209 protein-coding genes, 2 tRNA genes and 5 pseudogenes (1 of these 216 cut by a window edge) are annotated in these 228,187 nt (G+C 67.7%); 96 read left to right on the plus strand and 120 right to left on the minus strand.

Annotated features, from left to right (window positions below):
- Positions 1–234 precede the first annotated feature (234 nt).
- The 4 genes from ACRXBZ_RS23775 to ACRXBZ_RS23790 form a co-directional block, all read right to left on the minus strand.
- Positions 235–1,215 (minus strand): ribose-phosphate diphosphokinase, encoded by a 981-nt coding sequence (locus ACRXBZ_RS23775; RefSeq protein ID WP_190818747.1) that lies wholly within the window; start codon positions 1,213–1,215, stop codon positions 235–237.
- A gap of 29 nt (positions 1,216–1,244) precedes the next feature.
- Positions 1,245–2,762, minus strand: a complete 1,518-nt coding sequence (gene glmU / locus ACRXBZ_RS23780; protein ID WP_433880977.1) for a bifunctional UDP-N-acetylglucosamine diphosphorylase/glucosamine-1-phosphate N-acetyltransferase GlmU — start codon at positions 2,760–2,762, stop codon at positions 1,245–1,247.
- 353 nt (positions 2,763–3,115) lie between these two features.
- Positions 3,116–4,873, minus strand: coding sequence for a tetratricopeptide repeat-containing diguanylate cyclase (locus ACRXBZ_RS23785; RefSeq protein WP_433880978.1), 1,758 nt, complete (start codon positions 4,871–4,873; stop codon positions 3,116–3,118).
- Between the two features lie 80 nt (positions 4,874–4,953).
- Positions 4,954–5,024, minus strand: a tRNA-Gln gene (locus tag ACRXBZ_RS23790).
- A 417-nt stretch (positions 5,025–5,441) separates the two neighbouring features.
- Here ACRXBZ_RS23790 and ACRXBZ_RS23795 point away from each other — a divergent pair.
- Together ACRXBZ_RS23795 and ACRXBZ_RS23800 are read left to right on the plus strand one after the other, a co-directional pair.
- Complete coding sequence (locus tag ACRXBZ_RS23795; protein WP_168586515.1) at positions 5,442–6,410, plus strand: acyl-CoA desaturase; 969 nt, start codon at positions 5,442–5,444, stop codon at positions 6,408–6,410.
- A 173-nt stretch (positions 6,411–6,583) separates the two neighbouring features.
- Positions 6,584–7,177, plus strand: coding sequence for a TetR family transcriptional regulator (locus ACRXBZ_RS23800; protein ID WP_433880979.1), 594 nt, complete (start codon positions 6,584–6,586; stop codon positions 7,175–7,177).
- Positions 7,178–7,387: 210 nt separating this feature from the next.
- Here ACRXBZ_RS23800 and ACRXBZ_RS23805 read toward each other — a convergent pair whose 3' ends face one another.
- A complete protein-coding gene (locus ACRXBZ_RS23805; RefSeq protein ID WP_433883948.1) occupies positions 7,388–8,584 on the minus strand; it encodes a PQQ-dependent sugar dehydrogenase in 1,197 nt (398 codons plus the stop codon).
- Positions 8,585–8,740: 156 nt separating this feature from the next.
- Here ACRXBZ_RS23805 and mfd point away from each other — a divergent pair, with 156 nt between their 5' ends.
- From mfd to ACRXBZ_RS23835, 6 genes are all read left to right on the plus strand, one after another.
- On the plus strand, positions 8,741–12,334 hold the full coding sequence (gene mfd / locus ACRXBZ_RS23810; RefSeq protein ID WP_433880980.1) for a transcription-repair coupling factor: 3,594 nt from the start codon (positions 8,741–8,743) through the stop codon (positions 12,332–12,334).
- A 187-nt stretch (positions 12,335–12,521) separates the two neighbouring features.
- On the plus strand, positions 12,522–14,213 hold the full coding sequence (locus ACRXBZ_RS23815; RefSeq protein WP_433880981.1) for a BCCT family transporter: 1,692 nt from the start codon (positions 12,522–12,524) through the stop codon (positions 14,211–14,213).
- Positions 14,214–14,396: 183 nt separating this feature from the next.
- The gene (locus tag ACRXBZ_RS23820; protein WP_433880982.1) at positions 14,397–14,942 is read left to right on the plus strand and encodes an AMIN-like domain-containing (lipo)protein; all 546 of its coding nucleotides are present in this window, start codon (positions 14,397–14,399) and stop codon (positions 14,940–14,942) included.
- Positions 14,943–15,034: 92 nt separating this feature from the next.
- On the plus strand, positions 15,035–15,976 hold the full coding sequence (locus ACRXBZ_RS23825) for a SurA N-terminal domain-containing protein (RefSeq protein ID WP_433880983.1): 942 nt from the start codon (positions 15,035–15,037) through the stop codon (positions 15,974–15,976).
- A 137-nt stretch (positions 15,977–16,113) separates the two neighbouring features.
- A complete protein-coding gene (locus ACRXBZ_RS23830) occupies positions 16,114–17,130 on the plus strand; it encodes a nucleoside triphosphate pyrophosphohydrolase (RefSeq protein WP_433883949.1) in 1,017 nt (338 codons plus the stop codon).
- A gap of 117 nt (positions 17,131–17,247) precedes the next feature.
- A complete protein-coding gene (locus tag ACRXBZ_RS23835; protein WP_433880984.1) occupies positions 17,248–18,033 on the plus strand; it encodes a lytic transglycosylase domain-containing protein in 786 nt (261 codons plus the stop codon).
- Between the two features lie 624 nt (positions 18,034–18,657).
- Here the strand turns inward: ACRXBZ_RS23835 and ACRXBZ_RS23840 are convergent.
- The gene (locus ACRXBZ_RS23840; RefSeq protein WP_168586523.1) at positions 18,658–19,035 is read right to left on the minus strand and encodes a tetratricopeptide repeat protein; all 378 of its coding nucleotides are present in this window, start codon (positions 19,033–19,035) and stop codon (positions 18,658–18,660) included.
- Positions 19,036–19,310: 275 nt separating this feature from the next.
- Between ACRXBZ_RS23840 and eno the strand changes: the two genes are divergently transcribed.
- From eno to ACRXBZ_RS23855, 3 genes are read left to right on the plus strand one after another with little or no spacing between them, the layout of a single operon-like run.
- The gene (eno, locus tag ACRXBZ_RS23845; protein ID WP_433880985.1) at positions 19,311–20,597 is read left to right on the plus strand and encodes a phosphopyruvate hydratase; all 1,287 of its coding nucleotides are present in this window, start codon (positions 19,311–19,313) and stop codon (positions 20,595–20,597) included.
- 3 nt (positions 20,598–20,600) lie between these two features.
- Complete coding sequence (locus ACRXBZ_RS23850; protein WP_433880986.1) at positions 20,601–21,137, plus strand: FtsB family cell division protein; 537 nt, start codon at positions 20,601–20,603, stop codon at positions 21,135–21,137.
- A gap of 2 nt (positions 21,138–21,139) precedes the next feature.
- Positions 21,140–21,640, plus strand: a complete 501-nt coding sequence (locus ACRXBZ_RS23855) for a DUF501 domain-containing protein (protein ID WP_433883950.1) — start codon at positions 21,140–21,142, stop codon at positions 21,638–21,640.
- Positions 21,641–21,663: 23 nt separating this feature from the next.
- On the opposite strand, the gene ACRXBZ_RS23860 is transcribed toward ACRXBZ_RS23855, so the two are convergent.
- Positions 21,664–21,885 (minus strand): hypothetical protein, encoded by a 222-nt coding sequence (locus ACRXBZ_RS23860; RefSeq protein ID WP_433884156.1) that lies wholly within the window; start codon positions 21,883–21,885, stop codon positions 21,664–21,666.
- A gap of 226 nt (positions 21,886–22,111) precedes the next feature.
- On the opposite strand from ACRXBZ_RS23860, the gene ACRXBZ_RS23865 reads away from it, so the two are divergent.
- From ACRXBZ_RS23865 to ACRXBZ_RS23895, 7 genes are all read left to right on the plus strand, one after another.
- Positions 22,112–23,878, plus strand: a complete 1,767-nt coding sequence (locus ACRXBZ_RS23865; protein ID WP_433880987.1) for a lytic transglycosylase domain-containing protein — start codon at positions 22,112–22,114, stop codon at positions 23,876–23,878.
- Between the two features lie 204 nt (positions 23,879–24,082).
- Positions 24,083–25,036, plus strand: coding sequence for a Ppx/GppA phosphatase family protein (locus tag ACRXBZ_RS23870; RefSeq protein ID WP_433880988.1), 954 nt, complete (start codon positions 24,083–24,085; stop codon positions 25,034–25,036).
- 206 nt (positions 25,037–25,242) lie between these two features.
- Complete coding sequence (locus tag ACRXBZ_RS23875; protein WP_433880989.1) at positions 25,243–26,874, plus strand: peptide ABC transporter substrate-binding protein; 1,632 nt, start codon at positions 25,243–25,245, stop codon at positions 26,872–26,874.
- Positions 26,875–26,947: 73 nt separating this feature from the next.
- The gene (locus ACRXBZ_RS23880) at positions 26,948–27,874 is read left to right on the plus strand and encodes an ABC transporter permease (protein WP_433880990.1); all 927 of its coding nucleotides are present in this window, start codon (positions 26,948–26,950) and stop codon (positions 27,872–27,874) included.
- A complete protein-coding gene (locus ACRXBZ_RS23885; RefSeq protein ID WP_433880991.1) occupies positions 27,867–28,826 on the plus strand; it encodes an ABC transporter permease in 960 nt (319 codons plus the stop codon). Before ACRXBZ_RS23880 ends, ACRXBZ_RS23885 begins: the two co-directional genes overlap by 8 nt.
- A gap of 11 nt (positions 28,827–28,837) precedes the next feature.
- The gene (locus ACRXBZ_RS23890; RefSeq protein ID WP_433880992.1) at positions 28,838–29,848 is read left to right on the plus strand and encodes an ABC transporter ATP-binding protein; all 1,011 of its coding nucleotides are present in this window, start codon (positions 28,838–28,840) and stop codon (positions 29,846–29,848) included.
- Positions 29,841–30,842: an ABC transporter ATP-binding protein gene (locus ACRXBZ_RS23895; RefSeq protein WP_433880993.1), complete on the plus strand. Its 1,002-nt coding sequence runs from the start codon at positions 29,841–29,843 to the stop codon at positions 30,840–30,842. Before ACRXBZ_RS23890 ends, ACRXBZ_RS23895 begins: the two co-directional genes overlap by 8 nt.
- 85 nt (positions 30,843–30,927) lie before the next feature.
- Here the strand turns inward: ACRXBZ_RS23895 and ACRXBZ_RS23900 are convergent, their stop codons facing one another.
- Both ACRXBZ_RS23900 and ACRXBZ_RS23905 read right to left on the minus strand, forming a co-directional pair.
- The gene (locus tag ACRXBZ_RS23900; RefSeq protein WP_433880994.1) at positions 30,928–31,227 is read right to left on the minus strand and encodes a DUF397 domain-containing protein; all 300 of its coding nucleotides are present in this window, start codon (positions 31,225–31,227) and stop codon (positions 30,928–30,930) included.
- A gap of 16 nt (positions 31,228–31,243) precedes the next feature.
- Complete coding sequence (locus ACRXBZ_RS23905) at positions 31,244–32,467, minus strand: helix-turn-helix domain-containing protein (RefSeq protein ID WP_433880995.1); 1,224 nt, start codon at positions 32,465–32,467, stop codon at positions 31,244–31,246.
- A gap of 92 nt (positions 32,468–32,559) precedes the next feature.
- Between ACRXBZ_RS23905 and ACRXBZ_RS23910 the strand changes: the two genes are divergently transcribed.
- Positions 32,560–32,778: a hypothetical protein gene (locus tag ACRXBZ_RS23910; protein ID WP_433880996.1), complete on the plus strand. Its 219-nt coding sequence runs from the start codon at positions 32,560–32,562 to the stop codon at positions 32,776–32,778.
- Between the two features lie 169 nt (positions 32,779–32,947).
- Here ACRXBZ_RS23910 and ACRXBZ_RS23915 read toward each other — a convergent pair whose 3' ends face one another.
- Positions 32,948–33,520: a TetR/AcrR family transcriptional regulator gene (locus ACRXBZ_RS23915; RefSeq protein ID WP_433880997.1), complete on the minus strand. Its 573-nt coding sequence runs from the start codon at positions 33,518–33,520 to the stop codon at positions 32,948–32,950.
- 139 nt (positions 33,521–33,659) lie between these two features.
- On the opposite strand from ACRXBZ_RS23915, the gene ACRXBZ_RS23920 reads away from it, so the two are divergent.
- The gene (locus ACRXBZ_RS23920) at positions 33,660–34,532 is read left to right on the plus strand and encodes an NmrA/HSCARG family protein (protein ID WP_433880998.1); all 873 of its coding nucleotides are present in this window, start codon (positions 33,660–33,662) and stop codon (positions 34,530–34,532) included.
- 205 nt (positions 34,533–34,737) lie between these two features.
- On the opposite strand, the gene ACRXBZ_RS23925 is transcribed toward ACRXBZ_RS23920, so the two are convergent.
- The 6 genes from ACRXBZ_RS23925 to ACRXBZ_RS23950 are packed head-to-tail and all read right to left on the minus strand — an operon-like array spanning position 34,738 to position 37,923.
- Entirely contained in the window at positions 34,738–35,373 is a 636-nt protein-coding gene (locus ACRXBZ_RS23925; RefSeq protein ID WP_433880999.1) for an immunity protein CdiI family protein, read from the minus strand.
- On the minus strand, positions 35,366–35,737 hold the full coding sequence (locus ACRXBZ_RS23930) for an immunity protein CdiI family protein (protein WP_433881000.1): 372 nt from the start codon (positions 35,735–35,737) through the stop codon (positions 35,366–35,368). Before ACRXBZ_RS23930 ends, ACRXBZ_RS23925 begins: the two co-directional genes overlap by 8 nt.
- A 2-nt stretch (positions 35,738–35,739) precedes the next feature.
- Positions 35,740–36,438, minus strand: coding sequence for a hypothetical protein (locus tag ACRXBZ_RS23935; RefSeq protein WP_433881001.1), 699 nt, complete (start codon positions 36,436–36,438; stop codon positions 35,740–35,742).
- Positions 36,439–36,447: 9 nt separating this feature from the next.
- Positions 36,448–37,149 (minus strand): WXG100 family type VII secretion target, encoded by a 702-nt coding sequence (locus ACRXBZ_RS23940; RefSeq protein ID WP_433881002.1) that lies wholly within the window; start codon positions 37,147–37,149, stop codon positions 36,448–36,450.
- Positions 37,146–37,463 (minus strand): type VII secretion target, encoded by a 318-nt coding sequence (locus ACRXBZ_RS23945; RefSeq protein ID WP_433881003.1) that lies wholly within the window; start codon positions 37,461–37,463, stop codon positions 37,146–37,148. Before ACRXBZ_RS23945 ends, ACRXBZ_RS23940 begins: the two co-directional genes overlap by 4 nt.
- Before the next feature lies 1 nt (position 37,464).
- Complete coding sequence (locus ACRXBZ_RS23950; protein ID WP_433881004.1) at positions 37,465–37,923, minus strand: YbaB/EbfC family nucleoid-associated protein; 459 nt, start codon at positions 37,921–37,923, stop codon at positions 37,465–37,467.
- Positions 37,924–38,052: 129 nt separating this feature from the next.
- On the opposite strand from ACRXBZ_RS23950, the gene tnpA reads away from it, so the two are divergent.
- Together tnpA and ACRXBZ_RS23960 are read left to right on the plus strand one after the other, a co-directional pair.
- The gene (gene tnpA / locus ACRXBZ_RS23955) at positions 38,053–38,454 is read left to right on the plus strand and encodes an IS200/IS605 family transposase (RefSeq protein WP_433881005.1); all 402 of its coding nucleotides are present in this window, start codon (positions 38,053–38,055) and stop codon (positions 38,452–38,454) included.
- Positions 38,451–39,578, plus strand: a complete 1,128-nt coding sequence (locus ACRXBZ_RS23960; protein ID WP_433881006.1) for an RNA-guided endonuclease InsQ/TnpB family protein — start codon at positions 38,451–38,453, stop codon at positions 39,576–39,578. The genes tnpA and ACRXBZ_RS23960 overlap by 4 nt, the downstream gene beginning before the upstream one ends.
- A gap of 446 nt (positions 39,579–40,024) precedes the next feature.
- Here ACRXBZ_RS23960 and ACRXBZ_RS23965 read toward each other — a convergent pair whose 3' ends face one another.
- From ACRXBZ_RS23965 to ACRXBZ_RS23975, 3 genes are read right to left on the minus strand one after another with little or no spacing between them, the layout of a single operon-like run.
- Entirely contained in the window at positions 40,025–40,264 is a 240-nt protein-coding gene (locus tag ACRXBZ_RS23965) for a helix-turn-helix transcriptional regulator (protein WP_168586544.1), read from the minus strand.
- 17 nt (positions 40,265–40,281) lie between these two features.
- On the minus strand, positions 40,282–41,118 hold the full coding sequence (locus tag ACRXBZ_RS23970) for an ABC transporter permease (protein WP_168586545.1): 837 nt from the start codon (positions 41,116–41,118) through the stop codon (positions 40,282–40,284).
- Positions 41,115–42,002 (minus strand): ABC transporter ATP-binding protein, encoded by an 888-nt coding sequence (locus ACRXBZ_RS23975; protein ID WP_433883951.1) that lies wholly within the window; start codon positions 42,000–42,002, stop codon positions 41,115–41,117. Before ACRXBZ_RS23975 ends, ACRXBZ_RS23970 begins: the two co-directional genes overlap by 4 nt.
- 677 nt (positions 42,003–42,679) lie before the next feature.
- Between ACRXBZ_RS23975 and ACRXBZ_RS23980 the strand changes: the two genes are divergently transcribed.
- On the plus strand, positions 42,680–43,180 hold the full coding sequence (locus ACRXBZ_RS23980) for a hypothetical protein (RefSeq protein ID WP_433881007.1): 501 nt from the start codon (positions 42,680–42,682) through the stop codon (positions 43,178–43,180).
- A 304-nt stretch (positions 43,181–43,484) separates the two neighbouring features.
- Here ACRXBZ_RS23980 and ACRXBZ_RS23985 read toward each other — a convergent pair whose 3' ends face one another.
- Complete coding sequence (locus ACRXBZ_RS23985) at positions 43,485–44,954, minus strand: S10 family peptidase (RefSeq protein ID WP_433881008.1); 1,470 nt, start codon at positions 44,952–44,954, stop codon at positions 43,485–43,487.
- Positions 44,955–45,078: 124 nt separating this feature from the next.
- Between ACRXBZ_RS23985 and ACRXBZ_RS23990 the strand changes: the two genes are divergently transcribed.
- The 4 genes from ACRXBZ_RS23990 to ACRXBZ_RS24005 all read left to right on the plus strand — a co-directional run bounded on the left by ACRXBZ_RS23990 (position 45,079) and on the right by ACRXBZ_RS24005 (position 46,625).
- The gene (locus ACRXBZ_RS23990; RefSeq protein ID WP_433883952.1) at positions 45,079–45,774 is read left to right on the plus strand and encodes a uracil-DNA glycosylase; all 696 of its coding nucleotides are present in this window, start codon (positions 45,079–45,081) and stop codon (positions 45,772–45,774) included.
- A gap of 117 nt (positions 45,775–45,891) precedes the next feature.
- Positions 45,892–46,131 (plus strand): type II toxin-antitoxin system RelE/ParE family toxin, encoded by a 240-nt coding sequence (locus ACRXBZ_RS23995; RefSeq protein ID WP_433881009.1) that lies wholly within the window; start codon positions 45,892–45,894, stop codon positions 46,129–46,131.
- Positions 46,124–46,423, plus strand: coding sequence for a HigA family addiction module antitoxin (locus ACRXBZ_RS24000; protein ID WP_433881010.1), 300 nt, complete (start codon positions 46,124–46,126; stop codon positions 46,421–46,423). The genes ACRXBZ_RS23995 and ACRXBZ_RS24000 overlap by 8 nt, the downstream gene beginning before the upstream one ends.
- Positions 46,424–46,451: 28 nt before the next feature.
- Positions 46,452–46,625: a hypothetical protein gene (locus ACRXBZ_RS24005; protein ID WP_433881011.1), complete on the plus strand. Its 174-nt coding sequence runs from the start codon at positions 46,452–46,454 to the stop codon at positions 46,623–46,625.
- Here the strand turns inward: ACRXBZ_RS24005 and ACRXBZ_RS24010 are convergent.
- Both ACRXBZ_RS24010 and ACRXBZ_RS24015 read right to left on the minus strand, forming a co-directional pair.
- Positions 46,622–47,044, minus strand: a complete 423-nt coding sequence (locus ACRXBZ_RS24010) for a type II toxin-antitoxin system VapC family toxin (protein ID WP_433881012.1) — start codon at positions 47,042–47,044, stop codon at positions 46,622–46,624. The genes ACRXBZ_RS24005 and ACRXBZ_RS24010 overlap by 4 nt on opposite strands.
- A complete protein-coding gene (locus tag ACRXBZ_RS24015; RefSeq protein ID WP_433881013.1) occupies positions 47,041–47,286 on the minus strand; it encodes a FitA-like ribbon-helix-helix domain-containing protein in 246 nt (81 codons plus the stop codon). The genes ACRXBZ_RS24010 and ACRXBZ_RS24015 overlap by 4 nt, the downstream gene beginning before the upstream one ends.
- Before the next feature lie 567 nt (positions 47,287–47,853).
- On the opposite strand from ACRXBZ_RS24015, the gene ACRXBZ_RS24020 reads away from it, so the two are divergent.
- From ACRXBZ_RS24020 to ACRXBZ_RS24030, 3 genes are all read left to right on the plus strand, one after another.
- Positions 47,854–49,176, plus strand: coding sequence for an NAD(P)/FAD-dependent oxidoreductase (locus tag ACRXBZ_RS24020; protein ID WP_168586563.1), 1,323 nt, complete (start codon positions 47,854–47,856; stop codon positions 49,174–49,176).
- A 314-nt stretch (positions 49,177–49,490) separates the two neighbouring features.
- Complete coding sequence (locus tag ACRXBZ_RS24025) at positions 49,491–50,627, plus strand: ATP-grasp domain-containing protein (protein ID WP_433881014.1); 1,137 nt, start codon at positions 49,491–49,493, stop codon at positions 50,625–50,627.
- A 95-nt stretch (positions 50,628–50,722) separates the two neighbouring features.
- Positions 50,723–50,796 (plus strand) — tRNA-Leu (locus ACRXBZ_RS24030).
- A gap of 348 nt (positions 50,797–51,144) precedes the next feature.
- On the opposite strand, the gene ACRXBZ_RS24035 is transcribed toward ACRXBZ_RS24030, so the two are convergent.
- The 11 genes and pseudogenes from ACRXBZ_RS24035 to ACRXBZ_RS24085 form a co-directional block, all read right to left on the minus strand.
- Entirely contained in the window at positions 51,145–51,393 is a 249-nt protein-coding gene (locus ACRXBZ_RS24035; RefSeq protein WP_433881015.1) for a recombinase zinc beta ribbon domain-containing protein, read from the minus strand.
- Between the two features lie 48 nt (positions 51,394–51,441).
- Positions 51,442–51,789, minus strand: coding sequence for a recombinase family protein (locus ACRXBZ_RS24040; RefSeq protein ID WP_433881016.1), 348 nt, complete (start codon positions 51,787–51,789; stop codon positions 51,442–51,444).
- Positions 51,790–51,868: 79 nt separating this feature from the next.
- Entirely contained in the window at positions 51,869–52,588 is a 720-nt protein-coding gene (locus tag ACRXBZ_RS24045) for a recombinase family protein (RefSeq protein ID WP_433881017.1), read from the minus strand.
- Positions 52,589–53,219: 631 nt separating this feature from the next.
- On the minus strand, positions 53,220–53,564 hold the full coding sequence (locus ACRXBZ_RS24050; protein WP_433881018.1) for a hypothetical protein: 345 nt from the start codon (positions 53,562–53,564) through the stop codon (positions 53,220–53,222).
- 423 nt (positions 53,565–53,987) lie between these two features.
- Entirely contained in the window at positions 53,988–55,040 is a 1,053-nt protein-coding gene (locus ACRXBZ_RS24055) for a replication-relaxation family protein (RefSeq protein ID WP_433881019.1), read from the minus strand.
- A gap of 165 nt (positions 55,041–55,205) precedes the next feature.
- Positions 55,206–55,802, minus strand: coding sequence for a hypothetical protein (locus tag ACRXBZ_RS24060; protein ID WP_433881020.1), 597 nt, complete (start codon positions 55,800–55,802; stop codon positions 55,206–55,208).
- 336 nt (positions 55,803–56,138) lie between these two features.
- On the minus strand, positions 56,139–56,330 hold the full coding sequence (locus tag ACRXBZ_RS24065) for a hypothetical protein (protein WP_433881021.1): 192 nt from the start codon (positions 56,328–56,330) through the stop codon (positions 56,139–56,141).
- A 297-nt stretch (positions 56,331–56,627) separates the two neighbouring features.
- Positions 56,628–56,978 carry a hypothetical protein gene (locus tag ACRXBZ_RS24070; RefSeq protein ID WP_433881022.1) on the minus strand — a complete coding sequence of 117 codons (351 nt, stop codon included), beginning with the start codon at positions 56,976–56,978 and terminating at the stop codon, positions 56,628–56,630.
- A 429-nt stretch (positions 56,979–57,407) separates the two neighbouring features.
- A complete protein-coding gene (locus ACRXBZ_RS24075) occupies positions 57,408–57,875 on the minus strand; it encodes a Ku protein (protein ID WP_433881023.1) in 468 nt (155 codons plus the stop codon).
- Between the two features lie 128 nt (positions 57,876–58,003).
- Positions 58,004–58,456 carry a hypothetical protein gene (locus ACRXBZ_RS24080; RefSeq protein WP_433883953.1) on the minus strand — a complete coding sequence of 151 codons (453 nt, stop codon included), beginning with the start codon at positions 58,454–58,456 and terminating at the stop codon, positions 58,004–58,006.
- Positions 58,457–58,932: 476 nt separating this feature from the next.
- A pseudogene (locus ACRXBZ_RS24085) lies at positions 58,933–60,612 on the minus strand (TOTE conflict system archaeo-eukaryotic primase domain-containing protein); the annotation flags it as partial.
- A 48-nt stretch (positions 60,613–60,660) separates the two neighbouring features.
- On the opposite strand from ACRXBZ_RS24085, the gene ACRXBZ_RS24090 reads away from it, so the two are divergent.
- Entirely contained in the window at positions 60,661–61,869 is a 1,209-nt protein-coding gene (locus ACRXBZ_RS24090; RefSeq protein WP_433881024.1) for a hypothetical protein, read from the plus strand.
- A gap of 7 nt (positions 61,870–61,876) precedes the next feature.
- On the opposite strand, the gene ACRXBZ_RS24095 is transcribed toward ACRXBZ_RS24090, so the two are convergent.
- The 12 genes from ACRXBZ_RS24095 to ACRXBZ_RS24150 form a co-directional block, all read right to left on the minus strand.
- On the minus strand, positions 61,877–63,334 hold the full coding sequence (locus ACRXBZ_RS24095) for a plasmid pRiA4b ORF-3 family protein (RefSeq protein ID WP_433881025.1): 1,458 nt from the start codon (positions 63,332–63,334) through the stop codon (positions 61,877–61,879).
- 652 nt (positions 63,335–63,986) lie between these two features.
- Positions 63,987–64,835, minus strand: a complete 849-nt coding sequence (locus tag ACRXBZ_RS24100; protein WP_433881026.1) for an ABC transporter ATP-binding protein — start codon at positions 64,833–64,835, stop codon at positions 63,987–63,989.
- Positions 64,832–65,233 carry a GntR family transcriptional regulator gene (locus ACRXBZ_RS24105; RefSeq protein WP_433881027.1) on the minus strand — a complete coding sequence of 134 codons (402 nt, stop codon included), beginning with the start codon at positions 65,231–65,233 and terminating at the stop codon, positions 64,832–64,834. Before ACRXBZ_RS24105 ends, ACRXBZ_RS24100 begins: the two co-directional genes overlap by 4 nt.
- A gap of 55 nt (positions 65,234–65,288) precedes the next feature.
- Complete coding sequence (locus tag ACRXBZ_RS24110; protein ID WP_490885442.1) at positions 65,289–66,191, minus strand: ABC-2 membrane transporter-related protein; 903 nt, start codon at positions 66,189–66,191, stop codon at positions 65,289–65,291.
- 42 nt (positions 66,192–66,233) lie between these two features.
- Complete coding sequence (locus tag ACRXBZ_RS24115; RefSeq protein ID WP_433881029.1) at positions 66,234–67,109, minus strand: ABC transporter ATP-binding protein; 876 nt, start codon at positions 67,107–67,109, stop codon at positions 66,234–66,236.
- 271 nt (positions 67,110–67,380) lie between these two features.
- Entirely contained in the window at positions 67,381–68,895 is a 1,515-nt protein-coding gene (locus ACRXBZ_RS24120; RefSeq protein ID WP_433881030.1) for a protein kinase family protein, read from the minus strand.
- Between the two features lie 21 nt (positions 68,896–68,916).
- Positions 68,917–69,276 (minus strand): 2'-5' RNA ligase family protein, encoded by a 360-nt coding sequence (locus ACRXBZ_RS24125; RefSeq protein WP_433881031.1) that lies wholly within the window; start codon positions 69,274–69,276, stop codon positions 68,917–68,919.
- A 3-nt stretch (positions 69,277–69,279) separates the two neighbouring features.
- Positions 69,280–70,869 (minus strand): AbeC-like domain-containing protein, encoded by a 1,590-nt coding sequence (locus ACRXBZ_RS24130; RefSeq protein WP_433881032.1) that lies wholly within the window; start codon positions 70,867–70,869, stop codon positions 69,280–69,282.
- On the minus strand, positions 70,866–71,072 hold the full coding sequence (locus ACRXBZ_RS24135; RefSeq protein WP_433881033.1) for a hypothetical protein: 207 nt from the start codon (positions 71,070–71,072) through the stop codon (positions 70,866–70,868). Before ACRXBZ_RS24135 ends, ACRXBZ_RS24130 begins: the two co-directional genes overlap by 4 nt.
- Positions 71,073–71,077: 5 nt before the next feature.
- Complete coding sequence (locus ACRXBZ_RS24140; RefSeq protein ID WP_210435587.1) at positions 71,078–71,755, minus strand: vWA domain-containing protein; 678 nt, start codon at positions 71,753–71,755, stop codon at positions 71,078–71,080.
- Between the two features lie 230 nt (positions 71,756–71,985).
- On the minus strand, positions 71,986–73,092 hold the full coding sequence (locus ACRXBZ_RS24145) for a hypothetical protein (protein WP_433881034.1): 1,107 nt from the start codon (positions 73,090–73,092) through the stop codon (positions 71,986–71,988).
- Positions 73,080–74,180, minus strand: a complete 1,101-nt coding sequence (locus ACRXBZ_RS24150) for a protein phosphatase 2C domain-containing protein (RefSeq protein WP_433881035.1) — start codon at positions 74,178–74,180, stop codon at positions 73,080–73,082. Before ACRXBZ_RS24150 ends, ACRXBZ_RS24145 begins: the two co-directional genes overlap by 13 nt.
- A gap of 564 nt (positions 74,181–74,744) precedes the next feature.
- On the opposite strand from ACRXBZ_RS24150, the gene ACRXBZ_RS24155 reads away from it, so the two are divergent.
- From ACRXBZ_RS24155 to ACRXBZ_RS24195, 9 genes are all read left to right on the plus strand, one after another.
- A complete protein-coding gene (locus ACRXBZ_RS24155) occupies positions 74,745–74,867 on the plus strand; it encodes a hypothetical protein (RefSeq protein WP_433881036.1) in 123 nt (40 codons plus the stop codon).
- A gap of 306 nt (positions 74,868–75,173) precedes the next feature.
- Entirely contained in the window at positions 75,174–80,108 is a 4,935-nt protein-coding gene (locus ACRXBZ_RS24160; protein WP_433881037.1) for a WXG100-like domain-containing protein, read from the plus strand.
- The gene (locus ACRXBZ_RS24165; RefSeq protein WP_433881038.1) at positions 80,036–80,593 is read left to right on the plus strand and encodes a hypothetical protein; all 558 of its coding nucleotides are present in this window, start codon (positions 80,036–80,038) and stop codon (positions 80,591–80,593) included. Before ACRXBZ_RS24160 ends, ACRXBZ_RS24165 begins: the two co-directional genes overlap by 73 nt.
- Before the next feature lie 301 nt (positions 80,594–80,894).
- Entirely contained in the window at positions 80,895–81,095 is a 201-nt protein-coding gene (locus tag ACRXBZ_RS24170) for a hypothetical protein (RefSeq protein WP_433881039.1), read from the plus strand.
- Between the two features lie 36 nt (positions 81,096–81,131).
- A complete protein-coding gene (locus tag ACRXBZ_RS24175; protein ID WP_433881040.1) occupies positions 81,132–81,440 on the plus strand; it encodes a YbaB/EbfC family nucleoid-associated protein in 309 nt (102 codons plus the stop codon).
- A 6-nt stretch (positions 81,441–81,446) separates the two neighbouring features.
- Entirely contained in the window at positions 81,447–81,680 is a 234-nt protein-coding gene (locus ACRXBZ_RS24180; protein WP_433881041.1) for a hypothetical protein, read from the plus strand.
- A 673-nt stretch (positions 81,681–82,353) separates the two neighbouring features.
- Positions 82,354–90,723, plus strand: a complete 8,370-nt coding sequence (locus ACRXBZ_RS24185) for a WXG100-like domain-containing protein (protein WP_433881042.1) — start codon at positions 82,354–82,356, stop codon at positions 90,721–90,723.
- Positions 90,724–90,890: 167 nt separating this feature from the next.
- Positions 90,891–91,280 (plus strand): hypothetical protein, encoded by a 390-nt coding sequence (locus ACRXBZ_RS24190; protein ID WP_433881043.1) that lies wholly within the window; start codon positions 90,891–90,893, stop codon positions 91,278–91,280.
- A gap of 560 nt (positions 91,281–91,840) precedes the next feature.
- Positions 91,841–92,464, plus strand: a complete 624-nt coding sequence (locus tag ACRXBZ_RS24195; RefSeq protein ID WP_433881044.1) for a PhzA/PhzB family protein — start codon at positions 91,841–91,843, stop codon at positions 92,462–92,464.
- A gap of 16 nt (positions 92,465–92,480) precedes the next feature.
- On the opposite strand, the gene ACRXBZ_RS24200 is transcribed toward ACRXBZ_RS24195, so the two are convergent.
- The 3 genes from ACRXBZ_RS24200 to ACRXBZ_RS24210 are packed head-to-tail and all read right to left on the minus strand — an operon-like array spanning position 92,481 to position 96,952.
- On the minus strand, positions 92,481–93,323 hold the full coding sequence (locus tag ACRXBZ_RS24200; RefSeq protein WP_433881045.1) for a PhzF family phenazine biosynthesis protein: 843 nt from the start codon (positions 93,321–93,323) through the stop codon (positions 92,481–92,483).
- A gap of 44 nt (positions 93,324–93,367) precedes the next feature.
- Entirely contained in the window at positions 93,368–94,930 is a 1,563-nt protein-coding gene (locus ACRXBZ_RS24205; RefSeq protein ID WP_433881046.1) for an FAD-dependent oxidoreductase, read from the minus strand.
- Between the two features lie 45 nt (positions 94,931–94,975).
- The gene (locus ACRXBZ_RS24210; protein WP_433881047.1) at positions 94,976–96,952 is read right to left on the minus strand and encodes an anthranilate synthase family protein; all 1,977 of its coding nucleotides are present in this window, start codon (positions 96,950–96,952) and stop codon (positions 94,976–94,978) included.
- Positions 96,953–97,373: 421 nt separating this feature from the next.
- Between ACRXBZ_RS24210 and ACRXBZ_RS24215 the strand changes: the two genes are divergently transcribed.
- The gene (locus ACRXBZ_RS24215; protein WP_433881048.1) at positions 97,374–98,030 is read left to right on the plus strand and encodes an isochorismatase family protein; all 657 of its coding nucleotides are present in this window, start codon (positions 97,374–97,376) and stop codon (positions 98,028–98,030) included.
- Here ACRXBZ_RS24215 and ACRXBZ_RS24220 read toward each other — a convergent pair.
- On the minus strand, positions 98,004–99,512 hold the full coding sequence (locus tag ACRXBZ_RS24220; RefSeq protein ID WP_433881049.1) for a helix-turn-helix transcriptional regulator: 1,509 nt from the start codon (positions 99,510–99,512) through the stop codon (positions 98,004–98,006). The genes ACRXBZ_RS24215 and ACRXBZ_RS24220 overlap by 27 nt on opposite strands.
- Before the next feature lie 1,357 nt (positions 99,513–100,869).
- Between ACRXBZ_RS24220 and ACRXBZ_RS24225 the strand changes: the two genes are divergently transcribed.
- Genes ACRXBZ_RS24225 through ACRXBZ_RS24235 form a run of 3 tightly spaced genes read left to right on the plus strand, consistent with a single transcriptional unit; the run spans position 100,870 to position 104,600 of the window.
- The gene (locus tag ACRXBZ_RS24225; RefSeq protein ID WP_433881050.1) at positions 100,870–103,185 is read left to right on the plus strand and encodes a polyprenyl synthetase family protein; all 2,316 of its coding nucleotides are present in this window, start codon (positions 100,870–100,872) and stop codon (positions 103,183–103,185) included.
- Between the two features lie 15 nt (positions 103,186–103,200).
- Positions 103,201–103,806, plus strand: coding sequence for an ABC transporter ATP-binding protein (locus ACRXBZ_RS24230; RefSeq protein ID WP_433881051.1), 606 nt, complete (start codon positions 103,201–103,203; stop codon positions 103,804–103,806).
- A gap of 32 nt (positions 103,807–103,838) precedes the next feature.
- Positions 103,839–104,600, plus strand: a complete 762-nt coding sequence (locus ACRXBZ_RS24235; protein WP_433881052.1) for an ABC transporter permease — start codon at positions 103,839–103,841, stop codon at positions 104,598–104,600.
- Positions 104,601–105,507: 907 nt separating this feature from the next.
- Here ACRXBZ_RS24235 and ACRXBZ_RS24240 read toward each other — a convergent pair.
- Together ACRXBZ_RS24240 and ACRXBZ_RS24245 are read right to left on the minus strand one after the other, a co-directional pair.
- The gene (locus ACRXBZ_RS24240) at positions 105,508–105,702 is read right to left on the minus strand and encodes a DUF397 domain-containing protein (protein WP_433881053.1); all 195 of its coding nucleotides are present in this window, start codon (positions 105,700–105,702) and stop codon (positions 105,508–105,510) included.
- 5 nt (positions 105,703–105,707) lie between these two features.
- Positions 105,708–106,547, minus strand: coding sequence for a helix-turn-helix domain-containing protein (locus tag ACRXBZ_RS24245; RefSeq protein ID WP_433881054.1), 840 nt, complete (start codon positions 106,545–106,547; stop codon positions 105,708–105,710).
- A 135-nt stretch (positions 106,548–106,682) separates the two neighbouring features.
- Here ACRXBZ_RS24245 and ACRXBZ_RS24250 point away from each other — a divergent pair, with 135 nt between their 5' ends.
- Positions 106,683–106,901: an HC3 family zinc finger protein gene (locus tag ACRXBZ_RS24250; RefSeq protein ID WP_433881055.1), complete on the plus strand. Its 219-nt coding sequence runs from the start codon at positions 106,683–106,685 to the stop codon at positions 106,899–106,901.
- Between the two features lie 104 nt (positions 106,902–107,005).
- Positions 107,006–107,293 (plus strand): hypothetical protein, encoded by a 288-nt coding sequence (locus tag ACRXBZ_RS24255; RefSeq protein WP_433881056.1) that lies wholly within the window; start codon positions 107,006–107,008, stop codon positions 107,291–107,293.
- A gap of 151 nt (positions 107,294–107,444) precedes the next feature.
- Here ACRXBZ_RS24255 and ACRXBZ_RS24260 read toward each other — a convergent pair whose 3' ends face one another.
- The 6 genes from ACRXBZ_RS24260 to ACRXBZ_RS24285 all read right to left on the minus strand — a co-directional run bounded on the left by ACRXBZ_RS24260 (position 107,445) and on the right by ACRXBZ_RS24285 (position 112,673).
- Positions 107,445–107,948: a DUF3039 domain-containing protein gene (locus ACRXBZ_RS24260; protein WP_433881057.1), complete on the minus strand. Its 504-nt coding sequence runs from the start codon at positions 107,946–107,948 to the stop codon at positions 107,445–107,447.
- Positions 107,949–107,968: 20 nt separating this feature from the next.
- Positions 107,969–108,139, minus strand: coding sequence for a hypothetical protein (locus tag ACRXBZ_RS24265; RefSeq protein WP_433881058.1), 171 nt, complete (start codon positions 108,137–108,139; stop codon positions 107,969–107,971).
- Between the two features lie 92 nt (positions 108,140–108,231).
- Positions 108,232–109,452: a helix-turn-helix domain-containing protein gene (locus ACRXBZ_RS24270; RefSeq protein ID WP_433881059.1), complete on the minus strand. Its 1,221-nt coding sequence runs from the start codon at positions 109,450–109,452 to the stop codon at positions 108,232–108,234.
- A 105-nt stretch (positions 109,453–109,557) separates the two neighbouring features.
- Positions 109,558–109,716: a hypothetical protein gene (locus ACRXBZ_RS24275; RefSeq protein WP_433881060.1), complete on the minus strand. Its 159-nt coding sequence runs from the start codon at positions 109,714–109,716 to the stop codon at positions 109,558–109,560.
- A gap of 64 nt (positions 109,717–109,780) precedes the next feature.
- Positions 109,781–110,851: a plasmid pRiA4b ORF-3 family protein gene (locus ACRXBZ_RS24280; protein WP_433881061.1), complete on the minus strand. Its 1,071-nt coding sequence runs from the start codon at positions 110,849–110,851 to the stop codon at positions 109,781–109,783.
- 427 nt (positions 110,852–111,278) lie between these two features.
- The gene (locus ACRXBZ_RS24285; RefSeq protein ID WP_433881062.1) at positions 111,279–112,673 is read right to left on the minus strand and encodes a phenylacetate--CoA ligase family protein; all 1,395 of its coding nucleotides are present in this window, start codon (positions 112,671–112,673) and stop codon (positions 111,279–111,281) included.
- Positions 112,674–113,177: 504 nt separating this feature from the next.
- Here ACRXBZ_RS24285 and proA point away from each other — a divergent pair.
- The 4 genes from proA to yidC all read left to right on the plus strand — a co-directional run bounded on the left by proA (position 113,178) and on the right by yidC (position 121,892).
- The gene (gene proA, locus ACRXBZ_RS24290) at positions 113,178–119,060 is read left to right on the plus strand and encodes an anti-phage protein ProA (RefSeq protein ID WP_433881063.1); all 5,883 of its coding nucleotides are present in this window, start codon (positions 113,178–113,180) and stop codon (positions 119,058–119,060) included.
- 478 nt (positions 119,061–119,538) lie between these two features.
- Positions 119,539–120,426 carry a hypothetical protein gene (locus ACRXBZ_RS24295; protein ID WP_433881064.1) on the plus strand — a complete coding sequence of 296 codons (888 nt, stop codon included), beginning with the start codon at positions 119,539–119,541 and terminating at the stop codon, positions 120,424–120,426.
- A gap of 51 nt (positions 120,427–120,477) precedes the next feature.
- A complete protein-coding gene (locus ACRXBZ_RS24300; RefSeq protein ID WP_433881065.1) occupies positions 120,478–120,675 on the plus strand; it encodes a hypothetical protein in 198 nt (65 codons plus the stop codon).
- A 182-nt stretch (positions 120,676–120,857) separates the two neighbouring features.
- Positions 120,858–121,892: a membrane protein insertase YidC gene (yidC, locus tag ACRXBZ_RS24305; RefSeq protein ID WP_433881066.1), complete on the plus strand. Its 1,035-nt coding sequence runs from the start codon at positions 120,858–120,860 to the stop codon at positions 121,890–121,892.
- A 142-nt stretch (positions 121,893–122,034) separates the two neighbouring features.
- Here yidC and ACRXBZ_RS42175 read toward each other — a convergent pair.
- A pseudogene (locus tag ACRXBZ_RS42175) lies at positions 122,035–122,172 on the minus strand (class F sortase); the annotation flags it as partial.
- A gap of 275 nt (positions 122,173–122,447) precedes the next feature.
- Between ACRXBZ_RS42175 and ACRXBZ_RS24315 the strand changes: the two are divergent.
- Positions 122,448–123,236 (plus strand): Bax inhibitor-1/YccA family protein, encoded by a 789-nt coding sequence (locus tag ACRXBZ_RS24315; protein ID WP_433881068.1) that lies wholly within the window; start codon positions 122,448–122,450, stop codon positions 123,234–123,236.
- Between the two features lie 257 nt (positions 123,237–123,493).
- Here the strand turns inward: ACRXBZ_RS24315 and ACRXBZ_RS24320 are convergent, their stop codons facing one another.
- The gene (locus ACRXBZ_RS24320; protein ID WP_433881069.1) at positions 123,494–124,714 is read right to left on the minus strand and encodes an acetyl-CoA C-acetyltransferase; all 1,221 of its coding nucleotides are present in this window, start codon (positions 124,712–124,714) and stop codon (positions 123,494–123,496) included.
- A 171-nt stretch (positions 124,715–124,885) separates the two neighbouring features.
- The gene (locus tag ACRXBZ_RS24325) at positions 124,886–125,812 is read right to left on the minus strand and encodes an SGNH/GDSL hydrolase family protein (protein ID WP_433881070.1); all 927 of its coding nucleotides are present in this window, start codon (positions 125,810–125,812) and stop codon (positions 124,886–124,888) included.
- A gap of 244 nt (positions 125,813–126,056) precedes the next feature.
- Here ACRXBZ_RS24325 and ACRXBZ_RS24330 point away from each other — a divergent pair, with 244 nt between their 5' ends.
- Positions 126,057–127,424: a cystathionine beta-synthase gene (locus tag ACRXBZ_RS24330; protein WP_010694332.1), complete on the plus strand. Its 1,368-nt coding sequence runs from the start codon at positions 126,057–126,059 to the stop codon at positions 127,422–127,424.
- A gap of 101 nt (positions 127,425–127,525) precedes the next feature.
- Entirely contained in the window at positions 127,526–128,584 is a 1,059-nt protein-coding gene (locus ACRXBZ_RS24335; protein ID WP_433881071.1) for a hypothetical protein, read from the plus strand.
- 71 nt (positions 128,585–128,655) lie between these two features.
- Here ACRXBZ_RS24335 and ACRXBZ_RS24340 read toward each other — a convergent pair whose 3' ends face one another.
- Positions 128,656–129,927 carry an ISAs1 family transposase gene (locus ACRXBZ_RS24340; RefSeq protein WP_433878027.1) on the minus strand — a complete coding sequence of 424 codons (1,272 nt, stop codon included), beginning with the start codon at positions 129,925–129,927 and terminating at the stop codon, positions 128,656–128,658.
- A gap of 750 nt (positions 129,928–130,677) precedes the next feature.
- On the opposite strand from ACRXBZ_RS24340, the gene ACRXBZ_RS24345 reads away from it, so the two are divergent.
- Entirely contained in the window at positions 130,678–131,817 is a 1,140-nt protein-coding gene (locus tag ACRXBZ_RS24345; RefSeq protein WP_433881072.1) for a cystathionine gamma-synthase, read from the plus strand.
- A 108-nt stretch (positions 131,818–131,925) separates the two neighbouring features.
- On the opposite strand, the gene ACRXBZ_RS24350 is transcribed toward ACRXBZ_RS24345, so the two are convergent.
- The gene (locus tag ACRXBZ_RS24350; RefSeq protein ID WP_433881073.1) at positions 131,926–132,177 is read right to left on the minus strand and encodes a hypothetical protein; all 252 of its coding nucleotides are present in this window, start codon (positions 132,175–132,177) and stop codon (positions 131,926–131,928) included.
- 268 nt (positions 132,178–132,445) lie between these two features.
- Between ACRXBZ_RS24350 and ilvA the strand changes: the two genes are divergently transcribed.
- Entirely contained in the window at positions 132,446–133,657 is a 1,212-nt protein-coding gene (gene ilvA, locus ACRXBZ_RS24355; protein WP_433881074.1) for a threonine ammonia-lyase, read from the plus strand.
- 20 nt (positions 133,658–133,677) lie between these two features.
- Here ilvA and hppD read toward each other — a convergent pair whose 3' ends face one another.
- On the minus strand, positions 133,678–134,886 hold the full coding sequence (hppD, locus tag ACRXBZ_RS24360; protein WP_433881075.1) for a 4-hydroxyphenylpyruvate dioxygenase: 1,209 nt from the start codon (positions 134,884–134,886) through the stop codon (positions 133,678–133,680).
- A 152-nt stretch (positions 134,887–135,038) separates the two neighbouring features.
- On the opposite strand from hppD, the gene ACRXBZ_RS24365 reads away from it, so the two are divergent.
- On the plus strand, positions 135,039–135,539 hold the full coding sequence (locus ACRXBZ_RS24365; RefSeq protein ID WP_433881076.1) for an Lrp/AsnC family transcriptional regulator: 501 nt from the start codon (positions 135,039–135,041) through the stop codon (positions 135,537–135,539).
- 65 nt (positions 135,540–135,604) lie between these two features.
- Here ACRXBZ_RS24365 and greA read toward each other — a convergent pair whose 3' ends face one another.
- Positions 135,605–136,093: a transcription elongation factor GreA gene (greA, locus tag ACRXBZ_RS24370; protein ID WP_190818614.1), complete on the minus strand. Its 489-nt coding sequence runs from the start codon at positions 136,091–136,093 to the stop codon at positions 135,605–135,607.
- 191 nt (positions 136,094–136,284) lie between these two features.
- Positions 136,285–136,722 (minus strand): DUF4307 domain-containing protein, encoded by a 438-nt coding sequence (locus ACRXBZ_RS24375; RefSeq protein WP_433881077.1) that lies wholly within the window; start codon positions 136,720–136,722, stop codon positions 136,285–136,287.
- 197 nt (positions 136,723–136,919) lie between these two features.
- Between ACRXBZ_RS24375 and mca the strand changes: the two genes are divergently transcribed.
- From mca to ACRXBZ_RS24390, 3 genes are read left to right on the plus strand one after another with little or no spacing between them, the layout of a single operon-like run.
- Positions 136,920–137,801, plus strand: a complete 882-nt coding sequence (mca, locus tag ACRXBZ_RS24380) for a mycothiol conjugate amidase Mca (protein WP_168586627.1) — start codon at positions 136,920–136,922, stop codon at positions 137,799–137,801.
- On the plus strand, positions 137,798–138,109 hold the full coding sequence (locus ACRXBZ_RS24385; RefSeq protein WP_168586628.1) for a hypothetical protein: 312 nt from the start codon (positions 137,798–137,800) through the stop codon (positions 138,107–138,109). The genes mca and ACRXBZ_RS24385 overlap by 4 nt, the downstream gene beginning before the upstream one ends.
- Before the next feature lie 38 nt (positions 138,110–138,147).
- Positions 138,148–138,288, plus strand: a complete 141-nt coding sequence (locus tag ACRXBZ_RS24390) for a hypothetical protein (protein WP_433881078.1) — start codon at positions 138,148–138,150, stop codon at positions 138,286–138,288.
- Positions 138,289–138,411: 123 nt separating this feature from the next.
- On the opposite strand, the gene xylB is transcribed toward ACRXBZ_RS24390, so the two are convergent.
- On the minus strand, positions 138,412–139,803 hold the full coding sequence (gene xylB, locus ACRXBZ_RS24395; RefSeq protein ID WP_433881079.1) for a xylulokinase: 1,392 nt from the start codon (positions 139,801–139,803) through the stop codon (positions 138,412–138,414).
- Positions 139,804–140,156: 353 nt separating this feature from the next.
- Between xylB and ACRXBZ_RS24400 the strand changes: the two genes are divergently transcribed.
- Both ACRXBZ_RS24400 and abmR read left to right on the plus strand, forming a co-directional pair.
- Complete coding sequence (locus ACRXBZ_RS24400; protein WP_433881080.1) at positions 140,157–142,181, plus strand: thioredoxin domain-containing protein; 2,025 nt, start codon at positions 140,157–140,159, stop codon at positions 142,179–142,181.
- Positions 142,182–142,319: 138 nt separating this feature from the next.
- Entirely contained in the window at positions 142,320–142,934 is a 615-nt protein-coding gene (gene abmR, locus ACRXBZ_RS24405) for an ATP-binding transcription factor AbmR (RefSeq protein ID WP_433881081.1), read from the plus strand.
- An 86-nt stretch (positions 142,935–143,020) separates the two neighbouring features.
- On the opposite strand, the gene trhA is transcribed toward abmR, so the two are convergent.
- On the minus strand, positions 143,021–143,698 hold the full coding sequence (trhA, locus tag ACRXBZ_RS24410) for a PAQR family membrane homeostasis protein TrhA (protein WP_433881082.1): 678 nt from the start codon (positions 143,696–143,698) through the stop codon (positions 143,021–143,023).
- Positions 143,699–143,920: 222 nt separating this feature from the next.
- Between trhA and ACRXBZ_RS24415 the strand changes: the two genes are divergently transcribed.
- Positions 143,921–144,697 carry an isoprenyl transferase gene (locus tag ACRXBZ_RS24415; protein WP_433881083.1) on the plus strand — a complete coding sequence of 259 codons (777 nt, stop codon included), beginning with the start codon at positions 143,921–143,923 and terminating at the stop codon, positions 144,695–144,697.
- A 60-nt stretch (positions 144,698–144,757) separates the two neighbouring features.
- Here the strand turns inward: ACRXBZ_RS24415 and ACRXBZ_RS24420 are convergent, their stop codons facing one another.
- Positions 144,758–145,003, minus strand: a complete 246-nt coding sequence (locus tag ACRXBZ_RS24420; RefSeq protein ID WP_433881084.1) for a hypothetical protein — start codon at positions 145,001–145,003, stop codon at positions 144,758–144,760.
- Between the two features lie 307 nt (positions 145,004–145,310).
- Positions 145,311–145,556, minus strand: a complete 246-nt coding sequence (locus tag ACRXBZ_RS24425; protein WP_433881085.1) for a hypothetical protein — start codon at positions 145,554–145,556, stop codon at positions 145,311–145,313.
- A gap of 280 nt (positions 145,557–145,836) precedes the next feature.
- Here ACRXBZ_RS24425 and ACRXBZ_RS24430 point away from each other — a divergent pair, with 280 nt between their 5' ends.
- The gene (locus ACRXBZ_RS24430) at positions 145,837–147,033 is read left to right on the plus strand and encodes a DUF885 domain-containing protein (RefSeq protein WP_433881086.1); all 1,197 of its coding nucleotides are present in this window, start codon (positions 145,837–145,839) and stop codon (positions 147,031–147,033) included.
- A 471-nt stretch (positions 147,034–147,504) separates the two neighbouring features.
- Positions 147,505–148,881 (plus strand): RNA 5'-3' helicase PhoH2, encoded by a 1,377-nt coding sequence (phoH2, locus tag ACRXBZ_RS24435; RefSeq protein ID WP_433881087.1) that lies wholly within the window; start codon positions 147,505–147,507, stop codon positions 148,879–148,881.
- A 78-nt stretch (positions 148,882–148,959) separates the two neighbouring features.
- Here phoH2 and ACRXBZ_RS24440 read toward each other — a convergent pair whose 3' ends face one another.
- Positions 148,960–150,399 (minus strand): GuaB1 family IMP dehydrogenase-related protein, encoded by a 1,440-nt coding sequence (locus ACRXBZ_RS24440; protein ID WP_433881088.1) that lies wholly within the window; start codon positions 150,397–150,399, stop codon positions 148,960–148,962.
- 509 nt (positions 150,400–150,908) lie between these two features.
- On the opposite strand from ACRXBZ_RS24440, the gene ACRXBZ_RS24445 reads away from it, so the two are divergent.
- On the plus strand, positions 150,909–151,061 hold the full coding sequence (locus tag ACRXBZ_RS24445) for a hypothetical protein (RefSeq protein WP_433881089.1): 153 nt from the start codon (positions 150,909–150,911) through the stop codon (positions 151,059–151,061).
- Positions 151,062–151,211: 150 nt separating this feature from the next.
- On the opposite strand, the gene ACRXBZ_RS24450 is transcribed toward ACRXBZ_RS24445, so the two are convergent.
- On the minus strand, positions 151,212–151,631 hold the full coding sequence (locus ACRXBZ_RS24450) for a DUF4288 domain-containing protein (RefSeq protein WP_433881090.1): 420 nt from the start codon (positions 151,629–151,631) through the stop codon (positions 151,212–151,214).
- Between the two features lie 12 nt (positions 151,632–151,643).
- Entirely contained in the window at positions 151,644–153,158 is a 1,515-nt protein-coding gene (locus ACRXBZ_RS24455; protein ID WP_433883954.1) for an ATP-dependent DNA ligase, read from the minus strand.
- Positions 153,159–153,706: 548 nt separating this feature from the next.
- Here ACRXBZ_RS24455 and ACRXBZ_RS24460 point away from each other — a divergent pair.
- Positions 153,707–153,826, plus strand: a pseudogene (locus ACRXBZ_RS24460) (DUF397 domain-containing protein); the annotation flags it as partial.
- 147 nt (positions 153,827–153,973) lie between these two features.
- Here ACRXBZ_RS24460 and ACRXBZ_RS24465 read toward each other — a convergent pair.
- Complete coding sequence (locus ACRXBZ_RS24465; protein ID WP_433881091.1) at positions 153,974–155,362, minus strand: class II fumarate hydratase; 1,389 nt, start codon at positions 155,360–155,362, stop codon at positions 153,974–153,976.
- A 166-nt stretch (positions 155,363–155,528) separates the two neighbouring features.
- Positions 155,529–156,290 carry a S1 family peptidase gene (locus ACRXBZ_RS24470; RefSeq protein ID WP_433883955.1) on the minus strand — a complete coding sequence of 254 codons (762 nt, stop codon included), beginning with the start codon at positions 156,288–156,290 and terminating at the stop codon, positions 155,529–155,531.
- A gap of 195 nt (positions 156,291–156,485) precedes the next feature.
- Here ACRXBZ_RS24470 and ACRXBZ_RS24475 point away from each other — a divergent pair, with 195 nt between their 5' ends.
- The gene (locus ACRXBZ_RS24475; protein WP_433881092.1) at positions 156,486–157,466 is read left to right on the plus strand and encodes an NAD(P)/FAD-dependent oxidoreductase; all 981 of its coding nucleotides are present in this window, start codon (positions 156,486–156,488) and stop codon (positions 157,464–157,466) included.
- Positions 157,467–157,892: 426 nt separating this feature from the next.
- Here the strand turns inward: ACRXBZ_RS24475 and glpX are convergent, their stop codons facing one another.
- Complete coding sequence (glpX, locus tag ACRXBZ_RS24480) at positions 157,893–158,927, minus strand: class II fructose-bisphosphatase (RefSeq protein ID WP_433881093.1); 1,035 nt, start codon at positions 158,925–158,927, stop codon at positions 157,893–157,895.
- 481 nt (positions 158,928–159,408) lie between these two features.
- Here glpX and ACRXBZ_RS24485 point away from each other — a divergent pair, with 481 nt between their 5' ends.
- Positions 159,409–160,002 (plus strand): DUF4245 domain-containing protein, encoded by a 594-nt coding sequence (locus ACRXBZ_RS24485; RefSeq protein ID WP_433881094.1) that lies wholly within the window; start codon positions 159,409–159,411, stop codon positions 160,000–160,002.
- A gap of 103 nt (positions 160,003–160,105) precedes the next feature.
- Here ACRXBZ_RS24485 and ACRXBZ_RS24490 read toward each other — a convergent pair whose 3' ends face one another.
- The 4 genes from ACRXBZ_RS24490 to ACRXBZ_RS24505 form a co-directional block, all read right to left on the minus strand.
- Complete coding sequence (locus ACRXBZ_RS24490) at positions 160,106–160,321, minus strand: exodeoxyribonuclease VII small subunit (RefSeq protein ID WP_029535186.1); 216 nt, start codon at positions 160,319–160,321, stop codon at positions 160,106–160,108.
- A gap of 35 nt (positions 160,322–160,356) precedes the next feature.
- A complete protein-coding gene (locus ACRXBZ_RS24495) occupies positions 160,357–160,827 on the minus strand; it encodes a hypothetical protein (RefSeq protein ID WP_433881095.1) in 471 nt (156 codons plus the stop codon).
- Positions 160,790–162,016: an exodeoxyribonuclease VII large subunit gene (xseA, locus tag ACRXBZ_RS24500; protein ID WP_433883956.1), complete on the minus strand. Its 1,227-nt coding sequence runs from the start codon at positions 162,014–162,016 to the stop codon at positions 160,790–160,792. The genes ACRXBZ_RS24495 and xseA overlap by 38 nt, the downstream gene beginning before the upstream one ends.
- A gap of 113 nt (positions 162,017–162,129) precedes the next feature.
- Entirely contained in the window at positions 162,130–162,576 is a 447-nt protein-coding gene (locus ACRXBZ_RS24505; RefSeq protein WP_433881096.1) for a lipid droplet-associated protein, read from the minus strand.
- 401 nt (positions 162,577–162,977) lie between these two features.
- Between ACRXBZ_RS24505 and ACRXBZ_RS24510 the strand changes: the two genes are divergently transcribed.
- The gene (locus ACRXBZ_RS24510; protein ID WP_433881097.1) at positions 162,978–163,997 is read left to right on the plus strand and encodes a 4-hydroxy-3-methylbut-2-enyl diphosphate reductase; all 1,020 of its coding nucleotides are present in this window, start codon (positions 162,978–162,980) and stop codon (positions 163,995–163,997) included.
- Between the two features lie 84 nt (positions 163,998–164,081).
- Here ACRXBZ_RS24510 and ACRXBZ_RS24515 read toward each other — a convergent pair whose 3' ends face one another.
- The gene (locus tag ACRXBZ_RS24515; protein ID WP_433881098.1) at positions 164,082–164,867 is read right to left on the minus strand and encodes a DUF6542 domain-containing protein; all 786 of its coding nucleotides are present in this window, start codon (positions 164,865–164,867) and stop codon (positions 164,082–164,084) included.
- Between the two features lie 329 nt (positions 164,868–165,196).
- On the opposite strand from ACRXBZ_RS24515, the gene ACRXBZ_RS24520 reads away from it, so the two are divergent.
- The 4 genes from ACRXBZ_RS24520 (at position 165,197) to ACRXBZ_RS24535 (ending at position 171,624) form a co-directional block, all read left to right on the plus strand.
- Positions 165,197–166,789, plus strand: coding sequence for a sugar ABC transporter ATP-binding protein (locus ACRXBZ_RS24520; RefSeq protein ID WP_433881099.1), 1,593 nt, complete (start codon positions 165,197–165,199; stop codon positions 166,787–166,789).
- On the plus strand, positions 166,786–167,829 hold the full coding sequence (locus ACRXBZ_RS24525; protein ID WP_433881100.1) for an ABC transporter permease: 1,044 nt from the start codon (positions 166,786–166,788) through the stop codon (positions 167,827–167,829). Before ACRXBZ_RS24520 ends, ACRXBZ_RS24525 begins: the two co-directional genes overlap by 4 nt.
- Before the next feature lie 24 nt (positions 167,830–167,853).
- On the plus strand, positions 167,854–168,858 hold the full coding sequence (locus ACRXBZ_RS24530; RefSeq protein ID WP_433881101.1) for a substrate-binding domain-containing protein: 1,005 nt from the start codon (positions 167,854–167,856) through the stop codon (positions 168,856–168,858).
- 414 nt (positions 168,859–169,272) lie between these two features.
- Positions 169,273–171,624, plus strand: a complete 2,352-nt coding sequence (locus ACRXBZ_RS24535; protein WP_433881102.1) for a glycoside hydrolase family 172 protein — start codon at positions 169,273–169,275, stop codon at positions 171,622–171,624.
- A 108-nt stretch (positions 171,625–171,732) separates the two neighbouring features.
- Here ACRXBZ_RS24535 and ACRXBZ_RS24540 read toward each other — a convergent pair whose 3' ends face one another.
- A complete protein-coding gene (locus tag ACRXBZ_RS24540) occupies positions 171,733–172,728 on the minus strand; it encodes a LacI family DNA-binding transcriptional regulator (RefSeq protein ID WP_433881103.1) in 996 nt (331 codons plus the stop codon).
- A gap of 246 nt (positions 172,729–172,974) precedes the next feature.
- Between ACRXBZ_RS24540 and ACRXBZ_RS24545 the strand changes: the two genes are divergently transcribed.
- From ACRXBZ_RS24545 to ACRXBZ_RS24555, 3 genes are all read left to right on the plus strand, one after another.
- Positions 172,975–174,390, plus strand: a complete 1,416-nt coding sequence (locus tag ACRXBZ_RS24545) for an L-fucose/L-arabinose isomerase family protein (RefSeq protein ID WP_433881104.1) — start codon at positions 172,975–172,977, stop codon at positions 174,388–174,390.
- 226 nt (positions 174,391–174,616) lie between these two features.
- Positions 174,617–176,113 (plus strand): FGGY-family carbohydrate kinase, encoded by a 1,497-nt coding sequence (locus ACRXBZ_RS24550; RefSeq protein ID WP_433883957.1) that lies wholly within the window; start codon positions 174,617–174,619, stop codon positions 176,111–176,113.
- A gap of 79 nt (positions 176,114–176,192) precedes the next feature.
- Positions 176,193–177,131, plus strand: a complete 939-nt coding sequence (locus ACRXBZ_RS24555; protein ID WP_433881105.1) for an alpha/beta hydrolase fold domain-containing protein — start codon at positions 176,193–176,195, stop codon at positions 177,129–177,131.
- An 18-nt stretch (positions 177,132–177,149) separates the two neighbouring features.
- Here the strand turns inward: ACRXBZ_RS24555 and ACRXBZ_RS24560 are convergent, their stop codons facing one another.
- Complete coding sequence (locus tag ACRXBZ_RS24560) at positions 177,150–178,031, minus strand: DNA recombination protein RmuC (RefSeq protein ID WP_433883958.1); 882 nt, start codon at positions 178,029–178,031, stop codon at positions 177,150–177,152.
- Positions 178,032–178,448: 417 nt separating this feature from the next.
- Between ACRXBZ_RS24560 and ACRXBZ_RS24565 the strand changes: the two genes are divergently transcribed.
- Positions 178,449–179,633, plus strand: coding sequence for an exonuclease SbcCD subunit D (locus tag ACRXBZ_RS24565; RefSeq protein ID WP_433881106.1), 1,185 nt, complete (start codon positions 178,449–178,451; stop codon positions 179,631–179,633).
- Complete coding sequence (locus ACRXBZ_RS24570) at positions 179,630–182,581, plus strand: AAA family ATPase (protein ID WP_433881107.1); 2,952 nt, start codon at positions 179,630–179,632, stop codon at positions 182,579–182,581. Before ACRXBZ_RS24565 ends, ACRXBZ_RS24570 begins: the two co-directional genes overlap by 4 nt.
- Positions 182,582–182,748: 167 nt before the next feature.
- Here the strand turns inward: ACRXBZ_RS24570 and ACRXBZ_RS24575 are convergent, their stop codons facing one another.
- Both ACRXBZ_RS24575 and ACRXBZ_RS24580 read right to left on the minus strand, forming a co-directional pair.
- Positions 182,749–184,230 (minus strand): AlkA N-terminal domain-containing protein, encoded by a 1,482-nt coding sequence (locus tag ACRXBZ_RS24575; protein ID WP_433881108.1) that lies wholly within the window; start codon positions 184,228–184,230, stop codon positions 182,749–182,751.
- A 33-nt stretch (positions 184,231–184,263) separates the two neighbouring features.
- Positions 184,264–184,888 (minus strand): annotated as a pseudogene (locus ACRXBZ_RS24580) (response regulator).
- A gap of 687 nt (positions 184,889–185,575) precedes the next feature.
- On the opposite strand from ACRXBZ_RS24580, the gene ACRXBZ_RS24585 reads away from it, so the two are divergent.
- Positions 185,576–186,139 (plus strand): dihydrofolate reductase family protein, encoded by a 564-nt coding sequence (locus ACRXBZ_RS24585; RefSeq protein WP_433881109.1) that lies wholly within the window; start codon positions 185,576–185,578, stop codon positions 186,137–186,139.
- A gap of 291 nt (positions 186,140–186,430) precedes the next feature.
- Here the strand turns inward: ACRXBZ_RS24585 and ACRXBZ_RS24590 are convergent, their stop codons facing one another.
- The 4 genes from ACRXBZ_RS24590 to ACRXBZ_RS24605 form a co-directional block, all read right to left on the minus strand.
- Positions 186,431–186,691, minus strand: a complete 261-nt coding sequence (locus tag ACRXBZ_RS24590) for an ATP-binding protein (protein WP_433881110.1) — start codon at positions 186,689–186,691, stop codon at positions 186,431–186,433.
- A gap of 72 nt (positions 186,692–186,763) precedes the next feature.
- Positions 186,764–186,940, minus strand: a complete 177-nt coding sequence (locus ACRXBZ_RS24595) for a hypothetical protein (protein WP_433881111.1) — start codon at positions 186,938–186,940, stop codon at positions 186,764–186,766.
- 20 nt (positions 186,941–186,960) lie between these two features.
- On the minus strand, positions 186,961–187,410 hold the full coding sequence (locus ACRXBZ_RS24600; RefSeq protein WP_433881112.1) for a hypothetical protein: 450 nt from the start codon (positions 187,408–187,410) through the stop codon (positions 186,961–186,963).
- A gap of 200 nt (positions 187,411–187,610) precedes the next feature.
- Entirely contained in the window at positions 187,611–188,033 is a 423-nt protein-coding gene (locus ACRXBZ_RS24605) for a hypothetical protein (protein WP_433881113.1), read from the minus strand.
- Between the two features lie 29 nt (positions 188,034–188,062).
- Between ACRXBZ_RS24605 and ACRXBZ_RS24610 the strand changes: the two genes are divergently transcribed.
- Together ACRXBZ_RS24610 and ychF are read left to right on the plus strand one after the other, a co-directional pair.
- Complete coding sequence (locus ACRXBZ_RS24610) at positions 188,063–188,314, plus strand: hypothetical protein (protein ID WP_433881114.1); 252 nt, start codon at positions 188,063–188,065, stop codon at positions 188,312–188,314.
- Positions 188,315–188,438: 124 nt separating this feature from the next.
- Positions 188,439–189,518: a redox-regulated ATPase YchF gene (ychF, locus tag ACRXBZ_RS24615; RefSeq protein WP_168586667.1), complete on the plus strand. Its 1,080-nt coding sequence runs from the start codon at positions 188,439–188,441 to the stop codon at positions 189,516–189,518.
- Between the two features lie 176 nt (positions 189,519–189,694).
- On the opposite strand, the gene ACRXBZ_RS24620 is transcribed toward ychF, so the two are convergent.
- The 16 genes from ACRXBZ_RS24620 to ACRXBZ_RS24695 all read right to left on the minus strand — a co-directional run bounded on the left by ACRXBZ_RS24620 (position 189,695) and on the right by ACRXBZ_RS24695 (position 202,613).
- Positions 189,695–190,861 (minus strand): tyrosine-type recombinase/integrase, encoded by a 1,167-nt coding sequence (locus tag ACRXBZ_RS24620; protein ID WP_433881115.1) that lies wholly within the window; start codon positions 190,859–190,861, stop codon positions 189,695–189,697.
- 3 nt (positions 190,862–190,864) lie between these two features.
- Complete coding sequence (locus ACRXBZ_RS24625; RefSeq protein ID WP_433881116.1) at positions 190,865–191,038, minus strand: helix-turn-helix transcriptional regulator; 174 nt, start codon at positions 191,036–191,038, stop codon at positions 190,865–190,867.
- Positions 191,039–191,040: 2 nt separating this feature from the next.
- On the minus strand, positions 191,041–192,516 hold the full coding sequence (locus tag ACRXBZ_RS24630; protein ID WP_433881117.1) for a replication initiator: 1,476 nt from the start codon (positions 192,514–192,516) through the stop codon (positions 191,041–191,043).
- A gap of 116 nt (positions 192,517–192,632) precedes the next feature.
- Positions 192,633–193,562, minus strand: a complete 930-nt coding sequence (locus ACRXBZ_RS24635; RefSeq protein ID WP_433881118.1) for a hypothetical protein — start codon at positions 193,560–193,562, stop codon at positions 192,633–192,635.
- A gap of 40 nt (positions 193,563–193,602) precedes the next feature.
- Positions 193,603–193,872, minus strand: coding sequence for a hypothetical protein (locus ACRXBZ_RS24640; protein ID WP_433881119.1), 270 nt, complete (start codon positions 193,870–193,872; stop codon positions 193,603–193,605).
- Positions 193,873–193,922: 50 nt separating this feature from the next.
- Positions 193,923–194,111 (minus strand): hypothetical protein, encoded by a 189-nt coding sequence (locus ACRXBZ_RS24645; protein ID WP_433881120.1) that lies wholly within the window; start codon positions 194,109–194,111, stop codon positions 193,923–193,925.
- 11 nt (positions 194,112–194,122) lie between these two features.
- The gene (locus ACRXBZ_RS24650; protein WP_433883959.1) at positions 194,123–194,677 is read right to left on the minus strand and encodes a GGDEF domain-containing protein; all 555 of its coding nucleotides are present in this window, start codon (positions 194,675–194,677) and stop codon (positions 194,123–194,125) included.
- A 43-nt stretch (positions 194,678–194,720) separates the two neighbouring features.
- Positions 194,721–195,662, minus strand: a complete 942-nt coding sequence (locus ACRXBZ_RS24655; RefSeq protein WP_433881121.1) for an IS3 family transposase — start codon at positions 195,660–195,662, stop codon at positions 194,721–194,723.
- Complete coding sequence (locus ACRXBZ_RS24660) at positions 195,662–195,985, minus strand: transposase (protein ID WP_433878664.1); 324 nt, start codon at positions 195,983–195,985, stop codon at positions 195,662–195,664. Before ACRXBZ_RS24660 ends, ACRXBZ_RS24655 begins: the two co-directional genes overlap by 1 nt.
- Positions 195,986–196,179: 194 nt before the next feature.
- Positions 196,180–197,673, minus strand: a complete 1,494-nt coding sequence (locus tag ACRXBZ_RS24665) for an FtsK/SpoIIIE domain-containing protein (protein ID WP_433881122.1) — start codon at positions 197,671–197,673, stop codon at positions 196,180–196,182.
- Between the two features lie 89 nt (positions 197,674–197,762).
- Positions 197,763–197,942, minus strand: a complete 180-nt coding sequence (locus ACRXBZ_RS24670; RefSeq protein WP_168587098.1) for a hypothetical protein — start codon at positions 197,940–197,942, stop codon at positions 197,763–197,765.
- Positions 197,942–198,196: a hypothetical protein gene (locus tag ACRXBZ_RS24675; protein ID WP_433881123.1), complete on the minus strand. Its 255-nt coding sequence runs from the start codon at positions 198,194–198,196 to the stop codon at positions 197,942–197,944. Before ACRXBZ_RS24675 ends, ACRXBZ_RS24670 begins: the two co-directional genes overlap by 1 nt.
- 47 nt (positions 198,197–198,243) lie before the next feature.
- Positions 198,244–198,435, minus strand: a complete 192-nt coding sequence (locus ACRXBZ_RS24680) for a hypothetical protein (RefSeq protein ID WP_433881124.1) — start codon at positions 198,433–198,435, stop codon at positions 198,244–198,246.
- A gap of 92 nt (positions 198,436–198,527) precedes the next feature.
- Positions 198,528–199,901, minus strand: coding sequence for an IS701 family transposase (locus ACRXBZ_RS24685; protein ID WP_433878126.1), 1,374 nt, complete (start codon positions 199,899–199,901; stop codon positions 198,528–198,530).
- Between the two features lie 615 nt (positions 199,902–200,516).
- Positions 200,517–201,788, minus strand: a complete 1,272-nt coding sequence (locus ACRXBZ_RS24690) for an ISAs1 family transposase (RefSeq protein ID WP_433878027.1) — start codon at positions 201,786–201,788, stop codon at positions 200,517–200,519.
- A gap of 468 nt (positions 201,789–202,256) precedes the next feature.
- Positions 202,257–202,613 (minus strand): hypothetical protein, encoded by a 357-nt coding sequence (locus ACRXBZ_RS24695; RefSeq protein WP_433881125.1) that lies wholly within the window; start codon positions 202,611–202,613, stop codon positions 202,257–202,259.
- A gap of 132 nt (positions 202,614–202,745) precedes the next feature.
- Here ACRXBZ_RS24695 and ACRXBZ_RS24700 point away from each other — a divergent pair, with 132 nt between their 5' ends.
- Together ACRXBZ_RS24700 and ACRXBZ_RS24705 are read left to right on the plus strand one after the other, a co-directional pair.
- The gene (locus ACRXBZ_RS24700; RefSeq protein WP_433881126.1) at positions 202,746–203,558 is read left to right on the plus strand and encodes a GntR family transcriptional regulator; all 813 of its coding nucleotides are present in this window, start codon (positions 202,746–202,748) and stop codon (positions 203,556–203,558) included.
- Positions 203,559–203,561: 3 nt separating this feature from the next.
- Positions 203,562–204,323 (plus strand): glycosyltransferase family 2 protein, encoded by a 762-nt coding sequence (locus ACRXBZ_RS24705; protein ID WP_433881127.1) that lies wholly within the window; start codon positions 203,562–203,564, stop codon positions 204,321–204,323.
- 70 nt (positions 204,324–204,393) lie between these two features.
- Here the strand turns inward: ACRXBZ_RS24705 and ACRXBZ_RS24710 are convergent, their stop codons facing one another.
- From ACRXBZ_RS24710 to ACRXBZ_RS24720, 3 genes are all read right to left on the minus strand, one after another.
- Positions 204,394–204,801, minus strand: coding sequence for a hypothetical protein (locus ACRXBZ_RS24710; protein WP_433881128.1), 408 nt, complete (start codon positions 204,799–204,801; stop codon positions 204,394–204,396).
- Positions 204,802–204,987: 186 nt separating this feature from the next.
- Positions 204,988–205,209 carry a hypothetical protein gene (locus tag ACRXBZ_RS24715; RefSeq protein ID WP_433881129.1) on the minus strand — a complete coding sequence of 74 codons (222 nt, stop codon included), beginning with the start codon at positions 205,207–205,209 and terminating at the stop codon, positions 204,988–204,990.
- A gap of 2 nt (positions 205,210–205,211) precedes the next feature.
- On the minus strand, positions 205,212–205,403 hold the full coding sequence (locus ACRXBZ_RS24720) for a hypothetical protein (RefSeq protein ID WP_433881130.1): 192 nt from the start codon (positions 205,401–205,403) through the stop codon (positions 205,212–205,214).
- Between the two features lie 98 nt (positions 205,404–205,501).
- Here ACRXBZ_RS24720 and ACRXBZ_RS24725 point away from each other — a divergent pair, with 98 nt between their 5' ends.
- Positions 205,502–205,708, plus strand: a complete 207-nt coding sequence (locus ACRXBZ_RS24725) for a MerR family DNA-binding transcriptional regulator (protein WP_433881131.1) — start codon at positions 205,502–205,504, stop codon at positions 205,706–205,708.
- A gap of 725 nt (positions 205,709–206,433) precedes the next feature.
- Here the strand turns inward: ACRXBZ_RS24725 and ACRXBZ_RS24730 are convergent.
- Positions 206,434–207,327, minus strand: coding sequence for a Uma2 family endonuclease (locus ACRXBZ_RS24730; protein ID WP_433881132.1), 894 nt, complete (start codon positions 207,325–207,327; stop codon positions 206,434–206,436).
- Between ACRXBZ_RS24730 and ACRXBZ_RS24735 the strand changes: the two genes are divergently transcribed.
- Positions 207,320–207,556, plus strand: coding sequence for a hypothetical protein (locus ACRXBZ_RS24735; protein ID WP_433881133.1), 237 nt, complete (start codon positions 207,320–207,322; stop codon positions 207,554–207,556). The two genes, ACRXBZ_RS24730 and ACRXBZ_RS24735, sit on opposite strands and share 8 nt — an antisense overlap.
- A complete protein-coding gene (locus ACRXBZ_RS24740) occupies positions 207,553–208,518 on the plus strand; it encodes an FAD-dependent oxidoreductase (RefSeq protein ID WP_433881134.1) in 966 nt (321 codons plus the stop codon). The genes ACRXBZ_RS24735 and ACRXBZ_RS24740 overlap by 4 nt, the downstream gene beginning before the upstream one ends.
- Positions 208,519–208,644: 126 nt before the next feature.
- On the opposite strand, the gene ACRXBZ_RS24745 is transcribed toward ACRXBZ_RS24740, so the two are convergent.
- From ACRXBZ_RS24745 to ACRXBZ_RS24765, 5 genes and pseudogenes are all read right to left on the minus strand, one after another.
- On the minus strand, positions 208,645–208,941 hold the full coding sequence (locus ACRXBZ_RS24745) for a 4a-hydroxytetrahydrobiopterin dehydratase (RefSeq protein ID WP_168590114.1): 297 nt from the start codon (positions 208,939–208,941) through the stop codon (positions 208,645–208,647).
- Positions 208,942–208,993: 52 nt separating this feature from the next.
- Positions 208,994–209,406: pseudogene (locus ACRXBZ_RS24750) on the minus strand (GNAT family N-acetyltransferase).
- Between the two features lie 123 nt (positions 209,407–209,529).
- A complete protein-coding gene (locus ACRXBZ_RS24755) occupies positions 209,530–210,537 on the minus strand; it encodes a serine hydrolase domain-containing protein (RefSeq protein ID WP_433883960.1) in 1,008 nt (335 codons plus the stop codon).
- A 97-nt stretch (positions 210,538–210,634) separates the two neighbouring features.
- Positions 210,635–211,138, minus strand: a complete 504-nt coding sequence (locus tag ACRXBZ_RS24760) for an ATP-binding cassette domain-containing protein (RefSeq protein ID WP_433881135.1) — start codon at positions 211,136–211,138, stop codon at positions 210,635–210,637.
- Complete coding sequence (locus ACRXBZ_RS24765) at positions 211,126–211,350, minus strand: ABC transporter substrate-binding protein (protein WP_433881136.1); 225 nt, start codon at positions 211,348–211,350, stop codon at positions 211,126–211,128. Before ACRXBZ_RS24765 ends, ACRXBZ_RS24760 begins: the two co-directional genes overlap by 13 nt.
- Before the next feature lie 975 nt (positions 211,351–212,325).
- On the opposite strand from ACRXBZ_RS24765, the gene ACRXBZ_RS24770 reads away from it, so the two are divergent.
- The 3 genes from ACRXBZ_RS24770 to ACRXBZ_RS24780 all read left to right on the plus strand — a co-directional run bounded on the left by ACRXBZ_RS24770 (position 212,326) and on the right by ACRXBZ_RS24780 (position 215,384).
- The gene (locus ACRXBZ_RS24770; protein ID WP_168586670.1) at positions 212,326–213,012 is read left to right on the plus strand and encodes a response regulator transcription factor; all 687 of its coding nucleotides are present in this window, start codon (positions 212,326–212,328) and stop codon (positions 213,010–213,012) included.
- On the plus strand, positions 213,009–214,385 hold the full coding sequence (locus tag ACRXBZ_RS24775) for a sensor histidine kinase (RefSeq protein ID WP_433881137.1): 1,377 nt from the start codon (positions 213,009–213,011) through the stop codon (positions 214,383–214,385). Before ACRXBZ_RS24770 ends, ACRXBZ_RS24775 begins: the two co-directional genes overlap by 4 nt.
- Positions 214,386–214,535: 150 nt before the next feature.
- Positions 214,536–215,384 carry an NUDIX domain-containing protein gene (locus ACRXBZ_RS24780; protein ID WP_433881138.1) on the plus strand — a complete coding sequence of 283 codons (849 nt, stop codon included), beginning with the start codon at positions 214,536–214,538 and terminating at the stop codon, positions 215,382–215,384.
- On the opposite strand, the gene ACRXBZ_RS24785 is transcribed toward ACRXBZ_RS24780, so the two are convergent.
- Both ACRXBZ_RS24785 and trpS read right to left on the minus strand, forming a co-directional pair.
- Positions 215,381–215,995 (minus strand): Uma2 family endonuclease, encoded by a 615-nt coding sequence (locus ACRXBZ_RS24785; RefSeq protein ID WP_433881139.1) that lies wholly within the window; start codon positions 215,993–215,995, stop codon positions 215,381–215,383. The two genes, ACRXBZ_RS24780 and ACRXBZ_RS24785, sit on opposite strands and share 4 nt — an antisense overlap.
- A gap of 188 nt (positions 215,996–216,183) precedes the next feature.
- Positions 216,184–217,149 (minus strand): tryptophan--tRNA ligase, encoded by a 966-nt coding sequence (trpS, locus tag ACRXBZ_RS24790; protein WP_433881140.1) that lies wholly within the window; start codon positions 217,147–217,149, stop codon positions 216,184–216,186.
- 209 nt (positions 217,150–217,358) lie between these two features.
- On the opposite strand from trpS, the gene ACRXBZ_RS24795 reads away from it, so the two are divergent.
- On the plus strand, positions 217,359–217,670 hold the full coding sequence (locus tag ACRXBZ_RS24795; RefSeq protein ID WP_029535177.1) for a YciI family protein: 312 nt from the start codon (positions 217,359–217,361) through the stop codon (positions 217,668–217,670).
- Between the two features lie 42 nt (positions 217,671–217,712).
- On the opposite strand, the gene ACRXBZ_RS24800 is transcribed toward ACRXBZ_RS24795, so the two are convergent.
- Positions 217,713–217,919 carry a hypothetical protein gene (locus ACRXBZ_RS24800; protein ID WP_433881141.1) on the minus strand — a complete coding sequence of 69 codons (207 nt, stop codon included), beginning with the start codon at positions 217,917–217,919 and terminating at the stop codon, positions 217,713–217,715.
- An 89-nt stretch (positions 217,920–218,008) separates the two neighbouring features.
- Positions 218,009–218,206 (minus strand): hypothetical protein, encoded by a 198-nt coding sequence (locus ACRXBZ_RS24805; RefSeq protein ID WP_433881142.1) that lies wholly within the window; start codon positions 218,204–218,206, stop codon positions 218,009–218,011.
- Here ACRXBZ_RS24805 and typA point away from each other — a divergent pair.
- The 6 genes from typA to dapC all read left to right on the plus strand — a co-directional run bounded on the left by typA (position 218,196) and on the right by dapC (position 225,800).
- Complete coding sequence (gene typA, locus ACRXBZ_RS24810; RefSeq protein WP_433881143.1) at positions 218,196–220,115, plus strand: translational GTPase TypA; 1,920 nt, start codon at positions 218,196–218,198, stop codon at positions 220,113–220,115. The two genes, ACRXBZ_RS24805 and typA, sit on opposite strands and share 11 nt — an antisense overlap.
- Before the next feature lie 297 nt (positions 220,116–220,412).
- On the plus strand, positions 220,413–222,161 hold the full coding sequence (locus ACRXBZ_RS24815) for an ABC transporter family substrate-binding protein (protein WP_433881144.1): 1,749 nt from the start codon (positions 220,413–220,415) through the stop codon (positions 222,159–222,161).
- 327 nt (positions 222,162–222,488) lie between these two features.
- Positions 222,489–223,400 carry an N-acetyl-1-D-myo-inositol-2-amino-2-deoxy-alpha-D-glucopyranoside deacetylase gene (gene mshB, locus ACRXBZ_RS24820; RefSeq protein ID WP_433881145.1) on the plus strand — a complete coding sequence of 304 codons (912 nt, stop codon included), beginning with the start codon at positions 222,489–222,491 and terminating at the stop codon, positions 223,398–223,400.
- Positions 223,397–223,759 carry a hypothetical protein gene (locus ACRXBZ_RS24825; RefSeq protein WP_433881146.1) on the plus strand — a complete coding sequence of 121 codons (363 nt, stop codon included), beginning with the start codon at positions 223,397–223,399 and terminating at the stop codon, positions 223,757–223,759. The genes mshB and ACRXBZ_RS24825 overlap by 4 nt, the downstream gene beginning before the upstream one ends.
- A gap of 599 nt (positions 223,760–224,358) precedes the next feature.
- A complete protein-coding gene (fdxA, locus tag ACRXBZ_RS24830; RefSeq protein ID WP_433883961.1) occupies positions 224,359–224,679 on the plus strand; it encodes a ferredoxin in 321 nt (106 codons plus the stop codon).
- Positions 224,676–225,800, plus strand: coding sequence for a succinyldiaminopimelate transaminase (gene dapC / locus ACRXBZ_RS24835; RefSeq protein ID WP_433881147.1), 1,125 nt, complete (start codon positions 224,676–224,678; stop codon positions 225,798–225,800). The genes fdxA and dapC overlap by 4 nt, the downstream gene beginning before the upstream one ends.
- 67 nt (positions 225,801–225,867) lie before the next feature.
- On the opposite strand, the gene ACRXBZ_RS24840 is transcribed toward dapC, so the two are convergent.
- The 3 genes from ACRXBZ_RS24840 to ACRXBZ_RS24850 form a co-directional block, all read right to left on the minus strand.
- Positions 225,868–226,809 carry a CHAD domain-containing protein gene (locus ACRXBZ_RS24840; protein WP_433881148.1) on the minus strand — a complete coding sequence of 314 codons (942 nt, stop codon included), beginning with the start codon at positions 226,807–226,809 and terminating at the stop codon, positions 225,868–225,870.
- 144 nt (positions 226,810–226,953) lie between these two features.
- On the minus strand, positions 226,954–227,940 hold the full coding sequence (gene dapD, locus ACRXBZ_RS24845; RefSeq protein WP_433881149.1) for a 2,3,4,5-tetrahydropyridine-2,6-dicarboxylate N-succinyltransferase: 987 nt from the start codon (positions 227,938–227,940) through the stop codon (positions 226,954–226,956).
- A 71-nt stretch (positions 227,941–228,011) separates the two neighbouring features.
- Positions 228,012–228,187: the 3' end of an LppA family lipoprotein gene (locus ACRXBZ_RS24850; protein ID WP_433881150.1), read on the minus strand. 262 nt of this gene lie beyond the right edge of the window; only the last 176 of its 438 coding nucleotides appear in the window; its start codon lies beyond the right edge, outside the window; its stop codon occupies positions 228,012–228,014.

The raw sequence follows: 228,187 nt of genomic DNA on the forward strand, positions 1-228,187 counted from the left end.
AGGTCCAATTTCAATGGAAATTGCGGATCGTCGGCGTGTCGGACCCCGACACGCCGAACGGTCGTGGGAAACCCACGCAATTTCCATTGAAATCGAAGGTCCAATTTCAATGGAAATTGCGGGGCCTGGAGGCAGCGAGCGGCCCCGGTCCGAAGTGGACCGGGGCCGCTCGTGGTTAGTGGCCGCTCGTGGTTAGTGGCCGTTCGTGGTTAGTGGCCGTTCGACCTCGCTCGGTCAGGCGCGGCCGTCGAAGAGGCTGGTGACGGAGCCGTCCTCGAAGACCTGGTGGATGGCCTCCGCGACCAGCGGGGCGATCGACAGGACCGTGAGGTTCGGGAACCGGCGCTCCTCCGGGATCGGCAGCGTGTTGGTCAGCACGACCTCCTTCGCGCCGCAGGACGACAGCCGCTCCACCGCCGGGCCGGACAGCACGGCATGGGTGGCGGCGATGATGACGTCCTTCGCGCCGGCCGCCAGCAGCTGCTCGGTGGCCTTGGTGATGGTGCCACCGGTGTCGATCATGTCGTCGACCAGCACGCACAGCCGGCCCTCGACGTCACCGACGACGCGGTTGGCGACCACCTGGTTGGGCTTGCTGGGATCGCGGGTCTTGTGGATGAACGCCAGCGGCGTGCCGCCGAGGTCATCGGCCCACTTCTCCGCCACCCGGACCCGGCCGGAGTCGGGGGAAACCACGGTGATCTGGTCGCCCGCGTAGGTGTCGCGGATGTAGCTGGCCAGCAGCTTCTGGGCCATCAGGTGGTCCACCGGGCCGTCGAAGAAGCCCTGGATCTGGTCGGTGTGCAGGTCCACCGCCATGATCCGGTCCGCGCCGGCGGTCTTGAACAGGTCGGCCATCAGCCGCGCCGAGATCGGCTCGCGACCCTTGTGCTTCTTGTCCTGGCGCGCGTAGCCGTAGAACGGCATGACCACGGTGATGCGCTTGGCGCTGGCCCGCTTGAGCGCGTCCACCATGATCAGCTGTTCCATGATGGCGTCGTTGAGCGGGTTGCAGTGCGACTGGATGACGAAGGCGTCGCAGCCGCGCACCGACTCGTCGTAGCGCACGAAGATCTCGCCGTTGGCGAACTTGTAGGCACTCTGGGGCGTGACCGTTACGTCAAGCTGCTTGGCCACCTCCTCGGCCAGTTCCGGGTGACTGCTACCGGAGAAGAGCTTGAGGCTCTTCTTCGGGGTCGCAGACATGGCACTCACGGTCATCGTCCCTCCCCGTAAGACGTCCATCATCGGGCGTCGTTCGTCGGATTGGTGGTTGGTTCTGCTTTCGACAAAGCCTGTTGCGAGGCCTGGTCTGCGGCGGTGCCGGGGCGGCGTCTGGCGACCCAGCCTTCGACGTTGCGTTGCTTCCCGCGGGCGACCGCCATCGCCCCTGGCGGGACATCTTGGGTGATCACGGAGCCGGCGGCGGTGTAGGCGCCGTCGCCGATCTCGACCGGGGCGACGAACATGTTGTCCGCGCCGGTCCGGGCGTGTGATCCGATCACGGTGTGGTGCTTGGCCACCCCGTCGTAGTTGACGAAGACCGTGGCGGCGCCGATGTTGCTTTGCTCGCCGATCGTCGCGTCGCCCACGTAGCTCAGGTGCGGCACCTTGGTGCCGTCGCCGATCGCGGCGTTCTTGGTCTCGACGAAGGTGCCGATCTTGCCGTTCGTGCCGAGCCGGGTGCCGGGGCGCAGGAAGGCGAACGGCCCGACCTTGGCGTCCGGTCCGATCTCGGCGCCATCGCCCTGGGTGCGCACCACGGAGGCGCCGGGGTGGATCACGCAGCCGGTGAGCGTGGTGTCGGGGCCGACGGTCGCGCCCTCGCCGACGGTGGTGCCGCCGCGCAGCTGCACTCCCGGCTCCAGCAGGACGTCGCGCTCCAGCACCACGTCGCAGTCCAGCCACACCGAGTTCGGGTCGATGATCGTGACGCCCGCGCGCATCCAGCGCAGCAGCAGCCTGCGGTTGAGCTCGGCGCCGAGGCGGGCCAGCTGCACCCGGTCGTTGATGCCTTCCACCAGCCACGGATCGGCGCAGACCAGGGCGCCGACCGGGCGGCCGTCGTCGCGCGCGATCGACAGGACGTCGGTCAAGTAGAGCTCGCCCTGGGCGTTGTCGGTGGACAGCCGCTTGAGCGCGTCGGTGAGCACTTCCGCGTCGAAGGCGTAGACCCCGGAGTTGATCTCGGTGATCTCCGCCTGCTCGGGAGTGGCGTCCTTCTGCTCGACGATGCCGGTCACCCGGCCGTCGGCGCCGCGCAGCATCCGGCCGTAGCCGGTCGGCTCGTCGACCACCGCGGTCAGCACGGTGACGGCGTTGCCGGAGTCGCGGTGCTCGGCGAGCAGGGCCCGCAGGGTGTCGCTGTCGAGCAGCGGCACGTCGCCGTAGCTGACCAGCACCGTGCCGGTGAGGCCGTCGGCCAGGTCGGAGAGTCCGCACGAGACCGCGTGCCCGGTGCCGAGCTGCTCTTCCTGCACCGCGGTGCCGATCGGGCGGTCGAGGGCGCCGGCCAGGCCTTTCAGGTGCTCGGCGACGGCGTCGCGGCCGTGCCCCAGCACGACCACCAGCGCATCGGGGTCGACACCGGCCGCAGCGCGCACGGCGTGTTCGACCAGGGGCCTGCCCGCGAGCCGGTGCAGCACCTTCGGCGTCGCCGATCGCATCCTGGTGCCCTCGCCAGCGGCGAGCACGATCGTGCTGACGATTTCCGGAGACGCATCGCTGCGGGAGGAGGGCTGGGCGGTGTCGCCCTGGAGCATCAGCGCTCTCCCTTGATCTCTAGAAGCGGCTCGGCGGCGTCGATCAGCCGTCGGGCCGACAATGCCTGTTGCGTCCAAGCGGGTGAAGGGTAACCGGCCCGCCGCCCCCTCGGCTCCGGTGCCCCTGCGCGCCTGTCCGGCGGGTGTGATGGTACCGCTGACCGGCGGTATTCCGTGTGCGGAGTCAGCCCTCTAGCTGCGGCTTTGTGATCTTCCCTGCACTTGCGGAGCCCCCGCGGCGCTGCCCGTTGTGGCCGATCACACGCCTGATGAACCAGGGAATCTGACATGGGCGAGGGGCCCTCCGGTCGACTACGCCGGTTGAAGGGGCCCTCACTCACCATTCGAACGAGTCAGACGGCGTCTGGGGGGATCCACACCGAGTGATCTTCGGCCGGTGTGTCCGGTGGGTCGTTGGTCACGCCGGAGAACGCCCAGACGCGGTTGCCGCCGTCGCGCTTCGCCTGGTACATCGCGGCATCCGCGCGCGCCAGCACCTGCGCGGCCGATTCCTGCGGGCGCATCGCGACGACGCCGATCGACAGGGTCACGCCGCGCGAGCGCTCGCCGGGCAGCCGGTCGACCGCCTCGGCGGTGCGCTGCAGCGCAGCCTCCGCGGCGCCGAGGGCCGCGCCAGGCAGCAGCACGACGAACTCGTCACCGCCGTAGCGGGCCACGAAGTCATCGGTGCGCAGGGTGTCGCGCAGGGTCATCGCGACGGTGCGCAGCACGTCGTCGCCCTCCGCGTGCGAACAGCGGTCGTTGACGCCCTTGAACCCGTCGAGGTCGACCAGCGCCACCGCCAGCGGCTGCGCATCGGGCGCGTTGAGCAGCGTCTCCAGCCGGTCGTCCAGTGCGCGGCGGTTCGACAGGCCGGTGAGCGGGTCCTGCAGGGCCTGCCGGGTGATCGCGTCGTGCCTGTGGATCAGCCGGGAGTTCTCCAACCTGGTGACCAAAGTGGACAGTCGGGCCTGGCGCATCGTCCACAGCTCGGTTTCCAGCTCCAGCGCGTAGTCCCGCAGCGCGTCGTGGGTGCCTCCGGTGCCGACTTCGATCAGCTGCGCGTACTCGCGGGCCAGCGAGATGCGCAGTGTCGGCTCCGACGTGTCGCTGGCCGTGTCCTCACGGGTGTCTGACAGCACACGCACCGCTTCTTCGCCGAGGTCCGCGCGGGTCAGGCACCGGGACAGCGCGATCGCGACGATGATCTTCTCCCGCGGGTGGATCGCCCGGTCCAGGGCGCGCAGCACCTCGAGCCGCTTGATGTGCTCCACGTGCGGCTGCGCCAGCGCGTGGGCGGCGCCGAGCACCGGCACCTGCTCGGCGGCGGGGCGGTCGGACACCCGGGGGAACAGCGACTCGCGCCACGGGCCCTCCACCGCGACCGCGATCGCCGACGCGGTGGTGAATCGAGCGGTCGCCTCCGCATGCTGGCCGATGCGCTCCAGCCGCAGCCCCCAGCCCAGCAGCATCCGGCACCGGTTGATCATGTGCACCGCGATCTCGTGCGGGCCGCCGCTCTCCCGGATCCGCTGGTGGGCGCGGGTCATCACCTCGTCGGCCGTCTCGTAGACGCCGAGCTGGGTGAGGACCAGGCCGATGTCGATCAGCGAGGTGGCCAGCAGTCGCTCCCACGACCGGCGGCCCAGCGTGCGGTCCGGGACCAGTTCGTCGTCGAGCATCGCCAGGCCGTGCGCGACCTCGGTGAGTGCGTTGTCCTCGCTGCCGCCGAGCAGCGCGCGCCGGCTGCGCAGCGCGTGCGCATCGGCCAGCAGGACATCCAGTCCGTGTCGCCGGGTGTGCGTTAGGAGCTCGTCGAGCAGTGGGTCGGCGCTGTCGACGAGGCCGGGCGTCACCAGCCGCATCGAGGCACAGTGCCGCAGGAGTTGGCCGACGATGCGCGGTTCGCCGCGTCGCTGGGCCTCGGCGAGCAGGTTGTCGGCTTCGCGGATGGTGCCGCGCTGACTGGCAGTGTCGCTGTGCTGGCCGACTGCGTTGAGTTCGCGTGCGCGTCCCACCAGCCACGCGTCGGACACCTCGCTCAGCGTGGCCACCGGGTCATCGCGCACGGCGGTCGTGTCGTCGCGCAGCGGCGCACACCCCCTGTTCACCATTCCACCCCGGCAGCCCGCGCGGCGCGCTGCGCGGTGTTGCCGGCCGCGCGCCGCATCGGACCTGGGGGGACCGCTCGCTCCGCCGCCAGGATTCGAACCTGGACCATCGGAACCAAAATCCGAGGTGCTGCCTTTACACCACGGCGGATCGGGTGCTGTTGTCCCGCGGTGCCGGCATGTGACTCCTGGCACCGCTGCCCGAGCTTACCGGCCCGGGCTGACAGGCGGTTGTACCCCGCCGACATCGTGGCATGCCCCGGCTGCCGGGTCGGCGTCGGGCTGGTCGGCTCGCGGGTTTCGTCGAGGGCAGGCACGTGTATGTGACGCACCGAGCTGTCGCCGGGTTGCGTTCAAGATCACCGCTGTTCGGGTGAACAAGGCGATTCGGACACGCCCGGGCGGGTGCGACACGCCGCAATTTTGGCGCCGGGGGGTGACGATTCGGCATCAAAGAACTTACGCTTGCGTAGGTTACGGTCCCGTAGGGTGGAGGTGTTGCGGGGCCGTGATGCCCGGCGCTGACCGCAGTTTTCCCACCTCCCCAACGCCATTCGAGGTATTGAGTATGACCGCAGCAACCGAGCGCGTTGCCCCTACAGAGGCCCGCGCGGAGTCCGGGCCGAAGCCGCTGACCGCGGGCACCCGACCCTGGGTGGCGCAGCTGGCGGTGTACGTGTTCGTCCTGGTGCCGTTCCTTGCTCTTGTGCTGGCGGTGCCGGCGGCCTGGGGCTGGGGCCTCGGCTGGGTCGACATCGGCTTGGCGCTGGTCTTCTACGTCGCGTCGGGACTCGGTGTGACGGTCGGTTTCCACCGGTACTTCACGCACGGGTCGTTCAAGGCCAAGCACGGCGTCAAGATCGCGTTGGCGATCTTCGGCATGATTGCCGTGCAGGGCCCGGCGATCACCTGGGTTGCTGACCACCGCCGGCACCACGCCTTCTCCGACCGCGAGGGCGACCCACACTCGCCGTGGCGCTTCGGCAGCTCGCCCGCCGCGCTGGCGAAGGGCTTCTGGCATGCGCACATGGGTTGGCTGTTCGAGCGCGACCTGACCAACGAGGACCGCTTCGCGCCGGACCTGCTCAAGGACGAAGCGCTAGTGAAGGTCAACCGGCTGTTCCCGCTGTGGACGGCCCTCAGCCTCGTGCTTCCCGGTGTGCTGGGCGGGCTGTTCACCTGGTCGCTGTGGGGCGCGTTCACCGCGTTCTTCTGGGCCGGGCTGGTCCGGGTGTCCTTCCTGCACCACGTGACCTGGTCGGTGAACTCGATCTGCCACATGATCGGCGAGCGGCCGTTCAAGAGCCGGGACAAGGCGGCGAACTTCTGGCCGCTGGCGATCCTGTCCTTCGGCGAGTCGTGGCACAACCTGCACCACGCCGACCCGACCTGCGCCCGGCACGGCGTGCTGCGCGGCCAGATCGACATCTCGGCGCGGGTGATCTGGATCTTCGAGAAGCTCGGCTGGGCCTGGAACGTCCGCTGGTCCAACGAGAAGCGGCTGGCCCGCATCTCGGTCACCGAGTACAAGGGCTGACCGCCCGGCTTCAGCAGTGCCCGCGCGGCGGTGGTCGCGCGGGCACTTTTCATCGGGCCAGCACATCGGTGCCGGCCCCGCACCTTAGGGTTGTGTGAGTGGTATCACGGCGACGCGGGCGGACTGCGCCCGAACCGGAGGCGCGACCGAAGGGACGCACCGCACGGGTCAGGATGACGGGCAAGGAACGCCGGCAGCAGCTGCTGGACGTGGCCCGGGCCTTGTTCGCGGAGAAGGGCTTCGACGGCACGTCGATCGAGGAGATCGCGCACCGCGCCGGGGTGTCCAAGCCGGTCGTCTACGAGCACTTCGGCGGGAAGGAAGGCGTCTATGCGGTGGTGGTCGACCGCGAGATGCGCAACCTGCTGGACCTGGTCGTCTCCGCCCTGTCCGCGGGACATCCCCGGGAGCTGCTGGAGCAAGCGGCGCGGGCGCTGCTTGACTACATCGACAACAACACCGACGGTTTCCGGGTGCTGGTGCGGGATTCGCCGGTGGCCAGCAACAGCGGCACGTTTCCCAGCCTGCTCAACGACATCGCGAGCCAGGTCGAGCACATCCTCGGCCTGCAGTTCAGCGCGCGGGGCTACGACTCGAAGCTCGCCCCGCTGTACAGCCAGGCGCTGGTGGGCATGGTGGCGCTGACCGGCCAGTGGTGGCTGGAGGCGCGCAAGCCGAAGAAGGAAGAGGTCGCCGCGCACCTGGTGAACCTCGCCTGGAACGGCCTGTCCCACCTGGAGCACAAACCCCGCCTCTCGACGAAGTAACGCACCACCGACCCCACGCAGACGCCCCGGTGCGCCTGTTCTCCCGCAAGTTCCATTGAAATCGAAGGTCCGATTTCCATTGAAATTGCGGAAGTTGTCCACAGGCGTCGGCGTGTCGGGGGCTGACGCGCCGGAGGGCCGCAAGTTCCATTGAAATCGAAGGTCCGATTTCAATGGAACTTGCGGTTCAGGACGCCGGGAACTTGCGGTTCAGGATGCCGTGATGCGGAGGACCTTGTCGTCGGTGCCGTTGGACGTGGTGATGTAGAGGGCACCGTCGGGGCCTTGGCGGGCGGCTCTGAGCCGGCCGTGGGTGTCGTCGAGTTCGGGCGGGATCTCGACCTGGTGGACCGAGCCGTCCGGCTGGACCCCGAACAGCAGCAGCTTGCTGCCCTTCAGCGCCGTGACCGCCAGCATCCCGTCGAAGCGCTTCCACTGCGGACCGGTCAGGAACGTCGCGGCACAAACGGCTTCCGTTCGGTCTCCCGACGACCAGACCGCTTCGACGGCGTCCGGGAACCGGCGCAGATCGGTCATCGGCACCGACTCGTCGTAAGAGGATTCGGTGCCGCCGCGCGACGGGTCCCAGCCGTAGTTCCCGCCCGGCCGCAGCAGGTTGATCTCGTCGTCGACGTCCGGCCCGTGCTCCGCGACGAACACCTGACCACCGGGCCGCGGCGCGACGCCCTGCGGGTTGCGGTGCCCGTAGGTGTAGAGCAACCGCTCGCTCGGGTTCGGCGAGGCGATGAACGGGTTGTCCGGCAGGGGAGCGCCGGTGTCGATGTTCACCCGCAGCACCTTGCCGCCGAGCGAGCCGCGGTCCTGCGCGATCGCGGGCCGCGCCGTGTCCCCGGTGCTCACCAGCAGCGCTCCGTCTTCGGCCAGCGCCAGCCGGCAGCCGGAGTGCCGTCCGCTGCGGTTCACCGGGAGCCCGATGAGCAGATTCCCGACCCGATCCGCGCGCGAGCCGTCCTCGGACAGCCGCCAGGTGATCAGCCGGACGTCCACGGGCGTGCCGTTCTCCTGGTTCGTCTGGCAGGTGATGAACCGCCGGTTGGCGGCGAACGACGGGTGCACTAGCAGGCCCATCAGCCCGCCCTCACCTTCCGCGAGCACGTCGCCGAAGTCCGCCTGCACCGGCCGCACCAGCGCGCCCGGTCGATGATCGGCGAGCAGCGCGAGCCTGCCGGGGCGCTGGCTGACCAGCGTGGTGCCGTCCGGCAGGAACCCGATGTCCCAGGGGTGTTCCAGCCCGGCCGCGACGATCTCGACGCGCAGCGCCGACGGTGCCGGGGCCGCCGTGCTCGCCGGTGCGGGCCGATCGGTGCTGTCCGCGCTGGTGCACCCGATCAAGCCGCTGATCAGCGGCAGCAGCAGGGCGAACGCGGCGGACCGGCGCGGCAGCATGCGCACAGTGTGACATCCGCCATGTGGTGCGTTCGGGCCATCGCGTTCGTGTCGCACCCGGGTCGTAGTCTGGAACCCGATGCCCCTCCCGGTGTTGGCGTTGGTCCCGGGCAGGGGTGTGCCCGCATTCGCCATGTCTTGCTGCGAGGTAGCTCCATGAGCCAGGCCGGTCCCCTGCGCGGACTGCTCGAAATCGTGCTGCGCGATCCAGCCATCCGGCGGGTCGTGGCGGCGGCCGGGCGGCCGCGCCTGGTGCTGGAAGGCCCCCCGGCGGCCCGGTCGCTGACCGCGGGGTCGCTGGCCGCCGAGGGCGGCGCCGGGCGGCCGGTGCTGCTGGTAACCGCCACCGGCCGGGAAGCGGAAGAAGCCGCGGCGGCGCTGTCGGACCTGCTGGGTCCGGCCCGAATCGAGGTGTTCCCGTCCTGGGAAACCCTGCCGCACGAACGGCTTTCGCCCCGCGCCGACACCGTCGGCCGGCGGCTGTCGGTGCTGCGCCGCCTCGCGCACCCCGGGGAGCACGCGCACGGCGCCATCCAGGTGCTGGTGACGACGGTGCGCAGCCTGATCCAGCCGATCGCGCCGGAGTTGGGCGAGCTGGCCCCGGTGCGGCTCGCGGTCGGCACCGAGCACGACTTCCAGGAACTGGTCGAGCGGCTCGCGGAGTTGGCCTACGACCGCGTCGACATGGTCGAGAAGCGCGGCGAGTTCGCGGTGCGCGGCGGCATCGTCGACGTGTTCCCGCCGACCGAGGAACACCCGCTGCGGGTCGAGTTCTGGGGCGACGAGGTCACCGAGATCCGCCCGTTCGCCGTCGCCGACCAGCGCTCGCTACCGGACGCGCCGAGCACCGAGCTGTTCGCCCCGGCCTGCCGGGAGCTGCTGATCACCGAGCAGGTCGCCGAGCGCGCCGCGAAGCTCGCCGAGCAGCACCAGACCGACACCCACCTCGCCGAGATGCTGGAGAAGATCGCCTCGGGCGCGCCGGTCGAAGGCATGGAGGCGCTGATCCCAGCGCTGTGCGAAGGAGAGATGCGGCTGCTGACCGATCTGGTCCCGGCGGGCACGCACGTGCTGCTCGCCGACCCGGAGAAGATCCACGCGCGGGCCGCCGACCTGGTGCGCACCGGCCAGGAGTTCCTGGAGGCCTCCTGGATGGTCGCCGCCGACGGCGGCAAAGCACCCATCGATCTGGGCGCGTCGGCCTACCGCAGGCTGGCCGAGGTCGCCGAGCACACCGTCTCGATCGGCCTGCCGTGGTGGCCGCTGACCCAGCTGACCAGCGAGGAAGGCGAGGACGACGAGGTCATCCGGCTCGTTCTCAAGCCGGTTGACGCCTACCACGGCGAAATCGAGCGCGCCTTCGCCGACCTGCGCGCGCACACCGCCGCAGGCGGCGCGGCGGTGCTGGTGGTGGCCGGTGCGGGCACCGCGCAGCGCGCCGTGCAGCAGCTGCGCGAAGCGGAGCTGCCCGCGCGGTTGGCGGAGGACGGGCTGGCGGCGGAGCCGGAATCCGGCGTGGTGACGGTGGTCCGCGGCGGTCTGGAGGACGGCTTCGCCGCGCCCGAGGTCGCACTGGTGGTGCTCACCGAGGCCGACCTGACCGGCGGCCGGGGCGGAACGTCCACGAAGGACATGCGCCGGATGCCGTCGCGGCGGCGCAACGCGGTCGACCCGCTGGCGCTCAAGACCGGCGACTTCGTGGTGCACGAGCAGCACGGCATCGGCAAGTACGTCGAGATGGTGCAGCGCACTGTCGGCGGCGCGACCCGCGAGTACCTGGTGCTGGAGTACGCGGCGAGCAAGCGCGGCCAGCCCGGCGACCGGCTGTTCGTGCCGACCGACCAGCTCGACGAGGTCACCCGCTATGTCGGCGGCGAGGTGCCGACGCTGAACAAGCTCGGCGGCTCGGACTGGAAGAACACCAAGGCCAAGGCCCGCAAGGCGGTCAAGGAAATCGCCGCCGAGCTGGTGCAGCTGTACGCGGCCCGGCAGTCCTCGCCGGGGCACGCCTTCGGCGCGGACACCCCGTGGCAGCGGGAGCTGGAGGACGCCTTCCCCTACACCGAGACCGGCGACCAGATGGCCGCCATCGACGAGGTGAAGGCCGACATGCAGCGCCCGGTGCCGATGGACCGGGTGATCTGCGGCGACGTCGGCTACGGCAAGACCGAGATCGCGGTGCGCGCGGCGTTCAAGGCGGTGCAGGACGGCAAGCAGGTCGCCGTGCTGGTGCCGACCACGCTGCTCGCCCAGCAGCACCTGAACACCTTCACCGACCGGATGCGGTCGTTCCCGGTGACCGTGAAGGGGCTGTCCCGGTTCACCGACCAGATGGAGTCCGAGGAAACAATCCAGGGCCTGGCCGACGGCTCGGTCGACATCGTGATCGGCACGCACCGGCTGCTGCAGACCGGGATCCGGTACAAGGACCTGGGCCTGGTGATCGTCGACGAGGAGCAGCGCTTCGGCGTCGAGCACAAGGAACACATCAAGGCCCTGCGCACGCACGTGGACGTGCTGACGATGTCCGCGACGCCGATCCCGCGGACGCTGGAGATGAGCATGGCCGGCATCCGGGAGATGTCGACGATCCTCACCCCGCCGGAGGAGCGACACCCGATCCTGACCTACGTCGGCGCGTACGACCAGAAGCAGGTCGCCGCCGCGATCCGGCGCGAGCTGCTGCGCGACGGCCAGGTGTTCTTCGTGCACAACCGGGTGCACGACATCGAGAAGGTCGCGCGCCAGCTGCGGGAACTGGTGCCGGAGGCGCGGATCGTCACCGCGCACGGGCAGATGAACGAGGACCGGCTGGAGAAGATCATCCAGGGGTTCTGGGAGCGCGAGCACGACGTGCTGGTGTGCACCACGATCGTCGAGACCGGGTTGGACATCTCCAACGCCAACACGCTGATCGTGGATCGCTCCGACCTGCTCGGCCTCGCCCAGCTGCACCAGCTGCGCGGCCGCGTCGGGCGGGCCCGCGAGCGCGGCTACGCCTACTTCCTCTACCCGCCGGAGAAGCCGCTGACCGACATGGCACACGACCGGCTGGCGACGATCGCGCAGAACTCCGAGCTCGGCGCGGGCATGGCGGTCGCGATGAAGGACCTGGAGATCCGCGGCGCGGGCAACATCCTCGGCGCCGAGCAGTCCGGGCACATCGCGGGCGTCGGCTTCGACTTGTATGTGCGGTTGGTCGGCGAGGCGGTCGATGCGTTCCGTCGGCACGCGGGCGCGGAGCCGGGGGAGACCGAGGAGGAGCTCACCGAGGTCCGGGTCGACCTGCCAATCGACGCGCACATCCCGCACGACTACGTGCCGGGGGAGCGGCTGCGGCTGGAGGCATACCGCAAGCTCGCGGCGGCCGTCGACGTCGAGGCGCTGGACGCGGTGCGCGCCGAGCTCGTCGACCGCTACGGGCCGTTGCCGGAGCCGGTGGAGCGGCTGCTGAAGGTGGCGCGGTTCCGGCAGGTCTGCCGGGAGCACGGGGTAAGGGAGGCGACGTTGCAGGGCGCGTCGCTGCGGGTGGCGCCGCTGGAGCTACCGGACTCGAAGCAGGTCCGGCTCAAGCGCCTGTATCCGAAGGCGTTGTACAAGCCCGCGGTCCGCACGGTGTCGGTGCCGCGCCCGACGGAAGGCGCGGCAGGAGGCCGGATGGGCGCGCCGCCGCTGCGCGACGAGGCGCTGCTGGACTGGTGCGCCAAGTTCCTGGAGGACCTCACCACCGCTCCCGCCCCGGTCGGCTGAACCCGCCTCGCCACCCGCCTCGCCGCTGTCGCCTGGGGCCGTGAGCGCTTTTGGGTGTCATAGCACCTGAAAGTGCTCACGGGGCCTGACCAGCCGGGACGTCGTGCTTCTGAGTTGCCGAGATACCGACCCGGCGTGACCGTTAACCCGGCTTCGCAGTGCGTGACTAGCTAGGAGGCGGGGGACCATGTCCAGTAAGGCCTCGGGACCGGAGAAGACGGGCATACCGCAGTCACCCGCCGCGTTCGCCGCCGAGCACTCGGCCCGGACCGACTTCGTGATCTTCGGGGTCACCGCCGCGATCACGATCTTCTTCGTCTGCTGGGGCGTGTTTTCCACCGATTCGCTGGCGCGGGTCTCGTCCGCCGCGCTGTCCTGGCTGGTGACCAACATCGGCTGGGGCTTCGTGCTCGCCGCGACCGGGTTCGTGGTGTTCGCGCTGTGGCTGGCGATCAGCCGCTACGGCGCGATCCCGCTCGGGCAGGACGGCGAGCAGCCGGAATTCCGCACCGTGTCGTGGATCGCGATGATGTTCAGCGCCGGCATGGGCATCGGCCTGATGTTCTTCGGCGTCGCAGAACCGCTGGCCCACTTCGCCGAACCGCCGCCCGGCACCGTGGAACCGCTGAGCGAGGCGGCGGTGGAGACCGCGATGGCGACGTCGCTGTTCCACTGGACGCTGCACCCGTGGTCGATCTACGCCGTCATCGGGTTGTCCATCGCCTACTGCAGCTTCCGGCGCGGTCGCAAGCAGCTGATCAGCGCGGTGTTCACGCCGCTGATCGGCAAGCGCGGCGCGGAGGGCCCGATCGGCAAGCTGATCGACATCCTCGCGCTGTTCGCGACGCTGTTCGGCTCGGCGGCCTCGCTGGGGCTGGGGACGCTGCAGATCCAGAGCGGCATGCAGTCGGCCGGCTGGATCAACGGCGTCGGAAACACGGTGCTGGTGCTGATCATCTTGGTGCTGACGATCTGCTTCATCTTCTCGGCGGTGTCAGGCGTGGCCAAGGGCATCCAGTGGCTGTCCAACATCAACATGGTGCTGGCCGCGCTGCTGGCGATCTTCGTGTTCGTGGTCGGCCCGACGGTGTTCGTCCTCAACCTGCTGCCCACCTCGATCGGCGCCTACCTGAGGGACTTCGGCGAGATGGCCTCCCGGTCCGGTGCCACCGGCGGTGCGGCGATGAACGACTGGTTGTCCAGCTGGACGATCTTCTACTGGGCGTGGTGGATCTCGTGGACGCCGTTCGTCGGCATGTTCATCGCGCGGATCAGCCGCGGCCGCACGATCCGGCAGTTCGTCGCCGGGGTGATCCTGGTGCCCAGCGCGGTGAGCCTGCTGTGGTTCGCGATCTTCGGCGGCAGCTCGATCCGGGTGCAGCAGAGCGGCGTCGACGTGTTCCGCAGCGGCGGCGAGGAGGCGCAGACCTTCCGGGTGCTGGAGACGCTGCCGCTGTCGGTGATCACCACGGTGCTGGTGATGGTCCTGGTCGCGATCTTCTTCGTCTCCGGCGCGGACGCGGCGTCGGTGGTGATGGGCACGCTGTCGCAGCGTGGTTCGATCGAGCCGAAGCGGTGGATGGTGGTGTTCTGGGGCGCGGCGACGGGTGCGGTGGCCGCGATCATGCTCATCATCGGCGGGGAGAACGCGCTCAGCGGCATCCAGAACCTGACCTTCCTGGCGTCGGCGCCGTTCGCGGTGGTGATGGTGCTGCTCTGCGTGGCGCTGATGAAGGACCTGCGCGAGGACCCGCTGATGCAGCGCGGCGAGAAGGGCGCGCAGGTGCTGGAACGGGCGGTAATCGCCGGTACCGAACGCCACGGCGGGGAATTCCAACTGGAAGTCGGCCCGACCAAAGGGGATTTGAAGCCGGACTGATCTATCCATTGTGGATTCATGACTGCCGCTCTAGATCCTCCACAGTGGATTAATCGTTGGTGATCTCCGGGTTGGCCGATCGGGTGTGAGCTGTTTCGGAAGATCAGTTTGATGCTGTTTGGAACCTCGTGCGGCGCAGTGCGTCTTTAGGGGTAAAGGCTCCCCTGGCGAGAGGTTTTACCGATGTCCATGCGCACCAAGCTGATTTTGGCGACCAGCTCGATCGCGCTGTCCGCGCTGGCGCTGACCGGATGCGCCACGGGCGCCCCGACGCCGGCTCCCGCCCCCTCGGCCGGTGGCGCCGTGCAGTCCGGGGCCGCGTCGAACCTGACCTCCTCCGCCGCCGAGCCGGAAATCCGTGCCGGCGTGCACGGCAGCGAGGAGCGGGTCGTGTTCGACTTCAGCAAGCTGCCGAACGCGAGCGGGCTGAAGGTGATGAAGCACGAGCTGAACGAGACGGCGCCGGTCTGGGGCGGCTCCGGCGAGCCGGTCGAAGGCATGACCGGCAAGGCGTTCCTGCACGTCTACGTGGAGATTGCCGACCAGGACCGCAGCACCGCCGGACCCGAGCAGTTCGGCCAGGAGCTGGCGCAGAGCGCGGTCGTCAACGACAACTCGCACGGCACCGGCGAGCTGACCATCGGGCTGTCCGAGGGCGTCGACTACGAGGTGCTGGTCGAAGGCGAGAAGGTGATTGTCAACATGGCTCAGGGTTCGTTGGGCCGTTGAGCCGAACCGGTGTCGCGGCCGTCGACTTCGGACGACTCCGATGCTTCACCGGAACGTGTCTTCGTGAGAGGGTGCCCGCTGTGAGGTTCCGCATGCCGCGCCACGGGCGCCTTCTCGCATCGATCGCCGCAGCCGGGCTGCTGCTCGCCGGTTGCGGTTCCGGCCCCAGCCAGGTCGGCGCAGCCGCGATCGTCGGCGACAACCGCATCCCGGTCTCCGATGTCCAGTCCTGGTTCGGTGAGGTGCTCGCGAAGGAACCGGGCCTCAGGGAGAAGTGGCAGCAGCAGGGGCAACTCGACGACCTCGGTAGGAAACTGGCCTCGCAGCTGGTCCTGCAGGAGCTGGTCGCGCAGGCGGCCCGCGACGAGGGGCTGACCGTCACCGACCAGCAGGTCGCCGACCTGATCAACCAGGTAGGCGGGCCGCAGACGGCGACCGAGGGTGGGATCAACACCCCGGAGGGCCTCCGCGACGTGGTCAGAACCTACCTGCTGGAAACGGAACTCGGGCGCAAGTACGTCGACCGGCTGGCGATCACCTTCGACTACAGCCGGGCGAGCACGCGCGGCGAGGCGGAGGAGAAGGCCAAGCGCATGGCGCAGGGCCCGGCGGAGGCCGCCGCGCTCGTCCAGGAGGACGCCAAGGCCGGCGTTCTGGCGGTGCTCGACCAGAAGCTGCGCCCCAGCGACGATCCGAAGCTTGCGCCGTTGTTCGGCGCGCAGCCCGGCACGGTGCTGGCGTTCGAGCCGGAAACGAACTCCGGCCAGTGGTTGATCGCGCGGATCAAGGAGCGCCGCACCGATGCGCCCCCGACGGCATCCTCGGGTGGGATGGGCGACCAGATGCTGCAAAGCCTCGGCATCGGCCTGCTTGGCATCACGGCGGACCGCGTCGGGGTGCGGCTCAGCCCCCGCTACGGCGTCTGGGACCGCGTGAACCTGGTGGCGGTACCGAGCGAGGGCGAAACCGCCGGCTTCCGCTTGTCGGGCCCTGCCCCTGCCCCTGCCCCTGCCCCAGCGGCGGCGGCCGGCTGACCGGAGCTGACAGTTTCAATGAAACTGCGGACACCTGTGGTTCCGCTGCGGTTTCCATTATTGAAACTGCTGTCGACGTGACCAACGACTCCGCGCCCGGGGCCACGGCGGGTGTTGCGGGTTGGGACAATCGCAGCATGAGCGAGGTCCGGGTGCAGGAAGGTTCCGCGGTCGTCGTGGTCGACGACCGGCTTGGCGACGTTCTACCGGCAGCGGCGCTACCGCTGCTGCGCAGCGCTGCCGCCGTCTACGCCGAACCCGGCCTCGCGCCCGCTACGCGCGCGGCGCTCGATGCCCCCGCGCCGCCTGCGGCCGCAGATCTGCTGGCGCAGGCGGCTCGGGAGCCTGTCGTGCTGATCGTCGGCGCACTCGGCTGCGCCGACGCCGACGCGCTCCGCGCCGCGGGTGCGCGGCTGATCGCCGCCCCGGCGCCGGCCGGGATCGAACTGCTGGACGCGGTGACGGTGATGGACCGGCTTCGTTCGCCCGGCGGCTGCCCGTGGGACGCCGAGCAGGACCACGACACGCTGCGCAAGTACCTCGTCGAGGAGACCTACGAGCTGCTCGACGCGATCGAGCACCGCGACCGGGAGGCGCTGCGCGAGGAGCTGGGGGACGTGCTGCTGCAGGTCCTGTTCCACGCGCGGGTCGCGACGGAGGATCCGGCCGATCCGTTCGACATCGACGCGGTCGCCGCGGGCCTTGTCAGCAAGCTCGTGTCGCGGCACCCGCACGTCTTCGCCGACGGACCGGCGCTGCTGGACGCCGAGTCGCAGCACGCCCGTTGGGAGGAGCTGAAGCAGCAGGAGAAGCAGCGCGAGTCCATTGTGGATGGTGTCGCGCTGGGGCAGCCGGCGGTGGCCCTGGCCGCCAAGCTGGTGCAGCGCGCGAACCGCGCCGGGATTCCTGCGGACGCGATGCCGCGCGGCGAAACCCCTGGTGAGGTGCTGTTCGACAGCGCCGCGCAGGCGAAGCTGGCCGGTCACGACCCGGAGGACCAGCTGCGCGCGGTCGCGCTGGCATTCGCCGAGCGCATCCGTTCGGCCGAGCGGCGGGCCCGCGAGTCCGGCCGGGAGCCGACGGAGCTCTCGGCGGCCGACTGGCGGGAGCTGGTGTCCGATTTGCCGGACCCGGCGGGTGCGCATTCGGAGTAGTGGCGCACACTGGCCGCGGGCATCGGCTGACGAAACACGTCTCGCGGCGATATTTCTCCACGGGGGCACGCTCTGCTGAAATCGGCGCCCCTGTGCATCTGGGGTGTAGTAGGGAGGATGCTCTTGCCGCGTCGGTTATGGCTGCTGTTGGCTCCGGTGCTCACGTTGCTGGCGTCTTGCGCACCGCCGGTCTCGTCGTCGCGAGGAAGCACCGAGTTCACGCCGCCGTCAGCGGTCGCGCCGCCCGATCCCGGCGTCGCCCCGCCGATGGTGGAGCTGCTCGCGCCGGGCGGTCCGCCGATACCGCCGAGCGCCCGGCCGCAGCGGCAGCTCGCCGGCTGGGCCGAGTCGATGGCCGACGAGCTCAACATCCCGCGCGCCGCGCTCCAGGCCTACGGCTACGCGCAGCAGGCCATCGAGGCGAAGTCGCCGACCTGCGGGCTCAGCTGGTCGCTGCTCGCGGGGATCGGTGCCGTGGAATCCAGCCACGGCCGGTTCGGCGGGGCGCGGCTGGACGAGACCGGGCGGCCGAGCAAGCCGATCATCGGGCTACCGCTGGACGGCAGCTCCGGCGTCAAGCGCATTCCGGACACCGACGACGGCGAGTTCGACGGCGACACGGTGTGGGACCGCGCGGTGGGGCCGCTGCAGTTCATCCCGAGCACCTGGCGCGCCTGGGCGATCGACGCCGACGGCGACGGGGTCCGGGATCCGCAGGACATCGACGATGCCGCCCTGGCTGCGGGCAACTACCTGTGCAGCGTGGGCGGTGACCTTAACGATCCGGAGCGGTTCTGGGCGGCGCTGCTGACCTACAACAAGAGCCGCAGCTACGGCCAGGAAGTCCTGGACTACGCCGACTACTACGGCAAGGCCAGCCGCGCCCTCGGGGTCGAAGGCTGACGCCGTCCGCAATTTCAATGGAAATCAGAGGTCCGATTTCCATTGAAATTGCGGGAATTGTCCACAGCCTCCGGCGTGTCGTGGTCCGACACGCCGGAGAACCGCAACTTCCATTGAAATTGCGGCCGGTACCCGGTGTCGGGGACCTTGCCTGCGGGGACCTTGCCTGCGGGGACCTTGCCTGCGGGGACCTTGCCTGCGGGGACCTTGCCTGCGGGGACCTTGCCTGCGGGGACCTTGCCTGCGGGGACCTTGCCTGCGGGGACCTTGCCTGCGGGGACCTTGCCTGCGGGGACCTTGCCTGCGGGGACCTTCGCACTGGTGGAGTGATCGGGGGCGGTTGCTCTCGACTCGACTGATCGGCCGCTGGGGGCCGGATCTACTAGCGAGTAGCCTGAGTGGCGTGATCAAGACCACGTCGCCGCTGTCGGCCGCCTTCGGGCGGCTCGTGGTTGCCGTTGCGCTGCTGGCCGCGATGGTCGTCGGGGTCGGGCTGGTCAGTGTGTTCGGCAAGCCCCCGACCGCGCCGGTGGCCGAACCGCCGCGGGCGAACGCTGATTTCGCATCGAAATCGCGCGCCGGAGGGCGACGGCGCGCGGTTCCAGCCCCCAGGGCAGCGCCGGGTCAGATGTCGCGGGTGGCGATGTGGGCGTTGATCTCGCCCAGCGCTTCTTGGTACGCGGGCACCGGGTGCATCGTCGCGGCCAGCCTGATCTGGGCGCGCGCCTCGTTCAAGCGGCCCAGGCGCTGCAGGGTGCGGCCCAGTACCAGGCGCGCGTAGTGGTCCGACGGGTCGAACTCCAGCACGCGCAGGAACGCCCGCTCGGCGCGGCGCAGCTGGGCCGAGAAGAAGTAAGCCCGCCCAAGCAGCAGTTGCACGCTCGGCTTGTCGGCGGCGATGTCGAGGACCGGTTCTAAGACGCGGATGGCTTCCAGGGGGCGGCGCTGCGCGAGCAGTTCCTCTGCCCGGCGGAACGCTTCGACGGTGCCTTCGGTCGTCATGGCGTGGACAACGTTACGTGCCGATCGGCTGTTCCGAGACGTCCGTCCGGATGGTCTTCCAGCTGGTGTCCGTGATTCGAACACCGGCCGGACGGGGGCTTGCCGATCGGGGTCGAAAACCCCGGGCCCGTCGGCAGCGCACGAGCCTGCGGCGGCGGCCTCACCGGCCCCGTTAGGCTCGTAGTCGGTCGTCGGGCGTTCGGCCGGTTCGCCGCGCGCGGGAACGCCGGGACGGCCCGCTTCGTCCATAGTTCAAAGGCTGGTTAGGAGCACACGTGGCGATCATCGAGCAGGTCGGAGCTCGCGAGATCCTCGACTCGCGCGGGAACCCCACCGTCGAGGTCGAAGTGGCATTGGAGGACGGCACGCTCAGCCGCGCTGCGGTCCCCTCAGGTGCCTCGACCGGCGAGCACGAGGCCGTCGAGCTGCGCGACGGTGACGCCGCCCGCTACGGCGGCAAGGGTGTCGAGAACGCGGTCGCGGCGGTATTGGACGAGATCGGCCCGGAGCTGACCGGGTTGGACGCCACCGAGCAGCGCGTCGTCGACCAGAAGCTGGTCGACCTGGACGGCACGCCGGACAAGTCCCGGCTGGGCGCCAACGCCATCCTCGGCGTCTCGCTGGCGGTCGCCAAGGCCGCCGCGGAGACCTCCGGGCTGGAGCTGTTCCGCTACGTCGGCGGACCGAACGCGCACGTGCTGCCGGTGCCGATGATGAACATCCTCAACGGCGGCGCGCACGCCGACACCGGCGTCGACATCCAGGAGTTCATGATCGCGCCAATCGGCGCGGACACCTTCTCCGAGGCGCTGCGCTGGGGCACCGAGACCTACCACGCGCTGAAGTCGGTGCTCAAGGCCAAGGGCCTGGCCACCGGCCTGGGCGACGAGGGCGGGTTCGCCCCGGACCTGCCGAACAACCGCGAGGCCCTGGACCTGATCGCCTCGGCGGTGGAGAAGGCCGGTTACAAGCTGGGCCGCGACATCGTGCTGGCGCTGGACGTCGCCGCGACCGAGTTCTTCTCCGAGGGCGCCTACAACTTCGAGGGCTCCAAGCGCACCGCCGAGCAGATGGCGGCGTACTACCAGGAACTCCTCGGCGCCTATCCGCTGGTGTCCATCGAGGACCCGCTGGCCGAGGACGACTGGGACGGCTGGACCAGCCTGACCGAGCAGGTCGGCGACCAGGTGCAGCTGGTCGGCGACGACCTGTTCGTCACCAACCCGGAGCGGCTTGAGGACGGCATCAGCCGGGGCGCGGCCAACGCGCTGCTGGTCAAGGTCAACCAGATCGGCACGCTGTCGGAGACCCTGGACGCGGTCAGCCTGGCCACCTCGTGCGGCTACAAGAGCATGATGAGCCACCGCTCCGGCGAGACCGAGGACACCACGATCGCCGACCTGGCGGTGGCCACCGGCTGCGGCCAGATCAAGACCGGTGCCCCGGCCCGCAGCGAGCGCGTCGCCAAGTACAACCAGCTGCTGCGCATCGAGGAGGCCCTCGGTGACGCCGCCCGCTACGCGGGCGAGCTGGCCTTCCCGCGGTTCACGCCGGAGAGCTGAGCCATGCCGGTCGGGCGCGCATCGGATCCACAGCGGCGCAACCGCCGGGGCGAGTCCCCGGCGGAGCGCCGTGGTGAGCGCGTCCGCCGGGACGGGACCAGGACCTCGGGCCGGCGACCGGGTCGGCAGGCGTCGACCCGGTCCCGCCTGCGGTCCAGCACGGGGGGAGCGTTCAAGCTCTCCTCGACCAGGCGGGCCGCGGGCCTGGCAATGCTGGTCTGCGTGATGGCGCTGAGCGTGTCGGTGCCGTTGCGCACCTACCTGAGCCAACGCGCCGAGCTGGCCCAGCAGGAACAGCAGCAAGCGGAGCTGACCCAGCAGGTCAGGGAGCTGGAACAGCGCAAGGCGGAGCTCTCCGATCCGGCGCAGGTGGAAGCGGAAGCGCGGGCCCGGCTGGGCTACGTGCGCCCGGGCGAGACGCCCTACATCGTGGAGGTGCCGACCGAACCGGCCGCGCCGCCGCCCCCGGTCGCCCCCGCCGAAGACGGCGCGCCGTGGTACGAAGACCTCTGGAATTCGGTGATGGGAAAGGGATCTTGACGGTGAACTTGGGCGTGCCGACGGTCAGCGATGCGGATCGGGAATGCATCGGCCGGCAGCTCGGTCGGCCGCCGCGCGGTCTGCACGCGATCGCGGCGCGGGATGCGGCCGGAGAACCCACGGTGGTCCAGACCTGGCCGCGGCTGGAGGACGGCACGCCCTTCCCGACGCTGTACTACTTGACCGCCCCGCAGCTGGTGGCGCACGCCTCCACCTTCGAGGCGGAGGGCCTGATGCGGGAGATGGCCGAGCGGCTGACCACCGACCCGGACCTTGCGGAGCGCTACCGCCACGCGCACGAGTCGTACCTCGCGGAACGCGACGCGCTCGAATCGCTGGGCACCCAGGTCAGCGCCGGCGGCATGCCGGACCGGGTCAAGTGCCTCCACGTGCACATCGCCCATGCCCTGGCCAAGGGGCCGGGAGTCAACCCGTTCGGGGACGAGGCGATCGACCTGATCGCCGAACGCTGGCCCGAGCACCGTTACCTGCTCAACCGCTGACCCGCCCGGGAGGGGCCGCAATTTCAATGTAAGTCGGACCTCTGATTTCCATTGAAATTGCGGAAGTTGTCCACAGCCATCGGCGTGTCGGAGTGCGACACGCCGATGATCTGCATTTTCCATTGAAATTGGACCTTCGATTTCAATGGAAATTGCATCGGCGGGTCCAGTGCGCGCAACAGGTCCAGCGCGGTGACGTTGCCCGAGCCTTCTCGGATCGAGCTCAGCGGCGCTTCCCGGTACACCGGTCATTCCGGATTCGTCGACGTATCCGTTGCCACCCAGGCATTCCGAATAGCTGGGATTCCGGTGATTGCGCCGCCTGTTCGGAGTAACCGGACCGGCGAGCCCATTCGATCACAAGTCGGACGGGTGACGTGCCCGCTCGCCATCCGGCGTTCCTCGAACCGGTGGTGTATCCAAGGAGCCATCTCGGTTTTTCCGGTGATGTTCGTCTGGGGATGGAAGCTAGTGACGGCTCGCAACAAGCGCCGCGGCAAGCACGAGTGGAAATCGGCTCCGCGGCTCGGCGCGGTGGCTCGGCGGAAGGCGCGCAAGTGGGTCGCCGTGACCGCGATGGCTCCGGTGCTGCTGCTGCCGACGACGCTGACGGCGTCGAGTTCGTTCCTGACCGATCCTCGGCAGCTGGTCGGCGAGGAGCCCGATCCGCGCGAACTTGGCGTGAGCGGGAACCTCCCGCAGGTACCGCTGCTCAGCCCCGAGGTGCTGGCGCGGGCGGCCGACCCGCAGCAACTCGCCACCGGCGCGGGGCCGCAGGTGGAACTGCCGACCGGGTCGCTGGGCATCCCGGGAGAGGTGCTGGACGCCTACGTCCGGGCCGCGAACCAGACGGATCGCGGTGGGCAGGACTGCGGTTTGCACTGGTCGGTGCTGGCCTCGATCGGCCGGATCGAGTCCGGCCACGCTCGCTCCGGCAACGTCGACGTGCTCGGCACGACGGTGCGGGCGATCCTCGGCCCTCGGCTGTCCGGCGACCCGGGCATCGCGGCGATCCCGGACACCGACGCGGGCCGCTACGACGGTGACCCGGTGTGGGACAGGGCGGTCGGGCCCATGCAGTTCATCCCGTCGACCTGGCAGAAGTACGCCGTCGACGGCAACGACGACGGGGTCGCGAGCCCGCACAACATCTACGACGCCAGCCTCGCGGCTGCGCGGTATCTGTGCAGCGGCGGCGACTTGCGCAGTCCGCAGAACCTCGCGGCGGCGGTGTTCCGCTACAACCACTCCGACAGCTACGTGCGGACGGTGCTGATCTGGGCGGCCGCATATGCGAACGGCGTCACGCCGATGCCTTCCGAGCTGGCTCCGGAGGTCGGCGACGTGCTCGAAGGCGAGCGCCTGCCGGACGGCCCGCAGGTGCTGGCAATGGTTCCGCCCGCGCCTCCAGCGCCGACCGGAGCGCCTGCGCCGCAGCCCACCCCGGCCACGCCCGCACCGACCGGCCCGCCGCCCGATGCGACGCCCCGCCCGGCGGAGCCGCCGACGATCGGGGTCCCGCCGCTGGAGATCCCGGAACCGTCCTCGCCGGAACTCACCCCACCGAACCCGACACCGCCGACCGTGCCCCAACCGGGTCTGCCGCCGGGTTCGGTTCAGCCTGCGCCGCCGTCGAGTTCGGGCCAACCGGGCCTGCCACCAAGCTTGGGCCAGCCTGCGCCACCGCAGAGCTCAAGCCAACCAGGTCCACCGCCGATTTCGGATCAGCCTGCGCCACCGCAGAACTCGGCCCAGTCCGGCCTGCCGCCGGGTTCTGCCCAGCCCGGCCTGCCGCCGGGTTCGGCGCAGCCTGCACCGCCGCCCAGCTCAGGCCAACCGGATCTATCGCCGGGCTCGACGCAGCCCGGTCCGCCAGCCGGTTCGGCACCGCCAGGGCCGCCGCCGGGTTCAGGCCAGCCGAGCTCGCCGGTTGCTGCGCCTGCGCCGCCCGATGTGGCTCCGCCTGGGGCTTCGGTTCCGCCGCCGTCCACGCCCGCGCCGCCGGTGGAGGCGAGGCCGCCGTCCTCGACGCCGGACGAGGCGCCGACGTCCTGCGCCCCGGGAGTGCTCAGCAGCGGGGAGTTCGCCACCTCAGAGCAGTCGCCGGGCACGGTCCTGGAACCGGGGGCGAGCGATCCGCACGCCGCGGCGCCGGGCCAGACCGTCTACGTCGAATCGGGAACGCCAGGCCTGCTCGCGCCCTGCGTCGTTCCGGAGGGATTTTCGCCGATCCGGTGAGTCACGCCGACCGTGAGCCATTCGGGTGGTCATAGCAACCCGAAAGGCTCACGGTCGGCGTTCTGCTGAAGCCGATCATCTGCTACCGCCGCCGGCTGGCGCTGCGCGTCTCGGGTTTCCGGGTCTGCTGGGCGGCTCGTGCCTGGCCGGTAGCGTGAACGGTGGGGCGCGGTGGGCGCTACCCGACGAACGAGGAGGACGCAGATGTCACGGGTCGCGGCGATCGACTGCGGGACGAATTCGATCCGCCTGCTGGTGGCCGACGTGACCGCGCACGACGACGGTCGGCGCGATCTGCGCGACGTCTACCGCGGCATGCGGATCGTCCGGCTCGGGCAGGGCGTGGACGCCACCGGCCGGCTCGCCGACGAGGCCCTGGAGCGCACCCAGGCGGCGCTGGCGGAGTACGCCGCGATCGCCGTTCGCAAGGGGGTCGAGCGCGTCCGCATGGTGGCGACCTCGGCCACCCGGGACGCGTCCAACCGCGAGGATTTCTTCGCCATGGTGCGGGAAACGTTGGGGGTCGATGCCGAGGTGATCACCGGCGACGAGGAGGCGCGGCTGTCGTTCACCGGCGCCGTCGGCGACCTCGACCCGGAGGACGGGCCGTTCGTCGTCACCGACATCGGCGGCGGCTCCACCGAGCTAGTCGTGGGCACCTGGGACGGTGTGCGCGCCGACATCACCGCCGCGTACTCCGCCGACGTCGGTTGCGTGCGGCTGACCGAGCGCTGCCTGCACAGCGACCCGCCCACCGACGAGGAGGTCCGGGAGGCCGAGAAGGTGGCCCGGCAGATCCTCGACGACGCGTTCGCGGCGGTGGACTGTTCGGGCGCGCGCACCTGGGTCGGGGTGGCCGGCACGGTGACCACCTTGTCCGCAATCGCACAGCGACTGCCCGAATACGATCCAGCGGCAATTCATCTTTCCCATATTTCCCAGATTCGAGTCGAACAGATCAGCGACGATCTTTTTCGTATGACGCATAACGAACGCGCCGCGATCGGCCCCATGCACCCAGGTCGAGTGGACGTGATCGGCGGCGGTGCGCTGGTCGTGAAGGTGTTGGCAGACGAATTGGCGGAGCGCGCTGGCATTTCCGTCATGACTGTCAGTGAGCACGACATCCTGGACGGGATAGCACTGTCTATCAGCTAGTTCTCAGGATGTGGACGCTATATTCCGCCTTTTGGGTGACAAATTGACTGGAATGATTCAGAAGGTGACGGCTTTGTGACAGGGCATTGCTGTGAAAAGGTTCTCACTTATGTTTACGCTCATCTGACGCGGCGGTGAATGATCCGCCGCGCGTGGTGACCCCGGAAATGAACACTTGGGGCACGCGTGGAAGCGGGAGGACCTACATGCGAAAGGGACGCTTGGCCGCAATGGTCGCCGCCCCGCTGGCGGTGGCGATGATCGCCACCGGCTGCGGTGGAGGCGGCAGCGGCTCCGGAGACGACGGCATCGTCACCCTCGACTGGGGCGAGCCGGAGAACCCTCTGGTCCCGGCGAACACCACCGAGGAAAACGGCGGCTTCGTCATCAACGCCCTGTTCACCGGCCTGGTCGACTACCGGGCCAGTGATCTGAAGGTGGAGAACGCGGTCGCGGACTCGATCGAGTCCACCGACCACCAGAACTACACGATCAAGCTGAAGCCGGGCTGGACGTTCCACGACGGGACCCCGGTCAAGGCCAAGAACTTCGTGGATGCCTGGAACTACAACGCATACGGTCCGAACGGTCTTCAGGGCGCCAGCTTCTTCGAGCAGATCGACGGCTACGACCAGCTGCAGTCCGAGGACCCGGACGGCAAGGACGGGCCGCAGCAGGCCCCGCCGCCGGCGGCCAAGGAGCTGGCCGGCCTCAAGGTCGTCGACGACAACACCTTCACCGTCAGGCTGAAGGCGCCGTTCACGATCTTCCCTGTCGTGCTGGGCTACTCCGCCTACATGCCGCTGCCGGACTCGTTCTTCAAGGACCCGAAGGCCTTCGAGGAACACCCGATCGGCAACGGGCCGTTCAAGTTCGAGTCCCGCGTTCCGAACCAGGAGCTGAACGTCACCGCGTACGAGAACTACGCGGGCGCCAACAAGCCGGCCATCAAGGGCGCCAAGTTCAAGGTCTACGAGCAGCTCGACAGCGCCTACCAGGACCTGACCGCGGGCAACCTGGACTTCCTGCGGGCGATCCCGGTCTCCGCGCTGATCGGTGACAAGTGGAAGCAGGACCTCGGCGAGCACGCCCACCAGAAGCCGGGTCTGCTGAGCCAGACGCTGGGCTTCCCGCTCTACGACCCGAAGTTCAAGAACCCCTTGCTGCGCAAGGCGATCTCGATGTCCATCGACCGCAAGACGATCACCCAGCAGGTGTTCGCCGGTGGTCGTGACCCGGCGGACGGCTTCGCCACCGCGGCGGTCGACGGCTATCGCCCGAACCAGTGCGGTGAGGCTTGCGAGTTCAACCCGGAGAAGGCCAAGCAGTACCTGCAGCAGGCGGGTGGCTTCCAGGGCGTGCTGACCGTCGAGACCAACGGCGACGGCGGCCACAACGAGTGGGTGCAGGCGGTGGCCGCGAGCATCAAGCAGAACCTCGGCATCGAGACGCAGTTCGTCCCGACCCCGACGTTCGGCGAGTTCCGGCAGAAGGCCAACGGATACAAGTTCAGCGGCCTGTTCCGGACCGGTTGGAAGGCCGACTACCCGAACATCGAGACCTTCCTGACCCAGCTGTACCGCACGAACGCGTCGTCGAACGACTACAAGTACAGCAACCCGGCGTTCGACGCGGCCCTCGACAAGGCGAACGCGGCTCCCACCATCGAGGCGGCCACCGCTGCCTACGCCGATGCGGAGAAGCTGCTCGCCGACGACCTGCCGCTGATCCCGCTGTGGACGCAGCCGGTGCAGTACGGCTTCTCGGAGCGGATCGCTGAAGGTGAGGTCAAGGCTTACCGTGAACTTGACCTGACCACGGTGCGCCTGAAGCAGTAAGAACCGAGCCGGCGCCCGGCCCGCCGTGATCCGGCGGGCCGGGCCCTGCATTGGCTGTGATTAGGAGGCCCGAATGGGTCGCTACTTGTTGCGGCGGCTGCTGCAACTGATCCCGGTCTTCATCGGGACGACTCTGATCATCTACTTGCTCGTCTGGGCGATCCCGGGTGACCCGTTCGCGGGAAAGTGCGGCGACCGCGGCTGTCCGCCCGCCTACATCGCCGAGATGCACGAGAAGTACAACCTTGACGATCCGTTGATCGTTCAATACTTCAAGTACCTCGGGAAGCTCCTAACGGGTGATTTCGGGGAGACCTACGCGGGCATCCAGATCAGCACGCTGATCCAGAACGCCTACCCGACCACCATCAAGCTCGCCGTCGTCGCGCTGGTCATCGAGGGCATTATCGGCCTGGCGGCCGGCATCCTGACCGGCCTGCGCGGCCGCGGATTCCTGGACAACCTGGTCCTGGTGTCCACCCTGTTCCTGATCTCGCTGCCGGTGTTCGTCACCGGTTTCGTGCTGCAGATCACCCTGGGCAGCGAACTCGGCATCATCAAGCCAACGGTCAGCGCGAACCCGTCGATCGGGGAACTGATCGTGCCCGGCTTCGTGCTCGGCTCGCTGTCCATGGCCTACGTGGCGCGGCTGACCAGGACCGCCATGATGGAGAACCGCCACGCGGACTTCGTCCGGACCGCGGTCGCCAAGGGGCTGGAACCCAAGCGTGTGGTCGGCGTGCACCTGCTGCGGAACTCGTTGATTCCGGTGATCACCTTCCTGGGCACCGACCTCGGCACGCTGATGGGTGGCGCGATCGTGACCGAGGGCGTGTTCAACATCCACGGCATCGGCGGCCTGGTCTTCAAGTCGATCCTGACCAAGGAAGGCGCCACGGTGACCGGGATCGTCACCCTGCTGGTGCTGGTTTACCTGCTGATGAACCTGCTCGTGGACATCCTCTACGCGGTTCTCGACCCGAGGATCCGATATGACTGACAAAAGTGTTTCCAGCCTGGTCACCGGCCCGGCCGTGGGACCGGAGGAGCCGGCCCCCCCGGCCACCGGGGGCAAGTCCCAGAAGCCCCGCGGCCTCTGGGGCGACGCGTGGCTGGACCTGCGGCGCCGTCCGCTGTTCATCGCGGCGTCGCTGATCATCCTGGCGCTGCTGTTCATCACGGCGTTCCCGGGCGTGTTCACTTCGGTAGACCCGTCGTGGACGAATCTCTCCAAGTCCAGGCAGCCGCCTTCCGCCGAGGCCTGGTTCGGCTACGACAACCTCGGACGGGACATCTTCGCCCGCGCGATCTACGGCACCCGCGCATCAATCGCGGTGGGCGTGCTGGCGACGCTGCTGACCGTGCTGTTCGGCGGTGCCGTCGGCATCATCGCCGGCTTCTTCGGCGGTTGGGTGGACAACCTGCTGTCCCGGTTCTCCGAGATCTTCCTGGGCCTGCCGTTCGTGCTGGGTGCGATCGTCATCCTTACCACCTTCAACGCCGAGCTGGCCATTCCCAGCGCGACGCGGATCGTCGCCCAGGTCGTGCTGACGATCGCGGTGCTGTCCTGGCCGATCTCGATGCGCATCATGCGCTCGGCGGCGATCTCGGCGAAGCAGCAGGACTACGTGAAGGCGGCGCGGGCGCTCGGCGCCAGCGCGCCGCGGATCATCCTGCGGCACATGCTGCCGAACTGCCTCGCGCCGGTGCTGGTGTACTCCACGATCGCGCTGGGCGGCTTCATCGGTGCCGAGGCGACGCTGTCGTTCCTGGGCATCGGGTTGCGCGACCCGGTCGTGTCGTGGGGCGTGATGATCGCCGAGTCACGCTTCTACATCCAGGCGGCGCCGCACCTGCTGTTCTTCCCGGCCGGGTTCCTGGTGATCACGGTGCTGGCGTTCGTGATGCTCGGTGACGCCGTGCGCGACGCGCTCGACCCGAAGCAGAGGTAGGAGAAACCGATTTGTCTACTGTGGACAATAAGGCTCCGGCGGAGCGGCTGCTGGAGGTCGACGACCTGCACGTGGAGTTCCGCACCCGGGACGGCGTGGCCAAGGTCCTCAACGGGGTGAGCTACCACGTCGACGCCGGCGAAACCCTCGCCGTGCTCGGCGAATCCGGTTCCGGCAAGAGCGTCACCGCGCAGACCATCATGGGCATCCTCGACATCCCGCCCGGTGCGATCACCGGCGGGGTGATCCGGTACCGGGGCGAGGACCTGCTCACGGCGTCGGACAGCCGTCGCCGGGAGTTGCGCGGCGACTCGATGGCGATGATCTTCCAGGACGCGCTGTCCGCGCTGAACCCGGTCTACACCGTTGGGTTCCAGATCGCCGAGCAGCTGCGAATGCGCCGCGGCATGTCCCGCAAGGCCGCCATGGCCAGGACCGTCGAGCTGCTGGACCAGGTGAAGATCCCGAACGCCAAGCAGCGCGTGAAGGAGTACCCGCACCAGTTCTCCGGCGGCATGCGGCAGCGCGCGATGATCGCGATGTCACTGGCGCTGGACCCGGAACTGCTCATCGCCGACGAGCCCACCACCGCACTGGATGTCACGGTGCAGGCCCAGATCATGGACCTGCTCGACGAGCTGCGCCGGGAACTCGGCATGGGGCTCATCCTGATCACCCACGACCTGGGCGTGGTCGCCGAGGTCGCGGACCGGATCGTGGTGATGTACGCGGGGCGGATCGTGGAGTCTGCGGACGCCTACTCGCTTTACAAGCAGCCGGGCCACCCGTATACCGAGGGCCTGATGCGGTCGATACCGCGCCTGGACCTCAAGGGGCAAGAGCTGGAGACCATCAAGGGCCTGCCGCCGAACCTGCTCGCGGTGCCGCCGGGTTGCCCGTTCCACCCGCGCTGCCCCCGCGCCCAGGAACGCTGCCGCCAGGAGGTGCCGACCTACCACCAGTTGGGTCTGGGGCGGGCCAGCGCCTGCCACTTCGCGGAGGAGTTGATGACCCGTGGCTGAGCCGATCCTCCAGGTGCGGGACCTGGTCAAGCACTTCCCGGTCACCCAGGGCGTGCTGTTCAAGCGCACCATCGGCCACGTGCGGGCCGTTGATGGCGTGTCGTTCGACCTCAACCGGGGCGAAACGCTCGGCGTGGTGGGCGAGTCCGGCTGCGGCAAGTCGACCCTGGCGCAGGTGCTGATGCGGCTGGAGAAGCCGACCAGCGGCACCGCCTTGTTCGAGGGCCGCGACATGTTCAAGATGCGCGGCGCCGAGCTGCGCAAGCTGCGCCGCGACCTGCAGATCGTGCTGCAGGACCCGTACACCTCGCTGAACCCGCGGCGCACCGCGGGCGACATCATCGGGGAGCCCTTCGAGATCCATCCCGAGGTGGCGCCGAAGGGTGAGCGGCGGCGGAAGGTGCAGGAACTGCTGGAGGTGGTGGGGCTCAACCCGGAGCACATCCAGCGCTACCCGCACCAGTTCTCCGGCGGTCAGCGGCAGCGCATCGGCATCGCGCGGGCGCTGGCGCTGCGGCCGAAGGTGATCATCTGCGACGAGCCGGTGTCCGCGCTGGACGTCTCCATCCAGGCGCAGGTGATGAACCTGCTCGGCGACCTGCAGCACGAGTTCGGGTTGTCGTACGTGTTCATCGCCCACGACCTCGGGGTGGTCCGCCACCTGTCGGACCGGGTGGCGGTGATGTACCTGGGCAAGATCGTGGAGATCGGGTCCGACGAGCAGATTTACGAGCACCCGCAGCACCCGTACACGCAGGCGCTGCTGTCGTCGGTGCCGGTGCCGGACCCGACGCTGCGCGGCAAGCGCGAGATCATCCGGCTGACGGGCGACGTGCCGAGCCCGGCGAACCCGCCGTCGGGCTGCCGCTTCCGCACCCGCTGCTGGAAGGCGCAGGACATCTGCGCGCAGAAGGTCCCGGAGCTGGAAGTCCGCCTAGGCGACCATCCCTCGGCATGCCACTTCGCCGAGGAACGCCCCCGCGTAATCTCCTGACGGGCGATTTTTTCGAGGTGAGGGGCACCCTTGGGCCGACATAGCCACCCAAGGGTGCCCCTCACCTCTTACCCGATCCGGTGGTTCAGGCGTCGAGCGAGCCGTCCTTGACGGCACGCAGGAACGCCTGCCACCGGGCAGGAGTGACGGCTAAGTGCCCGCCGTCGCGATCCTTCGTGTCCCGAATCCCGACGGCGTCGAAGCTGATACCGACCTCGACGCAGTTGTCGTTGTGCGGGCTGTAACTGGACTTCCGCCATCCGACCTCGACGCAGTTGTTGTTGTGTGGGCTATAACTGGACTTCCGCCATCCGACCTCAACGCAGGTGCCTTGCCCCTGCGAGTACGAGGACTTCCGCCAGAGAATCGCTTCATCGCGCTGCATCCGTAGTCTCCAAACGTCATCGCGCGAACTCGTCCGCGACGCGCAGGATGAACTTCTCGGACTCGACCGGGTCCAGCGCAGCCGCCACGAGCTGTTGCCACAGCAGAGTGTATGCGTCCACATCGTCGTGTCTGTCCAGGTAGCGGCCGTCGGTGAAGTCCTCGACGTAGACGAACTCAAGCGGACCGGCGTTGCCGGGCGACGGTACGCGGAAGAGCTTGAAGTCGTGCGTCGCACGCGGTGCTGTCGCTGCGTCGAAAGGAAGAACCTGAATTTGGACGTTTCGAAGTCGCGCGATCTCGGCCGTGTGGCGGAGCTGATTTTCCATCAGCTCCCGATCACCTACGAGGCGGCGAAGTGACGACTCAGAAAGGACGAAGCTGACCTGCGGCGCGTTCGGCTTGGCCAGGACGGCTTGCCTCTCCAGCCGGGCTTCCACTGCATCCTCTGTGGACTGATCGCTGGGTTGCACCTGAGACGTGGTGAACAGCGCGCGGATGTACTGCTCCGTTTGAAGCAAGCCTGGCACGATCTCGGTCTGGTATTGGAAGATCGCAGCGGCGTCGGCTTCGAGATCCACTGCCATGCGGAAGTACTTGGAGTACACGGACCGATAGCCGGACCATCGACCACGATCCTGGCTCCCGCGTGCCAGATCGAGCAGCTCGTCCAGGTCGATGGCGTTCGGTGCGTGCTGCTCGTACGCGTTCGCGAGCTTCTTCAACACATGCTGCGGCAGCGCGGTTTGGCCGCGTTCGATCCTGCTCATCGTGCTGTTGGTCTTCCCGATGAGCTTGCCCGCGGCATCGAGGTCGAGACCGGTCTGCTCCCGCGCGTGGCGCAAGAGATGACCTACGAGCAGTCGCCGGACAGTCGGTGTTGGCATGCCGTAGAGCATCGCATTTGATCTGTGTCCCGCAGCGTAACCCGTTCGCATGGTTCTTGATCGTTTAGCTTGCGCCCCATGAGACTCATCAATCACAGTAAAGTGGGATTGCAACAAGTCGGGAGATGCGATGTCTGAATTCGCCTTGGTGGACTGGTTTTGGCGGCCGGTGGGGGTTGGGCGGCACGCCTTCGGCGTGGCCGCGAAGCGGGCCGAGCCGCATGCGCGCGTGACGTCGTTCTGCGGGGTTGAGGTGGAGGCGTGGCAGGTGCAGCGGTTGCCTCCCGAGGCGGAGTGGTTCGACGACGACACCTGCATGGACTGCTGGCGCCGCATCAGCTCGCGGTGGGCCACGGGGTCGTGAGTGCGAGATCCGGTTCTTACCGGTTTTCGCACTCACGACCCCTGACCGGCGCGAACTCAACCCATGGCAATGAGGAGAAATCATGTTCTGGCTTCAGGTGAGCACTCTTGTCCTGGTCAACGTGCTGATAACGAGCATGCTGCTCATCCGGGCTCCGCGTGCGCAGCACGGCGGTGCCGGTGAGGGTGCTTTGAATGTGTGGCAGCTGATCGAGGACATCGAGGCGGAGCGACAACGGGAAGCCGTGGCTACCGGCCGACACCACCTCGATACCGAGACCCTTGCACGCTTGCGCATCTGACCGCGAGACCTGGTCCGGCGCATCCCCTCCCTCGCCGGACCTCATGGTGGCCGGGCGCTCCGCCCCCGATCCAGCGCCCGGCCACCCCCCGGCGGACCGCTGCGCCCGGCTCCGCTCGTGAGTGCTTTGGGCTGCTACAGCAACCCAAAGTGCTCACGGCACCCGGGGGTCATCGGGCCGGGCGGAGGCCTGCGTAGAGGACCGCTAGTTCGTTCGCCGGGCGTTGCTCGGCTACGGCGCGGCGGTACATGTTCAGGGCTCCCACGATCAGCGATCGCACCTCGGCCGTCGTCACGTCGGCGCGGACCGCTCCCGCCTGTTGCGCGCGTTCCAGCAGCGTGCCGATGGCGTTATTGAAGTCGTTTTCCGGGCAGGCCGTTCTCGGTTGCTGGCCCGTCGATTCCAGGGCGTCGCAGATGTCCTTGTTAAGTGCGGCGTGCTCGATCACCCGCTGGAAGTAGTCGAAGAACGCCCGCCCGGGATCGTCGGCCGTCGCGTGGTCGCGGGCCTCCTCGACCATTCGCTGGATCCGCTCCACCACGACCGCCTCGAAGAGCGCTTCCTTGGTGGGGAAGTGGCGGTAGACGGTGCCGGGGCCGACGCCGGCCCGGCGGGCGATGTCGTCCAGGGGGACGGCCAGGCCTTCGGCGGCGAACAGCTCCTGGGCCGCGGCCAGGACCCGTTCCCGGTTGCGCTGGGCGTCCGCGCGCAGTCGCTTCCCCGAAGCGTTCGTGGTCGTCACGAGTCGAGCCTACCGCTGCGGTGGACAAGCGGGGCGAGCGTTCCGTATATTTTCCGAAACGAAAGCGGGGCGCACGTTCCGTATATTTTGCGAAAGCGGGGCGCCCGTTCCGGTTGTGCCCGTTGATGCGGAGGCAGAAGTGTCCACAGCAGACAAGGTCGTACTGGTCGTCGGAGCCACCGGGCAGCAGGGCGGCTCCACCGCCGCACAGCTGCTCAAGCGGGGCTGGCGGGTTCGGGCATTCACCCGCAGCGCGTCCAGCGCCGCCGCGCGGCGGCTCGCCGACGCCGGTGCGGAACTGGTCGAGGGAGACATGGGCGACGGGGCGGCGCTGGAGGACGCGATGCGGGGCGTGTATGGCGCTTTCAGCGTCCAGCCGACCTTCATCACGCCCGAGCTGACGCCCGACCTGACGAACGAGAAGGAGATCGGGTGGGGCAAGAACGTCGCAGACGCGGCGAAGGCCGCCGGGGTGCGTCACCTCGTCTACGCCTCGGCGACCAACGCGGAGCAGCGGATCGGGTCCCCGCCCCTGGACAACAAGTGGGCGATCGAGGAGCACATCCGCGGGCTGGGCGTACCTGCCACGATGCTGCGACCGGTGTCGTTCATGGAGAACTACCTCGCGATGATGCCGGGGCAGGCCGCCACGGACGGCGAGCTGGTGAGCGCGGTCAGAGCCGACGTGTCGCAGCCGCTGATCGCGTTGGAGGACATCGGCACGTTCGCCGCGCTGGCCTTCGAGAACCCCGACGAGTACGTCGGTCGGGCGGTGGAGATCGCCGGGGATTCGTTGACGCCGCCGGAGATCGCCGCCGCGCTGTCCCGGGCGACCGGCCGGGAACTCCGCCACGTCGAACTGCCGCTGGAGCCCCTGCGCGAGCAGAATCCCGTCCTCTACCGCGCCTACTCCGCGATCAACGAACTGGACCTGTCGGTGGACATCCCGGCCCTGCGCCGAGTCCACCCGGGACTGATGACCTTCGAAACCTGGCTCGCCAAACAGTTCTGAACTGATCTTCCGAGGCGAAGGGCGCCCTCGGGCGGCTTGGAGGTGCGCGGACCGGGCGCGCCCAGGAGGGGCGATTTCGCGCGAAATCGCCCCTCGGCACGCGTGGAAAGTGACGATTTCGCGCGAAATCGCCGCGACGCCCTCTGGAGGTGACGCGCCCGATCTGCCGACCAGTTGCTCGCTCAGCGGTGCCCGTCACACGTGCTCACATGGTGAGGATGCGGTCGCTGAAGTTCTCCGCGTACTCGACGACGAGCCCCGGCGGCAGCGCGGCGGCGAGGCGCTTGGCCAGGGTGAGCCCGGTGCGCCGGAAGTTCAGCGCGGCCTCCTCGGAAGGGAACGCCGAGTCGGGCGGGTAGTTCTGGTCGAGGATGCCCTGGTAGTCGTGGTCCCAACGGGCGATGTCCAGCAGCAGGTCGGCCGGGAGGTCGAGCACGTCCCGGATCTCGTCCGGCAGGTAGTTCGCGGCAACCGCTTCCCCGGGGCCGATGCCGGGCCCGTAGCGGACCCAGAACGGCCCGGCCCCCCATTCGGCGCCGAGCCGGACGCTGGTCGGACGGCTTCCCGCCGGAGGCCACTGCGAACCGTCCACGCGGGCCAGCGGCTCGGGATGTGCGGAGATCACATAACCGCTGGCGGCGATGCTGAGCGCGACGGGAATCCGCTTGCCGCCGAATTCGACGACGTAGGTCGGACGGTTGTGGCCGACGACCCGGGTCGCCTCGGTTCCGCTGGTCGCGACGTGCATCACCAGCTTGTTGATCAGGTCTCCGCTGACGCCGCACCGCGCGAAGTCCGCGCCGTGGCGGTTCCTGATCAAATCCGCGCCTGATTCAGTCATCTTCCCGTTCTCTGTCCGTCGCGCCGGCCTGGATGATTTCCTTGTAATAGCTTACCCGGACGGTCGGCCCGAGTTCGGTGGCCAGTTTTTCCGCCAGTCGCCTGCCGCGCTCTTCCCAGCGAACTTCCGCTTCTTCGCTAGGGAATTCCGCTGAAGCGGGGTCGGCCGGATCCCAGATCTGCTGGAATTCGTCATCCCACTCGTTCAGTTCGGCGACCAGTTCCACGGAAACGCCGAACTTCTCCGCCAGGTCTTCGGGTTCGGCGTTGTCCTCGAAGCGATCCGCGCTGGTGGTGACCCAGAGCGGCCCCGTTCGCCATTCCGCCGAGATACGCACCGAGAGCAGGGTTTCCGCTTGGTCCATCGCTAATATCCCCGGTGTTTCGGATCGGTCTCTGATTTGGGATCTTTCTGGGCGCCCTTGAACGGATCATCGGCGCCTCTCATGTTGGCACCGACGATGAATCCATTGCTGCCGACGCTCACCGCGACGTACTGCTTCTGGCCGTTGTGCTCGACCTCGTAAATCGGGCGGCCGGGTTCCTTTCCCTGGGTATACCCGGTGTACTCGCCTTCCGTGGCCGCTTTGTGAACGAAATCCGGCACTTCTTCCTTCGGGATCCCGGCTTGCTCGAACTGGCTCCCGTGCTCTTCGTAGATGTGCTCCAGTCCGGCCCCGCGCTTGCCGCCCTTGCCCTCTTCGAGGAAGACGATCTTCCCGTTGGGGTCCTTGCCGATCTCCACGACCCGGTCCGCGCTGATCTTGATCCCCTGCGCCTGGGCCTCCTCGATGAGGGCCTGCTTCTGCTGGGCCTTGGGATCGGTCTTCGTGGGATCGGAGGGATCCGTCGGGTTGGTGGATTGGTCGCCCTGATCGGCCCGGCCCTTGTCGGCGTATTCCTTGGTGGCCCTGATGGCGCTCTTGGCGCCCTTGCCGGCGTCGACGTTGCCGACCTTCGTCGGCTGGTTCTTCTTGCCGCTGTGGGTTCCGCCGGGGCCGTCCGGGGTCTTGGTGCTGTGCAGCCCGAACCAAACGGCGAGGGCGAGGAACGTGAGGAATCGCATCGCGCCCGCCTAATCGTTGAGGAGCTTGTTGAGGTTGGTCAGGCTGGTGATCAGAGCCGTGGTGTAGGTGAAGATGCGCGCGGCCCACTTGACCACCGCGGCGGCGATCTGCGCGGCGACCACCGGGATGGTGACCACGAAGATCGCCTCGACCGCCCACACGATCACCCTGGCCACCAGGTCTGCGATCAGGTCGCGAACGATTTCGCGGGTCTGCTCCACCAAACCGCCCGCGCCCTGGGTGGCTTCCGCCATCGCCGCGGAGATCGCGGCCAGCCCCCCGACGGCCTCCACGTTGTTGCCCATCAGGCGGCGGTAGGCGTCCGCGGCCCCGCCGTGCCAGCCGGACACGTCCGCCTCGACGCTCGCGCGCAGGTCCTCGGCCATGGAGCCGAGTTCCTGGGCCATGTTGTTCCACGTCGAGGCGTGCGACATGACCACGTCCGGCTTGCCGGTCAGCTCGTCCAGCATCTCGCGCAGCGGCTCGAAGTACTCCATGGCCCAGCCCAGGCCGTTGGACAGCAGTGCGCTGAACGGGTCCATCGCGCTCGCCGCGACCTCGATCGCCAGGCCCGTGCCGGCCAGCAGGTCGTCGACCCAGCCCTCGCTCTTGATCGCATCGACCAGGCCCTCGATGCTTTCGGCCAGCCCGGCGCCGGTCCACGCCTCGCGGGACGACTCGACGGGGGCGACCAGTGACTTGTCGGTCATGGCATGCCCTCGCCTGCGGAGCGGATCAGCTCGGCGTGGTCGCTGTCGAGGGATTCGTAGTAGTTGGCGGTGTCGCGCAGCGCCGCCGCGGCGAGCTCGAGGTTTTCCGCCACGTACGCGATCAGCTCGTCCTGGTCGGCGTGCCGTTCCTCCAGCAAGCCCGAAATCCACCCGCACAGCGGCCCGTACGCCTGGTCGTCCTGCGTGATGTGCGAGCTGGCGGATTTCACCGCGCCGAACCGCGCCTGGACCTCCGACACCTTGCTCGCGTGGGCGCGCAACTGCTCGGCGTCGACGCTGAATCCGTCGCCCATGTCACCACCGCCGCTCGTCGAGGTAGGAGTGCGTCTCGTAGTCCTGGTCGTCAACGCCGGGAGCGGCGGCGCTTTCCGGAGCCGGACCGCTCCGCAGGTGCTGCCCGACGCTGTCCGCGATCGCCCGCGCCGCCGGGGATTGGGTGCCCACCGTGTCCGCGATGATCTCCTGCGAGCGGTCGGCGAGCTTGTTCTTGGCCTCGCCGAGAGTCGCCATGATCGTGCGAGCGACAGCCTCCGGGCTCGTCCGCTGTATACGCTCGGTCAGCCGCAGGTCCACCAACGCGCCGGTCGAGTCGATCGTGACCTCGGTCAGCCCGTTCGGATCGCTCGCGGTGACCCGCACTTCCTGCAGCCGCTCGCTCATCGCTTGGGTGTCGGCGGCCAGCTTGTCGATCCGGTCCTTCCAAGCGGCCAAACGCTCGTGAGCGCTGTCCGGATCGAGGATGTTCCCCTCCATCAGTATTCGGCGAGGGGACCCGCTGCTTTAGCTGCGGGGTGAATCGCCGCTACGTTTCGCAGGTTTCGGGTCCTATTCGCCAGCCTCCTCTCGTTATACGTGTGTCGTTTGTATACTTTTGGTGTGTCTGTGGCCAGGAAGGTTCGGCGGTTTTCCGGTGGTGTGTACGACCTTGGGCTGCACGTGGTGTGGTGCCCGAAGTACCGCCGTCCGGTCCTTGGTGGTCGGGTCGCGGCACGACTGGAAGAACTGATCCGCGTGAAGGCTGAGGAACGGGGGTGGGAGATCGTGGCACTGGAAGTGATGCCGGACCACGTGCACCTGTTCGTCAGGCACGACCCGAAGTCGTCGGCGTCGTATGTAGCGAACCAGTTCAAAGGCTTCACATCCCGTGTGCTGCGGGAAGAGTTCCCGCATTTGCGGTCGCGTCTGCCCACGTTGTGGTCGTCGTCGTATTTCGCGGCGTCGGTGGGTGCGGTGAGCGCCGATACGGTACGTCGGTACATCGACACCCAGTGGGAGCGCATGTGAGACGCGCCTACAAGTTCTTGCTCCGGCCGACCAGCAAGCAACAACAAGCGTTGCGGGAAATGCTGGCCGATCATCGTGCGCTCTACAACGCCGCGTTGCAGGAACGCCGAGACGCCTACCGACATACCTCGCAGACCCGAATCCGCTACGGCGACCAGTCCAGCCAACTCAAAGCGATCCGCGCGTTCGACCCCGAACGTCAGGGGCGCTGGTCGTTCTCGTCGCAGCAGGCCACCCTGCGGCGCCCGGATAAAGCGTTCGCCGCGTTCTTCCGTCGCGTCAAAGCAGGCCAAGAACCCGGGTATCCCCGGTTCAAAGGTGCTGGCCGATTCGACAGTGTTGAGTTCCCCAAGGACGGTGACGGGTGCCGGTGGAACTCCACGCCGCATGACACCCAAACCCGTGTCCGCCTGCAAGGAATCGGGCATATCCGGGTACACCAGCACCGCCCAGTTCAGGGCCGCGTGAAAACGATCAGCGTCAAACGTGTGGGCGACCGGTGGTTCGTCGTGCTGTCCTGCGACGACGTACCAGCGCAACCGCTGCCCGCCACCGGCCGCATGGTTGGCATCGACATGGGGGTGGCGCACTTCGCCACCACCAGCGACGGGGAACACTTCCCGAACCCTCGTTACGCACGCGAAGCTGCTGATGAACTTGCCGAAGCGCAACGCGAACTGGACCACTTCCCCAAACGTGTTCGTGCCGCGAACCGTAGCAAGAAGCACCGTGCAGCCGCCCACAAGGTCGCTCGGCTGCACGGAAAGACCCGGCGTCAGCGGTTGGATCACCACCACAAGACAGCGCTCGTGCTGGTGCGTGCGCACGACGTGATAGCGGTGGAAGACCTCAACATCGCGGGCATGACCCGCGCACCCAAACCTCAACCCGACCCCGACCAGCCGGGCGCGTTCCTGCCGAATGGCTCTGCTGCCAAAGCCGGGTTGAACAAAAGCATCTTCGATACGGGTTGGGGGCAGTTCCTTCGTATCCTGGCGAACAAGGCTGAAAGCGCTGGTCGCCGCGTGATCGGAGTGGACGCCCGCAACACCTCCCGCACCTGCCCCGAATGCGGGCACGTCGCCAAGGAGAACCGCGTCAGCCAAGCCGACTTCGGGTGCTAACGCTGTGGTCACACAGCGAACGCGGACGTCGTCGGCTCGGTCAACATCCTTTCCAGGGCCGGGCCGGTCCTCTCCGATACTGCATAGCCAGCACCGGGGGAAACCCGCCACTTCAGTGGTAGGTGGAGTCACGTCCCTCCGATTCGCGTAACGGTACAGTGCCGAGATCGAATCTTAAGCAGCGCAGCGCCCATCTACTAGAGGAGAAACCGAAGAATCGGGCAAACCAACGATGTCGGCGCAAACGCGCTCGGTCGCGATGGCGTTACTGGGCGCTACGGTGCTCTTCGCGAGCCCGGCCGACCCGTCCTCGAACGGCACTTCTTTATCCATTTTGGACAGACGGCTGGATCGGCTGCCCCACGGCGGCGGCGGTTCTTTCAAGACGAAGGGCACCTTTGCCGGGCAAGTCGGCAAAAGGCGCCCTTCGGGCCTCGTCGGATCGGTCAGGCGGAGCGTTCGCCGCTGCCGATGCGGGGGAACGGGTGGATGGAGAACACCACCTCGACCGGGACCTCGAAGTGCTCCGCTATGCGCAGCGCCAGGTGCAGGCTTGGGCTGTACTCGCCGCGCTCCAGGTAGCCGATCGTCTGGTAGTGCACGCCGAGCGCCTCGGAGAGCTGCCGGCGGGAGATCCCGCGTTCGGCCCGCAGCATCGCGATGCGGTTGTAGATCGTCTCGCTCATGGTCCCCTCCGCCGGCGTCACCGCACGCGCTGCATGGCCTTCTCGCGCCGCGCGGCCACGCTCGACCCCGACTCGCGCCGCGCCATCCGGCGCAGCACCACCGGGGCCACCACCAGGCCGACTACGGCCCACAGTCCGAGCACCCCGACAGTCTCCAGGTGCCGCCAGGACTCGCCGATCTCGGCCGCCGCCATCCCGTCCGGCAGCAGCGCCGACCGCATGCCGAGCCCGAGCCAGTACATCGGGAAGACCTGCGCGATCCACTGCAACCACTCCGGGTACCCGGTGATCGGGTAGAAGATCCCGGAGATCGCGATCAGCCCCATCATCGGCAGCATGATCAGGCCCAGACTCCGCGGGTTGGCGAACAGCGAGCCGATGATCGCGCCGATCGGCATCGTCGCGACGAGCCCCAGCACCAGCACCCAAACCAGCGTCAGCCAGGTGTCAACACCGGTGGCCAGGCCGTCGAACAGCACCAGGCCGGGCACCAGCAGGATCACCAGGCTGACCAGCGACATGCACCCGATCAGCGTGATCTTGCCGATCAGGTAGCCGAACATCCCGTCCGGGGTGGCCTTGGCGCGCAGCAGGGTGCCGTCCTCGCGCTCGACCGTCAGCTGTTGCGCGATGGTGATCAGCCCGGAGAACCCGATGCCCATGCCGAGCGCGCCGGGCAGCGTCATCGCGCCCAGCGAGAAACCGGCCACTGTGGACCCGCGCTGGAACGACATCACGACCAGCAGGATCACGGTGGGGAACAGGTAGCCCCACAGGTCCTGCGGGGTGGTCAGGGTCTGGCGGAACTCGATCCAACCGCGCTGCAGGCCGGCGCGTGCGGCGTTGGCCTTCACCGGTTGACCTCCTCGGCGTTGAAGGGCAGCGCGGCGTCGTCGCCGTGCCCGGATTCGTGCGCGCGCACCATCGCCATGTAGGTGTCCTCCAGGGTGGCCCGGCGCACCTCCAGTTCGGTGATTTCGTCGCCGTGCTGCGCGAACAGGTCCCGGACGAACTGGGTGGCGTCGGCGGCCGCGTGCACGTAGCGCTGGCCGTCGCGGGTCCACTTGACCTCCGACTCGGCGGCCACCTGCCGGGACAGCTCGTCGGCGGAGCCGTCGGCGACGATCCGGCCGCCGGCCAGGATCAGGATGCGGTCGGCCAGCTTCTCCGCCTCGTCCAGGTCGTGCGTGGTCAGCAGGATGCCGGTGTTGTCGTCGGCGAGCCGGTGCACGAGGTCGTGAAACTCCCGGCGGGCCTGCGGGTCGAAGCCGACCGTGGGCTCGTCCAGGAACAGCAGTTCCGGGCGGCCGACGATGCCGATCGCGACGTCGAGCCGGCGGCGCTGACCGCCGGAGAGCTGCCCGGCCCGCTTGTTCGCGTGCTCGGTCAGGCCGACCGCCGCGATGAGTTCGTCGACGTCCCAGGGCCGGGTGATCTGCGCCGTGGAGTACGGCGAGTAGTAGGTCCCCAGGTGTGTCAGGAGCTCCCGGATGCGCCACTTGCTGTGGTCGCGCCATGACTGCAGCACGACGCCGAGCCGGGCCCGCCAGTTTTCGTCGCCGCGCGCCGGGTCGGTGCCGAGGACTTGGACATCACCGCCGGAGCGCATCCGGAAGCCTTCCAGGACCTCGATCGTCGTGGTCTTGCCCGCCCCGTTCGGCCCCAGCAGCGCCACCACCTCGCCCCGGCGCGTGGTGAAGTCGACGCCCTTGAGGACGTCGGTCGTGCCGTACCGCATCCGCAGGTCGCGGACGTCGAGCGCGGCGTCATCGTCGGGTAACCGCACCGGCGGCAGTGGTGCCGCCGATTCGTTCGCGACTGTCATAACCCCGTTGCCTTCCATAGCAAGGATAGGTCTACATGTAGCAGACATGCTACATGTAGAACAATCAAATGCATCGGACGGAGCGGAGGTTGTGCCCGGGTTTCGGACAATTGGGATGAATCTGAACGGGTGGTTGGGCGGGCTGGATTCGCCGCCGCCGCGGTCGGTGAATCCACGCGGTGTCGCCTCGGATGGAATTGTTTTCGTATTTTTCGGGTGATGTTCCGGGTTGGTCTCCAGATTTGTTTTTGACGCGCGAATTCAATTGATCTTGTGTAATTGATCGAATCTGGCTCGCCGCGCGTCGCGAAAAAGTGTGGAGTGTGCCTCGAAAAGCCTCTTGGATCGTGTTGAGCTGGGAAAATGTCGATCCTCGCGTCGTTCACCGATCCGTGGTTGCAATTTTCGAATGCGGTGTCACCGCATGAGGTGAGCCCTGTTGTTCCGAGTTGCCGACCTTTGTTCCGATGGCGATACGGTATTCCGTGCGAGGCTGACGGAGAAGTGTTGGAACCGGTTCGCCTCGTCCGAATTGGTCGGCGCGGAACTCGGCGCCGCAAGTCCCGGTTCTCTTGGAAGGAAGTGCTTTGATGCGTACTGCGAAGCGCGTGCTGACGGTTGCCGCTGTGAGCCTCCCGATGCTGCTCGGAGCGACGGCCGTGGCGATGGCCGACGGCCACCACGATGGCTCCCCGACGCAGGTGCAGAACCAGGACGAAGTCCAGGTGAGCAAGCCGACGAACACGAACGTTTCGCCCTCGACCGTGGTCCAGATCGGCGGTCACAAGCAGGTCGCGAACACCGGCTCGACTCAGACCAACAACGCCGACCAGGACCAGGACGGCGACTGGGACGGCAACGCCCAGGCGCAGCTGGTCAAGGACGACGGGTCCCCGACGCAGGTGCAGAACCAGAACGAGATCCAGGTGAGCAAGCCGACGAACACGAACGTTTCGCCCTCGACGGTCGTCCAGATCGGCGGCAAGGAGCAGATCGCCAACACCGGCTCGAACCAGACCAACAACGCCAACCAGACCCAGGCCGGGGACTGGGAGGACAACGCCCAGGCCCAGGTGGTCGGCAAGCACTGATTTCCGCGTCAGCTGGCCCCGCTCCCGTTCGCCAGGAGCGGGGCCTGCTGGTGGTTCCAGCCCACTGCGGCGTCGCGGGTTCAGGGCGAGACGGCCCTGCGGGCGGCCGCGATCAGCGTCTCGGCGGTGGCCCGGTCCAGCGGCTCGCCGGTGACCAGCCAGTGGTAGGCCAGCGGCCCGAATCGCAGGTCCCGGATGGTTTCCGCGGTGATTACTCGGTTCGCGAGTAAGTTCTGGCGATCCGGGATCTGACCAGCTGACCAGCTGATCAGATGTGCGCGAGGGCCGCTGTTCGGGAAATCCGCTACACGCGTTGTGCCACGAACTCCGCCAGGTCGGCGGACTGCTGGATCCGGGACTCCTCGTGGACGTACATCATGTGGCCCGCGGGGTAGTAGCGGACGTCGACGTTCTCCCGCAGCCGCTCCGGAATCGGCAGCTGCGCCAGCACGTGCTCGGCCGCGAAGTACGGGGTCGCGCCGTCGGTGTAGCCGCAGCCGACGTGGATCCGCAGGTGCTGGTTGGCCTGGAACGCCGCACCGAGCTTGTCCACGACGGACACGCTCGCGCCCTCGAACTCCTTGTAGGACCAGGGCTGCACCCGGCTGGACAGCGTCTCGTACGGCAGATCGCTGGCGTAGTCGAGGTCTTCGCGCAGGTAGTGGTTGATCGCCGCCGCGTAGGCGCCGCGGATGCCGGAGATGCTCGGGTCGTCGCTGAAGTGCTCCCCGGCGGCATCCGGCTCCCAGCCGGTGAACCGGCCGTCCATCCGGCCGACCGTCGCCCGCTGGTCGCGCAGCAGTTCGGTGAAAAACCGGATGTGCTCGATGCGCAGGTTGGCGCGGTCGACATATTCCTCGGACAGCCCGGACAACGCGGCGACCCGCCGAACGATGTCCTCGCGCTCGGACGAGCTCAACCGCGCGCCGCGAGCGAGCGCCCACGGGTAGTCCTCGGCGGCGAACTTCTCCGCCTCGTCCAGGACCTCGCGCAGCGGCCGGTCGCCGTGCTTGCCGTGGTAGTGCGCGATCGCCGCGTACGTCGGCAGGAACAGCGAGTACGGCAGGTCGTTACCTTCGGTGAACCGGATCGTGCCCATGTCCAGCACCGAGGAGATCAGCAGCAGGCCGTTCGGGTAGAGCCCGTGCCGCGACTGCAGGTGCTCGGCGAGCGCGGCGGCGCGCAGCGTGCCGTAGGACTCGCCGGCGAGGTACTTCGGCGACATCCAGCGGCCGTTGCGGGTGGTCCACAGCCGGATGACCTCGGCGATCGACTCGATGTCCCGCTGGTAGCCGTGGAAATCGCCCGGCGTGCCGCCCTCGACCGCTCGCGAGTACCCGGTGGACACCGGGTCGATGAACACCAGATCGCTGTGCCGCAGCAGGGTTTCCGGGTTGTCGACCAGTCCGTACGGCGGCGGCGCGAGATCTCCGGCGTCGCCGGAGACGACCCGGCGCGGGCCGAGCAGCCCGAGGTGCAGCCACACGCTGGAGGAGCCCGGGCCGCCGTTGAACGCGAACGTCACCGGTCTGGTGCCGGGTTCGGCGTCGGCCACGTAGGAGGTCAGGAACACCTCGGCCTTGGGCTTGTAGCCCTCGAACTTGCCGTCGGTGTGGACCTCTTCGCGCAACACGATCCGGCCGGTCGTCGCGGTGTAGGCCAGTTCCGCGCCGTCCGCGGTGATCGTGTGGTGGGTGCTGACCAGATCATCGACCGGTTCGGCCGGGGTGGTCGATTCCTTGACCTCGTCGGATTTCTCCTCGCTGGCTGCCATGCCGCCCACATTACGTGCCGTCGAACGGGTTTTCTGCCATTTTTGGGAGGTGCCCGACACGCCCTCCAGGCTGATCGCCGACCCGGTCGGCGACCCCGCCGCCGCAGCCCCGAACGCGAACCGGATCGCCGAACTCGACGAGCTGGTCACCCACTGCACCGCCTGCCCGCGGCTGGTCGAGTGGCGGGAAGAGGTGGCGCGGGTCAAGCGCGCGGCGTTCCGCGACGAGGAGTACTGGGGCCGGCCGGTGCCCGGCTTCGGCCCGCCCGACGCGGAGATCGCGATCGTCGGACTTGCCCCGGCGGCGCACGGCGGGAACCGGACGGGCCGGATCTTCACCGGCGACCGCTCCGGCGATGTGCTGTTCCAGGCGCTCTACGACGTCGGCCTGGCTTCGCAGCCGGCGGCCCGGCACATCGACGACGGTTTGACGTTGCGCCACACCAGGATCACGGCGCCGGTGCACTGCGCCCCGCCGGCCAACAAACCGACGCCGACCGAACGCGACACCTGCCGCCCGTGGCTGGTCCGCGAACTCGGCCTGCTGCGCCCGACGCTGCACGCGGTCGTGGTGCTGGGTGCGTTCGGCTGGCAAGCCCTGCTCCCGGTCCTGGCGGACGCGGCCTGGGAAGTCCCTACACCCCGACCGAAGTTCGGCCACAACGCCCACGTAGAGCTCCCGCCGGCGGACGGCGGGAACCCCCTCCACCTCCTCGGCTGCTACCACGTCAGCCAGCAGAACACCTTCACGGGAAAGCTGACCCCGGAGATGCTGCGGGAGGTGTTGGAACAGGCGAAGGAGCTGGCAGGACTTCGGTGAGGTCCGGCACCGCCAATAGCGTAACGGTTGCCGTTATTAACGTGCTACGTTAAGCTGATGCTGTGATCTTTCGCTGACAAGGAGGCCGAGCGTGTATGGCAACGACGCCGTTCGCGGGTGCTCGGCCCGGATGTCCAACGAGCGGCTCTGCGCAAGCTCGCCATCCTTGATGCGGCGGAGACCGTGGAGGACTTGCGTGTTCCTCCTGGCAACCGGCTGGAGAATCTGAATGGAGATCGAGCCGGGCAGTACAGCATTCGGATCAATCAGCAGTGGGCATCTGCTTCGAGTGGACGTCGGCTGGTCCCGAGGACGTTGAGATCGTGGACTACCACTGAAGGGAACGAGGATGTCTGACGAGTTCGTCATGTCGCCGGTTCACCCGGGGGAGGTCCTGGTTGAGGAGTACCTGGAGCCGCTAGGGGTAACCCAGCATCGGCTCGCCGTCGCGATCGGCGTCCCGCCTCGTCGCATCAACGAGATCGTGCATGGCAAGCGGGGAATCTCGGCTAACACCGCACTGCGGCTGGCGCGCTTTTTCGGGACGTCCGAGCGGTTTTGGCTCAACCTCCAGTCGCGTTACGACCTGGAGCGGGAGAAGGATGCGCTCGCAGACACGCTGGCTCGCATTCAGCCGCTTTCAGCCTGATGTGGCGCCAAGTCCCACGGCGTGACACATGATCACTGCCTCTGAAGTCCTTCCTAAGAACACCTTCACCGGAAAGCTGACCACCTTCACCGGCAAGCTGACCCCGACGATGCCGCGCCGCGTTCTGAAGCGCATGAAGGAGCTGGCGCGGGATCTGATAGCTGACCGATCTGGCTTCGGCGTGGAACGCTGTGCGACCTAACGGGCCTGCCAGGGATTCACGAGCTCGACTCCCGTTTCCTCGAAATCCTTGATGTTGCGGGTAGCCAGCGTTGCCCGACGTGCACGGCAGATCGCGGCGATCTGAGCGTCCGCGGCACTGATGGGGCGGCCGAGCTTGTCGCGTTCGCTGACCACGACGGCGTAATGGGTGGCGGCTAGTGCGTCGAATGGTTCGACCCGCCCGTGGAAGTCGTCGTTGAGCAGTGCATGAACCGCCGCCGTCAGCGCCGTCTTCCGGTGACCATCAGGAAGTCGGGATACCCCGTACAGCAGTTCGGCGGCCGTGATCGCTGTTGTCGCTACCTCGGTCGCGGGGAGCGAATCAAGCCACGCGAGCACGTCAGCTTCGGGCGTGTGGCGGATGAGTTCCGAAAGGACGTTGGTGTCGAGAACGATCACGAGTCGAAGTCCGCTGCACGAGGAGGTTCGGCACGAGTGGGGAGTTCGAGTTCGGGCTCGCCGAGTCCCGAGAACCTGGCGTGAATGCGACTGCCCAGGCCGCGGGCGGGCGGGGGTGGGGCTACCGAGGCTTGCAGGATTGCCCGGACCTCGGCTTCCATCGAGCGTCCGTGTTGTGCCGCCTGGACTCGGAGGCGCGCGTGGGTCTCGTCATCCAGACCACGGATCGTCAAAGTCGACATGACCCACACCTCCAAATGCTGTCGATGACAGCAATGCTAGCACGGCTAGCGCCTTGCTTTGCCGGGCAATGCTGGGCCGCGCTACGTGACGAATGGCGCCGTTCAGGCCCGGGCGGCTGAGGAACTGCGTTCGACCTCGCAGGCCGAAAGCTGCCCGGACCGGAGGGCTGCGCGAAGTCCGCGGACCTCGTCGTGCAGGAGTGCGGTGAACCGTGGCCGAATGCGGTGGTGAGCGAGCCACCCAGCGGACAGCCGCGTTATCGACTCCTGACCGGGCGCTTGCTCGATGGTCAGGTCGTCCAGCGCGACAACGGCGTTGATCTTCCGGAAGAAATCGCGCGGGCGTGGGCATTCAGGTTCAAGATTCGGTAGGGTGGCGGAAACCAGCCTCCATGACACCTCGGTGATGGCACTCTGACGTCATCCGCCGCCGCCCATTCCGGGCGCGTACGCAGCGCGTTTGTCCGTGCACAGCGCGTTGATCGTGATCGATGCCATCCGCGACTGGCGTCACATTAAGGGGGGTCGGCGCAGCGCGAATGCGGGCAGTGGTGCGACCATGAGCGCATGGCTGGTAAATCCGATCCCACGCGGATTCTCATCCTCGGCGGCGGTTACGTCGGCATGTACACGGCACTTCAGCTGCAGAAGAAGCTGGGTCGCCGCGAGGCCTCCGTGACGGTCGTCGATCCTCAGCCGCACATGACCTACCAGCCCTTCCTTCCGGAAGCGGCCGCGGGTTCGGTCGAACCCCGCCACGTGGTAGCGCCACTGCGACGAGTGTTGAAGCGGTGCAACGTGATCACCGCCGCTGTCACCGAGATCAAGCACGACGAGAAGGTCGTCACGGTCGAGAACCCGCAGACGGGTGCGGAGACCATCGCCTACGACGTGCTGGTCGTGGCCCTCGGCTCGGTCTCCCGGTTGCTGCCGATCCCCGGCCTCGCCGAGGAGGGCATCTCCCTCAAGACCGTTGGTGAGGCCACCTACCTGCGCAACCACGTGCTGGGCAAGATGGACGCCGCGGCCAACACCGGCGACCCCGAACTGCGCAACCGGCTGCTGACCTTCACCTTCGTCGGCGGCGGCTTCGCGGGCGTCGAGGCGCTGGCGGAGTTGGAGGACATGGCCCGCTACGCCACGCGCTACTACGACAACGTCAAGCCCGACGACATGTCCTGGGCGCTGGTCGAGGCCGCTGGCCGGGTGATGCCCGAGGTCAGCGAGAAGATGGGCGTCTACGTCGTCAAGGCCCTCGAAGAGCGCGGCATCAAGGTCTACCTGAACACCTTCCTGAAGTCCGTCGAGGGCGGCCACGCCGTGCTCTCGGACGGCACCGAGTTCGACACCGACACGCTGGTGTGGAACGCGGGCGTGAAGGCCAACCCGGTGCTGAAGAACAGCGATCTGCCGCTGGACGAGCGCGGCCGGGTCAAGGCAACCGCGCACCTGCAGGTCGAGGGTCTGCCCGGCGTGTGGGCGGCCGGTGACTGCGCCGCGGTCCCGGACCTGTCCAAGACCGAGGAGAACCCCGGCGCCACCTGCGCGCCGTCGGCGCAGCACGCGGTGCGGCAGGCCAACCAGCTGGCCAGGAACCTGCTGGCCTCGCTGCGCGGTAAGTCGACCAAGGAGTACTGCCACGCCTACGCTGGCTCGGTCGCCGGCATGGGGCTGTACAAGGGCGTCGCCGACGTCTACGGCTTCAAGGCCAAGGGCTTTATCGCTTGGTTCATGCACCGCTCCTACCACGTGAGCCGGATGCCCACGTTCAACCGCAAGCTGCGGATCATCATCGACTGGACGCTGGCGTTCCTGTTCAAGCGCGAGGTGGTGTCCATGGGTCAGATCCAGAACCCGAGGGCAGCCTTCGAGCGCGCCGCCGCGAGCTGACCGGCCGAGCGCCGGGCACTCGCAGCAACCAGGCCGCGTGCCGCACTAGGCACGCGGCCTTTTCGTCCCCAATGCATGCTCCGTGCGGGCTACATGGGGGCCGACTATCCTTGACAATCCGTAGTGGGAAATCGAAGACTGTGGCAAGGTCTTCACCTGAAAGGATGGTCAACGGGGGAAGGGGTGAATCCCTTGACGCTGAAAGAGCTAGCCGCCCTGCTGCGCAGCGGTGAGGTCGAAGAAGGACCGCTCGCTGACTTCGCGGTGGACTACCAGGAAGCATCTCGGGTCTTCCGGAAGAAGGACGACTGAGCATGGATGTGGCCGAGGGGCTGCCCTCAGGTCTCGGAAACCCATCCGGGGCGACCGACCAGCCGTCCCTTCGCCCAACCCCGATGTTGTTGCAGGGCCAGGACTACTTCTTCCGATCGCCCGACACCCCGCTGGACTTCCAGGAGCGGATGTTCCGGGCCGACCTGGTCGCCGACGAGCCGGGCGACCCGGTGCCGTGCGTGCTGGTGCTGGCCCGCGCCGCCGACATGGAGATGAACGAGCTGTCGCTGGCGTTGGCGGACCACGACATCCGCATCTTGCGCATCGACGCCGACCGCTGCCTCGACCTGCCCCTCACCATCTACACCGACACGCCGCTGATCGAGTTCCAGCGCTGGCTGCTGCGCCCGGTCCTGGTGTGGCGGCGGCACTTCGACATCACCGCCATCCCGGTCGATCCGGCCACGGTGCACGGCGCGTACGTCCGCGAGCAATGGCAAGCGGTGGCGAACTGGCTGGCCTGCCGCGACGACTGGGAGCAGGTGAACTCGGTGCGCTCCACCGAGCACCTCGACCGGCTGACGCAGCTGCAAGGCGCGTCGGCGGCCGGCCTGCGGGTGCCGCGGACCGCGGTGACCACCATGCCCGGGCGCAGCCGCCCGGGCGGCGGCCGGTGCATCGTCAAGACGGCCGGCCACCACCTGCTCGAACCCAAACCGGGTGCGCTGCGCGGCCTCTTCCCGCAGCCGTTGGACATCCGGCGCACGGGCGAAGCGCGCGAACCGGCACCGGTGCTCGTCCAGCAGTACCTGGACGCGGACCGGGAGCTGCGCGTGTTCGTCATCGGCGACCAGGCGATCGGCTTCCGGGTGCGGAAGCTCGACCCGGCGCAGCTGTGGGTCGACCCGGATTCGGTCGCGGTGGAGCGCGTCGAGGTGCCCGAGGACCTGCTCCAGCGACTGCTGGCGCTGTGTCGCCAGTGGCGGCTGGACGTCGCGGCCTTCGACTTACTCGGGGTCGGCGACGAGTGGGTGTTCCTCGAGGTGAACGTCAACTGCGACTGGCGCTGGTTCGAACACCGGGCCGACTGCGCGGACGTCTCGACCGCCGTACACGACTGGGTGCGAGGTCGCTTCGCGGACCTGTCGGCCGCGATGAGCGGGCGGGGGAGCTGGTGAAGGAGCCAACAGGACAACACGTTCGGCGGTTCCTGGGAACCGAGCGAGCCGCGGCTGCGTCGTAACTAGTGCGGCGCGCGTGCGCGCGGCCGAAGGCCCCCGTAGCCCAATTGGCAGAGGCAGACGACTTAAAATCGTCCAAGTGTCGGTTCGAACCCGACCGGGGGCACGTACAGCATCTACACAAGCCGCGCCTGCCGTCTGAACAGGCGTTTTTTGTGTAGTGATCATGGTTTCGTTGATCCTTTCTGCCGCGTGGGCGATCTGGGCTATGTCGTCGGCGCTGGGCCTGCCTGGTTCGGCTTCATCTGCGGCGTCGAGCTCGGCCACGGTGGTGAGTGTGGCTTTCTTCTGGGCTTCGAGTTCGTTGTAGCTGCCGCGTAGTCCTTTGGTGAAGGGGTCGTCGAGGTCTCCGTCTTGGGCTTGCCGCAGGATCGAGTTCTGGCGGCGGGCAATGTCGGCGAGTACCCGTTGGAGACGTTCGCGTTCGGCTTGGCGTTCGCGGGTGGCGCGGTCGTCAATGCCGTCGCGGTCGGCTGCCAGGATCTCCCGCCGGTGCGGGCCGAACTGTCCACCCACCCAGATTTTTCCGTGTCCGCTGACACACCGCATCAAGTACGGCGTCTTCGCGAAGGTAGACGGTCCTGGGGTGGCCCTCGTACTTGTCGGGTCTGCCGCGGTTGTTGTCCCGCGGCCAACAGAGGTAGTAGGGCCTGTTGTGCCGCTCTCCGCCGAACATCCGCCGCCCGCAGCCGCAGAACACCATGCCCGGAACAGGTACGTCCGCCGAGCCTCCGGGTGCGCGTTGCGGTCGTTACCCGCGCGGGAGCCGCGCTTGGCCTGGGTGCGGGCGGTCATCTCGTCGAACATCCACTTCGGGATCAAACGGCTCATGCGTGGGCTTGGGCGACCACACCCACTTGACGGGGTCGTTGACCTTGCCCCGCTTGGACCGCGACGCGCGCCGGTTGAACACCTGAAACCCGGTGTATTTCGGGTTTCGCAGGATCTCGTAGATGCTCGTCTTGCCCCACGCTCCACGTGCCCGTTGCTTGCCGGGCGGCACTGGCGGCGGGTAGCGCTGCGGGTCGGCGTTGAGACGTTCGGCGATGGTGTCGTAGCCGAGTTGTTCGTGGTAGCGCCACTGCGCGATCTGCGCCACCGTCTCGGCGCACAGCCCGTCGGGTTCGAGTCGGGTCTTGGTCTGGCCTTTGTCGGCCTTGGTGGGATTGGGGTGGCGGTTAGGTCTTGGCCTTGTACCCGTACGGAGGTTTGCCGATGTTCCAGCCTTCACGCACGTGGGTGCACAACCCGCCCCAGGACTGTTCGAGGGTGTTGATCACCTCATATTCGGCGATGGACTGGTTGATTCGCCGCTGCAGCACGCGCTGGGCACGGCTACCGCTGAGGGTGATCGGCTCGTTGGAGGCGAACAGGGGCACGTCCGCCTTCTCCAGCTCGCGCTCGACGGACAGTCCCTCAAAGGCGCGGCGGGCGACGCGGGAGATGCTTTCGCAGATCACCACATCGAACCGGCGGCCTGGATGCTGTGCCTCGTCGAGCAGGTCGGCGATCCCGCCGTCGCGGGCGATGGGGATGTCGAACCGCTCGTAGTTCTCGCCGTGGCCACGCTGATCGAGCTCCATCCGACCGGACTCGACGTCGTAGAAATGCGAGACGATGACCCAGGATTCCGGGATTGGGGTCTTGCAGTTGCCCAGCTGCCGCACTAGCGACTGGCGTGGGTCCTGCTGATCCTCGGTCGACGTGCGGCCGAGGAAGGCCACCCGCACTTCGTCGCGCAGCAGGGTCGCCGTGGACATACCCAGTGGCGATACCGCATAGTCGGACAAGCCCGACGGGCCCGAGGCCCGCACGGGCATCGTGGCCGAGACCTCGGCGGTGCGCCGCAGGACCCCAGGGGTCGGGGGATTCACCGCGGATTCGTCATCGGTGGTCACGACGTCTCACCTCCTCATACTCAGATGTTCCGCATTGTGCGTTCTGCGCCCATTCCAAGAGGTCTCGAATCACAGCGGACAGTTTCCCGCGGATTCGCTTGGAATCGGCATTCTCAACCCAGATGACACGACCGGTGAAATCCCGTCCTCCGCGTCGTTTCTGCTGGCTATGATACCTCCAGTCGATGTTGCCGGTCGACGTTTGATCGGCCCTTGTGTCGCTGTTTTCGGGTGATTTTCTGGGTCGTGGAACGGCGACCGGACTGGGTGCGCCGGCAGGCGCCCTCGGCGTGGGATCCGGGGCATCGTTGTGGCTGGTGGTGGCAGGTTCGGGCTCATGGGCGGGCTGTCTGCTCACACATTTCTAAAGCGCAGGTATTGACGCTCAGTACGGAAAGGGCCCAGCAGAGACGCTCGATTGTTATATTCTTCTTGGGTGTTTATCGGGAGGCCTCGCGCGGACCCTGGTTATCGATACCAGTCTGGCTCCTGTCGGTTTCGCCGATCACGGGTATGTCCTGCGGGAATGGCGGGTGTAAGGGGCCGTTGGTGCCCCGTGCTAGAGGACGGGGCACCAACGGTGTGCTGGACGGCGGGGTCAACGACCCCCTGCACGGGGCAAGCAATCCGATCATGCCGCTGTGTCTTCCTCGGGATCATCTGCGTCACGATCCTTGCCGTGTTGCTGGGTTCGGGCCCAGCACAGCAGATCCCCGATGACGTCGGCGAGTTCGGCACGTAGCTGCTCGCCGTCCGGGCCGCCGACGCGGGTGATGTGGCCGGTGAAGTGGCGGTCGTGGCCGCGCGTGCGTTTCTGATCATGCCGCCAAACCGGCTGGTCACCTCTGGTTTGTGGCAGGTTCTCGATGTGGTCGTCGGGGGCTGTGCGGGGTAGCGGGATGATCGACGCGGCGGCATCGTCCCCGCTCGGCGACTGATCGTCGGACTCGTCCGGGGTGCTGTGGTCGGGATACATGGCGATGTCTCCTGCCGCAACGCCCACACGCGGGTGGGAGGGTCGCGGGTGCTGGTCGTGGTCACGGGGCAACCGTCGACGCAGCGGACACGCACCAGCCGGGGCACCCGCATCCCTTGCCTCGTGGGCTGATCTGGTTGCGGGCACGCGCCATGACGCGCGCTGTGGGGGCTGGCAGTGTCGGCGTACTACGGCCGGTGGGCTTCGACTCCCCGACTGCACTCGGGCACCCGTCGGGGCCAGCGATCACCGGCCGACTGGACTCCTTTTCCTCCTGCCGAGACGTGCTCCGAGAACAGCGAGACATATGCCGAGACCGCAGTCCCGGTCGGTCTCGCTGGTCCCACTCGCGGTCTCGGCATGGTCTCGCCGGGGAGACCACACAGGACGATCGACGCAGGAGTCCAGATTCAACACAGGGATTCAAGCGATCCGCTGCTCGTACTCGTCGTTGAGGTCGTCGTCGTAGAGCATCACCTCGTCATCCAGGTTGTCACCTCCTCGCGCCTCGGGCTTCGGGTGGTGGGTGGATACGGTGACGGGTGGGCGGTTTTCGGCCAGTCCCACGAGTTCCCGGTCCATGGGGTCAAAGGCGGCCTCGCTGTAGGGCTGGCCCAGCCACGGTGCGTGCGGCTCGATGTACGGTCCCCGCTGCGGCAACTCCGCCAACCTATAGCGCCGCGCCACTGCGTCATCGGAACCTGGTCCCCACAACGCCCATACCGGCCCGGCTGGGCCGTCGGGGTGCGCCTGGTCGCGTGGGGTGGTGGCGATCACCAGCGGCGGTCGTGCGGTGCCGACCGTGCGCCGGAGTGCTTGCCGCAGCGCCCGTTCCCGTTTCGCTGAGTGAACCGAGAACAGCAGGATGCCGAAGGAGTCGGTCGGGAAGGTGCTGTAGTCGGCGATCTTGCGTGTGACCTTCGACAGGGCCTCGGTGCCCGTGTCGTATTCGAGGAAGAACCGTACCCACTGGCCGTTCTCGGCCCAGCAGCCGTATCCGTCCGGATACAGCTTCACCGTGCTGTTCCAGAAGAACCCGGTGCACCGCTGCTCCGACCACCACTGCCTCAACCCACACGCGTCCGCGTCGCTGCCTGTGGCCTCGCGCGCGTCGTTGCGGATACGGCGGGCATAACCCGCCAGTTCGCAGAAGAATCCGTTGACGCCGAGGTGGTGGTCGAGTTTGGGCCACCACGCCAGCCGTTCCAGCATTCGCTGATGCGCGGGTCGCGTCGGTGGTTTCCCGGCGCGCTGTGCCGCGATGGCGCGTGCGCCAAGGTAACCCAGTGCGAATCGCGTCTGACTGATGCCGCCGTCGCGGTAGGACTCGCGGAAGCTGAACAGCACGCCCAGCCTTCGCAACTGCGCCAGCCGATCCTGCGTGCGACGCACGGACGCGAACTCCGCCGCAGCGATCTGCTGGGTCGTCAGCACTTTGTGCTCACCCAGCAGACCCAGGATGCGACGAAGGTGCATGTTGCGTAGGACCAAGGTCCCGATACCTGCTCGATGGGCCCTGTGCAATGCGTCTCGCAGCAACGCAAAGACCTTGCCGTACTCGGGTGCGCCGGGTGCGAGGTAGTAGGTGTCTTGTGGATGGGGTTCAAGAGTGACCTTTGACCACGCCGAGTCCCAGCAGGCCTACTGGATAACCAGGGCCATACCGCCGCGTTGGCGCGGAAAATGATCAGCGACAGGTAACCCTTTCGAAGCTAGCGGCAGACCGGAATCCGGTTTCGTTCCGACGACTATAAAGTATCGTGCCCCAACGGCGGCTCCATAGTCGTGTGATAATTTGAACCAGCTTATTCCAAGGGCATTGTCCAGTACTTCGGGTGCGTCGTCGCCTTGCAAGAATTCTGGCGCCAGTAGCATTTGCCCGTGGGACATTTCCTCGCGGAGGAGTGATGCCAGGCCGCACCGCGTGACGTCAATCCGCCAAGTGTCACGCCGAGCGACTGCGGCGGAGAAATACCGACCGCTGTCCAGAGCTGCATGATGCATGGCCTGGAGGATCGCGGATGGCGTGCTCGACAAGGCGCCTGCTGTCGGTACCGCGAGGAGCACATTCTGCAAGAGGCTTGTCAACTGTTCGTCAGGCAACTCTTCTGCCATGTCGAGGTGCAGCGATACGACTGCGGCGAAGAGCGAGTCGCTACTGCTCTCCGTCCGGTATCCGGTCAGCACAGAACTCGATTCGGGTGAGCCGAGCGACAACGCATAAGGAATAGGAATCATCTTTTCGCCGAACTATTTAAGGGATCAGGTTGAGAATAATCTGACTACCACGCATGATCAGGATTTGCCCATTCGGAAATAGATAAGTTAATGTGCCTTTGTTCTGCAATACGTATGCACCGGCACTTGTGGCTGTTGCGACTCCAGCTGATAAACCGAGGCCTTCTGTCGCGGTGGCAACAATGGCGAGTGCGTCCATTGCACTCTTAGGGGCGCCCCCGGCGAATCCTGATTGAATTGCGTGCAGGACTCCTGCTAATTTTGGGCTCACTGCGCCAGTAGCGATCGCGGCCTCTGCCGTGACAGTGCCCGCCGTGGCGGCCGAGCTGACAAGAGCTACGTCTGCCCCGACGGCGGCCGCCGCGGTCCCCGCGAGTTCTCCAGCAACCGGCATACCGGCAGCGGTACCAGCCGCAACTTCTGCAACCGCCGCACGAGCAGCAGTACCAGCCGCAACTTCTGCAACCGCCGCACGAGCAGCAGTACCAGCCGCAACTTCTCCAGCGCCGACAGCCGCGGTCCCCGCACCCGCAGCCCCTGTAGCCCCCCCAATGAGACCGGTACCCCAGGCGAGCGCTAGACCAACGCCTACCAGCGCGAGGACGGCGACAACTGCGATCGCGGTGTTTCGCATCGTATGGTCGACAGTCGCCGGCGTGTGATCGACAGTTGGCGGCCCCAACGGCGGCGGTGGCGGCGGGGCAGGGCCGGGAACAGGAGCCGGGACGGGTACTACCGGACCAACGTCTTGTTGACCGGGGTTTTCGCCCTGCTGACCGGGGCTTACGCCTTGCTGACCGGGGCTTACGCCTTGCTGACCGGGGCTTACGCCTTGCTGACCTGGGTCTTGGCCTTGCTGACCTGGGTCTTGGCCTTGCTGACCTGGGTCTTGGCCTTGCTGACCTGGGTCTTGGCCTTGCTGACCTGGGTCTTGGCCTTGCTGACCTGGGTCTTGGCCTTGCTGACCTGGGTCTTGGCCTTGCTGACCTGGGTCTTGGCCTTGCTGACCTGGGTCTTGGCCTTGCTGACCTGGGTCTTGGCCTTGCTGACCTGGGTCTTGGCCTTGCTGACCTGGGTCTTGGCCTTGCTGACCTGGGTCTTCGCCCTGCTGACCCGGGTCCGCAGGCGACGGATTATCGTCGTCTGGCGGAGGGGTGTTCGAGTGCAGTGGATCAATCGCAATGATACTAATAGCCTGTCCCTGCACAGGCTGAGCCTCTGCCCGAAATGGCGTCAGGATTCCCCAGATAGTTAGCGCAAGGAGTGCCACAGGCAGAAATACGAGCCATTTTCTCATTCTGCCTTTCCGGAGCTTAGAAGATCCGGCTGGTGTCTGATATCGCCAAGATCTCAACATCATTCTAATCCACCTCAGGCAGCCTTAGCATCGCTTGCTCGCTAGTTGGCGTTCGCCCAGAATCATTATGCTCACTGGCCGCGCTGCCTAGCTGGCCTTAGGTTGTACGAATTGCATACATCTCAGACAGAAGTCTGTCTATTGCAAAAACTCCGCTACACTCGCCCCTTCCTCTCGACCAGCCTTTCATTCAAGCAACATCGCGTGATCAAGACCAGAGGAGAAAGACCTAATCAAATCTGCCAAAGTCAATGCAGGCGATCTATCCGGCCGCGATCACCCCACGCTGCTTTCCTGCGCCGACAACCTCGCGCGGGCAGGCCCCCGCAGTCCCGGCCTTGATCACTGCGGCACCGCAGCCAAACCCGGCCTGCCGGGCACGTCCTCAGCCGCCCAGCAATGACCCGAGTCCGGTCACTGACCAGCCATGCACAAGTGTGCCGCGTGCCGCGCACGTCGATGGGGTCGATGTCGTCGAGGTCGACGAAGCCGGCGATCTCCAATGACCGGCTTCGGCCGGGGGCGATGTCCTCCAGCTCCTTGGGTTCGACGACCACCCAGCCGTGCTCAGTGGGATAGCCCTTGACGATCTCGGCCGTGGGGACCTCGTCGCCGGTGCGTTCGTTGACGCGCTTGTGGCGGACGCGGGCGGCCGTTCCTCGCTGGATCTGGTGGAAACGGATCGTGTGGTCCTCGGTCGCGCTGAACAGCTGCACCGGTATGGCGACGAGCCCGAAATGACAGCACGCCGCCCCAGACGGCCGCCATCGCCACCACCTCCTTCGCCTCTGGTCTTCGGGGTCTAGTCCAGCTTCGGCGGAGCGACCGATGCCAGAGGCGGAGGTCATTGTTGGGTCTGGTTGAGGGTGCGGGTCAGTTCGCGGTTGGTGGCGCGGGCGGCATCGAGTTCGTCAGTGCGGTCCTGGAGCTGCTGCTGGAGGTCCGTGATCTGCTGTTCGAGGTGTGTGATCCGGCGTTGGAGTGTGTCGACGTCGGTCGGCGAGCCTAGGCCGGTTTCGCGCCAGGTGGCTTCGCCGAGGGTTTCGGAGAGGCGCTTCTCCAACTGCGCGATGTGCTGGGTTTGCCGGCGGTTGCGTTCCATCGCGTTGGCCAGTTCGGTCATGAGCGATTGGCGGCTGGCGGTGACACCAGCGGTTGTGTCGGCGGTGCGATCGGCTTGTGCCTGGAGTTGGGCGTGGAGGTCCGGGTGCCGGTAGATGAAGCTGCGATGGACCCGGGCGACGCGGGCGACTGCCGAAACGCTGAGGTCTTCACCGGACGTGGCGAGCTGGTTGATTGGCTTTGATGACGCGCTGGCGACGGTGCGTGCTGTCCTGCTTGCGGGCTTGGGTCAGTGGTGTGGTGGTCACTAGTCATGCCACCGCGAAGTACGACCGGGTCGAGGCCGCGTTGCCGGAACTGGCTGGTGAGGCGTTCGACGTGGCTGGTCCATTGGGTGAGGACCAGGCAGCGCCGTCCTCGGTTCAGGGCTGCGGTCACATCGTCTGCCACCTGGGTGGTGCGGGCGTCGTGGGCGACGAGGTCGCGGTAGATGGCAGCCATCCCGCCGGGCTTGGTGGGGTCGGCGTCGCCGGCATAGTCATAGGTGGTGTCGTGCACGTGCAGCACGGGCGTTGGTCGCTGCCCAGCTTGCTCGAGCGGGAGCTGAGGCGTCTCGTCGGTCTTCGGTTGGGTGGTGTGGGTGATGGTGTGGCGGACCGGGCCGAGTTGCAGTGCGATCAGGTCGTCGAGCTTGTCACGGCGGTACGGGGTGGCGGTGAGGCCCAGCCAGCGTCGTGCCGGGATCTGTCTTACGGCGTGTTCGAACGCCGCCGCAGGGATGTGATGGCACTCGTCCACCACCACGAGGCCGTACCTACCGACGAGTTCCTCGATGTTGTCCTTGCGCGCCAGCGTTTGCAGCATCGCGATGTCGACGGTGCCGTAGGTCTTGCGGCGGCCACCGCCGAGCTGGCCGGCCTTGACACCGAGAAGGTTGCCGACTCGGGTGCGCCACTGGTCGGCAAGGGCCTTGCGGTCGACGAGTACGAGCGTCGACGTCGCGTGGGCGGCGATCAGCGCGCAAGCGATGACGGTCTTGCCCGCACCGGGTGGTGCGACCAGGACGCCCAGGTCGTGTTCACGTAGCGCTTTCACCGCGTGTTGCTGTGGCCGGGTTAGTGCGGCGGTGAAGGTGAACTCCCGCGGCTCGCCGGTTGCTCGCTCGTCGGTGACATCGAGGCGGCTTCCCGATTGGTCGACCAGCGCGGCCACGGTGTCGGTCAGACCGCGGGGCAGAATGAGCCCACCGTCGAGCGTTTCGTCATAGCTGCGTAGAAATCGCGGCGTGTCCCAGGTGGACATTCGTAGCCGCTGGCGTTCGTAGAACTGCGGGTTGGGCATCGACGCGGCGTGCTTCAGTGTCGCGTGCAGCGCGGGCGACAGCTCGCCGGCCTCCACTCGGACTCCGGCAGACAGCCGCGCGTGCACGATCGGTGGCGGTGTGACCCGTATCCGGGTCGACACCGGTGCGCTGACCCGATCGATGCTCGCGCCGACCGTGACCTGCCCGGCCTTACGTGCGACCCGGTTGATCTCCGCCGGGCTCATCCGGCCGAGCGAAGAGAGGAATGCCCACTGGTCGTCGTGCGGTTCCATCGTGGCCAGGTCAAGGAACACTGTGGCTCCGCGTGCGCGAGCCTTGCCGTGCAAAGGCGCGGCTATCAGATTGTCCACGCCGCCAGTCGGTAGCACATCCTGGGATGGGAACAGCCGGTCGTAGCTGGTCAGGTCCATTTGACCGCGCACCGCCATCGCCTCCCGCAGCAGTGCGGTGCCGAGCTTGCGGGCAGACTCGGCCGGCACGGGTGTGGCGAAGAACACCCACGTGTGCGCTCCGAGCCCGGATCGGGACACTTCCAACGCTGCGGGCACCGACCAGGTTCGGGCGGCCTTCAAGTACGCCAGTGCGTCGAGCATCGCCGTCGGCCCGTCGAAGTCGGCCGCCAGCCACCAGCACAGATCGTCGTCCAGCAGCGGATACAGCCCGACATGTGTGTCCCCGGTCAGGTGGGCACGCAGCACCTCTTTCGTGAGTGGCAAATAGGCCCGGTCTTCGTGCCGCACGCCCTTGCGCCACCCACCACGCACCGCCGGAAGCCAACCGGCCTTTCCAATGCGCGAGTTCTCCCACCGCGTGGCATAGACATCAGTCCGGGCCGCGAACAAGGCGGCGAAGAACTCCACCTTCACTTCGGGCGCCGACTGCCGGTCGACCGGGCCCGGACGTCCCTCGAAGTAACCCGTTTGCGCCGGACCGGGTGGCGCCGCTTGCTTTGGCGTCAACTCCAGCAGACGCAACAAGCGCGCGTTCTCCTCCCGCAGTTGCGCGGTCAATGCGCGTAGGCGCGCCAACTCCTCCGCCGACTGGAGATCGTCGTCCACACGACCCACCGTAGAGCCGTTGCCCCCGTCCAGCCCACAGACCGATAGGGTGCCGCGATGGCCACGCAGACAACGTCTTCCGTCGACAGCGATATCTCGATCGACGATCTGATTGACCGGGCTGGGGATCTCAAGGGCGAGCTCGTGGCGTTCGCCCAAGGCCCTCGCTTCGCGCGGCGTTTGGACGCGGTACTGTCTGAGACGGCCGATCGATACGGCTATCTCGACGAGAGCACGGCCGTCCTCGCCATCGACTACTTCGCGTTGCAGCACCGCCTGTCCGGCGGTCGCACCGTGCTCGAACGGTTCGTCGCGCAGCGGCGGCCGCCGCTGGCGGAGGCCGAGCGGGAGATGCTGCTCGGGTGGCATGACGTCGTCGAGGGCTGTTTCGAGGTTCGCCGGTTCGACGGGGACGCCGTTCTGCTGCACAACCTCGTCGACGATGTGGTTTACCGCGTCTACTCGAACATGGGACGAAAGGTGCTCGCCAAGCTCCGCGCAGGCATGTTCCTCGTCGGACGGATCGTGCCGCTGCACCCCGCGACCGATGCCTGGCTGGTGACCGGGCACTTCTCCGCCTTCCCGAAGTCGGCGCGACGGGAGATCGCCCAGGCTGCTGCCGAACAGCTCACCTCAAATCCGGAACTGCTCCGCCGCAACCCGGCCATGCTCCGCAAAGCCTGGGAGATCCAGGCCGAACACCGCGCGGACTTCATCGACCAGGTCGGCGCCGACATGATCGTGCTGCCGCCGGACGATGCTCAGGAGACGTTGCGTGAGCACTACCGCCGCCAACGGCAGCGGGCGATGGCCAACCTGGACGCCAGAACAGCCAAGCGAGTGGCGAAAACCGGTCCAGCACCCGAGCAGCTGGTACAACTGCCCGAGGACATGCTCGACGCTGACAGCATCGCGCTGATCTACGACGAGGTCGAAGGACTCAACCACTACCGCGACTTCGGCCGACTGGTCGCGCTGTTCGCCGACCCCGGGCTGGCCAGCGATCGCACCTACCTCGCCCAGCTACGCGAGTACCTCAACGACGAGTCGGTCGCCCCGTTGGCGATCCGCCGGCTAGTACAGTGCCACCCCGACGGGGCTGACCCGGTATTCCGTGCCCTGCTGCGCAAACCCGGCTTCACCTGGGCGCGTGACGGGGAGAAACTGCTCCGCCGCCGCAAGAAAGCCTACTTCGACCGCGAACCGACCCCCAGCATCTCCACAGTCGGCGAACGACTCGCCGAACTTCTCCGCGCCACCCGATAGCGATGGTTCAGGACAACCAACGTGCCAGGCCGTCCCAGGCGGTCGGCGGCGTTACGGCGGACGGTGACCGGCCCAGGTAGGTGACGTACGCGGCGTGCAGCCACGCCTCGATGGTCCCTGGCCGGAACTCCAGGTCTGCGAAGGAAACCAGGCTCTTCGCGTGCTTTCCCTTGCAACGAGCGCGAAGTTCGAGCGTGACGTCGTCCTCGACGAGTCCGGTCACAACGACGGGGTTGCCCAGCAACGTGGCGGGGACCGGGAAGTCGATCTCCTCGTCCAGCACGGTCTGGAAAGCGGTCATCTGTTCGGCTTCGCCGTAGGCGTCGGTGAGTATGACCTCGATGTCGTCACGCAGTCGCGCTTCGGCCTCCTGCCCACCACTGCCCAGCCGGGCGAGGCGTGTGTTGATACCGGTTTTGTCGAAGGTGATCCACGCGGGCTCGTCGTCGCAGTCCTCGACAGGTGCGTCGCCACGGCCGTCCACACAGATCGGATGAGTGGCGGGGTGTGTCTGCTCGAGGACCTTCTCCAGGGTGATCTCGTGCCGCCAGTCGTCACCGAAGTCATAGGTGTAGGTGATGGGTTTGCGGGCACGGGCGAACGCGGCGGCCAGGATGATCTCGTTTTCGTCATACTCGGTGTCGAAGCACGGGTCGCCGTACCGGCGCCGTCCGACGGTGAACGCGTGGAGATGGTCGTCGTCCCAGGCGAACGCGACCTGGATGACCTCGTGCAACTCGCCCAACGCGGCGGATGCCTGCATGTGGACACGGCGCCAGCACGCTGGCCGCACGTGCTGCAGAGTGATCTTGAGCTGGTACGTCCCGTCTTCTTCCGCGTCGTCGGACGAGCCGAGCAACGACACGCCTCGGGTGCCGATCGTGGACAGGGCCCAGCGGCCAAGTGGAGTGATCCGCCGCTCCGGCGTGCCGGTGACGGCGCCGAAAGAAGCCAGCAACTCCAACGTCACCTCCGCCGGATCGTTCACGCCGAACCCTCGATCGAAGGCCCGGTACAACTCGTACCCCGCATTGAAGACGACGTGACTGATCGCGCTCGCCAGCTCGGTGTGGGTCGGCGCCGGTTCGCTTGCCAACACGGTAAGGGCGAGCCGGCCGATCTCCAGCGCTTCCGATTCCTCGTCACTGTCGAACAGGCTGGTCAGGGCCGCCGCGAAACCCCGGGACCAGAGGTCGAGCACCTCATCGGGGTCGGCGGCCTGCCAGCCCGCCAGGTCCGCCGACACGGCGCGACCGCCATCGATGGACAGCAGCCCCGCACCGAGTGCCGCCGTCCACGGCCAGTGCAGCGCGGGCACATCCGCCGCGCTTCGTACCCGCTCCGGCAACGCAATGCCCAGCGCACGACCCGCCACCGGCACGTCCGCCCGCCGCAGCACACGTTTGGCCGTCACCGCCCGGCCCGTGCCAACCCAATCCGCCAGGACAACCGCGTCCCGCAGCACAGCACATTCACGCGCCGAGCTAGCAAGATCATCAACAAGATCGTTACCGCCCACCGAACAAAGGGTAGAGCCATCCCACGTCCAAAGACCAAGCGGCCAGACGCGCTGTGCCTACGCCAGGCCGGAGTCATATGGCCCTGCTCGCTTGCGACTGCCGTTGCGCGGGTTCGACCGGTGCTTCACGGACATCGCGGTCATCAAGCACCATCTCCCCGGGCACGGCGACGACGTACCACCTCCACCGTGGCCGAAACCAGCAGCTCACGGAGGGAACGGGCCCGTGTAGATGCTGTACGAATCGCACCGGGGGCACGTCCGTTTTCGGGGCTTGCGGGATGGTGGCGGTGAGAGGTGAGGGGCACCCTTGGGTGGCTGAACCGATGGCTGAACCGCTCAAGGGTGCCCCTCACCTCGAAAGCAAGGGAGTCGGAGATGGGTCGACCGCCCCTGGAGATCGGCCGGTTCTCTGACCGGCTTGGGCGCAAGCGGCTCTACCTCGGCGGGGTCGCCGTCACCGGCGCTTTCGCCTTTCCGTTCTTCTTGCTGCTGGACACCCGGAGCACCGTGCTGATCTGGGCCGCCATGATCGTCTGGCTATCCATCGGCAGCACGGCCGGGCGCTCAGAACGGGAACGCCCGACCGGCGCGGTGATCAGCGGCTGCCCTGCCGAGCCCGTAGGTAGTCCGTCACGAGCCCTTCGAGCTCCGGCCGCTGCCCCTCCCAGCCCGCCGCGAGCGAGCCGGGGGTGCGCACAAGCGAGCGCTGCTGCCGGCCCGTTCGTCTCGTGTGGATCACCGTTCCGGTGATCGAGGATCCGTCGTCGGCCGGGCCGATGACGTCGAGGTGGTCGTCGAGGATCTCCTCGATATCACCGTTGAGCAGCACCTGCCCGGCGTGCAGCAGCATGAGGTGATCGCACACGTCTCGCAGTTCGCCGAGCGAGTGCGAGGACAGCACCACCGTCATCCCGCGCTCGGCGACATCGGTCATCACCAGCCGGAGAAAGTCCTCCCGGGCGAGCGGATCTAGATCCGACATCGGCTCGTCGAGCAGCAGCAGCTTCGGCAGCCGGCCGAGGCTGAGCGCGAGCGCGAGTTGGGTGCGCATGCCCTGCGACAACGAACTGACGCGGCTGCTGCGATCCATCTCCGGGTGCGCGGCCAGGGCCTCCTCCACCCGCTCCGGCGACCACCGCTGGTTCACGGCGCCGACCGTCCGGATCATCTCCGCGATGGTGAAGTCCTTGTACAGCGGGCGATGCTGCGGCAGGTACGCCGCGTCCGGGTGCAGGCGGCCGCGCACCTCGTCACCGAACACCCGCACCTGCCCGGCCGACGGCCGGATCAGTCCGGCCGCCAGCCCGAGAAAGGTGCTCTTGCCCCCGCTGTTCGCGCCGACCAGCCCGATCACCTTTCCCTCGGGCAGTTCGACGGTGCAGTCCCGGAGCGCCTGCTTCCGGCCGTAGCTCTTGGACAACCCGGTGGTGCGCAACACGCTCATGATGCGTTCGGCCCCTCAACGTGGAAGTGCTCGTCTCGGACGGCAACATAGACCGCGTCGATGGCCTCAACGGCGAGACCACCGCTCTTCGCGCGGCTCATCCAGTCCTCCAGATCGCGTCGCAACGGCGCTTCGACGGCGGTCAGCTCGCTCGCCAGCGAACGCGTCACGAATGTTCCCACCCCGCGCCTGGCCTCGACCAGTCCGTCGCGTTCGAGTTCGCGGTACGCCTTGAGCACCGTGTTCGGATTGACCGCCGTCGCCTCCACCACCTCACGCGCCGTGGGCAGCCGATCACCGGGCCCCAGCAGGCCCAACCGCATGGCCTGTTTGACCTGCTGGATGATCTGGACGTACGTGGAGACCCCGGAACGACGGTCGATCCGGAACTCGATCATACGGCCCAGCATAATCCTCCCCGCTCATCCGAGCGCGGAACCCGGCGCCGCCGGATCAGTGCTGCCGTTGCAGCGTCCACGCGGTTCCCACCAGCAGCAAGACCGCGGCGAGGCCGAACACGGCGAACTCGGCCAGCTGCAGCCCCGGTGCCGTGGACTCGTGGATCACGTCGGCGAACTGACCGGTCACACCGCCCGGGTAACAGACGTTCGACCCGCAGGGCACCTGGTTCACCGCGCTGTAGGGCACCTCCTGCCCGGCCGACCCGAGGTAGCCGCTGTTCACCACCATGATCCCGTTCACGTCGGGATTAGCGCTGCCCGACAGGTCGGACGTGGTGAAGCGCTGCACCGGCAAGAAGTTCAGGTGGACGCTGCTCACCGCGACGCGCAACGCGACCAGCGTGCCGAGCGTGGTGCACGCGGCCATCACCGAACGCCGCATGACCGCGCCCAGCAACGCACCCACCGCGAAGCTGAACAGCAGGTGCGCGACCGGCATCGGCCCGGTGGTGCCGAAGGGCAGCCAGTAGAACGGGCTGCTCCGCAACGGGCCCAGCATCCCGGCGGCCGCCACCCACCGGTCGACCAGTAACTGGAGCACCACCAGCACGACGGCAGACGGCAGCAGCAAGATCGCCACCTTGGTGATCATCCAGCGGAGCCGGCTGACGGACTGGGTGAAGGCGAGCACGTGCGTGCCGTGCTCGATCTCCCGGGCGAACAGCGGCGCGGCGCAGAACACACCCAGCAGCATCGGGAACGCGAAGACCACCCCCTGTCCGACCTTGAGCAGATCGAACCATTCCTCCTGGAACTCCACCCGCGCTTGAGCGCAGTCGGCGGTCCTCTCGCGGACCGACATGCACGCCTGCAGGCCGTACTCCTTGATGTCACCGGTCATGCTGGCATGCAGCATCAGCACGGTCGCACTACCGAGCAGCAGCAGGGCTGCCAGGGTTTATCAGCTGTGCGCGATGTTGCCGCCAGGCCACCCAGATCACGCCGCCACCTCCGCGTTGTCCTCGTTGTTGCGCATGTAGGCCAGCGCGATGTCGTTGAGCCGGGGCGCGTGCTCGCGCCACCCAGATGCTGTCACCGGCCCGCTCCGCCTGGTGATCAGGACCTGCTCCTGCCCGGAGTGCACGCTGTCGACGACGTCGCCCGGCGCAACGGGCAGCTGTCCGGCTCCCCGCAGAACGCGGTGCCCCGCCACGAGATCGGCGACCGGCCCGTCCAACCGCACCCGGCCGTTGCCCAGCAGCACCAGGTGGTCGCAGACCGCTTCGAGTTCTTCCAGCACGTGCGAGGACAGCAGGATCCCGATGCCGTGCTGCCGGGATTCCTCCTGCAGCGTGCGCAGAGTCGCCTGCCGGGCCAGCGGGTCCAGCTCGGCCAGGGGTTCATCGAGCATCAGCAGACCGGGGCGCTTGCCCAGCGCCAGCACCAGCGCCACCCTGGTGCGCTGCCCGCCGGAGAGCTTGCCAACCTTGGCGTCGAACGGCACCTCCGCCGAGCGGACGAGCTGCTCCGCGTACGCCTGGTCCCAGCGGGTGTTCATCCGCGCGGCGAAGCGCAGCGTCTCCGACACGGTCAGGCCGGGGTAGAGCGGCTTCTGCTGGGTCACGTAGGCCACTTCCTCAGGCGCACCGGTTCCGCTGGGCCGCCGCCCGAACACCTCGATGTCGCCCTCGGTCGGCTTGAGCAGACCGGCGGTCAGACCCATCAGAGTGCTCTTGCCCGCCCCGTTGTGGCCGACCAGCGCGACCACCCGGTTCGGGGGCAATGACAGCGAACAACCGCGCAGCGCCCACCTGCGGCGGTATCTCTTGGTCAGCTGGTGCGTCCGAACCGCGGGCACCTCTCCTGCGCTCATGATCGTCCTCCTTGACCAAAAGACCATTTCACCAGTTATCTAGTGGAAGAGTACATCAGGCGGAGCGTGTTGTTCGCCGAACCGCCGAATCCCCGACCGGTCCCCGCGGATCGGAAGCGGCAATCCCCTTCGCCACCAGCGGGATCGACGTCCGTGGAGGAGAACCCTCCGCCGCGCGCACCGGCGGACACGGCAGCCGGACGGCCCAGAATCGTCGTGTGGCCGGGACGTCTCCCCCCGCGTCCCGGCCCGGTCGAAGGGCGTTGCTGCATCAGGTGGGGTAGGTGAAGCAGACCCGGGAGGAGCCCTCGTCGGCCAGCATGGACCAGTAGGTGTTGGGGTCGGAGGAACTCTGCGAACATGACGTGCTCGGATTTTCTTCGACGCTGGAGACGACGAGGATGGTGTTGTAAGAGCTGGGGATGCTGGTCGCGTAACAGTCCACCGCGGTGTTCGTCCCTATGGACATGCGGTCACTGTCGTCTTTCTCGGCGAGGATGCAGTACCGCGGCACCCATACACGGTCGAGGCAGAGCGTCGCAGTTTCTCCTGAGCTGCCGGTGTAGCTCCACGGAACGTAATCGCTGGAGGCGCTGTAGCACTGATCCCTGCTGAGGGTGGTACTGATGACCTTGAATACCCCGGCGTAATCGGAGTTGCAGGGAACAGTGTCGGGCGGCACCGACCGGTTCCACCTGTTGCCGTTTCCCGTCTGGTAAATGGGCAGGCAACTTCCCTTCGGGACCGCCTGGAAGGCTTCCTCCGTGGGGTCGGCTGTCCTCGTGGGCTCTTCTGGGTTGCTGGTTTCGTCCTCGTCGGTATCCGTGGTTTTGTCGCGCGTGTAGGTGCTTTTCGTTGTGATGTAGGTGGTGTCGGTGGTTTCGGTGCTCGACTCGGCTGACGATCCGGTGGACGACTCTTGCTGGCCGACGCCGATGATGAGCGCGAGGAGTACGCCGATGGCCAGGACCGCTCCGACCACGGCCGCCATCCGGTACGGGCTCGGATCGTCCGGGGCCGGGCTCGGCTGCGGCGGCGTGACCTGCGTGGCCGGTGCCGCGGGAGGTTCGAGCAGCGCCAGTGCCTCGGGCGCGGTCGGCCGCTGGGCGGGATCCGTGGCGCGCAACCGTGCGATCAGTGGCCCGAGCTCACCGGCGTCCCCCGCCGCGAAGCCGGGAGATGACGGTGGGGCGCCCTTGAGCGCGAAATGCAGCGTCGTGCCGAGCGAGAAAAGGTCACCGGGAGCCAGCGCCTGCTGCTCGTGGTTCCGCTCCGGTGCGCGGTAGGACTGCTCGTCGGCGGGTGCGCCGAAACCGGTGAGCAGGGCCTCGCCGTCGCCTGCCAGCCGCACGGTTGCGGGCGAGAGGGCGCCGTGCGTGATCCCTGCCCCATGCGCGGCGGCCAGCGCCTTGAGGAGATCAGTGGCCACCGGCCTGACGGTCTCGGTGGCCAGCGGCCCGTAGGCCGATACGTCTTCGGCGAGCGTGCGGCCCTCGACCAGCCGGGTCGCGGACCACAGGACGTCGTCGGCGGCGACCACGTCATCGACGAACACGAGGTTCGGGCAGGCACGCAGCGCGGCGGTCTGGCGCTGCTCGCGTTCGGTGCGCTCCCGATCGAACCGCGTGGCGTACTCGGCCGCTTCCTGCGCCGAGGGCAACCGGGTCCACTCGAGGGACACGTCCGTGCCGCTGTCCTCGTCGCGCGCCCGCCAGCGGTGCCCGGAGCCGAGCACAAGCCGGTAGCGTCCGCCGATGAGCTCGCCTGACTCCGCCTGGTGCGCCATGTTCTTCCGGCCTCTTCCCGATCAGGACAACAGCGAGCCCACGGCGTCCTGCGCGTTCTGCACCGCGGTGGCAAGATCGCCCACCTGTGTCACGGTGGACGAGATATTCCTCAGCAACCCCAGAATCCTCGACTTGTCGGGGCTGTCGTTGTTGATCTCCTCCTCGAGTTGCTCGGCGTCGGCCACCACGTCGTCGCTGTCGATCTCGCCGCCGTTGCGCGCCGTCCGCAGTGCCGCGAGCAGTTCACGGACCTGTTCCTGAAGGTCCCGCAGTTCTTGCGAGCCGCCCGCGGAGACGGCCTGCGCCCCGATCCCGACGGCCACCGCGTCCGCATTGAAGCTGCCCGAACCGCTGATGTTGATTCCGTAGTTGTCCTTCATAGGTCATCCCTGCCTGTTATTGGTCGGCGTCGCCGTCCGGGCGGCGCGGGTGACCGTCCTGGCGATCGCGTTGGTGCCTGCGGCGACGCTCATCGCGTCCAGCTTTCCGTGTCCTGTCACGTAAATGCCGTTATTCAGAATCGTGGTCTGCCGCTCGCTGAGATCGCTGGTGTCGACATTGTGGTCGGCCAGGAACTCCTCCAGCGCGTCCATGACCCGGCGCTCGGCGAGCTTGGCGTACATCTCCTTATCGAGCTGCTGGAAGTACCGGTGGTAGCGGTTATCGGCGGCCTCCTCGCGCAGACTCATCGTGGCCCCGTAGTTGAAGGTCCGGTCCTGCGTGATCTCACGAGCCTCGCGCCGCGACTTCAAAACCCGCGTCAGTGGCGAGACGAGACCCGCCCAAACACGTTGCCCACCCCCGAAGACAGCGGGAACGAGCCTGATCAGGCTCATCGCAGCGAGCCGGCCCAACTGCCTGAAGGTCGGGCTGCTCAGCAGCCGGTCCACCTCCTGGTAGCGCCGTTTCACCGGCGGCAGCAGCGAGTAGTTCGCCTCGACGAACAGCAGATCCTTCTGCGGCGACAGCGCGAACCGCAGGAACATCGTCACCACGAGCTCGCCGCTCCAGCCGGTCACGCGCACGGTCAGATAGGGACGCGCCCTGCTCTTAGGATCGTCGTGCAGTCGTCCGAGCACGGCCTCGTCGACGCGCGATGCCGGGGCGGCCAGTTCGTTGGGCAGGATCGCCTGTTGCACCGAGGGCTCGAATCCGTGCAGTAGGTCGAGGCCGCTGACGAACACCCGGTCCTCGACCAGGACGCCGGGCAAACCGATCCCGCGGACCGAGTCCGCGACGAAGTCGCGTAACTCCTGCACGGTGAACTCGACGATGTCCTTGCCTTCCTCCGCCTTGGCCACGTTCAGGGTGAACGACCAGTTGCCGAAGGTGATTCCGTAGCCGGCGAACGGCGCGTAGTCGGCGAAGACCGTGAGATTTCCCCGGTCTCTGGCCGCGATGTCGGCCAGCCGCGCCGCGGTGCGTCCGCGGGTCGGTGCGGGGGCGTTCGCCGGGTCGAAAGCGTTGCGCCGCAGCTGTGCCGAGAGAATTCCATAGTGGGTCGACAGGGTTTCGATGAACATGACCGCCCACCCGGCGAAGAGCACCAGCAGGGCCCACCCCGGCTGCGGGCTCGCCAGAACCCCGAGGCCGATCAGCCCGAGGAGCACGATCAGCACATCGCGGGTCAGTTGTCTTCGCCGTGCGGCCAGCCCGTATTTGAGCACCGTGACGAGGTCGACTCCCGGGGAGGACGCGACCGCCCGGTAGTCCTCATCGAGGATGTTCTGGAGGGCCTTGTCGTTGAGCCCCGGATCCAGCTGCAGCGCGGCACAGAGGTAGCGCGTCGCGTCGCGGGCGAAGCCCGTCCCGGGTGCGACGCGCGGCGCTGTTCCCGGTCCGGTGGCGGTCGGCGTCGGCTGCGTGATGGTCGTCTGGGCGCCGCCGGAGAGGTCGATGACCCGCTTGCGGCCGCAGTGCGCGCACAGCACGAAGTTGGCCTCGTTGTCGAAGCCGCAGTGATGGCAATTCATCTGGTCACCTCCGGACCGTTCGGTGATGTTCGCGGGCCGACGGGAGTCTCCGGCGGGTGCTGCCGCACCTCGTGACCGGGCACGGGCGGTCGCTCTTCGGTCCCGGGCACCCGCGCGGCGATCGACGCGACGGCGGCGGCCACGACACAGAGCGATGCCGCGCCGAGCAATACGGCGGAACGGTCCCAGCGCTTTGACGTCATCGGCATCAGTCCATGTACTCGACGGGGATAGTCCGGTATCCCTCGGCCACGGTCGGGATCTGCATCTCCTCGCTGCGAGAGGAGGCCACGAGCGAGTTCAGCAGGCTGTTGATCGCCTGGCTGAGGGCTTCGTCATTCCTCGTCCCCGGCTCGGCGTAGAAGGCCGCCTTGGTGGCGACCTTGCTCAGCACCTCGCTCTGCACCGAGCCGAATCCGTAGGTGATCACATGCGGATGCCGGTTCCAGGCCGGGTCCACGAGCCTGCGGAAGGCGGCTTCCCATCCCGGTTCGGTGGGCTGCCCGTCGGTGAGGAAGAACATCGCAGGCCGCAGCACCGCCTTGCCCTGTGCGTTGAGCGCGGGGACGTCCACGTCGATCCGCTGACGTACGAGGTCGAACGCCGCGCGGTAGTCGGTCTGGCCGTTGCACACCACGTCGGGCATGACCGGGATCTTCTCCATGTCCGTCATCTCGATCACGACCTGCGCCGATGAGGAGAACGCGATGATCGACATCAGGGCGAACTCGGACACTCTGGGGCTTCCGGCCAGCTTCCGGTGCAGCTGCGCGAGCGTCTGGTTCAGCGTCTCCTGGTACGGGGTCATCGAGTAGGAGGCGTCGATCACGACGTAGGTCGGCAGGCACTTCTGCTTCATCGTGTAGGGGGATTGGCCATCGGCCACGGGCGTCTCCTTCTAGAGCCTGTTGGTGAATGGTCTGGGTGGGTGGTCGCTTAGCGGAACCTGAGAGGTTTCCTGGACTGCGGGTGCCCCTCCTGATGTATGTCCAATACGCGGCGGAGGGGCCGTCCTCGCCAGAAAACCTCTCAGAACCCGCCGATGGTCGTCTTGGCAAGGTGAATGCAAGCGGCTCCGCCGCTTCCAAGGCGCGGACGGCATTCGCCGACAGGCTCTTACACATTGTTCGCGATAAGCACGATCGTGATCAACAGCACCACTATGACGAAGAAGGCCACGATGAACACGGTTTCCCGCTGGGGTCCGCCCGGTTCGCCCGGTCCGCCGTTGCCTGCGCTCGATGTCGTGGCGGGCGTGTTCCAGTTGACGTTCTTTCCCGGGGTGCCGCCCACGACGGTGGTCGAGGGCACCGACGCCGGTCGGGCCGGGATCGGGCTTCTCGCCGGAGGCGATCCGAAGCGGGCGTACAGGCCGCCCGCGAGGACGGTGCCGAGTTCGGCCATCGAGGGACGCCGCTCGCGGTCCTCGCTGAGCAGGATGTCGAGCAGAACCTCCCGCAGCCCGCGGTTGCCCAGCCCGTCCGACTCGGCCAGGTCGTTGAGGGCGACGGCCAGATCCCGTTGCCCGGTAAGACAACGGGTGACGAGCAGGGCGACACGGAACCGGTCGGTGCAGGCGTCGGCCTTGTTCGGCCGCTGGGTGAGCGGGTCGTCCCAGTTGGGCTGGACGATGTTCGGGACAGGGCCGGGACCGCACCCGTCGATGTCGATCACGAACACCGATGCGTCGTCATGGCACCAGAAGGCGTTGGAGTAGGACCAGTCGGAGTAGACGAGCTTGTGGCGCTCCAGTAACTCCGCCACGAGCACCAGGTTCCGGCAGATCCGCAGCCGGTCAGATCTGCTTGGCACCCGGAGCTTTTGCCGCGCGAACGAGTCGGTTGTCCTCGCGAGCGTGTCGATTTCGCGGAACCCCTCCGCGCTGTCCTGGCGGAATCTGTCCGGGGCGGCCGGGATCACGCACCCGTGCACCGGATTGTCCCCCTTGGTGATGCGGGCCACCGGCCAGGATGTGCTGGTGCCCAGCGTTGTGGAGTCATCGGCGGCGATGCCGCCAGGCAGCGCGATCAGCTCGTCCAGCCGGGTCGCCTCGCTGTGGTCGCCGGGTGTTCTGTAAAGCTTGGCGAGCCAACTGGGTTGGTCTTCGATGGGGTGGATGCCCGTGCTCTGGCCCGCTCCGGCGCTGATCGTTTTCTTCAACGGCTCCAGGTCGTCCAGTGTGACCACAGCGGGCAGAGGCCAGGTGCCCGTCATCTCGGCCATCTCGCCTCCCGGGAGTCCGCGCCCACCCAGATGGCCACCGCGGTGCGGTCGTCGATGAACCTTTCCGCGTCGTAGCTGACGTCGTTGACGAACGAGGTGGACGGCGGCGGATTGGCCCATTTCCTTGCGAAGTACCCGTTCGCTTCGCCGAGCGTGGCCAGCGCGTCGCCGACGCCGTCGGTCATCAGGCCCACCATGGTGCCGTTCTGCAGCCGGATGCTCCTGCTGGTGACCGCCAGCGGGCTGTCCGGGAGCACGTGGGCCACCGCGTTCGACTCCATCCCCTCCTTGGTGCGTTTGTCGTCGCCTGCCACGAAGGTCCACGTGCCGTCCCGCAACGTCCACACCGATGCGTCCCCGACCCACGCGACCCACATCTCCCGCTCGCCGGGAGCCGGGCAAGCCGGGATCACGGCGGTGACCAGGGCGGCGCAGATGTCGGAGTCGCGCAGGTTCCGGGACGTGGCGGTGTCCGCCATCTGCGCGGCTACCCCGCTGAAAATCTCTGTCGCGGCGAGGTTTTTAAGGTCCGGCGCGGCGTTCAGCCGATCCCGCAGCACGTTGGTGGCCGCGCTGACCGCTACGGTCGCACCAAGCTCCGCGAACCTGCTGCTGGACACGCCGTCCGCGACCGCGACGATGAGGTACCGCCCGTTGTCGTCCCGGCCGAGCCGGTAGGCGTCCTGGCGGGGCACGACGGGCTCTTCACAGCGATGCCCCGGACCGACGACGGACGCCGCGCGCACCGCGAGGTCGCCGAGTTGGGCCTCGTCCGCGGCGATCCCGGGATAGACCGTGTGGGCGGACAACAACCACGGCAGCGCCTGTGCCTTCGAACCTCTGCCGAACCTCGGCGGGACCGGGACGCCGTCGACCCGCACCGGTGGCCGCTCGCGCACCGGGGCTGCCGGTCGCGGAGGAATCCGCTCGCCCACCACGATTTCCGGGGATTTTGGGACTTCTCCCCGTCCGCCCCACAGAACCAGGCCGCCCATGATCGCACCCGGCAGCGCCAGCGCGTCGACCACGAGCCGGTAAAGCCACTGTGCCGGCGCGAAATACAGTTCCAGAAGCGCCGCGACGATCACCAGTACCGCCAACCATGTACGAGGTGTTCTGATGACTTGGCCCATTCTTGTCCTATAGCCATTCCGCACTGTGAAACCCAGGAGATACGGGTCACGGTAGTGGACGACCATGATCGCTGGGCGCTCTTTCTTGATGTTCGTCCAGCCGGCCCAATCGGGATGGCGCCTCTCTGGTGAACATGCGCGCAAGGTCGTCGATTCCGTTGCCGCCGTGGTTCGGGTGTGCTGGGGCTGTCGCCAGGCCCGGTCATCGTCGTTATTACCGGACGAAGTGCAGTGTGCCGTGGTAGTCGAGGACTCCGACCAGCACGAACGCTCCGATTCCACAGCCGCCTGACCAGGAATGTCGTTGGGTCTGGATCCACGGACCAGCTTCACCTGATGTCGAGCCCGACAGCCCTGCGCCTGCATAAAACGTGGCACGGGCACAAAAGAAGACCTGACGGTTGGACCATTCGGGTGAGATCGTCCGCTTATAGCGGGGTTGACGTTCGACTCGCCCACGGTGGGCTGGATACCCTTGGCCAGCGAAGATCAGGAATAACGGGGTTTGGGGAGAAGTGCGTGTCTGGGGTGCTGGAGTTCGACGCCAGCCTGTTCGGGCCACTCTGGTACGGCGCAGGACTCGCACACCAGGAGAACCAGGGCGTGTGCAAGGTTGATCTGAGGGCTGCGGCGGGTTTCTGAGCGGGCTGGACATGCGGCACGAGGGCGCGGCCTTGATGGGAGATCATCGGGTTCAGTCGTGACGTTCTTCAGCGATAAATTTGAGTGGGTGGTGGTGAATGCTGCTGCTTGAAGGAGCCGTGTGTTCGTGGTGAGAGGCGTGTTGTGGCTCAGGTGCCGGGCGGGTGAGGCCGCCCGGCTACCGGGCTTTGGTGCGTCACCGCGCCGGCAGGTCACCAGGCTGGCCCCCAGCGGGGCGGGAGGGCTGGTTCCCGCATACTTCGTTGCTGCCTTGGGTTGTGGTGGCGTTGGGGCGAGGTGGGTGTGATGTTTTCGTCGATCATGGTGCCGGAGGGGGTGCGGCGGCTTTTTCAGGTGTTGACCGGTGAGGATATGACGGATGCGGATGAGGGTGCGTTGTTCGCGGTGGCGGACGCGTTGGAGGCGGGTGCGGCGGAGCTGGGCGAGGTGCGGGCGTTGGTGGCGGAGCTGGTGGGAAAGGTGCGGACGGAGTTTTCGGGGAGGGCCGCGGACCGGTTCGCGGACGGGTTGGGGGTTTTTGATGGGTTGTTGTCCTCGGGGCAGGGGTCGTTACTGGATTTAGCGGTATTCGTGCGGGCTACGTCGCAGCAGGTGCGGTATGTGAAGTTGATGACGATTTATAGCCTGGAATTGCTGTGGTTAGAGATGGCGTGGGCGATGCAGTTTGCGGGGGCGACCGGTGGTGCGTCGCTGTTGTGGCTGGCGGCGCGGATGGCGGCGATGCGGCTGTGGTTGACGCGGTGGTGGGGGCAGTTGTTCATGCGGTTGGCGATGATGGCGGCTGGTGGTGTGGCGTTCAACGTGGTGCCGGATCTGCAGGCCCAGGTGCAGATGCTGGGTGAGAAATCGGCTCAGAAGTGGGATAGGACGCTGACCGAGCAGGCGGCGGGGATGGGGGCGTTCTCGGCGTTGGTGGCGCTGCCGTTTTCGGCGGTGGGCGGTCTGGTCAGCAACACGTTGACGAAGGTCCTGGTGAAGGGCCTGGGCGATGACGTGGATGCGGCGATTCTGGAGGCGGCGGTGAAGAAAGCGGTGGCCGAGCACGCGGAGTTGTATCCGGTGTCGGCGATGGCGAAGTTCGCGGACGCGGTGGGCAAGAGTGTGGATAACTATGCGGGGATGCAGGTGGGGACGATGTGGTTGGTGAAGATGGGCAGCGGGTTCGGGGACGCGGTGGCGGGCTCGTTGTCGGAGTTTTTCGGGGAAGTGTTGTATCAGTTGTTGCAGGGTGGGCCGTTGACGTGGAACCCGTATTCGTTGTCGGCGGGTGGGTTCGAGACGGTGTTCAGCGGTGTGGGCACTCTGGCGGGTTTGGCGTTGCGGGGCAAGCTGCACCCGGAAGGCCCGAGCCCGTACCTCGAGGGCACCGGCCGCGGGGATGGCCGCAGCGACGATGGTGGCGGGTCCGGTGGGAAGAAGACCCCGCTGCCGGGGACAGGGTCCGGGTCACAGACAGGGAACATCCCTGGCTCTCTGGGGAAGGACAGCGTGTTCATCCCCTCCTATGCTTCGAGCTCGTCCGATGTGGACACTGTTTTCCCCGTCGGTCCGGTCGGGCCGGTGGATTCGGCTGCGGTGCCGGTGCCCTCCGGCAAGGACAGTAACGACGTTAAGGACGGCACGGACGGTACGAGGGGTGCCGATGGCGGTGTGCCGGGCGGGGACGCGACCGGTGATGTTCCGGTCCTGCCGGGTTCCGGACAGCACCGGCCGGGCACGCCGCCACCCGCATATCCTTATGAGGTAACGGTTTTTGATTCGGACCGGCCGGGCACACCACCGCCGCCGTACAGTACGGTTGCCGGTGGCGATCAGGCCGTGCCCGGGGTGCATGGCGTGGCCGGGAAGTCTGGTGTGGACGTTACCGGAATGACCACAGTATCTAGTGTGGACGTTTCAGGTGTGGCCGGAGTATTCAATGTGGATGATTCTGGTGTGTTAGGGGGCGGGTCGCTGGATGCGCTGGGATCGCAGACGCCGGATTCGGCGGAGGAGAGGTCATCGGCGGGTATCCCGCATGGTTCTGGTGCGTCCTCGGATGCCGTGTTCCCGGAGACTGTCAGACCAGTGCCTGGGGTGGTGGCGGATCCGGACGGTGGTGCTGTGTTCTCGGGGCGAGAGTCTTTGCCGGGTGCCGTGACCGGCGCGGGTGGGCCTTTTGGTGTGGATGTGGTTGCGGGGCTTGGGGATTCGCATCGCCAGGGTGGGGCTGGGGTATCGGAGGGTTCAGCGGTGTTGCCCGTGGAAGGGTCGCACGCGGTGTCGTCTTGGCGGCAGGACGGTGTGGCGGCGGGGCTTGCGGGCCTGTCGGCGGACACGGTGCGGGTGTCGGTGCCGGCGGAGGTGGTTACTGGTGGCGGGTTGGCGGAGTTCGTGCAGGGCCGTGTTGCGGGTTCTGGTGGCGGTCCTGTGGTGCTGGTCTCGCAGGATGGTGCGAGTGCGGGTGTGGTGGTCTCGCCGAGGCAGGGTTCGGCTCTGGCGCGGGGTCTGGGGCGGGTTGTTGTCGCGTTGACGCCGGGGCGGAGTGGGCGCGGGCCGCGGTGGACGGTGTTCGCCACGGATGGTTCTCGTCCCAAGCCGCTGGCCGGGCCCGGTGGCCCGGTGCTGGCCGGGAGACGCCGCGGTATGGCCGGTCTGGCGGGGGTCTCGGTTGCGGTTCCGGTCTCCGGTCAGCAGACGGTGGCCCCGGAAGAGACACCGGTTGCCCAGACGGCATCTGCCGAGGCGGCGTCGGTGGTCGGGGACTCACGGCCCGCGGCCACTACACACGATGATCAGGTGGGCACAGGGCTTCCCGGCGCCCGGCCAGCGTCTGGGTATCGGTTCCTGTCGGGGGTGAATCAGGCTAATTATCGTTGCGGTGATGAGCGTTTCCGGGTGAATTGCCTGGAGGCGTTTGTGGCGTTTCATAATTCTTTGAAGTTCGGTCGGCAGTTCGTGGCGGGTCCGGCTGGTGGTGATCGGGATCCGGCTCGGTTGGAGGTGGCGTTCGGGGCGAGGGCCCGGCCGGTGGCTGGTGTGACGGGGGCTGAGGGGTATGTGCGGAGCGCGCCGATGGGGGTGGCTGTACCGGTGATTTACCAGCGACAGGATGGTAGCGCGCATTTGATCGCTGGGGTGCGTGCAGAAGACGGCGATGGGCACGGGCGGGTGGTTCTGCTGAATCCGCAGAACGGAGAGGCAGCCGCGGCCGCTGAGCTCCTGGCTGCGACCGGGATGTGGGTGATCGCGGTGTCGGGGGTGGAAGTAGAGGGGGAGGTGGTGTTGCCGCCCAGTGGTTCCCTGTGGCGCGGCCAGGACGGGGGGTCCGGGTTGCCCGCCGTGGTGACGGGTCCGGAACGTCGGGGTGGTGCGTCCGGGCCGGTGGCGGGCAAAGCCGGCACGAAGGGCACGAAGAGGACGTGGGGGGAGGCTGACCAGGATTCGCGGGGGAAGGCCGGCGAGAGTTCTTCTGCTGGGGCGTCGAAGCGGCGGAAGGTGCAAGAACTCGCTGCTGGGAGTGGTTCCGGGAATCACGGCGGCCAGGGCGACGGGCCCGCGCCGACGGATCAGGCAGCACAGCAGGACTCGAGTGCGCAGCAGAAACGGGAAAACAGGGATAGGCAGGCGGCGAATCGCGTTGCGAAAAAGGTCGAAGCCGACCGGGTTGAGGAGTTGAATGGGAAGGGGAAGGGGCAGCTGAACGAGAAGGGGGCGGAGCGGTTGGCGACGCTCGAGTCGATGGTGAAGCAGCGAAAAGAGCGAGAGCAGAAATACAACGCGAACTTTTATAAGGCGAGAAAGGAAGAAGCCGCCCGGGTTGCGGAGTTGAAGGAAGCGGAGAAGCAGAGGAAGCTGACTTCGAAGGAGAAGGATGACCTGCCGACGCTCCAGCGGAAGGTGGAGCAGCAAAAAAAGCGAGTTCGGGAAAAGAGCGCGAACTATCGCAAGGGCGGAAAGCACGCCGCCGCCAGGGCGGCGAAGTTAGAAGAGTTGGAGATGCTGACTCAGGAGCAGCGGGACGAGCTCGATTTGATAAGGGAAATACAAGTGGGCGTAAAGGAGGTAAATCGTCTGCATATGCGAGTATCAAGAGGGAGAAAAGCGGCTGAGGATATCGAGGCGTTGGAGGTGGCGAAGAAAAGGCTGAATGAAAATAAGGCAACGTGGAACTCGATGCAGGCTCGGGGGGAGGCTGAGCCAGGAGGGATTGCGGGCGTGGGCGCAAGTGGCCATCAGAACGAGCGGGATGCAATGGTGCCGGGCGGGGTGCCGGAGCAGGCTGGGGCTGGGGCTGAAGGGGACGGCCGGGACGCGTGGTCGGCTGCCGTCGATTTGAATGCATGCTTTACCCAGGCGATGGCGGATGAAGAAGGGGTGCAGGTGCCGCAGGGTGTCGCGGATGCTGGGGTGATGCTGGACGCGGATGCTTATGAGGAGTTGGTCGAGACCGAGTTGACCGCGTTCCTGCGACAGGATTCCCGGGACGATGCTGCGGGTACCGACGGAGCCGGCTCGGTTGCCAGGGGCGATGATCTGGGTTTTGGTGAGCCGGTTGTGGGCGAGGATGTGCTGGCGGGGCGTGTGGAGGGTGGGGGGTTAGTGGCCGGCGCTGGGGTGTTTGCGGAGTTCGAGGAGCAGAAGCAGCTCACTCCGGCGGAGAAGAATCGGCTGGCGGAGCTCGAGCAGAAGGTGGCGAAGTGGAAGGAGCAACGGAGGAAAGCTAAGGAGAACTCGCTCCAGGCGAAGAAGGCAGGTAGAGAATACAGCATCGCCCGGCTTGCGGAGTTGAAGGAGTTGATGGAGAAGGGGAAGCTGTCTGAGAAGCAGTGGGCCGAGCTCGAATTGCGCGAGGAAATAAAAAAGACAGAAACGAAGGGAAATCGGCTGAAAGACCGAGTGGCGACCCTGAAGAAAGATGATAAGGAAATCACGGCGTTGAAGGCGTTGGAGGTGTCGTCGCGGAGTCCCAAGGATGCGGCCAGGCTGCGTATGTTGCTGGACAGGGCGGTTAGGTGGGCAGGTTCTGAGGAGCAGTTGACGGAGACGAGGCGATGGCTGAAAGAAAAAAGGAAGGAGCTGAAGTCGATGCAGGCTCGGGGGGAGGGCGAGCCTGGGGGGTTGCGGGTGTGGGGGCAAGTGGCCCGCAGGGCGCGCAGGATGCAATGGTGTCCAGCGGCGCATTGGAGCAGACTGGGGCTGAACGGGACGATCTGGATGCGTGGCTTGCTCAGGCGGTGACGGATAAAGATGGAGTGCAAGTGCCGACGGGTGCCGCGGATGTCGAGGTGATGTGGGGCGATGTTGCTTATGACGAGCTTGTCGCGACAAGGTCGCACGAGTTTCTGAGCCAGGATGCCGGGGACGATGCTGCGGATGCCGTCGGTGTTGGGTCGGTTCGCGGGGACGATGATTTCGACCAGTTCCTTGATGAGTACGGGGGGGATCCGACCGAAAACAATGAATGGGAGTTGGATGGGAGCTTTGATTTCGATGAGTGGTTTGCGTGGGCGGATGCGGATTTGGATGTGTCGCGGGGTGAGGGTTCGGCGGGGCTGAGGGGGGATGAATGGGACAAGTGGTCGGATGGGGGCGTTGATCTCATTGGGTCCTATGATGACGTGGGGGATCCAGGTGGGGATGGGCAGGAGTCTTCCCGGGCTTTGGAGGGCCCGGGCACGGAGGGCAGTAGCGGGCCGAGTGGGCCCACCAGCGGTGGGACGTAAACATTCAGGGGCGGGTTTGAGGTGCGGTTTCTGGTCGTGAAGGCATGCCGAACTGCCCGCCGTGCCGCGGGGATGCCGGAGGGGTGCGGGTCAGGCTGGGGCGGGGGTCTGGCGGCATCCACGGGTGACCGAGGATCGCTTCGCAGGCTGCGGCGCAGCGGGTGGCAGAGTTGTTGTCGCCGGAGGCGATCGATGCGGACCTGGAGTCGGCGGGCGTGGCGGTTTCGGTCCCGGCGGTTCGTCGGCGCTCGGTAGCACTGGCGGTACCGGGTCCGGCGGTGCGCGCGGCGGATCGGGCGCAGTGGGCGCGGCCGGAGCCGGCCAGCGCGGCCAGAGTGACGAAGAGCAGGAACGCGAGCGCAAATACATCCGCAACACCGACGAGCACTTCGGGTTCAGCGGTGAGATCGACCCGAACACCGGCCATGCCGTCGCACCGCCGGTGATTGGCGATGCGGACGCAGATTCCGATGAGACGCCTAACGAGGACGACATCGCGTAGGCGCTCGTAGCGAGCTCGCAGGAACTGGAGGTTGTCGTGTCAGAACTTCCCGACATCGGGGCGATGTTGGCGGAGCTGGACGAGAAGATGAACACTGTGCAGGCGCTGCGGGATGAGGCCGTAGCAAGCACCTACACGGGCTCGTCGGCGGACCAGGCCGTGGTCGCACGGGTCGACGGGCTTGGGGCGATTCAGGATTTGTCGATACCTGACGCGGAGCTTCGCTCCAATCACCCTTCGGCTTTGGGAGGAAATATCCTGGAGGCGATCAATTCTGCACGCGCGCAGGCGGTCGATGACTCCAACGCGAAGATGATCGAGGCCCTTCCGGGCTTTGGGAGCTGAGAGACCGTGCCAAAGTACGCATCAGAACGCATTGCTGAAGAGCTGGTCCGCGCGCCGGACCGCTACAACCAGGCGGTGCAGCAGTCGCAGGAGCTGGGCGAGAAGCAAGTAGTGGTCGACCTCGAAGACAAACTCGGTCAGCTCGTGCTGCCTCGGCGCTGCCGTGGGATCCGGCCGGTGAGACGCCGGGCTGGTGGGGTCGGATGCTGGCGGCGCATTTTCCCGGTGCGGAGGTTGTGACGTGCGCTACGTGGGCGGATGCGGCCGGGACCGTTGTGGACGGGGGTGTGGGGCTCGGGCCGTGGTGTGGTTGCGCCGTCAGCTTGGCGGGCGTGAGCTGGCTGGTGACCTGCTGTATGCGGATTATGTGGATGACGCTGTGGTTTTTCTCGACGGTCTACGTGGGACTGTCGCTGAGCAGAATGACGCCGAGGTGGCTGAGCTTGTGGTGGCGCGTTCCGCCGTCGGCAAGGTGATTCCGTCGGTGGGCTGCTGCCGTCGGAGGTCGCGGCGGAGGAATTCGCTGGGGCTGTTGAAAAGGCGGAGGGCGTGGTTGGTGTACCGCTGTGACGGCGAGGTGGGCTTGTCGAGTTCCGTGTCATGCGCTTTGGCTCGTTAGTACGAATACGTGTTGTAGTTCCCCCGTTCGCTCGTGAGCGTGTCCGCTGGCAAGTGATATTTTCATGGATTTGAGTGGAGTGGTGCATGTTCCTGCTGGAAGGAGCCATGTTCTCGTTGTGAGGGGCGTGTTGTGGTTCGGGTGCCGGGCGGCTGAGGCCGCCCGGCTACTGGGTTTTGGTGCGTCACCGCGCCGGCAGGTCACCAGGCTGGCCCCCAGCGGGGCGGGAGGGCTGGTTCCCGCATACTTCGTTGCTGCCTTGGGTTGTGGTGGCGTTGGGGCGAGGTGGGTGTGATGTTTTCGTCGATCATGGTGCCGGAGGGGGTGCGGCGGCTTTTTCAGGTGTTGACCGGTGAGGATATGACGGATGCGGATGAGGGTGCGTTGTTCGCGGTGGCGGACGCGTTGGAGGCGGGTGCGGCGGAGCTGGGTGAGGTGCGGGCGTTGGTGGCGGAGCTGGTGGGAAAGGTGCGGACGGGGTTTTCGGGGAGGGCGGCGGACCGGTTCGCGGACGGGTTGGGGGTTTTTGATGGGTTGTTGTCCTCGGGGCAGGGGTCGTTACTGGATTTAGCGGTATTCGTGCGGGCTACGTCGCAGCAGGTGCGGTATGTGAAGTTGATGACGATTTATAGCCTGGAATTGCTGTGGTTAGAGATGGCGTGGGCGATGCAGTTTGCGGGGGCGACCGGTGGTGCGTCGCTGTTGTGGCTGGCGGCGCGGATGGCGGCGATGCGGCTGTGGTTGACGCGGTGGTGGGGGCAGTTGTTCATGCGGTTGGCGATGATGGCGGCTGGTGGTGTGGCGTTCAACGTGGTGCCGGATCTGCAGGCCCAGGTGCAGATGCTGGGTGAGAAATCGGCTCAGAAGTGGGATAGGACGCTGACCGAGCAGGCGGCGGGGATGGGGGCGTTCTCGGCGTTGGTGGCGCTGCCGATGTCGGCGGTGGGCGGTCTGGTCAGCAACACGTTGACGAAGGTCCTGGTGAAGGGCCTGGGCGATGACGTGGATGCGGCGATCCTGGAGGCGGCGGTGAAGAAAGCGGTGGCCGAGCACGCGGAGTTGTATCCGGTGTCGGCGATGGCGAAGTTCGCGGACGCGGTGGGCAAGAGTCTGGATGACTTTGCGGGGATGTCGGTGGGGGCGATGTGGCTGGCGCGGTTCGGCAGCGGGCTCGGGGAGGCGGTGGAGAACGCGTTGTCGGAGTTTTTCGGGGAGGCGGGATATTTGGCGGCCACGGGCCAGGAGGTGACCTGGAACCCGTTTAGTTTGACGGCGGGTTTGTTCGAGACGGTGTTCAGTGGTCTGGGCACTCTGGCGGGTTTGGCGTTGCGGGGCAAGCTGCACCCGGTAGGCTCGAGCCCGTACCTCGAGGGCACCGGCCGGGGCGGGGGCGGCAGCGACGATGGTGGCGGGTCCGGTGGGGAGAAGACCCCGCTGCCGGGGGCAGGGTCCGGGTCGCAGACAGGGAACATCCCTGGCTCCCCAGACAAAGACAGCACGTTCATCCCATCCGATGCCTCGCAATCGGATGCCTCGGATGCCTCGCGATCGGATGGTTCGCGGTCGGATCGCTGGACTGGCTCGGATTCCGGGGCCGGCTCGGGTTCCTCGAGTGTGTCTGATGTGGACACTGTGTTCTCGGATACCGGGTCGGTGAATTCGGCTGCGGTGTCGGTGTCTTCTGGTGATGACCTGGTGGTGCCCGGTTCCGCTGTGGTGTCTGCCGTTGTTGTGGGCGGCACAGACGGTAAGGACGGCACGGACGGTAAGCGGGGTGCCGATGGCGGTGTGCCGGGCGGGACCCCGGCTCGTGACGTTCCGGTGGTGCCCGGTGCCGGCCAGCACCGGCCGGGCACACCACCACCGGCATATCCCGGTGGGGGACCTGGTGTTGGTCCGGACCGGCCGGGCACACCGCCACCGGCATATCCCGGTGGGGGACCTGGTGTTGGTCCGGACCGGCCGGGCACACCGCCACCGGCATATTCCGGTGGGGGACCTGGTGTTGGTCCGGACCGGCCGGGCACACCGCCACCGCCGTACAGCCCGGATCCCGGTGACGATCAGGCCGTGCCCGGGAAGCGGCCGCTGGAGGTGTCTGCCTCGAAGACACCAGACTCCCCGACGGTGACCCCACATGCTTCCGATGTGCCCGCGGACACCCCGCGCCCGGAGACCGGCAGGCCTGGGTCTGTCGTGGGCCCCGACGATCGTGTGCCTGCGGGGCATCCGGCATCGGAGACTGCCGGGTCCGGGTCTGTCGTGGATTCCGATGGTCGTGTGGCCGGGGGGCATCCGGGGTCGCCGGGTGGGGTGACCGGCCGCGATGGGGATCCCGGTACGGACTCGGTCGCGGGGCGTGGGGATTCGCACCGCCAAGATGAGGCGGTGGTGTCGCCGGATTCGGTGACGCTGCCGGGGGGCGGGTCGCAGGCGGCGCCGTCTCTGCATCGGGATCCGGCGGCGGTGTCGCCGGCGGTGTTGCCGGCGGACACGGTGCGGGTGCCGGTGACCGCGGATGTGGCTGCTGGTGGCGGGTTGGCAAAGTTCGTGCAGGGTGCCGCGGATTCCATGGGCGGGCCTGTGCTGCTGGTGTCCCCCAGCGATCCGACTGCGGGTGTGGTGGTGACGCGGGGTCAGGGGTCGGCACTGGCGCAGGATCTGGGCCGCCACGTTGTCGCGATGACGACGCCGGAACAGGCCGGGCGCGAGCCGCGATGGACGGTGTTCCCCGCGAATGGTTCTCGTCCCAAGCCGCTGGCCGGGCCTGGTGCCGCGGTGCTGGCCGGCGGGCGCGGGGCCGTGGCCGGTCTGGCGGACGCCTCGGCAACGGTCCCGGCCGCCGCCGGTGGCAAGACGGTGACCCGGGGTGAGGCATCGGCTGCCCAGAGGGCATCTGCCCAGGCGAGGTCGGTGGCCGGGGACCCACGGTCCGCGGCCACCACACACGATGACCAGGCGGGCACGCGGCTTTCCGGCCCTCGGTCGGCGCAGTGGCCGGAACAGGACCTGCGCCGGGTTGATGCAACCGCTGTGGAGGAGGAGTCCGGGGATTCTGGCGCGGTGCCGTGGTCGGCTGATCCCGTGGCGGTGGCTCAGGCGGCCGGCATGTCCAGCGGTGCTGATTCTGCTGGTGTTGTGGAACGCGGCCTGGAATCGATGGCGGGGCAGCTCCAGCGGTCGAGTCCAAAGGGTGATGCTGCCCGGTCCCGTGATGCTGGTCCGGGCGGGGCGGTAGTGCAGCCCAGGCGCGGTGTTTCCCGCGTGTCGGAACAGCCCGGGCGGGCGTCCCGGGAAGGAGAGGCGACCGGTGAGGGGGCGCGACGCACTTCCGCCGATCCCGCTGCTGGTGTACGACGTCGCCGGGCCTGGCCTGGTGGTGTGAGGGCGAACCAGGCCAGGCCCGGTGGCAACGAACCCGGTGGTGCGGGCCCGAAACGAGCGCCGGAGGATGCGCTAGGGCCGGATGCGGTGAGGCGGGATTCTGGGGTGTGGGCGGTTTCAGCTCCGGTAGCGGAGGGTGGGCCGGTGGGGTCTGGATATCTGTTCCTGCGGGGGGTGAATCAGGCCAATTATTTCTTCGGGGAGAAGCGTTTCCGGGTGAATTGCCTGGAAGCGTTTGTGGCGTTCCATAATTCTCTGAAGTTCGGTCGGCAGTTCGTGGCGGGGCCGGCTGGGGGTGACCGGGATCCGGCTCGGTTGGAGGCGGCGTTCGGGGCGAGGGCCCGGCCGATGGCTGGTGTGGCTGGGGTTGAGCGGTATGTGCAGGGTGTGTCGGTGGGCGTGGCTGTGCCAGTGATTTACCGGCGACAGGATGGTAGCGCTCATGTGATCGCTGCGGTGCATGCCGAAGACCGCGATGGGCAAGGGCGGGTGGCTCTGCTGAATCCGCAGAAGGGGGAGGCAGCCGAGGCCGCTGAGGTCCTGGCTGCGACCGGGATGTGGGTGATCGTGGTGTCGGGGGTGGAAGTAGAAGAGGAGGTGGTGTTGCCGCCCAGTGGTTCCCGGTGGCGAGGCCAGGACGGGGGGTCCGGGCTGCCCGCCGTGGTGACGGGTCCGAAGCGTCGGGGTGGTGCGTCCGGGCCGGTGGCGGGCAAAGCCGGCACGAAGAGCACGAAGGGCACGAAGAGGACGCGGGGGAAGGCTGACCAGGGTTCGCGGGAGCAGGCCGGCGGGGGTTCCCGGGCACCCAAGCGGCCGAAGGTGCAAGAACCCGTTGTTGAGGATGGTTCCGGGAATCACGGCGGCGAGGGCGACGGGCCCGCGCCGACCAATCCGGCAGCACAGCAGGACCCGAGTGCGGAGCAGGAGCGGAAACAGAAAAACAAAGTATACGACGCGACGCGGCGCAAGAAGGAAAAGGCCGAAGCCGCTCTGGTTAAGAAGTTGGAGGCGAAGCCGCGGGAGGCGTTGACGCAGAAGGAACGGGAGGATCTGGCCCGGTTTGGGCCGAAGGTGGCGAAGCGGAGACGGAAAAATACGGAAAGCATTGCGAACTCGCGCAGGGATAAAAAGAACCGGATTGCGGAGTTGCAGGAGTTGGAGAGGCTGAACAAGCTGAATGTGGCGCAGGCGGAGGAGTTGGCGGAGCGGCTGACGAAGGAGGAGGAAAAGAGGAAAACTGTCGCGAACGCTCGCCGGTCGAGAAAGAACAAAGTCGCCGCCGCGATTGCGTGGTTGGAGGAGCAGGGGCAGCTGACTCCGAGGCAGCGGGCCGAGCTCGATTTGCGCAAGAAAATACAAAAGGACGAAAAGGAGAAAAAAAGTCGGCTGGCGCCCCGAGTGTCGAGGCTGAAAAAAGATATCGAGGCGTTGCAGGCGCTGCGGGAGCCGACCGAGGCTCAGCGGAACAGGCTGGCGGACAAGAAGGCTAAGCGGGCTGTTTCTGTGAAGGATTTGGAAGCGGTGAGGAAGAGGCTGAAGGAAGATAAGGCGGCGCTGGAGAGGATGCTGGCTGAGGGGGTGGATGAGGCTGGGGGGAGGGTGGGTGCGGGGGCAAGTGGGCAGCAGGATGAGTGGGATGCGCTGGTGCCCAGCGGGGTATGGGAGCGGGCTGGGGCTGATCGGGGCGACCATTTTGGTCAGGACGCGGGGTCGGAGGGAAGCGATCTCGTTGCGTGGCTTGATCTGGCGGATGAGGAGTGGGCTGGGTCGGGGGATGCGGGTTCGGCGGAGCGGGGTGGTGCTGTATGGGGTGCGGGGTTGGATAGCGGCGTTGATTCTGGTGGGTGGTGGGTTGGGGAGGTGATGGGGAATCCAGCCGGGCAGGAGCGGGCTGCGGCATCGTTGTCCGGCCGGGACGAGGACCAGCAGACGGGGTCGGGGGCGGAGTGGGAGTCGGATGCGGCTGTGCGGGTGGAGCAGGCGGAGACGTGGGAGGGGTTGGTTGAGGAGGAGCAGGGGGATGCGACCCGCGATGAGGAGCCGGATGTGCGGGTCGCGCGGCTGCGGGAGTCGCTGAAGCAGGCTGAGTCTGGCCTGGCTTCGTTCGAGGCGTTGCCGGGCTGGGACGGGAGTCAGCGGGCGGAGTCGGCGGTGTTGCCGGGGTTCGATGGGGGTTGGCGGGAGTACTGGGAAAAGGCGCAGCGGCGTATCGAGGAGTTGCGGGCGGAGTTGGCCGAGATGGTGAACGACGAGGGTGAACCGGCCGGGCAACATCTGGGTGAGACGGGAGAGCAGCGGGTTGCGGCGTCCGTGCCGGCTGAGATTGCGGCGTTGGCCGGGCTGACGGATCGGATGGAGCGGCATTTGCAGGCGATGCCGCCGGAGTACAACCCGGGCGGTGTGCGTGAGCGGGTCGAATGGGCGAAGCAGTGGGTGAGCCAGGGGCAGTGGACTCCAGGTCAGTTGCAGACGGTTCGGTCGGGGTCGGCTGCGGTGCGGGCGGCGGAGAGGAAGTTGCGAGGCGAGGCTGGCCGGGCGAAGGAGGCGCAGGCGATAGGCGGGGGCGAGCGGGGGGGCGGGTATCGGTTCCTGGTGGGGGTGAACCGGGCCAACTATCTCTCCGGTGAGGCGGGTTTCCGGGTGAATTGCCTGGAGGCGTTTGTGGCGTTCCATAATTCTCTGAGGTTCGGTCGGCAGTTCGTGGCGGGGCCGGCTGGGGGTGACCGGGATCCGGCTCGGTTGGAGGCGGCGTTGGGGGCGAGGGCCTGGTGGGTGGCTGGTGTTGCTGGGGTTGAGTGGTATGTGCGGGGTGGGCTGGTGGGGGTGGCTGTACCGGTGGGTGTGGCTGTGCCGGTGATTTACCTGCGAGCGGACGGTAGTGCGCATGTGATCGCTGCGGTGAATACCGAAGACCGCGATGGGCAAGGGCGGGTCGTGCTGGTGGATCCGCAGACGGGCGAGGTCGCTGACAAAGATGATGTTTCCGCGGCGTTCGGGGTGTGGGTGGTTCCGGTGTCGGAGGTGGCATCGGATCGGGAGGTGGTGCTGCCCAGTGGTTTCGGGCTGCGGCGCCTGGGCTGGGGGGCTGGGCTGCCCGCCGAGGTGGCAGGTCCTCCCCAGCGTCAGCGTCCCGGTGGGCCGGTGGCCGGCACGACGAGGAAACGGGAGGAGGCCGGCGGGAGTACCCGGGCACCCAAGCGGCCGAAGGTGCCAGAACCCGCTGTGGAGGCTGGTTCCGGGAATCACGGCGGCGAGGGCGACGGGCCCGCGCCGACCAATCCGGCAGCACAGCAGGACCCGAGTACGGAGCAGGAGCGGAAACAGAAACGCAAGGTATACGACGCGACGTACCAGAAGAAGAAGAAGGCCGAAGCCGCTCTGGTTAAGAAGTTGGAGGGGAAGCCGCGGGCGGCGTTGACGCAGAAGGAAAGGGAGGACCTGGCCCGGTTCGGACCAAAGGTGACGGACCAGAAACGGAAAAACACGGAAAGGGTTGCGAACTGGCGCCGGAATAAAAAAGACGAATCTGTCGCCGCGATTGCGTGGTTGGAGGAGCAGGAGCAGCTGACTCCGAGGCAGCGGGCCGAGCTCGATTTGCGCAAGAGAATACAAAAGGGCCAAGAGGGGGGCAATCGGCTGTCGACCCGAGTGTCGAAGCTGAAAAAAGAGATCGAGCCGTTGCAGGCGCTGCCGGAGCCGACCGAGGCTCAGCGGAACAGGCTGGCGGACCAGAGGGCTAAGCGGGCTGTTTCTGTGAAGGATTTGGAAGCGGTGAGGAAGAGGCTGGAGGAAGATAAGGCGGCGCTGGAGAGGATGCTGGCTGAGGGGGTGGATGAGGCTGGGGGGAGGGTGGGTGCGGGGGCAAGTGGGCAGCAGGATGAGTGGGATGCGCTGGTGCCCAGCGGGGTATGGGAGCGGGCTGGGGCTGATCGGGGCGACCATTTTGGTCAGGACGCGGGGTCGGAGGGAAGCGACGATCTCGCTGCGAGTCCGACGCAGCGGGCCGAGCTCGATTTGCGCAAGAGAATACAAAAGGGCGAAAAGGAGCAAAAACGGCTGTCGACCCGAGTGTCGTGGCTGAAAAAAGATATCGAGGCGTTGCAGGCGCTGCGGGAGCCGACCGAGGCTGAGCGGAACAGACTGGCGGACAAGAAGGCTAAGCGGGCTGATTCTGTGAAGGATTTGGAAGCGGTGAGGGAAAGGCTGAAGAAAGACAAGACGGCGCTGGAGATGGAAAGGGCTGCGAACTCGCGCCGGAATAAAAAGGACCGGATTGCGGGGTTGGAGGAACAGGGGCAGATGACTCCGAGGCAGCGGGCCGAGCTCGATTTGCGCAAGAAAATACAAAAGGGCCAAGAGGGGGACAATCGGCTGGCGACCCGAGTGTCGAGGCTGAAAAAAGATATCGAGGAGCTGCAGGCGCTGCGGGAGCCGACCGAGGCTCAGCGGAACAGGCTGGCGGACAAGAAGGCTAAGCGGGCTGATTCTGTGAAGGATTTGGAAGCGGTGAGGAAGAGGCTGAAGGAAGATAAGGCGGCGCTGGAGAGGATGCTGGCTGAGGGGGTGGATGAGGCTGGGGGGAGGGTGGGTGCGGGGGCAAGTGGGCAGCAGGATGAGTGGGATGCGCTGGTGCCCAGCGGGGTATGGGAGCGGGCTGGGGCTGATCGGGGCGACCATTTTGGTCAGGACGCGGGGTCGGAGGGAAGCGATCTCGTTGCGTGGCTTGATCTGGCGGATGAGGAGTGGGCTGGGTCGGGGGATGCGGGTTCGGCGGAGCGGGGTGGTGCTGTATGGGGTGCGGGGTTGGATAGCGGCGTTGATTCTGGTGGGTGGTGGGTTGGGGAGGTGATGGGGAATCCAGCCGGGCCGGAGCGGGCTGCGGCGTCGTTGTCCGGCCGGGTCGAGGACCAGCAGACGGCGTCGGGGGCGGAGTGGGAGTCGGATGCGGCTGTGCGGGACGAACATTTTGATCAGGACGCGGAGTGGGAGGGAATCGAAGATTTCGTTGCGTGGCTTGCTCGGGCGGATGAGGAGTGGGCTGGGTCGGGGGATGCGGGTTCGGCGGAGCAGGGTGGCGCTGTATGGGATGGGTTGGATAGCGGCGTTGCTTCTGGTGCGTGGGTTGGGGAGGTGATGGGGAATCCAGCCGGGCCGGAGCGGGCTGCGGCATCGTTGTCCGGCCGGGACGAGGACCAGCAGACGGGGGCGGAGTGGGAGTCGGATGCGGTTGTGCGGGTGGAGCAGGCGGAGACGTGGGAGGGGTTGGTTGAGGAGGAGTAGGGGGATGCGACCGGCGATGAGGAGCCGGACGTGCGGGTTGCGTGGCTGCGGGAGTCGCTGAAGCAGGCCGAGTCTGACCTGGCTTCGTTCGAGGAGTTGCTGGGCTGGGGGCTGGGCTGCCCGCCGAGGTGGCAGGTCCTCCCCAGCGTCAGCGTCCCGGTGGGCCGGTGGTCGGCACGACGAGGACGCGGGAGGAGGCCGGCGAGGGTTCCCGGGCACCCAAGCGGCCGAAGGTGCAAGGACCCGCTGTTGAGGCTGGTTCCGGGAATCACGGCGGCAAGGGCGACGGGCCCGCGCCGACCAATCCGGCAGCACAGCAGGACCCGAGTGCGGAGAAGAAACCGGAAAACAGGGATAGCCAGGCGGCGAATCGCGAGGCGAGAAAGGTCGAAGCCGCCCGAGTTGAGGAGTTGAAGGGGAAGGGGGAGGGGCAGCTGAACGAGAAGGAGAAGGATGAGCTGGCGACGCTCCAGCGGAAGGTGGAGCAGCGAAAGAAGAAAAAGCAGAAAAATAACGCGAATTATCGCAAGCTGGGAAAGGACGTCGCCGCGAGGTAAACATTCAGCGGGTTCGTGAGGGTTGAGCGGCTGGTCTCCGTGCTGAAGGTGATCTTGGGTGGCTACGGTTGCGGGTATGGCTATCGAAGATGCTTGGGCTGTGGTCGACGCGCTCGCTGATCCGGAGACGTAAACATTCAGGGGCGGGTTTGAGGTGCGGTTTCTGGTCGTGAGGGCATGCCGAACTGCCCGCCGTGCCGCGGGGTTGCCGGAGGGGTGCGGGGTCAGGCTTGGGGCGGGGTCTGGCGGCATCTACGGGTGACCGAGGATCGCTTCGCAGGCTGCGGCGCAGCGGGTGGCAGAGTTGTTGTCGCCGGAGGCGATCGATTCTCTGGTGGCTGACGCTACCAAGTCGGAAATCAACCTAACTCTAACAATTCAATCTCGGCACCAATGAACTGGCGCGGTCAAACGGTCGTAGCGACACCAACAAGACTCTTACCGTCATGATGTGGCACCTACTCATTCAAGTGGGTGTCACCAGGTTGACGAACCCGCCTACCCCGACCGGCTACTCGGAAAGGTAGTTGCAGTCGTAATGAGACTGGCGGAGGCTTTCCGTGGAAGCTCGTTCGCGCAACTTTCGACGTCTTCACATGGACGTTGGGGCACGAGGATTGCCGCCACTGGATGTGGTCATCGACGGATGCGTCCGCATCACCACGGATGGAGAGGTTCAACAAATGACAGAAGCGCCTCAGGATGCAGTACCATTCGGCAACGAAGCGGAGCTCAGGCGACGTAATCGGGCCACCGTCGAAGAATATCTGCGGGTCACCGAAGGTGAGTCCCGCTTGCAACGTCATCATTTGTTCACCGATGACGGCACCGAGCGCGGTGGCCTATGGACGACGGACACCGGCGAGCCGGTATTCGCGACCGGGAAGGACAACCTGTATTCCATGGCCGCCTGGTCGTTGGAGTGCTTCCCGGACTGGAAGTGGATCAATGTGGAGATCTACGAGACGCAGGATCCGAACCGATTCTGGGTCGAATGCGACGGTGAGGGGAAAATTCTCTTCCCCGATTACTCGCCAGGGCATTACAAGAACCATTTCATCCATTCATTCCTGCTGGAAAACGGCAAGATCAAAGAGGTCCGCGAATTCATGAACCCGTGCCAGCAGATGCGCGCGCTGGGGATCGAGGTACCGGTGATCAAACGAGGTGGTATACCCGCATGAGACGTCCACATCGCGGTTACAACACGAGGGTGCCGTGTGCGACCACTACCGCCGCACCGACCACCTCCACCTGATCGATCCGCTCGCCCGCGCCCTCGACCGTCGCGTACATGGTCGAGGGCCGGCCGATTTCGACACCCTGGCGAATCGTGATCTGGCTGCCGAAAGCGATCCGGCCATACCGGGCGAGGTGGACCGCCAGCGGACCTGCGGCCGAGCCGGTGGCCGGGTCTTCGGCGACCCCGTACGCGGGTGAGAACATCCGCAACCGCCAATTGGTGCCCGCGCCGGCGAAGCAGAGCGCGGCCATGTCGGGGAACTTGGCGAGCACCCGGAGGTCCGGGTGGATCGCCTCCAGCGCCGCCACGCTGCCGAGCCCGACGTAGACGTGCCGAGGCCCGTTCCGGTAGGCATCGACCGGTAGCTCGGAAGCCGCGACGTGAAGACCTTCCAGCAGTTCGTCGGCATGCTCGTACGGTTGCCAGCTCGGGATCGGCTGCAGCATCCTGGCGGCGACGATCTTCCCGTTCGCGCGCTCGAACGAAAAGCTGATCACCCCGACTTCGGTCTCCAGCCGGATCGTGTCCTGGTTCAGCTCCGCACCAAGCACGATGGCAGTCCCAAGCGTGGGGTGCCCGGCGAAGGGCAGCTCGTTCACCGGTGTGAAGATCCGGACCCGCGCGTCGGCAACCTCACGGGCGGGAAGCACGAACGTGGTTTCCGACAGATTCATCTCCCTGGCGATGCGTTGCATCTGCTCTGCGGACAGGCTGGCGGCGTCGATGAAAACAGCCAGCGGATTGCCCTCCAGCGGAGTTGCGGTAAAGACGTCGGTGATTACGTAAGCGTGGTTCGGCACCGTTCTCCTCGTCGTGCGTTGTCCGGAAGTTGCGCATCAATGCCTCAGTCGCCCGCGGCGGCTTCGCCAGCCAGCGCGCCGAAAACGAGTGCTTGCCCGAGAGTGCCACCGGTACCCGGGTAAGCGAACCCGAACGGACTGGCCGCTACATTGCCCGCAGCGTAGAGCCCGCGAATCACACCGCCTTCGACGTGCAGTACCCGCCCGTGCGGGTCGGTGCGGGGACCGCCTTTCGTCCCGCCAAGCCCGGCATGTACCGGCAGGGCGTAGAAAGGCGGTTCGGTGAGCGGCCGCAGGGTGGGATGCGTCGCCTGTGGATCTCCCATCGCCCGGTCGTACGCGTTGGTGCCGCGCCCGAACTCCGGGTCGAGTCCGTCCTTGGCCGCCGCATTGAACCGTTCGACGGTCTGGATCAGCGTTTCGGCGTGGACGTCGATGAGATCGGCGAGTTCGGCGAGAGTGCCTCCGCACGGAAGCCAGTCCGGGGCATAAGCATCTCGCCGGACCGGGCCGACGGTGTAGTCGCGCCGGTGAATCCCGTCGAAGATCAGCCATGACGGGGCCCGCTCGAAGCAGAATTCCGTTGGCTCGAACGCGTGCAGCGCCCGGCCGACGTCGTTGTAGTTCTGGGCTTCGTTGATGAACCTGCGGCCACGCCGATCTACCATGAGCGTGCCAGGGCGCGCACGTTCGGCGAACAGCATCCGGTCCAGCGGTTCCCCGTCGATCTCCGCGTCGGGGTCAGGCGTCGTTGGACACCACCATGCCTCGGACATGTTGCCGAGCGCGGCCCCCGTGGACATCGCCATTCGCAGGCCGTCACCACGCGCACCGGGTGCGCCCACACAGCGAAGCACCGGCATCCGCAAGAACGCGTTGACGAGTGCGGTGTCCCGCTCGAAACCACCGCTTGCCAGCAACACCCGACCACGCAGCTGCTGACCACGGGTGTCGACACCGGTCACCGTGCCATCGTCGTTGACGAGTCTGGTAGCCCTCGCAGCAGTCCGAAAGCTGACACCCGCCGTGCGGGCCGCGATCAGCAGTGCGGCCACGAGTGCCTGCCCTCCGGTGACCGTACCGGTTCGCCGTCGTTGGTTGACCACATCCACCGAAACCTGACCAGTGGCCAATTCGGCGAGCATCGCAGGCAGGCGCCACGGCAGCGGCGGCCGCAGTTGGTCGGTGAGGCTGGGCTCGATCTGCAGCGCGCACGGTTCGAGGGAGCGACCGCCTTCCATGCCGCCAGGCAGCTCGGAATGGCAATCCGGATACGGCAGCGGGCTCCATTGCAGCGGGGACGTGCCTTCCAACCACCGCAGTATTCGTGGTCCCGCGTCGAGGAACCGGTTGACGAGGAGGGGGTCGACGTCGCCGACCGCGAGTGAGCGCAGATACCTGTGCGCCTTCTCCGCGCAGTCGCGGCCTCGCCCTGCTGCTTCTACATGGTTGTTCGGTACCCACACCGCACCGCTGGAGAGCGCCGTCGTCCCGCCCAAGGTCGACGTCGCCTCCAGGACGGTGACGTCGGCACCGGCCGCCCGTGCGGCGAGGGCCGCGGACAGGCCGGCCGCGCCGGAACCGATCACGATGACGCCAGGACGCACGACCGACCTCCGAGACGTGACTCCAACTGCATGCTGCGCGTCCTCTCAGCCCGTGCTTGTCCGCACGCCGGTCCGCGCAGGACCAGAAACGCCCGACGAGCCACGTTGTGCGGGCAAAGACTCGGTAATCGGCACCAGGGAGCCGAGAAGATCGCCGAGAATACTCATTCCGTCGATGGTCAACACCGATTCCGGGTGGAACTGAATCGACCGGAAACCCGGCCCGGACAACGCATACACCCGCCCTGAATCGGGCTCCCGGCTGATGACGACCGGCCCCGGAAGATCCCGGTGATACAGGCGGTCGCTGCTGGACCTGGCAACGAATGTGTTGTAGAAAGCGACAGTTCTTCGTTCCCCGAGAAGGTCGATGTCGATCTGCTCACCCTGGTTCGGAACTACCTCGGGGACCACTTCCAAGCCCAGCAGTCCGCAGAGGACCTGGTGCCCTAGGCACACCGCGAGAAATCGACGTCGATCGTGAAGGAGCCGCCGGGCGATCCTGCGCAACGTGGCGATCTTCGGGTCATCGAGCACCCGGGGATCGCCTGGCCCGGGGCCGAGCACGATGAACTCGTCGTCGTCCATCTCGAAAGACTCGTCATAGCCGCGGATGGAGACGGTCAGCCCCAGAGCGGTCAGCTGGTGACCCAGCATAGCGGTGAATGTGTCCTCGCCATCGATCACGAGCACTCGACGGCCGACCAGTTCCGGCACCGTGGGCACGTGACCGCGATCCGCTCTCAACCAGAACCGCGCCAAGCTCTTGTTGCGTCCGTCCAGCGCTTCTCGAACCAACGGATTTGCATCAAGGGACAATCCGCGTTCCCGCTGATGCGGCGCGTCGACTCCGCCTTCGAACGCCGCGAGCATTCCGGCCAACTTCGACCGGGTCTCAGCGACTTCGGAACCCGGGTCGGAGTGCCGGACGAGCGTCGCGCCGACGCCAGCCCGCAGCCGACCATCGCGTTCGATCTCCGCGGTGCGAATCAGGATCGCCGAGTCCAGTGTCTGGTAGCCCGCTGCATCGTGACCGATCAGTGCGATTGCCCCGCTGTAGTAACCGCGTCCCGACGGCTCGTACCGCTTGATCACCCGGCAGGCACTTTCCAGCGGACTTCCGGTGACCGTCGGCGCGAACAACGTTTCCCGAAGAATGTCCCGAACATCTAGCTTCGTCTGGCCCTCGATCAGGTATTCGGTGTGCGCCAGACGGGCCATCTGCCGCAACCGCGGGCCGACCACGGTGCCGCCCCGGTCGCAAATCCTGGCCATCATCTTAAGTTCTTCATCGAGAACCATGTGCAGTTCGTCTTCTTCCTTGCGATCCGCCAGGAAACGCAGCACGTCCTGCGTCGACGGTCCCTCCGGCGGATACCGGTAGGTGCCGCTGATCGGATTCATCACCACCGTGCCCCGATCCAGGCTGACGTGCTTTTCGGGGCTAGCTCCGACGAACGTGCGGGAACCCGTGTGGACCACGAAAGTCCAGTACGTACCCTGCTCCGCAACGAGCAACCGCCTGAACAGACTCAACGCGTGGCGTGGCGAGAAGTCGGCGAGAGTGGCCGTGAACGACCGCCTAATGACGAAGTTCGAGCCAGCGCCGCTGCCGATCTCGTCGCGCAGGACGCTCCGGACGACCTCTGCGTAAGTCTCGTCGTCGGTGTCGAAGCGGGCGTCCTTCAACTCCACCGGCTCGTCAGGTAGTGCGCCCAACGCTTCGGTGACGTTGACCGTTCCTTGCGACCGGACCATCATCTGCAGCATGGGCGCGCCATCATCGACGCATTCGAAGCCGCGTTCGGTTAGCTGTCTGTACGGAACGAGCACGAGCAATTCCTGGCGCGCTGGCCCGGTGGAAGATGGTGGGATCCCCAAGTCTTCGATCGAACAGACCTCGGTGACCTCGCCAAGCAGAATCTCGAGCCTATTCCCCATTTCCGGCCGCTGCAGCACGGCGAAGGGGGGCGGGTTCGAAACGAGCAGTTCTTTCAACCCGGCGACTACGCGTTTGGCCATGAAAACTCCTTGACTACGGTCCCACGCGAAACGGCGCGCGGCAAGTACTCGCACCGTGCACCCAGGCATCTAGAACAGCCAGCGACTGCTTACCGCATCCAACTCTTCCGTTGACAGCATGCAAGATTTCGGCACCCTGACTCTACATTGCTCGGCGACCGGAACCAGTGCCGAAAAAACAACTACTCGTTTTAGCGGTGTTGCGAGGATCGCAGCTGTCGCGACCAGTCGGACACCAAGACGCGACTACCCGTTCGAGTAGCGCAACCGGAACGGGCACTGCGCGCACCCGTAGATGAACTATGTTCGCAGCGAGGTTTCACATTGAGAACCGCTGTCCGGGCAAATCGAAAAAACGGCGCCGAACATCCTCGGCACGTGCACGACGGGGCCGGGAAACCCGCCGTTGAGGGAGGCTTCCGTGACCATACCGCCGATCGGCGCGTACCCCATGCCAACAGCTGATGATGTGCCGCGCAGCAGGGTCGACTGGACCGTTAGCCAGTATCGCGCAGCGTTGCTGATCCACGACATGCAGAACTATTTCTTGGCAAAGTTCCCCGGCGATTCTCCAGCCTTGGACTTGGTGCGAAACATCGCGCGCCTGCGCGAATGTTGTGCGGACCTGGGCATTCCCGTAGCATATACGGCGCAGCCCGGCGGGATGAACAGCAAGCAGCGCGGCCTGCTCAAAGACTTCTGGGGGCCGGGAATGACGGCGAATCCGGCCGACCGTGAAATCGTGGCCGAACTGGCGCCAGCCGAGCACGAGCGCGTATTCACGAAGTGGCGGTACAGCGCATTTCACGATTCCGGGTTACTGGATTACCTTCGTGACTGCGGGCGCGACCAGCTCATCGTCTGCGGCGTGTACGCTCACGTCGGTTGCCTAATCACAAGCTGCGACGCGTTCTCTCACGACATCCAACCGTTTCTGGTCTGCGATGCGGTAGCCGACTTCTCCCTGGAGGACCATCGAATGGCGGTGTCGTACGCCGCACAACGTTGTGCGGCTGTTCCGACGACAGATCAGGTACTTGCTGCGCTCACCTCAACTGCTTCCGTGCCGACCGGATGACCGGATTTCGCGTCGCACCGCGTATCGCTCCCGGCTCGCGAGTTTCACACGGGAATTGATTCCGAGTTTTCGGAAAATCCGCCTCAGGTGGTAGTTTACGGTGTGCGGGGAGAGGAAAATGCGGTGTGCAATCTGACGATTGGTCAATCCTTGGCCGACCAGCTCGGCAATGGCACGTTCGGTTTTCGTCAGGTCCGGCGGAATTGATTCTGCGTCGCCGTGCGGCCTATCAGTATTCTTAGCGTTGGTCGAGTCGTTTCGTCCGCTTTCGGCAACGTTTCTGGAGTCGCGCCGGTCGCTGGACAGAACGCCACCGCCCAACAAGGCTCGTAGATCTTCTATCGCGGTTTCCCTGGCCCAAGCGTCTCCATATTCGGAGATGACTTGCAGCAGTCCATCCAGATTCGGTTCGAAAAGGCTGCGAGCATGCAGCGCGCCAGTGGCAACCGCAGGCGTACCGATGTTCGCGTTGGCTACGGCGTGCGCAGCTTCGATCGCCTTGATCGCAATCTTCTCGTCGCCCACGTCCATCGCGACACGTACGAACCACGCGGCAGCACCCGGTTCCTCCACGAACAGGGCGGGTCTGTGCAGCAGGTTGGTATGCAGCAGCGCTTCGATGCTCGACGGATCTTCCTTCGAGGTGTGCACCAGCAGCTGAATCCACCCGTCGCGCGCCGACCGCGCGGCGGAACCCTGTTCGTATGTCGAGGTTTCCCGGCAGCGTCGCAGATAGGAACGAGCCAACGCCACGTCGCCGGAACGGAATGCGATCAGCGCAAGAACAGACTCCGCTGAAGGAACCACTCGCAACGTCCCCAATTCGAGTGCGCTGGACAAACATGCCTCGGCAGTCAACCGTGCCGCCGTCTGCCGTCCCGCCCGCAGCAGCAAGCGCGCACGGATCAGGTCAGCTTGTGCTGCGTGCATGGTCAACCCGAACTGGTCGATTTCCGCGCGGGCCTGGCGCAGCATCTCCTCGGCGTCGTCGAACTCGCCCAACTCGCCCAACATCTCGGCCATCATCAGCGGCGGATACCAGCGCCAATCCGCAGATTTCACGGACGCCGCGCAGGTCGCTGCCCGCCTCCCCCAACACAGCGCCCCAGCGACATTGCCGGCCGACCACTCGAGATGTGCCAATCCGGTCAAGGCGATCGCAGTCCGTGCCTGGCCGTGGCATGTCCCGTCCGGCTCCTGCAACACTTTCGAGGCGTGGTCACTGGCGAAGTCCCCTTGCAGCACCAACGCCAGCATTCGACCTGCTGCGGTGTCGTCGAACGTAGTGGTCGACAGGTCGGGGACAGCAAGCACCTGGTCGGCGATGGCGATCGCTTCGGCGGTGTGCCCGCTGGCGATCAGCGGAGCGATCAGGGTGCATCGAAGCTCTGCCGCTAACTCCTCCGGCACACCGTCATTCAGGGTCGCCTCGGCCAACATGACCGCAGATTCGATCCAGCCTTTGGAGAGCAGTGCACGCACCGCTGCCACGGCTGAGGTGGGCCGATCCGTGTAATGCGACCGCACGGCCGCGTGCGTTGCTGGTTCATGTGATCCCAGCGAAAGCGGGGCCTCGTCAACCGTGTGCGAACTGGTTGTCGTCAGAAGCGGGTCGGATTCGACGGAGTCCGTCAAGCTCCGTCGCTCATCGGACCAGGCCAATCCGTGCACGGCACACGCTCCTCATGTTCTGTTAGTGCTGCAGCCCAGCACCGCCGCTGATCCAGACCGGTCGCGGGTTCCGGGCAGCATCAGCGAGTCGGCATCGGAGACTGTCGATCAACCACCCGAGAGCCATGCGGCCGCTCTCCCTACGCTTGCTGGTGTCCTGGTGATGTTTCTGTGGGTTCACTGTCGCATCAGGGCTCTGTGTACGACCGCCATTGGTGCTCGATCGGACATTAAGAAATGACCGTTCGTCCCTGTCGGAGGCTGCACCGGCACGGTAAGGGCGCCCGGGGCGTTCAGGCAGGCCGCCGCAGCCGGGATTCAGCGCGCCGAAGATCCCAAAAGCCGCGTCCCAGCCGGACGGCATGCATACCGGCGATCCGCGCCAACGGGGCCTCGACGTAGGAGACTGGGCCCGCGAGACGAGGGCGCGGTTTCCGGTGGGAGAATCATCGGGTTGTCCAAGCCGTGACGGTCTATCCAGCAGCCGCGCTCTCGTGTTCTTGGCTTCCCTGATTCCGGTTGTGCTTGACCGGCCCACCCTCACAGTCGAGTCCTTGCGAGGTCGTGTGGACGGGCTCTGGAGGCGGTGGGCGGGGAATCCTGTATGGGTTGCCGTTGCTGCCGGCCCTGCCGGCCATGGCGGTGCTGGCGGTGACCGCCGGTGCGAAGACGTTCATCGAGTCCGCCTCGGTGGAGAGAACCCGTAAGTTCCATTGAAATCGAACCTTCGATTTCAATGGAACTTGCGGACCGTCGGCGTGTCGCACCCCGACACGCCGATGCCTGTGGACAACCTCCGCAATTTCAATGGAAATCGTGGGCGGGTACGGACGTGCCAGGGCCCGCAGCCTGGAAGGTCCTTGTTCTGGACGGACACCTGCGAACCGATCTGCTCGGGGCCCGGCAGGGCATCCGGATGGCGCTGGCGCCGCCCGAACGGCAAAGCCGCCGGTATCGAAACGGTCCACCACCTGGCCAACCTGCCACCCACCACCCTGCCCGAAACGACCTAAACCGGACAGGTCAACCTTGCACACGCCATGATCGAGGGGCGTCCTTTATGCCACGACCACGAAGAGTGTTCATTGGACTACCCGATTGATCCGGAATCATCGATCTGTGGTACATAATGCGCACGTGCAGTTACTGTGAGTGGGAGGTTTGGTAGATGGTGCGGTTCCTGCCGGGAGCCACGATCGACCCCGTGGTGGAAGATTTGCCGCACCTGGATTGCGGTATGGAGTGGTGGTACTTCCACACCCACCTCACGACCGAGCATGGTGACGACGTCGGCCTGTTCCTTGTGTTCACCCGCCAACTTGCGACGCGTGCTGAGGGGGAGCCGCTGCGCGCGCATTTCGCCATGATCGGACGCACCGATCACACGGCCGGAAGGCACACGAGTGCGGTGTGGGTTGATCGAGGCTGGATCGACACCGTGCGCACCACGATCACGAACGACGGTGTCATGGATCCCGGTGTGCGGCAGGCGCTTGTCGAACTCTTCGACGACGGCACCCCGGTCGCTCCCGACCTGCTCATGGGCGGCGAGGTGATGATCGCCGAGCAGGAGCTCGACTTGCGTTACGGCGATGTCGCGGCATTGCGCAAGCTGGCGGACGGCTCGTATCACGTCACGTTTGACGACGAAACGCAGTCGTGCGATCTGGTCTTCACGCCTGTGAAGCCGCCCATCATCCAGCACGATGATGCGTTTCAGGTCAGGTTCCAGGGCCCGGAGTCGCAGGCGTTCTCCTACTTCGCCCCACGCATGGCGGTGCAAGGCCGCATCGGGAACGCCACAGTGTCCGGCAGCGGCTGGTACGAGCACACCTTCGGCGCGGAGTACCTGCGGCCGGACGGGGACCAGCGTTACCCCGACGGCACTTGGAACTGGACGGGGATCCAGCTGGACAACGGCTGGGAGATCAGCGCGGGGACGATCGACCACATCGACGTCAACTCCCGCCAAAGCGTGTTCGCCCAGCGGTTCGCCACCGCGTACTCGCCGGACTGCGAGCGGGTGTCCTGCGATGCCGAGCTGGTCGGTGACCGGCCGTGGACATCACTGTCCTCGTTGAACACCTACCCCACGCGATGGACCTTGTCCGCGCCCGCGCTGGAACTGGACGTCGTCGTCGAAGCCGAGCTCCCGCAGCAGGAAATCCTCACGATGGTCACCCACGGCTCCTACCTGGAGGCTTGCGCGAACGTGCGCGGCACCATGCGGGGCGAACCGGTGTCAGGCCGCGCGTTCATCGAAGTGATGCCTGCCAACAGGGTCGCGCGGATCGAGGAGTTTCTCGGGCGTCTTCGGGACGTCACGCACGACGAGGTGCGCAAGCTGTACCCGGATTCCCCGAGCGAAGCGCTCACCATGGCACTCGCCGCGCGGGAGGCGTCCGGCGCACCCCACGCGGTCGTGTACGACGCCATGGTCCGGCCCCTGCGCTACGTCTCGGACACATCCGGCCGGGGATGGCGGTCGTTCGTCACCTGCGCCGCGCTCGAACTGTTCGGTGTGCGGGCCGAGCAGTACCGGCAGCTGCTCGCCGTGACCGAGCTGATCCACTCGGGATACCTCATGGTCGATGACGTGGAAGACGACTCGCCGATGCGGCGGGGCGAGCCGACTGCGCATTTGGTGTTCGGCGCGCCGACGGCCATCAACGCGGGTACCGCTTCCTACTTCGTGCTTGACCGCGTCCTGGCCGAGATCCTGCCGGACGAGCGGCGCCGCTTACGCGCTTACGAGAGCTACCTACGGGCAATGCGGGGTGCGCACGTGGGGCAGGGCATCGACATCACTGGACACCACGACGCCATGAACCTCGCGGTCGCCTCCGGTGATCCGACCGCGTTGCTAGCTGGTCTGCGCTGGGCGCAGCGGCTCAAGACCGGTGCCTACTCCCGTACGCTGGCCGAGATCGGCGCACTGACCGCCGGGGCGAGCGACGAGCAAATTACCGCCATGGGCAACTACTTCGAGGCTGTCGGGCTGGCGTACCAGATCACCGACGACGTGATGGACCTCGACGGTGTCACCAACCGCCTGCCGTCTGGCGAGGTCCGCGCTACGAAGCACATCGGCGAGGACTTGCGCGCGGGCAAGGTGACGATGCCGCTGGCGCAGGCGGTGGGACGGTTGCCGCACGACCGGATGGCCGCGATCTGGACGGCCGTGCGTGACGGCAAAGCCGACGACGCGAACGTGCGAGAGGTCGCTGCCGCACTGGTGGAGTGCGGCGCGGTGCAGGCCTGCTACGACGACGCCAAGGCGCAGGTCGACGCGGCGTGGGCCCCGCTGGACCCGTTGCTGCCCAAGAGTTTCGCCAAGGCCATGGTGCGCGCCCTCGGCTTCTACGCCTCGCTCCGCGAACACGAGCCTGCAGCGGGCGACCACGAGCCTGCAGCGGGCGAACGCGGAACCGCAGCGGGCCACCACGAGGCCGCAGCGGGCGAATACGTCAACAGTGGACAGTGAACGATGGTCCTTCGCGTGAACGAGCTGTACCACCGCTACGGCAAGCGTCAGGTCTTGCGTGGCGTCACCTTCGAGGTTTTGCCCGGCAGCCTCGTCGGGGTTGTCGGCGAGAACGGAGCGGGCAAGACGACGTTGCTGCGCATCCTGTGCGGCGAGCTGACTCCCACCAACGGAACGGCATCGGTGAGCGGACGGCTCGGCTACTGTCCTCAACATGTGGTGCTGAACGACGTTTTCACCGTCGCCCAGCACCTCGCCTTCTTCCAGGTGGCGTACGGACTTCCCGACCTCAGCTACGCCCACGAGTTGATTGACGTACTGCAGTTCGCGGACTTTCTCGATGAGCGCGTCGGTGTGCTCAGCGGCGGCACGCGGCAGAAGCTGAACCTGACCATCGCGCTCATGCATGACCCGGACGTGCTACTGCTGGACGAGCCCTACCAGGGCTTCGACTGGGAGACCTACCTGCGGTTCTGGGAACTTGCCCAGCGGTTGCGCGACCGCGGCCGTTCGGTGCTGGTGATTTCCCACCTCGCCTACGACGCCGACCGCCTCGACACGCTACACCGCCTTGCGGCCGGCGTCCTGTGCGAAGGCACTACTTCCCACGGAGGCCGGTAATGTGGTGGACGCGCTTCGGTACTGCCACCCGGATGGCGTTGCTCGAACACCTTCGCAATCGCCTCGCCATGTGGCTGGTGGCGCTCTATGTGCCGATCTGGCTGACCCTGGCCTACACGATAGTCGGGAACATGCCCGTCCGTTTCTACCTGCGCGCCACGGACCAAACCGTGCTTGCGCAAGGCAACGAGCTGACCCAGATCTCGGGCGCGCTCAACGCCGTCACCCAGATCGTCGGCTTCATGATGTTCACCGTCACGTTCAAATCGAGCACGTTCGACCGGCGGCTTGCGATGGCGGGATACCCGCGTGGCTACCTGCTCGCCGCCAAGGTGGTCGCCCTCGTGCTGGTCTCGGCCGTGCTCTCCTGCTACGCCACCGCGATCACGTGGTGCTTCTGGCATCCCCAGCAGCCGTTGCTGCTCGCGGTGAGTGTGTTCACCGACGCGCTGACCTACGGCGCGCTCGGCGTGATGCTGGGCGCGTTGCTGCGTGGCGAACTCGAGGGCATGTTCCTCATCGTCATGATCAGCATCATTGACATCTCACTGCAGAACCCGATCCCTAACCCCGCCGCGGACAGCGATTTCCTCCGCGTCTTGCCGTCCTACGGAGCGATGCAAGCCGCGACCACCGCTGGATTTTCCACCGTTACCCCAGTCGCCCACCTGTTGCTGCAGCTGTCCTGGTGCGCCCTGCTCACCTGCATGGGACTGCTGGCGTTCCTCCGACGCACCCGCGACCAGAACCGTGCTGGCCGCGTGTCCACGACAGCAGGGATTCCCGCTACATAGCCGAGATTTCCGGCGTCTCGAGCATCCCGGTTTCCGGCCACCAACCGCCCCCCGAAGCCGACGCTGCCACTACGGACACGATCCGGGAGATCCCCGCCTGCACTGCTGGCAGGCTCGGACACGGCCTGATCACCGCGACTGCGGTGCTGCCACGGTGCTGGCGTCAGTTTCCACCATGGCGCGCCAGACCACGGCGAGCTGTTCCATCGATTCGATCGAGTCCGCAAGATCTGCCACCAAAGCTCCTCAAATTCGTCCAAGTGCCGGTTCGAACCCGACCGGGGGCACGTACCGCATCCACACAAGCCGCGCCTGCCGTCTGAGCAGGCGTTTTGAGTGTAGTGATCATGGTTTCGTTGATCCATTCTGCCGCGTGTGCGATCTGGGGTTTGCAGCACGATCGGTGTGCCGTTGTCCGTGGTGCCGCCGATCATGTCGGCAAGTTCGCCCAGCCGCGCACGACGGGAGCGTTGCGGATCTGGGGTGACCACGGACCACACCTCGCCCGCCGGTGCCCGACCTGACCCAAACGCTGCGGCTGGCAGGTGTCAGGTGAGGACGGCGGGAGCACCGGTCTGGGAGGGTTTTGAGGCCACGGTGCTCCGCCGAGCTTTACAACCGGTGAAGCCCGGTGAGCACGTCGACGAGCAACTTCCGCGTCACCGTCGTGCGGCCGAATGCCACGTGCTCAGCGGCAGCGTGTGCGGCGTCAAGCGCTTTCTGCTCGGGGAGCGTCGGTGCGTCAGCCGCAGTGATCGGTGTGTGGGTGACCTGCTGAGTGGTAAGGAGGTCGCCGGACCACGTCGCGCTGTACCCGCACGCGATGATGCCTGTGCGTCGGGGTTTTCCCGTGGCCGTGCCTAGCTAGGAGCCCAGCTCCGTAGAGCGTGACCGGTGCTGGGGTGTCCTACGCCGCGCGGCCCCGGAGCCCGGCAACGAATGCCGCCCATCGCGCCCGAGAAAACGCGAGCACTGCACCGCTCCGGCGATCCTTCGAGTCCCTGACGCCGACGAACTCCGCCGCCCTCGCCACCTCGACGCAGTTCGAGGTGGATCCCGACCTGCTTGACTTCCGCCACTCCGCCCGGGACCAGTCCAGCATTGTCGCTACCTCAGCTCACGCACGATGTCCGCTATCAGATGCTGAGATTCTCTCGCATTGAGGGCCACCAAGTCGATACGTTCCAGCGCTTCCCGGTACGGCCCGGTCATCGGCGTTTCGTCCAGGAAGACAGCGGTCCTGGCCAGCTCGACGTGCACGACAGGTCGAGCCGACGGGAACTCCACCAGTTGGAACCCGCCCACCATGCCTGGATGCGCGCAGGCCCGAGTCGGCACAACCCGTACCGAGACCGACTTCAGCTTGGCAACGTCTCCGAGGTGACAAAGCTGCTCGTGCATCACCTCGGCACCACCGACATGTGCTCGAAGTGCAGCCTCGCCGATCAAGCCGACGTACTCGACCCCCGCACGGCGTAGCACTTGCTGTCGCCGAAGACGCGCCGTCAAGCGGAGTTCAATCTGGTCGGGCTCGATCCCATCGGCGAGCATGAAGGACCGCGAGTACTCCAGGGTTTGCAAGAGACCAGGAACCAGCATCGGCTCCCAGCTGACCAGGCGAGACGCTTCAGATTCGTAGCTTGCAAGTGTCGCCGATTCAGATGGCAGCCCAGGAAGACCGACTGCCCACCAACCTGGCTCGTCGAGGCTTCGGCTCATCCCGATAAGTCGATCACGCTCGGTTCCTGTCACTCCGTACAACGCAAGCAGCGCCGACACTTCTTCCGGAACGATGTTGCGGAGTCCGTTCTCCAATCGCGACAGCGTCGACTTCGACCAATCGAGCTTCGCGGCGACGGCTGTAACTGTGAGTCCTGCGGCTTCTCGCATCGCCGCAAGCTCGGCTCCAAGACCCCGAGCCCGAACGCCAGGCTTCTTGCGCGGCACCAGCATTTCCTCCCTTGGAGTGGCAGTTCGTAGCTTGATCAGGTTGCAGCTTCGCGATCTTGTTGCAGCAACGATCGTTGCACGATGAAATCAGCATGACACACAGAGTTACAAGTTCAGCAACGGAGGCCGCTCTTGCCTACATCCGACTACTTGACCTACGTCTGGCGCCCCGTCACGGGAGGCCGCCACGCGTTTCCCGTCGCAGCAACGAAAGCTCCGCACGAGGAGCAGGTGAAGGCGTTCTGCGGAGCAGAAGCGCACGCGCCGGAGCTGCACGACCGGTCCGAAGTGGACTGGATCCGCGAAGACACCTGCATGCGCTGCTGGCACACCCTCACCACCCGCCTGTGACACCCAGGGACGGGCGATTTCGCGCGAAATCGCCGCTCCCCACGCCTGGCAAGTGCCGATTTCGCGCGAAATCGACCCGTCCCGCCTCGGAAGGAACCCCACCGATGTTCTGGATCCAGCTCAGCACGTTCGTCCTGTTCAACCTGCTGATCCTCGCCATGCTCGCCACCCAGCTACCCGCAAGAGCCATCGCGTTCTCAACAGGCCAGCACGCCGGAGGCGGCGAAGGCGCCTACACGGTCTGGCACCTCATAGCCGACATCGAAGCCGAATCCCGCACCACCGACGAACCCGACACCAGGCACGAACATCCCCATATACCACCGGGATTCCCCACCACAGACCCTGACGACCTCGACGAGCCGACCGGGCGGCACCACCTCCGCGCCTGAGCCCCAGACCGGGGCGGTGCGGTGACCTTCCCCCGACCTCGCACCGCGCCGGCCCACCCCCGGTAGCCGGGCGCGAATGCCCCCTCCCCACGGCCACCGGCCAAACCTAGATGTACCGCCTCGGAAGGTTGTAAACACTTACGACACCTAGCTAGTCGCTCTCCTCGCTCGCGATCTCGACGCACTCCGAACACATCGGCCATCCGTCCGGCGGGCGCTCGCGCGGCCCCCACCCGATCGCGCCGCAGAGCCCCGGTACGACCGTCCCTTTGCCGAACGGCTTCGTCGGTTCATTGGGCTTCGCCCAATGAACGACCTCTTCGCGCCATGACGGCGCGTAGAGCAGCAAAGTGCTCGACGACTTGACGACGCTGGCCATAGGCTCGGGTGAGAGCTCCGTCCGCTGCGGCGCGCGTTCGAACTCGTTCCGACTCACCGGAGGCGCATCGCTGCCGAGCACAGCGAGGATGAAGCAGTCCACGCACGGCGTACCCGTGAACGCGGGGACAGGCTCGACTTCGTCCGGCTTCACCTCGTCGCCGCACGGCGCTCGCCAGATGGCCGCAGCGCCGTTGTCTGCGGGAACCCGGTACGCGTGAACCTCTCGCGGGCGATCCTGCGGTGCATGTTCCGGCCGCAGGCGTGCCAGGATCACCAGCCGGGAACGGTGTCCCTTCACGCGGCACGCCCCGGAAAGTGACGGCGCAGCTGTTCCTCCCGACGCCGGGCCGCAGCTTTGAGCGCTTGCTTCTCCCGGTGCCCTGGCAGCCACCACAAGATGAACAGCGGAACGAAGATCACCGACCAGGCCAGCGACCCGAGCAACATCGCCAATGCGTCATGCATGGCACCAACATCGGCCGGATCGGCGGGTACAACGGGTACGACCTGGAGCACGACGGCAAGGGGTACGAGTTGTACCCCTTTGCGCGAACGGGCTACACGGTCAAGCCAAGCTGGCGGGCCAGACCCCGCACCTCCGACTGCACCATGCGTCCGCCGGAGGTCACCAGATCCCCGGCAATGCCCCGCGACAACGGGTGGCACCGCATGGATTCCTCGGAGATCTTCGTCGCCCGCTGCAGCACGTGCAGCGTCGCCGTGTAGTCCTTGCGCTGGTGATACGCCCGCGCCGTCTCCAGCCACAACCGAGCCCGACGGTCCACGGAGGGCACCGAATCGGGGTCAATCTGCTCAGCGGTGTCAATGGCCCGCCCGGACTTCCGCAGGTCGACCTGGACGGATACCGCGGTGAGGTCCGCATTGGCACGACCGAACAGCGTCCACGGGTGCGCGTATCCACCGGGCAATCGCGCGGCCATGTCGTCCGCCCGGTCCAGGTTCCACAGCGCGTCACCCTCGCGCCCCATCCGGGCAGCCGTGATCGCCGCATGCAGCCGGCATGAACCCCACAACGCCCGGACGCTGTCACTGCCGTTGTCCAAGTACGGCTCCAGCAGTCCCGCAGCGTCGGTGACCAAGCGGTAGGCATCATCTTCCCGGCCGGTCGCTCGCCACACATTGCCGACCACCCACGCCGCACCAGCCAGCGCGGCAGGGTCATCGGCTTGTTCAGCCGAGGCCATGCAGCGATCGGCCGACAACCACAGCAACGCCGAATCCGACACCCACGCGAGCGCCTGCTCCGCCAGAGCATAGGCAGCCGACAGCGCGGCGTGTGCTTGTCGACGCTCATCTCCTTCGAGAACGCGAGTTGCCCGCCGAACGTCCCGGATGATCTGCGGCAGGATCCTGCCAACGGACTTGCGCGGAGTCGGCGACGAGTGCCAGAGCGCCCACGCATCGGCGGTGCGCCGGTGCAAGTCAGCAGGGTCCGGACGTGGCTCCGGCGAGACGCTGAGCATCGTCTCTTCGATCGCCTCGCGCATGGCCGGAACCACTTCGTGCGAACCCCTACCGACCATCGTCGTCGGCGGCTTCTCACCGGTCAGTTCGCTCAAGTCCTGCACACCGAGCGCGTCGGCAAGCTGCACGAGCTTCTCCCAGCGCGGCGGATGAAGCCTGCCCTTCTCAACCGCCTTGAGCCACTCGGCCGACCGGCCAACGAGGCCGGCCACAACCGGCCGCGACTTGCCGCGTCGCTCCCGGATGATCTGAATGCGTTCGCCGATCGTCCTGCCTGCAAGCTCATCCGTCACAACGGATCACCTCTTCGCGGAAGGGGCCTCCTCGCGAAACCCCCGGCCCGTCGACCAGGGGCATACCTCCGCGAAGAGGTACCGCCGAGCGTAGCGACCTCTCGATCAGGTGACGAGGCACCGAGCGCCACTGCGCCGGGCGACCGCTGCGTTGCCGCGAGCGCGAAGCTCGAACGTGGCGTCGTCCTCGACGAGTCCGGTCACAACGACCGGGTTGCCGAGCAACGTCGCGGGAACCGGGAAGTCGATCTCCTCGGCCAGCACGGTCTGGAACGCGGCAATTTGTTCGGCTTCGCCGTAGGCGTCGGTGAGTATGACTTCGATGTCGTCACGAAGTCGTGCTTCGGCCTCCTGCTCCGCTGCCTAGCTGGGCGAGGCGGGTGTTGATTCCGGCCTTGTCAAAGGCGATCCACGCGAGCTCATCATCGCCGCAGTCCTCAACCGGTGCGTCACCACGGCCGTCCATGCAGATCGGAAGGGTGGCGGCTGGTGTCGGCTCGACGACCTTCTCCAGGGTGATCTCGTGCCGCCAGTCGTCACCGAAGTCATAGGTGTAGGTGATGGGCTTGCGGGCGCGGGCGAACGCGGCGGCCAGGGTGATCCCATGTTCGTCGTACTCGAAGTCGAAGTACGGGTCGCCGTACTGGCGCCGTCCGACGGTGAACCCGTGGAGATGGTCGCCGTCCCAGGCGAAGGCAATCTGAATGACCTCGTGCAAATCGCCCAACGTGGCGGATGCCGGCATGAGCACACGGCGCCAGCACGCCGGCCGCACATGCTGCAGAACGATCTTGAGCTGGTACGTCCCGTCTTCTTCCGCGTCGTCGGACGAGCCGAGCAACGACACGCCTCGGGTGCCGATCACCGACAGGGCCCAGCGGCCAAGAGGAGTGATCCGCCGCACCGGCGCGTCGGTGATGGCGCCGAAGGCGGCCAGCAACTCCAACGTCACCTCCGCCGGATCGCGCACGCCGAACCCCCGAGTGAAGGTCTGGTACAACTCGTACCCCGCATGGATGATGGCGTGACTGATCGCTCTCGGCAGTTCGGCGCGGGTCGGCACCGGTTTGCCAGCCAACACGGTCAGGGCGAGCCTGCCGATCTCCAGTTCTTCCGATGCCTCCTCACCGTCGAACAGGCCGGTCAGGGCGGCCGCGAAACCTCGGGCCCAGAGCTCGAGCAGCTCGTCGGGGCTGGCGGACTGCCAGCCCGCCAGGGCCGGCGCCGCCACGGCTCGACCGCCCTCGATGGAAATCAGTCCCGCGCCGAGCGCCACCGTCCACCGCCAGTGCAGCGCGGGCACGTCCGCCGCGCTGCGCACAGACTCCGGCAACTCGATGCCCAGCGCACGGCCTGCCGTCGGCACGTCCGCCCGCCGCAGCACATGGTTGGCCGTCACCGCCCGGCCCGTGCCAACCCAACCCGCCAGGACAACCGCGTCCCGAAACGCATCACACTCGCGCACCGAACGAGCAAGATCATCAACTAGATCGTCACTGCCCACCGGGCGAGGATAGAGCGTCCCGGCGGCCACCGACCAAGCGGCCAGACGCACTGTGTGTGACAGCACTGTGCCCACGCCAGTTCGGCGCATATGGCCTTGCCGGCGACTTCCGCTGCGCGGAATCGGCGAGTGCTGCACGGGATCGCGGCCATCAGATGTAGCGAGTGCTTGAACTCGACACGTCCTGCATGGATGTGCACGGCCGCAAGCAGTCCGGTGGGCAGTGTTTTCAGCACTCCGGAAATGGCGCTTTTCGGCAGCTTGCGAAGGCAGCCCAGCGGCTTGCGCACGGACTCGCGCTGGGTGCAGGCGAACGCGTTGCTTATCGCAGGGCGATGAATCGTCGTAGCTTTCCGGTCGATTCGTGGCGGGGGAGCCGGTCGACCTTCTGGAGTCGGACCTCCGGGTTCGGCAGGCCGTGGCGGCTCAGCGCGGCCGCGACCGATGCGGTCAGCTTGGCCGCGTCGGGCGAGCCGACGGCGAGGATCTCGGCTCCGGCCGGAGTCTGGCGGACCTGGTATTCGGCGATGTGCGGATCCGTGCCGAGGACGTGGCGGAAGACGCTCGCCGGCACCATGCACGCCGGGTAGTGGAAGTCATCGTCGTGCCGTCCGGCGATATCTGCCAGCCGCGCGAACGAACTTCCGCATTCGCACCTGCCGGGCAGGGGCGTGATCTCGTCCCCGAGGTCGTAGCGGATGAACGGGAACGTCCGATTGGCGAGTCCGGTGGCGAGCGTTCGCGCGGCGGGCTCGTCCGGGGCGACCGGCATTCCGTCCTCGTCGACCCGTTCCAGCACGACCTCGTCCTCGCACACGTGCAGTCCCTCAGCGCGTCCGCACCCGACCGCCTGCACACCGATCTCGGTCGAGCCCCAGAGGTTGTGGACCGGCACGTTCCAGGCGTCGCGGATCGCCCGTCGATCCTCGTCGAAGAGGGGCTCGGAGTTGGTGCTCACCCGCACGGGGCGGATCTCCAGCGCTCCTGCCAAGGCGGCGCGGGCAAGCCGCCCGATCACCGTCGCGTACCCGACGAGGTGGGTGGGGCGGGCAGCCGCCACCGCTGCGAGGACCTCGTCGAACGGCTCGCTGGCCGGGATCACGACCGTCTCCATGCCCGCTGCGCTCGGTACGTCGAACAGCGGCGTGCTGGCGTGCGGTGGCACCCCTGCCTCCAGCACCGCGAGCCGGGCTGGGCGCCGCGGCCCACGTCGCTCCTCTCGCGCCTGCATCCGCCAGGCGAGACAAGCCAGCGTTACGAACAGTTCCCAATCCCACGCGTACACGCCTCGTACGCCGGTCGACCCGCCGGAACTGAAGATCTGCTGACCGCCCGGTGCGTACGAGAACCACGGTTGTCCGGCGAGGATGCGCTCGGCTGCTGCCCGGTCGAGGTCGGGAACCGTCAGGATGGCGTCCCACTCCTCCTGCGCCTCCCGCTTGGTCATCACCGGAAGCCTCGCCAGGTCTGCCACCATGACCGAGGAAAGATCGAGGCCACGCATCCGGGCCGCGTGAAAGGGCGAACGCTCGCGCGCATATGCGAGCAGAGCACGCAGCCGCTGGTCGCGGTAGCGGTCAATCCGTTCCCGGGGCCAATCCAGGCGTGCGACGTGGTCCTCTAGCGCCGCGTGCACCGCACTGAGATGGCCGGCGCGCAGGCGCCCGTACGTCGCCTTCGCGACGCTCGTTCGGTCAGTGCCGGCCGACTCGGACATCCGCATCCTCCGGGCCCGGGGAGGCCGCGCGCCAGCCTCCTCGTGTTCCTGCCTCCGAGTCTTCCACGACCACGCAGACCGGCCACCCGCGCCGATGCGCTCGATTTCGGCCGAGAGTTCGCGGTCAGTCGCCTTCTCCGGCGGCGGTCGCGCCGGGGGTGCCCGGCATTACGACGAGGCTGACGACGTGGCAAATGACACGGGTGCGGTCGGCGTCTCGCGCGTGGCTGGTCCGCGCGATGATCGACACTTGGATTTACTTAGGTGGGACGGCACCACCGTTGCCAGGCCGCTGAGCTCCTACGGAGTTGGGGTCAACTTGTCTGGCTTGCCGTCACAAGCGTTCCGGGGCGCTGCTGCTTTTCAACCATGTCTTTGGCCGCGCCGGGACGTGGCTTCCGGCGCGGTTGGTAACGGGTGTGTCCGGCTTGCCGAACTAATGTTCAGTCATGTCGACGTGCTGCCATCTGGGGGAGTACGTTGCCTATTCCGATTGCGAGCGCAATGAGCCATTCGGTCTTCCACTCGTCCAGCGGTGAGAACGAGCGGTTGCGGGTCGAGCTGTTGCACCCTCCCGCGATGTACTACGCGTTGGTGCACAACAGGGTTCCGGTGGTGCACCATCTCCGGGTCGAGAACCGCGGCGACGTCACGATCGAACAGGTCGAAGTCATGCTGGAGCTCACCGGGCCGGACGGACCGCTCGCCGAGCCGTGGACCCGAGCTGCGGTGACCGTGCCCGCTGATGGCGTGGTGAGCTGGGACGACTTCCGCGAGTTCGCCCCGGACGCATCGGCGTTGAAGAGCGCCGACGAAGCGTTTCCAGTCACCTATCGCGTCGCCGTGCGAATCGGGGATGGGGCTGACCTCGAACTGTCGGTTCCGTCAAGGGTGCTCGCCCACAACGAGTGGCTGAGCGCTCCGGCGCTCTACGAGTCGATTTCCGCTTTCGTGCAGCCCAACACCGCCGCGGTGCAGCAGGTGCTGCGGGCAGCTGGAGCGCTGCTCCAGCGAGAGACCGGTTCCGGCTCGCTGCAGGGCTACCAGGCCGGTCCGAAGCGGGCGGTGCAGATCGGTGCCGCCATCTACGAGGCGCTGCGCGAGCACGCGATCACCTACGTCGGGATGCCGGCATCCTTCGAAGACACCGGGCAGAAGGTCCGCACCACTGCGGAGGTGCTGCGCGACCGCGTGGGCAACTGCATCGACCTGTCGGTCACCTACGCGGCCTGTCTGGAAGCAGCTGGGCTGCACCCGTTGATCTGGATCGTGCGGGGGCATGCGTTCGCCGGGTTCTTCCTCAACGAGGAACGGCTACCGGAGAGCGTATCCCTGGAACCGGCTCAGATGATCAACGTGGTCGAATCCGCGAAGGCGGTCGCCGTCGAGCTCACCGGGATCGGCCCCGGTGCGGACTCCGTTGACTTCGCCGAGGCAGTTCGGCTGGGCCGCGCCCACCTGCGTGGTCCGCGCGACCTCCACGGCATGGTCGACGTTCATCTCGCGCACCGCTGTGACATCCGGCCGATGCCTTCGGCGGATCCCGTGGCCCCGGGGGTCGCCCAGGAGGCGCCGGCAGCAGCGGGGCAGAGCCGTCTCGCCCTTCCGGACGAGCTGATCGCCAGTGGTGCGCTAAATGATGAGGAAAACCTCGAACAGCAGGCCACCACCAGCGATGCCCCACCGCGGATCGGAGCTTGGCGGCGTGCATTGCTCGATCTGAGCCTGCGCAACCCTCTGCTAAAGCTCCCCAAGCGCGGCAAAGGATTGGACCTGCACGTACCTGCCGGGTCGCTCAAAGACCTTGATGATTTGGTGCACACGGGAAAGCCACTCGACATCGTGGCGCAAGACATCCTCGGCGGTGTACAGGAGCTGCAGGGTGTGCGGCGCGCGCAGGAGCTCCCGGACGAGATCGTGGCAAACGAACTCGTCGCCGATTGCCGCGTCTACGCCTCGGTGACCCAGGCACGCTACGTCGACCGCATGCGGGAGTTGCAGCGCGCGGCGCGGACCGTGGAGCAGGAAACCGGCAGCAACTACCTGTACCTCACCCTCGGTTCGATGGTGCACCCAACTCCGAGCGGTGAGGCGCACGCACCGCTGTTCGTGCTACCGGTGCGCATCGAGGGCGGCACCGGACGCCGGCCCTACACGCTGGTCGTCGACGGTGACGAAATCGCAGCGCCTAACCACTGCCTGGTGCAGTGGCTGCGGCAGAAGCACGGTGTCGAGATTCCCGTGCTGCAAAACCCGATCCTCGACGAAGCCAGCATCGACATCGGCGCATCGCTGCGCGCGATACGGCAGGGCCTCGTCGACAACAATCTCAACTTCCGGATTGACGAGACGGCGAGCCTGCGGCTGCTGGAGTTCTCCACGTTCCAGATGTGGCGTGATCTGACGCAGCACTGGGAGACTTTCATGCGGAACCCGGTGGTGCGGCACCTGGTGGAGAGCCCCGGTCGGCCGATGGGTGCTGCCACGCCAGCCGTGGTGGACATCGACGAGACCGAGCTCTTCCTGCCGATCGCTGCGGACGGCTCGCAACTGCGGGCTGTCGCACTCGCCGAGCAAGGCCACTCCTTCGTGCTGGAAGGACCGCCCGGCACCGGGAAGTCCCAGACGATCACTAACCTGATCGCCCATGCCATGGCCGCTGGCAAGACAGTGCTGTTCGTCGCCGAGAAACAAGCCGCGCTGGACGTGGTAAAGCGGCGGCTCGCCGCACTCCGACTCGACACCTTCTGCCTGGACGTGCACGGCCGCAAACAGTCCCAGCGCAGCATCCACCAGCAGCTCAAGGCCGCGAAAGAGCGGCAGGTACCCGCAGATCCCCACGAGTGGAGCGCGCTGACCGCCAAGTTCCGGTCCAAGGCCACCGCGTTGCAGCAGTACCCCGAGCAGCTGCACGACACCAACGGCGCTGGATTCTCGGTCTGGTCCGGTTATCAGGCGAAGTTGGCGCACGGCGATGGCCCCGCGGCGTACGTTCCGCCGAGCTACTTCTCGCTTCCCGAGCAGCAGCGCCGGGCTGTTGAGGCCGCCGCGCGCGACTTGCCCGGTGCAACGCGCTCCGCGCGGCTGAGGCCGCAGCACCCGTGGGCGATCAGCGGGCGTCGCGACGTGGCGGGATCGGACGCTCAGGCTGTCCTTGCCGCCGCACGGGAGCTTGAGGACGTGCGGCAGTGTTTCGCACGGCTACCGGAGACGTTGCGGCACCAGATCAGTGCGCTGCCGAATCCGCTGCAGCTAGGGCAGGTTATCGAGGCAGCCCGGCTCGCCAGGGCAGGAAGGCTCCCGGACGCCGGCCGGACCGCGGCGGCCGCGCAACCCGGATGGGACGGCGTCGTGCAGGGTGCGGTGCGGGCGATCAGCCTGTTCCAGCAGCAGCACCGGGAAGCACTCGCGACGTTCCGGCCGGAGTTTTTCGTGCATCCCGCCTTCGACGGCCTCCAAGCCCAGGCCGCGGAAGCTGATCGCGGGCTTTTCGGCAAGAAGAAGCGCCGCGTGGCCTTGGTCGATGCCCTGCGGGGACACCTGGCTCCGCACGCGGAGCTCGACGAAGCGACCGTTCTCGCGAAACTTCAAGTCGCGGCTCAAGCGAGGCAGGCCGCAGCTGAAGTCGCACACAACACCCGTGCGGTAACTGGGCTGTTGTTGCCGCCGTCGTGGTTGCCGACCCGCCCTGACGCAGCGGCAGCGGTGCAGTCTGAACACCGCACACTGCAGGTGTCGCGAGAGGCCCGTCACCGACTTCCAGGCGTGTGGGAGGCACTGAGTAGGCTCGGCGCGCACGTCCCGGCCGAGGAGTTGGCGCGATTCATCGGCGCTTGGCAGCGCTGGATGCAGCTGCTCAACACCACCGACGAGGAATTCTCCCGCTGGGCGACGGATTCCGGCTGGGCGGCTTCCTGGGAGCGTGACGGCCACGGCTGGGTTTCCGAACTTGGCGGCGGCCTGGTCGCGATTCAGCGGTGGGGCGTTGTACTCGCGCACACCGATGTGCTCAAGGACGCCGGGCTGTCCGAATTCCGCGCTCGGATCCTAGCCGGCGAAGTCCCGTCCGCGGAGATCGAGATGGCAGTCCTCCGCGGCATCGCTGCGTCCGCAGTTGCCGAACGTCTGCACGCCAGCGAGCTGGAGTACTTCGACGCGGAGACCCACCAGCAGCAGGTAGCCGACTACCTCGAACTCGGCGACGAGATCCGCGATCGCCTTCCCCAGCAGATCGCTGCCAGGCTCGTCAACGCATCGCAGCGGGATCTTGCGTTCCGGGATCGCGTTGGAGAGCTGCTGCGGCGCTTGGCCGCCCGCAATGATCGGCTTTCTTTCCGGGAAGCCGTCGTCCAGTACTTCGATGTCATCAGCCGGTTGACCCCGTGCCTGCTGATGAGCCCGGCGTCGGTGGCAGCTTTCCTGGAGCCAGGGGACATCGACTTCGACATAGTCGTGTTCGACGAGGCTTCGCAGATCCGCGTTGCGCAGGCCATCGGTGCGATGGGGCGCGGGAAGTCGGTCGTCGTGGTCGGTGACTCCAAGCAGATGCCGCCCACCAGCGTCATGCAGGCCAGCAATGCCGAGGAGTCGGCAGATCCCACAGTGCCAGAGGACCTCGACAGCATCCTCTCCGAGTGCATCGAGTCCGGGCTGCCCCGGGAGTTGCTGACCTGGCATTACCGCAGCACCGACGAGTCGCTCATCGCCTTCTCCAACCGGCATTATTACGACGGCAAACTTGCCAGCCTGCCCGCGTCGGGCGGGGACGAGTCCGTGGGGATCGTCTGGCGGCGGGTGGACGGGTACTTCGAGTCGGGCGGTAGCCGGACCAACGTCGTCGAGGCCAGGGCGATCGTTGCGGAGATCTCGCGGATTCTCGCCGACCCGCGCACCGCCGACCGGTCGATCGGGGTCGTCACGTTCAACATCCAGCAGCGGGACCTGGTCCTGAACCTGCTGGAGGGCAGCGATGACGTGCGAATCCAGCAGGCGCTATCCCGCGGCGGCAACGAGGAGCTGTTCGTCAAGAACCTGGAGAACGTGCAGGGTGACGAACGGGACGTGATTCTGTTCTCGCTGGCGTTCTCCCCCGACCCCAAGACCGGTCGAGTCCGGTTGCAGCTCGGTCCGCTGATCAACACCGGCGGCGAGCGGCGCCTCAACGTCGCGGTGACCAGGGCACGCACGCAGGTGATCGTGTTCAGCTCGTTCGACCCGGAGCACATTGACCTCACGGCCACCAAGGCCGCAGGTATCCACCACCTGCGCGCCTACCTGGAGGTAGCAGCCCGGGGCTTGCACACTTCGGGCGATCTCACCGGCCGCTCGGGTCGCGCGAACCTCGACCGGATCACCGAGGAGATCGCCGCCGCCATCCGGGCCCGCGGTCACGAGGTGGAAGCACATTACGGGTTGTCGCACTTCACGGTGGACATCGCGGTGCGCTCGCCTGGCCAGCGGAGCTGGCAGGTGGCGGTCCTGCTCGACAACCCGGAGTGGGCCGCACGCCCGGCGTTGGCCGACCGCGACGCAGCACCGCGACTGCTCACTGACGTGATGAACTGGTCCGAAGTGGTGCGGGTCTGGTTGCCGCAGTGGATGACCGATCGGGACGGCGTTCTCGACCAGATCGATCAGGCCGTGGCCGCCTCGTCGGTGCCGCCTGAGCCAGCGCCGGTGGAGGACTCCCCGGTGCTGGACGTGCAATGGCCCACTCAGACCGAGGAACCAGTTATAGAGCCGACTGTTGAGGCTGTACCGATCATAGAGGTCGAAGCGGATCGACCGGTACTGCGCGACGCTGTGACGATTCCCGGCGCCACCGAACCCAGTCCCGGCACGGCGGTCGAGGAATTCGTTCCATTCGAACCGACTTCGGTCGGTACCCGCGAGCAGCTTGACGATTTGGCGCACGACAAATCCGTGCAACTGCTGGTGCAGGAATGCATGGACAAGGTGATCGCCTGCGAGGGACCGATCGAGATCGACCGACTGATGAGGCTGGTCGGCAAGTGCTTTGAACTGCAGAGACTACGTGCTGACCGCAGTCATTTGATGCAGCGGTTTCTATCGGATCGGTACCGCGTCACTGGTCGTTTCAACATCAGGTTCGTCTGGCCCGACCACTGCGATTCGGCAACCTGGCGCGGCTTCCGGCGCAACTCCAAGCAGAACGGCCGGAAGTTCAACGAAATCGCACCAGAGGAGATCGTCAACGCGATGCGCCACGCTCTCGACACCGGATCTGCCAACGACACCAAGCAGCTCTATCGGACGGCGCGAGAACTGCTGGGCTACGGCAAGACCACTGAGGCGATGGAGCACGTCCTGGGGGAGGCGCTGGCTTGGGGAGTCACCGAAGGACGCCTGCCGAAGCCTCCCGCGTGAACTTCTCCTGGCCAGCAGTTTCCGCTCTGGCCGGGAAACGACCAGCGTCCTGGGAGCAACCTTGCGCCAGATTGCCGAGCCAGTTCAAGTTTTGCCTGTTCAGCGTGGCTGTGGTGCGTGTCATCGGGCGCGCAGGCGCGAGGGGGTTTCGCCCCGGGGCGAAACCCCGGGACAATGCGCGGCCATGGCCTATGAGCGTGTAGACCCCCGAGCCGGTGACCCGGGTCGGTCGGGCCCCGGACAAGCAGGGCCCGACCGACCGGGACCGCCACCCGGCCCACCGCCGGGCGGCCCACCGCCGGGCGGCCCACCGCCGGGCGGCCCGCCGCCGGGACCGCCCCCACCGGGAGGACCGCAGATTCCACCAGGGCCGCCACCGCAGGGCGGCCTGCCGCCGGGACAACCCGGTCCTCCTCACCAGGGACCGGGCCAGCCGATGCCACCCGGCCCTCGACCGGGAGGACAGCAGGGCCCGCCGATGGGCGGCCAGCCGGGCACGCCGCCGCCGGGCTGCCCCGGACCGCCGCCGCCGGGCCAGCCGGGCACGCCGCCGCCCGGTCCGCATGGTGGTCAGCAAGGTCCGTCGCCGGGACAGCTGGGCGTACCCCCGGGCCCGCCGCAAGGCGGTCCGCCAGGTTCCCCGCAGCCCGGTCCGCCTGGCCAGCAAGGGCTGGGGCAGCAGGGAAGGCAGCAACCCGGGCAACCGGGGCCGCCGATGCCTGGCGGCCCGCAGGGCTTCCAGCAAGGTGGCGCACCGGCCGGGACCACGCCGATGGGCCAGTCGACGCCGGTCGGACAGCACCCGGTTCAGCAGCCTCCCGCCAACCAGTACCCGGCGACGCGCGTCCAGCAGCGCCCGGACGTGGAGCAGCCCGAGCCCTTCCGCGGCCAGGACGCGGACCGCTACCGGGATCCCGAGCCCTATGACGACCGGTACCGGGACGATCCGTATGACGACGGCTACCGGGAGCGGGATCGCTACCGCGACCGGGACCCGTACCCGGACCGGCACCGGGATCGCGACTACGACGACCGCCGGTATGCGGAGCGGGACTATGACGACCGCCGGAGCCGGGGAGATCGGTTCCGGGGCCCCAGCGCCGACACGATCGGTCGCCTCATCCAGGTGCTGACGGCGCTGATCTCACTGGTCTTCGTGCTGCACATCGTATTCGTGGTGACCGGGGCCAACCAGGCAAACGACTTCGTCGCATTCACCTACGGGACCGCGAAGTTCTTCGTGCTCGGGCTCGGCGACGTGTTCACCCCGGGCGACGCCACGATAGGCGTGATCCTGAACTACGGCCTCGCGGCGCTGATCTACCTGTTCGCGGGCCGGATCATCGCCCGCGCCTTGAAGCGGTAAAGGCGGTGAAGGGCACCTTCGGGCAACACGGCCGGGTGGCAGCTGGACGAGGTGAACGAGCGGTTGGCGGAGCATCCGCTGCAACCGCCGGCCGAGGTCGGTCCGGGCCCGTCGGTCGGCGGCATGGTCGCCACCAACACGATGCCGGACGACCGGAGCAGGGGGCTGTCGGCGGCGCTGAAGCGGCGGTTCGACCGGGACGGCAGCCTCGGTTGGTCGCTGGCCACGCCGGACCGGGTGAGCAGGTGAAATGGGGGTCGAGCCCGGCGCGCGGGCGGCTTGAGCCGCGCCACATTTCCAGGGGCGACGGCCGGGCGATGGCTAGGCATGGCACCCTGGGTATGGCTGTTCCTGCATTTCGCGACGGGTACGGCTGCGCATGTACGCCCCGGTTGCGCCGGATAGCCGGGCCATAACCAGGAGTGGCTTGAGTGGAAAGTTTCTTCTCCTTCATCCTCTACCCGGTGTCGGCGATCTTGTGGTTCTGGCACAAGGTCTTCGGTGCCGTGTTCGGGCCGGACAACGGCTTCGCCTGGGCGCTTTCGGTGTTCTTCCTGGTGTTCTCGCTGCGCGTGGTGCTGCTGAAGCCGGCGATCAGCCAGCTGCGCGCGGGGCGCAAGATGGCGAAGTTCGCGCCGCAGATCCAGAAGCTGCGCGAGAAGTACAAGGGCGATCGCCAGCGCATGGCGCAGGAGATGCAGAAGTTGCAGTCCGAGCACGGGGTGAACCCGCTCGGCGGCTGCCTTCCCGCGCTGCTGCAGATCCCGGTGTTCCTGAGCCTGTTCCACGTCCTGCAGAACTTCACGCCGACCGCGCAGAGCAACTTTGTCTTCGACCGGGCGGGCGTCGAGTCGTTCGTCAACGCCAACATCTTCGGGGCCAAGCTCTCGAACTGGATCACCCAGCCTGCGGACCAGCTCGCGCTGTTCGGCACCGACCGGACGTCCATGATGATCGTCGGCATCCCACTGATGCTCATCGCCTCGGTGGCCACCTTCTTCACCATGCGGCTCTCGGTCAAGAAGCAGACCGACGCCGCGATGGCCAACCCGCAGTCGGCCATGATGGCCAAGTTCATGATGTACATCGCGCCGGTCGGCGCGATCATCTCCGGCTGGTTCCTGCCGATCGCGGTGCTGCTGTACTGGCTGGCCAACAACGTCTGGACGCTGGGCCAGCAACACTTCCTCACCAAGAAGATCGACCGCGAGCAGGAGCGGGAGAAGGCAAAGGAGATCGAGGCCAAGAAGTCCGCGCCGCGGCCGAAGCCGGGCCAGAAGCCGGTGCGCCCGGAGGCCAAGGCGGCCGACGGGGAGTCGGAGGCGGAACCGGCCGCCGCGACAGCGGGCGGCCAGCAGACGACCAAGAGCAGCAGCAACGGCCAGCGGCCGGGCGGCAAGAAGAACCAGCCGAAGAACCGGCCGGGCAAGCAGGCGGCGTCGAAGAAGGGCAAGAAGCGCCGCTGAGTCCGCAATTTCAATGGAAATCGAAGGTCTGATTTCCATTGAAATTGCGTCAACGGAACTCGGGTTCCGTGATTCGGAAGAAGTGGCGGAGGGTCGGCGGGAGGGAAACTCCCACCGGCCCTTTCGCGTGTTCGGCTGCGGCTTACGGCGGGGTGGCGACGACGTGCGGTTTCTCGTCGTAGCCGAGGTCGCCGCCCATGTGGGGACCGCCGCAGGTCACCTGCACCAGCCGGTGCGCACCGCCCTGGCCGAACGGCTCGCGGGCCCGGGCCGGCAGATCTCACGAGGCCATTAGATGGACCTTCTCGGTTACGGTTACGCAACGCCGAAGATCGCGCACGCATCGTTCGCTTCGACCACCCGTTGAGCCTGCCGGTGAGCGGTTGGCAAGGCCAGGAGATCGTGACTGTTCGCGAAATCGATATCGAGTAGTGCTCCACCGCGGTGGGAGCCGGCGAGATAGAACGGTAAAGTCAGCTTTACCGAAACGGGAACCGGTCAACGCCCCCGATCGTTGTTCCGAGTGACGGCGCAAGCACGCCCCAGGAGGATGAGTTGCGCACAACGAGCAACCCAGCGTTCCGCAACCTGCCGACGACCGGCGGTTACGCGAACTTCAACTACGGTCAGGGGCAAACCGCGCCCTTCGGCCAGGCGCCGGTCGCGCCGCCGCAGACCGCGCGTCCGATGACGATCGACGACGTGGTCACCAAGACCGCGATCACTCTCGGCCTGGCGGTGATCACTGGCACGCTGACCTACCTGGTCGGGCCGCCGGCCGTCGCGCTGGCGCTGCCGGCTGCGATCGTCGGCTTGGTGATCGCGCTGGTCATCATCTTCAAGAAGAAGGTGAGCCCGGCGCTGGTCATCGCCTACTCGGCCGTCGAGGGCGTGTTCCTCGGCGGGATCAGCTACGTGTTCGGCGCATTGTTCTCGCCGGGGATCATCATCCAGGCCATCGCGGGCACCATCGGTGTCTTCGCGGCCATGCTGGTGGTCTACAAGACGGGTGCGATCCGCGTCACCCCGAAGCTGACCAAGTGGATCATCGGTGCGGTGGCCGGTGCCGCGGTGCTGATGCTGGTCAACCTGATCGCCAGCTTCTTCACCCCCGGCGGCCTCGGGCTGCGCGACGGCGGCGGGCTCGCCATCGCGTTCAGCCTGCTGTGCATCGGGATCGCGGCGTTCAGCTTCCTGCTCGACTTCGACGCCGCGGACAAGGCGATCAAGGGCGGCGTGGACGCCAAGTTCGCCTGGTACATCGCCTTCGGCCTGATGACCACCCTGGTCTGGCTCTACCTGGAGATCCTCCGCCTGCTCTCCTACTTCCAGAGCAGCGACTGATCCCAGGCTCCTGACCTGAGAACGGGGCACCATCGTCCACGGCGGACGGTGGTGCCCCGTTTCGTGCCTGGCTTCCTGGTCTTCGTGGTGCAGATTGGCGGTGACCCAGCAGGCGGACCGGATGGCGTCCGGCACGCGGCGAAGCCGCTTCCGGCCGTAAACCGCCACCGCGACGAGTCGCCAGAGACGTGCCCAAGCCGTCGCAAGCGGCTCAGCTGCTTAGCCGCCCAAAGAACGAGTCTGGAACTGAAACGAGATCAGCTGAGGCGTTCCAGGACCATTGCCATGCCTTGCCCTCCGCCGACGCACATGGTCTCCAGGCCGAACTGCTTGTCGTGCCACTGGAGCGAGTTGATCAGCGTCGTCGTGATCCGGGCGCCGGTCATGCCGAACGGGTGCCCCACCGCGATCGCGCCGCCGTTGACGTTCAGCTTCTCCAGCGGGATGCCCAGGTCCTGGTAGGACGGGATCACCTGGGCGGCGAACGCCTCGTTGATCTCCACCAGGTCGATGTCGTCGATGCCCAGCCCGGCCCGCTTCAGGGCCTGCTTGGACGCCTCCACCGGGCCGAGGCCCATGATCTCCGGCGACAGGCCGGAAACGCCGGTCGACACGACCCGCGCCAGCGGGGTCAGGCCGAGCTGGTTGGCCTTGGTGTCGCTCATGATCACCAGGGCGGCGGCGCCGTCGTTGAGCGGGCAGCAGTTGCCCGCGGTGATCCGGCCGTCGGGGCGGAACACCGGCTTGAGCCCGGAGACGCCCTCCTTGGTCACGCCCGCGCGCGGCCCGTCGTCGGCGTCGACGACCTTGCCGCCGGGGATGGTGACCGGGGTGATCTCGCGGCTCCAGAAGCCGTTGGCGATCGCCTTCTCGGCCAGGTTCTGCGAGCGGACGCCGAAGTCGTCCATCTCGTCGCGGCTGATGCCCTTGAGCCGGGCGAGGTTCTCGGCAGTCTGCCCCATCGGGATGTAGACGTCAGGGATCTCGTCGAAGGTGCGCGGGTCGGTCCAGGAGTCCGCGCCCTGCTCGGCGGTCTGCTGGGTGCGCGCCTGCGCGTCGGCGAACAGCGGGTTCTTCGTGTCCTCGAGCGAGTCGGAGCTGCCCTTGGCGAACCGGGACACCATCTCGACCCCGGCGCTGATGAACACGTCGCCCTCGCCGGCCTTGATCGCGTGCAGGGCCATCCGCGTGGTCTGCAGGCTCGACGAGCAGTAGCGGGTGACGGTGGTGCCGGGCAGCTGGTCGTAGCCGAGCAGCACGGCGACCACGCGTGCCATGTTGTAGCCCTGCTCGCCGCCGGGCAGCCCGCAGCCCAGCATCAGGTCGTCGATGTCGGCCGGGTCCAGCTCGGGCACCTTGTCCAGCGCGGCGCGGATGATCTGCGCGGTGAGGTCGTCGGGCCGGAGGTCCTTCAGCGACCCCTTGCCGGCTCGGCCGATGGGGGATCGCGCGGTGGCGACGATGACTGCTTCAGGCATGGGAACTCCTTTGTCCGCGGTCGCGGGCGGGCGGGACGCCGCGCTCGCGACCGCTCAGGGCGACATGACCTACCGATCGGTCACTTTAAGACCGGTGCCCCCATCCTGGCGGTGCGGGCGGTCACCGGACAAGAGGCAAACCGACCGGTCAGTACGTTGCTTCGGGTGAGGTCAGGAGTCCGCGCGGCGGTGCAGCCGCTGGTTGAGCCGGGCCACGATCCGGCTTGTCGGACGGCGTGCCTCGGCCGCCTTCGACCTGGTCGGGGCGGGTGGCAGCGGGCCGCCCTCCCACTCGCCGAGGGCCGCGCACATCGCCGGGAGCAGGATCGTCGTCGCCGCCTCGTAGCCCGCCGCCGACGGGTGGAACCGGTCCGGGCTGAAGAACTCGCCCGGCCGTGCCAGGAACTCCGGCGACAGCAGGTCCGCCAGCGGCACCGCGCGCCCGCCGGACGCCTCCACCACGCGCCGCTGCGCGCGACCGAGCGCGAGGCTCCAGTGCCGCGCGACGGAGCGCAGCGGCTGCGGGATCGGCCGGATGGCGCCCAGATCCGGGCAGGTGCCGACGACCACCGCGACACCCGCGTCGACCAGCCGCCGCACCGCGTCGCCGAGCAGTTCCGCGCAGGCCGACACCGGCAGCCGCGAGGTAACGTCGTTGGCCCCGATGATGATCATCACCAGCTCCGGCGGGCGGATCAGCGCGGCGTCCACCTGCGCTGCCAGTTCCTGCGAGGTGGTGCCGACGATCGCGCGCGTGGTCAGCGCGACCGGCCTGCCGAGCTCCTCGGCGAGGCCACGGGCCAGGCGCACCCCGGGCAAGTCGGCCGGGAAGTCGACGCCGAGCCCGGCCGCGGCGGAGTCGCCCAGCACGGCGAGCTCCAGCGGTTCGACGTCGTCGGACAGCTCTCGGCGCGGCACCGGACCGACGCCGCTGGGCAGGTGAATGCCGTCGGCGCGCACGGGATCGTTGCCCGGTGGGCCGATCACCCGCCGTGCGTACCGGGACTGCCCGTTGAGCAGCCCGTACGCCGCGCCGGAAAGTCCGCCGGCGGTGCCCGCCGCCAGCAGTGCGAGCCGGAACGCCTTCGCCGCGATCATTCGGCCCTCCCTCACCAGTCCTGCGGCCGGGTCGGCGGCCGCACCACGGGGACGGGAAATATTCACTCACCCTGGGTCCGTGCGGGCGTTCACTCCCGTCACTAGGCAAGACGCGGCGCGGACCGAAATCGTTCCCTTGACCATATGTCGCGTTCCAGGTCCCTTGAGTTAGCCGGTGACCAGCCGATTAGGCTCGACGTCACACACCCGGCGAGCAGCAGTTACGAAGGATCGAGGACCGGACGTGGACTACGTCGAGCACGTCACCGAACTGGTGGGCAACACACCGCTGGTGCGGCTTAACGCGGTGGCCACCGGGCAAACCCCGGTGCTTGCCAAGGTTGAGTACCTGAACCCCGGCGGCAGCGTGAAGGACCGCATCGCGCTGCGCATGATCGAGGCCGCGGAGGCGTCCGGCGAACTGCGCCCGGGCGGCACCATCGTGGAGCCGACCTCCGGCAACACCGGGGTGGGGCTGGCGATGGTCGCCCAGCGCAAGGGCTATCGCTGCGTGTTCGTCTGCCCGGACAAGGTCAGCGAGGACAAGCGCAACGTCCTCAAGGCCTACGGCGCGGAGGTCGTGGTGTGCCCGACGGCCGTGCCGCCGGAGCATCCGGACTCCTACTACAACGTCTCCGACCGCCTGGTCCAGGAGATCGAGGGCGCCTGGAAACCGAACCAGTACGCGAACCCGGCCAACCCGGAATCGCACGTGCACTCCACCGGCCCGGAGATCTGGGAACAGACCGGCGGCAAGGTGACGCACTTCGTGGCCGGCATCGGCACCGGTGGCACCATCTCCGGCACCGGCGACTACCTCAAGAAGGTCTCCGACGGCCGGGTGCAGGTCATCGGCGCCGACCCGGAGGGCTCGGTCTACTCCGGCGGCAACGGGCGGCCCTACCTGGTGGAAGGCGTTGGCGAGGACTTCTGGCCGACCACCTACGACCGGGACATCTGCGACGAGATCGTGGCGGTCTCCGACGCCGACTCCTTCGAGATGACCCGCCGCCTGGCCCGCGAGGAGGCGCTGCTGGTCGGCGGCTCCTGCGGGATGGCGGTCGCGGCGGCCCTGAAGATCGCCGAGAAGACCGGCCCGGACGACGTGATCGTCGTGCTGCTGCCCGACGGCGGCCGCGGCTACCTGACGAAGGTCTTCAACGACTCGTGGATGGCCTCCTACGGCTTCTTGTCCCCGGACCACGGCGGCGGGTCGGTCGGCGACGTGCTGCGCCGCAAGGACGGCACCATCCCAGACCTGGTGCACGTTCACCCGAACGAGACCGTCGCCGAGGCGGTCGCGATCCTGCGCGAGTTCGGCGTCTCGCAGATGCCGGTGGTCAGCGCGGAGCCGCCGATCATGGCCGCCGAGGTAGTCGGCGCGGTCAACGAGCGGGACCTGCTCGACGCGCTGTTCGCCGGCCGCGCGAACCTCGCGGACCGGGTCGAGCTGCACATGTCGCCGCCGCTGCCGACCATCGGCGCGGGCGAGGAGATCAGCGCCGCGATGGCCGCGCTGGCCGGGGCCGATGGGGCCATGGTGCTGATCGACGGGAAGCCCGCGGGCGTGGTGACCCGACAGGATGTGCTCGGTTTCATCGCTGGCCGATGACGACTTGTTGCGGAACGGCACTACGCTGCTGGTCGATCAGCTAGCGTGTGTGATCGCATGCCCAGGATTTTTGCTTTAAGCCTCGAGGAGTAGGACACCCGATGAGCTCTCCGCAGCCGCCGGACGGCGGTCAGCAGGGTTCGGACCCCATTTCGAACCGGATGGACCCGCAGGACCCCAACCAGGCTGGCAGCGACGCGACCCAGGTCGTCCGACCTGTGCAAGCGCAGGGCCAGCAGCCGCCGTCCGACTCGACGCAGGTTGTGCCGCCGTCGATGCAGCCGCCGCAGCCCATGTACCAGCAGCCAGGCCTGGCCGGTCAGGGCGGCGGTGCGGAGGCGACCGCGATGGTGCCGCCGTCGATGCAGCCCCCGCAGCCCATGTACCAGCAGCCGGGCACCCAGAGCCAGCCCGGCGGTTTCCCGGCGCAGCCGCAGCAGTCGGGCCCGCCGAGCGGCGGCTTCCCGGCCCCGCAGGCACAGGCCGGCTTCGGCGCCCCGGCGCCCCAGGCCGCCTACGGCCAGCCCGCCCCGTCGGGCCAGGGAAGTCTTGGCACGCTGCCGGTGGCGCAGTGGGTCACCATCGGTCTCGCTGCGCTTTCCGTGATCTTCGGTCTTATCGGCGGCATTGCCGCACTGGCGTTCATTCCGGTATACGGGATCATCATTATCCTGTTGGTTCTGGTCATGGGTGGCCTGTGGATCACGGGTTCCTTGTTCGGCGGCAAGGGCAAGCAGTGGGGACGGATCCTGGTCACGGTGATGTCCGGCCTTGCAGTCGTCGGAGCCATCGTCAACATCGTGCAGGGGGCCGTCCTCTCCGGGATCATCACACTGTTGATCGGTGCCGCGATTCTGGTGTTGTGGTGGCTGCCGTCCACCACGCAAGGGATGAAGGTGAAGGCCGGTGCGCCAGCGCCGGCCGCGGGTGGTTACGGCCAGCCGCCGCAGGGCGGCTTCGGCCAGCCAGCCCAGCCGCAGCAGTTCGGTCAGGCGCAGCAGTTCGGTCAGGCGCAGCAGTTCGGTCAGGCGCAGCAGTTCGGTCAGCCGCAGCAGTTCGGTCAGCAGGCGCCGCCGCAGCAGTTCGGCCAGCCGGGCCAGCAGCCCGGTGGTTTCCCGCCTGCCGGCGGGCAACAGCCGCCGCAGCCCCCGCAGTGGTAAATTGCTGATGATGAGTCAAAGAGCGTGGCCCCGGACTTGAAGTCCGGGGTCACGCCAGGGCAAAGGCAAGATCACTGTGTGTTGCGCCCCGCAACTTGGAGTGACAGGACGGGGAGTGTTCGTGTGCGGTCCCTGCTGATCCATTCGGTTGTCCGGCGGATGTCGTTGTGTCCAGTTATGCGAAGCATCGATATTGCGGTATTCCGTAATGTTGCCAGTATATGGGCGCCGGTGCCGGTATAGATTTGTTGTGCGTCTTCGTGGTATGTTGTGTCACGGATATGATGGCTTTTGTTTTCTATTCCCCAGTGGTCGCGGACTTGGTCGTGCAGGTCTTCGGCGGTGACTGTGGTGGTGTTCTGGCTGGTGATGATCCAGGCGTGCTCTTTGCTGACGAGTTCTCCGGAGAGGGTTGTTTCTTCTCGTTTGACGCAGGCTACGGAGCGCGCGTGTGGGAAATCGATTCCGTCGGCGTCGGTAATCCAGGTAGTCCAGCGGCGTATCCGGCCGTGGGTGTCATCGACGACGACATGATGCGGGGTTTTCCGCAAGAACGGAAGAGTGCGGTCGTATATCTTTTTCTTAAGCGCCGCTTGATTTCCCTTTACTGTCATAACGTAGTCGAATCCGCGTTCGCCGGCGATGTATTCGGCGGTCTCTCGCTGGGTGTGCACGGCGTCCATGGTGACCACCACACGGCCGTCCACACCGCGGGAGACACCGTCGAGCAGGGTCTTGACCTGGGTGATCTCGTTGGTGCCCGAGGGAACGGCCACTTGGGCGACGGTGACACCATCGCAGTGGATCATCGCGGAGAACAGCGTGAACGACTCGTGATCCCCGATCCACGAACCGCGCAGCACTTTGCCGTCGATAGCCAGTCGCAACGTGCCGCCCGGGATAGGCCGGGCATGACGCAGCAGCCACGGCCCGATCAGTCCTTCCAGCTTCGCTACATCGACATTTTCCAGTGCGCGCCGGATCGTGGACGTATCCGGGACACGGAAAAACCCGCGGAACCAGCACCATCGTCCACCTATTTTCCGCAGTAACGACGCCGGCAGATCGGCGACCTGGTCGGCGATCTGCCGGAAATTCGACGCGCCCGCCAGCACCGCGATCAACGACGCCGCGAGAAGGAACGCCAAACTGTACACACGGCCCTTCCGCTTACGGCGATCCGGCACCTTGCCGAGCAACTTCATCAGTTCCGCCAGATCGGCATCATCACCGTCGGCGCTACCCGGAAACGACGCCCATGACGAGCTATGAGAAAATGACAACGGATGGCCTTCTTCTGGAGTTTGGTTTTCGCAATTTCCATGATCCCAGAAGGAGGCCATCCTCCATCTCCCGGCCCAGCACGCCAACCCGGCCGGCTACCCTACGAGCCGAGTTGATCACTCCGCGCGATCTTGCCTTAGCCCTGGGGGTCACGCTTCTTCAATTACTTGGCCCCCGTAGTTGCGGTAGCCAAAGTCGTGCTGCGCACATGCGGTGTGTAGAAACGTATGTTCCAGCTCTCGCTCCCGGGGGGATGGGAGCGGAGCATCCATCCGTCGACCAGTCGAACGGAGGATTCCCAGGTTCGCGCATGAATTGGCCGGCGTCGAGCCGCATGATGCGGTTGGCCTGGCCTCATTGATTACCGCGGCGGGTGACGAGGTTGGTGCGGTTGAGTCCGATAGTCCGCTGCGGCATTTGCCAAGCGTGATCAGTGCATGCTTGCAAGCGTTCCGAGCGTTGCGAGTGAAAAACGCTTCAGGGCAGAAGTTATCGCTTTCTTCTGTTTCATCTCAGATTGACTCCCCACCCCACACTTACGTCTGATTGCGGCGCTGACGCTAATGGGGGGACGGTCCAAAATGGTGTCTTTTTGCGACAATTGCGGAAATTTGCTCCTGAGGAACCAGTTCCATCCGGTCGTGCAGATGAACGAATGTAAATTGCTCTATTTGGCGGCACGGAAGCTGGCTGTTGATGCGGCGGCGCTAATCCTGTTGTTGAGGCGCGCTCGCCCAAGCAGGCCGTTGCGGCCGGGCGTTCCTCTGCCCGGTGCGCCGCTGCGACGGCCGGGTCGTACGCTGCTCCACATGAGTGACGGCTTCGCCACCCGCGCCATTCACGCGGGCCAGGAGGCAGACCCGACGACCGGTTCGGTGATCGTGCCGATCCACGCCACGTCGACCTACGCCCAGGACGGGGTGGGCGGCATGCGCGGCGGCTACGAGTACTCCCGCACCGGCAACCCCACCCGCACCGCGCTGGAGGAATGCCTGGCCGCGCTGGAAGGCGGCCGGCACGGGCGCGCGTTCGCCTCGGGCATGGCGGCAACCGACGCGGTGCTGCGCGCCACCCTGCGGCCCGGGGACCACCTGGTCATCCCGGACGACGCCTACGGCGGCACGTTCCGGCTGGTGGACAAGGTGCTCACCGACTGGGGCATCGAGTACACCCCCGCCCCGGTGTCCGATGTGGACGCAGTTCGGGCGGCAATCCGCCCGAACACCAAGGTGATCTGGGTCGAGACGCCCACCAACCCGCTGCTCAACGTCGGCGACATCGCCGCCCTGGCGCAGGCCTCCCGCGATGCGGGCACGAAGCTGGTCGTGGACAACACCTTCGCCTCGCCGTACCTGCAACAGCCGCTGGAGCTCGGCGCGAACGTCGTGGTGCACTCGACCACCAAGTACCTGGGCGGGCATTCCGACGTGGTGGGTGGCGCGGTGGTCACCTCCGACGACGAGCTCGCCGAGCAGGTCGCGTTCTTGCAGAACGGGGCGGGCGCGGTGCCTGGGCCGTTCGACGCGTTCCTGACGCTGCGTGGCATCAAGACCCTCGCCGTGCGGATGGAGCGGCACAGCGCCAACGCCGAGCGCATCGTCACCGCGCTGGTCGGCCACCCGAAGGTCGCGAAGGTGCTCTACCCGGGACTGCCGGAGCACCCCGGCCACGAGGTCGCGGCGAAGCAGATGCGCCATTTCGGCGGGATGGTCTCGTTCCTCCACGCAGACGGCGAGGAAGCGGCGCTGGAGGCCTGCTCGCGCACCCGGCTGTTCACGCTGGCCGAATCGCTGGGCGGGGTGGAGTCGCTGATCGAGCACCCGGGTCGTATGACGCACGCCAGCACCGCGGGCTCGATGCTGCAGGTCCCGTCCGACCTGGTGCGGCTGTCGGTCGGCATCGAAGAAGCCGACGACCTGGTCGAGGACCTCCTCAACGCCCTCGGCTGACCCCTTTCACCCAGGTGATGGTCAATTTCGCGAGAAATTGACCATCACCCGGGTGAACGTCAATTTCTCGCGAAATTGCGCCCCCGCTTCTGGGATGGCGGCTCGGGATCAGCGTTCGAGGGACGGGTCGCTGCTGCCTAGCGGGCGGGTGTCGGTCGGGTAGCGGGGATTGACCGGGAGGTCGTCGGGCTTCAGGCAGCCGCCGATCAGCTCCACCACGCCGTCTTGCGAACGGTAGGAGCCCGGCTCGTCGCATCCGGATTGCAGCACCGCGAACACCGCTACGCCGGACAGGGCCGCCGCCGTGGCAAGGCCGGTGACCAGCGGGAACGCGCTGTTCATAGGGGTCAGCCGCGTCATGCTTCCTCCTATGTTCGACCCCGGCACCAACGTCGGACGAGCGGCATGCGCGACACCGGGGCCGGTGTTCACGGGTGCTCGATGACTGCGCAATGCCCCCTCCGCGACAGCTTGCCCCGCCACAGCCCTCGTCGGCTGCCAAGCCCTCCTCACAGCCCTCGTCGGCTGCCAAGCCTTCCTCGCGGTGCGGTCCGGGCGACCGGCCGCTCGTTCGAGGGTACCGAAAGTGCCGCAGGTGGCCCGCGTTGCGCGGTGGCACGATTGGCCCATGCCGCTGGTCGATCTGGACCGAATCCGGGCCGCCGACGAGCAGCTCGCCGGGATCGTGCGGCGCACCCCCGTCGAGCATTCCCGGGTGCTCGGCGAGTACTGCGGCGGCGAAGTCTTCTTCAAGTGCGAGAACCTCCAGCGCACCGGCTCGTTCAAGCTCCGCGGCGCTTACGCGCGGCTGCTCGCGCTGGACGAGGCACACCGTGCCGCCGGGGTGGTCGCCGCAAGCGCCGGGAACCACGCGCAGGGTGTGGCGCTGGCCGCGTCGCTGCTCGGCATCCACGCCACGGTGTTCATGCCGGAGCTGGTGCCGCTGCCGAAGCTGGCGGCCACCAAGTCCTACGGCGCCGACGTCAGGTTGCGCGGCGTTGCGCTGGGGGAAACGCTCGCGGCGGCGCGGGAGTACGCGCGACAGACCGGGGCGGAGTTCATCCACCCTTACGACCATCCCGACATCGTCGCAGGTCAGGGCACTGTCGGGCTGGAGATCCTGGCCCAGCTCCCCGAAGTCCGCAGCATCGTGGTGCCCACCGGCGGCGGTGGGTTGGTCGCGGGTATCGCTGCGGCGGTCAAGGCCGAACACCCGCACGTCAAGGTGCTCGCGGTGCAGGCCGAGCAGGCCGCGGCGTGGCCGGTTTCGCTGGCCGCGGGCAAGCCGGTGCGGCTGGCCGAAACCCAGACGATGGCCGACGGGATCGCTGTCGGCGAGCCGGGTCCGGTCCCGTTCGCGCACGTGGCGGAGCTGGTCGACGGCGTGCTGACGGTCAGCGAGGAGGCCCTGTCGCGGGCCCTGCTGCTGTGCCTGGAGCGGGCGAAGCTCGTGGTCGAACCGGCCGGGGGAGCCGCCGTCGCGGCGCTGCTGGAACACCCCGAGCAGGTCACATCGCCGACCGTTGCGGTGCTCTCCGGCGGCAACATCGACCCGTTGCTGCTGCTCCAGCTGATCCGGCACGGCATGAGCTCGGCAGGCCGCTACCTCTCGCTGCGGGTGCGGCTGCCGGACCGGCCCGGCTCGCTGGCGGGCCTGCTGGCGAAGCTGGGCGAGCTCTCCGCGAACGTCCTCGATATCGAGCACTCCCGGATCTCCGGCGCGCTCGCGCTTGGCGAGGTCGACGTCGAGATCTCGTTGGAAACCCGCGGCCCCGAGCATCGCCAGGACGTCGTCGACGAACTAGAAGCCGCGGGCTTCACCCTCGTGTCCGAAGGCTGATCCCATCGGACCGTGAATGTTCAAAGATTTCCGCGGCGCTCCTGCTCGCGTTCGATCGCCTCGAAAAGGGCCTTGAAGTTGCCCTTGCCGAAGCCCAGCGAACCGTGCCGCTCGATCAGCTCGTAGAACACGGTCGGCCGGTCGCCGATCGGCTTGGTGAAGATCTGCAGCAGGTAGCCGTCCTCGTCGCGGTCGACCAGGATGCCGTGCTCCTTCAGCGTCTCGATCGGCACCCGCACCTCGCCGATCCGGGCCCGCAGCGCCGGGTCGTCGTAATAGGCGTCCGGCGTGTTCAGGAACTCCACGCCGGCGGCCCGCATCGCGGTGACGGTCTTGATGATGTCGCCGGTGGCCAGCGCGATGTGCTGGCAGCCCGAGCCCCGGTAGAACTCCAGGTACTCGTCGATCTGCGACTTCCGCTTGCCGACGGCCGGCTCGTTGAGCGGGAACTTGACCCGGTGGTTGCCGTTGGCCACCACCTTGCTCATCAGCGCCGAGTAGTCGGTAGCGATGTCGTCGCCGACGAACTCGGCCATGTTCACGAAGCCCATGACGCGGTTGTAGAACTCGACCCAGCGGTCCATCTGACCGAGCTCGACGTTGCCCACGCAGTGGTCCACGGCCTGGAACAGCCGCTTGGGGGCGTCGGCCGGCTTGACGTAACTGCCCTGCTGTGCGACGTATCCGGGCAGGTAGGGACCGGTGTAGCGGCTACGGTCCAGCAGCGTGTGCCGGGTCTCGCCGTAGGTGGCGATCGCCGCCGTCCGGATCGTGCCGTGCTCGTCGGAGACGTCGTGCGGTTCTTCGAGCACCGTGGCGCCCTGCGCGCGGGCGTGCTCGACGCACTTGTCGACGTCGAGCACCTCGAGGGCGAGGTCGACGACGCCGTCGCCGTGCCGGCGGTGGTGGTCGGCGAGCGGGCTGTCCGGGTCTACCGCGCCCTTCAGCACGAACCGGCCCGACCCGGACTTCAGCACGAAGGCCTTGTGGTCCCGGTTGCCGTGCTCGGGACCGGAGCACGCGATCAGCTCCATGCCGAACGCGACCTGGTAGAACAGCGCGCTCTGGGTGGCGTTGCCGACGACGAACACCACTGCATCGAGTGCTTTGACCGGGAACGGGTCCTTCGAGTCGTCGTGTTCGACTAGGCCGACGAGGCGCTGCAGCTGGTCGAACGTGACGTCGTCGAGCTGCCCGGTCTGGCTGCCGTGGTTGACGGTGCCGGTCACGATGTCCTCCCCGTGTTTCGCCGAAGCGGTGACGGCGCCAGCGTGCGCCTGACAGGTCATCCTGAGCAACAGCCGTTGATTTCGCTGCACAAACTGACAAGTATTTGATCCGAATCGCTGGCTGTATTGGTCAACCTGAACAAGGATGTGAAATGGCTCCCAATGTTGAGGGGCTCGACGCGTTGGACGCCCGGTTGCTGCTGTTGCTCTCCGACGAGCCCCGGCTCGGGGTGCTGGAGTGCTCGCGTCGGCTCGGCGTCGCGCGCGGCACCGTGCAGGCGCGGATGGATCGGCTGGTGCAGCGCGGCGTCCTGCTGGGCTTCCCGCCGGAGCTGGACCTGGCGGCGATGGGTTACGGCCTGACCGCCTTCGCGGTGCTGGAGATCGCGCAGGGGCACCGGCGCCTGGTGGCGGAGCAGCTGGCGGCGATCGACGAGGTGTGCGAGGTGCACGCGACGACCGGGCAGGGGGACCTGTTCGTGCGGATGGTCGCCCGCTCCAACGCCGACCTGCAACGGGTCATCGATGAGATCGTCGGGGTGTCCGGGGTTCGGCGCACCTCGACGTCGATCGCCCTGTCCACGCCGGTGGCTCCGAGGGTGCGCCCGCTGCTCGAACGCCTAGCGGCCGATGGCGCGCGCCCGGAGCCCTGATCTGGCGCAAAGAACAGCGGGCGTCCCCCTCTGCCGGGGACGCCCGCGGGAAGAATCAGGTCGGCTCAGCCGGAGAAGGGCTCGGCCTTGACCAGGGTGACGGTCATCGTGCCGCCGTTGGGCAGCTCGTACTCCCGGATCTCGCCTTCCTTGGCGTCCAGCAGCGCCTTGCCCAGCGGGGAGCTCGGCGAGTAGACCTCCAGGTCGCCATGCGCGCCTTCTTCGCGGGTGGCCAGCAGGAACTTCTCGGTCTCGTCCTCGCCGTCGTAGCGGACTGTCAGCACCGAGCCCGGGCGGGCGACGCCCGACTCCGTGGGCACGTCGCCGACCTTGGCGGTGCGCAGCAGCTCCTGCAGCTGGCGGATGCGGGCCTCGATCTGGCCCTGCTCCTCGCGTGCGGCGTGGTAGCCGCCGTTCTCCCGCAGGTCGCCTTCCTCGCGAGCCTCGTTGATCTTCGCGGCGATCGCCGGGCGGTTGGCCACGAGCTCGTCCAGCTCTCCCTTGAGCCGGTCGTAAGCATCCTGGGTCAGCCAGGTCACCTGGGTCTCGCTCACGGTCACCACTCCTCGTCGACTGCGGCCCGCGTTTCCCCACGGGCGAATTGCATTTCCGCGCTTTATTCCTTGGCGATAGCCAAGTAACGGAAAAACACGGCCCGCGCGGGACCGTGCCGAAGTCGACAATAGCACGAAGCACCACGACCCGGGGCGGGATTTTCCCAGCACCCGGCGCGGTACGCCGGTGTTCACCCAGTCGGCCGTAGGTGGGTGGACAAATATTCAGGAACGTTGTAAGTGCAGCCGTACACCTCCCCGATGGTCGCCCGGGCGGAGGTCCGCAAGACAGTCTCCTGCCTGGTGATGCCGTCCGCAGGTTGGATCAGGACCTCTTTGCGACCGACTTCCGCACCGGACTCGGCGCGGGCGCGCACCACGCAGTCAGCGGGCCGCTGGGGCTCGTCGCGCTGGACTTCGAGGACGATCTGCACCGAGTGGTCGTCGAGGATCTCGAACGCGACCTGCTTGCCCTCGATCGGCGCGCTGCCGAGGTTGCGGTAGCCCACGATCGCCACGCCCACCAGGGCGACCAGCACGACCGCTATCAGCGCCCAGCGGAGGCCCGGGCGCGTCCGCGAGCGGGCACGCGAACCGTACCGGTCCTGCGGGATCTGCTGGTTCGTCACCGGGCTGGGAGGCCTTTCGACTACGGGCTTCGCCACCGCCCGCGGACGGGTCATGCGGGGGCTGGCGCCGGGAACGTCGGACCCACCGGGAACAATGGGACCCGACATCCACGTTAAGTATCCCTGGGGTGTCCCGCTGCCTGTCAGGCGGGGCCGCGTTCACGAGAGATGCTGCAAAGCGGGAGGACTACCGGGCGATGGCGGACAAGCTGCGGCTGATGACGGTGCACGCGCACCCGGACGACGAGTCCAGCAAGGGAGCCGCGACGACCGCGCGCTACGTGGCCGAAGGTCACGAGGTGATGGTGGTCACCTGCACGGGCGGTGAGGCGGGCAGCATCCTCAACCCGGCCATGGACCGGCCCGAGGTCGTCGAGAACCTGACGGAGGTCCGCCGCGCGGAGATGGCCGCAGCGGCCGAGATCCTCGGGGTGCAGCACCGGTGGCTGGGCTTCGTCGACTCCGGGTTGCCGGAGGGCGACCCGCTGCCGCCATTGCCGGAGGGCGTCTTCGCCACCGTGCCGATGGAGGTCTCGACCCGCGAGCTGGTGAAGGCGATGCGGGAATTCCGCCCGCACGTGGTTATCACCTACGACGAGAACGGCGGCTACCCGCACCCGGACCACATCCGGTGCCACGAGATCTCGGTGGCGGCCTTCGACGCGGCCGGCGACCCGGACCTGCACCAGGACGCGGGCGAGCCGTGGCAGCCGCTGAAGCTGTACTACTCGCACGGCTTCTCCCGCAAGCGCATGCAGCTGTTCCACGAGGCGCTGCTGGCCAACGGCCTGGAGTCGCCGTACGGCGAGTGGCTGGAGAAGTGGGACTCCACCCGACCGGACCCGGACGAGCGGGTCACCACGCGAGTCGAGTGCGGGGAGTACTTCGAGCAGCGCGACGACGCGCTGCGAGCCCACGCGACCCAGATCGACCCGGACAGCCGCTGGTTCGCGGTCCCGCTCGACATCCAGCGCGAGCTGTGGCCGACTGAGGACTACGAGCTGGTGCGCTCGCTGGTCGACACCACGTTGCCGGAGGACGACCTGTTCTCCGGCGTGCAGGAGAAGGTGTGCGCATGACTGCCTGGGAGACTGTCGCCCACGTGCTGGCGCAGGCCCCCGCTCCGCCGAACGACCCGGGTGGCCAGGGCGAGGACTTCGGCAAGTCCTCCCCGGTCGGCCTGGTGCTGCTGATCGTCTTCGCCATCGCGGTGGTGCTCCTGGTCCGCTCGATGACCAAGCACCTGAAGAAGCTCCCGGTGGTCTTCGACGAGCAGAAGGCCGCGGCAGCGGCCCCGGCGAGGGTGAAGCAAGCGGAGGCGAAGCACGGCGAAGAGCCGGAAGCGGAGCAGGGCGAGGCGAAGCCGGACAAGGAAGAAGCCCCTTAGCGGGGGCGAAGCCGAATCGGGGTCATCCGGAGTGCCGGATGACCCCGACTGCTTTCCGGGTCAGGCACGATCAGGTGGTGATCGACTCGATCGCGGCGGAAGACGGGACGGAGTGGGTGGCGATTTCGCGCGAAATCGCCACCCACGACGCCCGACGGGACGGCCCCACACGTCGGTGAGTTCGGTGACCAGTCCTCGTAGCCACGTGCTGAACTCCTGCTCGCGACGAAGAAGTGGCTCGACAAAGCCCAGAACCTCCCGGGTGCCATGACGCCCAAGAGCGCTCACGGGCCCTGACCGGCTCAGGCGGTTTCGCCGTGCACCTGGGCGAACGCCCCGTGGTGGAGTTCGCGGATGCGGGCGCCCGCCTCGGAATCGACGACTTCGAGCTCCGCCGCTCCCGGCAGCGCCCATTCCGGCGGCCCCGCCGTTCCCGCCAGCGCCCACGCCGCCTGCCGGGCGGCTCCCCGGGCGACGTACTCCGCGGGCGCGGGCACCGTCACCGGCACGCCGAAGATCAGCGGCGCCGCGACCTGTACTGCCCGCGATTGGGCTGCGCCGCCGATGAGCAGCACCCGGGCCACCTCGACGCCGTCCGCGCGCAGCGCATCGACACCGGCGGCGAGTCCGCACAGCATCCCCTCGACGGCGGCCCGCGCAAGGTTCTCGGGTGTCATGTTGTCGCGCCGGAGGCCCAGGAGGGTGCCGCTGGCGTCCGGCAGGATCGGGGTCCGCTCGCCGTCGAGGTACGGCAGCAGCGCGAGCCCGCCGGCACCGGGCTCGGCCCCGCAGGCCAGCCGGTCGAACTCGGCCATCTCGACGCCGATCATCGCCGCCGTCGCGGTGAGCACCCGGGCCGCGTTGAGCGTGCACACCAGCGGCAGGAATCTGCCCGTCGCATCGGCGAATCCGGCGATCTGGCCGGTCGGGTCCGCGCTCGGCTTGTCGACCGAGGCGAACACGGTGCCGCTGGTGCCGAGCGACACCACGACGTCGCCGGGCCGGACGTCCAAGCCCAGCGCGGCGCCCATGTTGTCGCCCGTGCCGGCCGAAACCAGCATGCCGTCCCGGGTGCGCCCGGCTGGTTCGGCCGGGGCGAGCACCCGGGGTGTGCGGGGCGTCCGGCCGCCGAAGGCGGTGGCCAGCACGTCCTGCCGGTACCGGCCTTCTCGCGGTGACCAGTAGCCCGTGCCGGACGCGTCACCGCGGTCCGTGACGAATTCGCCGGTCAGCCGCCAGATCAACCAGTCGTGCGGCAGCAGCACGTCAGTCACCCGGTCGGCCAGGTGCGGCTCGTGCTCGGCCAGCCACCTCAGCTTGCTGGCGGTGAGGCTGGCGACAGGCAGGGTGCCGATCGCCTCGGCGCACGCCTGCGGCCCGCCGAGCTCCCGGGTCAGGTCGATCGCGGCCTGCGCGGAGCGGTTGTCGTTCCACAACAGGGCGGGGCGGACCGGCGTGCCCTGCTCGTCCAGCGCCACCATGCCGTGCTGCTGGGCGGCGACGCCGATGGCGGCGACGCCGTCGAGGAGGCCTTCGGTGGCGTTGGTCAGCGCCTGCCACCAGCTCTCCGGGTCGGCGACCGTGCCGTCCGGGTGCGGTGCGCGGCCCTCCCGCAGCACGGTTCCGGTCGTGGCGTCGCAGATCACGACCTTGGTGGACTGGGTGGAGGAGTCGATTCCGGCGACCAGGGTCATCGCGCCGCCCCTACGTTGTCCACAATGGAAACCTCTTCCCTCGTCGTTGCTCCCGGCGTTTCTTGGTGACGATTAGTCCTGGCCGAGATGAGGTTATTTGTGTAACACGTTGTCGTGAGAAAGACCCGGCCCGGTCGTGCGGAACATCCGCCAGAGACTCGCTACGGCCCCTAACGCGCGGCTCCGGGGTCAAGGGCGGGCCGCAGGCCCGTCGCATAGCGATCGTGAGTCGAGCGCGTTGCTGAACTGAGCGACCTCGCAACGCGGGTCAAGTGAGTAAGCATCTTCTCGGTCGTGGGTGTTGTCACGGCTGCCGATGACGGGTGCGGGAACCCCGGACTACTGTCGGAGACATGGCGAACCGGCTTGCGAACGCGACCAGCCCCTACCTGCTCCAGCACGCCGACAACCCGGTCGACTGGTGGCCCTGGTCGCCCGAGGCGTTCACCGAGGCGCGGCGGCGGGACGTGCCGGTGCTGCTGTCCGTCGGCTACGCGGCCTGCCACTGGTGCCACGTGATGGCGCACGAATCGTTCGAGGACGCGGAAATCGCGCGGGTGATGAACGAGAACTTCGTGAACGTCAAGGTGGACCGCGAGGAGCGGCCGGACATCGACTCCGTCTACATGGAGGCCACCCAGGCGATGACCGGGCAGGGCGGCTGGCCGATGACCTGCTTCCTCACCCCGGACGGCGAACCCTTCCACTGCGGCACCTACTACCCGGCGCAGCCGATGTCCGGCATGCCGTCGTTCGGTCAACTGCTGCACGCCGTGGCGCAGGCGTGGAGCGGTCGCGGCGAGGAGGTCCGGAAGGCCGCCACGCGGGTGGTGGCGCAGCTGGCCGCGCAGCGCGCCCCGCTCCCGGAGTCCATTTTGGACGAAGATGTGCTGGCCGGTGCGGTTTCCCGGCTGCACGCGGAATTCGACGCGGTCCATGGCGGATTCGGCGGTGCGCCGAAGTTCCCGCCGTCGATGGTGCTGGAGTTCCTGCTGCGCCACCACGAGCGGGTCGGCATTCCGGAGGACGGTCACTCCGCGCTGGAACTCGCCGAAGCCACCTGCTCGGCGATGGCCCGCGGCGGCATCTACGACCAGCTGGCGGGTGGCTTCGCGCGCTACAGCGTCGACTCCGCGTGGGTGGTGCCCCACTTCGAGAAGATGTTGTACGACAACGCCTTGCTGCTCCGGACGTACGTGCACCTCGCCCGGCTCGGCGACTCGCTCGGCGAGCGGGTGGCCCGCGAGACGGCCGAGTTCCTGGTGCACGACCTGCGGACGCCGGAAGGCGGCTTCGCGGCTTCGCTGGACGCCGACACCGAAGGGGTCGAAGGGCTGACCTACGTGTGGACGCCGGACCAGCTGCGGGAGGTTCTCGGCCCGGTCGACGGGGAATGGGCGGCGCAGCTGTTCGAGGTCACCGAGGCGGGCACCTTCGAGAACGGCGCGTCGACGCTGCAGCTCAAGCACGATCCCGACGACCCGGCCCGCTGGCGGCGGGTGCGCGACAGCCTTCGCGAAGCCCGCGACCAGCGCCCGCAGCCGGGCAAGGACGACAAGGTCGTCACCGCCTGGAACGGCATGGCGATCACCGCGCTGGCCGAGGCGGCCGAGGTGCTCGACGAACCGCGCTGGATCGACGCGGCGGCGAAGGCGGCGGAGCTGTTGCTGGAGCGGCACCTGATCGACGACCGGTTGCGGCGCACATCCCGAGACGGCGTGGTCGGAACGGCCGCCGGAGTGCTCGACGACTACGGCTGCTTCGCCGACGGACTACTGGCGCTGCACCAGGCGACCGGCGAGCCGCGCTGGCTCGAAGCGGCGTGCTCGCTGCTGGACACGGCCCTGGAGCAGTTCGCCGACGCCGACCACCCGGGCATGTTTCACGACACCGCGGCCGACGCCGAATCCCTCGTCCGCCGCCCCTCCGATCCCACCGACAACGCCAGCCCCGCCGGGGCCTCGGCTATCGCCTCGGCCCTGCTCACCGCTGCCGCGCTCGCCGGCCCGGACGCCACCGCGCGCTACCGCGCCGCGGCGGAGCGGGCGCTCGCCCGTGCCGGGCTCCTCGCGCAGCGCGCTCCCCGCTTCGCGGGTCACTGGCTCAGCGTCGCCGAGGCTCGCGCCCACGGCCCGCTCCAGGTCGCGGTGGTCGGCGAAGCCGACGACGCCGACCGGGCGGCGCTGCTCGCCGCGGCGCGGCGGAGCGCCCCGGGCGGAGCCGTGGCGCTGGCCGGGGAGCCGGAGGCGAGCCGGGTGCCGCTGCTGGCGGGGCGGCCGCTGGTCGGCGGAGCCGCCGCGGCGTACGTGTGCCGTGGCTACGTTTGCGACCGCCCGGTCATCACGGCCGAAGACCTCATCGATTCCCTGACCCGCTGAGGGCGCCGTGAGTCTTTTGCGTGGCTCTAGCTGCCCAAGGACTCACGGCCCCGCGCCGGCCGGTTTCGCTGCGGGCCGAACGGCAACCCTCCCACCTGCGTTGTAACTGTGTAATTATGTAATCGGGAGGTGGGAGTCATGTATTCGAGGTTTGGTCGAACGGCTCGCGGTCGAGGCCGCGGAGGTCCGCCGTATGCGGGTGGCGGGCGGCGCAGCGAGCCGCCGACGGCCGAGGACGCCAAGGCGTGGTTCACCGGGCGGCTGCCCGAGGGGTGGTTCAGCGGTGGCCCGGCCGTCACCGTGGACCGCGAGGAGATCCTGGTGGTCGGCGAACTGCCGCCGGTGGGCGGCGAATTCGCCGACGACGCCGAGCGCGCCGCCGCGGAGAACGGCCGGATCGCGCGCTTCCGCGAGGAGACCCGCGACGAGCGGATCGAGATCGCCCGTCAAGCGGAGCACCGCTACGGCCGCAAGGTCGCCTGGGGTGCCCGGCTCGGCGACACCGAGGAGTTGTTCACCACGCTATCCGTGCCGGTGATGACCCGGCTCCACCAGCCCGAGCGCATGGTGCTGGACACGCTCGTGGACGCGGGGGTGGCCCGGTCCCGCTCCGAGGCGTTGGCCTGGGCGGTGCGGCTGGTCGGCCAGCACACCGAGGACTGGCTGGGCGAACTCCGCGAAGCCCTGTCCCAGGTCGACGAACTGCGCAACCGCGGCCCGGAGCCGGTTCGTGAGTGCGAAAACCGGCTCTGACCCGGTTTCGCACTCACGACTTCCAGCCACCCGCACCGCCACGCAAAACGACGCCAGCAACATTCCTATGCGTAAAGCGCGAGCCCCTATGCGTAGAGCGCGAGCCAGATCGCGATGTGGTGGCAGATCGCGGCCAGCGACACCGCCGCGTGGAAGAACTCGTGATAGCCGAAGGTCTTCGGCCACGGGTCCGGCCACCGGGTCGCGTAGAAGATCGCGCCCGCCGTGTACATCAGCCCGCCGGCGATCAGCAACACCAGCACCGCGATCCCGGCGTTGTGCAGCAGGTCGGGGAACACGAACACCGCGACCCACCCCAGCGCGATGTAGACCGGAACGCCCACCCAGCGCGGTGCGTTGGGCCAGGCGAGCTTCAGGATCACGCCGCCCAGCGCGCCACCCCAGACGACGGCGAGCACCACCGCACCCGTCGTGGGCTGCATGGCCACCATCGCGAACGGCGTGTAGGTGCCCGCGATGAACAGGAAGATCATCGAGTGGTCGAGCCGCCGCATCCAGGTGCGCGCCCCGATCGTCTTCCAGGTCTTGCGGTGGTAGAGAGCGCTGACGCCGAACAGGCCCAGCACGGTCGCGACGTAGATGGAGGTGCCCACGGCGGCGGCGGCCGACACGGTCGAGGCTGCGAGGGCGATCAACGTGGCACCGGCGGCAACTGACACCACCAGCGACCAGAAGTGGATCCAGCCGCGCATCCGCGGTTTCACGAATGCGGTCGAGCGGCGAGCGGAGAGGGCGCTAGTCACACATCGAGGTTACGGGATCGTAGGTTCGCGGCCAGGGGTCGCACGGGCGACGTGGTCAACAGCACCGGCGCTCCGCCGTGCGTGCAAGTCGGCCACCTGGGGTTCCGCAGCCGAGCGGGCCGCGGTGCGTTCCCGGCGTGATCCGCGCGGCACTTCGGACTGCGGCACTTCGGACTGAGGTGGGGCCCGCGCGGCTTCGGGATCCGCGTAGGCTCATCGGGCGTGGCGCTCAAGGTTCGGTTGAAAGAACTCATCTACGACCTGTACGAGCGGCGGCTACGCCGGAAGCTCGACGGGTTGCAACATCCCAGGCACGTCGGCGTCATCCTGGACGGCAACCGTAGGTGGGCCAAGGAGGCCGGCCTGGACGCCGCCCACGGCCACCGTGCCGGCGCCCGCAAGATCGCCGAACTGCTCGGATGGTGCGAAGAGGCCGAGGTCGAGGTCGTCACGCTGTGGCTGCTGTCCACCGACAACCTCAACCGCACCCCCGACGAGCTGAACGCTCTGATGGAGATCATCGCCGGGGTGGTGGACCGGCTCACCGACCCGGCCACGCCGTGGCGGGTGCGGATCGTCGGCGCCCTCGACGTGCTGCCCACCGAGACCGCCGCGCGGCTGTCCGCCGCCGCACTGCGGACCAAGGGCCGCACGGGCATGCAGGTCAACGTCGCGGTCGGCTACGGAGGGCGCCGGGAGATCGCCGACGCGGTGCGCAAGCTGCTGCAGAAGCACGCCGAAGCCGGCACCACGATCGAGGAGCTGGCGGAGGTCCTCACCGTCGACCACATCGCCGAGCACCTCTACACCTCCGGACAACCCGACCCCGACCTGCTGATCCGCACCTCGGGGGAGCAGCGCCTGTCCGGGTTCATGCTGTGGCAGTCGGCGCACTCCGAGTTCTGGTTCACCGAGGCGTACTGGCCCGCCTTCCGCCGGGTCGACTTCCTCCGCGCGCTCCGCGACTACGCGGTCCGGCACCGCCGCTTCGGCGGCTGACCCCGACAAGCGGAAAGGCCAGGTCTGAGAGACCTGGCCTTTCCCGTGCGCTGCTCTCGGTCAGCTGACCTTGGGGTGGTCGACGATCGGGGCATTGATGCAGTTGCTGAGCTGCGGCGACGCGATCGGCACGACCGCGCCGGCCACGGCGATGTTGTTGCCGCAGGCCTGGACCGGCAGGACGCTGACGTTGTTGTCGTTCGCGATGTTGATGCCGGCGCTGTCGGCGCTGTCGGCGTTGGCGACGGGGGCCAGGGCCAGCAGCCCGGCGGCGGCACCGGCGACGATCGCTGCCTTCTTGAGCACTTGGTTCACTCTCCTCTGTTAACCGCGCTATTCGGAGTTCACACCCCGGCGGACTTCGGTAAATCCGTGAGGTGGCCATGGAGTCTGGCTTGTTCCGGCTGAAAAGCTACCTGCGACGTGCCGGATGCCCAAACTCGCTAACACTATTGTGTGAACGCGAATCTCGTATTCGCACGTGGCGACGTGCAATTGCGCGGCGAGAACCTTCCGGCCCGGCGATTGCGCGCAAAAAGGAGCGTCGGGGGGTGGCCCCGACGCTCCTTTCGGCGTCTGATTCCGCGTACCGGATGCAGCTGTTTCGGCTCGGTCAGCTGACCTTGGGGTGGTCGACGATCGGGGCGTTGACGCAGTTGCTGAGCTGCGGCGACGCGATCGGCACGACCGCGCCGGCCACGGCGATGTTGTTGCCGCAGGCCTGGACCGGCAGGACGCTGACGTTGTTGTCGTTCGCGATGTTGATGCCGGCGCTGTCGGCGCTGTCGGCGTTGGCGACGGGGGCCAGGGCCAGCAGCCCGGCGGCGGCACCGGCGACGATCGCAGCCTTCTTAAGCACTTTGTTGCTCCTTGTTGGATGGGATGAAGAGTGCGCTCCTTCCCCGGCCGCGCACCCCATAAGTTCAGCCGGGAGGGGGCGCACTCGGCGTGAAAGATATCCAGGCAAACCGAAGAAAAAACACCTCGTTAACACCATCGTGTGATCACTTGTGTCATGTCGCACAGTTTTCGTTGCGACGGCCAATTGTGTATGGTTTCGGTTGCCTGGGGAAACGAGCCCAGTGGTCCGTGCGCGCAAGTGCCCGGCGTAGTGTCCCGATATGGACTCCGAAGCGCTCGTGACCGAATACGTGCTCCTCGGGCTCAGATTCGATCGGCTCGTCCCGGGATTCGTGGATTCCTTCACCGGGGACCCGGCGCTGCGCCGGCGGGTGCAGGACGAGTCGCGTCCCGACCCGGCGCGGCTGACCGCCGACGCGCAGCGGCTGCGCGCCGCGCTGCCGGAGTCCGGACTGGCCGAGCCGCGCCGCCGGTTCCTCGCCGCGCAGCTGACGGCGCTGGAGTGCTCCGGGCGCGGGCTGGCCGGCGAGCAGCTGCCGTTTCTGGCCGAGGTCGAGGCCTATTTCCAGGTCACGCCGGTGCTCGGTGCTCAGGACGAGTACCGCGAGGCGCACCGCGAGCTGGCCGAGGTGCTGCCGGGCCGGGGCCCGCTGCCCGCGCGCCTGAACGCCGTCCGAAGCTGGGATGCGGTGCCGGCCACGCGGCTCAAGGTCTGCGTCCAAGCGCTTTCCAGCGCGCTGCGCGACCGCGTTCGGCGCGAGTTCGGCCTGCCGGCCCAGGAGGTCGTCGAGTACCAGATCGTCACCGACAAGCCGTGGAGCGGCTTCAACCACTACCTCGGCGAGTACCGGTCGCGGGTGGCCGTGAACGCCGACGTCGGGCACCGGGCCGCGAACCTGCCGCAGCTCGTGGCGCACGAGTCCTACCCGGGTCACCACACGGAGCACTGCCGCAAGGAGGCCGGGCTGGCGATCCGGGACGCACAGGACGAGCACACGATCTTCCTGGTCAACACGCCGCAGTGCCTGATGGCCGAGGGCCTGGCCGACCTCGGGCTGCAGGCCGCGGTGGGGCCGGACTGGGGGCCGTGGGCGGCGGAGATCTTCGCGGACCTGGGCATCTGGATGGATGGCGAGCTGGCGGAGCGGATGGAGATCGCGATGAGCCGCCTGCTGACGGTCCGCCAGGACGCCCTGCTGATGCTGCACGACGGCGGCGCGGACGACGCCGAGGTGGCTGCCTACCTGCAACGCTGGTTGCTGATGCCGGACCAGCGGGCCCGGCACCTGGTGCGGTTCATGCGGGATCCGCTGTGGCGCGCCTACACCACCACTTACGTCGAGGGCTACCGGCTGCTGCGCCGGTGGCTGGAGAACCGGCCGGCGGGCACTTCGAGCACCGATCGTTTTCGCCGGCTGCTTGACGAACCGCTGGTTCCGGAGTCCGTCCGGGCGGAGCTGGCGGCCAGAGCCTGATCCATTCACCCGACGAAGATCACCCATCCGGCGGAGTGTTGATCACGTGGAGTGCCTTAATGGGAGGTGCTCCGCGGCGGCCGCCGAAGGTGGTCTGACCTGCCGCCGAACGGTGTTCCGCGCCCGTTCGACGCGGTCGGCAAGTCCGTGACCTGCGCGAATCCGAGACACATGAAGAGAAGTCGACGATTCGGCGAATCACCTGTGTGGCTGCCTGCCGAGACGCAGTCTCGCAGGTAGCGTGCGCTGTTGACGGGCCGTTCCAATCGCAAGTCCGTACGTGGCCCGTCCGGGAGGCCCTGATCGTGGCTGTTGGCTGGAGCGGACGGTTACCACGTCCACCTTGGTCGCGAAGGGCCGGTGCCTGGCCCCGCGGCCACGGCGGACGATCCGGTCCGGCCGCGGCGCGACGGGGCCAGGCCCGGCCCGCCGACGAGCGGGTGTGCATGCCACGCCCGCGAGGGAGTAGCCGTGACCGCACGACGTTCCCAGCCTCCAGCGGAGATCCCAGCCCGTAGCGGCGAGTCCGCGAGCACCGCGCAAGCCGGCGGCAGCGAGATCCGGACCTACGTCCTGGACACCTCGGTGCTGCTGTCCGATCCGTGGGCGATGTCCCGCTTCGCCGAGCACAACGTCGTGCTCCCGGTGGTGGTCATCAGCGAGCTGGAGGGCAAACGCCACCACCCCGAACTCGGCTGGTTCGCCAGAGAAGCCCTCCGCGCCCTCGACGACCTGCGGATCCAGCACGGGCAGCTGGACAAACCGGTTCCCGTCGGCGAGGACGGGGGCAGCCTGCACGTCGAGCTCAACCACTCTGACCCGCGGGTGCTGCCGCCGGGGTTCCGCACGGACTCCAACGACGCCCGCATCCTGGCCTGCTCGTTGAACCTGGCCGCCGAAGGGCACCGGGTCACGCTGGTCACCAAGGACATGCCGCTGCGGGTCAAGGCCGCAGCCGTGGCCCTGGACGCCGAGGAGTACCGCGCGCAGGACGTGGTGCCGTCGGGGTGGACCGGAATGGCCGACGTCGAGGTGCCGCCGAATTCGGTGGACGTCCTGTTCAAGGACGGGATCGCCGACCTCGACGAGGCCCGGGACCTGCCGCCGAACACCGGGGTGCGGCTGCTGTCCGGCTCGCAGAGCGCGCTAGGCCGGGTGACCGCGGACAAGCAGGTCAGGTTGGTGCGCGGCGACCGGGAGGCGTTCGGCCTGCACGGCCGCTCCGCCGAGCAGCGGATCGCGTTGGAGCTGTTGCTCGACCCCGGCATCGGGATCGTTTCGCTGGGCGGTCGGGCCGGTACGGGCAAGTCCGCGCTCGCGCTGTGCGCGGGCCTGGAGTCGGTGCTGGAGCGGCAACAGCACCGCAAGGTCGTGGTGTTCCGGCCGGTGTACGCCGTCGGCGGTCAGGAACTCGGCTACCTGCCGGGGACCGAGAACGAGAAGATGGCGCCGTGGGCGCAGGCGGTGTTCGACACCCTCGGCGCGCTGGCCAGCGAGAACGTGCTGGACGAGGTGATGGACCGCGGGATGCTGGAGGTCCTGCCGCTGACCCACATCCGGGGCCGGTCGCTGCACGACTCGTTCGTGATCGTCGACGAGGCGCAGTCGCTGGAGCGCAACGTGCTGCTCACGGTGCTGTCGAGGCTGGGCGCGAACTCCAGGGTGGTGCTCACCCACGACGTCGCCCAGCGCGACAACCTCCGGGTGGGCCGCCACGACGGGGTGGCGGCGGTGATCGAGAAGCTCAAGGGCCACCCGCTGTTCGCCCACGTCACCCTCACCCGCTCGGAACGCTCGCCGATCGCGGCCCTCGTGACCGAACTCCTGGAAGGCGATTTCACCCCGTAGAAGATGAGGTGCGGGGCACCCGTGACCAAGCGACTCGGGCACGGGTGCCCCGCACGCCTCACCACAGCGGGCTCGGGGTCACCAGCCGGTGGGCAGTGGGCGGCCCTCGGCGAAGCCTGCCGCGGACTGGATGCCGACCACGGCGCGCTCGTAGAACTCCTCCAGGCTGCGGGCGCCGGCGTAGGTGCAGGACGAGCGCAGACCGGACGTGATCTGGTCCAGAAGGTCCTCGACGCTCGGCCGCTGCGGGTCCAGACGCATCCGGGAGCTGGAGATCCCCTCCTCGAACAGCGCCTTGCGGGCCTGGTCGAATGCACTGTCGGTGCGGGTCCGGGCGGACACGGCGCGCTTGGACGCCATGCCGAAGGACTCCTTGTAGGCCCGGCCGTGCTCGTCGCGCTGCAGGTCACCGGGCGACTCGTAGGTGCCCGCGAACCACGAGCCGACCATCACCGACGCCGCACCGGCGGCCAGCGCCAGCGCCACGTCGCGCGGGTGCCGGACACCGCCGTCGGCCCAGACGTGCTTGCCGAGCTTGCGCGCCTCCGAGGCGCATTCGGCGACCGCGGAGAACTGCGGCCGGCCGACACCGGTCATCATCCGCGTCGTGCACATCGCGCCCGGCCCGACGCCGACCTTGACCACGTCGGCGCCCGCCTCGATGAGATCCCGCACGCCCTCGGCGGTCACCACGTTCCCGGCCACCACCGGAACGCTCGGGCTCGCCGACCGGACCGCGCCCAGCGCGGCGATCATCTTCTCCTGGTGGCCGTGCGCGGTGTCCACGACCAGCGCGTCGGCCCCGGCCTCCAGCAGCGCGGATGCCTTGGCCGCGACATCGCCGTTGACCCCGACAGCCGCGGCCACCCGCAGCCGGCCGGAGTCGTCCAGCGCCGGGGTGTAGATCTCGGCGCGCAGCGCGCCGCGGCTGGTCATGATCCCGGCCAGGCGGCCGTCGGCGTCGATGGCGATCGCCACGTTGCGGGCGTGCTGGTCCAGCTGCTCGAACACCTCGCGGGGCTTGGTCTCCAGCGGCAGCACGACCGGGTGCCGGTCGGCGACCTCCCCGACGCGCGCGAACCGGTCGACCCCGGTGCAAGCCGCCTCGTCGACGACGCCGAGCGGCCGGTTGTCGTCGTCGACGACGACAACGGCGCCGTGGGCGCGCTTGGGCAGGAGGTTGAGGGCGTCGGCGACGGCGTCATCGGCGTGCAACACCAGCGGGGTGTCCCACACGGGGTGCCGCGCCTTGACCCAGGAGGTGATCTCGGCGACCGCGCTGGGATCGACGTCTTGCGGCAGCACGACCAGGCCACCGCGCCTGGCGACGGTCTCGGCCATCCGGCGGCCGGCCACGGCGGTCATGTTGGCGACCACGATCGGCAGGGTCGCCCCGGTGCCGTCGCTGGTGGCCAGGTCCACGTCGAAGCGGGACTCGACGCCGGAGCGCCGAGGCACCAGGAAGACGTCGTCGTAGGTCAGATCGGTGGAGGGCTGCTGCCCGTTCAAGAACTGCACGTCTCACCACCATACGGGGTCGAACGCCCCCAGGCGTCTCCTCGGACCCGCCAGGGTACCGGCCTCTGAGTTTCTGGACCGTGATTCAAGATCACCAGATCGGTTGTAGGTTTGGAGTTGATGTCAGCGGCCGCCCCGTTGTTATGCTGCCAGCAGCCATGCTCTGTTGGGGTGTGGAAGTAAGCCGGGACCCCCCGCCGGAGGCGGGACCCCGGCCTCTGCGTTTTCCGGGGCATTCCAAGCGAATGCGATTCGTGATGAGACGTTTCTGCCGGCATGCGTCAACCATGTCAGTGTCGAGCTTGTTATTTCGTTCCTGGCGCGTTTCGAATGCCACGATGTCCGCGCCGAGCATTTCAATTTATGGGAGTAGCCTTTCGAGACACTTCCGGCGCCCGCGTTCCGCGAAGAGCGGCCTCGAAGCGCCGACGACAGCCACGCTGCGCACGGTTTGAGCGCTTACGGCTTTAACGATTTCTGCCCGTCGATTGCGGAGGTTCCTTGCTCCAGTGAAGCTTTCCGCCGCCTTGCTGAAGGCCATTCAGCACACAACGGATGTCCTCGGCGTCGGTGAGGTCGACGATGCTGGCGGTGAGGATGTAGACGCCGATGGTCAGGTCGTACGACTCATCGACGTAGGCGTGGACGAACACGTGGCGTAGTGAAGCGGGAACTGCAGTTCGAGATCAAATCGATACACCCGGTGGTGATCGCCGACTCGGCGCTGCTAGATTCCGCTCGGCTGCGTACCGAGGTACGTGGAAGTACGCCGGGTGTGCCCGCTGTATTGTGGGACCCCGGCCTCTGCGTTTTTACGCTTCTTCTTCCGTCAGGGGTTCGGAGGAGCTGTAGGCCTGGTAATTGCGGAAGAATCGGCTGTAGAGTTCCGTGCCGTCGTCGAAGGTGGCATCTTCGAGGGGTTTCACCTCGATGATCTGCTTCAGCTTCCAGGTGATCAGTTCGTGGTTCTCGTTCTGGTAGCTGGTTTCCTGCTGCTTGCCGTGCTCGGCAGCCTTTTCCTTCGCCTCTTCTTCGGATTCCGCCTTGAGCAGCACGAAGGATTCTTCGTAGAGCGGCTTGTGGTCGGCCGCGTCCGAAGTGGCCTCCAGGACCAGGACCGCGACGTAGTAGTCCAGCTCGATCGCTCTCTTGTCCGCCTGGTACTCGCGCGGGTCGATGGTGCCCGGTCCGATGTTGATCGAGCCGATCGCGTCGAAGTCGTTGCCGCTCATGGCGTCAGGATCTCACCCGCCCGGCAGCATGGCGCGAACCGCCTCGATGCTGTCGGCCGACGCGGCGTCCTTGTCGGGCCGGTAGCGCAGGACGCGGGCGAAGCGCAGCGCGACGCCGCCGGGGTAGCGGGTGCTGGTCTGCACGCCGTCCAGTTCGATCTCCACGACGAGTTCGGGCACGACGTGGACGGTCCAGTCGTCGCGGTGGGTCTGGCGGCGCTGGAACTCCGCGGTCTGCCAGGCCAGCAGCTCGTCGGTGAGGCCCTTGAACGTCTTGCCGACCATGATCGGCGGGCCGCCGTCGGGGTCTCGCGCGCCCAGGTGGAGGTTCGACAGATACCCGCGACGGCGGCCGTGGCCCCACTCGGCGGCGAGCACGACCAGGTCGAGGGTGTGCTCGGGCTTGACCTTCCGCCAGGACCGGCCGCGCCGCCCCGCCGCATACACCGAGTCCAGCGCCTTGACCATGACGCCTTCGTGCCCGGCGTCCAGCGCTTCGTCGAACAGTTCCGCCGCGCGTTCTGCCGACGGCGACAGGACCGCCGGAATCCGGTGCTGCGGTGCGACTTTTTCAAGCGCGTCGAGGCGGTGCTGCAGCGGCCGGTCTAGTAGGTCTTCGCCGTCGACGTGCAGGCAGTCGAAGAAGTACGGGTGCAGCAGGAGATCGCGCGAGTCCTGGGCGCCGAACCGGCCCATGGTCTCCTGGAACGGCCGCGGGCGCCCGGTGTCGTCGAGCGCGAGCGTCTCGCCGTCCAGCACCACCGCCCGGCAGTTCAGGCCTCGCACCAGCTCGACGAGTTCCGGCACGTTGCGGGTGATCTCGCGGAGCGTGCGGGTGTAGATGCGCACCTCTTCGCCGTCGCGGTGCACCTGGATGCGCGCACCGTCCAATTTGTACTCGACGCTGACTTCGCCGAGTTCGTCGAGCGCCGTGCCCAGGGATTCGGCGGGCGAAGCCAGCATCGGACGGACGGGCCGCCCCACCTCCAGGCGGAATTCGGCGAGCGCCGGTTCACCGCCGCGCAGCGCGGCCTCGGCGGTCGCGGGCAGCCGGCCGGAGAGCATGAAAGCCCGCCGCACGGCCTCGGTCGGGACCTTGCCCGCCGCCGCGATGGACTCGACCATGACGCCTTCCAGCGCGCCCTGCCGGAGTTCGCCGCCGAAGAGCCGCACCAGGAACTCCTGCTCGCCGCCGGTCGCCTTGCCGAGCAGGCCGGTCAACGCCTCGGCCCGGCGCTGTCCCGAACCGGCGCCCCTGATCAGCCGCACGGCGTCGATCGCCGAGTCGACATCGATGATCGTCAGCGCGGGCTCGGGTGCGGGTACGACGTCCAGCGCGGCCAGCGTCGACCAGCCCACCCCGGCCCGGCCGCCCGGCAGCTCACCGGCCAGCAGCGCCGTCGCGGGGCGGACCTCCTCGGCGTCGAGCCGCGCGAGCAGCCCGGCGATCGCCGCGGTCTTCGCCTTGCGGGAACGCGTCGCCGAGACCTCTCGCGAGGTCGCCACCAAATCCGCGAGCAGCACCATGCGCTCATGGTGCGCCAAGTGCCCGACATTGGAGTATCGGCGCGCGTCAGCTTGGTGGTGGGCCGGGCGGGGAGGGGCGGCCCGGCCCACCGTGGTGGTCTGGCACCTCGCGTGTCGGGGATGGGTGCCAGACCTGGTTCAGGGGTGTGGGCACAGGTGATGTCGACCGGCGGGCATGTCCTCGAGTCGGCGTTGGGCCTCGACCTGGTCGATCAGCTGCCAAACGTTCAACGCGCATCGCCCGCGTCGCCGTGCTGCCCGCGCGGGTGCGGGGCGAACAGCGCGCCGAGGATCATCACGATGATCAACGCCCACGTGGTCACCTGAAGCTAGAACACGGGTGTCTCCGGTCGTGAGTGCGTAACCGTGCTGGAGCGCCGGTACGCACTCACGACCAAAGTCGTTGCACCTGCCAAGCCTCAACGTCCACTCCGCAGAACGATGTCACTGAGGCGTGCGGTTCAGCGCGCTTTGAAGCGACGTCGAACGCATGCCATCCATTGCTGCACCGAGTCTTGGCGCAGTACGAGCACCGAGGAGGTTAGGACGTGCGCGAGCTGTCCCGTGCCCAATGGCGAAAGTCCAGCCGCTCGGCCAGCGGCGGTGAGTGCGTCGAGGTCGCTCTGAACGTCCCCGGCGTGACGGCAATCCGCGATTCGAAGGACCCGGACGCCGCACACCGACGACCGGGCGTTCGTTGTCGACCCGGCCGCATGGTCGAGTTTCTTAGCCGCGATCAAGGCCGACCGGCTCGAACCACACTGTCCGGTCATGAGCGGAGGGCACCTTCGGCGTCCAAAGGTGCCCTCCACCGGTTACTTGCCCTTGGCCATGCGGAGCACGTCGAGTGCTTCATCCAGCTGCTCAAGGGTGAGCTTGCCCGAGTCGACGTGGCCGCGTTCCAGGACCACCTCGCGGATCGTCTTGCGCTCCTTGAGGGCCTGCTTGGCGACGGCGGCCGCCTCCTCGTAGCCGATGTAGCGGTTCAGCGGCGTGACGATCGACGGCGAACCCTCGGCGTAGGTGCGGGCCTGCTCGACGTTGACCTGCACGTCGGCGAACACCTTGTCGGCCAGCAGCCGCGACACCGCGGCCAGCAGCCGCGCGGATTCCAGCACGTTGCGCGCGATCACCGGCAGCATCACGTTGAGCTGGAAGTTGCCCTGCGAACCGGCGAACGCCACCGCCGCGTCGTTGCCGATCACCTGCGCCACCACCTGCAGGGTGGCCTCGGGGATGACCGGGTTGACCTTGCCCGGCATGATCGACGAGCCCGGCTGCAGGTCCGGCAGCGACAGCTCGGCCAGCCCGGTGCGCGGGCCGGAGCCCAGCCAGCGCAGGTCGTTGGCGATCTTGGTCAGGCTCACCGCGACGGTGCGCAGGTCGCCGGAGATCTCCACCACCGAGTCCTGCGCGGCCTGCGCCTCGAAGTGGTCGCGGGCTTCGGTCAGCGGCAGGCCGGTGACCTCCGCCAGTTCCGCGGCGACCGACGCGCCGAAGCCGGTGGGCGCGTTGAGGCCCGATCCGACCGCGGTGCCGCCGATCGGCAGTTCGCCGAGCCGCGGCAGGCCGCCCCGCAGCCGCTCGACCCCGTAGCGCACCTGCGAGGCCCACGCGCCGGCCTCCTGGGCCAGCGTGATCGGCACCGCGTCCATCAGGTGCGTGCGGCCGGACTTGACCACCTCGGTCCACTGCGCGGCGCGGCCCTCGATGGTCGTGGCGAGATGCTCCAGCGCCGGGATGACGTCGGTGAGCACCGCCTCGGTGGCCGCGACGTGGATGGTCGTCGGGAAGGTGTCGTTGGACGACTGCGAGGCGTTGACGTGGTCGTTGGGGTGCACGTCGCGGCCGAGGCGCCGGGATGCCAGGGTCGCGATGACCTCGTTGGCGTTCATGTTCGACGACGTGCCGGAGCCGGTCTGGAACACGTCGATCGGGAAGTGCTCGTCGTGGGCGCCCTCGGCGACCTCGTCGGCCGCCGCGGCGATCGCGTCGGTCACGTCGGCGTCCAGCACCCCGAGCCGGCCGTTGACCCGAGCCGCCGCCGCCTTCAGCAGACCTAGCGCGCGGATCTGCGCGCGTTCCAAGCCCCGGCCGGAGATCGGGAAGTTCTCCACGGCCCGCTGGGTCTGCGCCCGGTACAGGGCGTCGGCGGGCACCCGCACCTCGCCCATCGTGTCGTGTTCGATCCGGTATTCAGCCATGTCGAAAGTGTCCCGCCGAAAGGTGCTCGCGGTCTGTGGCCCGTCCCACTCGGCGGTGGATCTGTGGCCCGGCGCACGCGAGAAGTCCGCACTGGACCGATGAAGATGCCCGATCTCGCACCCCCGGCGATCATCGGCGGGTGAAGCGCCCCCCACGCGGAAATGATCAGCCGATGTTGGCGTTGATCCAGTCCTTGTAGGCCGTTGCGTCGGTGTAGATCGACGGAGCCGTGCCGCAGACCGGGATCAGGCTGCCGAGGCGGCTGGTGACGCCGGTCAGCTTCCAGTCGCCCGGCCGGCCCTCCAGCTGCGGGCCGCCTGAGTCGCCGAAGCACGCGTTGGCCAGCAGCTCGTTGCTACCGGTGCAGATCTCGGTCGCGCCGTCGATCAGGCCCAGCGAGCACTGGCCGCCGGGGACCACCTTGGTCTCCAGCTCCTGCAGCTGCGCGGGCGGTTCACCGCAGCCGCGGACCGGGCAGGTCAGGCCCCAGCCGATGATCCGCGACGGGGTGCCGGCCTCCCCGGAGACGTCGGCGATCTCGACGGGCGTCTGCGACACCGCGTGGTCCAGCTTCAGCAGCGCGATGTCGCCGTTGCGGTTCTTGGCGGCGTAGTCCGGGTGCACCACGATCTCGGACACGCCGGCCTCGGTGCCGCCGGTGGTGTGGTCCGGGCTGCCGATCCGCAGGCCGAGGTCGGTCGGCGCGGCGTCCTGGACGCAGTGCGCGGCGGTGAGCACCCACTGCTGGTCGATCAGGGAAGCCCCGCAGCTGTGGTTCCCGGAACGCTGCAGCGATGCCATCCAGTCGTACTGCTCGGTGGCGTCGTGCCCGCCGACGATCAGCGCGCCCGGGTTGTCGACCGCGTTCGCGGTCGCGGGCAGCGTCCCCATGCTCAGCGCTGCGGCCGCGACGGCCCCGACCAGCATGGCTGTCCTCTTCACGAAATCCTCCCCGACGTGATCCCCTTTCCGGTGAACGTAAGCGGGCGGTGCTTGGACGGGTACCGCCAACTGCGGCGGCGAATTCAGCGTTCTGGCGCAGCGCGCGCCGATGATGCGGACATCGCGGACCTGTCCCGCTAGCCTGGGTGTGTCCACACGGTCGACGACGAGGTGGTGGGCATGACCGCGGTGTCGCATGAGGTCGATCTGCTGATCGTGGGCGCGGGTCCGACCGGTTTGTTCGCCGCCTACTACGCGGGATTCCGCGGGATGTCCGTGGCGGTGGTCGACGCGCTGCCCGAGCCCGGCGGCCAGGTGACCGCGATGTACCCGGAGAAGATGATCTTCGACGTGGCCGGGTTCCCCGAGGTCCGCGGCCGCGATCTGGTTGCCGCGCTGGTGAAACAGGCCGGTCAGTACGATCCCGCCTACCTGCTCGGCAGGCCCGCCACCGAACTGTCCGATGTGGATGGCGGGCTGCTTGTCGACGTCGGCGGCGGCGCGGTCCTGGCCGGCGCGGTGCTGGTCACCGCCGGGATCGGCGAGTTCACCCCGCGGCCGCTGCCCGCCGGTGGCGACTGGGTCGGCCGCGGCGTCGTGCACTTCATCCCGGAACTGGCCGTGCACAGTGGACACGACGTGGTGGTCGTCGGCGGCGGCGACTCCGCGTTCGACTGGGCGCTGGCGCTGCATCCGGTGGCCCGCAGCGTGACCCTGGTGCACCGCCGCACCCGGTTCCGCGCGCACCCGGGACTGGTCAGCAAGGTCGAAGACCTGGGCGTTCCGCTGATCACCCCGGCCGAGGTCGTGGAGATCCGCGGCGACGAGACCGGGGTACGTGAGGTGGAGATCGAGCTCGGCGGCGAGCAGCGTCGGGTGCTGCCGGCGCAGACGGTGGTGGCCGCGCTCGGGTTCACCGCCGATCTGGGGCCGATCGAGAAGTGGGGCCTGGACCTGGAGAAGCGCGCGATCCTGGTGGACAGCACGATGCGGACCAGTCGGCCGCGGGTGTACGCGGCGGGGGACGTCGCGGCATATCCGGGCAAGGTCAAGCTGATCGCCACCGGGTTCGGCGAGGCGGCGACGGCGGTCAACAACATCGCCGTGGCGCTCAACCCGGACGCACACCTGTTCCCCGGCCACTCCTCGAACATGAGCTGACGAATCAGCCGGCCCGGCGCGGTTTCGGGAAATCGCGCCGGGCCCGGCTGATCCTGGTCGCCGGGTCGGGTGGTTTGGTCGGCGGAACCGCCCTGGAACCGCCCGGAACCGGCTTCCGCGAAGCCTCCTCGGTGACTGCCAGTGCTGCCGGAGGACGCCCACCGGTCACCCGGCAGGGGTTCAGCCGCCGGTGTTCTGGTTGCCCCAGTCCGCGTAGATCGACGGGCCGGGGACGCAGGTCTGGCCCAGCCGGTGATCCGGTCGCGGTGCCCGCCGCGCCCGAGTCGGCGGCGATCTTGATCGGGGGTTCCTCCGCACGCAGTGCGCGGCGGTGACCCGCTACGAATCAGCAGGTCACCGCCCGGAAACGGCATCGAACGGGTCAATGGGCCCGTATTTCGCAATATCCCGGTCGAACCGCTCCGGTCAGGGCAGCAGGCCGTGCGGCGCGGTGTCGTTCTCGCCGAAGTCCACATCGGCGTATTCGCGCAGCTTCGACAGCTTGTGCTGGGCCTCGATCACCCGGACAGTGCCGGACTTTGAGCGCATCACGATCGACTGCGTGGTGCACCGGTTTGCGCGGTAGTGCACGCCCTTGAGCAGCGCGCCGTCGGTGATCCCGGTGGCGCAGAAGAACATGTTGTCGCCGCGCACCAGGTCCGAAGTGGTCAGCACCTGGTTGGCGTCGTGCCCGGCGTCGCGCAGCTTCGCCCGCTCGGCGTCGTCGCGCGGCCACAGCCGCGCCTGGATCTCGCCGCCGAGGCACTTCAACGCGCACGCGGCGATGATGCCCTCCGGGGTGCCGCCGATGCCCAGCAGCATGTCGACGCCGCTGTCTGGCCGCGCCGCCGCGATCGCCCCGGCGACGTCGCCGTCGGAGATGAACTGGATGCGCGCGCCCGCCGCGCGGACGTCCTTGACGATCTGCTCGTGCCGCGGGCGGTCCAGGATGCACACCGTGACGTCGGAGACGTCGATGTGCTTGGCCTTGGCGACCCGGCGGACGTTCTCCGCGATCGGGGCGCCGAGGTCCACGACCCCGGCGGCCTCCGGGCCGACGGCCATCTTCTCCATGTAGAACACCGCGGACGGGTCGAACATGGTGCCGCGCTCGGACACCGCCAGCACCGCCAGCGCGTTCGGCATGCCCTTGCTGAGCAGCGTGGTCCCGTCGATCGGGTCGACCGCGACGTCGCACTCCGGGCCTTCGCCGTTGCCGACTTGCTCCCCGTTGTAGAGCATCGGGGCTTCGTCCTTCTCGCCCTCGCCGATGACCACGACGCCCCGCATCGACACGGTCCCGATGAGCTTGCGCATTGCGTCCACTGCGGCTCCGTCGCCGGCGTTCTTGTCGCCGCGGCCGACCCAGCGGCCGGCGGCCATCGCGGCGGCCTCGGTCACGCGGACCAGTTCCATCGCCAGGTTGCGGTCCGGTGCTTCGCGGTGTCGTTCGGTGCTCATCGCGCCTCCCGGTGGTGAGCGTTCTTCAGGTTGCACTGCCCGAGACCGGCGGGAGCCAGGCCCGCGCTCAGGCTCGTTGCCCCCGATCTTCGCAGATCGGCGAGTCTGCCGGAGCTCTCCCGTGGGGTTACTGACAGTTCCGGAGCCTGTGTCAATGTGTGACAGAGCGTGGTGTAGTGTGTTGCTTGCTGACCGAGCGAAAGCCAAGCCCGGTCAGCGGTTTTCCTGCGGCGGCAGGGTGAAACACGTCAGGTACCGCGAGTTGCGTGGGAACCGCCGCAAGGCCAAACGCACGTGGAGACCGTGTCAGACCAGCGTTCGTGCTGGCAGTGGTCGAGGAAGCGTGAAGGCCACCAGTCTTCCTGATGGTCAACGCAGGTGGCGCAAGTCATCTGCTCACGGAACGTTTTGACACGTTTCGTGAACGGCAGCCCACTCCTGCTCTCACCGCCCGGCGGGCCCCTGGCCTGGCGGTGAGAGCATGGGCGCCGTGGCCGAACCCCGCAACCAGCAGCCCCCGGCGTCCCGTCCGCCCCGGACCGTGTCGGCGATGGTGTTCGCCCTCCTGCCGATGGTCCTGGTGGCATTCGGGATCGCCGGGATGGCGGGGCAGTGCTCGTTCAACCCCGGTGGTCCGTCGATCCAGGGCGGCCCGGTGCCGACCGTCGACGTTCCGGCCGAGCTGAAGCGGGCGGCCGCGAGGGTGGACTTCCCGGTCACCGAGCCGAGCCTGCCGGCGAACTGGCGGGCCAACGCGGCGAACGTGACCACGCTCGCCTCCCACGCGCAGGTCGTGCGCGTGGGGTGGTTGACCGGCGGGGGACGGTACCTGCGGTTGGCGCAGTCGACGGCAGCCGAGGACGAGCTGGTCGAGAGCGAGACGCGGCAGACGCCGCACGCCCGGGGCACCGTCGACGCCGCGGGGCGGCAGTGGGTGGTCTACGACAGCCTGCGCGGCGAGCAGGCCTGGGTGGCGGAACGCGACGGAGCCCGGCTGCTGATCACCGGCAACTCCGATGAGGCCGAATTCCGAATCCTCGCCGAAGCCGCCATCGCCGCCCCACCCGGCACCTGACCGGTCGCCGTTCCAAATTGAAACTGTTCCCCCGTGGTCCATCCAGGGTCTGAAGTTTCAATTGACACTGTGCACCGGGAGGGCGCGGGGTGCAGTCGGCGGGTCAGTCCTGCTCGACGGCGGCGAGTGCGCGCTCGACGCGCTCGCGGGCGCCCGCGAGGTGCCGCTCGCAGACCGCCGCCAGGGCCTCGCCGCGCTCCCACAGCGCCAGCGAGTCCTCCAGGGAAAGCCCGCCTGCCTCCAACTGCTTGACCACCTCGGCCAGCTGGTCGCGGGCCTGCTCGTAGCCGAGCTCGGCGACCTCGGGGTGCTCTGCCACCGGGTCGAAGTGCTCGTCCTGCTGCTCGTTCGCGGTCACGGGGTCGGACTCTCCACGTTGCTCTGCACGGACACCACCGCAGTGGCGATCGCCTGGTCGTAGCCGACGAACGCCTCGGCGAACTCGGCACCGTCGCCTTCGCGCACCGCGTCGTTGATGCGCAACTGCGCCTCCGCGACCCTACGTCGATGCGGGGACGCCGCCCAACACCCGGCCCCCACATATCCGGAAGTGGCCTCGACGAGCGCGCGCAGCCGGGACGGCAGGTCCCTGCGCTCGGCGGATTGGCATCCGCCCAGCAGCGCGGCCCAGCATCCGGCCGCAGCGGAATCGGCCGCCTCGGCGCAGCGGCGCACATCCCCGACCCGTTCCCGCAGCAGTGCTGAACCGGTGGCCGCCGACTGCGCGACGCCAACGGTCAAGGGGAGGAACGATGGTTCCTGCTTCGGGTGCACGTTCTTGTCCTGTTCAACCTGCTCGGTCCGGTACGACTGCCTGGATCGCACCGTCAACGACCCGGACCCGCAAACGAGTTCCCGGCGGCGCCTCGTCGACCGACCGGAGGACGCCATCCACGCCGTCCTCGACTCGCTGCACGATTGCGTATCCACGAGCCAGGGTGGCCGCTGGCCCCAAGGTCGTCAAGCGAGATCGAGTGGCGGTCAATGCGTGTCCTTCGGTGTTCAACGCGGCGGTCACCGCACGGCGGGCGCGGTCCCGCAGTTGCCCGACCTGCTCGGCGCGCCGTTCCAGCGGCCCGAACGGGTCGGCCAGCACCGGTCGGCTGCGCAGCGCGTCGAGCAGCCGGCGCTCGCGGTCGACCCAGCCGTGCAGCGCGCGGCGGGCGCGGTCGCGCAGCTGGTGGATCCGCTGCGTCTCCTCCGCCACGTCGGGAACCACCCGCTTGCCGGCACCTGTCGGGGTCGAGCAGCGCACGTCGGCGACGTGGTCGACCAGCGGTGAGTCCGGCTCGTGCCCGATGGCGCTGACCACCGGTGTCCGGCAGGCGGAGACCGCGCGGCACAACGCCTCGTCGGAGAACGGCAGCAGGTCCTCGACGCTGCCGCCACCGCGCGCCAGCACGATCACGTCGACCTCGGGCATCCGGTCCAGTTCCTGCAGGGCCGTCAGGATCTGCGGCACCGCGGTCGAACCCTGCACGGCGACGTTGCGGACCTCGAACTGCACCGCGGGCCAGCGCAGCTGCGCGTTGGTCAGCACGTCGTGCTCGGCGGCCGAGGCGCGGCCGGTGATCAGTCCGACCCGGTTCGGCAGGAACGGCAGCGGCCGCTTGCGCGCCGGGTCGAACAGGCCCTCGGCCTTCAGCAGCTGGCGGAGCCGTTCGATGCGCGCCAGCAGCTCGCCGATGCCTACCGCGCGGATCTCGTCGACCCGCAGGCTCAGCGTGCCCCGGCCGACGAAGAACGTCGGCTTGCCGTGCACCACGACCCGGCTGCCGTCGGTCAGCGGCGGCTCCATCTTGCGCAGCATCGCGGCGGCGCAGGTGAGCGTCAGTGATACGTCGGCGGACGGGTCGCGCAGCGTCAGGAACGCGGTGGCCGCGCCGGGGCGCAGGGAGATCTGGGTGATCTGCCCTTCCACCCAGATCGTGCCCAGCCGGTTGATCCAGTCGGCGATCTTGCGTGCGACGGTCCGTACCGGCCAGGGCTCGTCGGGGCTGGTCGGAGAACTCAGCGGTCACTCCTCGGTGCTTCACGGCCCCGGTCCGGTCCGCAGTCTCAATTGAAACTGCTCACCGAGGATCTCGGGACGGCAGTCTCAATTGAAACTGCGGATGTCGTCTGGGGTCACTGGTGCCGCAGGCGGTCCAGGCGGTTCTGCAGCATCCGGAGGAACTCCGGGCGCCGACCGTGCTGCTGCTCGTGGGCGAGCAGTTCGGCCAGTTCGGCCTCGGTGAACGAGCGGAGCCTGCCCCGCAGCTGCGGCAGCGTCAGATGATCGTAGTCCGACAGCACCGTCAGGTCCTCGGACAGCACCTCGGGCTCGGTCGGCTCGTCCTCGTCAAAGGTCGCCCAGGCGGGCTGCTCCTCCGGGGTGCGCAGCCCGGCGAGGGCCTCGTCGCCCTTGATCGCCAACTCGGTGATCTGCTGCTGGATCCGCATCGACGCCTGCAACGCCTGGCTGGCGACGGTGACCGGCAGGCCTAGCAGTGTGGCCGGGAGCTGGCGCGCCTGCTCGATGGCGGTGGCCGCGAGTCCGGCGGCGACCCGCACCGGCAGGGGAAACGATGACATGGCCCCAGCCTGCCGCACTCTGGCCGTCGAAGCCATCGCCCCGCCACACGACTGTGATCCGAAGCAGCCGGAATCCGGACGGAGTCTGTAAGAGCCTGTCGGCGAATGCCGTCCGCGCCTTTGGAAGCGGCGTAGCCGCTTGCATTCACCTTGCCATGACGACCATCGGCGGGTTCTGAGAGGTTTTCTGGCGAGGACGGCCCCTCCGCCGCGTATTGGACATACATCAGGAGGGGCACCCGCAGTCCAGGGAACCGCTCAGGTTCCGCTAAGCGACCACCCACCCAGACCATTCACCAACAGGCTGTAACTCGCGCAGGTCCGCCAGTCGCACCGCTGCGCGAGGTGGAGTCCGACGACAGGTTCTGAGCGCGCGTTGCCGGGTCCGTACCCTTGGTGGCATGACGACCTCGCCCCAGGCCACTGACCTCGTTGACCAGGACGCCGGGCCGACCAAGCGGGTCCTGCTGGCCAAGCCGCGTGGGTACTGCGCAGGTGTCGACCGCGCGGTCATCACCGTCGAGAAGGCCCTGGAGACCTACGGTCCGCCGATCTACGTGCGCAAGGAGATCGTGCACAACCGGCACGTGGTGGACACGTTGTCCGAGCGCGGCGTGATCTTCGTGGACGAGACCGACGAGGTGCCGGAGGGCGCGCTCGTGGTGTTCTCCGCGCACGGCGTGTCCCCGGCGGTGCACGAGGAGGCGGCGCAGCGGAACCTGCGCACCATCGACGCGACCTGCCCGCTGGTCACCAAGGTGCACAAGGAGGTCAACCGGTTCGCCCGCGAGGACTACGACATCCTGCTGATCGGCCACGAGGGCCACGAGGAGGTCGAGGGCACGGCCGGGGAGGCCCCGGACCGGGTGCAGCTGGTCGACAAGGCGGAGGACGTCGGGAAGGTCGAGGTCCGCGACCCGAGCAAGGTCGTGTGGCTGTCGCAGACCACGCTCAGCGTGGACGAGACGATGGAGCGGGTGGACCAGCTCAAGGAGCGCTTCCCGGATCTGCAGGCCCCGCCGAGCGACGACATCTGCTACGCGACCTCCAACCGGCAGTACGCGGTGAAGGCGATGGCACCGGAATGCGATCTGGTGATCGTCGTCGGCTCGCAGAACTCCTCGAACTCCAAGCGGCTGGTCGAGGTCGCGCTGCAGGCGGGCGCGTCCGACGCGCACCTCGTGGACTACGCGAACCAGATCGATGAGGCCTGGCTGGACGGCGTCACGACGGTGGGCGTGACCAGCGGCGCGTCGGTGCCGGACGTGCTGGTGCTGCAGGTGCTGGACCACCTCGCCGAGCACGGCTGGAACCAGGTGGACGAGGTCACCACGGCCAACGAGAAGATCTCTTTCGCGCTGCCGCGAGAGCTCCGCAAGGACCTCGACGACAACCCGGACAAGCCCAAGGGCGTCCGCTGAGCGACTAACGGAAAAGCCGTGAGTGCTTCTGGGTGCGATAACGCCTGAAAACGCTCACGGCCGTCCCGTCGTGCCCGGCTGCGCCTACCCGAACCGCTCGTCCCGTCGCGGCCGCCGGGGTCGCCGGGGCGGCTCTCCCTGCGGCGGCTCCGCCGCTCGCGGCCGCCCGGGCGCCTGCCGCGGGGCTGAGCCCCGCCGCGGCGGCACCGCGCGGCCGTCTCGCTCCGGCCACGGCTCGGCTGCTCCGCGCGCCCTGCCGGGCGCGTCGCCCCTTGCCTTGTTGGGCGTGTCGCCGCTGCGCGCCCTCCCGGGAGCTTGGGGAGCTTGGGCTCGCTGCGGGCGTCCTGCGGGTTCGACGCAGGGTTTCCTACCGCGCTCCCGGTCCCGCTCCTCCGGTCGCCGCTTCTTGGCGGCGTCCTCCGCCGGCGTCTTGCGGGGCGGGGTGGGGCGGCGGCGCTTCTTGGCGGCCTCGTCGCTGTCGGAGATCTCGGGGCGGGACCGGGCCTTCTGGATAACGAACATGCGGACCAGGCCGATGCCCAGGGCGACGATGGTTGCACCCGCCATGATCGGGAAGCTGCTGATCAGCGGTCGGGCGATGGCGAGCGCCTTGGCGGTGATCCCACCACCGGCGGCCACCCCGCTGCCGGTGATCAGCACCAGCAGCGGCATGACGATCGTGAGCACGAGCGGCGGTTGGACCATCGGCCCGAACACGCTCCGACGTTTGACCAGCAGCACGGCCAGCACGCACCCGACGAAGAAGCAGGCCTTGAACAGGATGTCGGGCTGCGTCCAGATCAGGATGTCGATGACTGTTCCGATCGCGGTCGGGACGGCAGCCAGCAGCACGGCTCCCCAGAGCGGCATGCCGTTGCCTCCGAAGGCGGAGCGTGTCGACCACTGGGAGGCGCCGTTGCTGGGGGGTGGGGCGCTCTGGCTATCGCGGATCGCGGTCACGAGTCCCAACGGTAACGGTCCAGTACCCCGGGCCGAGAGCCTCTTCCGGAACTTGCCGGTTACTGCACGTTGGGTTACCGCTGCGGCCGGAAGGCGTGATCGCAGTGTGACGTTCCTGCAGCCGAATGGATGCCCTGTCACTTGGCCAGGGGTGTGAACCTTGACACAAGTAGCGTGACCATTTTAGCGTCCGGGCAATCGTTTTCTCACGATTCTCGAAGCGGCGTGACGGGGGTCCTATGAGCACGGCGCCACCGCTGGTCGAGATGACCGGCGTCACGAAGCGTTACGGGGGTGTGCTGGCGTGCGACGGCGTGGATCTGACGATCCGCGCCGGTGAGGTGCACGCGTTGCTGGGGGAGAACGGCGCGGGCAAGAGCACGCTGATGAAGGTGCTCTCCGGGGACGTCGTCGATCACTCCGGGTCGGTCTCGATCGAGGGTCGTCCGGTGCAGTTCGGCAAGCCGGCCGACGCGCAGCACGCCGGGATCGCGATGATCCACCAGGAGCTGGACCTCGTGCCCGGGCTGAGCGTCGCCGAGAACCTCTACCTGGGTCGCGAGCTGCGCAACCGGTTCGGCGTGGTGGACCGCCGGAAGATGGCCTCGTGCACCCGGGAACTGCTGCGGCGCACCGGAATCGACCTGGATCCGCTGCGGCCGGTCGGCGAGCTGCGCATCGGCGAGCAGCAGCTGGTGACCATCGCCCGCGCCCTGTCGCTGGACGCGAAGGTGCTGATCATGGACGAGCCGACGTCGGCGCTGTCCAGCACCGAGGTGGAGCGGTTGTTCGCGGTGATCACCGAGTTGCGCCGTGGCGGCACCGGGATCGTCTACATCTCGCACCGGATGGACGAGATCGGCCAGGTCGCCGACCGCGCCACCGTGCTGCGCAATGGCCGCAAGGCTGCCGAGTTCGACGCCCGGAAGCTGACCGCGGAGCAGGCCGCGGAGGCGATGGTGGGCCGGTCGGTGCAGACGATGTTCCGGGCCGAGCGAGGTGCCGTCGGCGACGAGCTGCTGACCGTGTCCGGATTCGCTGTCCGCCCGCGCCGGCCGCGGGTGGGGCGCCGGGAACCCGATGGGATCGATCTGACCGTGCGCAGCGGGGAGATCGTCGGGCTGTGCGGGTTGCTCGGCTCAGGTCGCACCGAACTGCTGGAATCGCTGTTCGGGGCGGGATCTTCCGGCACGTGGGAGGGGGAGGTGTCGCTGGGCGGGCATCCGGTGCGGCCGAGGGGTCCGCACCGGGCGCTGCGAGCGGGCATCGCCTTCGTGCCGGAGGACCGCAGGAGTTCGGGGCTGGTGCTCGACCATTCGGTGCTGGCCAACACGGTCCTCTCGGTGCTGGACCGGCTCGGCGTGGCCGGGCTGGTGCGCCGCCGCGCCGAGGTGTCCGCCACCGAGCGCAGCGTGCAGCAGCTCAAGGTCAAGCTCGGCCGGATCCTCGACCCGGTGGGCACCCTCTCCGGCGGCAACCAGCAGAAGGTCGTCTTCGGCCGGATGTTGTTGACGGAGCCGCGTTTGCTGCTGCTGGACGATCCAACCCGAGGCGTGGACATCGGCGCGAAGTCCGAGATCTACCAGCTGCTCGGCGAGATCGCCGGGCGCGGCATCGGGGTGCTGCTGGCGTCATCGGAACTGCCCGAGCTGGTCGGCGTGTGCCACCGCGTGGTGGTGCTGCGCGCCGGGCGCAGCGTGGCCGAGTTCGACACCACCGAGGTCGGTGAAGCGGACTTGCTGGCGGCAGCCATGGGCGAGAGCGTGGCGGCCGGCGGGTCCGGGCCAGTGGTCGGTACCGGGCGGCAGAGCACTGGGGGAGGTGCGCGGTGAGCAACCAGACGGAGCAACGGCCTGCGGAATCCGGTGGGGGAGTGGCGGCTCCGGCGAAGCGGGCGAACGTCGTCGGGACGCTGTTCCGGTTCCAGAGCTTCTTCGGGCTGGTCACGGTGTTCCTGGCGGCGGTGATCTTCTCGCCCCGCAACGACGGCCAGATCCTGTTCCTCACCAGCGACAACCTGTTCAACATCGTGCGCGCGGTGTCGGAGATCGGGATCATCGCGGTCGGTCTGACCTTCGTGATCCTGATCGGCGGCATCGACCTGTCGGTCGGCTCGGTGCTCGGGTTGGCCGCGGTGGGGTCGGCCGTGCTGATGGTCGAGGACGGCTTCGGCGTGTGGACCACGGTCGCGCTGGTGCTGCTCGCGGGCATCGCCTTCGGCCTGCTGCAGGGCACCGCCGTCGCGCTGCTCGGCGTGCAGGCCTTCATCGTCACCTTGGCGGGGTTGCAGATCGCGCGCGGCCTGGCGCGCATGTGGTCCGGCGGCGAGACGGTGCAGATCTCCTACGGCGACGGGCCCGGCCAGGCGCCGATGCTGTTCTCCCTGCTCGGGGAGCGGACTTTCGGTGGTGTGGTGCCGATTCCGGCGCTGATCTTCGCCGTGGTCGCGATCGTCGCGATCCTGTTCCTGCGCGGCAGCGCCTATTCCCGGCATCTCTACGCCATCGGAGGCAACGAGAAGGCCGCGCGGCTGTCCGGCGTGCCGGTGAACCGGGTCAAGATCATCGCCTTCGGCATCGCCGGGTGCTGCGCCGCGCTGGCGGGCATCGTGCACGCCGGTCAGCTGAACGCGGGGAGCCCGAACGACGGAATCGCCTACGAGCTCGACGGAATCGCCGCCGTGGTGGTCGGCGGCACCAGCCTGGCCGGGGGCCGGGGCTCGGTGATCGGCACCATCGCCGGCGCCCTGCTGCTCGGCATCCTCAACAACATCCTCAGCCTGAACAGCGTCAACACCGACCTGCAACTCCTGATCAAGGGCCTGGTCATCGTCGCCGCGGCGGCGTTGCAGCGCCTGCGTCCCACGTCCTGAAACCTTCAGTCAGGAGGAAGCACGATGCGCAAGACGACGAAGTCCTTGATCGCGGTCACGTGCGCCACGGCCGCCTTCGCAGCCGCCGGTTGCGGTACGACCAGCGAGAACACCGGGCAGGTGCAGAACCAGGACCCGACCAAGAACTGCAAGGGCCCGAACGAGAAGTACACCATCGGCATGAGCCAGGCCAACCTCGCCGAGCCGTACCGGGTCCGGATGGACGACGACATCCGCAAGGCCGCGGCGAAGGTGCCGCAGTTCGACGTCCAGTTCTCCGACGCGGCCAAGGACAATTCCAAGCAGATCAGCGACGTGGAGAACTTCCTGACCAAGCAGGTCGACCTGCTGATGATCTCGCCGAACGAGGCGGCGCCGCTGACCGACGTGGTGAAGAAGGCTTACAACAAGGGAATCCCGGTCGTGGTGCTGGACCGGAAGGTCGACGGGGAGGCCTTCACCACCTACGTCGGCGCGGACAACGTGCAGATCGGTCGGCAGGCCGGCGAGTACTTCAAGAACGCGCTGCTGCCGGATGGCGGAAAGATCGTGCAGATCAAGGGCCTGTCCGGCTCGACCCCGGCCGCGGAGCGGGAACAGGGCTTCAAGGAAGGCATCCAGGGCTCAAAGATCGAGATCGCGGCCACCGCCGACGGCGAGTGGGAGCGGTCGGTCGGCCAGCAGAAGATGGACGCGCTGCTCAAGGCGAACCCCGACATCAAGGCGGTCTACGCGCAGAACGACCCGATGGCCGAGGGCGCTTACCTGGCCGCCCAGGCGGCGGGCCGCAACGACCTGAAGTTCGTCGGCATCGACGGGCTGCCCATCCCGTCCGGCGGCATCAAGGCGGTCGAAGACGGCCGGTTGCAGGCCACCAACCTCTACCCGACCGGCGGTGCGGAAGCGGTCGAGGCGGCCAAGAGGCTGCTGATCGACTGCCAGCCGGTGCCCAAGACACAGACCCTGGAGACCGCGCTGGTCACCAAGGACAACGCCGCGGAGGTCTACGCCCGGTTGAACCAGGGCTGAACCGAATTCGCCGGCACTTAGCGAGTGGTCGTGGTCGCTTCGAGCGGCCACGACCACTCGTTGTCCCATGCATGCAAATAATGATGAGTTTTCGCATCTATTGTGGATAGTTGCGTTCCCGGACCATTTCTGTTGCTGTCGCCTCGTTTGGCGCGAAAAAACCCAATACACCTGGATGGTGGTTGTCGGAGCCCGCTGGCCCGGCAACCATCTTATTGAGTGAATTCACGTCGCGGATTCTTAGACACCACTCCTATGGGTTGGCTTCCCGGGGAGCTCTTTCTTACGCTCCGCTCGTTGCGCGAGTGATCTTTCACCCGGAGCCGGACGAAACCATCCAATCGCGCATCACCATCGGATACAGCGCCACCACAGTCCACAACGGACAGTGGTGTGCGGAGAGGGGCGAGCACGATGAGAGACCGCTCTGCAACGCCGCCGGGAAATGGTCGTCGGCGCGCCCGCCGGCTCGGTGCCTACCTCGGAATCGCATCGCTGGCGGCCGCCGCCGTCGTCGCGGACGCCGGTTTCGGCTCCGGTCGCGCGAACGCGCAGCCGCCGACGGCATCCAGGGGACCGGTCGGTTGGGACACCTACCGCAACCTCGGCGCGATGGCGCAACTACGCGGGGCCGAGCAGTCGTTCCAGTTCTCCAGCTACGACCGGACCGGCGGGAACAACGACGGGTTCCATGGCACCTACTCGTGCATCCGGATCAGCGACCGCGGTTGCGTGATCGCCGAACACGACGGTGCCGGTGAGATCTCGTCCATCTGGTCCACCCGCGAACCCTGGGGCGATGTGACCGCGACGGGCAACATAGTGGTCGAACTCGACGGCCGGGTGGTGCTGGACGCGCTGCTGATCGACGTGGTCAGCGGGCGGATCGGCGCACCGTTCTCATGGCCGCTGGTGGCCAACGCCGACGACGCGTCCGGCGGGGTTTCCATCAAGGTGCCGATGCCGTACCGCAAGGGGATGCGGGTGACGGTGCAGCACAACCCGTACTTCTACCACGTCGACTACCGCGTCTTCCCCAACGCGGACGGCGTGCAGACCTTCAAGCGCAACGACCCCGCCACCGACGTGCTCGACCGGCTGCACCGCTTCGGCGTCGCCGACCCGAAGCCCGCCGCCGCCGGTGCCACCCCGACCCGCCGCGAGTTCGACCTCGCACCCGGCGCCTCGACCACGATCGCCGAACTCGCCGGGCCGCAGCAGATCTCCCAGCTCCGGGTGCGGCTGCCCCAGGTGGCGGCCAGCCCGCAGGTGGTCGACGACGGCTACGCGTACGGGCAGGCCGGCGGCAGCCGGTTCACCATGCGGGTCGACCCGAACAACCAGGGCATCCGGCTGATCCGGCGGCACGACGCGCAGATCGCCGACCAGGTCGCCGACGTCTTCGTGGACGGCCGGCCGGTCGGCCAGTGGCGCAGCGGACCGGCCCGCCCCGGCCAGTGGGGCGTGGAGATCATCGAGGTGCCTGCCGCGGTGACCGCCGGGAAGTCGCAGGTGGAGATCGCCAACCGCTTCGTGTCGTCCTCCCTGGACGTCAACGAGTTCCGCTACGACGTGCACAGCCGGGTGGGCGGCGAGTGGGTGCGCACCGACGTGCTCGACCTCGGTCCGGCGCACCCCGGCGAACAGCGCGCGCACGGCTACCGCATCGACAACCAGGTCTTCGCCCGGTCCAAGCTCACCGGCCGCTACCCCAGCGACCCCGGCCGGGTCGCGGCCTCCGACAAGCTGCTGGCCACCGCCCGGATCCGCATCAGCTTCGACGGACAGACCACTGTGGACGCCCCGATCGGCGAGTTCTTCGGCACCGGCCTCGGCGAGTACGACGTGCGCACCCTGATGAGCTCGGTCGACCCCGGGCTCGACGGCTGGTACACGTCCTGGTGGCCGATGCCGTTCGCGAAGAACGCCCTGGTCGAGGTGGTCAACAGCGGCGGTGTGCCGATCACCGGCGCGATCGCCGAGGTGACCAGCGCGCCGGCGCAGGTGGACGGCAACACCGGGTACTTCCACGCCACCCACCGCCAGGCGCAAACCGTGCCGGGCCAGGACTGGACGTTCCTGGACGCCCAGGGCGCGGGCACCTTCTACGGCGTCACGCACACCATGCGCGGCCTGATCCCACCGGGCGCGGCGCCGCGCAACAACCAGCCGCACTCCCTCCAGAGCCTTGCGGTCAACCAGCGCAACTACCTGGAGGGCGACGAGCGGTTCTACGTCGACGGTTCCGCGGAACCGGCGTGGCACGGGACCGGCACCGAGGACTTCTACGAGTCAGGGTGGTACTTCCGGGACGGCACCACGTTCTCGATGCCGCAGAACGGCAACCCGTCGCACGAGATCGGCAACGACGGCTGCCAGTACGACTGCACCGGTGCGTACCGGATCATGGTCAACGACGCGGTGCCGTTCCGCACCGGCCTGCGCGCGGGGATCGAACACGGGCCGGTCAACGACGAGCCGGGCATCTACAGTTCGACGACGTACTGGTACGGCGGCCGCGTCCAGGGACGTCAGCTGCCCACCGCCCCGCCGCTGCCGACGCAGCCACCGGAAACCGGACCCAGCGCCCCGCCGTCGGCGCCGGAAACCCGACCCAGCGCCCCGCCGACCTCGACCGCCCCGTCGGAGTCCGGCACGTCGGAGACGGGCACCCCGGACACCACCGGGCAGGACGACGGCGAGCAGCCGTCGGACATCCAGCAGGTGGTAGACGGCGTCATCCGGCAGCACCAGCGCAACGACTGATCCCGACCACGTGAGCGAACGGACCATTCGCCCCTCCGTCTGGTCGAGGCGAACGGCCTGTTCGTGCCGTCTAGTGAGAAAGGTGAACGGGCCGTTCGCTTCGCGCTGTCAGGGGCGGGTGCTGCTGCCTCGGATGACGAGGTGGGCCGACAGCGTGGTGGTGGTCGTATCGGTGTGTTCCCCGCTGATCCGGTCCAGCAGCAGTTGGGCGGCCACCGCGCCCATGTCGTAGGCGGGCTGGGCGACGACCGTCAGCGGCGGGTCGAGCAGCCTCGCCCAGGGCGCGTCGTCGAAGGCCACCACGCCGATGTCCCGGCCGGGCCGCAGGCCCAGCTCGGCGCACGTCTCCAGCACGCCGACCGCCATCATGCTGTTGGCGACCAGGACCGCGTCCGGCGGGTCGTCCTGGGTCAGCAGCGGTCGCGCGGCCTGCTTCGCCCCGGCGGCCTTGAACTCCGAGCGCCGCGCCAGCCCCGCCGGCGCCGGGAGCTTCGCCGCGCGCAGGCCGTCGCGGTATCCGGCGAGGCGGTCGTCCGCGGTCAGCACGCCGCTGGGGCCGGTGAGGCAGCCGATCCGCTGGTAGCCCTGCGCGGCCAGGTGCAGCGTCGCTTCCTTGGCGGCGAGCCTGCTGTCGACCAGCACCGTGTCGCCGGGGGAGTTCGGCAGCGGACGGTCCACCGCCACCACCGGCGTGCTGTTGCGGCTGAGCAGTTCGGCGCTGTCTCCGCGGCCGGTCGGCGACAGCAGCACCCCGGCCACCCGTTCCTGCAGGGCGACGTCGATGTACTCGCGCTCCTTGTCCGGCTCGTCGTCGGAGTTGCACAGAACCACCGAGTAGCCCGCGGCGTGCGCCACGTCCTCAACGCCGCGGGCGATCGCGGTGAAGAACGGGTTCTCCACGTCGGAGATGATCAAGGCCAGCACCGCGGTCTTCTGTTTGCGCAGGTTGCGGGCCGGGCCGTTGGGCCGGTACCCGAGCGCGGCCGCGGCGGCGAGCACCCGCGTGGCCAGCGCCGGATCGACGGTGCTCTTGCCGTTGAGCGCACGCGAAACCGTCGCAGTGGACACCCCGGCGCGGGTCGCCACATCGCTGATCGTCGCCACGGTTTCCTCCTCGTGCCCTCTACCCGAGTGATGGCGGTCCACCTGCCTTGACAGTCCGCGTCCCGCCAGAATAGCGTCCGGGTAAACGATTGCTCACCGGTCTCATCGGCAACTGGGTGACGAGCTTTCCCGGTCAGGCGATCCGCAGGGAGTTCACCGGTGGCGCACCGGACGGCGCCACCGACGCGCCCCCACCACCGGTTCCGCAGCAGTCAACACCGCCTGTCAGTGAACTTGGGAGGAACCGTGGCTCGCATCGGTGTCGTCAGCATTTCCGACGGTCGTGACCACGTCCACGCCCGGAACGCGGACTTCATCCAGTCCAAACAGGACTCGCTGGTCCGGTCGCTGCGCGCGGCCGGGCACGACGTGGTGGTCGGTGACGACCTGGTCGCCACCAACGTGCTCGCCACCTCGGTCTCCCGAAAGGTGGCCTCGGCGGACGTGGACGTCACCGTCTTCTACTACTCGGTGTGGGCGTTCCCGCACTTCACCATGCTCGCCGCCGACGCCACCCGCAGCCCGCTGGTGCTGGTGGCCAGCACCGACCCGACCGAACCGGGGCTCGTCGGCATGCTCGCCGCAGGCGGTGCGCTGGACCAGATCGGCCGCCGCCACACGCGGGCCTGGGGTGCCCCGGACGACGCCGAACTGGTCGGGAAGATCGGCGTGCACGCCAAGGCCGCCGCTGCGGTGCAGTCGCTGCACGGTTCGACGTTCGGCCGGTTCGGCGGGCGGCCGATGGGCATGAATACCGCAGTCGCTAACACCGACCAGTGGATGCGCAAGTTCGGCATCGACGTTGAGGAGATCGACCAGTACGAGCTGGTCCTGCGCGCCGAGAAGGCGGACGCCGCCGAGGCCAAGAAAGCGCGCGAGTGGATCGAGCAGCACGCCGCCGGGGTGCACTACGACGGCAAGAAGCTGACGCCGGAGCTGCTGGAGCGGCAGATCCGGTCCTACCTGGCGATCCGGGACATCATCGCGGAACGCAACCTGGACTTCTCCGGCATCAAGGCGCAGCCGGAGCTGACCGAGAACTTCGCGACGATGGACGTCACCGAGGCGTTCCTGAACGACCCGTACGACTGGAACGGGCCGAAGGAAACGCACGTCTGCGCCACCGAGGCGGACATGGACGGCGCGCTGACCATGCAGCTGTTCAAGGCGGTGGCCGGCACCCCGGTGCTGTTCGCCGACGTGCGGCACTACCACGGTGACCGGGACATCTGGGACCTGTGCAACTCCGGCCAGCACGCCACCTGGTACGCCGCCCGCAGCGACGACCCGGCGGAGAACCTGGCGAAGGTCAACTTCTACCCGGAGGTGTTCTTCTTCCCGGCCGGGGGCGCGTCGGTGCAGCACATCGCGGCGCCGGGGAAGATGACGCTGGGCCGGTTGACCCGCGAGGACGGCGAGTACCGGCTGCAGCTGATGCTCGGCGAGTTCGAGAGCTACGATGACGCGACCAACCAGAAGCTGATTGACCAGTCCACGCCGGAGTGGCCGCACGCCTTCGCACGACTGGACGCGCCGGGAGAGCTGTTCCTGTCGAAGTTCGGCGCCAACCACATCCACGCGGTCCCGGGAGACCACCGCGCCGCCCTACGCGCCGTGGCGGACCAGCTGAACGTCCGCCTCGACGAGTGGACCAGGGGCTGACAGCATCCCGGTCCGGTCCAGTGCGATTTCAATGGAAGTTGCGGATCTCCGGCGTGTCTGACCACGACACGCCGGAGGCTGTGGACAACTTCCGCAATTTCAATGGAAATCGGACCTTCGATTTCCATTGAAATCGCATACCCGACCGCGTCGGGACACCTCGGGCGTGGTGCGGTCGGTGATCGCTGGTGTTCCGGGTTTCGAGTTGGTGAGGAGGATCGCGCAGGTGGCCGAGAAGGTGTTGCTCGGGATCGACATCGGCACGGCGAGTTCGAAGGGGGTACTGGTCAGCACCGACGGGCGGATCCTCGCCCGCGCCAGCCGGCCGCACGAGACCTCCTACCCGCATCCTGGCTGGGTGGAGCACGACGCGGAATCGGTGTGGTGGGCGGACTTCCTGGAACTGGCCCGGGAGTTGGTGCCCGCCGCCGAGGGCCGGGAGATCGCCGGGCTCGGTGTCAGCGGCATCGGCCCCGTGCTGCTGCCCGCCGACGGCGATGGCAAACCGCTCCGGCCGGCCATCCTCTACGGCGTGGACACCCGCGCGACCGAGGAGATCGCGGAGCTCACCGGGGAGTTCGGGGCGGACGAGATCCTGCGCCGGGGCGGCTCGGCGCTGTCCAGCCAGGCCGTCGGGCCGAAGATCCGCTGGCTGGCCAAGCACGAGCCGGAGGTCTACCAGCGCACCGAGATGCTGCTGATGTGCAGCTCCTACCTGGTGCACCGGCTGACCGGCCGATACGTGCTCGACCACCACTCGGCCAGCCAATGCGATCCGCTCTACGACCTGCAGGCCCGCGACTGGTCGGCGGACTGGGCGCAGCGGGTCGCGCCGGGGCTGCCGCTGCCGGAGCTGGCCTGGCCGACCGAGGTCGTCGGGCGGGTCACCGCGCAGGCGGCGGCCGAAACCGGGCTGCCGGAAGGTCTTCCCGTCACCGCGGGCACCGTGGACGCGTGGGCCGAGGCCACCAGCGTCGGGGTGCGGGAGCCGGGCGACGTGATGTTGATGTACGGCACCACGATGTTCTTCGTCCAGGTGCTGACGGACGTGCGACCGCACCCGGCGCTCTGGGGCACCTGCGGGGCGTTCCCGGACACGTACACGCTGGCCGCCGGGATGGCGACGTCGGGCGCGGTCACCCAGTGGCTGCGGGGCCTCGTCGACGGAGATTTCGCCCAGCTCGTCGAGGAGGCGAGCAAGGTGCCGGCGGGCAGCCGCGGGTTGTTGCTGCTGCCGTACTTCGCGGGCGAGCGGACGCCGATCTTCGACCCGGACGCGCGCGGCGTCCTCGCCGGGCTCACCACCAGCCACGGCCGGGCCGAGCTGTACCGGGCCGCGCTGGAGGGCATCGGTTTCGGGGTCCGCCACAACCTCGCGGCGATGGCCGAAGCGGGCGGCACGGCCCGGCGGCTGGTCGCCGTCGGCGGCGGCACCCAGGGCGGGCTGTGGACCCAGATCGTTTCCGACATCACCGGTCAGGAGCAGCAGATCCCGGCCGAGACGGTCGGTGCGGCGTACGGCAACGCGCTGCTCGCGGGCCTCGGCACCGGCACGGCCGTCGCCCCGGAGGCCTGGAACCCGGTGACGCGGACCGTCCGGCCGGACCCCGAGCACACGGAGCGTTACGACGAGTTCTTCCGGCATTACCGGGACCTCTACGACTCCACGGTGCGGATCGCGCACTTCCTGGCAGGTGAGCAGCGCGCCGCGGACCGCCACTGATCACTGAATGCAGTGCCACCGACTTGTTAAGCTCAGGCATTCGGGTGAGCCGTAACGAGATCGGGGAGGCGCGGGGCCGATGGCGGTGACTCGGCGTGTCTTAGCGGCCTGTCTCGCCCTCGCGGCGGTGGTCGCGGCCGGGTGCTCGCGCGAATCGGATGCCGACGAAGCGCGACCGTCCGATGTCGCCACCCGCGATCTCGGCGCGGCCAGCGTGCAGCGTGACCTGGTCTACGCGGAGCACGATACCGGCGCGCTGAAGCTCGACCTGTACCTCCCCGAGCAGCGCGAGACGCCGACCCCGCTGATCGTGTACGTGCACGGCGGCGGCTGGGACGCCGGGGTTCGCACGCTGGACGCCGACTCCGGCGCGCCGGAGTCGTTGACCGCCCAGCGCCTCTTGGAACGCGGCTACGCAGTGGCCACAGTGGACTACCGGCTGACCGGTGTGGCGCAGTACCCGGCGCAGGTGGTCGACGTCGCCGACGCCGTGCGCTGGCTGCAGCAGCGCGCCGGGCGGTGGCGGTTGGACGCCGACCGGATCGGGCTGTGGGGCGCCTCGGCGGGCGGTCACCTGGTGTCGCAGCTGGGCGCGGTGGCCGGAGATCCGGAGAAGCCGGGCGGCGGGCTGACCGGGATCCGGGCGGTGGTGGATTGGTTCGGGCCGGTTGACATGAGCGCCGAGGCGCAGGTGGCGCACCCGCAGATGCAGGAGTACGCGAGCAAGGTCGTCCGGCAACTGCTCGGGTGCATGCCGGTGGAGTGCCCGGGGAAGGCCGAGTCGGCGAGTCCGATCAAGAACATCTCCGGTGACGAGCCGCCGTTCCTCATCCAGCAGGGCACGGCGGACTCGCTGGTCCCGATCGACCAGAGCCTCGACCTTGCCCGGGACCTGCGCAGGCTGGGGGTGCCGGCGGAACTGCACCCCTACGAAGGGCTGGACCACGGCTTCGGCAAGGGCCCGCACAACGCCCTGATAGTCGACACCGTCGCGGCCTTCGTCGAGACCCACGTCTGAACCACCAGCGGCGGTCCGTCACGCCCCGTTGGGAGTGTGTTCGGGGACGCCGTTGACCAGCCCTTCTTCGTCGTGCCGGATGGCGCCGACGTCGCCCGAGCCCGCGGCCTCGGCCAGCGGCTGCACCGTGCTCCGGAAGGACTCCAGCGCGTCGAGTTCGCGGCGGCGGGCCGAGACGAAGCGCTGTAGGTGCGTGCTGGAGAGGTTCACCGCTTCCACCGCGTTGGACGCGGCACGCTGGGCGCGGACCGCCTGGGAGCGCACCTGCTCGATGTCCTCGGCGATCGTGCGTTCCGTCGCGGCGAACATCGATGCCGACGCGAGAACCGCGAATCCCGTTGGCCCGCAGAGGAAAACCCGCTTGCCGAGTAGCCAGGTGAGCAGCTGCGGGTCGGTGTCCAGGGCGGCGATCACGGCGGCGTCGGACGGCACGAACATGATCGAGCCGTAGATCGCGTCGGCCCACTTCTGGTAGCCCTTGCCCGCGAGCTCGGTGGCGCGGGAGCGGATGTTTCGGACGTGCACCCGCAGCGCATCGGTGCGTTCTTCCGCGTCGTCTGTCTCCATCGCCTCGGCCCACACGGCGAGGCTCGCCTTGGCGTCCACCGGGACCTGCCGCCCGCCGCCGACGGCCAGCACCATGTCCGGGCGTGCGGAGCCGCCGCCGGCGAGGTCGGTCTGCAGCGTGAAGTGGATGCCTTCGCGCAGCCCCAACGATCGCGCGGTCTCCACGAGGACCTGCTCGCCGAGCTCGCCGCGACCGGTGATGGAGGCGAACGCCACTTCGTAGCGCCGCAGAGCCGCCTGCTGCTCAGCGGTGCGGGAGCGTTCGGTCTCGACCATGCGCAGCGCTTCGTCGGTGCGACGTGCGCTGTCCGCGTACAGCCGCCAGATCAGCATCAGCGCAGCCGCGAACAGCAGCGTCAGCACGAGGACGATGGTGATCAGGACGCCGGTACCCAACACGAGCTCCGTCCGGTAGTGGCCGTGGCAGCTCAAATGATGGCCGACGCACCCGACAACATCACGCACAGCCACGCCGCGAACACGACACCGGATGCCGGATCCGTCCGATCCGTCAGGTTGGACCGCAATTTCCATTGAAATTGGACATTCGATTTCAATTGGAAATTGCGGCTAGTTCGGGTGTTTCAGCTGGTCGGGGGTGTGGGTGTGGGTGTGGGTCCGTTGGGTTGTTGCGGCAGTCCAACGCGGTCGCGGGTGACGACCTGCGGAAACGGGCTCCTGGTGGGCGACACGCCGAAGTGGTGCGGGGGGTCCGTGATGTCCGGCGGGGGCGCCGATAGTTTTGGGCCCATGCGAGTGCTGCACACCTCCGACTGGCACGTGGGGCGGACGTTCCACGGCCGGGACCTGCTTGGAGATCAGGAAGCCGTCCTGGGTGGGCTGGCCGACCTGGTCATCGAGGAGCAGATCGACGTCGTGGTGATCGCCGGTGATCTCTACGATCGCGCGGTGCCCTCGGGAGAGGCGGTGCAGACCTGCGTGCGGGTGCTCGGCCGGATCCGCGAGGCGGGCGCCCAGCTGGTGGTCACCTCGGGCAACCACGACTCCGCCGCCCGCGTCGGTGCTTTCGCCGAGTTCGCCGCGGCCGGGGGACTGCACCTGCGCACCCAGATCGCGCGGCTGCATGAGCCGGTGGTGATCGACGACCGGCACGGCCCGGTCGCCTTCTACGGCATCCCGTACCTCGAACCGGACCCGGCTCGGCACACCCTGCAGGCCAGCGCCGACGTGCCCGGGGCCAGCGCCGGGATCGAATCGCGCGGCCACACGGCGGTGCTCACCGAGGCGATGAACCGGGTGCGCGCCGAACTGGCCGAACGTCCACTAGGGACTCGTTCGGTGGTGCTGGCGCACGCCTTCGTCACCGGTGGTGACAGCAGCGATTCGGAGCGAACCATCGCGGTCGGCGGCGTCGAGCAGGTGCCGGGCTCGGTGTTCGACGGCGTCGACTACGTCGCGTTGGGCCACCTGCACGGCCCGCAGCGGCTTGCCGAGCACCTGCGCTATTCCGGCAGCCCGCTGGCGTATTCGTTCTCCGAAGCGGCGCACCGCAAGTCGGTGTGGCTGGTCGAACTGGACGCCGACGGCCTGGCCGGTGTCGAACGGCGCGAGCTGCCGGTGCCCCGGCGGCTCGCGACGGTCCAGGGGCTGCTGGAGGACCTGCTCAACGAGCCGGAGCACGCCGAGCTGGAGGAGTGCTACGTCTCGGCGACCCTCACCGATGAGGTGCGCCCGCTGGAGGCGATGCGGCGGCTGCAGCAGCGCTTCCCGTACGCCGTGCACCTGGAGTGGAAGCCTGCGATCGGTCGCGCGACGGCGCCGCTGCGCTACGCCGAGATCGTGCGCGGTCGCGACGACCACGACCTGGCCGGCCGGTTCGTCGCCGACTGCCGGGGCGCTGAACCCAACGAATCCGAACGCGCGCTGCTCGACGAGGCGCTGCGCGCCGTAGCCTCGGCGGAGGGTGCGAAATGAGGCTGCACAGCCTGGAAATCACCGCGTTCGGCCCGTACCGCGACCACCAGCGGGTGGACTTCGACCGGCTCGGCGCCGACGGCCTCTTCCTCCTGCACGGCGACACAGGCGCGGGCAAGACGACGCTGCTGGACGCGGTCGCCTTCGCCCTCTACGGCACGGTCCCCGGCGCTCGCGGTGAGGTCAAGCGGCTGCGCTGCGACACGGCCGAGCCCGACACCGTCACCAAGGTCGTGCTGGAGCTGACGGTGCAGGGGCAGCGGCTCCGGCTGGAGCGCAGCCCCGAGTATCAGCGGCCGAAGAAGCGCGGCGACGGCTACACCACGCAGCCGGCGAAGGCCTCGCTGACCTGGGTCGATGGCGCGCCCACCGAGCAGCCGCCGGAAGGCCTGACGCGCATCGACGAGGTCGGCCGCACGGTGCAACGCCTGCTGGGCATGACGGTCGACCAGTTCTTCCAGGTCGTGATGCTGCCGCAGGGCGAGTTCGCCAAGTTCCTGCGTTCGGACACCGCGGAACGCGAGAAGCTGCTGGAGAAGCTGTTCGGCACTCAGCGGTTCGGCGAGGTCGAGCGCTGGTTCGTCGACCGCCGCCGCGAGCGCGCCCGGGACGTCGAGGAGCAGACCCAGCAGGTCCGCGAGCTGCTCGCGCGCGTTTCGCAGGTCTCGGGCACGGAGCCGGAGGCCGGCGCGGACGAGCAGAACTGGTTGGAGGACATCGAAAAGCGGTCCGTCCGCGAGATGGAGACCGCGCAGGCGGAGCACGCCCGCCTGCGGCGCGAGCGGGAGGACGCCGAGACGAAGCTGACCGAGCGCCGCGAGCTGGCCCAGAAGGTCCGCCGCGTCCGGCAGGCCAACGCGACCCTCGCCGAGATCGGCGAACAGCAGGACCAGCACGACACCTGGCGGGCGGAAAGGGAAGCCGCGCAACGCGCGGTTCCGGTGCTCGCTGCCAGCAGTGCCGCGTTGCGGGCGGAGCAAGAACGCGACAAAGCACGAGCCGAGGTCGTCGCCGCGGCAGCTAGCTGCGAGTTGGACGCCGAAACGCCGCTGACCGGACTTCGTTCGCTCGCAGGTGCCAAGCGGGAGGAAGCAGGCGGTCTCGCGCACCTGATTCCCGAGGCGCAGCAACAGGAAACCGACCGGAAGAAGCTGACGTCACTCGCCGGGCGGATTTCCGCGGACGAGGGCCTGGAAACGGAGCTCGTCGGGCAACAGGCCACGTTGCCCGACCGCATCGGCACCGCGCGGCAGCAGGTCGACGAGGCGAAACACGCCGAGCCGCGGTTGGAAATCGTGCAAGCACGCGGCACCGAGGTGGCGGCGCTGCTGCGGACCGCACGGGAACTCCCCGATGCCCAGAAGGAACTCGCGGCTGCCACAGCCCGAGCGCAACAGGCGATCGACGCCCACCAGCAAGCCCGCGACCTGCTGCAAGACCTCCGCGCCCGCAGGCTCGCCGGGATGGCCGCCGAACTCGCGGCCCGGCTCTCGCCCGGCCAGCCGTGCCCGGTCTGCGGCTCGCCGGAACACCCCGAGCCCGGCAAACCGATCGACGACCCGGTGCGCGCCGAGGACGAGGACAAGGCCCAAACCGCCGAGCAGCGCGCGGCAACCCGTCGCGAAAAGGCCGCCGCGGAAGCACAACGAGCCCAGCAGCACGTCGAGAACCTGGCGGAACGACTGGGCGAACACACCGAGACGGACCTCGCCGCCGATCTCGCCGAACTCAGGGCCGAACGCGACGCGCTGCAGAACACCGCAGCACAGCTGCCGCAACGCACCAAGCAGCTCGCCGAGCTCGAGGAATCCACCGAGCGCCTGGGCGAGCAGCTGTCCGAGGTTCGCACCCGAATCGCGGCGACCCGCAGCGAACACGCCACCCTCGTGACCACAGTGGACGAACGCGAGGCGAGGCTCCGCGACGGACGCGCCGACTTCCCGAGCATCGCCGATCGCCGGAAGCACCTGCTCGACATCGCAACTCGCCTCGAACAACTCGCCGCCGCCCGGACAACCCGGGACGACGCCGAAAAGCGCCTCGCCGAACACGAAACCGCCCTGGCCGAAGCCGCCACCACGGCAGGCTTCGACGACGTGGCCGCTTCGCTCGCCGCCGAGCGAAGCGAGGAACGGCTCACGCAGCTCACCGAGGCGCTCGCCGAGGTCGAAGAACGCACTGCGGGCGCGCGCGCAGCGCTGGCCAGCGCGGAGCTGTCCGGCGTCGACGCCGACGCCGAGGTCGGCCTCGAAAGGGCCACCGAGGAGGCAGTCGTCGCGCGCGAAGCGGCGGAGCGCACAGCTGCGCTGGCGCATCGCGCCGAGCAGCGGCAGCGCGACATCGCGCAGCTCGCGGAGCGGCTGCGCGCAGCGTGGGCGAAGCTCGGGCCAGCGTTGGCGGAGCACGCCGAACTGGAGGCGTTGGCGGACGTGGTCAACGGGCGCGGGCAGAACGCGCGAAAGATGTCGTTGCGCGCGTACGTGTTGGCCGCCCGGTTGGAGGAGGTCGCGATCGCGGCCACTCGGCGACTGCAGCGGATGAGCGGCGGGCGGTACTCGTTCGTGCATTCCGACGCGGCCGGGGCGCGGGGCACGCGCGGTGGCCTCGGGTTGGACGTGCTCGACGACTACTCCGGCAAGGTTCGCCCCGCCAAGACGCTCTCCGGCGGCGAGTCGTTCCTCGCTTCGCTTTCGCTGGCTCTCGGACTGGCCGATGTCGTGGCCGCCGAGACCGGCGGCGCGCTGCTGGACACGCTGTTCATCGACGAGGGCTTCGGCACGCTCGACGCCGACACCCTCGACCTCGTGATGGACACCCTCGACGACCTGCGCGCTGGCGGCCGGGTCGTCGGCCTCGTCTCCCACGTCGAGGAGATGCGCCAACGGATCTCGGTCCGCCTCCGAGTCCGCAAGTCCCGCGACGGTTCCACCCTCGAAATCCGAACCTGACGATCCACAGTGGACGATTTCTTTCGAGGCGTCCCGGGCTGGCGATTTCGCGCGAAATCGCCAACCCGCACGCGGGGGGAGCGGCGATTTCGCGCGAAATCGCCGTGTTCCCGCTCCCGGCGGGTCGCTTCAGCGCGTTGCGTGGAGACCGTTGTGATGCGGCAGGTTCACGAGGCGAGTCGCAGTTGCGGCGTGCCGCTGGCGGCAGCTCCCCACAGGAGCACCCCGGCGTAGGAGCGCCACGGGCTCCAGCGCCGCGCGTGCGCCTGGATCTTGGCCGGGTCTTCGGACAGCCCGAGCATCCCGGCGCCGCGCCGCAACGCGAGATCACCGGTCAGCAGCACGTCCGGCGCACCCAGCACCCGCATGGCGACGTAACTCGACGTCCACGGGCCGATGCCGCTGATGCTCTCCAAATCCTGCCGCAGTTCGGCTTCGTCTCTCCCGGTGTGCAGTGCCAGGCGTTCGCCGGCGACGGCCTCCGCAACCGCGCGCACGGTTTCCACCCGCCGGCGCGGCCCCGGCAGGGCCTCCAGCACCCGCTCCGCAAGCATTTCCGGGGTCGGGAAGAGCGTGGTCACCGCACCATCTGGGTGGGCCAGCGGTTCGCCCAGCGCGGTCACGAGCCGTTCGGTCGTCTTGCGGGCTGCCGCCACCGAGATCTGCTGGCCGATCACGGCGCGGATCAGGATCTCCGCGCCATCGACGCTGCCCGGCACCCGCACCCCGGGCGTTTGCGCGACCGCCGACCGCAGCGCCGGGTCCGCGCCGAGCGCCTCGCTGATCGCGACCGGATCGGCATCGAGGTCGAGCAGGCGGCGCAGCCGCGATACCGCGCTACCGAGATCGCGCAGGTCGGTGAGCCGCAGCGTGCAGGCGATGTACTTCTCGTGCGGGCGGAGCGTGGCGATCCCGGTGCCGTACGGCAGGCGCAGGGCGCGCGTGTAGTGGTCAGGTCCGGCGTCTTCGAGCCCGGCCAGCGCCCGCTCGCCGAGGAACCGCAGTACGCCGGCCACATCGCAGGGAGCACGGAACGGTAGGCGGAGCTGGACGGCCCCGGCGCTGCCGCCGGGAACCTTGGCGCTGCGATGCGCGCGGCTGCGCATCGCCGTCGGGGTCACCCCGAAGACCTCGCGCAGCGTGTCGTTGAACTGGCGCAGGCTGGAGAACCCGGCCGCGAACGCGACGTCGCCGAACGGGATCGCGGTCGTTTCGATCAGGGTCCGCGCCGAGTGCGCCCGGTGCGCCCGCGCCAGCCCGAGCGGCCCGGCACCGAGTTCCGCGGTGAGCACCCTGGTCAGGTGGCGTTCCGAGTAGCCGAGCTGGTCGGCCAGCCCGCGCACCCCGCAGCGGTCCACGACCCCGTCGGCGATCAGCCGCATAGCGCGACCGGCGAGATCGGCGCGCAGGTCCCACTCCGGCGACCCCGGAACGGCGTCCGGCAGGCATCGGCGGCACGCGCGGAACCCGGCGGCCTGCGCCGCTGCGGCGGTCGGGAAGAACAGGCTGTTGTCCGGCTTGGGCGTGCGCGCCGGGCACGACGGGCGGCAGTAGATACCAGTGGTGCGCACGGCGTGGATGAAGCATCCGTCGAAACGCGCGTCGCGCGAGGCGACGGCCCGGAGCGCTTGCTCGGTTCCCACCAACATGCCCCCGATGGTGCCAGCACCCGGAGGCACCCACTAGCGGGAATCGGACACGATGACGAAACCCGATTCGTAGGCGAACACGACGGCCTGCGTGCGGTCCCGGGCCTGGAGCTTGGCCAGCACGTTACCGACGTGGGTCTTGACGGTCTGCACGCCGATGAACGGCTCGGCGGCGATCTCGCTGTTGGACATCCCGCGTTCCACCAGGCGGAGGACGTCGGCTTCCCGCTCGGTGAGTTCGACCTGCGGGCGGCTCGCGTGGTGCGGCGCGGCCAACCGGCGGATCGCGGCCGGGAACAGCAGCGATTCGCCGCGCGCCGCAATCCTGCTGGCCTGGGCGAGTTCCTCCGGTCGGCAGCGCTTCAGCAGGAAGCCGGTGGCGCCGGCGCGCAGCGCGCCGTAGACGTGGTCATCGTGTTCGAAGGTGGTGATCACGACGATGCGTGGCGGCCGGGGCACCGAATCCAGGATCGCGGTGGTCGCCTGGATGCCGTCCACGCCGGGCATCCGGACGTCCATCAGCACGACGTCCGGCCGCAGCCGCCGCACCGGCGCCGTCGGCGGCCTCCCCGACGACGGTTAGGTCGGGTTCGGCATCGATGAGGGCGCGCAGCCCGGACCGGATCAGCGGCTCGTCATCGACGACCAGCACGCTCATGGCTTCGCTCACCCCGCCGAGCCTTTTGCGCCCACGCTAGGCGAGGCGCGAGGGTCGACGTTTCCGCTGGTCAGCTGCTGTAACAATGATCCCAAAGAAGGGGAAAAATAACCGAAACGATGACCATCCCCAAGGAGAAGAGTTCCTCGACCAATTCGGAGAAGGCCCCGAAGTTCTCGATGAACCTTGGATTCAACGTATTCGGATCGCCACAGAAACGGTTCGATCGAACTGAGCTAAGACGCTATACAGCGGTCAGTCCAGTTTGTCTGGCGTCAAGAAGACGAAGTCCTCTGGCACTTCGTACGCGAATGCGCAACAACTCTTAGAATTAGGGCGGAAAACCAAGAAACGCACTTCATCGCAGGGTTCGAATCCGAAGAGCTATCCGGAGAAGTGGTTGTGATGGTTTTCGGCGGTGATGGCCCGTTCCGTATTGAGGGTCCCGGGCATACCAGTCTCGGCGGTGACAGCCGGAGACGACCTCGACCTGTCCCACTACCACGACGAACTGGCCCAGGCGGGCGTGCACCCGCCGGTGACCTGGCTGCCGGCTCCTGGCTGCTGGAGGTCGACTCCCGCGCGGAGGCCGCCGAGTGGGGTCGGGCGGGGGCCCGCGCTGACGTGGAGATAAGAGAGGTCACCGGGTCGCGATGAGTTTCGGCAAGCCCGGCAGTCTGTACTGCCATGGGCAAACTGACATACGGCATGAACATCTCGGTGGACGGCTACACGGTCGACGGGAAGGGCGAGCTCCCGTGGGCTGGCCCGGACGACGAGGTGCACCAGTTCTGGAACAACCGGGTCCGCGACACCGCGGTGTCGCTGTACGGGCGCAACTTGTACGAGCTGATGTCGGCGTACTGGCCAACGGCAGACCAGGCCCCCGACATCTCTCCGGTGGCAGCGGAGTTCGCCCGATTGTGGCGGGCGATGCCGAAAGTAGTCTTCTCGAAGACCCTCGAGTCGGTCGACTGGAATTCACGCCTGGAACGAGGTGACGTGGTCGAGGTCGCGAGGAAGCTCAAGGCCGAGACCGACGGCATGATGGAGGTTGCCGGTGCCACGCTGGCCGCGCCGCTGGTCAGGGCCGGCCTGGTGGACGAGTTCCTGGTGGTGGTCACTACAGTCGCGGTCGGCGGCGGCACACCGTTCTTCCCGGCGCTGGAGAAATGGGTCAAGCTCGAACTGGTGGAGAACCGCACCTTTCCCTCGGGCCAGGTCCTCCTCCGCTACGTGCCCGTGGACTAGCTAACCGCCCCGAGAGATCACAGCAGTGCGGCGGAAGCCCAGCGACCTCCACAAGGGTTATCAGACAGCGTCAAGGCAGAATTCCATCAACCCTCACCTAAGGCCGTAGGGTGCCTTTTGACACTGTCTGACTAGGCTATGCCAGGTCGGCGGGAATAGGACACAAGCCCTTCCCTTGTAGGTGGAGACATCCACCCGCCAACGACACAGCGCAAAACCGAGGGTAACGATAGGGACACAAATAGCGGTTCGCCATGGCAACCCAAAAGACTCACGACCCCGTGCCCGTCCCTACCAGGGGAGATGCACCTGCAGCTGCCAGTTGTCGCCCTTCGCGGCGCCCTCGGCGTGGCCGCCCAGAGCTTGTGCGCGGCGCTTGATGCCGTCCAGGCCCAACCCTCGGCGGGGAGTCGACGAGCCCAGGGGATTTGTCATGTCCAGGTCCAACGCGCGCGGGCTGATGGCGATCCGCACCGCGACCCTCACCCGGCCCGCATGGCGCAGGGTGTTGGTCAGGCCCTCGCGCACCACGCGGTATCCCTCGCGGCTCACCTGGGGCGGGACCGAACCCGTTGCCCTGGAGGTCGAGCCGCACCTCGAGTCCGCCCAGTTCGGTGGAGCGGATCAGGTCGTCGAGATCGGCCAGTACGATTCGTCCAAAGTGGAGGACCGCAGAGCGCCCAGTGTGTTGTCCAGGTCGGCCAGGGCGGCCCGGGTCGAATCCGCGATCGCGGCGAGCGCCTCCCGCGCGAATGCGGCGTCGCTGTCCAGCACTCGGTTCGCTGCACAGTGCAGCGACATTCAGCACATGACCGACCGAGTCATGCAGTTCGGAGGCGATCCGGTTCCACTCGGACAGCTCCTCGACCTGCCGCCGCAACTGCTCGTGCTCGGACGGTCCCAGCAGCGGGCGAGCCGCGCCAAACAACCGCGACCAGGTGGAAACCCGCGACGATCAAGCCCAGGCCGACCAGCGGCGCCCACCACTGCCCGATGCCGAAAGCCCGGTACGGCCAAATTCCGGCCAGCTCGGGCGGCAACGCCAGCAGCGGATCGGCGAACAGCAGCAGGATGAATGGCGGCACGATCAGCGTCAGCAGGCCGATGCCGGAGCCGAGCGCGAGGTGCGCGACGAGCCAGCAGACGGTCCGCCACCGATCCGGCCAGGTATCGGCGTCGCCGGATTCCGGCAGTCCGAGCAGGGATTTCGCCGCAGCGCCCGACAGCGACCGGGTCGCCGGCAGCAACCCAGCGGCCACCACGGTGAGCACGACGAACGCCCTTGAACGAGGCCGACCGCGACAGGCGGCAGGCCGAGCCCGAATCCAAGGCCCAGCAACGGCCCAAGCACACCAGCCCGGCTACCGCGAGGTACGGCACCGCCAGCACGGCCCCGAGGATCAGGTGCACCCACTGCCGGTAAGTGGCGCGCGCAGTGAACGGTCTGATCAGGCGGGACGGCATGGCCACATCATCCCTGCGGGACCGGCACGCGATCGCAGGTTCCGCACGGCTTGCGGCGCGTCGCCCGCTGGTACAGGTAGACCGACGGCCCGAACACCAGCGCCCAGCACATCCAGCTCAGGTAGAACAGCGCCCCGGGCCAATAGTGCATCCCGACGATCGTGCTCAACGGTGTGCCGGACACCAGGTCGGAGACCACCGTGGTGGCGCCGGCCGGGCCCATGGTGAACAGCAGCGCGGTGCCGAACCAGCCGCCGAAGAGCAGCAGCCCGCGTGGCGTCGGACGGCCCGCCAGACCGGGAACCCAGCGCGGCCAGATCCGCCCCCACCGGTGGACGAGGGCCAGCGACAGATCTCGCTGCCCGCGGACCTCCCGCTGCGGCGGGGACCGCCTCCCTCCCGCGGGGGAATTCGATCGAGGTGAGTGCATTTTGCGCGTTTCATCCCTATCGTCGCGGCATGACCCGATCGAAGATCAGTACTAGGCGCGGCTTCCGGATCCTCGGCGCCGCGTCCGGCGCGGCGTTCGCCCTGGTGGTCGCGGCGGGGTGCAACGACCCGGCACCCGCTCCGGAGCAGCAGCAGGACCAGCAGCAGGAGCAGGAGCAGCAGGACGGTGACCTGGAGGGCGGTGACCTGGAGGGCGGTGACCAGGACGGCGGTGACCAGGACGGCGGTGACCAGGACGGCGGTGACTTGGACGGCGGCTGACCAGGACGGCGGCTGACCTCGCGGGGCGCGGGTGCGCATCCGGGCCGGGTTCGGCTGTGCATCCGCGCACCCCCCGCGCGACCGGCCCCGATGCCTTGGTGAGCGAGCACCTAGACTTCGGGGTGTGAGTCTCACCCTCGGAATCGTCGGGCTGCCCAACGTCGGCAAGTCCACCCTGTTCAACGCGCTGACCAGCAACGACGCTCTCGCGGCGAACTATCCGTTCGCCACCATCGAGCCGAACGTGGGCGTGGTGCCGCTGCCGGACGAGCGGCTGGACAAGCTCGCCGAGGTCTTCAACTCGGCGAAGACGATGCCCGCCACGGTGTCGTTCGTCGACATCGCGGGCCTGGTCAAGGGCGCCTCCGAGGGGCAGGGACTGGGCAACAAGTTCCTCGCCAACATCCGCGAGGCGGACGCGATCTGCCAGGTCATCCGGGTCTTCGACGACCCCGACGTGGTGCACGTCGACGGCCGGGTGGACCCCTCCAGCGACATCGAGACGATCAACACCGAGCTGATCCTGGCCGACCTGCAGACGCTGGAGAAGGCGCTGCCGCGGCTGGAGAAGGAAGCGCGCACCCACAAGGACAAGCGCCCGGCGCTGGAGATCGCGCAGCAGGCCAAGGAGATCCTCGACTCCGGCAAGACCCTGTTCGCGGCAGGCCTCGGCAAGGACACCCCGGACCTGCGCGAACTCAACCTGCTCACCACCAAGCCGTTCCTCTACGTGTTCAACGCCGACGAGGGCGTGCTGGCCGACGAGGCGAAGCAGAAGGAGCTGCGCGACCTGGTCGCGCCCGGCGACGCGGTGTTCCTGGACGCCAAGGTCGAGGCGGAGCTCAAGGAGCTGGACGAGGAGTCCCAGCGCGAGCTGCTGGAGTCGATCGGCCAGGCGGAGCCGGGCCTGAACGCGCTGGCCCGAGCGGGCTTCCACACGCTGGGCCTGCAGACCTACTTGACGGCCGGGCCGAAGGAGGCGCGGGCCTGGACGATCCGCCAGGGCTGGACGGCGCCGCAGGCAGCCGGGGTGATCCACACCGACTTCGAGCGGGGCTTCATCAAGGCGGAAATCGTCTCCTTCGAAGACCTGATCGCGGCCGGCTCGATGGCGGAGGCCAAGGCGGCGGGCAAGGTCCGGATGGAAGGCAAGGACTACATCATGGCCGACGGCGACGTCGTGGAGTTCCGCTTCAACGTCTGATCAGCGGCGTTTCCGCTGGTAATTGACTCACTGTAGGTCGGCGATCGTCAGTCGTTCGTCAGCCGGTCGTCTGTTCGTCATCGGCGGCGGGCGAAAGCCCCACGAAGCCACGAAGGGCCGGGCTTGGGTCTCCTGCTTAGGAGTCCCAAGTCCGGCCCTTCTGTGTTTGCCAGCGATCAGGCCGGTACAAGTTGGGCGGCAGGCGGATCATCATCCTCGCCGTCCTCCGAGGCGCTCGGCAGCTTGCCGAGAACATCACCGATCAGACCAGACGCAGCACTGCGCGTTCGATCAGCCGCGCTCGGCCAAAGGTGGGCGTAGGTGTTCAGCGTGATCGTCGCGCTTGAATGCCCGAGCGCCCGCTGTACGGTCACCACGTCGCACCCTGCCGCAATCAGGCCAGAGGCGTAGAAGTGGCGTAGATCGTGAAGTCGGATGCTCTCGCACGAGGCAGCCGTACGAGCTTTGCGCCACCAGTAGCCGACTGTGTTTTGGTGGGGTGGGAGTTCTTGCTCGCCCTCGAACAACCAGCGACCTCGGTCCTTTCCGGGTCGATGCTTCTCCAGGTAATCGCGAAGCATCTCGACGAGGACATCAGCGAGGTAGACGGTTCGCTCAGACCCGTATTTCGGAGCTCTGATCTCCACTTGCTTGCCGTTGGCGCGCTGGACCTGTCGAGTAACCCGCAGAATCCGAGCCTCCAAATCGATGTCTCCAGCCTGGAGTGCCGCAGCCTCACCCAGCCGGAGCCCGGCGAACGCACACAAGGCGATGAAGATTTTGAAGTGCTCCTCTGAACAGTCGAGGAGCTTTCGAACTTCCTCCGATGTCGGGAGATTCAAGGATGAGCCTTTACGCGCACGCGGTAGACGAACGCCTTCGCTCGGATCCGCCGGGATGATGCGATCTCGGACCGCAGCGCGAAGGACTGCCCTGACGTTGTTGAAGCGCGTTCGGATGGTGCCGGGTGCGAGTCCCTTTTCTCGGCCGTACCCGCGTAGCTCGGTCTCCATGTGCTTCACCCACTGCTCGACATGCGACCGGAGAAGGCGGCTAAGTGGGACATCCCCGAAGGTCACAGAGCCAGCAGCTAGGCGCATTGCCCGTTCGGTACCAGGTACCCAAACCTGCCGAGCCGACCACTGACCGAAGTACTCGGCGAACGTGACCTTTCCCGCCTTCGGATCAACAAACTGGCCGGTCGTAAGGGCTGCTGTCTGCTCGTCCAGCCACTTCTGCGCATCGATCTTTCGGCGGGTGGTCTTCGTGATCTGTTTCCCGCCCGGCACCGGTCGAAACTGGGCCTGCCACCGGCCGTTTGGCATCTTGCGAATACTCGCCATTGATCACGCCTCCAGCCCGACAACCCAGGCTTCAACGTCATCCGGCCGGTACCTCAAATGCCTTCCGATCTTCCGAGCGCAAGGACCGTAACCCTTGTGCCTCCACTGATAGACGGTGGCAACCGGAACCTTCAGGTAGCTAGCGAGATCTTCCGGGCCCCAGAGGTTGCGGATCATGGTCAGTCTTTCCTTTCGGTGGCGTAGCGGAGTTTGCGTGCTTGGCGGGTGCTTTCGGCGATGGCGGCGGCGAGTTCGCGTTCCTCGTCGGTGCGGTGGCCGACGCTGGTCATGTCCCAGTGGTTGACCACGGCGACGGTGTCGGCTTCGACGCCGAGTTCGGCGAGGTTCTGCTCAAAGCGCCAGATCTGCCGGTCTTCGCGGAGTTGCTTGAACGTGGTCGAGTACGCCCGCGACTTGGACAGGAAGTGCCCACGGAAGGCGAGCATGTGCGTCCAGCGCCGGAGGTTGAGTTCGTCGAGCGGCCCGGGGATCCAGCCGCCGTTGTCGCAGGTGGCGCAGTGGTCGATCGCAGCGCAGGGGCAGCCGCCGGCTTGGTGCTCGCCGTCGGGGTGGCAGTCGGGGCAGACGATGGGTGCGCCGAGGTCCCAGGCGGTGCGCATGATCTGTTTGTGGTGCTCGGTGGTGCGCAGGAGCTCGATCACGGTGCGGGAGCGGATCGGCCGGTCCGCGGCTTCGGACTTGCCGGTTCCCTTGGTGGCGTACTTGGCCACGTAGGAGGAGATCCGGTCATCGCTGATCGTGCCGTGCTCGTCCTCGAACCGGTGCGCCTCAGCGGGGCGGATTGGCCGGATGTCGACCTGTTCACCCCACACGAACGTCAGCGCCTGGCCGTTGAACTTCGGTGAGGTGACGGTGGTGTCGGCGTGAGCGGCCCGCACCGCGTCGGCCAGCAACTCGACCGTGCCCCATGCTGGGGTGGCGTCGATCGCGCCGTCGGGGCCGTCGAGGCGGATCACGGCGTGGAAGTGGATGATGCCGCGCCGCTGGAACTCGGCGACCTTGGCGTACGAGAGCCGGGCGTGGTCCTTGAAGTCGCGGACGGTGATCCCGGCAGCGCGGGCGAGGTGCCGCCGCAGCTTGACCGTGAAGCGGTTCCAGAGCTTGCCGCTGTGGGCCTGCCACAGGACGTGTCCGGTGTAGTCGTAGCCGTCGGGGTCGATCGCTTGGCCGATCAGCGGGTCGTGTTCGTGGTGGTAGCGCCCGCAGCGGCAGGGCAGAGCCTTGCCGTTGTCGGTACGTCGGTTGTGCACCGGACCGAACGACGGGGCAGTGAGGGTCACGAACAGGCGGGGCTTGTCGGACACGGTGACCGGGACGCCTTTGGAGCCACCGGAGAGGCCCGCGCGCATGAGCTGGAAGGCGTCGGCGGCGTAGCGGTCCGAGCAGGCCGGGCAGACCGACTCGCGGCGGTTGCCGCAGGGGGACAGGATGTGCCCGCTGGTCTCGGCCGGGCGCCCGTCGGGGCGGGTGAGCACGGCTCCGGTGGTTTTGTCGGTGATCTGCCAGCTGCCGGAGAGCCGGACCGGGTGCAGGCAGCCGTAGACGTCTTCGACCTTCTTGCGCCAGTCGCGGTAATCGGGGGCTTGGATGCGCTGTTTGATGCGGTCGACGTCCGGGAGCGTGGGCAACACCATGTGGTGACCTTTCGAGGGATAGAGCCCGGCGGGCATCACCACCAGGTCCATCCCCGCGGTGCTGCCCGCCGAGCATGGTTGTGCTGGATCTGTTTTCAGTTGTCCCGCAACGGGTTTCAGTTGAAGGCGTGACCGTTGTGGGTGGCGAACTCGGCCGCGACCTGTTCGGCAATGTCCGCCGACAGCTTGGCTACCCGCTGGATGTCGGCGGCGGTGAACTCCCGACCCTCAGCCAGAGCCCGGGAACGGGCGTCCTTGAGCGTGTGGAGGATCGGAGCCGGGAGCCGTGGAGCCCGCCGGATCGCAGGCATCACCGGAGGAGCCGGTACAGGTTCGGGAACCGGTGCCGGGGCTGGTTCGGGAACCGGTGCCGAGGTCGGAGCCGGGGCCGGTTCAGTGGCCGGCCGCGCCGGTTCAGATCCGGGTTCGGGTTCCTCGGTGTCGTCGGCCTGGTCGGCGGTCTCGTAGATCAGGAGCATGATCTCCCGTCGTTTCGCCTGGATGACCGGGATGACCTCCGCGATGCCGTAGACGATGACCGGGATGATCGCGTGTACCGCCGCCGAGCCCAGGTTGAACTCCTGCCAGAGGCCCCGCAACAGCGGCGTGATCTGCGGGATGACGTTCATGGCCAGCGTGGAGGCCAGCAGGACCTTCTTCAGCCGGTACCACCACTCGTGATCCGGGTCGAGACCGTAGGAGAGGATCACGGCCTCGAAGTTGAGGATCACGATCAGCAGCCCGGCGAACATCGGCTCGACCGTCCACGCGGCCCACCACAGCGGATCCGTGCGGGTCGCATCGCCCGCAAGGAACTTCTGCACACCGGCCGTGGTGAACACCAGGCCCAGCGACAGGAAGAACCACAGCCCGATCAGGGTGCGGCGGGTCTGCCGTTCCATTTCCACGGCCTGCAGGTCCGGATCCCGCACCAGGCCCCGCAGTTGGCGAGCCTCGAAAATCCGGGCACCGAGCTTGCGTACCCGCCGGGTCTTCCCGGTCTTGGCGGGGGCGTTGTCGTCGTGTTTACGGCGCAGCAGGCCCACGTTGCGTTTCCTTCCTACTCGCTGTGGGGTTTGAACGGGCTCACCGCAGCCACAGGGAAGCTGCCTCCTCAACGGCGTCGGCCAGGTGCATCAGCGCGTCGTGCTTCGCTTCCACCAGCCGCCACTGCGGGTCATCACGGAGCACGAAGCCCAGATCGACCTCAGGCTCTCCGCCCAAGCCCAGCCGTTCCCTCTCCTGCCTGTCCCGCGTCAGGTACCACTTCATGCCCGGAACGCTGGCCTTCTCAATGGCCTCTCGTGCCTGCTCGATCGCTGCCTTCACGGCGGTAACCCGCTGTTCCTGCTTCATCCTCGAAGCCCTCCTTATCACTGTCTGTCGGTCTGCTGATCTCTCCGGCCTCACTCGCTGTGGGGCTTGAACAGCCAGACCAGGCCCCGGATGAGCAGGACCAGGCCCGCGCCGATCCCGATCGCCCACGCCGGGGTGACCAGCAGCCACACCAGCGCCAGCACGCCGAGCACGACCGCGAGCAGCAGTAGCCCGGTCAGGATGCTGCGGCCGGTGAGGTGAATGTTGATGTTCTGCACTTCGAAACTCCTTACTGGGAAACGGAAACCGTGTTCTTGGTGTGGTGGGTGCGGGTGGCGTGTTTGTCGCCGTACATGCGGTCATCGGCGATAGCCAGGAGCGTGGAGAGGTTCGGCATGGTGGTCGGTGCGGTAACCACGCCCAGTGCCATCGAGACTTCGATCGGCTGGCCGTCGACTTCGGTCAACCGGGACACTGCGGTCTGTACACAGCGGACGGCGCGGTCGGCCTCGGGGTGGCCGGCCACATCCGGCAGCAGGAGCGCGAACTCGTCGCCGTGCAACCGGAACGGGATCATGTTCACTTCAGGAGCCCAGTGCCGCAGTACCGCCGCGACTTCGAGCAGCACCCGATGCCCAAAGCGGTGTCCGTGGGTATCATTGAGCACTTTGAACCCGTTGAGGTCACCGAGCGCCACCCCGAGCAGGCCGGGCGACCGTCGAGCCCGTTCGAACGCGGCCACCAGCGCTGCCCGGTTGCCTAAGCCCGTCAGCGAGTCGCTCCGCAGCCGATGCCCGAGCCGAGAGCAGCGCCGCCCGAGCCGGTATGAACGCAGCCCGTACAGGGTGAGGTTCCCCCCGAGTGGTGGACAGGGGGTTTACGGGGATTCAGGCAGCTGCTCGGAGTGAGCTCTCGTAGTCCTCGGGACTGAGCATCCCGATTGCGGAGTGCCTCCGGCCAGCATTGTAGAAGCGAACCCAATTGTCAACTGCGACAACGAGTTCCGTCTGTGTGGCGTAGGTATGCCGGTAGTAGTGCTCGTGTTTGAACGTGGACCAGAACGATTCCGCAGGGCTGTTGTCCCAGCAGACCCCAGTCGCGCCCATCGACCGGCGCAGCCCGTGCCGGAAACACGCTTTCACCGTTAGATGACCGGTGTACTCACCGCCACGATCGGAATGCAGGATCGTGCCACGGCACCGGCCGCCCCGGGTAGCGACGGCGGCGTCGATGGCCTCGGTGACCATCTCCGAGCCGATGTGCTCGGAGATGCTGTAGCCGAGCACCTTCCGGGAATGCCCGTCCCGGACCGCGCACAGATACATCTCACTCTCACCGCAGGACAGGTAGGTGATATCGGTCAGCCACACCGCGTCCACGCGGCCCTGGTCGAACTCCCGATCGACGAGGTCCGGCGGGAACGACGCCTTCGGGTCGGCCACGGTGGTTTTCACCTTGAACGTGCGCGGGCTGATGCCCTCGATCCCGATGCCGGCCATGATCTTGGCGACGGTCTTCTCGCTGACCACCTCGCCCCGCGCACGCAGTTCGGCGGTGATGCGGGGTGACCCATAGGTGCCGCCGGATTCTTTGTGTACTCCGGTGATTTTCACCTCGAGGTCAGCCCGGCGCTGCTTGCGTGGTGTCAACCTCCGCGCCGCCGCGCGTTTGACATACGCGTAGTAGCCCGACGCGGACACGTCCAGAAGTCGCGCCATACGACGCACCGAGAACGGCCTGGCGGCGTCTTTACTGCCGTCGGTGTCGGTGTCGGTGTCGGTGTCGGTGCGGGTCTCGGCGAGCGTGTCGGGGCCGGCGTACTTCACCATCAGATCGAACCGTTCGGTTTCTTCTGCATCGCGGCAAAGTACGCCGAGGCTTTTACCAGGAACGCGTTGTCCTTCTCCAGCTCGGCGACCTGTCTACGCAACCGTAGCAACTCGGCGCGTTCCGCAGCCTCCAAAGGCTTTTCCCCGTGAGCCTCGGCCGCGGCGATCCTGCGCCGCTCATCCTTGACCCAGTTACTCAGCAACCCGTCGTTGAGACCCAACTCACGAGCCACTTCAGCGATCGTGCGGCCGGAATCGATCACACGATGCGCAGCCTCGACCTTGTACTCGGCCGTGAACGACCGACGCTTACGAGGAGGCATGAGGACATCCTTCCAGCAGGAACCAATCCTGCCAACGTGGTGTCCACTACCCCGGGGGAACCTCAGGCGGTCGTGGCGGTGGTGAAGCAAAGCATCGCTTCTGCGAACATGGGTAACGCCTCCATTGCGAGGTAGGGCCCGCCCGGGTTGCTCTTGCCCGAGGCCCGGGCGGACCGCATGAAACAGGGGAATGATCAGGCGATCTCTTCGTCGCCCTCGTCGTCTTCGAAGTAGTCGTGCTCTTCGATCTCGTCGTCGACTTCGAGCTTTTCGAAGTCGGTGCTGTAAATGTCCTCTTCGGCCTGCCCGGCGTGTTCGCCGTCGGTGGCCTCGCGCCGGATCGGGGTGACCGTCGCGCCCCGGTCGGTGCAGAACCGCACGAGCTCGGTGATGTCGTCGTCGGTGGTGTAGGCGGCACGAACCCGCAGGGGTTCCCGGCGGCCCTCCGTCTTCACGTAGGCGACACCCGCGAGGTACTCGGGGATCTTGTCGGCGAACGCGCCCGCATCGCGCATGCCCTCACCCAGGCACATGTCCACATACGATGCGGAATCCAGCCGCAGCGCGATCTTCGTCGGGAACAGACCACGCATCGGGATGACGTCCTTGGTCGGTTCCTGCGACGCGGCAACCGTCCGGCCACCCACCGCCCGGTACTGCGTGAGCGCCTTGCTCAGATCCAGCTCGAACGGTGCCCGGATCGCCTTGTCCGCGTAGGCGGTCATCGCGGCCAGCTCATCGCAGATCAGCAACTCCAGCGGCGTCTCCAGCGACGGCGTGAACGTCCGGACCCCTTGGCGGCCGAGCTCCAGCTTCCGGGCGTCGAGCATGCTGGTGTACTTCGTGATCAGCTTCTGCCCGGCCTGGTCGCTTTCGGCGAACTCGTAATACATCTCCTCGCCGATGCCGAACTCCATACCGCCCTTGGGGTCGATCACCCACAGCCGCACGTAACCCGCCCGGATCAACGGGGCCAGAGCGCGTAGAAGCGCCCACATGAACGAGCCCTTCCCCGCCCCGGTCGCTCCGCCCAGGAGGATGTGCAGGTCCCGGCCGAGCAGGTCGAGGGTGAAGTCCCGGCCGTATTCGTCCCTGCCGATCGGCAGCCGCCGCAGGTCCACCGCCTCAACCGACTCCGCCAGGCCCGGCAGGGGCACGAACATGTCATCGAAGGGTTCACGCCGCTGGAAGTCCAACGCGATCTTGCCCGGCTTGAGCTGCCGTACGTTGGCCGCCCGCGTCTTGAACGAGTTCGCTAGCCGATTGATCACTTTCTCGAAGTCCTCCGGTTCTTGGCCCTTGGCCATGCGGACGTGCACGGTGTCCCATGACCACGTGCTTTTCACCCGCGTCACGCGCGGTGTGAGGGTGTTTCCCTTGTGATCGATGGTGGTCAGGTTGCAGGCGGTCATGATCCGAAGCCATTGCCGCCGGTAGGACCACCACCGTCTCCACCACGCCCGCAGCAGGCGACCAGCGAACCTATCGAAGGTCGGCCGGTCCAGCAGCCGCCAGGAAGCGCCGGCCACCACGGCAATCCCGGCCGCCATGAGCACGGTTTGGTACCCCACCCACAGCACCGCTGCGTCCAGGACCACCACCGAGCCCACCGAACGCGGATGCCGCGCGACGAACCGTGCCGCCGCCCGAACCGGGGTCCTTTCCGTGCCCACTCGCGTGTCCCGCATTGCCGCCTTACCTTTCTACGAGCAGAAGAAAAAGGGGGGCGCTGATTCTCCGTAGAGATCAACGCCCCCTGTGCCGAGTCCAGCTGGTATCAGTTCCGGCGCTGGGTCATCTCCAGCTTGGCGACCAAGTCGCCGACCGAGTTCCGCATCTTGTTCAGCGAGGTCCCCATACCCTTCGGGACCCCGAACTTCTTCAAGTGGTTCACCAGCGCCAGCATCGTCGAATCGATACGCCGGACCGTCGCGTGTACCTCGTCACCACGTGCCATTACTTCTGGTATCCCTTCGCCACATTCGGACCGCCCTTCGCGGCGATCGCGTCCCGAACCCCGAACACGGACGACTGCGCCGCGCCCGCCAAATCCCCAACTTCTTCGAAGTCCTTCTTGACCATGATGTCGTCTTCCAGGAACTCCACCCGCGACAGCTCCCGGAACAACGCGTCCAGCAACTCGCCGATCTTTTTCAGCCGGGCGACAGCGGGCGTGTTCTTCCGCATCCCGACCGGCAAATTCGCATTCACGAACCAATTCCCCTTTTCTCAGTAGTCGTGTCCGTGCCCGATTTGGGCTACGAGAAGTTCAGGTCCCCGTGGATGTCGCCTTGGACCGCCACGTGCGTCTCCACCTGCCCAAAGTTCAGGTTGACCACGCCTGGCGTCTCGCGCTGAGCCCTGGTCGAACCGGGCTGCGACCAGCGAGCCCTGCGCTTCCGAGACCGGGCGCCGAACTCCGCAGCACCCGTGTTCGCGTTGATCCTCACTTGCTCTCACCTTCTCCGATGCATCCCGAACCGTGAAAACCGTTCATCAGTTCACCCCCTTACTAGTACGGCAGCCGCACTTTCCGGTTGGGCTATGTTCGCTGGTCACGACGTAGTCGGGCGCGGTGATGGAACCAGCGGGCGCGAGCTTGGTGTCGGCGTCGCCACCAGACCCAGTGCAGGTGGTGGGTTTCGGGGTGGAGCCGACGGGTGACCAGTGTGAATAGTCGTTTGATCTCGGCGACAGTGAGTGCGATCAGGCCGGGATCCTCGGGTGGCTGCTGATCGGGCGTGGTGGGCAAGATTGGTGCTGGAGCTCGGGTTCTGGCTTGGGCTGCGGTGATGGCGCAGACGGCGAGCGCGGCCAGAGTGAGTACGATGTGCCGCAGCAGTGCGGTGTAGAGGCGGACCTGGGAGTGATCAAGTCCGAAGTGGTCTTTTCCGAACTCGAACCCTTCTTCGACTGGCCAGCGCAAGCATGCGACCCGCACGAGGGTCATCAGCGTGATCGGCCGTCCAGCGGGAACGTGACAGTAGTGGTAGGCCAACTCGCCGGTCTGCAAGTGTTTGCGTATCAACAGAAAGTGGCGTGGGCTCGCGGTCGCGATCCAGGCCCAGGCGTACATGCGTTCGCCTTTCGACCCGGTCACCGAGCAGACCTGCCAGGCCCGCTCGTGCTCGCGGCTGGCCAGGTGCGTGGCCACGGTAGCGTCCGCGCGTATCCGCTCACCCGTTGGCAACTCGATGGTGAAGGCGCACCCGACGCGCATCACGTACCCGATCTCGTTGTCCTCCAAGAAAGTCCGTAGCGGGCCCGATCGGCCATAGACCTCGTCGCCCGCCACCCACGGTGGTATCGTCTCATCCGAGATCATGTCAAAAAGAATGTCTTGCGCCAGTTGCGGTTTCGTTCGGAACTCGGTCTTGTCGGGAACACCGAGCGCGACACGGCGATCAGGATCGTCGAGCTGTTCGGCCGGCACATAGATACGGGCACCGACCAGCGCGTGCCCGCCGGGGGTGGCGTACGAGCAATAGACTGTGTTCACCCCATTCGCGACCCGGCCCGCGCAGCCCATGTACTGCCGTTTGGCGCCCGCAGTGCATTCCCCCTGTTTCTCCTGACCGGACTCGTCCAGCGCCACCACCCGCAACGGCTGGTCTCCTAACTGGTCGACCACGAACCGTCGCACCACCCCCTGAACCTGATCGTGGTCCCACACCGCGTGATTGAGCAGCCGCTGCATCCGATCCGGAGTCCGGTCTCCCGCGTGCTCGGCGATGGTCCACCCGTTCTTGCGCGGCAGATCACTCATCAACCCGGACATGTACTTCCTGGCCTGCCCAAACGGCTTCGCCCGCGCGAAACACGGCCTCAACCGTCCGTGCAGCACCTCCAGGTTCGCCACCGCACGCGCACCCTCTACCATGACAGCCGCAGCCGCCTCACGATCTTCTTGCGTCACAACATGATCATCGCGAGGCGGCTGCCCGCCTGATTAACCGGGCCCCCTCAACGCCCCTGACCAGCCAAGATCACGAAAGTGCGGCTGCCGTACTAGGACAGCTTCACCTTCACGAAGCGCTTGCAGAACGCGTCCTGCGAGTGCGGGTAAAGCCACTTGTCGCAGTCGCAAGCCGGGCAGTACTTCAGCGACATCTAACTCTTCCTTTCCCCAGCCGGTACCGGCTGATAATCAGGGCACTTCTCCGAATCGCCCCAAGAACTCCGGTGCGGAACCTCCGAACCGCAGAACCGGCACGGCAGCAGCGTCGAGACGTTGCTTAATCCGCACCAGCCGATCTCCCGGACCTTGTCTTCGTCCTCGAACACGTACACCACCAACGCCTGACGGCCACATGTACACAGCTCGCCAGGAATCGCCGGACGTTCACTCATCATCGCCACCTGCTTTCTCTGGACTGGAGACCATGAAGACCCCCGGAATGAGCAGGAATGCCCCACCGTCCCGATTCCGGGGGTCAACATGACTTCCCCGGCGCATAAATTCACGCCGAAAGAAGGCATAGCTCGGCGCACGACGACTACCACCGGGGCGCATAGCAGGGCAAAGGCAAGATCACTGTGTGTTGCGCCCCGCAACTTGGAGTGACAGGACGGGGAGTGTTCGTGTGCGGTCCCTGCTGATCCATTCGGTTGTCCGGCGGATGTCGTTGTGTCCAGTTATGCGAAGCATCGATATTGCGGTATTCCGTAATGTTGCCAGTATATGGGCGCCGGTGCCGGTATAGATTTGTTGTGCGTCTTCGTGGTATGTTGTGTCACGGATATGATGGCTTTTGTTTTCTATTCCCCAGTGGTCGCGGACTTGGTCGTGCAGGTCTTCGGCGGTGACTGTGGTGGTGTTCTGGCTGGTGATGATCCAGGCGTGCTCTTTGCTGACGAGTTCTCCGGAGAGGGTTGTTTCTTCTCGTTTGACGCAGGCTACGGAGCGCGCGTGTGGGAAATCGATTCCGTCGGCGTCGGTAATCCAGGTAGTCCAGCGGCGTATCCGGCCGTGGGTGTCATCGACGACGACATGATGCGGGGTTTTCCGCAAGAACGGAAGAGTGCGGTCGTATATCTTTTTCTTAAGCGCCGCTTGATTTCCCTTTACTGTCATAACGTAGTCGAATCCGCGTTCGCCGGCGATGTATTCGGCGGTCTCTCGCTGGGTGTGCACGGCGTCCATGGTGACCACCACACGGCCGTCCACACCGCGGGAGACACCGTCGAGCAGGGTCTTGACCTGGGTGATCTCGTTGGTGCCCGAGGGAACGGCCACTTGGGCGACGGTGACACCATCGCAGTGGATCATCGCGGAGAACAGCGTGAACGACTCGTGATCCCCGATCCACGAACCGCGCAGCACTTTGCCGTCGATAGCCAGTCGCAACGTGCCGCCCGGGATAGGCCGGGCATGACGCAGCAGCCACGGCCCGATCAGTCCTTCCAGCTTCGCTACATCGACATTTTCCAGTGCGCGCCGGATCGTGGACGTATCCGGGACACGGAAAAACCCGCGGAACCAGCACCATCGTCCACCTATTTTCCGCAGTAACGACGCCGGCAGATCGGCGACCTGGTCGGCGATCTGCCGGAAATTCGACGCGCCCGCCAGCACCGCGATCAACGACGCCGCGAGAAGGAACGCCAAACTGTACACACGGCCCTTCCGCTTACGGCGATCCGGCACCTTGCCGAGCAACTTCATCAGTTCCGCCAGATCGGCATCATCACCGTCGGCGCTACCCGGAAACGACGCCCATGACGAGCTATGAGAAAATGACAACGGATGGCCTTCTTCTGGAGTTTGGTTTTCGCAATTTCCATGATCCCAGAAGGAGGCCATCCTCCATCTCCCGGCCCAGCACGCCAACCCGGCCGGCTACCCTACGAGCCGAGTTGATCACTCCGCGCGATCTTGCCTTAGCCCTGGGGCGCATAGCCCTCATAGCAGCTTTCGCCGTTCGGACCCGTCTTGTGAACCCACTCGTTGCGCACGTTCCGGAAAATCGTGGAATCGCAGATGCAACGCGCCACAGTCGCTTTCTCCTCCGGGTTCTCCAATCCCCCGTTGTAGTAGGTGACCGGCTGAGCGAACGTCGACGGCTGCAAAGATCCCAATTTGCCGTACTGCATTACTGACACCGCCTTGTTGTTGCAGGAATCCATGAAGACCCCCGATATGTTGCTCGGGGGTCAACATGACTTCCCCGGCGCATCAATTCACGCCGAAAGAAGGCATAGCTCGGCCCACTATGTAATTCTCAAAGAACAAGCCAGAATTGGCAGAGAAAGAATCTGAAAGCGCGGGGACTCAGCCCGCGTTCGGGGCCATCACGCCGAGGGCCTTCAGCGTGACACCCTGGGTTCCGTTGTCCAGAAGGAACTGGGAGAGGCGCGGGTGGTGCAGCGCGACCAGATCACCCTCCTCGATCCCGGACGGCGGCTCCGTCTCCAAGGTCACCTTCATCTCGAAGCCCTTCGGAGCCCGCTTGCCCTCTTCGGTCGGGATCGCCTTCATGAAGATCGACATCTCGTAAAGCGGCGCACCGTCCTGGTTGGTGGCCATCTCCTGCTTGCCCGTGTCGCGGTTCTTGTACATCTTCACCACCGGCTCCTCGACCACGCGCACCTTGTAACCCTCAAGCACGACCGGAATGTTCTTCAGCATCTTGGTTCTCCACTGGGTTAGTTTCTCAGTTTCCTAGCCAACTAGGACCGACGAGATCAATCTAGCGAGTGATCGTCGAGGAGTCAAGGGTTTGTACTAGGAAACTATGAACTGCTGTGATCTAATGGGGGCATGACCACAGCTACCAGCGGTTTTGTTCCGATCAGGGACCAGATCGCGAACAAGCTTCGCGCGGCGATCCAGACGGGCGAGCTCCAGCCCGGCGACAGCTTGCCGACCCTGAGCGAGATCTCCAAGGAGTGGGGGGTTGCGAAGGCGACAGCAGACGCCGCCCTCGGCCTCCTCCGAGAGGAAGGTCTTATCGCCCCAGGCGGGCGCGGTAAACCTGCGCAGGTTCGGAAGCCTCCGACGCGTATCAAGTTGCCGGCCGAGATGGGCCAGGCCATGAAGAACCTCGTTCGCGAGCCCGAAGATGTGCGGGCGGCAAGCGGCGCTCTCGAGATGACGACCGGCGACAGTGTCCAAGATGTGGAATTCTCGGCCAAGTACACCGAGGTTGAGGCAACCGAGGAACTCGCGCAGGAGTTCGGCATCGAAGCCGGGGTGCCATTGATCAAGCGCGAGTATTCGATGGTCGATAAGCGCAACGGCACCTACACGTCATGGTCTGTCAGCTACATTCCGCGCGCACTAATCGAGTCCAACCCGGCCCTTCTCGACGAGAACAACGAACCCTGGCCCGGAGGACACCAACACCAGCTCTACACCGTCGGTATCGAGCTTGACCGCTTCGAGACAACTCTTTGGTCCGTCACCCCGACAACCATCGAGCGCCAGCAGTGGGGACTGAACGAGGGTGTTCCGCTGCTTCGCGGACGCTCGAAGTCCATCGACATCGAGGGGCGAGTGGTCGAGCTTTCCGAAGCCGTCTACCCCGCTGATCGGACCGAGGTGTGTTACGTCGAGCGCCTGGACAGGTGGTGACGCATGCACAAGATCTCGATCGTGACGGCTGTCGTCCGCGGCAAGCATCAACACCTGCTTGACACCTACGAATCCCTTTCCTCGCAGGAGCTTCCGGACGGATGGGACTGGCAGTGGATTGTTCAGGAGGACGGGCAAACCGGTCTCCTTGACGATCTCCTACCGAAAGACCCGCGTATCTCGCCCGGTGCCAGTCAGCACGGCCGCGCCTCGATGGCACGCACGATCGGTCTTAATCGCGCCGAGGGCGAGCTCATGCGCACGCTCGACGCAGACGACATCCTTCCGGCAGGCGCCCTCGCCCAGGACGTCAAGGCCCTGACGGGTTCGCCGGAATTCGCCTGGTGTGTGTCCTCGACACTCGATCTCATGCCGGACGGTTCGCTACTGCCAGGTCCATGCGACCCGGAGCCGGGACCGCTGTCCCCCGGCGTCCTGTACGAGGGCCAGGCGGCCGGTGAGCTTCAGGTTGTCGGCACGACGATGTGCACCTATACGGCGCTTGTGCGTGCTCTTGGCGGGTGGCCGGCACTGTTCGCCGATGAAGATGTGGCGCTGATGCTCGCAGTTGAAGCCGTGGCACCAGGTGTGATGTTGCCCGATCCCGGTCTGTACTACCGCAAGTGGCCAGGAGCGACTACGGCTCAAACGGCTGACTACCGACCCGACGAAGGTCATCTTCGAAACACGGCGATCCTCTCGCGAGCCGACGCCCTGCGGGAGCTTGGATGGCGCTGGACGGCGAGCAGTACCGAGATGAACTAGCTCAAACTCAAAGACGACGTAGGACGACGGCGCTGCTTGGCTACAACCAGGCAGCGCCGATCTTTATGGGTCAGGTTCCTGACTCTGGCGTTGCCGCATGCCACGGCAAGGGTGCGCCGGACTCGTCAACGCTACGCGCGGCCTCCTTCATCGCAGCCTCGTACACATGCCGTCGGCCACCGAGCATGATCTGACGAACGTGCTCCTCGTTGTTGCGGAAGGGTTCGTAGTAGCCCTCGTCAAATTCCTCGATTGCTTGGAACGTCCAGCGGCCGGGAAGGACGTTACGGCCCACAAGGTTGCGTTCGACGGCGTCAGCGAGCTCGGTGTGTCCGGTGCTGCGTAGCGCCCGCACGGCCACGTTGAGCTTATCGTTGGCTGAGCCGATCAGCTGGTGCCACTCGTAGAGGTGGCCACGTGCCCGCTCGACCGTCTCCAGCGCTTCAGTCACCTTGCTAGCAGCATCGACCGAGGCCACATCGACGCCTTCAGGCCACCAGTGACGCTCCGCAGGACGGTCCCACGCCGAGTGGTGACTAGTCCGTTGGTCGAGATCATCTGTGTCTGCCATCAACCGGCATTCTGCACCGGACGGCGCCGGGTCTGCTCGCTCAAACTCCAGAGGATCGGTTCGGGTTGATTGAAGCCAGGCAGCGCCGGTTTTCTATCGGCGGTTCCGGTCCTTGCGGCACCAGTCCTCGAAGTCCTCGATGGACTCGAAACCGCCGCCTGGAACGAACTCTGCCTTGAACGGTCGAGCGTCGAGAGTCTCACCAGCCAGCCGCCGGGTATAAGCCACGGAGTCGAAGACCTGAACTAGCTGACCCCGTGGCCAGAGGTACGTCCACCCGCCGACAGCGAACCGCCACGCCTCGCTATCCGTCACGCTCAATCCGCCACATCGATGATCAGTGGTTCATCCGCATCGGCGCGGAGCTCTGAAGCGAGGGCGGTCAGCCGGTCGGCAAGCTCGTGACGCTGTTCTCGCGTATACCGGCCTCCGCCCAGCTCGAAAGCCGCTTCGTCAAGTTCCCACTGAGTCGAACGCGCCAGCACTGCAAGCCGCATATCGGATGCCATGCTCACCTCCAACAAGGCAAAGTAGGCAATCAGGGTATTACCTGCATATTGAGGCAAGCAAGGCAGCGGTAACCGTTCGAGGCATTGACGATGACCCCGTGACCGATGACGGCTCGCCGCTGATCTCGAGTACCGAGCTGGCCAAGAAGCTGGGCCTGGCGCGGCGGACGATCTCGCACTACGCCAAGGAAGGCTTGATTACGCCCGCCCTGGTGACGCCCGGCGGTCAATACCGGTGGCGTTACGACGACGTCCTTGCCGAGATGCGTGCCCTCGCCGAGAAGCGCCGCCACGAGCGCGACTAGCGGCCAGTCCAGGCTCTAGCCCACGTGTGTCTAAACTTTCTCTACTTCATCAAGGGCGGCCCCTGCGGGGCCGCCTGCCTGCTGTATGCGAGCCATGACGAGGCCGCCGACCTTCCTGTATGCGAGCCCGGTCAAGCCGCCGATGGCCGGCCGGGCGTGCGGTTCGCTGCGCTCACCGGTCCCGGCCGGCCATCGGCGGCGACCGGGCGCGAGCGGAAAGGTCGGCGGCCTCGTCATGGCGCGAGCGGAAGGCAGGCGGCCCCGCAGAGGCCGCCGAGATGGAGATCTGAACCTCGGACGTCCCGACTCCACTGGTCGGCTGGGCGAGCCTTCGAGGAACGGTGCTGGGCACGTTGCAAGGGCGGTCAGCTTGGCCACTCCAGTACGATGCAGAGGTCGCCAGTTGGGTCCGGGTTGCCTGTCTGTGGTCGCCTTGCTGCAAGACCAAGTACGGGGCCGATCATTCGTCAGTTGTTCGTCAGGGCAGCGAAAACGGGCGCAAAACAACGAGAAGTTAAGAACAACGTCTTAGCAGTTCAGAAACGGTTTCCGCTTGATCCGCGCTGGTCAGGAAGTCGCTGGTAATCGTTCCGCTTCAACGTCTGACCTCTGGGGGCGAGAAATGAGCCTGGACCACGCCCCCTTCGCGTGCCTGGTGACGAAGTCCGTTGAGGTTTGTTCGGCGGCTGGACCAGACGTGGATGTTTGGTTGCGATCGCCTCTGGTCAGCGGCGGCGTCTCGGCGTGAGCCGGCGCAGGTCGAGGTCGATTTCGTAGGGGACGGGGCGTTGCAAGGTGCCGCGGAAAATGCCCGCTGGTGCGTACACGCCCGTCGGTTCGTCCAGCTCGTAGACGTGCACCACTGCGACCGCGTCTTCGTCCTCGATGTACCAGTAGTGCCGGATGCCTGCACCGGCGTACTTGCGCAGCTTGACCGTGCGGTCGCGATGCGCGGACTCGGGTGAGACGACCTCGACGACGAGGAGTACGTCCTCCGGTTCATACCAGGTTCGGTCCGGGTCGAAGGGTGCGGTGGTGACCAGCAGGTCCGGCTCAGGACGGTTGCGGGCGTCGAGCCGGATGGTCATTTCCCGCTCGACCTCGATGCCGTCGGGGGCCTGACGTGCGAGCTCCACCGTGAGACCGGTGACGAGACGGCCGTGCCAGGACCGCTGCGGGGTCATCATGAAGACGAGGGCTCCGTCGATCAACTCAGTGTGCCGAGGCGCCTCGGGGAGGCGGTCCAGATCCTCCGCGAACCAGCCTTCAGCGCGCGGGGGGCGCATCCAGTCGGGCAGCGTGGTCATGGGACAACGGTAGCGATTCGTCGTGAACGAGGCCACGAGCGCCTCGTTCGGGTGCCGGGCCGCACGGGATAACCGTGCGTCAGATCTCGGTGGTGGCGAGGTAGTCGGTAGGGCGTTCCTTGCCACCAGGTCTGGGCAGGGTTCGAGCTCGCCGAGAAGCACACGGTGGTCGCGCCGGACTACCCCGGCGCGGGTAAGACGCCGAATGCCGAGCAGCCGCTCGAACTGGACCGGCTCGTCGACGACGTCGTCGCCAGGGCGGTCGGTTTCGGGGTGGAAACCTTTCGCGGTGCTGGGCCATTCGGTGGGCACGACGGTCGCCGTCCGGGCTGCCGCGCGGTATCCGGAGCGCGTCACCTCGCTGATGATCACTACCGGGTTCGCCCGCGCATTCTGGCACTTCCGGCTCACCCTGGACCTCTGGCAGCACCTGCTCGACGGCCCGGACCGGGAGGCGCTCGCGCGGTTCGTGCTGCTGAACTGCTTCGGGCCGGTTGCGCTGAACTCCATCGCCGGTTCACTGCTAGCGTGTCGAAGATGACCGCATCCGCAGCCCCGGTGCTGGTGATCGGCGCGGGCGTGCAAGGCCTCACCACCGGGGTCGTCCTCGCCGAAGCAGGCCAACGCGTGCGCATCCGGACCGCCGATCGGCCGCAGGACACGACTTCCGCGGTCGCGGGCGCGATGTGGGGTCCGGCGATGCTGCGACCCGCCGAACGAGTGTTGTACTGGGTGACCCGCTCGCACGCCGAGTTCACCGCGCTGGCCCGCGACGAGAACTCAGGGGTGCACCTCGCCGCCGGGCGGATGGCGGCCCGGTTCGACCTCGGCGATGCGGTCCCGTCCGAGGCCAAGCTGATCCCCGACCTGCGTCCCTGCACGCCGGAGGAACTGCCGGAAGGGTTCGTCAGCGGCTACCACGCGACCGTGCCGCTGATCGACATGCCGCGCTACCTCGACTACCTGGTCGCCAGGTTCCAGGCCGCTGGCGGCGAACTGCAGCTCAGCCCGGTGCCGTCGCTGGCCGACGCGGTCGCCGAATCCCCGACGGTGGTCAACTGCACCGGCGTCGGAGCGCGTGAGCTGGTCGGCGACCCTGGCGTCCACCCGGTGCGCGGCCAGCACGTCGTGGTGCGCAACCCGGGGATCGACGAGTACTTCATCGAGCTGTCCGACTCCGGCGAGTTCGCCGCGTACATGCCGCACGGCGACCGGGTGGTGCTCGGCGGCGTGGCGGTCGAGCACGACTGGAACATGGTGCCGCGCCGCGAGGTCAGCGAAGGCATCCGGCGTCGCTGCGTCGAGGTGGAACCGCGGCTGGCCGACGCCGAAGTGCTCGCGGAACTGGTCGGGCTGAGGCCCGGCCGGGAGGCCGTGCGGGTGGAGGTCGAGGAGTACGAAGGCGGGCGCATTATCCACAACTACGGCCACGGTGGCTGCGGCGTGGCGCTGTCCTGGGGATGCGCCTTCGAAGCCGTGGACCTCGTCGAAGGGATCGCCTAATGGGGTGTCTGAACCCTGGGTTTCGGCTGGTCAGCCCCGTGAGCGATTCCGGGTGCTATGGCACCCAAAAACACTCACGGGCAATGACCTGCGGAGACATTCATCCAGGTGGGGGCAGTCGGCCGGTCACTGTTGGAATTGCTCTACGACGCTGTCGATCTCTTGCGCTAGCGAGGTGTCGTTGGCCGTGATGCCGCCCTTGGAATGGGTGGTGCAGTAGAACGTCACGGTGCGCCAGCGGATGTCGATGTCCGGGTGGTGGTTCTCGTTCTCGGCGATCTCGGCGATCCGGGTCACCGCCTGGATGGCTTGCGGGAAGCCGCCGAATTCGACCGTGCGGGTCAGATTGACGCCGTCCTGGCGCCACTCCGGCAGGTGCTGGAGCGCGTCGGAGACCTGGGTGTCGGTGAGCAGTTCGGTCATACCAACATGGTGGAGGTTCGGCCCGCCGATCTCCACCCGGCGAGCACCCCGATCACGAGAGGCGGCTGGGGCGTTCCAGGTAGGTGTGGTCGGGGTTGACGAAGCCGTACGCGCGGTAGAGGTCGTGCGCGTCGTCGGTGTGCAGCATCCAGCGAAGTCCCGGCCGGGGCCGTCGTCGATCATGCCCTGGACCAGCGCCTTGCCGATGCCGTGGCCGCGCGCCTCCGGGGCGACGAACACGTCGGCCAGGTACGCCGTGCCTACCCCGTCGGAGAACGCCCGGGCGAAGCCGATCAGCCGACCGTCCGGCTTCCGGTAGGCGCCGACCACCCGCCAAGCGAGGTCGATCTGCCGTTCGAAGTCCTCCCGCTTGCGCCACTGACCCCAATACGCCTGCGTGGAAAGGAATTCCCACACCACGTCGCGATCGGTCCGAGCCCGCGAGTCGTCCACTTCGAAGTCCATGCACCGAGCCTAACGGCCCACGCGACCGGATTTCGCCGGCGAAACCGCGCAGCAGGAACGGGGTACGCAGAGCTGAGGTTCCGCTACCCGCACCGGCACGCAAAACGCTCCTGGGAGCAAGATCTACGAGCAGGTGTGGAGGGCCGTGAGGAGGCGGTGGGAGCGGTTGTCGAAGCCTTCGGTTCGTATCAGGCACGGGCTGAAGGCAAACGCAACGCCCAGGCGGGGCCAGCAGCCGAACAGCGAACCACCCGCTCGGCTGTGGCCGAAACCGGTGGCCTCCGGGCCGTACGTCTCGATCGAATCCTGTAGCTCGTAGCCCAGGCCGAAGGCCAGCGGCCGGCCCGTGCCGGGGTCGGTGCCCCGGCTCTCCTCCCGGCGAATCCGGTCGATCATCCGGCCGCTGACGAGCTTCCCCGTCACCAGCGCCGAATACACCGCCGCCATGCCGAGAGAGGACGCCATCGCGCCGCCGCCAAGGGTGCCGCTGGTCCACCACGCCGGGGTGCTCCACGGCGCATCCTCGCCCAGCAGCGTGGGCGGGTTGCCGTAGACCTTGTCTCGGTAGGCCAGGGCTTCCGGAGTGTTCAACCGGTTCGCCACCTGGTAGTCGGCCGCGCGCCAGCGCCGCCCTGTGCGGGGCCATTCGGACTCCGGGAGTCCCAGCCAGAAGTCGGCCGGAACCCATTCGGTGATCTCGGCGCGCAGGTACTCGCCCACCTCCCGCCCGTCGACCCGGCGGATCAGCTCCGCCGCCAGCCAGCCGAAGGTCAACGCGTGGTACGCGGTGGTCATCCCGACCGGCCACAGTGGAGGCTGCGCGGCCAGCTGCCCGGCCATCGCCCGGTTGTCCATCGATTCCTCGCGGGTGACCGGTTTCGCCGGATACGGCAACCCGGCCGAATGCGAGAGCAGCTGGCGGACCAGGACGCCCTGCTTGCCCGCCGCGCCGAACTCCGGCCAGTACCGCACCACCGGCGCTTCCGGGTCGATCGCACCGCTGTCGACCAGCAAGGCGACTCCCGTGGCGACGATGCCCTTGGTGCCGGAGAAGATCGGCATCAGCGTGTCGGTCGTCATCGGTTCGGCACCCTCGGGGTCGCGGTGGCCCGCCTGCAGGTCGACGACCAGCTCACCATCGCGGAAGACGGTGCACGCCGCTCCTGCCGCACCGCGACGACCTCGGCGAACTCCTCGGCGACCCGCTCAAAACCCGCTGCGACCGACCTCAGTCCTTCCGCTCCAGGTGGAAGTTGGGCGCACCGTTGCGCAACGACCGGGTGTATTCGTACTGCGGCGCGGCGAACAGCTCCTCGGCCGGCGCCTGCTCGACGATCCGCCCGCCCTGAAGGATCGCGACCCGCTGCGCGATGTTGCGCACCAGCGCGATGTTGTGCGTGACGAACTCCAGCGCCAGCCCCATCTTCTCCCGCAGGTCCTGGAGCAGGTCGACGATCGCCGACTGCACCGAGGCGTCCAGCGCGGAGGTGATCTCGTCGCAGATCAGCACCTCGGGCCGGGTGACCAGGGCACGCGCGATCGCCACGCGCTGTCGCTCGCCGCCGCTGAGCTGGTCCGGGTAGCGCTCGGCGATGTCCGGCCGGAGCGCGGCGAGCCGCAGCGCTTCGGCCACCCGCTCCGACGTGCTCTTGCGGCCGGAATCCCCGCCGAGCGCCGAGATCGGCTGGGCCACCAGGTCGCGAACCCGGCGGCGCGGGTTCAGCGACTCCAACTTCTGTCCACTGTGGAGGAATCGGGTGAGCACGTCGCGGCGCACCCGGAGTTGTACACCGGATCCGCGGGCGAGTAGATGTCGTTGCTGGCGGTGCCGTGCCCGCCGAGCACCTGCTTGATCATCTGCTCCCGGTCCACGACGAGCCGGAACGCCTGCCGCACCCGGACGTCGTCGAACGGCGGCCGGTCCACCCGCATGGTGAACGGCACCCACGAACCGGTCTGCGACTCCAGCAGCCGTCGATCTGGTAGTCGGAGTTGAACCTGAGCAGCGTGTCGTAGAGCTGGAAGTTGCCGGCCTGGTCCGGGTGGGTCACGGCGGCGTGGGCGTCCAGGGTGTCCTTGCTGGACCCGCCGACTATGCCGACCCGCGGCCGGCCGCCGTACTGCGGTGGCCCGGACGGGATCGGCGCCTGCGCACCGCGCCGCCCGCGCATCCGCTGATCACGGCACCCGCGCCCACCGCGCCGGCGCCCACCGCGACGTACCGGAGGACGGCGCGACGACTGGGGCCGGCGTTCGACGGCCTCTGCTCGGCATCCGGCGGAACCTCCTGTGTCTTGCGGGGTGCCGCACCCGTCGCTTCGGACGAGCGCCGGTGACGTGGTCTTTCAAGCGGTGCCGGAACGTCTCGACAGCACCCCGCTGCCGTTGCGTTTTCGACCTGCGACTGATTGATCAGTCAATCGATCGCATCGACTTTCGCGGACGCGATGGAGGCTGTCAAGCCACCATGTGCAGGGTCGATATGTCAAGCCACGCCTTGGAGTAACGGCTCAACCACTGTCTTCTCTTGCTACTTTCGCAACACTTGATCGCCTCTTCGAACCGTGCTTGGCCATGCGTTTCGGTAGCTGGTTCGTCCGGCGTTAACCGCCCGATCCGATGGCGAGGCGCATCACAGCGAGCGGATTGCAGGTGTCACCGCATGGCGCTGATCCACTTCGGACGGTGACCGCAGGGAACGGGTTTTCCGCGCATTTCGACCAGGTCGATGCCGGGCACCGGCCTCGATGTCCGGCGTCGAAGCGGCGCAGCCACTGGTCGTGTGCCCCACCGGTACCGCGGCGCGTGCGAACCCGGAGCGGTTGCCAAGGCTGAGATCAGCCTGAGAATGGGGCTCGGAGCTGAGATCATGCTGAGATTTCCCTGCCGCCGGGGTTGCCGGATCGGCATGCTTGGGCCATGGTTCCGCGGGTGTTGGTGGTGGACGACGAGCCGGGAGTTCGCGCAGCGTTGCGCCGCGGGTTGTCCGCCGAGAGCATGGACGTGACCGTCGCGGCCGACGGCACCGATGCCCTGCGCCTGGCCTTGACCGGCGCCTTCGACGTCGTCGTGCTGGACGTCATGCTGCCCGGCCTGTCCGGCTACCGGGTGCTGGAGCGGATGCGTGCCGGCGACGTGAACACCCCGGTGTTGTTGATCTCGGCGAAGAACGGCGAGGTCGATCAGGCCGACGGGTTGGATCTCGGCGCGGACGGTTATCTGGTCAAACCCTTCTCCTTCCTGGTGCTGGTCGCGCAGGTGCGCGCGTTGCTGCGGCGCCGCGACACCGCCGGGCGGCAGGCGAGCCTGCGGGTCGGCGAGCTGGAGATCGACCGGGCCACCCGCGAGGTGCGCTGGGCTGGCGAGGTGATCGCGCTCTCGCCGCGCGAGTACGGGCTTCTGGTCGCGCTGGCCAGCCACCCGGAGGCGGTGGTGCCCAAGGACGACCTGCTGCGCATGGTGTGGGGCGAGGAGCAGTTCGTCACCCGCAACGTGGTCGAGGTCTACGTCGGTTACCTGCGCCGCAAGCTTGCCGCGGCCGGCGCCGGGGAACTGGTGCAGACCGTGCGCGGCCAGGGCTACCGGGTCTGCGTCGAAACGGCATGATCGCGAGCCTGCGCCGGTGGTGGCACCGACGCACCATTCAGTTCCGGACCAGCATCGTGGCCGCCGCCGTCGCGCTGATCGGACTCGGCGTGATCGCGCACGTGAGCACCGGGGTCGTCAGCTGGCTGCTGATCGACTCGGTCGACGCCGACCTGCAGCGCACCGCCACCATGACCGCGAGCCGTCTCGTCGGCGGGACCGCGCCCTCCGCCGTGGCCACGCCCGAGATCCGGGTGCTGGACACCTCTGGCGCGCCTCTGGACGGGCTGCCCGAGGCGAGCCTGCACCACTGGCAGATCGACGAGCTTCGCTCCGGCGACGGCGTGATCGACTTCGAGCCGCCCGCCGAAGTGCACCGGTGGCGCGGCGTCGTCGTGCCCGACCCGACCGGCCGACCGCTGCTCGTCGCCACCGGCGCAAGGCTGGTCGGGTTCACCGACACCGCAGGCAAGACCGGCCGCTTGCTCAGCTTCGGGTCGATCCTCGCCGCCGCGCTGGTGGGGCTGGCCACCTGGCTGGTGGTGCGCCGTTCGCTGCGACCGGTGGAACGGATGCGGGTGGCCGCCGCCGGGCTCCCCGAAGGTCAGCGGCTGCCGGTGCCCGAGGCCGCCGACGAGATCCGCGCGCTCGCCGAAGAGCTCAACATCATGCTCGCCCGGCGCGACGCCGACACCGAGCGGTTACGGCGGTTCACCGGCGATGCCGCGCACGAACTGCGCAACCCCGTCGCGTCCATCCGCGCCCAGGCCGAGGTCGCCGTGATGCATCCGGACCCGGAGCTCGCCCACGAGACCCTGCAGGACATCGCGCATGAAGCGCAGCGCCTGTCGGCCCTGGTGGAGAGCCTGCTCGCGTTGGCGCGGGCCGAGCGCGACACGGCCGCCCCCGGGCAGCCGGTCGACCTCGTGACGGCGGTGCGGGCCGCCGCCGATCGGCTCGAACCGTCGGGCGCGCCCGGGACCGGCCCGCGGATCGAGGTGGAGGTCCCGGCCAGGCCGGTGCTGGTGCTGGCCGACCCGGCGGAGGTGTCGACGGTGCTCGACAACCTCGTCGGCAACGCGTTGCGCTACACCCGGACGCTGGTGCGGGTCTCCGTTTTCGCTGATGGCATGGGCTCCTCCGGAGTGTATTGGGTGCGGTTGGTGGTCGACGACGACGGGCCCGGGATTCCGATGGCGCACCGCGAGCGGGTCTTCGACCGGTTCCACCGGGTGGAACCGGACCGGGCGCGCAGCACCGGCGGTGCCGGGCTCGGGCTCGCCCTCGCGGCCGAGGCGGTGCGCCGTCGAGGAGGCGCGGTCCGGGCCTCGACATCGCCGGACGGTGGCGCCCGCGTCGAGGCGCGCTGGCCCCGGCATGCGGCAGGCAGCTGAGTGCCCGCGTCCTGTGGCGGTGCCGGTTGCGGGAACGGCTGCCGCTCGCCTGGCGGCGAGGCGCGGTCGAGCGCGTGGCGCGCCCAAGCAGCGTGGCCTCCGAGCAGGCGGTGGCGGGTGACCCTGTCGGGTGGGGCAAAATGTCTGCACGTGTCGGTTTTGCGGAGCACCGGACTGATCGAGGCACCCCCGGCCACGGTGGGGGCCGCGCTGCGGCACACCCGCACCGCCGAGGTCGGACTCGCCGCCCTCGGCGTCAACGGCCGCGCCGCGACCCGTCCGGCCGCGCTGCTCGTCCCCGGTGACGAGATCGTCTTCCACACCAGAATCGCCCGCCTCCCTGCGGATCTGACCACTCGGGTCGTGCGCGCCGATGCCGACGCGATGAGTTCCGTGCTGATCTCCGGCCCGCTGCCGGAGTTGCGCCACGAGTCGGTGCTCGCCGAGGCCGGACCCCGGACACTGCTCACCGACTCGTTGCACTGGACGACGCCGTTCGGCCCGCTGGGCCGGCTCGCCGACATCACCGTCGTCCGCCGGTTCGTGCTGGACGTGCTCGCCGCGCGCATCGCCGCCGTGCGCGAGCTCGCCGAATCCTGGGCGTCCCGGCCGATCGTCGTCGGCACCGCAATCGTCCACAAGGGACAATTGCTGGCGCAGCAACGCCGCTACCCGGCGCCGGACGCGGGTCGCTGGGAACTGCCCGGCGGCCGGGTCGAGCCGGACGAGGACGAACCCGCCGCCGTCATCCGGGAATGTCAGGAGGAACTCGCCGTCGAGGTCCGCCCGACCGGCCGCGTCGGCACCGACGTCCCGCTCAGCAACGGAATGCTCCTGCGCATCCACGCGGCCGAACTCGCGGACCCCACGGCCATACCGAAAGCGGTGGAGCATAACGAAGTCCGCTGGGTGTCGGCGGACGAACTGGCCGAACTCGACTGGCTCGACGCCGATCGGGTCCTGGTCCACTCCCTCCGCGACCTACTGGCCGAGGCCTAGAGCTCCAGCAGCTCGGCTGGGTCGAATGACAGCGGGAACGGCAGTTCGGTCTCGAAGGTCTGGCCGTCCAACGCTTTGGCATGATCGCGGTAGGTGCCATCTTCCAAGCGCAGGAGCTCCACCGAAACGCGCTCGCGTTCCCTGGCGATGTCAACCCGCATGAAATACGGAATCCCGGCTTTGGCGTATTCAGCGGGTTTGTCCACGAAGTCGTTCCGGCGACTCGACTTCGACACGCACTCGCCGATGAGCAGGACGGCTTCGGCTGAGATCCAGACACGTCCGCGCGCTGGCTCGCGGAGCACCGCGAAGTCGGGTTGCGCCCATCGCATCGACGAGATCTTTGGCATCTCGACGTTCAGCGTGGTGTAGGCATTGCCGCCGAGATGACGTGCAGGCGCGCGCATCCGGAGGTAGAGCTCGTCCGCTGCGTAGACATTCGCCGAACCTTCGTAGGGGCTCACTATCAGCTTCCCGTCCAGGCACTCGTACTTGGCCGGGGGCATCCCCGGGATCGGTAGGTACCTTTCGGCAAGCTCGGGCGTCCACAGCCCGTCCAGGTCAACGAGCGGATCGAACGGGGCGTGTGGGTCGAACGATGGTGCAGCCACGGCGGCACTCCTCTCGACCAAGAACGCGGTGTTGCCTTTCTTCACGGTACCCATGAGCCCAGGCTGCCGATACTGATCAGGTGTTCGCCAGGTGATCCACTCGAACTAGTGAACGAATGCGCAGGTGGTGCTGGGCGGGGGTGCCCGTGGCCCGATAGCCGGGTCGCGGGCGCCCCCGCTGGAGCGGATCAGCGGAGGCCGGTGACGCGGAGGGCGGCTTGCAGGCGGGGCTGCGCCCGCTCGCTCGCTCGCTTCGCCCCGTGTGCCCGGATGCGGTCCAGTTCCATCGGAGCGTCCAGCAGCTCCCGGGCGCGTTCGCGCACCGGTCGCAGCTCCTCGATCACCGCCTCGGCCACCGCCTCCTTGAGCTCCGCGTAGGTGCTCGCAGATTCCGTTGCGGCGTAAGGGCTCGTGTCGTTGCAGGCGGCGAGGATCTCCAGGAGGTTCGCCACGCCCGGCCGGCCGTCCGGGTCGTACCGCACCTCGTCGAGGCCGTCGGTGACCGCGCGGCGGAACTTGCGCCGGATAGCGTCCGGCTCGTCGAGTACGAAGACCACGCCGGGGCTCTGCTGGTTGGACTTCTCCATCTTGCGCGTCGGGTCGGCGAGATCCCGGATTCGCGCCGCGGTCTTGGGCACCACGGCCTCCGGGACGGCGAAGACGTCGCCGTAATTGGCGTTGAACCGGCGGGCCAGCGTGCGGGCCAGCTCCACGTGCTGGTCCTGGTCGCTGCCGACCGGCACCTGGGTGGCACCCTGCAGCAGGATGTCGGCGGCCATCAGCACCGGATACGTCAGCAGGCCGACCCGGACCGACTCCTGCCCGGCGCCCCGCTCCTTGAACTGGACCATCCGGGCGGCCTCGCCGTAGGAGCAGGTGCATTCCAGGATCCAGTTCAGCGTCCCCAGCTCGCCGACCAGATCCGACTGCACGAACAGCGAATCGGGGTCGATGCCCGCCGCGAGCAGCACCGCGAACTGCTCCCGGGTCAGCGAGCGCAGCCGCTGCGGACGGTGCGGCATAGTCATGGCGTGCAGGTCGGAGACGAAGAACAGGTCTGCGGGTTCGCGCTCGGTGGCCCACCGCCGCACGGCGCCGAGGTAGTTGCCCAGCTGGACGTGGCCGGACGGGGTGATGCCGGACAGGCGGGTCATTGGTCTCTCCCGGGTCTTGGGCCGCTGCCCGCCAGGATCGACCTCATGCCGCTCGGCCGCCCGGCGGAGCGGCCGATGATCTGCGTGTCAGTGCACGACGTCGCTGGGCCGCCCTCGGACGGCCCACCACATGTTCGACATTGCGCGCACGCCGCAATGTTACCGCTTGGTGATCGGCAGCGGTCAAGGAGAAGGGCTACCGTGAAAGAATGTTTGTAGTGCTGCTGCAATACACCGCGCCAGAATCGGATATCGACGGTCAACTGGTAGATCACTACGAATGGGTTACCCAGCATTACGACGCCGGCGACTTCATCGCCGCCGGCCACCGCCATCCGCGCAGCGGCGGGGTGATCATCGCCCGGGCGATGTCCCGCGGCCGGCTCGACGCGATCCTCGCGACCGACCCGTTCGCGCTGCACAAACTCGCACGCTACGAGGTCATCGAGTTCACCGCGTTGCGGACGATCCCCGAGCTGGCAAAGTACGCCGACCCGCTGTCCCCGGCCGCCCGCAAGTAGTCCCAGAGCTATCCGCGAACCACGGCAGGTGCCGCGGTCAGATCATTTCGTACCCTTTTTCTTTGCCTCTTTCTTGACCTTCTTTTGCGCTTTCTTGACCTCTTCCGCCTTGGCCTCGCGCAGCAAGTCGCGCAGTACCACGACCGGGCAGCTCTTGCAGGGTGGTCGAGATCGACAACATTTTTTCTTGACCTTGATGGTGCCTTTGCCCACGGTTTGTTCTTTCGATGCCGAGACGGGGTTGGGCACAGGCTAGGCGAACCTAACCTCGGTTGGCGACTTGATGTTGGGAGCCGGGCGTCGGGTGTTGCGCTGGGCACGCGACGGCCGGTCCCGCATCAGGTTGCATTACCCTGGGAGAGCCGCGCGTCGACGTGCGTGCGCCTCCGCTCGGCGGGGGTGGCGCCCATCAGCTCCGCAGCAGCGGCGCAGTGGAGCCGCGGCTCGGTGCCTTGCGGATCATCCCGCACCCGGACGAAGTCGACCAACCCCGCCGCCCACCCGCGCCGATCCAGGAGTACCCGCGTGTCCGCCACCAGCGTCGCCGCCCTCATTCGCAGTGATCTGCGCAACGTCGCCATCGTTGCCCACGTCGATCACGGCAAGACCACCCTGGTGGATGCCATGTTGCGGCAGTCCGGGGCCTTCTCCGAACGCGCGGAGCTCGTCGACCGCGTGATGGACTCCAACGACCTGGAGCGGGAGAAGGGCATCACGATCCTCGCCAAGAACACCGCGGTCCGGCGGGAGACCGACGCCGGCCCGGTGACCATCAACGTGGTGGACACCCCCGGCCACGCCGACTTCGGCGGTGAGGTCGAGCGCGCCCTGTCGATGGTGGACGGCGTGCTGCTGCTGGTGGATGCCAGCGAAGGCCCGCTGCCGCAGACCCGGTTCGTGCTGCGCAAGACGCTGGCCGCCGGACTGCCGGTGATCCTCGTGGTGAACAAGGTCGACCGCCCGGACGCCCGCTGCGCCGAGGTCGTCGAGGAGACCCACGACCTGCTGCTGGAGCTGGCCAGCGAGCTCGACGGCGAGGTCGAGCTCGACATGGAGGCGATCCTGGACCTGCCGGTCGTCTACGCCTCCGCCCGCGCCGGCCGGGCCTCGCTGGCCCAGCCGGTGGACGGCGAGCTGCCCGCCGAGGAGGACCTCACCGCGCTGTTCGACGTGCTGCTCAAGCACGTGCCCGCGCCGACCGCGGACACCGAGGCGCCGCTGCGCGCGCTGGTGACGAACCTCGACGCGTCCTCCTTCCTCGGCCGCATCGCGCTGTGCCGGATCCACTCCGGCACCTTGCGCAAGGGCCAGACGGTGGGCTGGTGCCGCGCCGACGGCACCGTCGAGAAGGTCCGGCTCACCGAGCTGCTGATCACCGAGAACCTCGACCGGGTGCCGTGCAACGAGGCGTCCGCAGGCGACCTGGTGGCCATCGCTGGTATCCCGGACATCACCATCGGCGACACCCTCGCCGACCCCGACGCCCCCGAGCCGCTGCCCCGGATCACCGTCGACGACCCGGCGATCTCGATGACCATCGGCGTTAACACCTCTCCGCTGACCGGCCGCAACGGCGGCACCAAGGTCACCGCGCGGCTGGTGAAGAACCGGTTGGACGCCGAGCTGATCGGCAACGTCAGCATGAAGGTGCTGCCCACCGAGCGGCCGGACGCCTGGGAGGTGCAGGGCCGCGGCGAGCTGGCGCTGGCCATCCTGGTGGAGACCATGCGCCGGGAGGGCTTCGAGCTCACCGTCGGCAAGCCGCAGGTGGTCACCCGTACCATCGACGGCCAGCTGTGCGAGCCGTTCGAGCGGCTGACCATCGACGCCCCCGAGGAGCACCTCGGCGCGGTCACCCAGCTGCTGGCCGGGCGCAAGGGCCGGATGGAGACCATGGACGGGCACGGCACCGGCCGCATCAAGCTGGAGTACGTGGTGCCCGCCCGCGGCCTGATCGGCTTCCGCACCGAGTTCCTCACCGAGACCCGCGGCACCGGCATTGCCAACCACGTCTTCGAGGGCTACTTCCCGTGGGTGGGCGAGCTGCGCACCCGGCACACCGGTTCGCTGGTGGCTGACCGGGCCGGCTCGGCGACCACCTACGCGCTTCTGCAGTTGGCCGACCGCGGCAGCTTCTTCGTGGAGCCTGGCAACGAGGTCTACGAGGGCATGGTGGTCGGGGAGAACCCGCGCGCCGAGGACCTCGACGTCAACATCACCAAGGAGAAGAAGCTCACCAACATGCGGTCCTCCACCGCGGACGAGCTGGAGCGGCTGGCCAAGCCGCGGACGCTCGCGCTGGAGGAGGCGCTGGAATTCTGCTCCGGTGACGAGTGCGTCGAGGTCGGCCCGGCGGCGATCCGGGTGCGCAAATTGGTCCTGGACGGCACGACCCGCGCCCGCGAGCGTTCCCGCGCCAAGGCCCGCGACAACAACGCCAACTGAGGTGTGCTCGGTGGCGATTTCGCGCGAAATCGCCACCGAGCACGCGCTGGGAGCGCCGGTTTCGCGCGAAATCGCCGTTCCTTGCCTGCTGAGCTCCTACGTCGTCGAGGCCGCCGGGATTTCGCCGATCCGCACGCGGCGTGGGCGGGCGGCGAGGACACTGGGCTGCGACCCCCGGTGTCGATCATTTCGTCGGCGGCAGGAACCATGGAGGGCTCTCGCGCGTCTTCCGCACGTGCGAGCCGCCCCGGGTGGGCCGGGGTGTTCGGGGGGAGCAGACGTGAGGGGAGGTCCGGCGTGTCCTTGGGTCGACGCCGCCCACTGGCCGCTGTCTGCCTGGTGGTGACAACCGTCAGCGTGGTGGCTGCCTGCACGAATGCCCCCCCGCCTCCGCTGGTGTCACCGCAACCCCCGACGCAGTCGCCGACGACCAGCGCTCCGCCGACGCAGCCGATGCCGGTGGAGGTCGTCGTCGGTGTCGACGAGCTCGAAGGTGGGTTCAACCCGCACACGCTCGCCGACCTGTCGTCGACGAGTTCGGCGCTGGCCAGCCTGATGCTGCCGTCGGTGTTCCGCCCGGCGCCGGACGGCAACCTGCAGCTGGACGGCACGCTGATGGAATCGGCCGAGGTGGTGGCGGACGCGGAGAAGTTCACCGTGCGCTACCGGATCCGGCGCGAGGCCAACTGGTCCGACGGCGCACCGATCGCCGCCGAGGACTTCGTCTACCTGTGGGAACAGCTGCGCTCCCAGCCCGGAGTGGCCGACCCGGCCGGTTACCAGTTGATCGACGACGTGGCGTCGCGGCAGGGCGGCAAGACCGTCGACGTCACCTTCGCCAAGCCGTTCCCTGGCTGGCAGACGCTCTTCAACAACCTGCTGCCCGCGCACTTGCTGCGGGACGCGCCGCGCGGTTGGGCGACGGTGCTCGACGACGGCTACCCGGCTTCCGGTGGGCCGTTCGCGATCCGGCAGATCGACCTCGACCGCGGCGAGATCATCCTGGAGCGCAACGACCGGTACTGGGGCCCGCCCGCGCCGTCGGACCGGATCGTGCTGCGCGCGACCGACAGGGCCCGCCAGGTCGAGGCACTGCGCAGCGGCGACAGCCACCTGGCGGTGTTCGGCGCGGACCGGGGCACCATGCAGGCGCTGCAGGACCTCGGCGATGCGGTGCAACTGATCACCGTGCCCCGCCCGGCCACCATGGAGGTGCTGCTGCGGCACGACAGCCGGGCGCTGGCGGACGTCAAGGTGCGCCGAGCGGTCCTCGCCGCGCTCGACCGGCCCGCGTTGATCGAGGCCGGCACCGGTGGCGGGCCTGCGGAGCAGCTCCAGGCACACGCCCAGGTGCTCGCGCCGTCCGAGCGCGGCTACACGCCGACCGAACCGGGGCTGCCGAACCGGCCGGACCCCGCGCAGGTCGAGCGGCTGCTCAACGAGGCCGGGTACCACCGCAGCGGTGGAGCCTGGTTGCGGGACGGGCGGCCGTTGAACCTGGTCATCGCGGCGCCGTTCGAGCACGAGTCGTACATCAGGATCGCCGAGGCGGCCGCGCGGCAGCTTCGGGACCAGGGGATCCAGGCGACCGTGGTGACGCCGACCGGTGATCAGCTGTTCGGCGAGATGCTGTCGGCCAATCCGCAGTCCGGCGAGTCCGGTGGGTCGGGCTCGGTGGACATGGCCATCGCGCCGCGTCCGGCGGGGGGCGACCCGGCGGCGATGTTGGCGTCTTCGTACGGCTGCCCGGGCGTGGCAAAGGACAGCGAGAAGCCGTTCCCGTACAACGACGCCGGATTCTGCGACCAGCTGCTGCAGCCGACGATCGACGCGGCGTTGACCGGTCAGGTGCCGTTCTCCGGGGCGTCGGCGGCCGTCGAGCCCGTGCTGTGGCGCGACGCGGTGGCGCTGCCGCTGTACCAGCAGGCCCAGGTGATGGTGCTGCGCCGGGAAGTCACCGGCGTCGAGGCGGGCAACGGTTTGGCCGGGCCGTTCTCCACCGCTGCCCGATGGGTCGGGACGCACGCCGACAGCGACGGTTACTAAGCCCGCACGGAGCAGGCGGCGGGGCGGCGATTTCGCGCGAAATCGCCACCTGGCACGCGTGAGGAGCGGCGATTTCGCGCGAAATCGCCACCTCTCCCCGTCTCGCCAGGGGTGCCTTTCAGCGCCCGTGACGGGCTCGCGCGGCTACTCAGCGGACTCGTGCCTCTGAACCGCGGAGACGCCGATGCCTTTCGGCTTGTGGGGCGTATCGGTTCCGCCACGGGGTGACGTGACCCGGTGGGCTGTTCGCGGCGTATCGATACGGACATTCGGGGGAATGCGGCTACCGTGCGCTGTGTGGTGTGCGCCGCAGATTAATCTGGTCCGGTGACGCTGACGGCCCCACCGAGGTTGCTGCTGGTACACGCGCACCCAGACGACGAAACCCTCTGGACCGGCGGGACGATCGCCCGCTACGCCGCCCGCGGCGTGCAGGTGGTGGTGGTGACCTGCACTCTCGGCGAGGAAGGCGAGGTCATCCCCGAGAGCCTGCGGGGCTTGGCCTCGGACCAGGCCGACCAGCTCGGCGGTTACCGGGTCGGCGAGCTGCGCTCGGCCTGTGCCGCGCTGCGCGTGGCCGACCACCGGTTCCTCGGCGGCGTGGGGCGCTGGCGCGACTCCGGGATGCGCTGGGAGCAGCCGGGCCAGGCGGCCGCGCTGCCGAACGCGCATCCGCGGGCCTTTGCCACCGGTGACCTGCAGGAGCAGACCGGTGCGCTGGAAGCCGTGCTGCGCGAGGTGAAACCGCAGGTGGTCGTCAGCTACGCGGCCGACGGCGGCTACGGCCACCCGGACCACATCCGGGCCCACGAGGTGACGGTCATGGCGGCTGCGAAGGTCTCCGACGTGCAGCGGGTGTTCTACGCGGTTCCGTCCCGCGACGTGGTAGCGAAGGGGCTCGCCGCGTTGGCGCAGGCCGAGGACCTGCCGTTCGAGCTGCCCCAGCCGCACGAGCTGGCCAGTGTTGACGACGAGTCCATCACCACGGTCGTCGACGTGTCCGAGCACCTGCCGGCCAAGATCAGCGCCCTGCGCGCGCACGGCACCCAGGTCAAGGTGTGGCTGGACCAGTGGCACAACGGCGAAGGCGTCGCGGCCTACGCGTTGTCCAACGGCGTCGCGCAGCCGATCGTGACGACCGAGCACTACGTGTTGGCGACGGGTGATCCGCAGGGCTGCCAGACGGATGTGTTCGGCGGGCTCGGGGTGAGTGGAACCGAGCCGGTGGGCGACCGTTGACCGCAGGTGACCGCGTGCTGCTCGGCTTCCTGCTGCTCGATGCCGTCCTGCTGGCCCTGATCGAGCTGCTGTTCCTCCCGTCGTACATCGGCTCCGTGCAGTTCCCGATCACGGCCGCGCTGGCGGTGGTGACCACGCCGTTGCTGGTGGCCGAGGCCGCGAGGCTCTTGCCGAGGCGCCGGGTGGCCGGTGCGCCGCTGCTGGTGTGGTTCGCGACGGTGTTCGTGTTCGGAGTCTTAGGGCCGGGCGGCGACATCGTGCTGCTCAACGATTGGCGTGCCTTGCTGCTGATCGGCGGTGGCGCATTGCCGAGCGCGCTGATGCTCGGAATCGTGATGGAGAAGAACCCCGGGACGTGAGGTCTGGGAGCGGCGATGACCGAGGTGTTGACCGACGAGCGGATCGCGGCCGTGCTGGGGCCGTTCGTGCGAGCGACCGCGCCGGTGCTTGATGCCTTGCGCGAGCCGGATCCGCTGCGGCTGCGCGGCCGGACCGAAGATCGGCCGAGCTGGCGGCGGGGCACGCGGAGCACGACGAATGGGTCTCGGAACTCACCGAGGACGTCGAGGCTTCGCGCCGCGGGCACGGCCGGGCGACGCCGAAGGCGGTCGCGCGCACGGTGTGGCGAATGGCACGTGCGCTGTGGGAGATCGATTCGGAACTCGACAAGCGACCGCAGGGCCGCTTCTCCCACGAGTTGCTCGGCAGTGTCCCGGTTGTCGGCGTCGTGGGTGGCTACCTGCGCGAAAGATCAGCTCTGCGCAAGGTCGGGCGGCTCGGGGCGCAATGGTTACGGGCGCAATGGTTTACGCCGTTAACCCGGGGTCGTAGAGTCGGTCCGGCTCCCGCGCTGTGGGACCAGTTACGTGTCCAGGATGGGTACGAGAGATACTGTCAGCAGTCGCCTCAGGAGGTTCCTGAGCGCGAGCAGTACAACGCTTCGAGCAGGAGAGCAACCGTGACCTACGTGATCGCCGAGCCCTGCGTCGACGTGCTCGACAAGGCATGCATCGAGGAATGCCCTGTCGATTGCATCTACGAGGGCGGGCGGATGCTCTACATCCACCCCGATGAGTGCGTCGACTGCGGTGCCTGCGAACCGGTCTGCCCGGTGGAGGCCATCTACTACGAGGACGACGTGCCGGAGGAGTGGGCCACCTACACCAAGGCGAACGTGGACTTCTTCGACGAGCTGGGCTCGCCGGGCGGTGCCGCGAAGGTGGGCAAGGTCGACAAGGACGTCGAGCCCATCAAGAGCCTGCCCCCGCAGGGCGAATGAGCCCCGAAACCGGTCCGGGCGCCCCGGCGCCCGGACCCCGGGGCCCGCGGCTGCCGGACTTCCCGTGGGACTCGCTGGCGGCCCAGACCGCCACGGCCCGGTCGCACCCGGACGGCATCGTCAACCTCTCGGTCGGCACGCCGGTCGACCCGGTGCCGGAGAACCTGCAGCGGGCATTGTCGGCGGTGGCCGACCAGCCGGGCTACCCGGCCACGCACGGCACCCCAGAGCTCCGCGAGGCCGCCGTCGCCGCGCTGCACCGGCGCCACGGCGTATCCGGCCTGGTGCCGGACGCGGTGATGCCGACCATCGGCTCGAAGGAGCTGGTGGCCTGGCTGCCTACGCTGCTCGGCGTCCGGCCCGGTGACATCGTCGCGATCCCGGACCTGGCCTACCCGACCTACGAGGTGGGCGCGAAGATCGTCGGTGCCGAGGTGGTCCGGCTCGCGCCCGGTGAGCTGCCCCCGGCCGGAACCGCTTTGCTGTGGCTGAATTCCCCGGCCAACCCGACCGGGCGGGTGCTGGGCGCGCAGCAGCTCGCCGACTCGGTGCGGGCGGCGCGGGAGCTCGGCGCGGTGGTGGCCTCCGACGAGTGCTACCTCGCGCTCGGGTGGGAAGCCGAACCGGTGTCGGTGCTGCACCCCTCGGTCAGCTCCGACTTCCGCGGCGTGCTCGCCGTGCATTCGCTGTCGAAGTCCTCCAACCTGGCGGGGTATCGCGCCGGGTTCATCGCTGGCGATCCGGATCTGGTGGCGCGCGTGCTGGAGCTGCGCAAGCACGCGGGCATGATCGTCCCGCGCCCGGTGCAGGAGGCGATCACTGCGGCGCTGAGCGACGACGCGCATGTGAGCGAGCAGCGCGAGCTCTACGCGGCGCGGCGAGCGGTGCTGCGGCCCGCGCTGGAGGCGGCGGGGTTCCGCATCGAGCACTCGCAGGCGGGCCTGTACCTGTGGGCGACTCGCGGGGACGATGCTTGGCAGACGGTGGATTGGTTGGCGCAGCGGGGAATTCTCGTCGCGCCGGGCACCTTCTACGGTCCGGCGGGCGACCGCCACGTCCGCATCGCCCTGACGGCGACGGATGAGGGCATCGCCGCAGTCGCCAAGCGCCTGGGCGAATGACCTGAGTCGCGCAGGACCGTGAGTGCTTTTGGGTGCTGTAGCGCCCAAAAGCACTCACGGGTGCCTGTCAGATCGCCGCGGCTGCAGTGTCCAGGGCTTCCCAAGCCGACTTCCACTGGGTTCGGCGGGCTGCTTTGCGCGTCTGTTCGCGCTCGACCAGGCGCCCCGCCACGAAGGCGACCGCGGCGTCGACGTCCTCGCCCAGGTCGCTGAGCAGCCCGCGGACGCGTTCCTCCGCGACGCAGGCGTCCTGGTGTTCCCCGAGCACGTCCTGGAACTGCCGCGCCGCCTTGATCAGCTGCTGCATTGGTTTCCCGAACGCCGGCTGCGCCAGCTCCGCGGTGTAGCGCACCCGCTTGCCCCGGATGCGCAGCGCGTGCAGCTCGTCGTCGGCGGGCACTTCCGGTAGCTGTGCAACGGATTTCCGGAGTTTGCGGAACTGGCCGACCACCAGCCTGCGCAACTCGCGCTCTGCGTCCACATCGGACTCCGGAGTCGGCAGTCCGGAGCGGAGCGCGTCGGCGACCGAACGGAGCAAGGCCAGGTACCGGTCGCTGTCCAGCGCGCTGAGCATCGCGACCCGTGCGAGGCCGTGCTCGGCCTCCAGCCCGGAAATCAGCCGGTCCGCCGCGGCGCGCTCGTCGGCCGGGAGGTCGGCGCTCTCTTCGCGGAGCCGCTCCAGCAGAACGTCGAGATCGCGGACCGGGCCCAGCGTCTTGCCCAGCCAGCCCAGCTCCGCGCGCAGCGGCTCCGACCAGTTCTGATCAAGGAACGGTCGGCCGGACAGTAGCATCGCGCGCATCCGGCGCACCGATACCCGCATCTGGTGCAGTTCCTCGGGATCCTCGCCTCGCCTGGCGCCCGGATCGTGCGCGATCAGGGCGCGCAGGCGGGCGTCCAACCCCGCCCGGATGTGCTCGGCGAGGGGTGCCCGCCGATCGGCCGCCAAGGGTTCGGCGGGCAGTTCGACGACGCTCGTCAGGTCTCGTTGCTGCCAGGTGGTGGCCATTGCCAATGATAAAACCGACTGCCCCGCGCGATGCCTCGTCCATCCAGTGAAAACCGCCCGGATTATGGGCGAAGGGCCTCTTCGGCCGGCTATAACCCAAGGTCGGTCGAAGTGGCCCTTCGCGATGTCGGAAGCCCGTTCGGATCAGTCGTTGGCGTGGAGCGCCGCGTTCAGCTCCACCTTGCCGCCGGTGCGGGCGGTGACCTCGATCGTTCCGGTGGTGGAGTTGCGGCGGTACAGCAGGCCGTCTGAGCCGGACAGCTCCAGGGCCTTGGTGATGGTGCCGTCCGGCAGCGTCACCTTCGTGCCTGCCGTGATGTACAGGCCCGCTTCCACGACGCAGTCGTCGCCCAGCGAGATGCCCACGCCGCCGTTGGCGCCGATCAGGCAGCGCTCGCCGATGGAGATGACCTCCTTGCCGCCGCCGGAGAGGGTGCCCATGATCGAGCCGCCGCCCCCCACGTCGGAGCCGTCGCCGACGACGACCCCGGCCGAGATCCGGCCCTCCACCATCGACGCGCCCAGCGTGCCGGCGTTGAAGTTAACGAAGCCCTCGTGCATCACGGTGGTGCCGCTGGCGAGGTGCGCACCCAGCCGGACCCGGTCTGCGTCGCCGATGCGGACCCCGGACGGCACGACGTAGTCGACCATGCGCGGGAACTTGTCGACGCTGTAGACGGTGACCGCGCCGCGCGCCCGCAGCCGCAGCCGGGTCGCCTCGAAGCCCTCCACCGGGCACGGGCCGTGGTTGGTCCACACAACGTTGGCAAGCAGGCCGAACATCCCGTCGAGGTTCTGCCCGTGCGGGCGGACCAGGCGGTGCGACAGCAGGTGCAGGCGCAGGTAGATGTCGTGCGCGTCGACCGGCTCGTCGGAAAGCCGACCGATCTCGGTGCGCACCGCGACGACCTCGACCCCGCGGGCCTCGTCCCGCCCGATCAGGGCCGCCCCGGCCTCGCCGAGGGACTCGGCCGCCTGCTCGGCGGTCAGCCGCGTGGTTCCGGACTGCCCCGGCTCGCCGAGCTTGACGGTGGGGAACCAGGTGTCCAGCACCGTGCCGTCGTCGGTCACGGTGGCCAGGCCCACGCCGTGGGCACCCGTGGTCTGCGGGTCGGGAGACTGTGCACTCATACCGGAAACGGTAATCGGCGCAGGTGGCGGCGGCCCGCAGGGGTGGGCCCCACCGGGCGGGCCGAAGGCTTTCAGCCCTTCGCGGCGGTGAGCAGGTGACAGCCGGTGGTGATCATCAGCACCGTGTTTGCGGCGGTGCCGAACTGGTAGACCGCGCCGAACTGATCGTTGCCGATGATCTCGTGGTCGCCGCTGCGGTTGACGATGATCTCGGGCTCGCCGAAGCCGTACTCGATGGTGATCTCCT

It is taken from the genome of Saccharopolyspora hattusasensis, assembly GCF_050972075.1.
GTDB lineage: Bacteria > Actinomycetota > Actinomycetes > Mycobacteriales > Pseudonocardiaceae > Saccharopolyspora > Saccharopolyspora hattusasensis.

Bases quoted from the DNA above. Each gene is read 5' to 3' on its own strand.
- ACRXBZ_RS24385 (WP_168586628.1), top strand. From the start codon at position 137,798: ATGACTGCCTGGGAGACTGTCGCCCACGTGCTGGCGCAGGCCCCCGCT.
- mca (WP_168586627.1), top strand. From the start codon at position 136,920: ATGGCGGACAAGCTGCGGCTGATGACGGTGCACGCGCACCCGGACGAC.
- ACRXBZ_RS24555 (WP_433881105.1), top strand. From the start codon at position 176,193: ATGGCGGTGACTCGGCGTGTCTTAGCGGCCTGTCTCGCCCTCGCGGCG.
- ACRXBZ_RS23800 (WP_433880979.1), top strand. From the start codon at position 6,584: ATGACGGGCAAGGAACGCCGGCAGCAGCTGCTGGACGTGGCCCGGGCC.
- ACRXBZ_RS24720 (WP_433881130.1), bottom strand. From the start codon at position 205,403: ATGGCATCCGATATGCGGCTTGCAGTGCTGGCGCGTTCGACTCAGTGG.
- xylB (WP_433881079.1), bottom strand. From the start codon at position 139,803: ATGACCCTGGTCGCCGGAATCGACTCCTCCACCCAGTCCACCAAGGTC.
- ACRXBZ_RS24520 (WP_433881099.1), top strand. From the start codon at position 165,197: ATGAGCACGGCGCCACCGCTGGTCGAGATGACCGGCGTCACGAAGCGT.
- ACRXBZ_RS23925 (WP_433880999.1), bottom strand. From the start codon at position 35,373: ATGACTGAATCAGGCGCGGATTTGATCAGGAACCGCCACGGCGCGGAC.
- ACRXBZ_RS24770 (WP_168586670.1), top strand. From the start codon at position 212,326: ATGGTTCCGCGGGTGTTGGTGGTGGACGACGAGCCGGGAGTTCGCGCA.
- ACRXBZ_RS23940 (WP_433881002.1), bottom strand. From the start codon at position 37,149: ATGACCGACAAGTCACTGGTCGCCCCCGTCGAGTCGTCCCGCGAGGCG.
- ACRXBZ_RS24240 (WP_433881053.1), bottom strand. From the start codon at position 105,702: ATGCTGGACTGGTCCCGGGCGGAGTGGCGGAAGTCAAGCAGGTCGGGA.
- ACRXBZ_RS24325 (WP_433881070.1), bottom strand. From the start codon at position 125,812: ATGATCGCGGCGAAGGCGTTCCGGCTCGCACTGCTGGCGGCGGGCACC.
- ACRXBZ_RS24255 (WP_433881056.1), top strand. From the start codon at position 107,006: ATGTTCTGGATCCAGCTCAGCACGTTCGTCCTGTTCAACCTGCTGATC.
- ACRXBZ_RS24795 (WP_029535177.1), top strand. From the start codon at position 217,359: ATGTTTGTAGTGCTGCTGCAATACACCGCGCCAGAATCGGATATCGAC.
- ACRXBZ_RS24565 (WP_433881106.1), top strand. From the start codon at position 178,449: ATGCGAGTGCTGCACACCTCCGACTGGCACGTGGGGCGGACGTTCCAC.
- ACRXBZ_RS23950 (WP_433881004.1), bottom strand. From the start codon at position 37,923: ATGGAGGGGAACATCCTCGATCCGGACAGCGCTCACGAGCGTTTGGCC.
- ACRXBZ_RS23805 (WP_433883948.1), bottom strand. From the start codon at position 8,584: ATGCTGCCGCGCCGGTCCGCCGCGTTCGCCCTGCTGCTGCCGCTGATC.
- ACRXBZ_RS24210 (WP_433881047.1), bottom strand. From the start codon at position 96,952: ATGGCCAAACGCGTAGTCGCCGGGTTGAAAGAACTGCTCGTTTCGAAC.
- ACRXBZ_RS24605 (WP_433881113.1), bottom strand. From the start codon at position 188,033: ATGCACTCACCTCGATCGAATTCCCCCGCGGGAGGGAGGCGGTCCCCG.
- ACRXBZ_RS23900 (WP_433880994.1), bottom strand. From the start codon at position 31,227: ATGCAGCGCGATGAAGCGATTCTCTGGCGGAAGTCCTCGTACTCGCAG.
- ACRXBZ_RS23840 (WP_168586523.1), bottom strand. From the start codon at position 19,035: ATGACGACCGAAGGCACCGTCGAAGCGTTCCGCCGGGCAGAGGAACTG.
- ACRXBZ_RS24090 (WP_433881024.1), top strand. From the start codon at position 60,661: ATGGCCACGCAGACAACGTCTTCCGTCGACAGCGATATCTCGATCGAC.
- ACRXBZ_RS24120 (WP_433881030.1), bottom strand. From the start codon at position 68,895: ATGGCGCACCAGGCGGAGTCAGGCGAGCTCATCGGCGGACGCTACCGG.
- ACRXBZ_RS23880 (WP_433880990.1), top strand. From the start codon at position 26,948: ATGGGTCGCTACTTGTTGCGGCGGCTGCTGCAACTGATCCCGGTCTTC.
- ACRXBZ_RS23975 (WP_433883951.1), bottom strand. From the start codon at position 42,002: ATGCGGTACGGCACGACCGACGTCCTCAAGGGCGTCGACTTCACCACG.
- ACRXBZ_RS24740 (WP_433881134.1), top strand. From the start codon at position 207,553: ATGACCGCATCCGCAGCCCCGGTGCTGGTGATCGGCGCGGGCGTGCAA.
- ACRXBZ_RS24390 (WP_433881078.1), top strand. From the start codon at position 138,148: ATGACCCCGACTGCTTTCCGGGTCAGGCACGATCAGGTGGTGATCGAC.
- ACRXBZ_RS24295 (WP_433881064.1), top strand. From the start codon at position 119,539: ATGGGCGGCCAGCCGGGCACGCCGCCGCCGGGCTGCCCCGGACCGCCG.
- ACRXBZ_RS23945 (WP_433881003.1), bottom strand. From the start codon at position 37,463: ATGGGCGACGGATTCAGCGTCGACGCCGAGCAGTTGCGCGCCCACGCG.
- ACRXBZ_RS24530 (WP_433881101.1), top strand. From the start codon at position 167,854: ATGCGCAAGACGACGAAGTCCTTGATCGCGGTCACGTGCGCCACGGCC.
- ilvA (WP_433881074.1), top strand. From the start codon at position 132,446: ATGCCGCTGGTCGATCTGGACCGAATCCGGGCCGCCGACGAGCAGCTC.
- ACRXBZ_RS24225 (WP_433881050.1), top strand. From the start codon at position 100,870: ATGGTGCGGTTCCTGCCGGGAGCCACGATCGACCCCGTGGTGGAAGAT.
- ACRXBZ_RS24115 (WP_433881029.1), bottom strand. From the start codon at position 67,109: ATGAGCGCAGGAGAGGTGCCCGCGGTTCGGACGCACCAGCTGACCAAG.
- ACRXBZ_RS24025 (WP_433881014.1), top strand. From the start codon at position 49,491: ATGGATGTGGCCGAGGGGCTGCCCTCAGGTCTCGGAAACCCATCCGGG.
- ACRXBZ_RS24340 (WP_433878027.1), bottom strand. From the start codon at position 129,927: ATGGCCTCCTTCTGGGATCATGGAAATTGCGAAAACCAAACTCCAGAA.
- ACRXBZ_RS24745 (WP_168590114.1), bottom strand. From the start codon at position 208,941: ATGACCGAACTGCTCACCGACACCCAGGTCTCCGACGCGCTCCAGCAC.
- ACRXBZ_RS24465 (WP_433881091.1), bottom strand. From the start codon at position 155,362: ATGGCTGAATACCGGATCGAACACGACACGATGGGCGAGGTGCGGGTG.
- ACRXBZ_RS24620 (WP_433881115.1), bottom strand. From the start codon at position 190,861: ATGGCGAGTATTCGCAAGATGCCAAACGGCCGGTGGCAGGCCCAGTTT.
- ACRXBZ_RS24670 (WP_168587098.1), bottom strand. From the start codon at position 197,942: ATGGCACGTGGTGACGAGGTACACGCGACGGTCCGGCGTATCGATTCG.
- ACRXBZ_RS24160 (WP_433881037.1), top strand. From the start codon at position 75,174: ATGTTTTCGTCGATCATGGTGCCGGAGGGGGTGCGGCGGCTTTTTCAG.
- ACRXBZ_RS24705 (WP_433881127.1), top strand. From the start codon at position 203,562: ATGCACAAGATCTCGATCGTGACGGCTGTCGTCCGCGGCAAGCATCAA.
- ACRXBZ_RS24265 (WP_433881058.1), bottom strand. From the start codon at position 108,139: ATGCATGACGCATTGGCGATGTTGCTCGGGTCGCTGGCCTGGTCGGTG.
- trpS (WP_433881140.1), bottom strand. From the start codon at position 217,149: ATGACCCGCCTGTCCGGCATCACCCCGTCCGGCCACGTCCAGCTGGGC.
- ACRXBZ_RS24235 (WP_433881052.1), top strand. From the start codon at position 103,839: ATGGCGTTGCTCGAACACCTTCGCAATCGCCTCGCCATGTGGCTGGTG.
- ACRXBZ_RS24060 (WP_433881020.1), bottom strand. From the start codon at position 55,802: ATGATTCCTATTCCTTATGCGTTGTCGCTCGGCTCACCCGAATCGAGT.
- ACRXBZ_RS23910 (WP_433880996.1), top strand. From the start codon at position 32,560: ATGTTCTGGCTTCAGGTGAGCACTCTTGTCCTGGTCAACGTGCTGATA.
- ACRXBZ_RS24690 (WP_433878027.1), bottom strand. From the start codon at position 201,788: ATGGCCTCCTTCTGGGATCATGGAAATTGCGAAAACCAAACTCCAGAA.
- ACRXBZ_RS24470 (WP_433883955.1), bottom strand. From the start codon at position 156,290: ATGCTGGTCGGGGCCGTCGCGGCCGCAGCGCTGAGCATGGGGACGCTG.
- ACRXBZ_RS23815 (WP_433880981.1), top strand. From the start codon at position 12,522: ATGTCCAGTAAGGCCTCGGGACCGGAGAAGACGGGCATACCGCAGTCA.
- proA (WP_433881063.1), top strand. From the start codon at position 113,178: ATGAGCCATTCGGTCTTCCACTCGTCCAGCGGTGAGAACGAGCGGTTG.
- ACRXBZ_RS24450 (WP_433881090.1), bottom strand. From the start codon at position 151,631: ATGAGCGGCAACGACTTCGACGCGATCGGCTCGATCAACATCGGACCG.
- ACRXBZ_RS23830 (WP_433883949.1), top strand. From the start codon at position 16,114: ATGAGCGAGGTCCGGGTGCAGGAAGGTTCCGCGGTCGTCGTGGTCGAC.
- ACRXBZ_RS24350 (WP_433881073.1), bottom strand. From the start codon at position 132,177: ATGACGCGGCTGACCCCTATGAACAGCGCGTTCCCGCTGGTCACCGGC.
- ACRXBZ_RS24505 (WP_433881096.1), bottom strand. From the start codon at position 162,576: ATGTCATCGTTTCCCCTGCCGGTGCGGGTCGCCGCCGGACTCGCGGCC.
- ACRXBZ_RS24320 (WP_433881069.1), bottom strand. From the start codon at position 124,714: ATGCCTGAAGCAGTCATCGTCGCCACCGCGCGATCCCCCATCGGCCGA.
- ACRXBZ_RS24050 (WP_433881018.1), bottom strand. From the start codon at position 53,564: ATGTATCCCGACCACAGCACCCCGGACGAGTCCGACGATCAGTCGCCG.
- ACRXBZ_RS24655 (WP_433881121.1), bottom strand. From the start codon at position 195,662: ATGGTGAAGTACGCCGGCCCCGACACGCTCGCCGAGACCCGCACCGAC.
- ACRXBZ_RS24135 (WP_433881033.1), bottom strand. From the start codon at position 71,072: ATGACGTCAAAGCGCTGGGACCGTTCCGCCGTATTGCTCGGCGCGGCA.
- ACRXBZ_RS23980 (WP_433881007.1), top strand. From the start codon at position 42,680: ATGCGTACTGCGAAGCGCGTGCTGACGGTTGCCGCTGTGAGCCTCCCG.
- ACRXBZ_RS24595 (WP_433881111.1), bottom strand. From the start codon at position 186,940: ATGTCGCTGCACTGTGCAGCGAACCGAGTGCTGGACAGCGACGCCGCA.
- ACRXBZ_RS23985 (WP_433881008.1), bottom strand. From the start codon at position 44,954: ATGGCAGCCAGCGAGGAGAAATCCGACGAGGTCAAGGAATCGACCACC.
- ACRXBZ_RS24335 (WP_433881071.1), top strand. From the start codon at position 127,526: ATGAGCTCTCCGCAGCCGCCGGACGGCGGTCAGCAGGGTTCGGACCCC.
- ACRXBZ_RS23935 (WP_433881001.1), bottom strand. From the start codon at position 36,438: ATGCGATTCCTCACGTTCCTCGCCCTCGCCGTTTGGTTCGGGCTGCAC.
- ACRXBZ_RS24625 (WP_433881116.1), bottom strand. From the start codon at position 191,038: ATGATCCGCAACCTCTGGGGCCCGGAAGATCTCGCTAGCTACCTGAAG.
- ACRXBZ_RS24665 (WP_433881122.1), bottom strand. From the start codon at position 197,673: ATGCGGGACACGCGAGTGGGCACGGAAAGGACCCCGGTTCGGGCGGCG.
- mfd (WP_433880980.1), top strand. From the start codon at position 8,741: ATGAGCCAGGCCGGTCCCCTGCGCGGACTGCTCGAAATCGTGCTGCGC.
- ACRXBZ_RS23850 (WP_433880986.1), top strand. From the start codon at position 20,601: ATGCCGGTCGGGCGCGCATCGGATCCACAGCGGCGCAACCGCCGGGGC.
- glmU (WP_433880977.1), bottom strand. From the start codon at position 2,762: ATGCTCCAGGGCGACACCGCCCAGCCCTCCTCCCGCAGCGATGCGTCT.
- dapC (WP_433881147.1), top strand. From the start codon at position 224,676: ATGAGCCCCGAAACCGGTCCGGGCGCCCCGGCGCCCGGACCCCGGGGC.
- ACRXBZ_RS24485 (WP_433881094.1), top strand. From the start codon at position 159,409: ATGGGCGCCGTGGCCGAACCCCGCAACCAGCAGCCCCCGGCGTCCCGT.
- ACRXBZ_RS24365 (WP_433881076.1), top strand. From the start codon at position 135,039: ATGGCTCCCAATGTTGAGGGGCTCGACGCGTTGGACGCCCGGTTGCTG.
- ACRXBZ_RS24660 (WP_433878664.1), bottom strand. From the start codon at position 195,985: ATGCCTCCTCGTAAGCGTCGGTCGTTCACGGCCGAGTACAAGGTCGAG.
- ACRXBZ_RS24285 (WP_433881062.1), bottom strand. From the start codon at position 112,673: ATGTCCGAGTCGGCCGGCACTGACCGAACGAGCGTCGCGAAGGCGACG.
- ACRXBZ_RS23870 (WP_433880988.1), top strand. From the start codon at position 24,083: ATGTCACGGGTCGCGGCGATCGACTGCGGGACGAATTCGATCCGCCTG.
- ACRXBZ_RS24610 (WP_433881114.1), top strand. From the start codon at position 188,063: ATGACCCGATCGAAGATCAGTACTAGGCGCGGCTTCCGGATCCTCGGC.
- ACRXBZ_RS23795 (WP_168586515.1), top strand. From the start codon at position 5,442: ATGACCGCAGCAACCGAGCGCGTTGCCCCTACAGAGGCCCGCGCGGAG.
- ACRXBZ_RS23875 (WP_433880989.1), top strand. From the start codon at position 25,243: ATGCGAAAGGGACGCTTGGCCGCAATGGTCGCCGCCCCGCTGGCGGTG.
- ACRXBZ_RS24130 (WP_433881032.1), bottom strand. From the start codon at position 70,869: ATGAATTGCCATCACTGCGGCTTCGACAACGAGGCCAACTTCGTGCTG.
- ACRXBZ_RS24560 (WP_433883958.1), bottom strand. From the start codon at position 178,031: ATGCTGATCTGGCGGCTGTACGCGGACAGCGCACGTCGCACCGACGAA.
- ACRXBZ_RS24105 (WP_433881027.1), bottom strand. From the start codon at position 65,233: ATGATCGAGTTCCGGATCGACCGTCGTTCCGGGGTCTCCACGTACGTC.
- ACRXBZ_RS24035 (WP_433881015.1), bottom strand. From the start codon at position 51,393: ATGGTGTTCTGCGGCTGCGGGCGGCGGATGTTCGGCGGAGAGCGGCAC.
- ACRXBZ_RS23965 (WP_168586544.1), bottom strand. From the start codon at position 40,264: ATGAGCGAGACGATCTACAACCGCATCGCGATGCTGCGGGCCGAACGC.
- ACRXBZ_RS24345 (WP_433881072.1), top strand. From the start codon at position 130,678: ATGAGTGACGGCTTCGCCACCCGCGCCATTCACGCGGGCCAGGAGGCA.
- ACRXBZ_RS24475 (WP_433881092.1), top strand. From the start codon at position 156,486: ATGACCGCGGTGTCGCATGAGGTCGATCTGCTGATCGTGGGCGCGGGT.
- ACRXBZ_RS24515 (WP_433881098.1), bottom strand. From the start codon at position 164,867: ATGCCGCTCTGGGGAGCCGTGCTGCTGGCTGCCGTCCCGACCGCGATC.
- ACRXBZ_RS24455 (WP_433883954.1), bottom strand. From the start codon at position 153,158: ATGGTGCTGCTCGCGGATTTGGTGGCGACCTCGCGAGAGGTCTCGGCG.
- ACRXBZ_RS24015 (WP_433881013.1), bottom strand. From the start codon at position 47,286: ATGTCGACTTTGACGATCCGTGGTCTGGATGACGAGACCCACGCGCGC.
- ACRXBZ_RS24695 (WP_433881125.1), bottom strand. From the start codon at position 202,613: ATGCTGAAGAACATTCCGGTCGTGCTTGAGGGTTACAAGGTGCGCGTG.
- ACRXBZ_RS24020 (WP_168586563.1), top strand. From the start codon at position 47,854: ATGGCTGGTAAATCCGATCCCACGCGGATTCTCATCCTCGGCGGCGGT.
- ACRXBZ_RS24400 (WP_433881080.1), top strand. From the start codon at position 140,157: ATGGCGAACCGGCTTGCGAACGCGACCAGCCCCTACCTGCTCCAGCAC.
- ACRXBZ_RS24700 (WP_433881126.1), top strand. From the start codon at position 202,746: ATGACCACAGCTACCAGCGGTTTTGTTCCGATCAGGGACCAGATCGCG.
- ACRXBZ_RS23885 (WP_433880991.1), top strand. From the start codon at position 27,867: ATGACTGACAAAAGTGTTTCCAGCCTGGTCACCGGCCCGGCCGTGGGA.
- ACRXBZ_RS24840 (WP_433881148.1), bottom strand. From the start codon at position 226,809: ATGGCCACCACCTGGCAGCAACGAGACCTGACGAGCGTCGTCGAACTG.
- ACRXBZ_RS24775 (WP_433881137.1), top strand. From the start codon at position 213,009: ATGATCGCGAGCCTGCGCCGGTGGTGGCACCGACGCACCATTCAGTTC.
- abmR (WP_433881081.1), top strand. From the start codon at position 142,320: ATGTATTCGAGGTTTGGTCGAACGGCTCGCGGTCGAGGCCGCGGAGGT.
- ACRXBZ_RS24185 (WP_433881042.1), top strand. From the start codon at position 82,354: ATGTTTTCGTCGATCATGGTGCCGGAGGGGGTGCGGCGGCTTTTTCAG.
- glpX (WP_433881093.1), bottom strand. From the start codon at position 158,927: ATGAGCACCGAACGACACCGCGAAGCACCGGACCGCAACCTGGCGATG.
- ACRXBZ_RS24640 (WP_433881119.1), bottom strand. From the start codon at position 193,872: ATGAAGCAGGAACAGCGGGTTACCGCCGTGAAGGCAGCGATCGAGCAG.
- ACRXBZ_RS24145 (WP_433881034.1), bottom strand. From the start codon at position 73,092: ATGGCCGAGATGACGGGCACCTGGCCTCTGCCCGCTGTGGTCACACTG.
- ACRXBZ_RS24535 (WP_433881102.1), top strand. From the start codon at position 169,273: ATGAGAGACCGCTCTGCAACGCCGCCGGGAAATGGTCGTCGGCGCGCC.
- ACRXBZ_RS23820 (WP_433880982.1), top strand. From the start codon at position 14,397: ATGTCCATGCGCACCAAGCTGATTTTGGCGACCAGCTCGATCGCGCTG.
- ACRXBZ_RS24570 (WP_433881107.1), top strand. From the start codon at position 179,630: ATGAGGCTGCACAGCCTGGAAATCACCGCGTTCGGCCCGTACCGCGAC.
- ACRXBZ_RS24585 (WP_433881109.1), top strand. From the start codon at position 185,576: ATGGGCAAACTGACATACGGCATGAACATCTCGGTGGACGGCTACACG.
- ACRXBZ_RS24100 (WP_433881026.1), bottom strand. From the start codon at position 64,835: ATGAGCGTGTTGCGCACCACCGGGTTGTCCAAGAGCTACGGCCGGAAG.
- ACRXBZ_RS24000 (WP_433881010.1), top strand. From the start codon at position 46,124: ATGTCTGACGAGTTCGTCATGTCGCCGGTTCACCCGGGGGAGGTCCTG.
- ACRXBZ_RS24125 (WP_433881031.1), bottom strand. From the start codon at position 69,276: ATGAAGGACAACTACGGAATCAACATCAGCGGTTCGGGCAGCTTCAAT.
- ACRXBZ_RS24055 (WP_433881019.1), bottom strand. From the start codon at position 55,040: ATGCACCTTCGTCGCATCCTGGGTCTGCTGGGTGAGCACAAAGTGCTG.
- ACRXBZ_RS24510 (WP_433881097.1), top strand. From the start codon at position 162,978: ATGACGACCTCGCCCCAGGCCACTGACCTCGTTGACCAGGACGCCGGG.
- ACRXBZ_RS23835 (WP_433880984.1), top strand. From the start codon at position 17,248: ATGCTCTTGCCGCGTCGGTTATGGCTGCTGTTGGCTCCGGTGCTCACG.
- ACRXBZ_RS24630 (WP_433881117.1), bottom strand. From the start codon at position 192,516: ATGGTGTTGCCCACGCTCCCGGACGTCGACCGCATCAAACAGCGCATC.
- dapD (WP_433881149.1), bottom strand. From the start codon at position 227,940: ATGAGTGCACAGTCTCCCGACCCGCAGACCACGGGTGCCCACGGCGTG.
- ACRXBZ_RS23930 (WP_433881000.1), bottom strand. From the start codon at position 35,737: ATGGACCAAGCGGAAACCCTGCTCTCGGTGCGTATCTCGGCGGAATGG.
- ACRXBZ_RS24005 (WP_433881011.1), top strand. From the start codon at position 46,452: ATGATCACTGCCTCTGAAGTCCTTCCTAAGAACACCTTCACCGGAAAG.
- ACRXBZ_RS24575 (WP_433881108.1), bottom strand. From the start codon at position 184,230: ATGTTGGTGGGAACCGAGCAAGCGCTCCGGGCCGTCGCCTCGCGCGAC.
- ACRXBZ_RS23825 (WP_433880983.1), top strand. From the start codon at position 15,035: ATGCCGCGCCACGGGCGCCTTCTCGCATCGATCGCCGCAGCCGGGCTG.